Origin of the sequence: Moraxella lacunata (assembly GCF_900453205.1) — a bacterium.
Classification (GTDB): Bacteria; Pseudomonadota; Gammaproteobacteria; order Pseudomonadales; family Moraxellaceae; genus Moraxella; species Moraxella lacunata_B.
Genome location: NZ_UGQU01000002.1, coordinates 230,521 through 461,206, shown reverse-complemented (window position 1 = coordinate 461,206; position 230,686 = coordinate 230,521). Strand labels below are relative to the sequence as shown.

216 protein-coding genes, 4 tRNA genes, 3 rRNA genes, 6 pseudogenes, 1 CRISPR repeat array, 1 riboswitch and 1 other annotated feature (1 of these 232 cut by a window edge) are annotated in these 230,686 nt (G+C 44.3%); of the genes and pseudogenes, 107 read left to right on the top strand and 122 right to left on the bottom strand.

Going from position 1 to position 230,686, the window contains the following annotated elements; genetic code table 11:
- Window positions 1–69 precede the first annotated feature (69 nt).
- Window positions 70–1,295: pseudogene (locus DX073_RS07660) on the top strand (aromatic amino acid transporter).
- A 91-nt stretch (window positions 1,296–1,386) separates the two neighbouring features.
- Here the strand turns inward: DX073_RS07660 and mraY are convergent.
- Entirely contained in the window at window positions 1,387–2,496 is a 1,110-nt protein-coding gene (mraY, locus tag DX073_RS07655) for a phospho-N-acetylmuramoyl-pentapeptide-transferase (RefSeq protein ID WP_115007150.1), read from the bottom strand.
- A 3-nt stretch (window positions 2,497–2,499) separates the two neighbouring features.
- Window positions 2,500–4,011 carry a UDP-N-acetylmuramoyl-tripeptide--D-alanyl-D-alanine ligase gene (locus DX073_RS07650; protein ID WP_115007148.1) on the bottom strand — a complete coding sequence of 504 codons (1,512 nt, stop codon included), beginning with the start codon at window positions 4,009–4,011 and terminating at the stop codon, window positions 2,500–2,502.
- A 144-nt stretch (window positions 4,012–4,155) separates the two neighbouring features.
- Here DX073_RS07650 and DX073_RS07645 point away from each other — a divergent pair, with 144 nt between their 5' ends.
- Both DX073_RS07645 and DX073_RS07640 read left to right on the top strand, forming a co-directional pair.
- Complete coding sequence (locus tag DX073_RS07645; RefSeq protein WP_115007146.1) at window positions 4,156–4,392, top strand: hypothetical protein; 237 nt, start codon at window positions 4,156–4,158, stop codon at window positions 4,390–4,392.
- On the top strand, window positions 4,389–4,757 hold the full coding sequence (locus DX073_RS07640) for a type II toxin-antitoxin system VapC family toxin (RefSeq protein WP_181814395.1): 369 nt from the start codon (window positions 4,389–4,391) through the stop codon (window positions 4,755–4,757). The genes DX073_RS07645 and DX073_RS07640 overlap by 4 nt, the downstream gene beginning before the upstream one ends.
- A 37-nt stretch (window positions 4,758–4,794) precedes the next feature.
- On the opposite strand, the gene DX073_RS07635 is transcribed toward DX073_RS07640, so the two are convergent.
- The 12 genes from DX073_RS07635 to DX073_RS07580 form a co-directional block, all read right to left on the bottom strand.
- The gene (locus tag DX073_RS07635) at window positions 4,795–5,472 is read right to left on the bottom strand and encodes a hypothetical protein (RefSeq protein WP_115007142.1); all 678 of its coding nucleotides are present in this window, start codon (window positions 5,470–5,472) and stop codon (window positions 4,795–4,797) included.
- The gene (locus DX073_RS07630; protein WP_258556904.1) at window positions 5,469–5,804 is read right to left on the bottom strand and encodes a type II toxin-antitoxin system VapC family toxin; all 336 of its coding nucleotides are present in this window, start codon (window positions 5,802–5,804) and stop codon (window positions 5,469–5,471) included. The genes DX073_RS07635 and DX073_RS07630 overlap by 4 nt, the downstream gene beginning before the upstream one ends.
- Window positions 5,805–5,847: 43 nt before the next feature.
- Window positions 5,848–6,114: an antitoxin gene (locus tag DX073_RS07625; protein ID WP_258556903.1), complete on the bottom strand. Its 267-nt coding sequence runs from the start codon at window positions 6,112–6,114 to the stop codon at window positions 5,848–5,850.
- A gap of 100 nt (window positions 6,115–6,214) precedes the next feature.
- Window positions 6,215–6,523, bottom strand: a complete 309-nt coding sequence (locus DX073_RS07620) for a hypothetical protein (RefSeq protein WP_115007140.1) — start codon at window positions 6,521–6,523, stop codon at window positions 6,215–6,217.
- A gap of 13 nt (window positions 6,524–6,536) precedes the next feature.
- On the bottom strand, window positions 6,537–8,048 hold the full coding sequence (locus DX073_RS07615; protein WP_115007139.1) for a UDP-N-acetylmuramoyl-L-alanyl-D-glutamate--2,6-diaminopimelate ligase: 1,512 nt from the start codon (window positions 8,046–8,048) through the stop codon (window positions 6,537–6,539).
- Window positions 8,049–8,091: 43 nt separating this feature from the next.
- Window positions 8,092–10,149 (bottom strand): peptidoglycan D,D-transpeptidase FtsI family protein, encoded by a 2,058-nt coding sequence (locus DX073_RS07610; protein WP_115007137.1) that lies wholly within the window; start codon window positions 10,147–10,149, stop codon window positions 8,092–8,094.
- Window positions 10,142–10,522: a cell division protein FtsL gene (ftsL, locus tag DX073_RS07605; protein ID WP_258556902.1), complete on the bottom strand. Its 381-nt coding sequence runs from the start codon at window positions 10,520–10,522 to the stop codon at window positions 10,142–10,144. The genes DX073_RS07610 and ftsL overlap by 8 nt, the downstream gene beginning before the upstream one ends.
- A 74-nt stretch (window positions 10,523–10,596) precedes the next feature.
- Entirely contained in the window at window positions 10,597–11,580 is a 984-nt protein-coding gene (gene rsmH, locus DX073_RS07600; RefSeq protein ID WP_404932931.1) for a 16S rRNA (cytosine(1402)-N(4))-methyltransferase RsmH, read from the bottom strand.
- Window positions 11,581–11,692: 112 nt separating this feature from the next.
- On the bottom strand, window positions 11,693–12,553 hold the full coding sequence (locus DX073_RS07595; protein ID WP_115007132.1) for a BamJ family beta-barrel-assembly machinery protein: 861 nt from the start codon (window positions 12,551–12,553) through the stop codon (window positions 11,693–11,695).
- A 452-nt stretch (window positions 12,554–13,005) separates the two neighbouring features.
- Complete coding sequence (gene rlmB, locus DX073_RS07590; protein WP_115007130.1) at window positions 13,006–13,833, bottom strand: 23S rRNA (guanosine(2251)-2'-O)-methyltransferase RlmB; 828 nt, start codon at window positions 13,831–13,833, stop codon at window positions 13,006–13,008.
- 24 nt (window positions 13,834–13,857) lie between these two features.
- Entirely contained in the window at window positions 13,858–14,259 is a 402-nt protein-coding gene (locus tag DX073_RS07585) for a type II toxin-antitoxin system VapC family toxin (RefSeq protein ID WP_181814394.1), read from the bottom strand.
- A complete protein-coding gene (locus tag DX073_RS07580) occupies window positions 14,240–14,506 on the bottom strand; it encodes a hypothetical protein (protein WP_147279699.1) in 267 nt (88 codons plus the stop codon). The genes DX073_RS07585 and DX073_RS07580 overlap by 20 nt, the downstream gene beginning before the upstream one ends.
- A gap of 124 nt (window positions 14,507–14,630) precedes the next feature.
- Here DX073_RS07580 and grpE point away from each other — a divergent pair, with 124 nt between their 5' ends.
- The 12 genes and pseudogenes from grpE (at window position 14,631) to DX073_RS07525 (ending at window position 25,605) form a co-directional block, all read left to right on the top strand.
- Entirely contained in the window at window positions 14,631–15,164 is a 534-nt protein-coding gene (grpE, locus tag DX073_RS07575) for a nucleotide exchange factor GrpE (RefSeq protein WP_115007123.1), read from the top strand.
- 279 nt (window positions 15,165–15,443) lie between these two features.
- A complete protein-coding gene (gene dnaK, locus DX073_RS07570) occupies window positions 15,444–17,357 on the top strand; it encodes a molecular chaperone DnaK (protein ID WP_115007121.1) in 1,914 nt (637 codons plus the stop codon).
- A 152-nt stretch (window positions 17,358–17,509) separates the two neighbouring features.
- Window positions 17,510–18,421: a hypothetical protein gene (locus DX073_RS07565; RefSeq protein WP_115007119.1), complete on the top strand. Its 912-nt coding sequence runs from the start codon at window positions 17,510–17,512 to the stop codon at window positions 18,419–18,421.
- 1 nt (window position 18,422) lies between these two features.
- Window positions 18,423–19,145, top strand: coding sequence for a response regulator (locus DX073_RS07560; protein ID WP_115007117.1), 723 nt, complete (start codon window positions 18,423–18,425; stop codon window positions 19,143–19,145).
- Between the two features lie 18 nt (window positions 19,146–19,163).
- Complete coding sequence (locus tag DX073_RS07555) at window positions 19,164–19,676, top strand: hypothetical protein (protein WP_115007115.1); 513 nt, start codon at window positions 19,164–19,166, stop codon at window positions 19,674–19,676.
- Between the two features lie 5 nt (window positions 19,677–19,681).
- Entirely contained in the window at window positions 19,682–21,130 is a 1,449-nt protein-coding gene (gene creC, locus DX073_RS07550) for a two-component system sensor histidine kinase CreC (protein WP_115007113.1), read from the top strand.
- Window positions 21,131–21,220: 90 nt separating this feature from the next.
- Window positions 21,221–22,795: a cell envelope integrity protein CreD gene (gene creD, locus DX073_RS07545; RefSeq protein WP_115007111.1), complete on the top strand. Its 1,575-nt coding sequence runs from the start codon at window positions 21,221–21,223 to the stop codon at window positions 22,793–22,795.
- A complete protein-coding gene (locus DX073_RS14305) occupies window positions 22,788–22,958 on the top strand; it encodes a hypothetical protein (RefSeq protein WP_181814393.1) in 171 nt (56 codons plus the stop codon). Before creD ends, DX073_RS14305 begins: the two co-directional genes overlap by 8 nt.
- Window positions 22,959–23,291: 333 nt before the next feature.
- Complete coding sequence (locus DX073_RS07540; protein WP_115007109.1) at window positions 23,292–23,591, top strand: BrnT family toxin; 300 nt, start codon at window positions 23,292–23,294, stop codon at window positions 23,589–23,591.
- A complete protein-coding gene (locus DX073_RS07535) occupies window positions 23,578–23,802 on the top strand; it encodes a hypothetical protein (RefSeq protein ID WP_115007107.1) in 225 nt (74 codons plus the stop codon). Before DX073_RS07540 ends, DX073_RS07535 begins: the two co-directional genes overlap by 14 nt.
- A 110-nt stretch (window positions 23,803–23,912) precedes the next feature.
- A pseudogene (nqrM, locus tag DX073_RS07530) lies at window positions 23,913–24,178 on the top strand ((Na+)-NQR maturation NqrM).
- A 242-nt stretch (window positions 24,179–24,420) separates the two neighbouring features.
- The gene (locus DX073_RS07525) at window positions 24,421–25,605 is read left to right on the top strand and encodes an MFS transporter (protein ID WP_115007550.1); all 1,185 of its coding nucleotides are present in this window, start codon (window positions 24,421–24,423) and stop codon (window positions 25,603–25,605) included.
- 145 nt (window positions 25,606–25,750) lie between these two features.
- On the opposite strand, the gene DX073_RS07520 is transcribed toward DX073_RS07525, so the two are convergent.
- The 9 genes from DX073_RS07520 to DX073_RS07485 form a co-directional block, all read right to left on the bottom strand.
- Complete coding sequence (locus tag DX073_RS07520) at window positions 25,751–26,221, bottom strand: hypothetical protein (protein ID WP_147279698.1); 471 nt, start codon at window positions 26,219–26,221, stop codon at window positions 25,751–25,753.
- Complete coding sequence (locus DX073_RS07515) at window positions 26,218–26,973, bottom strand: hypothetical protein (protein ID WP_115007105.1); 756 nt, start codon at window positions 26,971–26,973, stop codon at window positions 26,218–26,220. The genes DX073_RS07520 and DX073_RS07515 overlap by 4 nt, the downstream gene beginning before the upstream one ends.
- A gap of 91 nt (window positions 26,974–27,064) precedes the next feature.
- Complete coding sequence (locus DX073_RS07510; RefSeq protein WP_115007103.1) at window positions 27,065–27,826, bottom strand: iron ABC transporter ATP-binding protein; 762 nt, start codon at window positions 27,824–27,826, stop codon at window positions 27,065–27,067.
- A gap of 11 nt (window positions 27,827–27,837) precedes the next feature.
- Window positions 27,838–28,011, bottom strand: coding sequence for a CPBP family glutamic-type intramembrane protease (locus DX073_RS15050; RefSeq protein ID WP_181814392.1), 174 nt, complete (start codon window positions 28,009–28,011; stop codon window positions 27,838–27,840).
- Entirely contained in the window at window positions 27,966–28,535 is a 570-nt protein-coding gene (locus tag DX073_RS14090; RefSeq protein WP_147279697.1) for a hypothetical protein, read from the bottom strand. Before DX073_RS14090 ends, DX073_RS15050 begins: the two co-directional genes overlap by 46 nt.
- Before the next feature lie 42 nt (window positions 28,536–28,577).
- Window positions 28,578–29,549 (bottom strand): iron chelate uptake ABC transporter family permease subunit, encoded by a 972-nt coding sequence (locus DX073_RS07500; RefSeq protein WP_115007099.1) that lies wholly within the window; start codon window positions 29,547–29,549, stop codon window positions 28,578–28,580.
- Between the two features lie 9 nt (window positions 29,550–29,558).
- Complete coding sequence (locus DX073_RS07495; protein WP_115007097.1) at window positions 29,559–30,560, bottom strand: ABC transporter permease; 1,002 nt, start codon at window positions 30,558–30,560, stop codon at window positions 29,559–29,561.
- A 359-nt stretch (window positions 30,561–30,919) separates the two neighbouring features.
- Window positions 30,920–31,963, bottom strand: a complete 1,044-nt coding sequence (locus DX073_RS07490) for a siderophore ABC transporter substrate-binding protein (RefSeq protein WP_115007095.1) — start codon at window positions 31,961–31,963, stop codon at window positions 30,920–30,922.
- A gap of 454 nt (window positions 31,964–32,417) precedes the next feature.
- The gene (locus tag DX073_RS07485; RefSeq protein ID WP_115007093.1) at window positions 32,418–33,395 is read right to left on the bottom strand and encodes a porin; all 978 of its coding nucleotides are present in this window, start codon (window positions 33,393–33,395) and stop codon (window positions 32,418–32,420) included.
- Window positions 33,396–33,695: 300 nt separating this feature from the next.
- On the opposite strand from DX073_RS07485, the gene pheS reads away from it, so the two are divergent.
- From pheS to DX073_RS07455, 5 genes are all read left to right on the top strand, one after another.
- Entirely contained in the window at window positions 33,696–34,754 is a 1,059-nt protein-coding gene (gene pheS / locus DX073_RS07475; protein WP_115007089.1) for a phenylalanine--tRNA ligase subunit alpha, read from the top strand.
- Window positions 34,755–34,958: a hypothetical protein gene (locus DX073_RS07470; protein WP_115007087.1), complete on the top strand. Its 204-nt coding sequence runs from the start codon at window positions 34,755–34,757 to the stop codon at window positions 34,956–34,958.
- The gene (pheT, locus tag DX073_RS07465; protein WP_115007084.1) at window positions 34,955–37,342 is read left to right on the top strand and encodes a phenylalanine--tRNA ligase subunit beta; all 2,388 of its coding nucleotides are present in this window, start codon (window positions 34,955–34,957) and stop codon (window positions 37,340–37,342) included. The genes DX073_RS07470 and pheT overlap by 4 nt, the downstream gene beginning before the upstream one ends.
- Window positions 37,343–37,418: 76 nt before the next feature.
- Window positions 37,419–37,706, top strand: coding sequence for an integration host factor subunit alpha (locus DX073_RS07460; RefSeq protein ID WP_062500822.1), 288 nt, complete (start codon window positions 37,419–37,421; stop codon window positions 37,704–37,706).
- Between the two features lie 476 nt (window positions 37,707–38,182).
- Window positions 38,183–38,680, top strand: a complete 498-nt coding sequence (locus DX073_RS07455; protein ID WP_115007082.1) for a pyridoxamine 5'-phosphate oxidase family protein — start codon at window positions 38,183–38,185, stop codon at window positions 38,678–38,680.
- Between the two features lie 90 nt (window positions 38,681–38,770).
- Here the strand turns inward: DX073_RS07455 and DX073_RS07450 are convergent, their stop codons facing one another.
- Complete coding sequence (locus DX073_RS07450; RefSeq protein ID WP_258556901.1) at window positions 38,771–40,603, bottom strand: DEAD/DEAH box helicase; 1,833 nt, start codon at window positions 40,601–40,603, stop codon at window positions 38,771–38,773.
- Between the two features lie 728 nt (window positions 40,604–41,331).
- Here DX073_RS07450 and DX073_RS07445 point away from each other — a divergent pair.
- Window positions 41,332–43,698, top strand: a complete 2,367-nt coding sequence (locus DX073_RS07445; protein WP_115007078.1) for a RelA/SpoT family protein — start codon at window positions 41,332–41,334, stop codon at window positions 43,696–43,698.
- Window positions 43,699–43,762: 64 nt separating this feature from the next.
- On the opposite strand, the gene DX073_RS07440 is transcribed toward DX073_RS07445, so the two are convergent.
- Window positions 43,763–44,086, bottom strand: coding sequence for a TraR/DksA family transcriptional regulator (locus DX073_RS07440; RefSeq protein WP_472973936.1), 324 nt, complete (start codon window positions 44,084–44,086; stop codon window positions 43,763–43,765).
- 151 nt (window positions 44,087–44,237) lie between these two features.
- Between DX073_RS07440 and parC the strand changes: the two genes are divergently transcribed.
- The 3 genes from parC to DX073_RS07425 all read left to right on the top strand — a co-directional run bounded on the left by parC (window position 44,238) and on the right by DX073_RS07425 (window position 48,356).
- Complete coding sequence (parC, locus tag DX073_RS07435; RefSeq protein WP_115007074.1) at window positions 44,238–46,448, top strand: DNA topoisomerase IV subunit A; 2,211 nt, start codon at window positions 44,238–44,240, stop codon at window positions 46,446–46,448.
- An 88-nt stretch (window positions 46,449–46,536) separates the two neighbouring features.
- Window positions 46,537–47,427 carry a hypothetical protein gene (locus tag DX073_RS07430; protein WP_147279696.1) on the top strand — a complete coding sequence of 297 codons (891 nt, stop codon included), beginning with the start codon at window positions 46,537–46,539 and terminating at the stop codon, window positions 47,425–47,427.
- Window positions 47,428–47,705: 278 nt separating this feature from the next.
- Window positions 47,706–48,356, top strand: coding sequence for a histidine phosphatase family protein (locus DX073_RS07425; RefSeq protein ID WP_115007070.1), 651 nt, complete (start codon window positions 47,706–47,708; stop codon window positions 48,354–48,356).
- A gap of 29 nt (window positions 48,357–48,385) precedes the next feature.
- On the opposite strand, the gene thiC is transcribed toward DX073_RS07425, so the two are convergent.
- The 3 genes from thiC to DX073_RS07410 all read right to left on the bottom strand — a co-directional run bounded on the left by thiC (window position 48,386) and on the right by DX073_RS07410 (window position 51,231).
- Window positions 48,386–50,230 carry a phosphomethylpyrimidine synthase ThiC gene (gene thiC / locus DX073_RS07420; RefSeq protein ID WP_115007068.1) on the bottom strand — a complete coding sequence of 615 codons (1,845 nt, stop codon included), beginning with the start codon at window positions 50,228–50,230 and terminating at the stop codon, window positions 48,386–48,388.
- A 159-nt stretch (window positions 50,231–50,389) separates the two neighbouring features.
- Window positions 50,390–50,499, bottom strand: a riboswitch (TPP riboswitch).
- A 36-nt stretch (window positions 50,500–50,535) separates the two neighbouring features.
- On the bottom strand, window positions 50,536–50,856 hold the full coding sequence (locus tag DX073_RS07415; RefSeq protein WP_115007066.1) for a hypothetical protein: 321 nt from the start codon (window positions 50,854–50,856) through the stop codon (window positions 50,536–50,538).
- Between the two features lie 51 nt (window positions 50,857–50,907).
- Window positions 50,908–51,231: a hypothetical protein gene (locus tag DX073_RS07410; RefSeq protein WP_115007064.1), complete on the bottom strand. Its 324-nt coding sequence runs from the start codon at window positions 51,229–51,231 to the stop codon at window positions 50,908–50,910.
- 273 nt (window positions 51,232–51,504) lie between these two features.
- Here DX073_RS07410 and DX073_RS07405 point away from each other — a divergent pair, with 273 nt between their 5' ends.
- Together DX073_RS07405 and DX073_RS07400 are read left to right on the top strand one after the other, a co-directional pair.
- Window positions 51,505–51,816, top strand: a complete 312-nt coding sequence (locus DX073_RS07405) for a YqfO family protein (RefSeq protein WP_115007062.1) — start codon at window positions 51,505–51,507, stop codon at window positions 51,814–51,816.
- A gap of 156 nt (window positions 51,817–51,972) precedes the next feature.
- The gene (locus DX073_RS07400) at window positions 51,973–53,646 is read left to right on the top strand and encodes a peptide ABC transporter substrate-binding protein (protein WP_115007060.1); all 1,674 of its coding nucleotides are present in this window, start codon (window positions 51,973–51,975) and stop codon (window positions 53,644–53,646) included.
- Window positions 53,647–53,717: 71 nt separating this feature from the next.
- Here DX073_RS07400 and dapE read toward each other — a convergent pair whose 3' ends face one another.
- Window positions 53,718–54,896 carry a succinyl-diaminopimelate desuccinylase gene (gene dapE / locus DX073_RS07395; protein WP_115007058.1) on the bottom strand — a complete coding sequence of 393 codons (1,179 nt, stop codon included), beginning with the start codon at window positions 54,894–54,896 and terminating at the stop codon, window positions 53,718–53,720.
- A 181-nt stretch (window positions 54,897–55,077) separates the two neighbouring features.
- On the opposite strand from dapE, the gene DX073_RS07390 reads away from it, so the two are divergent.
- The gene (locus tag DX073_RS07390) at window positions 55,078–57,600 is read left to right on the top strand and encodes a TonB-dependent receptor (protein WP_115007055.1); all 2,523 of its coding nucleotides are present in this window, start codon (window positions 55,078–55,080) and stop codon (window positions 57,598–57,600) included.
- 50 nt (window positions 57,601–57,650) lie between these two features.
- Here the strand turns inward: DX073_RS07390 and DX073_RS07385 are convergent, their stop codons facing one another.
- The 18 genes from DX073_RS07385 to dapA all read right to left on the bottom strand — a co-directional run bounded on the left by DX073_RS07385 (window position 57,651) and on the right by dapA (window position 77,304).
- Entirely contained in the window at window positions 57,651–58,517 is an 867-nt protein-coding gene (locus tag DX073_RS07385) for a DMT family transporter (RefSeq protein ID WP_115007054.1), read from the bottom strand.
- A gap of 2 nt (window positions 58,518–58,519) precedes the next feature.
- Window positions 58,520–59,305, bottom strand: coding sequence for a hypothetical protein (locus DX073_RS07380; protein WP_115007052.1), 786 nt, complete (start codon window positions 59,303–59,305; stop codon window positions 58,520–58,522).
- A gap of 11 nt (window positions 59,306–59,316) precedes the next feature.
- Entirely contained in the window at window positions 59,317–59,916 is a 600-nt protein-coding gene (locus tag DX073_RS07375) for a 2OG-Fe(II) oxygenase (protein ID WP_115007050.1), read from the bottom strand.
- A gap of 34 nt (window positions 59,917–59,950) precedes the next feature.
- Entirely contained in the window at window positions 59,951–60,688 is a 738-nt protein-coding gene (locus DX073_RS07370) for an IS1096 element passenger TnpR family protein (protein WP_115007048.1), read from the bottom strand.
- Between the two features lie 100 nt (window positions 60,689–60,788).
- Window positions 60,789–61,817: a transcriptional repressor TCF25 family protein gene (locus tag DX073_RS07365; protein WP_115007046.1), complete on the bottom strand. Its 1,029-nt coding sequence runs from the start codon at window positions 61,815–61,817 to the stop codon at window positions 60,789–60,791.
- Between the two features lie 75 nt (window positions 61,818–61,892).
- On the bottom strand, window positions 61,893–64,328 hold the full coding sequence (gene gyrB / locus DX073_RS07360; protein WP_115007044.1) for a DNA topoisomerase (ATP-hydrolyzing) subunit B: 2,436 nt from the start codon (window positions 64,326–64,328) through the stop codon (window positions 61,893–61,895).
- Between the two features lie 553 nt (window positions 64,329–64,881).
- Window positions 64,882–65,532, bottom strand: coding sequence for a histidine phosphatase family protein (locus tag DX073_RS07355; protein ID WP_115007041.1), 651 nt, complete (start codon window positions 65,530–65,532; stop codon window positions 64,882–64,884).
- A gap of 356 nt (window positions 65,533–65,888) precedes the next feature.
- Window positions 65,889–66,156: direct repeats of the CRISPR family, unit length 28 nt; unit sequence TTTCTAAGTCATCTATGCGATGTGGAAT.
- Between the two features lie 177 nt (window positions 66,157–66,333).
- Window positions 66,334–66,933, bottom strand: a complete 600-nt coding sequence (cas6f, locus tag DX073_RS07350; RefSeq protein WP_258556900.1) for a type I-F CRISPR-associated endoribonuclease Cas6/Csy4 — start codon at window positions 66,931–66,933, stop codon at window positions 66,334–66,336.
- Window positions 66,934–66,935: 2 nt separating this feature from the next.
- Window positions 66,936–67,928: a type I-F CRISPR-associated protein Csy3 gene (gene csy3, locus DX073_RS07345; RefSeq protein ID WP_115007037.1), complete on the bottom strand. Its 993-nt coding sequence runs from the start codon at window positions 67,926–67,928 to the stop codon at window positions 66,936–66,938.
- Window positions 67,929–67,970: 42 nt separating this feature from the next.
- Window positions 67,971–68,906, bottom strand: coding sequence for a type I-F CRISPR-associated protein Csy2 (gene csy2 / locus DX073_RS07340; RefSeq protein WP_115007035.1), 936 nt, complete (start codon window positions 68,904–68,906; stop codon window positions 67,971–67,973).
- A complete protein-coding gene (gene csy1 / locus DX073_RS07335) occupies window positions 68,903–70,300 on the bottom strand; it encodes a type I-F CRISPR-associated protein Csy1 (protein WP_115007033.1) in 1,398 nt (465 codons plus the stop codon). The genes csy2 and csy1 overlap by 4 nt, the downstream gene beginning before the upstream one ends.
- A gap of 324 nt (window positions 70,301–70,624) precedes the next feature.
- Window positions 70,625–72,532, bottom strand: a complete 1,908-nt coding sequence (gene cas3f / locus DX073_RS07330; RefSeq protein WP_115007031.1) for a type I-F CRISPR-associated helicase Cas3f — start codon at window positions 72,530–72,532, stop codon at window positions 70,625–70,627.
- The gene (locus DX073_RS07325; protein WP_115007029.1) at window positions 72,508–73,257 is read right to left on the bottom strand and encodes a hypothetical protein; all 750 of its coding nucleotides are present in this window, start codon (window positions 73,255–73,257) and stop codon (window positions 72,508–72,510) included. Before DX073_RS07325 ends, cas3f begins: the two co-directional genes overlap by 25 nt.
- The gene (locus DX073_RS07320; protein WP_115007027.1) at window positions 73,200–73,949 is read right to left on the bottom strand and encodes a P-loop NTPase family protein; all 750 of its coding nucleotides are present in this window, start codon (window positions 73,947–73,949) and stop codon (window positions 73,200–73,202) included. The genes DX073_RS07325 and DX073_RS07320 overlap by 58 nt, the downstream gene beginning before the upstream one ends.
- Window positions 73,950–73,958: 9 nt before the next feature.
- Window positions 73,959–74,912, bottom strand: coding sequence for a type I-F CRISPR-associated endonuclease Cas1f (gene cas1f, locus DX073_RS07315; protein ID WP_115007025.1), 954 nt, complete (start codon window positions 74,910–74,912; stop codon window positions 73,959–73,961).
- 387 nt (window positions 74,913–75,299) lie between these two features.
- Window positions 75,300–76,013, bottom strand: a complete 714-nt coding sequence (purC, locus tag DX073_RS07310) for a phosphoribosylaminoimidazolesuccinocarboxamide synthase (protein WP_115007023.1) — start codon at window positions 76,011–76,013, stop codon at window positions 75,300–75,302.
- Window positions 76,014–76,093: 80 nt separating this feature from the next.
- Window positions 76,094–76,378 carry a hypothetical protein gene (locus DX073_RS07305; protein ID WP_115007021.1) on the bottom strand — a complete coding sequence of 95 codons (285 nt, stop codon included), beginning with the start codon at window positions 76,376–76,378 and terminating at the stop codon, window positions 76,094–76,096.
- 23 nt (window positions 76,379–76,401) lie between these two features.
- Window positions 76,402–77,304, bottom strand: a complete 903-nt coding sequence (gene dapA / locus DX073_RS07300; protein WP_115007019.1) for a 4-hydroxy-tetrahydrodipicolinate synthase — start codon at window positions 77,302–77,304, stop codon at window positions 76,402–76,404.
- 264 nt (window positions 77,305–77,568) lie between these two features.
- On the opposite strand from dapA, the gene DX073_RS14495 reads away from it, so the two are divergent.
- From DX073_RS14495 to DX073_RS07255, 8 genes and pseudogenes are all read left to right on the top strand, one after another.
- Complete coding sequence (locus DX073_RS14495) at window positions 77,569–78,294, top strand: JmjC domain-containing protein (RefSeq protein ID WP_220186725.1); 726 nt, start codon at window positions 77,569–77,571, stop codon at window positions 78,292–78,294.
- Window positions 78,245–78,733 (top strand): winged helix domain-containing protein, encoded by a 489-nt coding sequence (locus DX073_RS14490; protein ID WP_220186724.1) that lies wholly within the window; start codon window positions 78,245–78,247, stop codon window positions 78,731–78,733. The genes DX073_RS14495 and DX073_RS14490 overlap by 50 nt, the downstream gene beginning before the upstream one ends.
- Before the next feature lie 282 nt (window positions 78,734–79,015).
- Window positions 79,016–79,357 (top strand): glycine zipper 2TM domain-containing protein, encoded by a 342-nt coding sequence (locus tag DX073_RS07290; RefSeq protein ID WP_115007018.1) that lies wholly within the window; start codon window positions 79,016–79,018, stop codon window positions 79,355–79,357.
- Window positions 79,358–80,038: 681 nt separating this feature from the next.
- Window positions 80,039–80,479 carry an efflux RND transporter periplasmic adaptor subunit gene (locus tag DX073_RS07280; protein WP_115007016.1) on the top strand — a complete coding sequence of 147 codons (441 nt, stop codon included), beginning with the start codon at window positions 80,039–80,041 and terminating at the stop codon, window positions 80,477–80,479.
- 54 nt (window positions 80,480–80,533) lie between these two features.
- Window positions 80,534–81,432, top strand: a protein-coding gene (locus DX073_RS15045; protein WP_404932928.1) for an IS630 family transposase whose coding sequence is annotated in 2 segments (ribosomal slippage) — window positions 80,534–80,849 and window positions 80,849–81,432 — 900 coding nt in all. Because the reading frame shifts where the segments join, the coding sequence is not laid out codon by codon here.
- Window positions 81,433–81,598: 166 nt separating this feature from the next.
- On the top strand, window positions 81,599–82,273 hold the full coding sequence (locus DX073_RS07265; RefSeq protein WP_115007013.1) for an HlyD family secretion protein: 675 nt from the start codon (window positions 81,599–81,601) through the stop codon (window positions 82,271–82,273).
- Window positions 82,274–82,334: 61 nt separating this feature from the next.
- Window positions 82,335–83,372: pseudogene (locus tag DX073_RS07260) on the top strand (peptidase domain-containing ABC transporter); the annotation flags it as partial.
- A 151-nt stretch (window positions 83,373–83,523) separates the two neighbouring features.
- A pseudogene (locus DX073_RS07255) lies at window positions 83,524–84,497 on the top strand (ATP-binding cassette domain-containing protein); the annotation flags it as partial.
- A gap of 24 nt (window positions 84,498–84,521) precedes the next feature.
- Here the strand turns inward: DX073_RS07255 and DX073_RS07250 are convergent.
- The 8 genes from DX073_RS07250 to DX073_RS07215 all read right to left on the bottom strand — a co-directional run bounded on the left by DX073_RS07250 (window position 84,522) and on the right by DX073_RS07215 (window position 91,836).
- Window positions 84,522–85,220: an IS1 family transposase gene (locus tag DX073_RS07250; RefSeq protein ID WP_115004781.1), complete on the bottom strand. Its 699-nt coding sequence runs from the start codon at window positions 85,218–85,220 to the stop codon at window positions 84,522–84,524.
- Window positions 85,221–85,431: 211 nt separating this feature from the next.
- Window positions 85,432–86,814: a Do family serine endopeptidase gene (locus DX073_RS07245; RefSeq protein WP_115007008.1), complete on the bottom strand. Its 1,383-nt coding sequence runs from the start codon at window positions 86,812–86,814 to the stop codon at window positions 85,432–85,434.
- A 228-nt stretch (window positions 86,815–87,042) separates the two neighbouring features.
- Window positions 87,043–87,678, bottom strand: a complete 636-nt coding sequence (gene tmk, locus DX073_RS07240) for a dTMP kinase (RefSeq protein ID WP_115007006.1) — start codon at window positions 87,676–87,678, stop codon at window positions 87,043–87,045.
- 2 nt (window positions 87,679–87,680) lie between these two features.
- Window positions 87,681–88,790 carry an endolytic transglycosylase MltG gene (gene mltG / locus DX073_RS07235; protein ID WP_115007004.1) on the bottom strand — a complete coding sequence of 370 codons (1,110 nt, stop codon included), beginning with the start codon at window positions 88,788–88,790 and terminating at the stop codon, window positions 87,681–87,683.
- 75 nt (window positions 88,791–88,865) lie between these two features.
- On the bottom strand, window positions 88,866–89,603 hold the full coding sequence (locus tag DX073_RS07230; RefSeq protein WP_115007548.1) for an endonuclease/exonuclease/phosphatase family protein: 738 nt from the start codon (window positions 89,601–89,603) through the stop codon (window positions 88,866–88,868).
- A gap of 84 nt (window positions 89,604–89,687) precedes the next feature.
- Entirely contained in the window at window positions 89,688–90,797 is a 1,110-nt protein-coding gene (locus tag DX073_RS07225; protein WP_115007002.1) for an AOC03_06830 family ribosome hibernation factor, read from the bottom strand.
- 338 nt (window positions 90,798–91,135) lie between these two features.
- Complete coding sequence (locus DX073_RS07220) at window positions 91,136–91,438, bottom strand: 4a-hydroxytetrahydrobiopterin dehydratase (RefSeq protein ID WP_078274241.1); 303 nt, start codon at window positions 91,436–91,438, stop codon at window positions 91,136–91,138.
- A gap of 122 nt (window positions 91,439–91,560) precedes the next feature.
- Complete coding sequence (locus tag DX073_RS07215; RefSeq protein ID WP_115007000.1) at window positions 91,561–91,836, bottom strand: GNAT family N-acetyltransferase; 276 nt, start codon at window positions 91,834–91,836, stop codon at window positions 91,561–91,563.
- Between the two features lie 326 nt (window positions 91,837–92,162).
- Here DX073_RS07215 and ompR point away from each other — a divergent pair, with 326 nt between their 5' ends.
- Entirely contained in the window at window positions 92,163–92,909 is a 747-nt protein-coding gene (ompR, locus tag DX073_RS07210) for an osmolarity response regulator transcription factor OmpR (protein ID WP_062498796.1), read from the top strand.
- A gap of 80 nt (window positions 92,910–92,989) precedes the next feature.
- Here the strand turns inward: ompR and def are convergent, their stop codons facing one another.
- The 6 genes from def to DX073_RS07170 form a co-directional block, all read right to left on the bottom strand.
- The gene (gene def / locus DX073_RS07205) at window positions 92,990–93,502 is read right to left on the bottom strand and encodes a peptide deformylase (protein ID WP_029103579.1); all 513 of its coding nucleotides are present in this window, start codon (window positions 93,500–93,502) and stop codon (window positions 92,990–92,992) included.
- Window positions 93,503–93,647: 145 nt separating this feature from the next.
- A complete protein-coding gene (locus DX073_RS14085) occupies window positions 93,648–95,171 on the bottom strand; it encodes a hypothetical protein (protein WP_147279695.1) in 1,524 nt (507 codons plus the stop codon).
- An 84-nt stretch (window positions 95,172–95,255) separates the two neighbouring features.
- Complete coding sequence (ettA, locus tag DX073_RS07185) at window positions 95,256–96,917, bottom strand: energy-dependent translational throttle protein EttA (RefSeq protein ID WP_115006992.1); 1,662 nt, start codon at window positions 96,915–96,917, stop codon at window positions 95,256–95,258.
- Between the two features lie 98 nt (window positions 96,918–97,015).
- A complete protein-coding gene (locus tag DX073_RS07180; RefSeq protein WP_115006990.1) occupies window positions 97,016–97,390 on the bottom strand; it encodes a hypothetical protein in 375 nt (124 codons plus the stop codon).
- Window positions 97,391–97,795: 405 nt separating this feature from the next.
- Complete coding sequence (locus tag DX073_RS14300) at window positions 97,796–97,960, bottom strand: hypothetical protein (RefSeq protein WP_181814391.1); 165 nt, start codon at window positions 97,958–97,960, stop codon at window positions 97,796–97,798.
- Window positions 97,950–98,333, bottom strand: coding sequence for a hypothetical protein (locus DX073_RS07170; RefSeq protein ID WP_147279694.1), 384 nt, complete (start codon window positions 98,331–98,333; stop codon window positions 97,950–97,952). Before DX073_RS07170 ends, DX073_RS14300 begins: the two co-directional genes overlap by 11 nt.
- A gap of 276 nt (window positions 98,334–98,609) precedes the next feature.
- Here DX073_RS07170 and mutM point away from each other — a divergent pair, with 276 nt between their 5' ends.
- Both mutM and DX073_RS07160 read left to right on the top strand, forming a co-directional pair.
- A complete protein-coding gene (gene mutM, locus DX073_RS07165; protein ID WP_115006984.1) occupies window positions 98,610–99,464 on the top strand; it encodes a bifunctional DNA-formamidopyrimidine glycosylase/DNA-(apurinic or apyrimidinic site) lyase in 855 nt (284 codons plus the stop codon).
- Between the two features lie 179 nt (window positions 99,465–99,643).
- Window positions 99,644–100,051, top strand: a complete 408-nt coding sequence (locus DX073_RS07160; protein WP_115006982.1) for a hypothetical protein — start codon at window positions 99,644–99,646, stop codon at window positions 100,049–100,051.
- Between the two features lie 175 nt (window positions 100,052–100,226).
- On the opposite strand, the gene DX073_RS07155 is transcribed toward DX073_RS07160, so the two are convergent.
- The 4 genes from DX073_RS07155 to DX073_RS07140 form a co-directional block, all read right to left on the bottom strand.
- Entirely contained in the window at window positions 100,227–100,778 is a 552-nt protein-coding gene (locus DX073_RS07155; protein WP_115007546.1) for an RDD family protein, read from the bottom strand.
- 542 nt (window positions 100,779–101,320) lie between these two features.
- A tRNA-Arg gene (locus DX073_RS07150) sits at window positions 101,321–101,397 on the bottom strand.
- Window positions 101,398–101,501: 104 nt separating this feature from the next.
- A tRNA-Ser gene (locus DX073_RS07145) sits at window positions 101,502–101,591 on the bottom strand.
- A 319-nt stretch (window positions 101,592–101,910) separates the two neighbouring features.
- Entirely contained in the window at window positions 101,911–103,482 is a 1,572-nt protein-coding gene (locus DX073_RS07140; protein WP_115006980.1) for an AbgT family transporter, read from the bottom strand.
- A 456-nt stretch (window positions 103,483–103,938) separates the two neighbouring features.
- Between DX073_RS07140 and DX073_RS07135 the strand changes: the two genes are divergently transcribed.
- The gene (locus DX073_RS07135; RefSeq protein WP_115006978.1) at window positions 103,939–104,121 is read left to right on the top strand and encodes a hypothetical protein; all 183 of its coding nucleotides are present in this window, start codon (window positions 103,939–103,941) and stop codon (window positions 104,119–104,121) included.
- 80 nt (window positions 104,122–104,201) lie between these two features.
- On the opposite strand, the gene DX073_RS07130 is transcribed toward DX073_RS07135, so the two are convergent.
- From DX073_RS07130 to rpmH, 20 genes are all read right to left on the bottom strand, one after another.
- On the bottom strand, window positions 104,202–104,810 hold the full coding sequence (locus DX073_RS07130) for an L-threonylcarbamoyladenylate synthase (protein WP_115006975.1): 609 nt from the start codon (window positions 104,808–104,810) through the stop codon (window positions 104,202–104,204).
- Window positions 104,797–105,954 (bottom strand): DNA-processing protein DprA, encoded by a 1,158-nt coding sequence (dprA, locus tag DX073_RS07125; RefSeq protein WP_115006973.1) that lies wholly within the window; start codon window positions 105,952–105,954, stop codon window positions 104,797–104,799. Before dprA ends, DX073_RS07130 begins: the two co-directional genes overlap by 14 nt.
- 131 nt (window positions 105,955–106,085) lie before the next feature.
- Window positions 106,086–107,174, bottom strand: a complete 1,089-nt coding sequence (locus DX073_RS07120; protein WP_115006971.1) for a LysM peptidoglycan-binding domain-containing protein — start codon at window positions 107,172–107,174, stop codon at window positions 106,086–106,088.
- A gap of 516 nt (window positions 107,175–107,690) precedes the next feature.
- Window positions 107,691–109,112, bottom strand: coding sequence for a threonine synthase (gene thrC / locus DX073_RS07115; RefSeq protein ID WP_115006969.1), 1,422 nt, complete (start codon window positions 109,110–109,112; stop codon window positions 107,691–107,693).
- A gap of 24 nt (window positions 109,113–109,136) precedes the next feature.
- Entirely contained in the window at window positions 109,137–109,541 is a 405-nt protein-coding gene (locus DX073_RS07110; RefSeq protein WP_115006967.1) for a type II toxin-antitoxin system VapC family toxin, read from the bottom strand.
- Between the two features lies 1 nt (window position 109,542).
- On the bottom strand, window positions 109,543–109,773 hold the full coding sequence (locus DX073_RS07105; protein ID WP_115006965.1) for a hypothetical protein: 231 nt from the start codon (window positions 109,771–109,773) through the stop codon (window positions 109,543–109,545).
- A 151-nt stretch (window positions 109,774–109,924) separates the two neighbouring features.
- Window positions 109,925–111,247 (bottom strand): 16S rRNA (cytosine(967)-C(5))-methyltransferase RsmB, encoded by a 1,323-nt coding sequence (gene rsmB / locus DX073_RS07100; protein WP_258556899.1) that lies wholly within the window; start codon window positions 111,245–111,247, stop codon window positions 109,925–109,927.
- Between the two features lie 7 nt (window positions 111,248–111,254).
- A complete protein-coding gene (locus DX073_RS07095) occupies window positions 111,255–111,575 on the bottom strand; it encodes a DUF6578 domain-containing protein (protein ID WP_115006961.1) in 321 nt (106 codons plus the stop codon).
- Window positions 111,575–112,561 carry a methionyl-tRNA formyltransferase gene (gene fmt, locus DX073_RS07090; protein ID WP_115006959.1) on the bottom strand — a complete coding sequence of 329 codons (987 nt, stop codon included), beginning with the start codon at window positions 112,559–112,561 and terminating at the stop codon, window positions 111,575–111,577. Before fmt ends, DX073_RS07095 begins: the two co-directional genes overlap by 1 nt.
- A gap of 125 nt (window positions 112,562–112,686) precedes the next feature.
- Entirely contained in the window at window positions 112,687–113,208 is a 522-nt protein-coding gene (locus tag DX073_RS07085; protein ID WP_115006957.1) for a hypothetical protein, read from the bottom strand.
- Window positions 113,195–113,860 carry a riboflavin synthase gene (locus tag DX073_RS07080; RefSeq protein WP_115006955.1) on the bottom strand — a complete coding sequence of 222 codons (666 nt, stop codon included), beginning with the start codon at window positions 113,858–113,860 and terminating at the stop codon, window positions 113,195–113,197. The genes DX073_RS07085 and DX073_RS07080 overlap by 14 nt, the downstream gene beginning before the upstream one ends.
- Before the next feature lie 380 nt (window positions 113,861–114,240).
- Entirely contained in the window at window positions 114,241–115,350 is a 1,110-nt protein-coding gene (ribD, locus tag DX073_RS07075) for a bifunctional diaminohydroxyphosphoribosylaminopyrimidine deaminase/5-amino-6-(5-phosphoribosylamino)uracil reductase RibD (RefSeq protein WP_115006953.1), read from the bottom strand.
- Between the two features lie 80 nt (window positions 115,351–115,430).
- A complete protein-coding gene (locus tag DX073_RS07070; protein ID WP_115006951.1) occupies window positions 115,431–115,970 on the bottom strand; it encodes a cation:proton antiporter in 540 nt (179 codons plus the stop codon).
- Window positions 115,971–116,020: 50 nt separating this feature from the next.
- Complete coding sequence (locus tag DX073_RS07065; protein ID WP_115006948.1) at window positions 116,021–116,569, bottom strand: DUF4240 domain-containing protein; 549 nt, start codon at window positions 116,567–116,569, stop codon at window positions 116,021–116,023.
- Window positions 116,570–116,610: 41 nt separating this feature from the next.
- Window positions 116,611–117,096 carry a transcriptional regulator NrdR gene (gene nrdR / locus DX073_RS07060; RefSeq protein WP_115006946.1) on the bottom strand — a complete coding sequence of 162 codons (486 nt, stop codon included), beginning with the start codon at window positions 117,094–117,096 and terminating at the stop codon, window positions 116,611–116,613.
- Window positions 117,097–117,105: 9 nt separating this feature from the next.
- Window positions 117,106–118,590, bottom strand: coding sequence for a tRNA uridine-5-carboxymethylaminomethyl(34) synthesis GTPase MnmE (gene mnmE / locus DX073_RS07055; RefSeq protein ID WP_115007545.1), 1,485 nt, complete (start codon window positions 118,588–118,590; stop codon window positions 117,106–117,108).
- A gap of 101 nt (window positions 118,591–118,691) precedes the next feature.
- On the bottom strand, window positions 118,692–120,335 hold the full coding sequence (yidC, locus tag DX073_RS07050) for a membrane protein insertase YidC (RefSeq protein WP_115006944.1): 1,644 nt from the start codon (window positions 120,333–120,335) through the stop codon (window positions 118,692–118,694).
- 163 nt (window positions 120,336–120,498) lie between these two features.
- Window positions 120,499–120,828: a membrane protein insertion efficiency factor YidD gene (gene yidD / locus DX073_RS07045; RefSeq protein WP_115006942.1), complete on the bottom strand. Its 330-nt coding sequence runs from the start codon at window positions 120,826–120,828 to the stop codon at window positions 120,499–120,501.
- An 8-nt stretch (window positions 120,829–120,836) separates the two neighbouring features.
- A complete protein-coding gene (gene rnpA / locus DX073_RS07040; RefSeq protein ID WP_115006940.1) occupies window positions 120,837–121,226 on the bottom strand; it encodes a ribonuclease P protein component in 390 nt (129 codons plus the stop codon).
- A 159-nt stretch (window positions 121,227–121,385) separates the two neighbouring features.
- Window positions 121,386–121,520: a 50S ribosomal protein L34 gene (gene rpmH, locus DX073_RS07035; RefSeq protein WP_029103370.1), complete on the bottom strand. Its 135-nt coding sequence runs from the start codon at window positions 121,518–121,520 to the stop codon at window positions 121,386–121,388.
- A 780-nt stretch (window positions 121,521–122,300) separates the two neighbouring features.
- On the opposite strand from rpmH, the gene dnaA reads away from it, so the two are divergent.
- The 3 genes from dnaA to recF all read left to right on the top strand — a co-directional run bounded on the left by dnaA (window position 122,301) and on the right by recF (window position 126,502).
- Window positions 122,301–123,860, top strand: coding sequence for a chromosomal replication initiator protein DnaA (gene dnaA / locus DX073_RS07030; protein WP_258556898.1), 1,560 nt, complete (start codon window positions 122,301–122,303; stop codon window positions 123,858–123,860).
- A gap of 343 nt (window positions 123,861–124,203) precedes the next feature.
- Window positions 124,204–125,346 (top strand): DNA polymerase III subunit beta, encoded by a 1,143-nt coding sequence (gene dnaN, locus DX073_RS07025; protein WP_115006938.1) that lies wholly within the window; start codon window positions 124,204–124,206, stop codon window positions 125,344–125,346.
- Between the two features lie 10 nt (window positions 125,347–125,356).
- Window positions 125,357–126,502: a DNA replication/repair protein RecF gene (gene recF / locus DX073_RS07020; RefSeq protein WP_115006936.1), complete on the top strand. Its 1,146-nt coding sequence runs from the start codon at window positions 125,357–125,359 to the stop codon at window positions 126,500–126,502.
- Between the two features lie 76 nt (window positions 126,503–126,578).
- On the opposite strand, the gene DX073_RS07015 is transcribed toward recF, so the two are convergent.
- Window positions 126,579–128,507 (bottom strand): NAD(P)-binding protein, encoded by a 1,929-nt coding sequence (locus tag DX073_RS07015; RefSeq protein ID WP_115006934.1) that lies wholly within the window; start codon window positions 128,505–128,507, stop codon window positions 126,579–126,581.
- 479 nt (window positions 128,508–128,986) lie between these two features.
- Here DX073_RS07015 and DX073_RS07010 point away from each other — a divergent pair, with 479 nt between their 5' ends.
- Window positions 128,987–131,347 carry a helix-hairpin-helix domain-containing protein gene (locus tag DX073_RS07010; RefSeq protein ID WP_115006932.1) on the top strand — a complete coding sequence of 787 codons (2,361 nt, stop codon included), beginning with the start codon at window positions 128,987–128,989 and terminating at the stop codon, window positions 131,345–131,347.
- Window positions 131,348–131,629: 282 nt separating this feature from the next.
- Here DX073_RS07010 and DX073_RS07005 read toward each other — a convergent pair whose 3' ends face one another.
- The 6 genes from DX073_RS07005 to DX073_RS06985 all read right to left on the bottom strand — a co-directional run bounded on the left by DX073_RS07005 (window position 131,630) and on the right by DX073_RS06985 (window position 135,926).
- A complete protein-coding gene (locus tag DX073_RS07005; RefSeq protein WP_115006930.1) occupies window positions 131,630–132,124 on the bottom strand; it encodes an Rrf2 family transcriptional regulator in 495 nt (164 codons plus the stop codon).
- 132 nt (window positions 132,125–132,256) lie between these two features.
- Window positions 132,257–132,661, bottom strand: a complete 405-nt coding sequence (locus DX073_RS07000) for a hypothetical protein (protein ID WP_115006928.1) — start codon at window positions 132,659–132,661, stop codon at window positions 132,257–132,259.
- Between the two features lie 152 nt (window positions 132,662–132,813).
- The gene (locus DX073_RS14295) at window positions 132,814–132,966 is read right to left on the bottom strand and encodes a hypothetical protein (RefSeq protein ID WP_181814410.1); all 153 of its coding nucleotides are present in this window, start codon (window positions 132,964–132,966) and stop codon (window positions 132,814–132,816) included.
- Between the two features lie 78 nt (window positions 132,967–133,044).
- The gene (locus tag DX073_RS06995; RefSeq protein WP_115006926.1) at window positions 133,045–134,178 is read right to left on the bottom strand and encodes an NADH-dependent flavin oxidoreductase; all 1,134 of its coding nucleotides are present in this window, start codon (window positions 134,176–134,178) and stop codon (window positions 133,045–133,047) included.
- A 291-nt stretch (window positions 134,179–134,469) separates the two neighbouring features.
- Window positions 134,470–135,465, bottom strand: coding sequence for an LLM class flavin-dependent oxidoreductase (locus DX073_RS06990; protein ID WP_115006923.1), 996 nt, complete (start codon window positions 135,463–135,465; stop codon window positions 134,470–134,472).
- A gap of 134 nt (window positions 135,466–135,599) precedes the next feature.
- Complete coding sequence (locus DX073_RS06985) at window positions 135,600–135,926, bottom strand: ArsR/SmtB family transcription factor (protein WP_115006921.1); 327 nt, start codon at window positions 135,924–135,926, stop codon at window positions 135,600–135,602.
- Between the two features lie 121 nt (window positions 135,927–136,047).
- On the opposite strand from DX073_RS06985, the gene DX073_RS06980 reads away from it, so the two are divergent.
- Entirely contained in the window at window positions 136,048–136,971 is a 924-nt protein-coding gene (locus tag DX073_RS06980; protein ID WP_115006920.1) for a pseudouridine synthase, read from the top strand.
- A 48-nt stretch (window positions 136,972–137,019) separates the two neighbouring features.
- On the opposite strand, the gene DX073_RS06975 is transcribed toward DX073_RS06980, so the two are convergent.
- Window positions 137,020–137,241 carry a hypothetical protein gene (locus tag DX073_RS06975; protein ID WP_147279693.1) on the bottom strand — a complete coding sequence of 74 codons (222 nt, stop codon included), beginning with the start codon at window positions 137,239–137,241 and terminating at the stop codon, window positions 137,020–137,022.
- 325 nt (window positions 137,242–137,566) lie between these two features.
- On the opposite strand from DX073_RS06975, the gene hemL reads away from it, so the two are divergent.
- Both hemL and secA read left to right on the top strand, forming a co-directional pair.
- Window positions 137,567–138,856 carry a glutamate-1-semialdehyde 2,1-aminomutase gene (hemL, locus tag DX073_RS06970; RefSeq protein WP_115006915.1) on the top strand — a complete coding sequence of 430 codons (1,290 nt, stop codon included), beginning with the start codon at window positions 137,567–137,569 and terminating at the stop codon, window positions 138,854–138,856.
- A gap of 79 nt (window positions 138,857–138,935) precedes the next feature.
- Window positions 138,936–141,800 carry a preprotein translocase subunit SecA gene (gene secA / locus DX073_RS06965; RefSeq protein ID WP_115006913.1) on the top strand — a complete coding sequence of 955 codons (2,865 nt, stop codon included), beginning with the start codon at window positions 138,936–138,938 and terminating at the stop codon, window positions 141,798–141,800.
- Window positions 141,801–141,857: 57 nt separating this feature from the next.
- On the opposite strand, the gene DX073_RS06960 is transcribed toward secA, so the two are convergent.
- The 6 genes from DX073_RS06960 to DX073_RS06935 all read right to left on the bottom strand — a co-directional run bounded on the left by DX073_RS06960 (window position 141,858) and on the right by DX073_RS06935 (window position 151,795).
- Window positions 141,858–142,967, bottom strand: coding sequence for a metallophosphoesterase (locus DX073_RS06960; protein WP_115006911.1), 1,110 nt, complete (start codon window positions 142,965–142,967; stop codon window positions 141,858–141,860).
- Complete coding sequence (locus DX073_RS06955) at window positions 142,964–143,932, bottom strand: YheT family hydrolase (protein ID WP_115006909.1); 969 nt, start codon at window positions 143,930–143,932, stop codon at window positions 142,964–142,966. The genes DX073_RS06960 and DX073_RS06955 overlap by 4 nt, the downstream gene beginning before the upstream one ends.
- Before the next feature lie 94 nt (window positions 143,933–144,026).
- A complete protein-coding gene (locus tag DX073_RS06950; RefSeq protein ID WP_115006907.1) occupies window positions 144,027–147,776 on the bottom strand; it encodes a UvrD-helicase domain-containing protein in 3,750 nt (1,249 codons plus the stop codon).
- Window positions 147,777–147,821: 45 nt separating this feature from the next.
- Window positions 147,822–148,973 carry a DEAD/DEAH box helicase gene (locus DX073_RS06945; protein ID WP_115006905.1) on the bottom strand — a complete coding sequence of 384 codons (1,152 nt, stop codon included), beginning with the start codon at window positions 148,971–148,973 and terminating at the stop codon, window positions 147,822–147,824.
- A gap of 246 nt (window positions 148,974–149,219) precedes the next feature.
- Window positions 149,220–149,867 (bottom strand): J domain-containing protein, encoded by a 648-nt coding sequence (locus DX073_RS06940; RefSeq protein WP_115006903.1) that lies wholly within the window; start codon window positions 149,865–149,867, stop codon window positions 149,220–149,222.
- Window positions 149,864–151,795 carry an ABC-F family ATP-binding cassette domain-containing protein gene (locus tag DX073_RS06935; protein WP_115006901.1) on the bottom strand — a complete coding sequence of 644 codons (1,932 nt, stop codon included), beginning with the start codon at window positions 151,793–151,795 and terminating at the stop codon, window positions 149,864–149,866. Before DX073_RS06935 ends, DX073_RS06940 begins: the two co-directional genes overlap by 4 nt.
- 114 nt (window positions 151,796–151,909) lie before the next feature.
- On the opposite strand from DX073_RS06935, the gene erpA reads away from it, so the two are divergent.
- Window positions 151,910–152,242 carry an iron-sulfur cluster insertion protein ErpA gene (erpA, locus tag DX073_RS06930; RefSeq protein ID WP_062500809.1) on the top strand — a complete coding sequence of 111 codons (333 nt, stop codon included), beginning with the start codon at window positions 151,910–151,912 and terminating at the stop codon, window positions 152,240–152,242.
- A 74-nt stretch (window positions 152,243–152,316) separates the two neighbouring features.
- Here erpA and DX073_RS06925 read toward each other — a convergent pair whose 3' ends face one another.
- Window positions 152,317–152,970, bottom strand: coding sequence for a DUF2939 domain-containing protein (locus DX073_RS06925; protein WP_181814389.1), 654 nt, complete (start codon window positions 152,968–152,970; stop codon window positions 152,317–152,319).
- A gap of 186 nt (window positions 152,971–153,156) precedes the next feature.
- Between DX073_RS06925 and dnaJ the strand changes: the two genes are divergently transcribed.
- The 23 genes and pseudogenes from dnaJ to DX073_RS06815 all read left to right on the top strand — a co-directional run bounded on the left by dnaJ (window position 153,157) and on the right by DX073_RS06815 (window position 175,853).
- On the top strand, window positions 153,157–154,344 hold the full coding sequence (gene dnaJ, locus DX073_RS06920) for a molecular chaperone DnaJ (RefSeq protein WP_115006896.1): 1,188 nt from the start codon (window positions 153,157–153,159) through the stop codon (window positions 154,342–154,344).
- Between the two features lie 255 nt (window positions 154,345–154,599).
- A complete protein-coding gene (gene dapB / locus DX073_RS06915; RefSeq protein WP_404932927.1) occupies window positions 154,600–155,394 on the top strand; it encodes a 4-hydroxy-tetrahydrodipicolinate reductase in 795 nt (264 codons plus the stop codon).
- 107 nt (window positions 155,395–155,501) lie between these two features.
- Complete coding sequence (locus tag DX073_RS06910) at window positions 155,502–156,239, top strand: hypothetical protein (RefSeq protein WP_115006892.1); 738 nt, start codon at window positions 155,502–155,504, stop codon at window positions 156,237–156,239.
- Between the two features lie 409 nt (window positions 156,240–156,648).
- The gene (locus DX073_RS06905) at window positions 156,649–157,005 is read left to right on the top strand and encodes a roadblock/LC7 domain-containing protein (RefSeq protein ID WP_115006890.1); all 357 of its coding nucleotides are present in this window, start codon (window positions 156,649–156,651) and stop codon (window positions 157,003–157,005) included.
- Between the two features lie 355 nt (window positions 157,006–157,360).
- Window positions 157,361–157,876, top strand: coding sequence for a GspH/FimT family pseudopilin (locus DX073_RS06900; protein ID WP_115006888.1), 516 nt, complete (start codon window positions 157,361–157,363; stop codon window positions 157,874–157,876).
- Window positions 157,870–158,424, top strand: a complete 555-nt coding sequence (gene pilV, locus DX073_RS06895; protein WP_115006886.1) for a type IV pilus modification protein PilV — start codon at window positions 157,870–157,872, stop codon at window positions 158,422–158,424. Before DX073_RS06900 ends, pilV begins: the two co-directional genes overlap by 7 nt.
- Window positions 158,424–158,498, top strand: a pseudogene (locus DX073_RS15040) (prepilin-type N-terminal cleavage/methylation domain-containing protein); the annotation flags it as partial. The gene pilV and the pseudogene DX073_RS15040, both read left to right, overlap by 1 nt.
- Before the next feature lie 18 nt (window positions 158,499–158,516).
- Complete coding sequence (locus DX073_RS06890) at window positions 158,517–159,380, top strand: PilW family protein (RefSeq protein WP_181814409.1); 864 nt, start codon at window positions 158,517–158,519, stop codon at window positions 159,378–159,380.
- Window positions 159,381–159,482: 102 nt separating this feature from the next.
- Entirely contained in the window at window positions 159,483–160,274 is a 792-nt protein-coding gene (locus tag DX073_RS06885) for a hypothetical protein (protein ID WP_147279692.1), read from the top strand.
- Window positions 160,275–161,214: 940 nt separating this feature from the next.
- The gene (locus tag DX073_RS06880) at window positions 161,215–164,376 is read left to right on the top strand and encodes a pilus assembly protein (RefSeq protein ID WP_181814387.1); all 3,162 of its coding nucleotides are present in this window, start codon (window positions 161,215–161,217) and stop codon (window positions 164,374–164,376) included.
- A 1-nt stretch (window position 164,377) separates the two neighbouring features.
- Complete coding sequence (locus DX073_RS14895) at window positions 164,378–164,965, top strand: type IV pilin protein (RefSeq protein WP_181814386.1); 588 nt, start codon at window positions 164,378–164,380, stop codon at window positions 164,963–164,965.
- Window positions 164,965–165,396: a type IV pilin protein gene (locus DX073_RS06870; protein ID WP_115006876.1), complete on the top strand. Its 432-nt coding sequence runs from the start codon at window positions 164,965–164,967 to the stop codon at window positions 165,394–165,396. Before DX073_RS14895 ends, DX073_RS06870 begins: the two co-directional genes overlap by 1 nt.
- A gap of 144 nt (window positions 165,397–165,540) precedes the next feature.
- Window positions 165,541–166,241, top strand: a protein-coding gene (locus DX073_RS06865) for an IS1 family transposase (protein ID WP_404932911.1) whose coding sequence is annotated in 2 segments (ribosomal slippage) — window positions 165,541–165,886 and window positions 165,886–166,241 — 702 coding nt in all. Because the reading frame shifts where the segments join, the coding sequence is not laid out codon by codon here.
- A 289-nt stretch (window positions 166,242–166,530) separates the two neighbouring features.
- A complete protein-coding gene (gshA, locus tag DX073_RS06860) occupies window positions 166,531–168,090 on the top strand; it encodes a glutamate--cysteine ligase (RefSeq protein WP_115006874.1) in 1,560 nt (519 codons plus the stop codon).
- A gap of 6 nt (window positions 168,091–168,096) precedes the next feature.
- Entirely contained in the window at window positions 168,097–168,606 is a 510-nt protein-coding gene (locus DX073_RS06855; protein WP_115006872.1) for a disulfide bond formation protein B, read from the top strand.
- Window positions 168,607–168,623: 17 nt separating this feature from the next.
- Window positions 168,624–169,427 (top strand): hypothetical protein, encoded by an 804-nt coding sequence (locus tag DX073_RS06850; protein ID WP_115006869.1) that lies wholly within the window; start codon window positions 168,624–168,626, stop codon window positions 169,425–169,427.
- 58 nt (window positions 169,428–169,485) lie between these two features.
- A complete protein-coding gene (mpl, locus tag DX073_RS06845; RefSeq protein WP_115006867.1) occupies window positions 169,486–170,874 on the top strand; it encodes a UDP-N-acetylmuramate:L-alanyl-gamma-D-glutamyl-meso-diaminopimelate ligase in 1,389 nt (462 codons plus the stop codon).
- Between the two features lie 327 nt (window positions 170,875–171,201).
- Entirely contained in the window at window positions 171,202–171,459 is a 258-nt protein-coding gene (locus tag DX073_RS06840) for a GlsB/YeaQ/YmgE family stress response membrane protein (protein WP_115006865.1), read from the top strand.
- A 258-nt stretch (window positions 171,460–171,717) separates the two neighbouring features.
- Window positions 171,718–172,683, top strand: coding sequence for a metal ABC transporter substrate-binding protein (locus DX073_RS06835; RefSeq protein ID WP_258556897.1), 966 nt, complete (start codon window positions 171,718–171,720; stop codon window positions 172,681–172,683).
- 141 nt (window positions 172,684–172,824) lie between these two features.
- Complete coding sequence (locus DX073_RS06830) at window positions 172,825–173,046, top strand: hypothetical protein (RefSeq protein ID WP_147279691.1); 222 nt, start codon at window positions 172,825–172,827, stop codon at window positions 173,044–173,046.
- Between the two features lie 59 nt (window positions 173,047–173,105).
- The gene (locus DX073_RS06825; RefSeq protein WP_220186723.1) at window positions 173,106–174,131 is read left to right on the top strand and encodes a metal ABC transporter ATP-binding protein; all 1,026 of its coding nucleotides are present in this window, start codon (window positions 173,106–173,108) and stop codon (window positions 174,129–174,131) included.
- A complete protein-coding gene (locus tag DX073_RS06820; protein ID WP_309473752.1) occupies window positions 174,128–175,009 on the top strand; it encodes a metal ABC transporter permease in 882 nt (293 codons plus the stop codon). Before DX073_RS06825 ends, DX073_RS06820 begins: the two co-directional genes overlap by 4 nt.
- Before the next feature lies 1 nt (window position 175,010).
- Window positions 175,011–175,853, top strand: coding sequence for a metal ABC transporter permease (locus DX073_RS06815; RefSeq protein ID WP_258556896.1), 843 nt, complete (start codon window positions 175,011–175,013; stop codon window positions 175,851–175,853).
- A 6-nt stretch (window positions 175,854–175,859) separates the two neighbouring features.
- Here the strand turns inward: DX073_RS06815 and upp are convergent, their stop codons facing one another.
- Window positions 175,860–176,489, bottom strand: coding sequence for a uracil phosphoribosyltransferase (upp, locus tag DX073_RS06810; RefSeq protein WP_115006861.1), 630 nt, complete (start codon window positions 176,487–176,489; stop codon window positions 175,860–175,862).
- Window positions 176,490–176,852: 363 nt separating this feature from the next.
- Between upp and DX073_RS06805 the strand changes: the two genes are divergently transcribed.
- The 11 genes from DX073_RS06805 (at window position 176,853) to DX073_RS06750 (ending at window position 188,346) form a co-directional block, all read left to right on the top strand.
- Entirely contained in the window at window positions 176,853–177,272 is a 420-nt protein-coding gene (locus DX073_RS06805; RefSeq protein WP_078274987.1) for an ACP-like domain-containing protein, read from the top strand.
- A gap of 574 nt (window positions 177,273–177,846) precedes the next feature.
- Window positions 177,847–179,375, top strand: a 16S ribosomal RNA gene (locus DX073_RS06800).
- A 60-nt stretch (window positions 179,376–179,435) separates the two neighbouring features.
- Window positions 179,436–179,512 (top strand) — tRNA-Ile (locus tag DX073_RS06795).
- Between the two features lie 6 nt (window positions 179,513–179,518).
- Window positions 179,519–179,594 (top strand) — tRNA-Ala (locus tag DX073_RS06790).
- A 279-nt stretch (window positions 179,595–179,873) separates the two neighbouring features.
- A 23S ribosomal RNA gene (locus DX073_RS06785) occupies window positions 179,874–182,732 on the top strand.
- A 138-nt stretch (window positions 182,733–182,870) separates the two neighbouring features.
- Window positions 182,871–182,984, top strand: a 5S ribosomal RNA gene (gene rrf / locus DX073_RS06780).
- The 16S, 23S and 5S rRNA genes sit together here with 2 tRNA genes alongside, the layout of an rRNA operon.
- A gap of 136 nt (window positions 182,985–183,120) precedes the next feature.
- Window positions 183,121–183,633 (top strand): GspH/FimT family protein, encoded by a 513-nt coding sequence (locus DX073_RS06775; RefSeq protein ID WP_115006859.1) that lies wholly within the window; start codon window positions 183,121–183,123, stop codon window positions 183,631–183,633.
- 161 nt (window positions 183,634–183,794) lie between these two features.
- The gene (locus DX073_RS06770) at window positions 183,795–185,033 is read left to right on the top strand and encodes an RCC1 domain-containing protein (protein WP_115006857.1); all 1,239 of its coding nucleotides are present in this window, start codon (window positions 183,795–183,797) and stop codon (window positions 185,031–185,033) included.
- Between the two features lie 53 nt (window positions 185,034–185,086).
- Window positions 185,087–186,313, top strand: coding sequence for an RCC1 domain-containing protein (locus DX073_RS06765; protein ID WP_115006855.1), 1,227 nt, complete (start codon window positions 185,087–185,089; stop codon window positions 186,311–186,313).
- Window positions 186,314–186,853: 540 nt separating this feature from the next.
- Window positions 186,854–187,195: a helix-turn-helix domain-containing protein gene (locus tag DX073_RS06755; protein ID WP_115006852.1), complete on the top strand. Its 342-nt coding sequence runs from the start codon at window positions 186,854–186,856 to the stop codon at window positions 187,193–187,195.
- A 122-nt stretch (window positions 187,196–187,317) separates the two neighbouring features.
- Complete coding sequence (locus tag DX073_RS06750) at window positions 187,318–188,346, top strand: IS3 family transposase (RefSeq protein ID WP_115006850.1); 1,029 nt, start codon at window positions 187,318–187,320, stop codon at window positions 188,344–188,346.
- A gap of 68 nt (window positions 188,347–188,414) precedes the next feature.
- Here the strand turns inward: DX073_RS06750 and DX073_RS06745 are convergent, their stop codons facing one another.
- Window positions 188,415–189,824 carry a phosphohexomutase domain-containing protein gene (locus DX073_RS06745; RefSeq protein ID WP_115006848.1) on the bottom strand — a complete coding sequence of 470 codons (1,410 nt, stop codon included), beginning with the start codon at window positions 189,822–189,824 and terminating at the stop codon, window positions 188,415–188,417.
- 185 nt (window positions 189,825–190,009) lie between these two features.
- On the opposite strand from DX073_RS06745, the gene cysK reads away from it, so the two are divergent.
- The 10 genes from cysK to guaA all read left to right on the top strand — a co-directional run bounded on the left by cysK (window position 190,010) and on the right by guaA (window position 200,228).
- Entirely contained in the window at window positions 190,010–190,939 is a 930-nt protein-coding gene (gene cysK, locus DX073_RS06740) for a cysteine synthase A (RefSeq protein ID WP_115006845.1), read from the top strand.
- Between the two features lie 67 nt (window positions 190,940–191,006).
- The gene (gene mazG / locus DX073_RS06735) at window positions 191,007–191,849 is read left to right on the top strand and encodes a nucleoside triphosphate pyrophosphohydrolase (RefSeq protein WP_115006843.1); all 843 of its coding nucleotides are present in this window, start codon (window positions 191,007–191,009) and stop codon (window positions 191,847–191,849) included.
- Window positions 191,821–192,180 carry a ComEA family DNA-binding protein gene (locus tag DX073_RS06730; RefSeq protein WP_258556895.1) on the top strand — a complete coding sequence of 120 codons (360 nt, stop codon included), beginning with the start codon at window positions 191,821–191,823 and terminating at the stop codon, window positions 192,178–192,180. Before mazG ends, DX073_RS06730 begins: the two co-directional genes overlap by 29 nt.
- A gap of 584 nt (window positions 192,181–192,764) precedes the next feature.
- Entirely contained in the window at window positions 192,765–194,501 is a 1,737-nt protein-coding gene (gene pcnB, locus DX073_RS06725; protein WP_115007538.1) for a polynucleotide adenylyltransferase PcnB, read from the top strand.
- Window positions 194,494–195,003 carry a 2-amino-4-hydroxy-6-hydroxymethyldihydropteridine diphosphokinase gene (gene folK, locus DX073_RS06720; protein ID WP_115006839.1) on the top strand — a complete coding sequence of 170 codons (510 nt, stop codon included), beginning with the start codon at window positions 194,494–194,496 and terminating at the stop codon, window positions 195,001–195,003. The genes pcnB and folK overlap by 8 nt, the downstream gene beginning before the upstream one ends.
- A gap of 72 nt (window positions 195,004–195,075) precedes the next feature.
- On the top strand, window positions 195,076–195,900 hold the full coding sequence (gene panB, locus DX073_RS06715; protein WP_115006836.1) for a 3-methyl-2-oxobutanoate hydroxymethyltransferase: 825 nt from the start codon (window positions 195,076–195,078) through the stop codon (window positions 195,898–195,900).
- 13 nt (window positions 195,901–195,913) lie between these two features.
- The gene (gene panC, locus DX073_RS06710; RefSeq protein ID WP_115006834.1) at window positions 195,914–196,762 is read left to right on the top strand and encodes a pantoate--beta-alanine ligase; all 849 of its coding nucleotides are present in this window, start codon (window positions 195,914–195,916) and stop codon (window positions 196,760–196,762) included.
- A gap of 143 nt (window positions 196,763–196,905) precedes the next feature.
- Window positions 196,906–197,775: an RNase adapter RapZ gene (gene rapZ / locus DX073_RS06705; protein WP_115006832.1), complete on the top strand. Its 870-nt coding sequence runs from the start codon at window positions 196,906–196,908 to the stop codon at window positions 197,773–197,775.
- Window positions 197,776–198,116: 341 nt separating this feature from the next.
- A complete protein-coding gene (gene yjgA / locus DX073_RS06700; protein ID WP_115006830.1) occupies window positions 198,117–198,623 on the top strand; it encodes a ribosome biogenesis factor YjgA in 507 nt (168 codons plus the stop codon).
- Window positions 198,624–198,668: 45 nt separating this feature from the next.
- Window positions 198,669–200,228: a glutamine-hydrolyzing GMP synthase gene (guaA, locus tag DX073_RS06695; RefSeq protein WP_115006828.1), complete on the top strand. Its 1,560-nt coding sequence runs from the start codon at window positions 198,669–198,671 to the stop codon at window positions 200,226–200,228.
- A 76-nt stretch (window positions 200,229–200,304) separates the two neighbouring features.
- On the opposite strand, the gene DX073_RS06690 is transcribed toward guaA, so the two are convergent.
- Entirely contained in the window at window positions 200,305–200,643 is a 339-nt protein-coding gene (locus DX073_RS06690; protein WP_115006826.1) for a zinc ribbon domain-containing protein YjdM, read from the bottom strand.
- A 118-nt stretch (window positions 200,644–200,761) separates the two neighbouring features.
- Between DX073_RS06690 and ygfZ the strand changes: the two genes are divergently transcribed.
- Entirely contained in the window at window positions 200,762–201,472 is a 711-nt protein-coding gene (gene ygfZ / locus DX073_RS06685) for a CAF17-like 4Fe-4S cluster assembly/insertion protein YgfZ (RefSeq protein ID WP_115006824.1), read from the top strand.
- 138 nt (window positions 201,473–201,610) lie between these two features.
- On the opposite strand, the gene dtd is transcribed toward ygfZ, so the two are convergent.
- The 3 genes from dtd to DX073_RS06670 form a co-directional block, all read right to left on the bottom strand.
- Entirely contained in the window at window positions 201,611–202,048 is a 438-nt protein-coding gene (gene dtd, locus DX073_RS06680; RefSeq protein WP_115006822.1) for a D-aminoacyl-tRNA deacylase, read from the bottom strand.
- A 172-nt stretch (window positions 202,049–202,220) separates the two neighbouring features.
- Window positions 202,221–202,658 (bottom strand): PACE efflux transporter, encoded by a 438-nt coding sequence (locus DX073_RS06675; protein WP_220186722.1) that lies wholly within the window; start codon window positions 202,656–202,658, stop codon window positions 202,221–202,223.
- Between the two features lie 47 nt (window positions 202,659–202,705).
- Complete coding sequence (locus tag DX073_RS06670) at window positions 202,706–203,044, bottom strand: hypothetical protein (protein WP_115006820.1); 339 nt, start codon at window positions 203,042–203,044, stop codon at window positions 202,706–202,708.
- 238 nt (window positions 203,045–203,282) lie between these two features.
- Between DX073_RS06670 and asd the strand changes: the two genes are divergently transcribed.
- The 3 genes and pseudogenes from asd (at window position 203,283) to DX073_RS06655 (ending at window position 205,179) form a co-directional block, all read left to right on the top strand.
- Window positions 203,283–204,119, top strand: coding sequence for an archaetidylserine decarboxylase (gene asd, locus DX073_RS06665; protein WP_115006817.1), 837 nt, complete (start codon window positions 203,283–203,285; stop codon window positions 204,117–204,119).
- The gene (locus DX073_RS06660; RefSeq protein ID WP_147279690.1) at window positions 204,106–204,603 is read left to right on the top strand and encodes a hypothetical protein; all 498 of its coding nucleotides are present in this window, start codon (window positions 204,106–204,108) and stop codon (window positions 204,601–204,603) included. The genes asd and DX073_RS06660 overlap by 14 nt, the downstream gene beginning before the upstream one ends.
- 16 nt (window positions 204,604–204,619) lie before the next feature.
- Window positions 204,620–205,179 (top strand): annotated as a pseudogene (locus tag DX073_RS06655) (FMN-binding negative transcriptional regulator).
- A gap of 175 nt (window positions 205,180–205,354) precedes the next feature.
- Here the strand turns inward: DX073_RS06655 and rraA are convergent.
- From rraA to DX073_RS06635, 3 genes are all read right to left on the bottom strand, one after another.
- Window positions 205,355–205,855 carry a ribonuclease E activity regulator RraA gene (gene rraA / locus DX073_RS06645; RefSeq protein ID WP_115006809.1) on the bottom strand — a complete coding sequence of 167 codons (501 nt, stop codon included), beginning with the start codon at window positions 205,853–205,855 and terminating at the stop codon, window positions 205,355–205,357.
- Window positions 205,856–206,052: 197 nt separating this feature from the next.
- The gene (locus DX073_RS06640) at window positions 206,053–207,057 is read right to left on the bottom strand and encodes a DsbC family protein (protein ID WP_115006807.1); all 1,005 of its coding nucleotides are present in this window, start codon (window positions 207,055–207,057) and stop codon (window positions 206,053–206,055) included.
- Window positions 207,058–207,237: 180 nt separating this feature from the next.
- Complete coding sequence (locus tag DX073_RS06635; RefSeq protein WP_115006806.1) at window positions 207,238–207,939, bottom strand: pseudouridine synthase; 702 nt, start codon at window positions 207,937–207,939, stop codon at window positions 207,238–207,240.
- Between the two features lie 79 nt (window positions 207,940–208,018).
- Between DX073_RS06635 and DX073_RS06630 the strand changes: the two genes are divergently transcribed.
- The gene (locus DX073_RS06630; RefSeq protein ID WP_115006804.1) at window positions 208,019–208,615 is read left to right on the top strand and encodes an IMPACT family protein; all 597 of its coding nucleotides are present in this window, start codon (window positions 208,019–208,021) and stop codon (window positions 208,613–208,615) included.
- Window positions 208,616–208,672: 57 nt separating this feature from the next.
- Here the strand turns inward: DX073_RS06630 and DX073_RS06625 are convergent, their stop codons facing one another.
- Window positions 208,673–209,290: a thiol:disulfide interchange protein DsbA/DsbL gene (locus DX073_RS06625; RefSeq protein WP_115006802.1), complete on the bottom strand. Its 618-nt coding sequence runs from the start codon at window positions 209,288–209,290 to the stop codon at window positions 208,673–208,675.
- A 284-nt stretch (window positions 209,291–209,574) separates the two neighbouring features.
- Between DX073_RS06625 and ubiG the strand changes: the two genes are divergently transcribed.
- The 5 genes from ubiG (at window position 209,575) to DX073_RS06600 (ending at window position 214,383) form a co-directional block, all read left to right on the top strand.
- Window positions 209,575–210,348: a bifunctional 2-polyprenyl-6-hydroxyphenol methylase/3-demethylubiquinol 3-O-methyltransferase UbiG gene (gene ubiG / locus DX073_RS06620; protein ID WP_115006800.1), complete on the top strand. Its 774-nt coding sequence runs from the start codon at window positions 209,575–209,577 to the stop codon at window positions 210,346–210,348.
- Entirely contained in the window at window positions 210,345–211,034 is a 690-nt protein-coding gene (locus DX073_RS06615; protein ID WP_115006799.1) for an HAD family hydrolase, read from the top strand. The genes ubiG and DX073_RS06615 overlap by 4 nt, the downstream gene beginning before the upstream one ends.
- A 287-nt stretch (window positions 211,035–211,321) precedes the next feature.
- Complete coding sequence (locus DX073_RS06610) at window positions 211,322–212,080, top strand: YciK family oxidoreductase (protein WP_115006797.1); 759 nt, start codon at window positions 211,322–211,324, stop codon at window positions 212,078–212,080.
- Between the two features lie 109 nt (window positions 212,081–212,189).
- Window positions 212,190–213,515 (top strand): polyamine export protein PaeA, encoded by a 1,326-nt coding sequence (gene paeA / locus DX073_RS06605; protein ID WP_115006795.1) that lies wholly within the window; start codon window positions 212,190–212,192, stop codon window positions 213,513–213,515.
- 145 nt (window positions 213,516–213,660) lie between these two features.
- The gene (locus tag DX073_RS06600) at window positions 213,661–214,383 is read left to right on the top strand and encodes a nitroreductase family protein (protein ID WP_115006793.1); all 723 of its coding nucleotides are present in this window, start codon (window positions 213,661–213,663) and stop codon (window positions 214,381–214,383) included.
- A 36-nt stretch (window positions 214,384–214,419) separates the two neighbouring features.
- Here DX073_RS06600 and DX073_RS06595 read toward each other — a convergent pair whose 3' ends face one another.
- Entirely contained in the window at window positions 214,420–214,884 is a 465-nt protein-coding gene (locus DX073_RS06595; protein WP_115006791.1) for a hemerythrin domain-containing protein, read from the bottom strand.
- 173 nt (window positions 214,885–215,057) lie between these two features.
- Window positions 215,058–215,198, bottom strand: coding sequence for a type B 50S ribosomal protein L36 (gene ykgO, locus DX073_RS06590; protein ID WP_029103571.1), 141 nt, complete (start codon window positions 215,196–215,198; stop codon window positions 215,058–215,060).
- A 481-nt stretch (window positions 215,199–215,679) separates the two neighbouring features.
- Between ykgO and DX073_RS06585 the strand changes: the two genes are divergently transcribed.
- A complete protein-coding gene (locus tag DX073_RS06585) occupies window positions 215,680–216,165 on the top strand; it encodes a hypothetical protein (RefSeq protein WP_115006789.1) in 486 nt (161 codons plus the stop codon).
- Window positions 216,166–216,222: 57 nt separating this feature from the next.
- Here the strand turns inward: DX073_RS06585 and fabF are convergent, their stop codons facing one another.
- Window positions 216,223–217,518: a beta-ketoacyl-ACP synthase II gene (gene fabF, locus DX073_RS06580; protein WP_115006787.1), complete on the bottom strand. Its 1,296-nt coding sequence runs from the start codon at window positions 217,516–217,518 to the stop codon at window positions 216,223–216,225.
- Window positions 217,519–217,766: 248 nt separating this feature from the next.
- On the opposite strand from fabF, the gene DX073_RS06575 reads away from it, so the two are divergent.
- From DX073_RS06575 to DX073_RS06565, 3 genes are all read left to right on the top strand, one after another.
- A complete protein-coding gene (locus DX073_RS06575; RefSeq protein ID WP_115006785.1) occupies window positions 217,767–218,852 on the top strand; it encodes a DUF418 domain-containing protein in 1,086 nt (361 codons plus the stop codon).
- A 160-nt stretch (window positions 218,853–219,012) separates the two neighbouring features.
- The gene (locus DX073_RS06570; protein ID WP_115006783.1) at window positions 219,013–219,459 is read left to right on the top strand and encodes a MarR family winged helix-turn-helix transcriptional regulator; all 447 of its coding nucleotides are present in this window, start codon (window positions 219,013–219,015) and stop codon (window positions 219,457–219,459) included.
- Entirely contained in the window at window positions 219,446–220,300 is an 855-nt protein-coding gene (locus tag DX073_RS06565; protein WP_115006781.1) for an ABC transporter six-transmembrane domain-containing protein, read from the top strand. Before DX073_RS06570 ends, DX073_RS06565 begins: the two co-directional genes overlap by 14 nt.
- A gap of 97 nt (window positions 220,301–220,397) precedes the next feature.
- Here the strand turns inward: DX073_RS06565 and hisF are convergent, their stop codons facing one another.
- The 9 genes from hisF to DX073_RS14285 all read right to left on the bottom strand — a co-directional run bounded on the left by hisF (window position 220,398) and on the right by DX073_RS14285 (window position 229,147).
- A complete protein-coding gene (hisF, locus tag DX073_RS06560) occupies window positions 220,398–221,216 on the bottom strand; it encodes an imidazole glycerol phosphate synthase subunit HisF (RefSeq protein ID WP_115006779.1) in 819 nt (272 codons plus the stop codon).
- Window positions 221,210–221,938 carry a 1-(5-phosphoribosyl)-5-[(5-phosphoribosylamino)methylideneamino]imidazole-4-carboxamide isomerase gene (gene hisA / locus DX073_RS06555; protein ID WP_115006777.1) on the bottom strand — a complete coding sequence of 243 codons (729 nt, stop codon included), beginning with the start codon at window positions 221,936–221,938 and terminating at the stop codon, window positions 221,210–221,212. The genes hisF and hisA overlap by 7 nt, the downstream gene beginning before the upstream one ends.
- 65 nt (window positions 221,939–222,003) lie before the next feature.
- On the bottom strand, window positions 222,004–222,603 hold the full coding sequence (gene hisH, locus DX073_RS06550; RefSeq protein WP_115006775.1) for an imidazole glycerol phosphate synthase subunit HisH: 600 nt from the start codon (window positions 222,601–222,603) through the stop codon (window positions 222,004–222,006).
- Complete coding sequence (gene hisB / locus DX073_RS06545; RefSeq protein WP_115006773.1) at window positions 222,603–223,691, bottom strand: bifunctional histidinol-phosphatase/imidazoleglycerol-phosphate dehydratase HisB; 1,089 nt, start codon at window positions 223,689–223,691, stop codon at window positions 222,603–222,605. Before hisB ends, hisH begins: the two co-directional genes overlap by 1 nt.
- A 76-nt stretch (window positions 223,692–223,767) precedes the next feature.
- Window positions 223,768–224,823 (bottom strand): histidinol-phosphate transaminase, encoded by a 1,056-nt coding sequence (gene hisC, locus DX073_RS06540; protein WP_115006771.1) that lies wholly within the window; start codon window positions 224,821–224,823, stop codon window positions 223,768–223,770.
- 1 nt (window position 224,824) lies between these two features.
- Window positions 224,825–226,111, bottom strand: a complete 1,287-nt coding sequence (gene hisD / locus DX073_RS06535; RefSeq protein ID WP_115006768.1) for a histidinol dehydrogenase — start codon at window positions 226,109–226,111, stop codon at window positions 224,825–224,827.
- A 97-nt stretch (window positions 226,112–226,208) separates the two neighbouring features.
- Complete coding sequence (hisG, locus tag DX073_RS06530; RefSeq protein WP_115006766.1) at window positions 226,209–227,099, bottom strand: ATP phosphoribosyltransferase; 891 nt, start codon at window positions 227,097–227,099, stop codon at window positions 226,209–226,211.
- 23 nt (window positions 227,100–227,122) lie between these two features.
- Window positions 227,123–227,245: a sequence feature (His leader region), on the bottom strand.
- 429 nt (window positions 227,246–227,674) lie between these two features.
- Complete coding sequence (gene gltA / locus DX073_RS06525) at window positions 227,675–228,952, bottom strand: citrate synthase (RefSeq protein WP_115006764.1); 1,278 nt, start codon at window positions 228,950–228,952, stop codon at window positions 227,675–227,677.
- A 15-nt stretch (window positions 228,953–228,967) separates the two neighbouring features.
- On the bottom strand, window positions 228,968–229,147 hold the full coding sequence (locus DX073_RS14285) for a hypothetical protein (RefSeq protein ID WP_029103421.1): 180 nt from the start codon (window positions 229,145–229,147) through the stop codon (window positions 228,968–228,970).
- A gap of 876 nt (window positions 229,148–230,023) precedes the next feature.
- Between DX073_RS14285 and sdhC the strand changes: the two genes are divergently transcribed.
- Window positions 230,024–230,404: a succinate dehydrogenase, cytochrome b556 subunit gene (sdhC, locus tag DX073_RS06515; protein ID WP_115006762.1), complete on the top strand. Its 381-nt coding sequence runs from the start codon at window positions 230,024–230,026 to the stop codon at window positions 230,402–230,404.
- On the top strand, window positions 230,404–230,686 hold the 5' portion of the coding sequence (gene sdhD / locus DX073_RS06510; RefSeq protein WP_029103419.1) for a succinate dehydrogenase, hydrophobic membrane anchor protein. The gene runs 74 nt beyond the window's last position; only the first 283 of its 357 coding nucleotides appear in the window; the start codon lies at window positions 230,404–230,406; its stop codon lies off the right edge, out of view. The genes sdhC and sdhD overlap by 1 nt, the downstream gene beginning before the upstream one ends.

The window sequence follows — 230,686 nt, the reverse complement described above, 5'->3', positions numbered from 1 at the left end:
TTGTAATTACCCCAAAAAACGATTAAAATAGCCCCTTTTGCCACATCGGCAGGTTATCAAGGTTTATTTATGTCAAAATCCCCTTCGGTCTTTGGCGGGGCGATGATTATCGCAGGCACCGCCATTGGGGCGGGCATGCTCGCCAATCCTACCGCCACAGCAGGCGTGTGGTTCTCATGGTCGCTGTTGGTGTTCGCCTACACTTGGCTTTGTATGTACGCATCGGGTCTTATGATATTAGAAGCCAGCACTACATTCCCCCGAGTGCCAACCTTGCAACCATCGTCAAATCCTTGCTCGGCAAAGGCTGGAACACCATCAATAGCCTATCGCTCGTCTTTGTGCTGTATATCCTGCTCTACGCCTACATTACCAGTGGCGGGGGTTTGACCGCCAGTCATCTGTCTGCCTTGACAGGCACGGACATCGCCCCACGCCTAGGTTCGCTCATCATCAGCATGCTGTTTGCGGTGTTTGTGTGGCTCTCAACTCGGGTGGTGGACAGAGTGGCAAGCGTACTGATGATTGGCATGATAGTCAGCTTTTTTATCTCCGCCTTTGGCATGATGTCATCGGTTAGTCTAGATACGCTCTTTGACACTCACGCTCCGACTGGCACGGCTTACACGCCCTACATCTGGGTGGCATTGTCCACGGTGCTTGTATCTTTTGGCTATCATATCGGCGTGCCAAGCATGGTCAAATACTTTGGGGGCGACACCGCCAAAGTCGCCAAATCGGTCTTGATAGGCACACTCATGGCACTCGGGTTTTATCTGCTGTGGCAAGTGGTCGTCCAAGGCAACCTACCACGCACCGATTTTGCCCCCGTCATCGCCAAAGACGGCGATGTGGCAACGCTACTAGGGGCGATTGGCAAATCGGGCTTTATCGGCACCATGCTGGGGGCATTTGCTTACATGGCATTGACCAGTTCCTTTTTGGGCGTGGCGTTGGGATTGTTTGACTTTTTGAGTGATTTTTTTGGGTTTGGCGATGACAAGACAGGGCGAGCCTATGCGGTGGCGGTGGTGTTCCTACCGCCTTTGGTGCTAAGTCTGATTGCCCCGTTTGGCTTTACAACCGCCATTGGCTTTGCAGGGCTTGCCTTGACCGTGTGGGGCGTCATCGTCCCTGCCCTACTTGCCAAGGCTCACCGCCAAAAGCACCCTGATAGCACCTACCGAGTCTTTGGCGGTCAATTTATGATTTATTTTGTCATCGTCTTTGGCATAATAAACATCATCGCCCAAATTGGCGGTTATTTGGGCATGGTGCCAAGTTTTGGCGGATAGATTGGTAAAGTTAAATCAGACAAGGATGTTTGGTTTTAAAACAAAACTCACACCCCACAAAAAGCCCCGCATCTCCGCAGGGCTTTTTATTTTATCTTAATTTTAATGTCATGAGTGCCAGCACCACAAGGATGATACACACAATCCAAAAACGTATCACAACCTTGGTTTCTTTTAGTCCCATTTCTTCAAAATGGTGGTGCAAAGGTGCCATCAAAAAGACCCGTTTTTTACGCAGTTTGTACGAGCCGACTTGGATAATGACCGACAAGGCTTCCATGACAAAAATACCGCCCATTAGGATAAAGGCAATCTCTTGACGTGTCATCACCGCAATCGTGCCAAGCATACCGCCTAGGCTCAACGCCCCCACATCGCCCATAAACACCTCGGCAGGGGCGGCGTTGTACCACAAAAAGCCCAAACACGCCCCAATCATGGACGCACAGACCACAACCACTTCGCTGTTATAAGCGATATACGGCACGGACAGATAATTTGCCCATTCCACATGACCCGACACATAAGCAAACACCCCAAGCCCTGCCGACACCAGCACCACAGGCAAGGCGACCAAGCCATCCAAGCCGTCTGTTAAATTGACCGCATTGGACGTGCCGTTAATGGCAAAATAGGTGAGCGTAATAAAGCCAAGCCCAAAGGGTATGACAGACAAGGGAATGTACAGATTTTTAAAGGCAGGAATAAGCAAATCCTGCATGGCGTGCATGGTGGTGGGGTTTTGTTGTAAAGAGATATAGTAAAGCGACCCACCAGCGAGCAACGCTCCCACCGACAACCAAAAGTATTTCTTTTTGGCGACCAAGCCTTGGGGGTTTTTGTGCTTGATTTTTAGCCAGTCATCACGCCAGCCGACCGCCCCAAAGATGACCATGACCGCCATCAAAATCCACACATAAGGGTTGGTCAAATTTGCCCAAAGCAAAGTCGAAATCCCAATGGCAAACAAAATCAGCACACCGCCCATCGTTGGCGTGCCTTGCTTGACAAGGTGCGTTTTTGGGCCGTCTGTGCGTACCGCTTGACCGTATTTTAGGTTACGCAGGTAGGCGATGACAGGCTTGCCCGCCATCAGCACAATCGCCATGCTCGTCATGACCGCAAGCAAGCTCCTTAGCCCCAAAGACGCAATGGTTTGGCGATACAAAATGTCAAAATAATCAATGAGCCAATATAACATCGTTTACTCGCTTACAGGTTGGGTTAAATCGTGGATTAGGGTTTCCATTGCCATAAATCTTGACCCTTTAAACAGCATTGCCCAATTTTCGCCAGTGTTAATCGTGGACAAAATTTCTTGGGTGACTTGGGATTTATCGTTAAAATGCACGCAATTAATCCCTGCTTGTTGGGCGGTGTTAAAAGTGTTTTTCATCAATTTACCAACACAAATCAGCTTATCCACACCAATTTGTCCAATTTGCTCGCCAAGCGACTGATGTTCGGCAACTGCGTCATCGCCCAGCTCGCCAATGTCGCCAATGACCATCAAAGTTTTGTCAAAGGTATTTACTTTCAAAAACTTTTGAGCGTTTAGCACTTTCAACCCTGCAATCATCGCAGGGACATTGGCATTATAAGTGTCATCAATAATTAGATGATTGTTAAAGGGCTTAAAATTTAAACGCCCTTTGGCGGGGCGGGCTGAATTTAAGCCGTTTACGATTAACTCCAAATCCAGCCCCAACGCAAGCGAACACGCCACCGCCGACAAAGCATTTGCCACATTATGCTCGCCCGCAAAAGGGAGCAAAACTTCGCCTTCGTCAAATTCGTCCACCGCCAGATTAACGACCAAATTAAAGCCAACCTTATCCGCCAACACTTCCACATCATCAGCAAAGACATCGCCCATCACTTGTACAAAGGCAAGTTTATCCAGTTCGGCTTGCTCGGCTTCACTTAGTTTGGAAAAATCCATCGCTTCACGGGGTGGGACATTTTTTTCGCCTGTGGTTAAAATTTGAGCGGTAAATTTCTCGGCTTCATCTGACAACAACCCAAAAAATTCATCGCCATAAGGTAGCACCGCCACGCCATTTTCATTTAACCCTTGAAAAATTTCGGCTTTGGCTTTGGCAATGTTTTCCCGACCGCCAAACTCGCCCAAATGAGCCGTACCAATGTTAAGCACGCACGCAACATCAGGCGAGACAAGGCGGGTGGTGTAGGCAATCTCGCCAATGTGGTTCGCCCCAAGCTCCATCACGGCAAATTTGTGTTCGTCCGTCAGCTCCAAAAGCATCATCGGCACGCCCAAATCGTTGTTCAAATTCCCCCTTGTAATCAAGGTGGGGGCGAGTTGACTTAGGATACTGCCCAGCATTTCTTTGGTGGTGGTTTTGCCTGCTGAGCCTGTCAGGGCAACCACTTGCAAATCGGGGTGGACATCACGGCGGTATTTACCAAGTAACCCGAGTGCCTTTTTGCTGTCGCCTACGATAAGCTGGGGCAAATCACTTTCTACTTTTTCATTGACAATCGCCAGTACCGCCCCTTTTTCAAGAGCGGCATTCACAAATTCGTGTCCGTCAAAATTATCGCCTTTAATTGCCAAAAAAATATCGCCTGCGTTTATCGTGCGAGTGTCGGTGGTGATTTTGATACTTTGGGCGGTAAACTCACCGTGCCAAGTGGGATTAAGCTCACTTAGAGCGGTGTTTAGATTGTCAAATTGCCAAATATAGGGGGTCATTTTTGTGCCTTTTAATCATAAATTTAAGTAATAAAATAGGGCTATTATAGCAAAATCCCACCAACATTTCATCGCTTGACAATACCCAACTGTCTTGACAACGCCCCAAATCGCCTTATAATAAACCTTATTTGGGAGAAAACAATGCTTGTAGAAACCACTTCTTTGCCGATTTATATTCAAGAACAAATCATCGCTCATCAGCAAAGCGAACTGTTAGCCAACAAAGCCAAGCCCTTGCCCCAAAAAGGTTTGATTGGTGGCGAGCAAGTTTTTGGCATTTGGGCAAACCAAAACATTGACGGTGTTGCCTACCAAAACCAACTCCGCTCTGAATGGGAGCGAGAGTGGGAAAAAGACGGTGCGGAGATAAGTCAATGATTTTGGTGGATAGCAATGTCATCATCTATTATTTTAATGGTATCCAAAAAGCCGAAACATTTTTGACCGATAATATCGGCAATATGGCAATTTCTACTTTGACCATTTCAGAAGTTTTATCAAAACCCAATTCATCAGAGAAAGAAATTGACAACATCAATCTGTTTTTAAAAAATAACTTTCAATGGATTGATGTCAGCCGTGAAATTATTTATAAATCTGCCGAAATTCGCCGACACAAGAAAATCAAAACACCCGATGCCATTATCGGAGCAACCGCCCTACTTCATCATCTAACTCTCGCCACGAGAAATGTGGGCGATTTTGAGCATTTGCCGATGACGGTAATTAATCCGATTGATTGATTGTCAGGCAAAGCTAAAAGTCTTTAAAAAAATAATCTTACTTCATATTATTAGTGCGATTAACCATTTGATTGACTAATACTTTAAAGCCCAATTTTCTAAATGCAGTTAAGTGATTTTCCACACTTTTAATGGCACTTTTTAAAACATTTAACCCATTTTTATCATAAGTTGTCTGATAAATGTTGTCAAAGTCTGGCACATTCGCCCCAATATGATAATCACATTGCCAAATACCGCCAAAATTTTGTGGTTGATAAATAATGACTTCTAAGGCATAGCGTTCTTTGTTCTTTTTTAAGACATAACGCTCATTAATGGCGATGCTCTTAGACATTGGTTTATAAGGCTCAAACCCCATTAACTGATTTTTAATAGCACAAGCTTCATCAAAATCCTTTGCCAAAAATACCCATTTTATTGTCTCGCCAGTCGGAATGGGCTTACCAAATCGTTGCAAAGTCGTCTCTGTACCGTCCGCAGTTTGGCTTAATACATACAAATCACCCATTACCGTTTGGTGTGGGTTTTCCATTTCATCAAGCACACCTTTTAAAATGGGAATGTCATTGCCATAATCAATATCCGCCAAAATTTCATCAGGCGTATTATCGTCATTGATAAGGGCGGTGTGGCGTGCGATTTCATTTTTAATGGCGACTTTGGTAATGCCTACAAATTTGGGCGGTAAGGTGTTGATTGGGTGTCTTTTCATTTTGTCCAGTCTTCTATCACCAAGCCAAAACCTTCAAAATCATCAACATTATTGGTAACAATCGTCAGACCCAAAGACAAAGCGTGGCAAGCAATCAGCGTATCAAAACACGCTTTAAATTTGCCTGTTTGCATCATTTTGCCAAACATTTCGCCCGCCTTATCATCAAATGGCACAACCTTAATCACAGCCGATAATTTGTCAAAATCCGCTTGTGATTGATAAATACCCAACCCCCGTTGCAACTCCGCCCAAGTAATCGCACTCATCACAATTTCACCAACAAAATGTTGGCTAAATCGCTCCACAACGGCTTTTGGTGTATTTTTCATCAAAAAATACACATATTGGTGTCAAGCATATATTTTGGCGACATTACCAGCCTCGCTTGTCAGCAACAAATTCCTCTCGCACAAATTCATCAGGCAAATGCTCGCCCAATTTAGTAAATAACGCAGGAACTTGCCCCAAGTTGGCAACAGGCGTTATGGTTAATACATCATTTTCTTTTTGCAAAATCAAAGGGGTATTTGGGGCAAATGCAAACGATTTGGGCAATCTGACCGCTTGGCTACGCCCATTCATAAAAATTTTGGCGGTGGTGGGCGTAGCTTGGTCTGATTGAGTATGCAAATTTGGCATAAAAACTCCTTAAACAAGTGTTTTTATTTTAATATATATCTTGGTATATATCAAGGTATTGATTGGGTGCGTTTAGTTAATACAAGGACATTTTTAAAACTTATAAAAAAATCCACTTATAAAAACAAAATACTCCAATACCAATAAAAACACCCCCAAATAACCAATGAAATAATCTAGCAATCTTAATGGCTTTTTGGGTTGGCGGTTGCTGTTGATAATATTGTTTTATGCGTTTTATGACAACGGCTCTAATTTCATTACTAGCAATAACAACAATAAAAATGACAAAACTATGAATTATCTCAAAGGCAACCAATAACAAAAGCAAACAATAAACAATTATCATCAAACAATTAAAAATATTGTCATAATGGTTATCTAAAATTACTTCTTGATTATCACTCATCGCCTAACTCCTATCACTTCCCCCACTTGCCAACCATCTCCCCCACCACCACTCTATCATCAAAGTCATGGCGTACGCCCTTAATCTCTTGATAAGTCTCGTGTCCCTTACCAAGAATCGCCACAATGTCATTCTCGCCTGCTAATTTTACCGCAAGTTCAATCGCCAATTTACGGTCAGGTTCAATTTCAATCTTATAATGACTCTCACAGTCCAAGCCTTCTTGCATATCCTTTAAAATGGCGTTTGGATTTTCACTTCTCGGGTTATCGGCAGTCAAAATGACTTTATCGGCAAATTTTAGGGCGGATTTGGTCATCAAAGGTCGCTTGCCCTTGTCCCTATCGCCTCCACAACCAAGCACCGCAAACAGCGTGCCAGCACAATGCGTACGCAAACTTGACAGCACCTGCTCCACCGCATCAGGGGTATGGGCATAGTCCACGATAAACGAACCACGCTCGGACGGCACTTGCTCCATGCGTCCCTTTGCCCCTTGTAAGTGATTGATATTATTGATAATTTCATCAAAACTTACATTCATGGCAAGGCTTGCCCCAATGCTTGCCAATAGGTTTGATACATTAAACAAACCCAAAAGCGGACTTTTTACCGTCATCTCACCTTGCGGGGTTTGGATAATGAGCTCTACCCCATTTAGGCTTGGGCTGATTTGTTTGGCAAAAAAGTCCGCCTTGGAATTTTTGGTGCTGTATGTCCAAATGGCAAGCTCAGAGGCTTTGGCTTGGCGGATAAAGATTTCGCTAAATTCATCATCGGCATTGATAACGGCATGGGTCAGCGTGGGAAATAACGCCTTGTCAAACAGCCGTGCTTTCGCCCCTGCATAGTCGTCCATGTCGGCATGATAGTCCAAATGGTCTCGGGAAAGGTTGGAATACACCGCCACCGTGATTGGCACGCCTTGCAAGCGGTGCTGATGAAGCCCATGACTGCTCGCCTCCAATGCGATACATTCCACGTCCGCTTTGGCATAGTCATAAATGGCGTGTTGCAGAGCGACCACTTCTAGCGTGGTATGGGTGCTTGGGGCTAGGTTTGGCAAAATGCCGTTGCCTGCTGTTCCCATGACGGCAGTTTTGTGATTGGCAAGGGATAACAGCTGGGCGGTAAGCTGGCTAATGGTGGTCTTGCCGTTGGTGCCTGTAACTGCCACGACTTTTGGCAAAGCTGCCGCCCCTGTTTTTTGCAGATATGCCTTGACCAAATCGCCCAAAATCAGGCGCAGATTGGCAATATGCACAATCGGCATTTTGGCATTATCCACGCCCATGTCGGACGCACTTATCTCAGACAGTACCGCTTGGCTATTGATAGTTTCAATATAGCCTTTTGCCTTGGATTTGATGTCAGGATTGACCGACAACAACACAAAAATCTCGCCACCTGCCACCTTGCGACTGTCCGGCACAAAGCCTGTGATTGGCAAATCCTTGATACGCCCCCAATCCACATCAGACACATGAGGCTGTAAAATTTCGGCAAAATCGTTGAATGTTGTCATAAAAAAATCCTTCTTAAAAATAAAAATAAAATGGTAAAACAGCTTACTGGTTTGTATCGAGCGGTTTGTCAAATGGCACGTTATAAATCCTAAGTGTCTCTTTCATCACTTTTGCAAACACAGGGGCGACGGTTTGTCCAGCGTACTTGCCCTGTCTTGGGTCTTCTGCCAAAATCACCACCACAAAACGGGGACTGGTCGCAGGAGCGAACCCTGCAAAGACGTTACGATATTGGTCGGTATAATAGCCCCCTTTGGGGTTATTTCGCCGTGACGTGCCTGTCTTGCCTGCCACATAGTAGCCATCAATGGCGGCGGCTGTCCCCGTACCGCCTTTTTCGGTCACGCTAATCATCATGTTGGTGATGTCTTTGGCGTGTTGCTCACTGATGACCTGTTCTGGGGCAGGAACGGATTCTTCTTTAACCAGTCGTAGATGATTCATCTTGCCCCCATTGGCAAGTGCCGCATACGCCCCTGCAACCTGAGCCAGCGTGACCGACTGCCCGTAACCGTATGCCAACGTGGCACGACGAGTGACGTCTTTGGCGGTCGGGGTATGTAGCACGCCTGCCGACTCAGCAGGTAGGTTCAAAGCCGTCTTTTGCCCAAAGCCGAACTTTCTTTGCATGTTCACGATGGCGTCAGGGGGCAACTCTAGGGCGATTTTGGCGGATGCGACATTAGATGACTTTTGGATGAGCTTCCCCATGGTAATCGCCCCATAGCGACCGCCATCACGAATGCTATACCCACCAAGTCTCATGCTACCTGCCCCTGTGTCAATGAGTGTTCGGGTACTATACCGCCCCGACTCCAAGGCGGCCGCCACCGTCAAAGGCTTGACCACCGACCCCGGTTCAAAGGTATCTAGTACAGGGCGGTTCCGCTCGCTTGCCCCGTGTCTTTTTGACAAATCATTCGGGTTAAAAGATGGCCACGACCCCATGGCAAGTACGTTACCTGTCTGCACATCGACAATCATGCCCGAGCTTGACCGTGCCGACTGCACCCGCCCAAGCTCTTCTAGTTCTTTGTACAAAATATACTGCAACCGTGAATCTATGGTCAGATGAATGTCCTGCCCTGCCGTCATGGGTGAGAGTTCTTTGATGTCGCCGATACTGCCCTGCACCGCTCGCAGGCTTAGCACTTGACCGTTTTGTCCTGTCAGCTGTTTGTCATATTTGGCTTCTATGCCTGCTCGCCCCCCATAGACAGGCGGGTCATCTTGGGAGTAGCCCATATAGCCCAATATCTGTGCCATGGGTTCAGGTTGTAGATAGTAGCGTTTCTCGCTCGTCTCTCTAAACACGCCCTTAAAGCCTAGCATGGTGACTCGCTGAGCTACCTCAGGGGCGACTCGGTTAAGTAGCACCAGTCGTTTAGACCCTGTCCCCGATGGCAGGGCTTGTTTGATGGCTTCTGGATCATCCAAATCCACCGCTCCATTTAGATGTACTGCTTGTTCTAATGTTTCACGTGAAACACCACTGGCAGCCGCCAATGTTTCTAGGTTCATCTCATCAAGCTCTTGCAGTAGCTTTTGGCGACGCTCTTCGCCTTTGGTGTTTTTGACTTTCTTTTGCAAATCATAATACGCCAAAGCATAGTCATAAGGGCTAAAAATCACCGTGGTTAAAGGGGCATTGGCAGCAAGCGGAGCCCCGTTGGTATCATAGATGTTGCCACGATGGGCAGTGATGGTTCGCTTACTGGTGATGAGTTTGTCGCCTTGGCTGATGTAGTAGTCGGCATTGGCGATTTGAAGCCAATAAGCACGGGCAAAGAGTGCCGAGAAGCACACCGCCATCACCGCCCAAACTATCTTATAACGCCCCACATCTTGAAGTCCACCCAACAGCGAGACACCCGAGCTTTTTTTGCGTTTGCGTGTTTTTTTCAGAGGGTTCTGGGCTGACTCTTGGGTGTCAGGCGTGCGTTTGGTGGCATGGCTTTTGTCCAGCTTTTTGCCCAGACTGCCGATTTTGCTTAGTTTCTCGCCAATATCACTCTTGGGGGGAGTGCTTGTCTTTTGCCCTGAGCGGTTTTGGTTTTTTGGGTGTTTGGGCTGTTTTGGGGTTTGGTCGTTTTTACTCATGAGACGCCCCTGTATTGTCTAGATTGCCTAAATTACCAAGCTCGTCCCATTCGTCTTGATTTATCTGCTCTTTTTTGGTTGGATAATGCATGCCAAGCTCGCCCACCGCTCGTCTTGCCACCTGTGGGGTTGCACTAAATGTCTGCTGCTCAATGAGCAGGCGACTCTCTTCGACTTGCATATTCACCAGTTGCTGTCTTAGACGGGTAAGTTCTTGATAGGTCTGATGGCGTTTTTGGGTTTGTGTGGCTATCATCACGCCCGTGATGAGAATCCCAAACAATAGTCCGATGACAATCAGCCGATACAACCCCACCAAGCTCATCGGCTCGGTCGTGTATTCATGTAAGTCGCTGTCAGTGCTTGGGTTCATGGGTTGTGATTCATAATGGTTTAAATGATAAATTAAATGGGACAAATCATGGCGATAACGAATCAATTGGATGGTCAATTGAACGATTCAAATGCCGTCTGATTTCGCCTCGCCCCACGCAAATAGGCACTTCTGGCTCGCACGTTGGCACGCACCTCGTCATCGCTTGGGGCAATGCGATAGGGTTTATCAAAATATTTGGGACGTTTTGGCGGTATGGGTAGTTTGTCATCGCCTTCATGTCGCCCTTTGCTGTGATTATTTAAAAATTGCTTGATAATACGGTCTTCTAATGAGTGAAAGCTAATCACGGCAAGCTGTCCGCCTGATTTTAAGGCGATTAGGGTCTGATTTAAAAATTCTTTGACATCGCCAAGCTCGTTGTTGATAAATATCCGCATGGCTTGAAAGCTCTGCGTGGCAGGGTGTTTGCCTTTTTGCCAAGCAGGGTGAGCCTCTTTAATAACTTCGGCAAGCTCCAAGGTGGAATCATAGCTCTCCATCGCCTTAATCGCACGGGCGATTCTACGGCTATGACGCTCTTCGCCATATTCATATAGCACATTGGCAAGCGTTTCCTCATCAACGGTGGCAAGCCACTGCCCCACACTTTGTCCACGAGTGGTGTCCATACGCATGTCCACCGCCCCATCTTTCATAAAGCTAAATCCACGAGAACCATCATCAAGCTGGGGACTGCTCACGCCTAAATCCGCCATGATACCGTCCACTTGACTTATGCCAAGTTTTGCTAGGCTTTCATTAAGACTGGCAAAAGTGTTATGCACCACCACCACACGGCTGTCGGTTTTGGCAAGCTCGTCTGCCACCGCTATTGCTTGTGGGTCTTTGTCAAAGACAATAAGCGTGCTGTCGGCTGTCAAATAATCAAGCAATAGCCGACTGTGTCCGCCCCGTCCAAAGGTTGCGTCCACATACACGCCTGCCTGTGGCGACACACCCGACAAATCAGACACACCAAGCACGCCTGCTACCGTCTCGTGTAACAAGACAGTCTCATGAATCAAGGCAGGTGTGCGGTCGGTTGTGGTCATGATAATTGGTTTGGATATGTTTGGGTATTTGGTTTAAAATCAGTCCGATAAAAACAAAAACCAAGTCCGTCACGACGCACTTGGTTTGCTTGGGTCGGCGTCACCCATGTTAGTGTTATTTTTTAGCAGGCTCAGCTTCTGCCTTTGGCTCGCCTTGGGCTGCCTGTGCTTCTAACTGCTTCATCATCTCTGCCATCTGCTCTTCGGCTTTGGCTTGGGCATCGGCAGCCGCCTTTTTGGCACTGGCTTCGTCTAGTAGCTCAACGGTGAAAATCAGCACGCTGTTTGGCTCAATGACTGGCGGTGAACCCGCCTCGCCATAGCCCAACTCTGACGGCATATAGAATTCATACTTACTGCCAGCAGGCATGAGCTGAACACCCTCTCTAAACCCTGGAATCATCTGACCTAGGTCAAACTGGGCAGGCTCGCCACGCTCATAAGAGCTGTCAAAGACCTTGCCATCAATGGTCTTACCTTCATAGTGAGTAACGACCACATCCGTCGCCTTAGGCTTAGCCCCCGTACCTTCGGTGATGACTTTATATTGTAGTCCTGACGGTGTGGTTTTTACGCCTTCTTTAGCTTTGTTTTCTTCTAAGAATTTTGTTCCTGCTTCTTTGTTGGTCTTGGCTTTGGTTTCTAACTCTTTGACCGCGTCTGCTTCTTTGCGTTTTTGGTATTCTTCAAAGATGGCACGAGCCTGCTCATCGGTAAATTTACTCTCTTTGCCCTCAAAACCCTCAGAGAGTGCCGCCGCGATGATTTTTGGGTTAATCTCGCCGTCCATTTCTTTTAGATTTCTGCCTGCGTCATGACCCAAGATGTAGCTGATTTTGTCCATTTCAGGGCTTTGTTCGCTGATGTTTGCGGTGCTGGTAGGTTTGGCGGTATCGCCGTCTTTGTTACAGCCTGTTAGGGCAAGCATGGACGCCACTAGGGCAGTCATCAAAAAAGTGGTGCGTGTGGTTTTCATTGTGTGTCTCTTTAATTTTAAAAAATAAAACGCCATTGGTAAACGTTGGCAAAATCATCAAATGGGCGTGCTAACTATCCAACCCCCAAAATCGCTTACAAAATCACTTGGCGAAAAAATACGGCATATCATACCAAAAAAACATAGAAATCGCTATTATGATTGCAAAAAAATTTTAATGATATAAAACGCTTAGGTATGATTATTGTTACTTTATCTGTCTTTTATGCTTTTACAAAAGACAAAGTTGGGGTGGGGCGATTGGATAAATGAGGGTAGATTTTGGATTTGGTAATTGGCAAATAGGCGTTTTTTAAAAATGCAAGGCATTAGCCAATTAAGATAATTTTTTTACATTATAAATGTGCAATACATTCATATTTTTCACAGGGCAAATGGCAATTTACCCCTTGTGTATCCAAAATAAGACATAATAAGCCAACCCACTTATCCTAACGCCCTCGAAACACCTCCCACAGCACCATACCTGTCGCCACGCTGACATTAAGACTCTGGGGGCGGTCGGGGTTGTCCGTCATGGGGATATAGACAAGCGTATCGCACAGCTCACCTGTCAGCCGTCTCATGCCATCCCCCTCTGACCCCATGACAATGGCGACTTTTCCGCCAAAATCACACGCCTGCAAGGGCTTAGCACTCTCATCAAGAGCCGTGCCAAACACAAACACCCCTGCCGATTTTAACTTCTCCAAACACCGTGCCAGATTAGTTACCGCCACCACAGGCACGGCATCGCTTCCGCCCACCGAGACTTTGGCGACCGTTGGGGTTAGCCCCACGCTTTGATGACGGGGGACGATGACCGCCGTTACGCCCATGGCACTGGCGGTACGCAGACACGCCCCAAAATTGTGCGGGTCGGTAATCTGGTCTAACACCAAAAACACCGCATTATCCTGCCCTGCTAGACTATCAAGCTTACTGTCGTCCAGCATGGGGCGAGGGCGTGCCGACAGCACCACGCCTTGATGTTGGGGACTGCCACACAGTTCGGTCAATGTGTCTTTTTGGGCGGTTTGTACCGACACACCAAGCGATGTGGCAAGGGCGATGATGTCAGCGTGGTCGGCATTTTGGTGGTTGTCATAACTTTGCACAAACAGGGCTTTGGCATCCATTGGGCGGGTGTTTAAAATTGCTTTAATGGCGTGAATGCCATAAAAATGCGGTATGGCGGGTTTTTTGGGTTTTTGGGTGGGTTTTTTGTTTTTTTGAAGGTCTTTTTTGGGGTCTTTTTTAAAGGGTTTTTGGGTGGTCATGGGGGCTTTCCAAATGGGGTTATTTTAAATCATCACACGAAACGGATAACCGTGAATGCGATAAATGCGAAAATCGCTGTCAATGGTGGCAATGTGGCTTAACGTCTCACGCTGTGCCAAATGCACAAGGCAAGCGTCTGCAAAATCCATTGGCACGTTGCTGTATTGGCTCATCAAATCCGCCAATGCTGGCATGTCTTTATGGCTAAATTCAGCAATCTCAATGCGTGCCAAATGCAACCAATTTAAAAACCCTTTACGGTTCATTGGGTTTTTTAACAAAAATAAAGTCTCAGTAACGCACGCCAAACTTGTGATTAACGGCTTTTTATTGTCTTTGATAAATTGAACAGACTTTTTATGATACTTGTCTTTATTATCAAACAACGCCACAAAAACGCCCGTATCAATCAATATTTTTGCCATATTTTTCCAATACCCTTTGTGCAACCAACGTTTTGACATTTTGGCTTAACGTGCCGTCTTCACTTTCGGAAAATTGCCCAAACAGCTCTTTACCATGCTCCCATGCCAAATTTTCATGGGGCTGTTGGTTGGATTTGTCGGCTTTTGGCAATAGGTTTTGGACGTATTGGCTTACGCTTAAATCTTGGGCGTGAGCGTGGGCGATGAGCGTTTGTTCTACGCTGGGCGGTAGGTCTAAAATCAGCATGGCATATCCTAATTGCATTTTGCCCCATTATAACAAAATTTTTGCCCAAACCGACATTATCCCTTGAAATTTTGCCCCATAACCTTTATCAATAAGGGGAATTTTATCCCCTTTGGAGAACACCATGAGCGAACAAGAGCCAATCCTAAACGAAAACGAGCAAGCCCAAGAGCTAAACCAAGAGCCTAGCGAAACAGACGAGCTTGCCAAACTGATCGCCACCATTGAAACGCTTGAAGCCGAAGTCAAGGAGGCAAAAGAGGCTGCCGCCCGTGCCAATGCCGAGAGCTACAACGCCCAACGCCGTATGGAGCAAGAAACCGAAAAGGCAAAAAAATTCGCCCTACAAAAGTTCGCCAAAGAACTGCTTGACGTGGTGGATAACTTGGAGCGTGCCACCCAAGCTAGCGAGCAAGCAGGGGCGGACGAAGCAACCCTTGAAGGGCTACGCCTAACCCACAAATCGCTACTGACCGTCCTAGAACGCAATGGCGTGGTTGCCGTGGGCGAGGTAGGCGAGGCATTCAACCCCGACCTACACGAAGCGGTGGGCATTTTCCCTGATGCCGAAAAAGACGTGATTGGTCAAGTGTTGCAAAAAGGCTATACGCTAAATGAACGCTCCATTCGTCCTGCGATGGTATTGGTGGGAGCTTAATCCCGTCCTTGAACGTTTGATTTATGCTTAAAACTTGGGTGAATTACAACTTACTCAAGTTGGATAAGCATAAAAACACATGGGCGAAATTTTTATGATAGCCTATGGATTTTGTTTTAAATTTCAATGGCTTAAAACAAAATTTTTACAAAAAATTTTTTAAAAATTTGTCAAATTTCCTCTTGAAAATCCAAATTTGACACAAATATAACACAGCAAGTTTGGCAAAACTGTTTTGCAAATTTGCCAAAAATTCACTTAACAAATCGGAGAAAAATTATGGGTAAAGTTATCGGTATTGACTTAGGTACAACCAACTCTTGTGTGGCGGTACTAGAAAATGGCAACGTCAAAGTCATTGAAAACGCAGAGGGTGCCAGAACCACGCCTTCTATCGTGGCATTCAAAGACGGTGAGACCCTTGTCGGTCAATCTGCCAAACGCCAAGCAGTTACCAACCCACAAAACACCCTATTTGCCGTAAAACGTCTTATCGGTCGCCGTTATGACGAGCAAGCGGTTCAAAAAGACATCGGTCTTGTGCCTTACAAAATCGTCAAAGCTGACAATGGCGATGCGTGGGTAGAAGTGAACGGTAAAAAACAAGCACCGCCACAAATCTCTGCCGAAGTTTTGAAAAAAATGAAAAAAACCGCCGAAGATTATCTTGGCGAAACCGTAACCGAAGCGGTCGTTACCGTGCCTGCTTACTTTAACGACGCTCAGCGTCAAGCCACAAAAGACGCAGGACGTATCGCAGGGCTTGATGTGAAGCGTATCATCAACGAGCCAACCGCCGCCGCCCTTGCCTTTGGTCTTGACAAAAAAGAAGGCGACCGCACCATTGCTGTCTATGACTTGGGTGGTGGTACGTTTGACGTGTCTATCATTGAGATTGCGGACGTGGACGGCGAACAGCAGTTTGAAGTGCTATCTACCAACGGCGATACGTTCCTAGGCGGTGAAGACTTTGATATTGCTTTGATTGACTACCTTGTGGACGAGTTCAAAAAAGAGCAAAACGTCAATCTAAAAGGCGACCCGCTTGCCATGCAACGCCTAAAAGAAGCTGCCGAAAAAGCCAAAATTGAACTGTCAAGCTCAACGTCTACCGAAGTGAACTTGCCATACATCACCGCAGATGCTACAGGCCCAAAACACTTGGTGGTAACAATCAGCCGTGCCAAACTAGAAGCCTTGACCGAAGAGCTGGTGGCTCGCACGATTGCCCCATGTAAAATCGCCCTAGAAGACGCAGGTCTGTCGGCTTCTGACATTGATGACGTGATTTTGGTGGGTGGTCAAAGCCGTATGCCACTGGTTCAGCAAAAAGTGCAAGAATTTTTTGGTAAAGAGCCAAGAAAAGACGTGAACCCTGATGAAGCGGTGGCAATCGGTGCCGCTATCCAAGGTGCGGTACTCTCTGGTGACAAAAAAGACGTGTTGCTACTTGACGTAACTCCATTGACCCTAGGCATTGAGACAATGGGTGGCGTGATGACGGCGATTATTGAGAAAAACACGATGATTCCTACCAAAAAATCACAAGTGTTCTCAACCGCTGCCGACAACCAACCTGCCGTAAGCATTCAGGTGTATCAAGGCGAGCGTAAGATTGCCAATCAAAACAAACTGTTGGGCAACTTTGACCTCACCGACATTCCGCCTGCACCCCGTGGCGTGCCACAGATTGAAGTTACCTTTGACATCAACGCTGATGGCATTATGAACATCTCTGCTAAGGACAAAGGCACAGGCAAATCACAATCTATCCAAATCAAAGCCGACAGCGGTTTGACGGATGAAGAGATTGAACAAATGGTGCGTGATGCCGAAGCCAATGCCGAAGCGGATAAGAAGTTTGCCGAGCTTGCGGGCGTGCGTAACGAAGCGGACGGACGTATCGCAGGGGTACAAAAAGCCCTAAAAGAAAATGGCGATAAAGCGACCGATGAAGAAAAACAAGCGGTAGAAACGGCAATCAGCGAGCTAGAACTTGCAACCAAAGAAGATGACGTGGATGCAATCAAAGCCAAGCTAGAAGCCCTTGATAATGCGTTCTTGCCAATCGGTACCAAGATTTATAGCCAAGAGCAAGGTGCAGGTGCGGACGCAGGTCAAGCCGAGCCCGCCAAACCTGCCGATGACGGCGTGGTAGATGCTGAGTTTACCGAAGTGAAAGATGATAAATAATCTTTGATTGGTAAATACTGGAAAACAAAAGAACACCGCTCAATTTGATTGGGCGGTGTTCTTTATGGAAAATTTGTGAAAAAATCCCAACCCTTAGCCAAACACTTTATTTTTAAGTTAAAATACCCAAAAATATAATCAGAAGGATAACCATGAACCACAAACAACTTGTCAAAGCCACCAACATCATCGCCATATTGGGGATTTTGGGGCTGATTTATTGGGTGTTTGGCTTTATTTTAATCCAAGTCTTTGGTTTAAAGGTATTTGAAAAAAATCTCACCGAGATGTTTGGGTTTAGTATTTTGGGGATTTTGGCGGTGTTGGCAGGAGCATTGATTTTAAATATCATGCTTAATTTAACCCGCATTGCCGAGCAAAAAGAAAACCCAAACACCGCCCCCACCCCTGCCACCAAATCGCATATGGGCAAATTTCTTGTGCTTGGCATGGCGATGTTTGGTGTGATAGCCAGTGGGCTGTTTTGGGGCGATTATGTTACCACTCAAAGAAAATTTACCCTAATGCAAACATCTACCAATCAAGTCGTGGAAAAATATCACGACAGTTTGGACTTTTTGGGCGATTTTCGCTTTGAAAAAACATGGATAGATACCGCCATTTGGCACACCGAGCTATTAAGAGCCACCGACAACAATGTTAATCAGGTTACCATCATTGTGCCTGATAAAATCGATGATGAAGCGGTGTATTTGGGATTTGATGAATACAAACAAAGCCATGCAGGACTGCCAAGCGATGATGATTTGACAAAAGGTAATGCTGTCGTCTTTGAGATAGCCGAAGCGATAGGTTCGGTGGCAGACGACACCACCCCAACCAAGAAATATCATCTTAAAAAGACAGATTTTATTTTTAGAACCGACACCGCTCAACGCCAAGCATTAGACCAAATGTTTGCAGGGCAAGCCAAGCCCCACCACAGCTCGTATGACGGGCGTTATGAGATGTTTTATCCTTATCAAGTGGACGGCAAAACCGTGGCGGTACTGTATCTGACTGACTATCTACACTACGGTAAAATCAACAGTGGGAGTTATTGATATGCACATTCTCATCATCGAAGACGACCCTGCCATTGCCACGACCTTACGTTTTGCCTTAGAGTGTGAAGGCTATACCGTGTCATGGGCGGACACAGTTGCCAAAGTCGCCCCCTGCCTTGATACGCCACGCCTTGACGCTGTTGTGCTGGACGTGGGATTGCCTGACGGAGACGGTTTTGGCGTGTGCCAAATGATACGCCAAGGCGACAGGCACGCCCACGCCCCCATACTGTTTTTGACGGCACGCACAGACGAGATAGACCGCATTTTGGGTTTGGAGCTGGGGGCGGATGATTATATTGCCAAGCCATTTAGCCCCCGAGAGCTGATAGCACGGCTAAAAGCGATATGGCGTAGAGAAAATATCTTTACCCAAAAATCGGATAAAGCCGATAAATCAGACCCTGCCCACACCGACTTTACCAAAACCACAGGCAGACACATTTGGCATTATCAAGCCTGTGATTATTCACTTTTTCTAAATAATCACGCCTTGACCTTATCAAAAACCGAGCTTGGTATCATGCTTACCTTACTTGCCAATCCCACGCACATTCTAAGCCGTGAGCAGATTTTGGCAAGTATCTCCGACCACCCCGAACACCGCCTATCACGCACCATTGACAGTCATATCAAGACTTTACGGCAAAAATTGGCAGAAGTGTGCGATGATGAGATTATCATCACGCATCGGGGGCTTGGGTATGGGCTTTGTGAATGATTTTAAAAAGGATAAATAATGACAATCAACCCATTTGACCTAATTGAGTGTAGTAAAAATATGCCACTTAGGCAAAATAATGCTGATTTGGATTTGAGTGTTTATACTTGGCAGGTAAGTTTTGTTTGGCTGGTTTCTGGTTTAATAAATACAGATAATGATTTACAAAAAATTGTTTGCACTTTAAATAGCGTGGATTATGATAATGAAATAGGCTTTGGAAATTGGCAAGAATGGATTGTCAATACAGAATTTAAAGAAATTTCAATGGCACAAATAAATGATAACATCACGCAAATGATAGATGAAATCAATGAAAAAATAAAAGAAAATTCCGCTAATTCTTTTATCTATCATACAATGCTTTTTGTATTGAATAAAATCAGACAGAGCAATAACAAGCAAGCCTTTTGTTTAATACCCCTAAAAACTAAGCCAAACTGCCCAAATAGATTAACAGGGCACTATTATCATTATATTATTCTTGATAATGACGACTGTTATTATTTGGCACACAACCAAGAATCTTAACTAAAATGCCTACCCTTCACACCCTACTTGACCGCATTTTTAAAAAACGCCTAAGTTTTAGCATTTTTGTGCGAATTTGGCTCACCTTTGCCTTGATTACCCTGTTGTCATCGTCCCTTGCCCTATATTATGTCCAAAAAACGGTGCGACCGTCCGCCAAACGGGTGGTAGAAGACAGCCTTGTGGATACATCGGTGCTACTGTCGCACATCGTGGCAGATGACGTGGCAGATTTATCAAAAGATGAATTAAATCAAACGCTTAACGCCAAATTATCCCACGCCTTTACCAACCCTGATGAACCGCTTTGGTATCATCAAAAATCCAAAAGCACCTACCACATCTATGTCACAGACGGCACAGGCACGGTCATCTATGACAGTCGTGGGGCGAGCGTGGGGGCGGATTTTAGCCGTTGGAATGACGTGTATCTGACCTTGCGTGGCAAATACGGGGCAAGAAGCACTGACATCGGCGGGCATTCGGTCATGTATGTGGCAAGCCCGATTGTATCAGACGGGCGGATAATTGGCGTAGTGTCCGTTGGCAAACCCACCCAAACGCTTATCCCTTATATCAACAAAAGCACCGATGAAATTATTAAGATTATCTTATCAATTATGGCAATCACGCTTGCTACCGCCACGCTCATGGCATGGTGGTTAAGACGCAGCATAGACAGCGTAAACCGCTACACCAAAGGGCTTGCCAGTACCGCACCACCCCATTTTTATCTTGGGCGAGAGCTGAACGAACTCATGGCAAGCATTCACGCCATGAAAGACACCATAGAAAACAAAGCGTACGTGAGCGAGTACGTCCACACGCTCACGCATGAGCTAAAATCCCCCCTGACCGCCATTCGTGCCAGTAGCGAGATTTTGACAGACGAGCTGAGCCCTGCCGAGCGTGAGCAGTTTACCGGCATTATCCTATCGCAAACGGACAAATTAACCGCCTTGGTGGACAAACTTTTGACCCTTGCCAAGATTGAACAGCCCACCTTCAAACTTACCATGAGCGATGTTGATTTGGACGCACTCATTCAAACCTGCCTAAATCAGCAGTCGGCAACCCTAAAACAGCTTGGCAGAACCGTGCAATTTACCAAAAGCGGTATTCATATCCGTGCCGATGAATTTTGGCTGACCCAAGCGGTGCAAAACGTCATTGACAACGCCATTTATTATGGCAAAAGTGCGATAACCATTGAGACCAGTCAAACCGAGACGAACACGTTTATCCATATCAAAAACGACAGCGATAAGCTAGACGATTTTATCATCAAGCGAGCCTTTGAGCGGTATTTTAGCATGGGCAATACCCACCGCCAAAAAAGCACGGGGCTTGGGCTAACCCTTGTCAAGCAAGTGATAGAGCTTCATGGCGGGGTGGTGAGTTTTGGGCAGGATAGGGATAATTGCGTGATTATGGTGATGAGTGTGCCACGCTGATTTCACACATTTTCCATAAAACCGCCCCATTTTTCCATAATTTTTACACACACGATTTTTATAATGACTTCATGTTTTTAGGAGTTCATTATGCAAAAAATCGGTACAAAATTATCACTCATCGGGGCGGTGTGCCTTGTGTTTTTTGTCGGACTGATGTTCGTGAGCGGACTTGTGAGCGAGCGACAGTCTTATCACGATGAGGTCATCAGCGAGATTAAGTCATCCCATGTGTCATCGCAAATTCTAGCCACGCCCTTTTTGGTCGCAGGACATGGCGATGAGACGCACTACATTTTCCCCACCAAAAGCGACATTAAGGCGACAAGTGATGTGCGAGATGACGAGTACAAACGGGGCATTTATCGGGCGATAAGCTATGGCACAAAAGTAGTCGTACAGCAGAGTTTTAACGCCCATGCCACCGCCCACAGCTTACACACTGAACAGCCTGCCGAGCCTGCCCAAACGGTATCTCCCGATACCCAAACGCAAAACGAACAGGCTCAAAATCAGCAAACCCAAAACGAGCAAGCCCAGCCCACCCCAAGCGAGCAAGTTGCTACCGCTCAAACTGTCCAATCTAGCCAAACCACCCAAGCGACACCCACGCCTGCCACACCTACCGAATCCGTCCACATTCCCAAACCACTAAGACTTATCATTGCCCTAAGCGATTTGCGGGGTGTCATGCCAACGGATGTAACCGTCAATGGCAAAAGCTATCCTGCTAGCTTTGGCACGGACAACACCTTACCGCATTTGGAAGTGGCTTTGCCCATGACCTTGGATGAATTTATGAAAGATGATTTTACGGGCAGTGGGGAGCTAAATGTACAGTTTGAGCTTGACGTGTCTGGCATTGGCAGTTTTGGCGTGTTACCGCTTGGCGAGATGAACACCGTTGCCCTAAACAGCAACTGGCAAAACCCCAAATTCCACGGGCAAGCTCTACCCACGCACAAATCGCTCACCGACAACGGCTTTGGGGCGACATGGCAAGCCCATGTGCTAGGCGTGCAAAATCAAAAACTTATCATGGAGCTATCACGGGGTATCATGGGCGATTTTGACCAACACACGCACCACGCTCTCATGACCGATTTTATCCACACCAACGACACCTACACCAAGACTGACCGCAGTATTAAATATGCCTTGCTTATCATCATGGTGTCGTTTGGGACATTCTTTTTGTTTGAAGTTATTAAAGGCTTACGTATTCACCCCATTCAGTATCTGCTTGTGGCAAGTGCGTTGCTTGTGTTTTATTTGCTTCTGCTGTCGCTTGCCGAACACATTGCCTTTTTGTATGCCTATATCATTGCAAGCCTTGCCTGCGTGGGGCTTATCGGTTGGTATGCCTGTTATATGCTCGGCTCGTTTGGGCGTGGCATGGGTTTTGGGGCGGTGCTGGGGACGCTGTATGCGTGCTTTTATGCGATACTCTCGGCAAGTGGCATGAACCTGCTTATGGGGTCGGTGTTCTCGTTTGTGTGTATCGCTGTGGTGATGATTGCTACTCGTCATGTGGATTGGTATGGCATGACAGGGCAAGATGATGACAATAAAAGCGATGAAAGCGACAACACACCGCCCACGCAACCGCCAGTTACCACAACCAACCAAATCAACCCAACCAATCAGGAGACCGCCCATGACTAATATCACTAATGTAAGCACCCTTATCGGCAAATCCAAATCGGTAATCTTAGATGAATTTGAACAAGATAACTGCGTGGAGTTTTTGCATTGGCTGTATGTGCCAAAATTAAAACTGTTGATGAGTTTTCATCGGCAGGTGTGTGCAGGAGTTGAAGTAGTGTAGAGTAAATAAAAGGCATTGTGAAATAACAATGCCTTTTAAGTTTTTAAAGTTTGGACGTGTGATGGGGGGCGAATTATATTCGCCCTGATTTAAAAATTTAATAAAGGGTAAATATTTACTGGTCAGCCATTACAAAAAACGGACTGATTTTTTTGGTAAAATTCTTTATAATAAATCTCTTTCCAAACTAAAAATAAACCCTTATAAATACTAGGGTTGAAATTTTTAAAAATCCACAAAAATCTGGGTTTGGAAAGAAGTCTAATAAAAAAATTATTTTATTGAAAATATGCCAAACCCTTTAACAAACAATTACAGAACAGGACAGTATTTATGCCAATTCTTAGCTTATTTGGGTTGATTTTTGAATGGCATGATGAAAAGTACGAACTTGTTCATAAAAATCGTGGCATTACATTAGATGAAGTGGCGAGCGTATTTTTTGATGACAACGCCCTTGAAAAAGATGATTTTGGCGATTATGATGAACAAAGAACCCTAACAATCGGTATGAGCAATCAAGCACGATTATTGGTCGTGGTTTGGACGCAAAGGGGCGAGACTTATCGCATTATTACCGCCTTTTTTCCAAGTAAAAATCAAGAAAAGGAGTATGCCAATGCAAAATATTGACCCAGATTATGAACGCTATAAAGATTTTGATTTTAGTGGGGCGACACCCACCAAAAACCCACAAATCTTACAGGCAAGGGCAAGAAAAAAAGCCCATGATGATTTGAGCAGTTTTTTTGACAGCGATGTCCAAGAAGTCATCAAACAGCACAACACCCCCAAAGACAGGGAGCGATTAAACACGATGATTAGGGTTTTGTTTGCCACTTAAAACGCATGGCATGAACGGTTTTTTGGCATAAGCATTACAAAAAACGGACTGATTTTTTTGGTAAAATTCTTTATAATACAACTTTCATCTCTACCAATTAGGAGAACGCCATGAATGATTTGCTCGCCCAATTTATCCCCATGTTTGTTGTAACGTTTGGGGTGTTTGTGCTGTTTTTTTGTTTATGGGGATTGGTTATTTGGTCAAGAAAAAACCCCTAAAAGGCTCATGCGGGGGCGTGGCGACACTGATGGGCGATGAGTTTTGCCAGTTTTGTGGTAATGACCCCAACAAATGCGAGTCCCTAACCGAAGACGACAAAAAAGCCATGCTTGCCAATAAAGCGACATTGGATAAGATTGCCAAAGAGATTTGATATTGGCGGTTTTAAAATCCGTTTGAATGTAAAATTTGAATTTAAAAAGGGGTGATTTATTCGCCCAAATGTAAAATTCTTAAAAGGGAAAATTGCAATTTACCCCTACAATAACCAACACAAACAATCAACATAGACACAAGGGCGATTCACGCCCTTTTTCTTTTATTTATCCTAAATTTTCCCTTTTCAAGCCTTATCCTTTTTTGTTAAAATCCTATCTTTACCCACACCAAACCGCCATGCCAAACACCCCACACCCCCACAAATCCGCCCTACCCCTTGCCCTACTTATCATCACGCTTGTGCTGTTGGCGATAAATATGCGTTCGCCCATTGTCATGCTAGGCTCGGTCGCTCCCACGCTCACGGACGCACTGGGCTTATCGGTGTCCGCCATTGGGCTGTTGGGGTCGCTTCCCATGCCAATGTTTGCCTTTGGGGCTCTGGTTGCTCCCATGCTCGCCAAGCGTTTTGGGCTAGAAGTTATGATGATGATAAGCGGTGCGGTGCTGGCGGTCGGTGTGCTATCTCGGGTGTGGCTTGGGGTGGGTGGGCTGTTTGTCGGTACGGTTGTTTTGTCGCTTGCCATTGGGCTATTAAACGCCCTAACCGCCCCTTTCATCAAAAAATACGCCCCCAATCACATCGCTCTTGCCACAGGCGTATTTAGCCTATCCATGTCGGTGTGTGCAGGGCTGTGTGCTTATCTGGTCGTACCACTCATGGGCGTGGTGTCGTGGCAGGTGGCGTTGTCGTGGTGGGGGGTATTTGCGGTGATGACGTTTTTTATGTTATTATTTATCAATAAGTTATATCATGCCGACACCGCCCAAACCACAAGCACGCCCAGCCATTTTAACGCATGGAAAAGCAAGGATGCTTGGTATTTGGGCGTGTATATGGGGATACAGTCGTTACTGTTTTATACAGTGGCAAGCTTTTTGCCGTCCATTGGCATGGGCTATGGGCTAAGTTTGGCAGACGCAAGCTCTCTTGCCCTTGCTTTTCAGCTGTCCGCTCCTGTGGCGATATTTTTATTAACCTTTTTAATCAAAAGAAATTTTCCCATAAAAATCATTGCCTTAGTGGCAAGCCTTGCTAACGTGGTGGGGTCGGGTGGATTGATTTGGTTCCCTGATTGTCTCATGGTTTGGTCGGCACTCATGGGCTTTGGTGGGGCGTGTATTTTTACGTTGTCGCTCATGCTGTTTTCTATTCGTACAACACGGCTTGACACCGCTCGGGATTTGTCGGGCATGGTGCAGGCGGTGGGCTATGGCGTGGCGTTTTTTGGCCCGTTGGTGTTGGGTAAATTGTACGAAAAAACAGGCACTTGGGAAGTGTCGCTGTATGTGCTATTTATTCTAATGTGTGTCAATGTCGGCTTTGGCTGGCTGGCTGGGCGTGGGGATAGGGTGGATTGAGTGATATGATTGCCTTATGGGATTTGCACGCTGTCGTACCTGCGTTGGTGATTGGTTTGGTGGCGTTTTTGGTGGGGAATAAGGTGGGGGAAAATCATATGGTTTAACCAACTTAAAAAGGGCGAGATTTCGCCCTTTTTAAGTTTTAACAAACAGTACCAAATAAATCAGATTGCTCTAAACCGTCATTCTCATCAAAATTAACCAACTCAATCGGTAGTTCAAGCATATCAATAATTCTTGCTATTTCAATATCAGCACTGAATAGTTTTTTGACACCATTTGCAATGGTAATGCCTAAAATTTGAATATCTACCTTAATAATCTGTTTATCTTTTGATTTATTTTTGAAAAAGTCTGTTTTTAATAATTCTCGCATGATATTAGCACTGACGATTGCTGACTTTTTGTCAAAATCGAATTCTTGAATAAAAGAGTGATTGGTCGTTAAAAACAGTTCTCGCTCCATATTATTATCCCGCACCATAAATTCTGCCAATACGGGTGTTGGCAAACCAATTTTATGATTTTGTCTCTCCAATTGTTGCAATAATAAGCGATATTTTTGTTTATCAGCAACCAAAGCAATCAAAAAATTGTTATCCGCCATTATCATGATGAATGACGCTCCATTAGCCAAGTTTGCTCAGGATTATCCAATGCTCGCCAACCGCTTTCACCGCACGCATGAAAGTCGTCCGCCCATTTTGTCAATTCATTTTTATTAGGCAAAACAACAAAGCTTTGAGCGGTAAATTCAGACAATTTCATTTGCCAACCTGTCAATTGATATTTGGCAATACCTGTAAATTCAATCAAACTATCCGCCAGCCAAAGCCCTTCCAAATACCCTGCCAATTCATGAGACAATATTTTATTTACTTTAACAGCAACTTGATTACCATTAGCAAGCAAAATGGTAAAATGGTCAGTATCATCTTTACCATGTGCAGGTTTTTGCAGTTTGCCAATTAGCGTTTCTGTTTGTTTTATGGTTTTTGTGTATTCTTGATAATCCAAGGTTTCAATTAATTGATTTTCACTTTTATTATTTGGCTTTGCCCACAGTTCAGCTTGAATATCAGGATAATATTTGGCGTATTTACGAATGGTTTTTGTCAAAGATTTGTAGGCAGATTTTACCATGCCGTTTTGAAAATTTTGCAAAATTTGGGGGTAAAGCTCTTGATTGGCTCGCACAGAAACCACCGCAGAGCCTTGACGAATGCTATCAAATTTTAGACTATCTTCATTAAGCAGACGAGAAAAATCAGACAATAAAGTCCCCACATCATTTGGATGAATATTATCCAAATCAATGCCAGTCAGTCTGAGTGTGAATGTGGCGTAATTGCTATCAGTCATCATAACGCCCCCGTCTAAGTCCAATTAAAGAAAATTATCTAAATATTCTATTATAACACCTTTTGTTTTGATAGTGCAATCTATCAAATCCCAATCACACCACATCCACCACAATCGGCTTGCCATTATGCATCAGCACCGTTACGTCCACGTTATACAGCACTTTCATATTTTCAGCCGTTAGCACGTCTTTTGGTGTACCCACCGACACCACTTCGCCCCCTTTCATCATCACGACCGTATCGGCAAATTGGGACGCTTGGTTGATGTCGTGTAGCACGATAACCACCGTTTTGCCACGACTTGCCAGCACCTTCATCTGTCGCATGAGTCGCCCTGCGTGGTACATATCAAGGTTATTGAGCGGTTCATCAAGCAAGATATACGGGGTATCTTGGCACACCACCATGGCAATCAGCACACGCTGACGCTGACCGCCCGACAAGTCGGACAAAAACCGCTCGGCAAGCGACTCAAGCTCAAAAGTCGCTATCATCTCCTCCACCTTATCCTTATCCGCCTGTGTGGGTCTGCCCTGATGATAAGGATAACGCCCAAACATGAGTAGCTCACGCACACGCAGTCGCCCTTGAATGTGGTTTTCTTGGGCGAGCATGGCGACCACTTTTGCCATATCACCATCTGTGGCGGTGCTGATGTCATGCCCATCAAAGCTGATACAGGCGGATTTGTCCTGCAAAGGATTCATGCGAGCCATCAGGCTAAACAGCGTACTTTTGCCCGCCCCATTCGCTCCGATGAGTGCGATGATTTGCCCTGTGGGTAGCTCAAAATTTACGTTTTTTAAAATGGGTAAATCGCCGATGTTGTGGCTGACGTTTTTTACTTTTATCATAAATACCCCAATTATTCCAACAAATACAAAGGCAAGCCAAGCCCAAATAAATCAAAAAATGAATGTGCCAAAGTAAATGGCAACAATTCATCACTTTTATAGCGTAATAACAAAAACACAATCCCCAAAGTGGTAATGGTTAATGCTCCTGCCAATCCTTGATAGGTATGAAAGGCAAATCGCACAAACAAAGTAAACACAATGGCAAGGGGCAAATGTTTTTTGTGGTCAATGCCGCCAATCCAATAAAAAATACTTCTTCATAAAAGCCATTTAGCAGAGCAAATAAAATAAAGGAAACAGACCACATACTAAAATGCTCGCTTGTCCCATACTGTGCTTCAGCAGGTGGATACAGCTGTGGCAAGGCCATGTATTGCAAGGCTTCATAAGCACTTGCCACCGTTCCTGCAATGAGAATGTACAGCACCATTTTTGGCAATGTCCAGCGATTGACACTAAAATTTAATTGTTTAAAATCAAATTTACGATAGGTCAAATACCCAAACGCCACCAATAATGCCACAATTTCACTCAAAATCCCCGACCAATTACTTGAACTGTTGAATTCCAAAGTCTCGGGAGCAACCTGCTCATGACTTATCAATTCAAAAAACTGCATATTGGAACTATAAATGGCAAAACCAAAAAAGATAATCGCCAAAATAACCACATCAAATAAGTGTAATGATTTTAATTTATTTTTCATTCAACAACCTAAATTTATAGATTAAATTTTATGTATTAAGAATTATTGCATTGTGCGTTGTTTGCCATATTGTGTAAAAATCAGTAGCAAAAACGCCATCCCGCCAAACAGCTCAATTACCACTTCAAGCACGCCTGCCATTTTAAAGACATGCTCAAACACCGCCTGTCCCACGATGAGCGTGCTACTGGCGATGAGCGTTACCAAAATCAGCCTCTCGCCATGAGCCATTTTGGTGCAAAACCGATTGGTCAAAGCACACACAAGTAGCCCAAAAAACGTAATCGGACCCACAAGGGCGGTTGCCATAGATACCAGTAGCGAGATTGTCATCAAAATGCCAAGAGACAACTTATGATACGGCACGCCAAGCGAAATGGCACAATTTCTACCAAGTAGCAATACGTCCAACGCAAACCGTTGTCGCCACACATAAATAAAAGTCGCCACCGACAGCACCACGCTTGTGATGAGTAGATTGACATTGACGGCGGTAAAACTGGCGTAGCTATTGGCTTGCACGGTTACAAATTCATCAGGATTTATCATGCGAGCGACCATGTAGGATAGGCTACGAAACAACGTCCCAAAAATCACGCCCACCAAGATAAGCCGTGTCAAATCCTGATTGTGCTTGGTAAACAAAAAGCGAAACAGAATCACCGACATAATCATCATCATCGCCACTTCAAAGGCAAATTTACCAACCACAGGCAAGGTGACATAACTTAGCATACCCAAAAAGAACAGCATAAGGCTCTGTATCAAGACGTACAAGGCATCAAAACCCAAGAGACTTGGCGTTAAAATGGGGTTATGCGTGAGCGTTTGAAACAGTAGCGTGGACACCCCCACCGCATAGCCCACCACCAAAAAAGCGATGAGCTTGCGAGTACGCAGGGGCAAGGCAAAATCCCAACTCACTACATTTAGGGTCAAATACAGCCCACAACCAATCACAAGCACGATAAACGCACACAAAATAGGGTTGCCCAATAACTTTTCAAAATTCATCACACACCCCTATTTTGATTTTGACAAAAGCCACAAAAACAGTGCCGACCCCAGCACACCAAAGACGACATAGACAGGGATTTCAAAGGGATAGCGTATCACACGCCCGATAATATCGCACAAAAGGACACAAGACGCACCAAGCAACGCCACCGCAGGGAGTGACACTCGTAGGCGATCTCCGACCAGACGGCTCACGATATTTGGCACGACAAGCCCCACAAAGCTAATCGCCCCCACCGTTACCACCACCACCGCACTTATCATCGCCACCATGCCAATGGCAAGCCACATGACAGCGTCTTTATTGACCCCTAGATTTTTGGCGATACCGTCCCCAAGCCCAATAATCGTCAAGCGGTCTGCCATGATATAGGCAATGGCGGACAAAATCCCAACAAGCCACAAGGTCTCATACCGCCCTGCCAGCACGCTAGAAAAATCGCCAAACCGCCACACCGACAGCATTTGCACCGTCTCGGTCTGATACGCCAAAAACAGCGTAAACGAATCAATAATCCCCCCAAACACAATCCCCACAAGCGGAATGATGAGAAAGTCCGTGGGCGGTAAGCGTTTGATAATCTGCATAAAAATCATCATACCGCCAAACGCCATGACTGTTGCCACGCTCATTTTACCCAAAAGGGGCAAGGTTGGCATATAAAGGCTTGTGAGCAAAATCCCAAGCACCGCCGACTGTGTCGCCCCAACCATAGACGGCTCAACAAAGCGGTTTTTTAGCACGACCTGCATCATCATGCCTGCTATCGCCATGCTCGCCCCTGTCAAAATCAACGCCAGCGTACGGGGCAGACGGCTCACCAAAAATAACTGTGAGCTGTTGTCGGTGTCGTCAAAGAGTTTTGCCCATGAAAAATCCGCCACCCCCACCGAAATGCTGATGACAATCAAAACAAACAAAAGTAAAAACGCACCAACATTGACAAATGCTGGCGACCACCGAGATTTTGGGGCGGACTTCGGGGTAGAGAGTGTCGCTGCGGTCATAGGGTTCCCAAGTGATAATTCCTAAGGTGCATGGTGGGGCAAAGGGGTTTATAATTTAAAATGGGTTTATATGATAAATTGATATGATTAAATCAAAATATATGCCCCAATTTGCATTTTTAAAATAATGCCTTTGTAGAGGCGTGCTTTCCACGCCCTTTAGTATATTTTGAATTTAAATAACCATGTTTAAAATTTGGATGTGTAGGGGCGAATACAATGCCCAAAAAACACTTATGGTACAGGGCAAATGTAATTTACCCCTACAAATTCACTACAAACACAATCAATTAACAATGCTAATAAAAATCAGCAAAAGGGCGAATAAAATCCGCCCCTTTTTTTACACCCAACACCAATTACTGAGCTGTTTTTGCATTAAACGCATCGGTAACAATCTTAGCATCTTTTAGCCATTGATAATAGCCACCAAAGGCAAGATAAGAATCTGCACTCACATAGACGATTTGGTTATTTTTATAGGCTTTGGTGCCCCGCATGAGTGGGTTATTTAGCACTTCCTTAGCCGATACGCCTTCTTCGCCAATCGCTGACGTGCGGTCTAGGACAAACAGCCAATCAGGGTCAACTTTTTGGATATATTCAAAGCTAATGGGCTGACCATGACGCTCTTCGTTTTTGTTCACGTCAGCGTCCGCCATGGGAATGCCGAATGTGGTGTGTAGATAGCCGTAGCGTGAGTTTTTGCCATAGGCACTCATTTTGTTGCCATTGATAAGAATGGCAAGCCCGTTGCCCTTGCCTTCTACCGCTTTTTTGGTCTCGGCAATGGCGGTGTCAATGTCGGCGATGAGTTTGTCGGCTTCGGCAGTTTTGCCAAACACTTTACCAAAATCGGTAATCTGCTGTTTGCTTGACTCATAGACGTTGTTGGTGTCAATGGTTAGGTTATACGTTGGGGCGATTTTGCCAAGCTCTTCGCTCTTTTCTGCCATACGAGAACCCACAAAAATGGCTTGTGGTTTTAGGCTGTGCAATACTTCTAAATTTGGTTCAAATAGTGTACCAACGCTTGTGCCGTCTGGCGTGCCGTCCGCTTTTAGGTTTAGGGTAGCGATACGCTCGGCAGTCATCTCCGCTGACGGCATGCCTTGCACCGCAACGCCCAAGGCTTTTAGGTTTTGTAGGGCGGTCATGTCATAGACGGCGATGGGATGAGGATTGGCAGGGATGGTCTGCTCGCCTGTGGCGGTCTTGATGGTAACATCGCCTGTGGCAGGGGTTGCTGTGGTGTCAGCAGGTTTGGTTTGTGCTGATTCAGCCTTTTGTTCTGTTTTTTGCTCGGCAGGGGCGGTGTCTGTGGTTGCAGGTTTGTCTTGGTTGCAAGCGGTCAGACCAAACACACCAACAACGGCAAGGGCTAAAAGTTTTTTGGTAAACATAACACGTCCTATATATGACAAAACAGGAAAGATAAATGATGGTTACATATTTTAACCAAAAATCTTTGATAAATCAATGAAAATAGGAATATTTAACAAATAATTTAGATTGCCAGTTGTGATTTTGGCAAAAATAAAACCAGCCATTTGTCATGACTGGTTTTATGCTGTCTAATTATCAGAAATCGTAACGCAAACCTGCTTCCACACCAAAGGCATCGCTTTGAACTTTGATGAGCTGGTCGTTGATGTATTTAAATTCAGTGCGGTCATCATAGTTTAATGTACCAAATGCACGAACCCTAGTACCACCATCACGCTTTAACCATTTGGGTATTGTTAATTGAGTATACTTTTCTAGAAAGCCGTTCGTGGTGAGCTTGTCGAACCATAACGGTTTTCCTAGACTTCGACAAGCTCAGTCCGAACGGAAAACCTTAAAATCTATCTTTATTTAACAATACCACCATTTGATGATACCCGTACTGGCAACAGTGCGTTCACCATCTTTAAAACCTTTAAAATTATCAGCATAGCCTGCTTGAGCATAAAAATCGGTCTTATCATCCATGCTATAATAGCCCGTGATTAATGCACCTAATTCTTTATTACCACTATTGTAGTCTGTTTGCTGAGCAATGATGCCATACTTAAACTTATCAGTAGGTTTGAGCCACACCATGCCACGCAAGGCTTTAAACTCGCCTGCATAGGTATAAGCAAGTCCTGCATCAAACTTCTCATCTTCATGCAACACATGACCTGCAATCAAATCTCTTCTGATTGTAGTTTGTTCGCCATTGACAAAAACGCCACTAACTGCACCGCCGTGATTATTGGAACCACTGACATACGTTCCAATGTCTTCATCCATGGCATAATGGAGCTTGAACTGCGTCTTGTCATTAATTTTTGGACTGGTGTATTGGAACGTATTATTGGTACGCTGACCATGATAGCTAAATGGTGCTTCCGCCCCTGAGGCATATAGATAGCCTGCATTGACATAATCAATGTCATCATCAGGGGTGTACATGCGACCTGCGGCCAGATGCCCATAATCTTTATGTTTTAATCCCAAATAAGTGGTGCGAGCGGCAAAATTTAAGCTTTTGCCATCACTGGTTACAGCATCATTATCCAAAAACACACTGTATTCTAAACGATAATCCAAAGTAACATCATCTGTCAGCTTTTCATCGCCTGTAAAGCGAATACGAGAACCCCCCGAATTTAACGTCGTGCGGTCAGTGTTGGTTTTGGATACTGCATTGGTGACTGTGTTGGTCTCAGTAACATCTTTATTCTCATAAAGCGTACTCAGATAAAGACGACCTGAGATTTTAGGGTCGGCATGAGCGGTTGTGGCAAGCATGACACCAAGGGCAATGGAAGTGGCGATGGCTAGTTTTTGAGCGGAAAAATGTTTCATGATGTTCCTTAAGCTGAAGTGGTGTTACCATGTCCACTTAATTAATCCTAATTAAGCATTCCTGACCTGATAACAACAGCGTTTATCTTGATACAAATTAACAGTTTTATAACTGCAAGGTAAATATACATAAAATTACATCATATTGCAAATATTTTTTACTATAATCCATAAAAACCCAAAAAATCGGTCATATTTTGCCCATAATTTGTCAGTTTTTGCCAAAATAGCGTGGTTTTTGTTTACATTTTTATAATTATTTTTTACAATAGTTCTTTTAAATTCATGATGATAACGAACATGACTGATACTCATTCTCCCTTAGACGTGGTGCTTGCCCTATCGCATTTGGATAAACCCCTAGCAGACATTAGCAGTGATGATTTTGATGATTATGCCAAACAGGTCATCAAAGCGATTGGCACGGCTTACAACACCGCCCAATTACAAGAATTAAAAGGAGCATTGCAAGGCAAAAAATCCCCCCTCACTGCCCTCTCCAAACAAATGGGCGGACTGGACGCTGAGGGCAAAAAAACCTACGGGGCATACCTGCACGAGCTACGCACTCGCATTGCTACCGCCCTTGATGAGCGTGGGTCGGTACTAGCAAAAGAAGCCCTAAACGCCAAGCTCATGGCAGAGCAAATCGACATCACGCTCCCGCCACGCCACCGCCCCACAGGCGGACTACACCCCATTACACACACCACCGAGCGGATGAAGCAGTTTTTTGTACAAGCAGGGTTTAGCGTGGCGACAGGCCCTGAGGTGGAGAGCGATTATTATAACTTTGAAGCCCTAAACATCCCCGACCACCACCCTGCTCGTGCCATGCACGACACCTTTTATTTTGACGCTCATTATCTACTGCGTACGCACACATCAGGTGTACAGATTCGCACCATGGAGGCGAGCGAACCGCCCCTGCGTATCATCTGCCCTGGGCGTGTGTATCGCTGTGACAGCGACCAGACGCATTCGCCGATGTTTCACCAAATGGAAGGTTTGATGATTTCTAAATCATCGAGCTTTGCCGAGCTTAAAGGCGTGATTCATGAGTTTTTAAATGCCTTTTTTGGTAGGCAGATGACCGTGCGTTTTCGTCCGAGCTTTTTCCCATTTACCGAGCCGTCTGCGGAGGTGGATATTTTATCCGACTCTGGCAAATGGCTAGAAGTCTTAGGCTGTGGCATGGTTCACCCCCAAGTTCTACGCAACTGTGGCATTGACCCTGATGAATACACAGGTTTTGCCTTTGGACTGGGTATCGAACGCTTTGCCATGCTGTATTATGGCATTGATGATTTGCGAGTATTTTTCCAAAATGATGTGAGATTTTTGGGGCAGTTTGCTTAAATGACAAACGACGTGCATGATGACAATACCTCCACAAGACGCATTGGTCTTGGACAAGGGCAAGTCACCATTCCCGATGATATTCATTGGGGTGATGATGAAATCATGCGAATGTTTGAATTTAGCGAAGAAGATATTAGTGGCACTTATCCAGACAAAGCCAAATTAAACCATACAAAACAAGATAATAAGAGAAAACCATGAAAATCAGCGAAAACTGGCTCAGACAATGGGTCAATCCTGCCAATACCTCCGCCGAGCTTGGCGAACAGCTTACCATGCTTGGACTAGAACTAGACGACATCACCCCCATTGCCCCCAAGTTTAGTGGTGTGGTTGTGGGTCAGGTCATCACTTGCGACAAGCACCCCGATGCCGACAAACTCTCCGTGACCACCGTCAATGTTGGTACAGATGAGCATTTGCAAATTGTCTGTGGGGCAACCAATGTGCGTGCAGGACTTAAAGTGGCGGTGGCAACCGTTGGGGCGGTACTACCACCGATTGACGGCAAAGAGTTTAAAATTAAAAAAGGCAAACTGCGTGGTGTAGAATCACAAGGCATGCTCTGCGGTGCGTCTGAGCTGGGCTTGATTGATGAGATTGACGGACTTTTAGAGCTTGACGATGACGCACCGATTGGTGTGAATGTGCGTGAATATTTGGGGCTGGACGGTCAGATTTTTGATGTGGCGATTACCCCCAATCGTGGCGATTGTTTGAGCGTGTTAGGTTTGGCTCGTGAGATTGGCGTGGTTAATGGCTTATCCCTAAACCGCCCAGAGATTATCACGACTGCCCCCACACTAGATAAAGCGGTAGCGGTCAAAGTAGACAACACCACCGCCTGCCCTCGCTATTTGGCTCAGTATATCGGGAGCATTGACCGCACCGTTAAAACCCCAAAATGGCTAAAAGACAGTCTCGTGGCGAGCGGACTACGCACCCATAATTTTTTGGTGGATGTGACCAACTTTATTTTATTAGAACTTGGTCAGCCCCTACACGCCTTTGACGCTGATAAAATTGTCGGCTCTATCGTGGTACGCCTTGCCCATAAAGGCGAGACGGTAGAGCTGTTAAACGAGCAAACCATTACCCTAAGTGGCGATGAGCTGGTCATTGCTGATGAGGTGGGTGTGCTTGCACTGGCAGGGATTATGGGTGGGTCTCGCTCTGCCGTGTCGGACAGCACGACCAACATCGTGCTAGAATCGGCTTATTTTAATCAGCTAAACATCGCAGGGCGTGCCAGACGTTTTGGTTTGCACACCGATGCCAGTGCCAGATTTGAGCGTGGGGTGGATTTTAACTTACCCAAACTCGCCCTTGACCGTGCCACGACTTTGATAGCGAGCATTGCTGGCGGTCAAGTCGGACAAATCACCACCGCCGAGAGCGTCTCTGATTTGCCAGCACGCACCACCATCAGCGTGCCATTTACCAAAGTCGAAAAACTGCTTGGTATCAGCCTGCCCAGCGATACTATTACCGAGCTATTAAACCGCTTAGAAATTAACACCACTTTTGACGGCACGGCATTTACCTGTCAGCCCCCAAGCCATCGCTTTGACCTAAGCATCAGCGAGGACATCATCGAGGAGATTGCTCGGGTGCATGGCTATGCCAACATCGCCCCACGCCTGCCCGAGTTTGCAGTGGACATGAGTTATGATGACACGGCAGATTTGACCCACACGCTCAAACTGACACTTGCCAAACAGGGCTATTTTGAGGCGGTGAGTTTTAGCTTTTGTGATGACAAATTAGAACAACTGCTCCACGATGACAAATTGGGCGAGATTTTGCCTCTTGCCAATCCCATCTCCTCCGAGCTTGCGGTCATGAGACGTACGCTACTATCTAGCCTACTGCCTATCGTGAGCCACAACCTCAACCGCCAGCAAACGGACGTGCGACTGTTTGAGGTGGGTTTGTCGTTCGTGGGTAAAGATGTCGCAAGCCTTGCCCAAATCAATAGTCTTGCCATCATCGCCACAGGACGAGCCACCGACAGCATTCATGGCGTGCGTGGCATGGACTTTTATGATTTAAAAGCCGACATCGAAACCCTGCTCCCTGCTCATGTCCGCCCAAGCTATGAGCGAACGGATTTGGCGTTTTTGCATTCAGGGCAAAGTGCCTATTTGGTGGTAAATGGCGAAAAAGTGGGCTACTTTGGACAGCTCCACCCCAGTATCGCAAGCGAGCTTGATTTGCCGACCGTGTGGGTGGCTCAGTTTGAGCTTGATAAACTGCTTGCCCTGCATCGCAAGCCCCTTGCTGTGAGCCTACCGAGCAAATTCCCAAGCGTTCGCCGTGATTTGGCATTTTTCGTGGATAAGGATTTGGCATGGCAAGACGTGGCAGATGTCGTGCGTGATGTGGCAGGCGAGCATTTGACAGATGTTGCCTTGTTTGACGTCTATGAAGGCGACAGACTGCCTGCGGGCAAAAAATCACTGGCATTTGCCATGACCTTGCAAGATACTGCTCGCACCCTGTCTGATGATGAGATTAAGGCGTTGATGGATAGGGTAATTGTGGCATTGACCGACAATTACCAAGCACAACTGCGTGATAGCTGATGTTTATCAAGGGCGAATGTGGTTCGCCCTTAACCCTAACAATGCCAATTTTAATTTAATTTTAAAAGGATAACACATGGCAACCTTAACCAAAGCAGACATGGTAGACCATTTGACCATTCGCCTGCGTATGACTCGCCAAGACGCTCGCAAATTGGTGGATACCTTTTTTAGTGAGATTAGCCAAAGTTTGGCAGACGGTAAAGAAGTCAAGCTCTCAGGCTTTGGCAACTTTGAGTTAAAAGACAAAAAGTCCCGCCCAGGTCGCAACCCCAAAACAGGGGAAGTTATCCCTGTCAAGGCTCGCCGTGTCGTTACCTTTAAGGCAGGGCAAAAGTTTCGCCGTCAGATTGATGTGAAATAACACCGTCAATTTTAAAAATTTGCAAAAATAAAGGCGAATACGCCCCAGTCAAACTCCGATGATTGGGGCTTTTTGGTGTGTTATATGGGGTAAATGGGGATTTATCCATACATACGGCTGATTTGCTTTATACGCAATCAAAGTATAACTAGGGCGTGCCTGCCTTTTGTATTTGCAATGAAAAATGAGAAAAATCGCACGTTTTTCAAGGAAAAAACAAAGGCTGTGAGTTTTCTATCAGACAAGTTTTTGACTTCGAGCCACAAGATTTAGCCATTTTTCATGCAAAAACGATTGATTTATTTCTAAAATACATCTAAATCGTAAATAGTGTTATAAAGGGTAGGCACGCCCTTACATAAGCACACAAAGCGGTACATAAATTTACTTGGTAAATGGGGCAGAACTTGTTAAAGTAAGACATCACAATTTGGTGATAAAGCAATTTTAATCCACTGATAAACAAGGACAATCCCATGAGCGACACCCAAACCCACATTGACACCATTGGCGAGTTGGTCAAAGACATCAAATTTACCATGATGACAACCGTTACCGCAGACGGACATTTACACGCCTGCCCCATGACGACTAGCGAGTTTGACTTGGGCAAAAAAGAGATTTGGTTCATCGCTGATGCCAGCACCCAAACCGTTGCCGACATCAAGGCAAACCCACAGGTCAATCTGTCCTACACCGCCCAAAACAACAAAGACTATCTGTCTATCAATGGCAAAGCCGAATTGGTCGCCGACCCTGCCAAGCTCGATGAGCTGTGGTCGCCCACGTACAGTGCCTTTTTTGCCAATGGCAAAGATGATGCCAATGTACAACTCATCAAAGTCATCCCCAATGGGGCAGAATACTGGCTAAGTGGTAACAGTGTCGTTAATATGTTCAAACTAACAGCGTCTGCCATTGCAGGCGGTAAGGTTGCTGATAGCTTGGGCGAGAATGCGTCTGTGCGTTTTTAAGATGAATTTGTTAAGATTAATTTAACAATTCATGAAATCCAAAACAAAAACCCATGCCAAAACATGGGTTTTTGCCTGTCTAATAAAATATCACAACTCGCCAAATTTGCGTTTGGCTTTCTTCTCTTGGCGTTTGGCAAAGAATACCTCTTCGACCGCTCGTTTTTTGTAGGGCTTTTTCACGCCGTCTCTACCGCCAAATTTTGCCGTCTCTTTGCTGTCCTTTCTTTTGTCATCACGCCATGCACGCTCGCCTTTGTAGGTGTTATCACGCTGTCCAAATTCACGGCTGTTTTCACGGGCATAACCAAAAGATTTGGGCTTATCTTGGCGATAGTCTCTGTCTTGGCGAGTGCATCTGTCGTCTCTGTCGCCAAAACGCTCTTGGTACGGCTTGGCAAAACGCTCATCACGTCCACTCTCACCACGCTCATATCGCTCTGTACGGTATTGGCGTTCACGGTTTGGTCTGTCGCCTTGTCGGTCATAAGCCTGCTTATCATAAGCTTGTCTGTCATGACCGCCAAACGATGACCGCCCTGAGCGAGTGCCAAACTCTGCTCTCTCGCCACGCCCAAAACCACGACCGCCCGAGCGACCATAACGCTCGCCACGTCTGCCACGCCCTTCACGTCTGCCGTCTTTGTCTTTGGCACTTGGGGCAACTCGTTTGGGTTCTAGTCCTGCAACCACTTCTTCTTTCATTTCACGGTTTAGATAGCGGTTGATGTGTCCAAGCTGACGTCTGTCGTCCATGCTACATAGGTTCATGGCGACCCCTGTCCGTCCTGCTCGCCCACAACGACCAATGCGGTGCACATAGTCTTCGACTTGACGGGGCAAATCATAGTTCACCACATGGCTAATGGCAGAGATGTCAATGCCACGAGCGGCGACATCAGTGGCAATCAAAAAGTTGCATTTGCCCGACTTGACATCGCTGATGATACGGTTACGCTTGCCTTGTGGCAAATCGCCATGCAGATAGCGAGCCGATAATCCTGCTTCGGTGAGCGACTGGGCAAGCTGTTCGGTACTGCGTTTGGTGGCGGTAAAAATCACCGCTTGGTTAATCTCGGGGTTGCCCAAAAGTTCAATCAAAATCTTATTTTTGTGGTGAAAATCATCACAAAAATACACGCTCTCATCGATATGAGCCGACTCAACTTTGATAGAGACATGCTCAGGATTCACGGTAAAGCTCTCGGCAATCTTGCCAACCGCTCCGTCCCATGTCGCTGATGACATCACGGTTTGGCGTTCGCTTGGGGCGGCTTCCAGGATAGTCTTGATGTCATCGGCAAAACCCATGTCCAGCATACGGTCAGCTTCGTCTAGTATCAGCGTGTCAAGCTCGGACAAATCCACACGCCCGTCATTCATGTGGTCAATCAAGCGACCGGGGGTGGCGATGACAATCTGCACGCCCTTACGCAAGGCACGAATCTGTCCGCCATACGGAGCACCGCCGACCAATGGTACACTAAAAATCCCACGCATTTCACTGCTGTATTTACGCACGTTTTCCTGCACCTGCATGGCAAGCTCTCGGGTGGGGGTCAGTATCAAAGCTTTAATGGCGGTCTTTTGGTGGCGGTTGTGTGATTTTTGGCTAAACTCACTGGATTTTTCGGCAGGTTTTGGCTGGGCTAATTGGTGCAAAATCGGCAGGACAAACGCCGCCGTTTTGCCCGAGCCTGTTTGGGCGGACAGTAGCAAATCACGTCCGTCTATGGCATGGGGGATTGCCCCTGCCTGAATGGGCGTGGGCGTGGTATAGCCTGATTTGGTCAGGGCTTTTAAAATGGGTTTGGCAAGGTTTAACTGCTCAAAAGTTAGGCTGTTTTGCTCTTTTTGCTCGGTGGGTTGCTCGCCTGTTTGCTCATTTTGTGGGGCAAAATCTTGTTGGTGCTGGGTTGTCATAAATAACCTTGATGTCATGATGTTGATAATAATCGCTGGCTTGGCGAACGTGGTTGGGGTTTTTTAAAATGTCTATTTAAAAAATCTTAAAAAAACATCTACATGGCAAAGGATAGCCCTTGCCAGACCCAATCATGTTTTACAAAAAACACCGAAGACAATTCATACTGCCAACAGTTTGCCGTTGGTTTTATAATCAAAACCAACCTTGACAAAATCAGCAATCATGATGATAAGAAGTACACAGAAGTCATTTTAGACGTGCCATTTTAATTGTGTTAAAAAATAAACAATGGCAATTTGCATTTTTCTGATATATTTATCATTAAACGTAATGATGAAATATCCAAACGCCCAGAAGTATAAAACGAACTTAACTCGTTCTTAAACACATTTGACGGCAAAACCGTCCTAGCCTACGATGTGGCTTATTCTAGGGCGTACCCTCATATCAATAGAAAATAAGCAGGTTCAGCGATGATTTGGCAAATTATTTTACCAAAGAGAGCCATTATACCACAGTTTTTGGCAAAGTAGGCAGGAAATTTTGGTAAATTTTAGGGGTTTTTGGCTTTTAAAAAATTCTCAAAAATGCCATAATATAATAAGTAGCATGAGTATTTTATTTTTTTATGGCAATTTTAATTTAAGTTAATTTTGTTGATATACCCAATCTGCTAAACATGGGTTTGTGAAAATAATCATTACAAGTTATTAAAGGACATGACGTGGTACAGATTCGAGACAGCTTGCCCCTGCTGACAGGCAAAGACTCAGGCGACAGTGCAAGCCTAGCAGCAAGCCTTGTGGCAGACCAATTGCACCCCGATTTTCAGGCACAGCTTCACAGTCAAAAACTCACCACTACCCACGACCACAGCCACGCCACCGACACGCCTGCCAAGATTAGCGAGACCGACATTGACATTGACAAATGGCTATCCAATGTCGCCCAGCGTATCGGCAAAGATGAGCTACCCCTACTCAAAAAAGCCTGCGAGTTCGTCCGCATACAATCCGCCAAACCCCACCACTCTCGCTCAGGAGCGTATGTGACAGGCATTGGCATGGCGGACATTTTGGCATATCTGTTCCAAGATGAAAACGCTCTGGTCGCTGCCATGCTCTATCGCTCGGTACGGCGTGAGCTAATTAGCATGGACTCCATCGCTCATGAGTTCGGGGCAGACATCGCCCATCTCATCGAAGACACGCTTGCCATGGGGCGACTGTCCGAGGCAATAGAGGGCAACAAACGGCTTGAAGATTATTTTGAAAATAACAACCGTGAACAGCTATCGACCATATACAGCATGCTCATTAGCACCACCAATGACGTGCGGGCGGTACTCATCAAACTTGCCGAGCGTACCTTTGCCATGCGTGAGTTGTCCTTTGCCACGCCCGACCGCCAAAAACGGGTGGCTCGTGAGGTCATGACCATCTATGCTCCATTGGCTCACCGCTTATCCATCGCCCAGCTAAAATGGGAATTAGAAGACCTGGCTTTTCGCTATCTTGCCCCTGATGAGTACAAACGTATCGCCAGTCTGCTTGCCCAAAAACGTAGCGAGCGTGAACGTTACATCGAAGAAGTCAAGCAAACACTCACCGATGAACTAAATCGGGTCGGTATCAAATGCGAAGTCTCAGGGCGTGTCAAGCACATCTACTCCATCTATCGCAAGATGATAAAGAAAAACCTATCCTTTGACCAGCTCTATGACATCAGAGCCCTACGGGTACTGGTAAACACCAACGCCGAGTGCTATCACACCCTAGGCGTGGTGCATGGACTGTGGCGACACGTCCCCGAGCAGTTTGATGACTACATCACCAACCCCAAACCCAACGGCTACAAGTCGCTACACACGGTCGTCATCGCCCAAAATCGCACCCTAGAAGTGCAGATTCGCACCTTTGACATGCACTTTGAGGCGGAGCTTGGCAAGGCGTCGCACGTCAATTATAAAGAGGGCTTAAAGGGCAATAAAACGGACGACTATCTCACCGCCAAAATCAGCTCGCTAAGACAGCTTTTGGGTGGAGACAAAAGCGAGAGCGACGAGATAGAGCTTGACAACCTTGATAACGTCCAACAAATCTACGTGTTTAGCCGAGACGGGGACATCACCGAATTGCCCAAGGGGGCGACCGTGCTTGACTTTGCCTACCATGTGCATACCGAAGTTGGCAATCGTGCCCAAGGGGCAAGGGTAAACGGGCGTTATGTGCCACTGACTCATCAGCCCAAAACAGGCGACCAAGTGGAGATTATCACCAAATCAAGCCGTGAGCCGAATCGTGACTGGCTTGTCTCATCGCTCGGATACATCCATACCGCTCGTGCCAAAGCCAAACTACGCCAATGGTTTAACAAACAAGACCGTGACAAAAACATCGAAACGGGCAAAGCCCTGCTACTGCGTGAGTTAGAGCGACTGAGCGTGGCGGTGTCGGGCGTGGACTTTGGTGTGCTGTGCCGAGAGCTGGACTACAAGGGCGAAGATGAGCTGTATCTTGCCATCACCATGGGCGAGATTGGGGTTAGCCAAATCTCAGGCAAAATCATCAAGGATTTGAACCTAAGTACGCCCAATGTCAGCGAAACGCACATCGAATCCAAACCCCAAACTCGCCCCAACAAATACAAGATTGACGTGCATGGACTTGACAATGTCGAGATACACCTTGCCAAATGCTGTAACCCCGTGCATGGCGAACCCATCACAGGCTTTATTACGCTCATGAATGGGGTTAGTATCCACAGTAGCGACTGCGTGGAGCTGTCACGTCTCGCCCAAAAAGAGCCAGAGCGGGTCGTCTGTGCCGACTGGCAAGCGGAGTTTGGGCGGTATCAGCCTGTCTGTGTGGTCGTGGACGCTCACGCCACAAGCGGACTGCTGCGGGATTTGTTTAATGTCATCGACCGTGAGAAAGTCAATATCCAACGTGCCGAGACAGTCTTTGATGATGGCATGGACGCTCAGATGAAATTCTTTGTGGAAGTGGCAGGCATTGAGCATTTATCTCGCCTGCTTGCCAAAATCGAGCAACAGCCAAGCGTGGTCAAGGCAAGGCGAAGTGTGGGCTAGGATTTAAAAACGCCAAAACAAAAACGGTTCAGAATGAACCGCTTTTTTATGGTTGTCAGGCTGTCTATTTGGCGTGCTTGATACACTCTGTGGCATACGGCACCGCGTCGAGTCGCCCTTCTTCTATCTCTTCACCGCACTCACTGCATTCGCCATACAAGTCGTTTTCAATGCAAGATAAAGCGACATTGACTTTGGCAAGGTTTTCTTGGGCTTCGATGAGCAGATTTTTACGCATGTCATTTTCTTGGGCGGCGACAGCTTGGTCGTCCCAATGATGTCCTAGCTCATCTTGGGGGTGTTCTAGGTGATTGGTGATTTTGTCAATGCGGTATTCATACTCTGCTTTTAGGGCAAGCAAATCGGCTTTGTGTTTGTTGATGTCCATGATAGCTCCTAATGGCTAATAAAATAAAGGATTTAAGTATAGATTAGCATAAATTTAGGGCGTTGGGTAGCGGTATTTTTAACCCCCTGACAAATAGCCATTTTTTATTAAGTTTGCTACAATACCCCAAATTTTTTATTGACACCACACCATGAAAACCGATTTTGACACCCGCTCCATTGCCGAATTTACCGAATCCGCCTACCTAAACTACGCCATGTACGTCATCATGGACAGAGCCTTACCGCACATCGCTGACGGCTTAAAGCCCGTCCAACGCCGTATCATCTACGCCATGAATGAGCTAGGACTTCGCCACACCGCCAAGCCCAAAAAGTCCGCCCGCACCGTGGGCGACGTGCTGGGCAAATATCACCCGCATGGCGATACAGCGTGCTATGAAGCCATGGTGCTTATGGCACAGCCGTTTAGTTATCGCTATCCGCTTGTCATGGGGCAAGGCAACTGGGGCAGTCCTGACGACCCCAAATCCTTTGCTGCCATGCGATATACCGAAGCCAAGATGAGCAATTACGCCAGCACCCTGCTATCCGAGCTTGGCGAAGGCACGGTGGATTTTATCCCCAACTTTGACGGCACGATGAGCGAGCCTGCCACGCTCCCTGCCCGCTTGCCAAACATCTTGCTAAACGGCACCACAGGCATTGCCGTGGGCATGGCGACCGACATTCCGCCCCACAATCTCACCGAGACCGTCAAGGCGTGTATCAAGCTTCTAAAAAACCCCGACATCACCACAGCCGAGCTATGCAAGACGGTGCTTGCCCCTGATTTGCCGACATCTGCCGAGATTATCACGCCAAAAGATGAACTTGTCAAAATGTACGAAACAGGGCGTGGTAATTACAAAATGCGAGCGACTTATCATATTGATAAACAAGACAAAAACACCGTCATCATAGATGCGTTGCCCTATCAGGTCTCAGGCTCAAAAATCATTGAGCAGATTGCTAAACTCATGACCGACAAAAAACTACCGTGGGTTAATGACATCACAGACGAATCCGACCACGAGAACGCTTGCCGTATTGTCATTGAGTTTAAGCGTGGCAAGGTTGAAATTGACAAAATCATGGCTCATCTGTTTGCCACGACCGACCTAGAAACATCCTATCGGGTCAATATGAACATGATTGGGCTAAATGGCAAACCCGAAGTCAAAAATCTAAAACAAATCCTATCCGAATGGCTCTCATCACGCCGTGCGGTGGTGCTAAGACGACTCGCCAACCGCCTTGATAAGATTGACAAACGCTTGCACATCTTGGCAGGTTTGCTCATTGCGTATTTGCACATTGATGAAGTCATTGCCATCATTCGCACCGAAGACGACCCCAAGGCGGTCTTGATGAGCCGTTATGGGCTGTCCGACACCCAAGCGGACGCCATTCTTGACATCAAACTTCGCCAATTAGCCAAATTAGAAGAGATTGAGCTAAATGCCGAGCGAGACGAACTACAAAAAGAGCGAGCCATTATCACTGAGCAAATGAATAACCCCGATAGCCTGACAAACCTACTCATAGACGAGCTAACTGCCGACATGAAAACGCATGGCGATAAACGCAAATCGCCCGTTGTGGAGCGTGAAGAATCTGTCGCTGTCAAAGCGTCCGAGCTGACCCCGAGCGAGAGTGTAACCGTCATCATCTCAAAAGCAGGCTGGATTCGCATGGCAAAAGGGCATGAGATTGACCCTGTCGCCCTAAACTTTCGCACAGGCGATGAGTACGCCACGCACGCCCTTGGCAAGACGGGCGAGCGACTTATCGTGCTTGACAACATGGGGCGTAGCTATGGGCTAGACACGGCAAGTCTGCCGTCCGCTCGTGGGCAGGGCGAGCCGATTAGCAGTATGCTTAATTTGGCAAATGGCGTAAAAATTGAGCAAGCCCTATTTGGCAGTTATCCCATTATCCTAGCCAGCAGTCAAGGCTATGGCTTTATCACCGACACCAAAGGGCTAGACACCGCCCAAAAAGCAGGCAAAGCGGTGGTCAATCTGGGCGAGGCGACCCTGTTGCCATTTGCCCCTGTGGACAACGCCACGCACATTGCGGTGGTGAGTAGTGGCGGAAATCTGCTTATCTTTAACCGTGATGAATTGCCCGTACTGGCAAAGGGCAAGGGCAACAAACTCATGAGCCTAAAAGACAACGAAACGCTGGTGGCGGTGTGTGCCTTAGCCGACACGGACAATCTCATCGTTCGCACCAACAAGCGTACGCTCACCCTAAAACCTGCCGACTGGGCAAGCTATCAAGGCAAACGTGCAGGGCGTGGCGGGGCATTACCAAAAGGGTTTTTGAGCGTGGTGGGGCTTAGCACGGCGACATCATAAGCAAATTTAGAGTAAGTTTATGGAATGCTCATTACCGCCCACACTTATCCAACATCGCCATGATTTTATTAAAATGAACTTAAAAAACATGGCGATCATCTTATTGTGCGTGCTTGCTTTTGCGGTACCGATTTATTTTTTGGCAGATTGGCATGCTCTCATTAAATGGGTGGCTTTGGGAATGTTATCATCTCTAATTCCCCTTTGTATTTATCTGACACTACAAAGTCGGCAAATCATTCATCAAGACGCACAAGGTATCACAATAAAAATTGGGCTTTGGCGAATAAAAACCGTAAGAATAGATTATCAAAACATCATCGCTGTTACCGACATCTATTTGCCTGCCAAACGTTATAAAAATCCGCCAACCATTTTGCAAATCTCCTATCATCACAAAAACACCATTTACCAACAAAATATCAATCTGTGTCGTCACGATGCACAGATATGGGTGGATTTTCAGATGTTTTTGCTTCACAAAAAGATCTTCAATCAAGTATTGTATCAAAAATCCGCCATACCAAATCTGCCCCAAACCTTTAATTCTCGGTATTATCTGGTAGGGTTTTGTATGGTTGCAGGTGTGCTTGCTGTGATGGTGTTTTTATTTTATATCGCAATGGGCGTGTATCATTTTAATGAGCTGTCGCTAGATGCCCAAATTCACCTGTTTGCGTTAGTGGCATTTTTGATTTTTATCATCAAGCTACTCATTGATGGGATTAAATTCATCGCCAAAAGTGGTACAATCACACTACACCCAGACCATTTATTAATCAAAACCATTTTTAACAAAGAAATCATCATCAAATTATACTTACTAAATTATGAAAATATCAAAACAGACATATCGGACATCAATATTTTTCAAAAATTTTCTTTTAATGATGTCAGGCAGGATTTTATACTCATCAATCATCATAGCCACACCCAAGCGGTTCAAGATTTTTTAAGAGAAAATCTTGTCAAGTATTAAAGCGTACCTACCATTAATAACTTTTCTATAAAATAAGACGAGAATTTAACGCTTTAATTTATTTTTTACATGAAAAATGACTATCCGACCACTTATTTTAAAAAATTACACCCAACAAACTTGATGTTTACTACGGGTTTGTAAAGGTATGCTAGCCTTGTAGAGTGCATACCACACCACTCAAACCCACGCCCATTCATTGCATTTTTCAGATAATCACGCTACAATCATCATACTGCCAGTCCCAAAATCAAGCATAAGCCCAAACCCAAACCGCCATGAAAAAATTCTACCTAATCCGCCACGCCCAATCCGAATCCAACGCAGGACACGCCATTCGTCCAAACCATAAGATTGCCATTACCAAGCTCGGACAAGCCCAAGCGACAGACGTGGCGGACTGGCTCATCACACACGCCCCCATGCCTGATAAGGTTTTTGTGTCGTCCTATATCCGCACGCACCAGACGGCACAGCCTTATTTGGATAAGACGGGCATGACCCCTGTACAGATTGATGATTTAAGAGAGTTTAATTACCTAGATTATGAGCATATCAAGGATTTGACATTGCCCCAAATCGTCAAAATGGCGGACGACTACTGGGCAAATAATGACAAAACCCACACCGACAGCCCCACAACCGATAATTTTACAAACCTTGCAGAGCGTGTCAAGGCGGTGCGTGATGCGTTTGATGCTTTGCCAGACGGTACTTATGTAGTCTTTACGCATGGTATGTGGCTAGGTATGCTCATGTGGCAATTGATGCTTGGCTATCATGAGGGCGAGTGTCCACGCCTGTTTAATATGATAAAATTTAGAGAATTTAAACTTGCCGTCCGCCCTAAAAACTGTGAAGTCTATCTGATGATAAGCGATGACGGACACAGCATGATAAGCAAGGTGAGAGCTAAGGGCGATGATTGACCCAAGCCCTTTTCTTTGCAATCTATCGCCTACACCACCCGATAAAGCTGGCTACCCTCTTCTTTATATTTATCCTTCATCTCGTCCACGCCACGGGCGTATTCACGCACGTTTTGCGTGATTTTCATCGAACAAAACTTCGGGCCACACATTGAACAAAAATGTGCCGACTTATGAGCTTCTTTTGGCATGGTCTCATCGTGCATTGCCCTTGCCGTGTCAGGGTCTAGGGCAAGGTTAAACTGGTCTTCCCAACGAAACTCAAACCGTGCCTTAGACAAGGCATTATCACGCACTTGGGCGAGCGGATGTCCTTTGGCAAGGTCGGCGGCGTGGGCAGCGATTTTATAGGTAATGATACCGTCTTTTACATCCTTTTTGTCAGGCAAGCCCAAATGCTCCTTTGGCGTAACATAGCACAGCATTGCCGTACCATACCAACCAATCATCGCCGCCCCTATTGCACTGGTGATATGGTCATAGCCAGGGGCGATGTCGGTCGTCAGGGGCCCTAGCGTATAAAATGGGGCTTCGTGGCAATGTTCTAACTGCATATCCATATTTTCTTTAATCATATGCATCGGAACGTGCCCCGGCCCTTCTATCATCACTTGCACGTCATACTCCCATGCTCGTTTGGTCAGCTCGCCTAAGGTTTTTAATTCGCTAAATTGAGCTTCATCATTGGCATCTTGAATACACCCTGGGCGAAGTCCATCACCCAAACTAAACGCCACGTCATAGGCTTTGGCGATTTCACAAATCTCATCAAAATGCTCATAAATAAAATTCTCCTTGTGATGAGCCAAGCACCACTGTGCCATGATTGACCCACCCCGAGAGACAATGCCCGTCAAGCGATTGGCGGTGAGTGGCACATAACGCAGTAGCACCCCTGCGTGAATGGTAAAATAATCCACGCCCTGCTCTGCCTGCTCAATGAGCGTATCCTTAAAAATCTCCCACGTCAAATCCTCCGCCACGCCATTTACCTTTTCCAACGCCTGATAAATCGGCACCGTCCCAATCGGCACAGGGCTATTACGGATAATCCATTCTCGTGTTTCGTGGATATTTTTGCCTGTGGATAAATCCATAATGGTATCCGCCCCCCAGCGTGTTGCCCAAGTCATTTTGGCAACTTCTTCATCAATGGACGAACCTAGGGCGGAGTTGCCGATATTGGCGTTAATTTTCACCAAAAAATTTCGCCCAATAATCATCGGCTCGCTCTCTGGGTGATTGATGTTACACGGAATAATCGCTCGCCCTTCTGCCACTTCTTGACGCACAAATTCAGGGGTAATCTCACGCACGCTCGCCCCAAAATTTTCGCCTTGATGTTGGCGTAAATCCACGCCATCACGCTGTTTGCCATTTTCACGAATGGCGATGTACTCCATTTCAGGCGTGATAATGCCCTGTCTGGCATAGTGCATTTGGGTAACGTTTTTGCCACGTTTGGCTCGTCTGGGTTTGGCAATGTGAGCAAAACGAATGTCTGCCGTGCGAATGTCGTTTAGCCGCGCCTTGCCAAAATCCGATGTCAAACCGTCCAAAACGTCCGTATCATCACGCTCGGCAATCCACGTCTCACGCAGTTTGGGTAAGCCTTGATTTAAATCAATCTTAACATCAGGGTCGGTATAAACGCCTGATGTATCATAGACTAAAATGGGGGGATTTTGTTCAAAGCCCTCTTTGGCAAGCCCTGTGGGCGTATCGGTCAAGCTAATTTCACGAAATGGCACACGAATGTCGTCCCGTGAACCTGTTACATAGACCTTTTTGGACGCTGGCAAAATGCGTGTTAGGTCTTTGGCATCTTGTTCGTGCTGGTTGATAATTTCTTGTGGTTGATTGATTTGGTTCATCATAAAATCCTTAAAATGACTAAAAACAAACCAAGTCATCAAAAATCTTATGATAAATGGGCTGTGGGTAAGGTGCTTGGGTGTTAAATATCGGTCGCACCGATTAAATTTTACGCTGAATGTGGTGCGTGGTACGCACCTTACTACTTAACCACAAATAGACTTTGAAAACTTGATTTCCTACGGCGGTACGAACCGCATCAGGTTCAACGGATTTTGTGGCATAACCACAATCTCGGCAACTTTGGGTTGCACTCCGTCAAGTTGGTAACATTATAACAAAGATTGGGTGGTTTTAAAATGGGTTAATGGGCTAATTGTAATCCATGCAAAATAACAATCGCCACGAGTAAACCGCCCGCCACAGTCCATTGTTTGCATAATAACGCAATCAACAAAAAAACAATCAACGCTGATTTTAAATAGGTAATAACAACCAGTCTGCGATAACATTTATCACAAAATTCAGCCGTATAAGGTCCATTGGGTGCGTGGCGTAAATGCCCATATTCACCGCATTTACAAATACCGCAAAATCCATAAGGAATGTTTCGCTTTTTTAAATGATCAGGGTCTGTTTGCCATAAGTTGCAATAGCAATTTTTTTCTGGGTCGGGTGTTGGCATGGTGTTTTCCTAATACATGATTATCACAGTTAAATTATCCAAATCATCGTATTATTTCAAATAATACCAAACCCCAAAAGGCAATAAAACAAATACCAACCACAGTCCATAACCTATTTTATTAAGCCATTTTAATTGTTCATCAGAATAATCACGTTTTGAGAAATAGGCATTTGCCAAAGAATGGGTAGCAAACCCCAAGCCACAAACCCCAAGCCAATACAGTGCTGTATCATGTAGGTTAGGTGGCAACCGAGAAGGGATAATCTTTGGAAGCAATATAAAAAAGAACACCCAAAATCCCATAACCGCCATGCGAACACCTTCATTTCGGTCAAGCCATGATGAGCGAAAAAATTTGGTCAATTTGGTCATTGTTTTCCCTGTTTGATTTGACGTGAAAAAATAATACTATAACAAAATCACACCCCATTATCAATTATTATTTATTCTCATTTACTTGGATAAGTTCGCCCTCCTATCTGCCGTAAGACATCAGCTACGCCCCAATTTGCTTGATGGCTTGACTGCCACAAAAGGCAAAAGTGATTTGCCCTAATACACTCTTTTGTGATAGAGTACTTAAGTATCATGCCAAAAACATCATCCATGCTTTAGCATCACCAACAACCCATTTTAGGACAAACCATGCACAAATTCATCGCCTATATCCCCGAGTCTGACCTAGAAAATGTCAAAACCGCCCTATTTAACGCAGGGGCAGGGCAATTTGACGGATACAGCCATTGTTCGTGGCAAGTGCTTGGCGTGGGACAATTTAAACCTTTAAAAGGGGCAAACCCTGCCATCGGTCAGATTGACAAAATAGAGTACGTCCCCGAGTGGCGGGTTGAGACCATCGTCCCTGATGACAGGCTCATGGACGTGGTGCGTGCCTACAAATCAGCTCATCCCTATGAAGTGCCAGCGTATGATGTCTATCAGATGGTGGGTGTGTGAGTGCATGGCTTTTCGTGTCCGATGGGACATGATGAGCTAAGCCATTTTATATGCCAAAATAATAGAGATATATGCCATAATGGAATTTAGGCTTTGCATAAAAAGCCCTGATAATAGGACACATCAAGACATATCACAAATCACGATGGAGCTGACATGACAAGCCAATCCTTTAAATTTTCCAAAAAATCCCTAGCCCTTGCCCTGCCTGTGTGCTTACCGCTGTTTTTTGGGGCGTGCAGTCAGCCCCAAAACCAAGCTCAAACAGGCGATACCGCCGACAAGACGAGCGAGACCAAGGCGGACACGACAAAATCCGACCGTGATACGCTGGTTATCAATAACGGTGCCGAAGTCGGTTCGCTTGACCCGCACAAAACAGGGGGTGTGCCTGAGTCTGGGCTTGCCCGTCAGCAGTTTGTGGGGCTTGTCAGTACAGATGCTGATGGCAATCTTGAACCTGCCATTGCCGAAAGTTGGGAGAGTGCTGACAACAAGGTATGGACGTTCAAGTTGCGTGATGCCAAATGGTCAAATGGCGAGCCGATTACCGCCCATGACTTTGTGTTTAGTTTTCAGCGTATGGTTGACCCCAAGACAGCTGCCAACTTTGCCAACTATGTGGCGGATGCCAAGTTTTTAAATGCAAACGACATCATCGAAGGCAAAAAAGCCCCCACCGAGCTTGGCGTGAAAGCCATTGATGATAAGACCGTTGAGATTACCCTGTCCGAGCCTGTGGCGTTTTTGCCTGACATGCTCACCTACACCGCCATGCGACCTGTTCCCAAAAATGTGGTAGAGAAATTGGGCGATGACTGGTCAAAAATCGAAAACATCGTGGTAAACGGTCCATACATCATCAAAGAGCGTGTCATGGGCGAAAAAATCGTCCTTGCCAAAAACCCCCATTATTATGATGCCGACAAAGTTGCCATTCCAAATCTGGTCCTACTTGCGGTGGATTCTGGGCAGACGGACTACACTCGTTATCAGGCAGGCGAGATTGATGTGACTTATACCGACATTCCAAGCGATATTCTTGCCAAAGCTGACAAAAATGAAGTCAAAACATCACCATCGTTTTGCTCGTATTATTATGAAATGAACGTCAACAAACCACCCTTTGATGACGTGCGTGTTCGCCGTGCGATGACCTTGGCAATGGATAGAGAGCTGATTGCCGAAAAAGTGGCGGCTCGTGGCGAGACCCCTGCCTATCAGATGACCCCAAAAGTTACCGCCAACAACCCCAACTACACCCCAGATTGGCAAAAACTTGACAAAACCGCTCGCATTGCCGAAGCCAAAAAACTGCTGGCAGAAGCAGGCTACAACGAGCAAAATCCTTTGAAATTTGAGCTACTCTACAACACCAGCGAAAACCACAAAAAAGTGGCGGTGGCAGCCCAGTCCCTATGGCAAGAAGCTTTGGGTAATATTATTAAGATTGAACTACACAACCAAGAATGGAAATCCTATCTTGCTAGTCGCCGTAACCACGAACACCAAATGGCTCGTGCGGCATGGTGTGGCGACTACAACGACCCTGCCACATTCCTAAACGTCATGAAAACCAAAGGCTCGGGCAACTATGGGGCGTATTCTAGTGCCGAATATGACAACCTACTAAAAACCGCCTACACCGCCAACAGCCCCGAAGAGCGTGCCAAGGTATATCATGAGCTTGAAGCGATTTTGGACAAAGATGTGCCAAATGTGTGGGTGTATTATCAAGTGAATGTGCGTGCGGTAAAGCCATATGTCAAAGGCTACTCAACCAAAGATGCTCTTGGCAACTGGCAAGCCCGCCATTGGTCATTTGAGTGATGTGAGTTTTTAAATCAGGAAAATTAGTACAACAAAAAGGGCGAATCACTTGCCCTTTTTATATGGGTTTCTTATGCAATCAGCCTTTCCAAAACTTTCCCATAAATTTGCGTTAATTTCTCCAAATCATTGACCGCCACTTTTTCATCAATCTGATGAATGGTGTCGTTTAGTACGCCAAGCTCAACCACTTGGGCATTCATAATCGGAGCGATAAACCGCCCATCCGATGTCCCGCCCGAGGTGGACAGCTTACTGTCCGTGCCTGTAACGTCCTTGATGGCGGACACCACAGCATCCACAAACTCGCCTTTTGGGGTCAAAAACGGCTCGCCTGATAAATTCCATTCAATCGTATAATTTGCCTTTGAACTCCCAAAATGTTTATCCAAAATGGCATGGGTTTTTGCCTGTAAGCTCTCGGCGGTGTTCTCGGTACAAAAGCGAAAATTAAACAATACTTCCACACTATTAGGGATAACATTGCTTGCCCCTGTGCCACCATTGATGTTAGAAATTTGCATACTGGTGGCAGGAAAATAATCATTACCATTATCCCAAGTGGTCGCCACAAGTTCTGCCAATGCTTGCGATACTTCGTGGACTGGATTGACTGCCAAATGTGGATAAGCGATGTGTCCTTGTTTGCCTGTGACAGTGAGCTTGCCATTTAATGAGCCACGCCGACCGTTTTTGATGACATCGCCCAGTACGCTGGTGCTGGACGGCTCGCCCACCAAGCAATAATCCATGCGTTCGCCACGCTCTGCCAATGCTCGGGCGACTTTTTCAGTGCCATTAATCGCCACACCTTCTTCGTCTGCGGTGATGAGTAGGGAGATGTCGCCTTTGTGGTTGGGATTTTGTTTGATAAAATTTTCACACGCCACACAAAATGAGGCGATGGCGGTTTTCATGTCGCTCGCCCCACGCCCCCACAGATAGCCGTCTGCCACCGTTGCCGAAAAAGGCGGATAAGTCCACTGGCTCTCATCGCCCACAGGCACGACATCAGTATGCCCTGCAAAGCACAAATGGGGGGCGGTAGGGTCGCTTCCTTTTTTCTTAGCGTAGAGATTTTTAATTTGGGCGTTTTTGCCGTTGTCATTAGGGTCGCCAAAATACAAAAATTCACAATGAAAGCCTAATTTGCCCAAAAACTCTGCCAAGATATTTTGGCAGTCAAAATCATGGGGGGTAATGGACGGCTCTTTTAAAAGGGCGGTAGAAAGGAATAAGGTGGGGGTCATGGGTGCGATCTTGTCGGTCAATGGTTGATGGATAAATAAAAAGCAGATGTCATTGTAGCAAATTTTTACATAAAAGTAATGAGCTTTTATTTGTTATGTTATATTGTATAATTATATTTTTAAATATTATAATATTACTTAATCATGTTATTTTTTAAAATATTTATGAAGAGGATAGGTCATGAGGACTTATAAAACGCTTTCTTGTGCGGTGCTAGCCATCTTAGCCAACACCGCTTTTGCTCATGAAACACCAAATGGTGAACCTCACGTGGTTTTGGAGAACATGCATATCACCCTCAATCGCAGTCCTGTACAAGGACATGCCTTTGTGGGTAATCAAAAAGCCTCTGACACCACCGTCTCCAAATCCAAACTCCAACAACGCTCCGCCACACTGGGCAATGCCTTGTCAGGTGAGCTTGGCATTCATTCAAACCCCTTTGGCGGGGGTGCGTCTGCCCCTGTGGTGCGTGGGCAAGAGGGCGTGCGTGTGAAGGTGCTTAATAACGCACTGGGCGTAACGGACATGTCAAATATCAGCCCTGACCATGCTGTATCGGTGGATACTTTGCTTGCCAGTCGGGTGGAGCTTGTGCGTGGGGCAAGTACGCTTATGCACGCAAATGCCTCGCCTGCTGGGGTCATCAATGTCATAGACGGTAAAGTGCCAAGCCGTCTGCCGTCTGGGGTGGAGGGCGAGACTTTGTTTCGCTTTAACTTGGGATCGGACGAAAAGCTCATCACCTCATCGCTCGCTTTTCCATTGGGTAGTCGTTTGGCGATGCGTGTGGAGGGCTTGGCACGAGATGCCAATCCTTATAATGTGCCTGCCATTAAGTTTGATGATGAGACCTTAAAATATTTGCCAGATTCTTATAACAACACCAAAGCAAACACCATCGGCTTATCTTATATTGGCAATCAAGGCTATCTTGGCATTGCTCATACCTTACGCCGTGAAAATTATGGACTGGTGGGACATAACCACAAATTTGATGAATGTTCAGCCCACATCTTAGAGCCTGATGCTAAGTTGGGGCGAGGTCGGCATTATCTGACCATTTATCCGCACCTGATGGACGACAGCGATATGATTGATGCCTTGCATTTTCATTGTGGTAATGACCACGAGGCAGATCCCACCCACAGCCACGACAATGTCTATGGGCATAAGCACAACCACAACCACAAAGCCCCTTGGCTTGAAATGCGTTCTCGTAGTACAAGCCTACAAGGCGAGTTAAACAACCCTTTTGTTTGGCTGGATAAAATCAAGCTAAACTTAGGACAAAGCGACTATAAGCACACTGAATTTGACGAAGGCAAGCCGATTATGACAGGCAGTAAAGAGCGGTTTGTGCAGGGTAATCCTGTGTATTATGGCAATGATGCAAGGCTTGGCAAATTAAGTTTTCATCATACGCTGTTTGACAAATATGGACTGGTGTGGGGAGCAGATTATCAGCACAACCGCACACACGCCCTTATCCCAAGCATTAAGGAAAAACAAAGCAACAAGCGACCCTTAGTAGAAAACACCCAAGAAAGTTTGGGGCTGTTTGCCTTAACCAATGCCAAGTTTGGCAATCTAACGCTTGAAACAGGCTACCGCCACGAGAATACCAAAATTGGCGTGCATTATGACCTAGATGAGATTGACCACACCCTAAAAAGTTTTGGCAGACGCATTCGTCAAGAATACCCCGACCTAACTCCCTACAAAAACCACGCCACTTCATACGCCATCACCGCTCTTTGGGACATTACGCCCAAACTTCGCCTTGATACGACTTATTCGCACAACGAACGCATTCCCACACCGATGGAGCTTTATTATCACGGCAAGCATTTGGCGACCAATTCATTTATGTTTGGCAACAAAGCCCTGAACAAAGAAAAATCGGACAACCTAGAATTTGGGGCAAATTTTAAGGGCGATAAATGGAGTGTCAAAGGCAGTGTCTATGGCAATAACTTTGACAATTATATCCATCCAGAAAATCTGTATAAAGTTGGCAATCTTGCCATGAGACGCTTTACCCAGTCCAAAGCCAAAATTCGTGGGGCGGAATTAGAGATTGGCTATCAATTTAACCCCAATTACAAAGTATCGGTATTTGGCGACAAAGTGCGTGGCAGATTGTATGGATTTGACCCGATTTTTGTCGGCAACATCTATGGCGACCGACAACTGGTCGGTTACGAAGACCCAGAGGACTGTGGGTGGAGCAGAACGCACCCAGATTATGAAGAAGAATGTGCCATCTACAAACGCCCCATCATCGGTCAAGAAACCATCACACGCCCTGACCGCCACGCCCCTAGAATGTCGCCTGACAGACTTGGGTTTAGAATCAATGGCGAACACGGCAATTTTTCATCAAGCCTAGAATTTAGCAAAGTCTTTGCCCAAAATCGCACATCAGAGTCGGTTGCCGCCAAATACGACAGCGAATGCCCTTATCATAAGGCAGGGCGTGATAAATTATGTCCGATCTATATCAATGAAGATGCCACCAAAAGCTATAATCTACTTAATGTCGGCTTAGATTATCATCGTCATTTTGGCGATGTGGACACCACTTGGTCGTTGCGTGGCAATAATTTGTTAAACGAAAAAGTCTATATCCACAACTCATTTTTGCCCTTTGTGCCACAGCAAGGCAGAAATGTGAGTGTGTCGGTGAATATAAAATACTAAAGCCGATAAAACCCCCTTAAAATAAGGGGGTTTTAGGATTTTGATTGTCTTTATTGGGCTTGTTTTTGTTTAATCATCGGAATGACAGTCGATAACATCGCCGAGCCAATCACCAGCACGCTCCCAACCGCCATCAACAGCGTCATCGTCTCGCCCAGTAGCACCATTGCCAGTAGCACGCCAAATACAGGTTCTAAACTAATGAGCATGCCACTAATATGGGCGGGAGTTTTATTAAGTCCAATATTCCAAAGTTTATAGGCAAACCAACTACACCCCAGCCCCAGATAAATAATAGAAAATAAACCAAGCCAATTAAAATTCACTTGCCAATCTTTGATTAAAAATAATGATAAAGGCAAGCATAAAATCATTCCTTGTACCAATATTGCCGAAGTATAGACTTTATTATCTAGTTGTTTCATAATGTCTTTGGCAACATACAAACTTAATGCAAATCCAGTCCCTGCTAAAAATACCAATATAAGCCCAAACAAATTGACCGCTCCGTCATTTTGCGAACCCAATACCAATAAGCCAATGCCGATAAAAGCGATTAAACTTAACAGCCAATCATAAATCGCTACTTTTTGTTTAAATAATAAAAATCCCAATAATAATACCAATATCGGCTCCGTCCCAATCACAACTACCGCACTGCTTGCCGAAGTGTAAAACAATCCCATAAACTGCATAAAAATACCAATAGGAAACATCAAAAAAGACACGCCCCACAGTTTTGTGCGAATGCGTTTTTCTATCAAAGGATATGTTTTGATAAAAAAGGGTAAGACAATCAAACTTGCGATGATAAAACGAAGTTCAATCGCCATTGCAGGGTCAAACATGGAATAGGCATATTTGCCTGCGGTAAATGAACTTGACCAAATTAATAAAGCGATGATGATATAAGGCATTATTATTCCATTTTGGTTAATTGTGGAAAAATGGTTTTTGCCATTTCCCAATTTACACCATCACCACTTCTATATAATGAAAATGGAAAGACAGGGTCAGCCCTTACACCAAATTTATCGTACATTTTTAATTCCCAGTCACAATATTGATGATAAGGATAAAATCCATTTGCCATTCCTTGAAATTTTGGAAATTCTTTACAAGGTAAAATACCTAATTGTGATAAAATTCTAAGTAGCCAAATCCGAGATGCTTTATTGCTTTTTGGTAATATTTTGGCTTTGCTTATCAAGCTTTCTATTTGACTAGGGCTGTTACCAATTTCCATATTTTCAATAAAATTTAATAAATTATTTAATACTTTGGCATATTCTGGTAAATAAGGCTGTATTAATAATTCATCTACTTTATTGCTAGCCAAATTGGGATTTTTGATTAAATTATCAATATATAACAAATCATAATAACCTTCATACCAAGCATTTAACTCGGTTCGCCCAATTTCCAAATCTGTAAAATCATCAGTTTCATCGCTTGTTTTGGTCAGTCCACAAATATGACAAGGCACTTCATTTAATTCATAATGCAAGTAACCTTTATCATAAATCAAAGGCTGATAATCGTGTTCTGGAATTTGCCACATTGCATAAAAATTAGAAATGGGCGTTAATCCACGATGAAAACCCGTTGTCAATGCAATGATAAATAACTCGCTGACACGCTCTTTTAGTTGTGTGTTTTGAGTTATGGTTTTTGTTTTGGTTAAAATATCGTTATGATGTAGCATAAAACCATCCTTTAAGCCAAATCCCGTCTTAACCAAGTGGCAATAGAATAGCGGGTTTTATGGGTAATTTCCACTTGATGTAATAAATTGCTATCAAAAATAATCAAACGATTGGCTTTGGGTAATAATTGATGCGTTTTTTCGTTTTTGTCAATCACAGTAATCTGACCGCCATCATTTTCGCCCCATTCGTCATTTAAATAAAACACCGCCGAAATCACTCGCTCGTCTCGCCCTTTGGGGTTGTCTTTGTGCCACTTGTAGCCAAAGCCCGCAGGATAACAGGCATAATGAGCTTCTGATGAGCGAATGCCTGTGTATAGTGTGGCGTTAAAATACCGCCCAAGCTCATCAATCGCCCCAAGATATGCCGACCCCACAGGGCAGGACTCATCAATCCAGCGAATGCTGTCGCCACGAATGGCGGTCTCTCGCTCGCCATGTGCGAGCTTGGCTTCTTTATAGTCGATAAAACCGCTCTCATCTTGTAAGGCGGACAGGCTCTCAGAATCAAAGACGTCATCAAGCACCATCGTGCCTGTGGCGATAAAGTTGTCAAGTTTGGGGTCTATTAGGGCGTGCCAGTCGATGGCAAACGGTGTGGTTGTCATGGTGTATTCCTATGCGAAATGCCAAATATCAAAATCAAATCCCAAGCATCTCCATCGCACGCACAAGCTCGCTCTCGCCCTTGGCGGTCAGTTGTACTCTATGCGTGAGACTCACACAAGGCTTGATAAGCTCTCTTTTTAGCATTTCATCGGCAATGCCTGCCTCCACCAAATCACCAAAGCGTGTCGGATTGGTTGGGTCGCCCACGATAAGCATCATGGCGGACAACAAGGACAGCTCAAAATCCAGCTCAGGGCTGATGTTATTTGGGTCAAAGGGTGTATCTACAAACTCGTCAGACTCATCGGCATATTGGGGTGGCATCTCGCCCACGGCTTTGATGACGGTAAAGCGGTAGCTGTCAGCGTCATCGCTTTGGGTGATTTTTTCAATGCGAATGCGATGCAGCCAATCATCACCAAAATCAAACCAATAATAGATGTATTCTTTTTCGGCTAAATTTAGCTCATCTAGCGTGGTTGATGTGGGGTAGATTTTGTTTTCGCTGACAAATAAGTCATCATCCAACTGCCAACTGTCGTCCAGCAGAACGTGTTCATGACAATCATTAAACAGCTTATTAAAACTGTCCATTTTGCCCCGACTGATAAAAAACTGCCACAGATGTTCGTCATGGCGTTCAAACAGGCGAAATATCTCTTGATGCAATTCATCAAAGCGGATATTGCCCGACACTTCGACAATGCGGTGCAACTCGTTAATGGGGTAATGCGGTTCTACTAAGGATATTTTTAGGCGGTAGGTGTTCATGGGGGCTTCCTTTGATGTTGTGGATTTAAGATGATTTTAAAATTTGGGCGTGTCGGGGCGAATCACATTGCCCAAAGGCATGCCCACCCCATAGTACCATTTATTTTTTGTTGGGTGATTTTGGTTTTTTGTCCTGCTCGCTTGTGTGCTGTTTTAGCCAGTCCAACGCATCTTTTTGCCAAAACTGCCCATACTGTTGCCAAAACTCATAAGCCTGTGCAGGACTGCCAACCATAATACCACCATGAGCATAGCCGTCTGATGGCATGGTGTGGCGTTTTTTTAATAATTCTTTGGCACACAAAGGAAACTCTTGGATGGCTTTTTTTAGGTATTTGTCGGCACTTTTTTGCCCCAATTGCCATGACGCAAACGCCACACCATAAACGATACTGGGGTCAAAATCATCGGGGTAGGTTTTGTATAATTTGATGACTTCTTTGTATTTTTTGCAAAATAATAAGGATTGGACATACTCATGGCGTATGCCTAGATTGTCGGTCGGGCAGGCTTTTAACAAACGCTGTTGGATAAACATCACTTGTCTTATGTCATGATATCGCTCCATGATTTCTTGGGCGTAGCGAGCGTAGGCACGCAGAAAGGGGCGGTTTTCAACAAATCCCCAGTACAACTCATCTTTTTGCCAATCAAATCCTGCCTGTGCCAAGGCGTTAAGCCCAATGAGTACCGCCATGTTTAGTCGCATAAATCCTTTGTCTACAAACCAATCTGGGGCAAATTCGTAGGCGTTATACAAAAAGTCAATTCTTTGGGGGTATTTATCACAAAGTTTGTCTATCTTTTGGTAGGCTTTGTCTTCGGTTTTGGTGTTGTGGCTGTTGAATAGCTCTTCTAAGGCGTTATCCATGTCAATGTCTGCCTGGGGCATGTCCATGCTAATATCGTCCAAAAAATCCTTGTCGGTCAGCATTTTTTCCATGAATAATTCAAAGGCTTTTTCTTCGGACTTGATGTCTTCTTTGTCCAATAACGCAAGCACCTCAGGCAATTCGTTTTGAAATCTTGCCATGGTTTGGGGTTTTGGCTCATGATTGTTGGCAGAATCATGATAATGAAACAGCCAATCACCGCCATCATTAGAAACATATGTAGAGCAAACTCTCATAACAACTCCTGTTTTTTTAATCTGATTTTACAAAAGGGCGAATATCTCGCCCCATGTCATTAAGCCATTAAGTCATCACGTATCAATATCCGCATTCAACGCATTTTCTTCAATAAACACCCGTCTTGGCTCAACCTCATCGCCCATTAAGCAGTTAAACAGGCGGTCGGCTTCAATGGCATCTTCTATCGTGATTTTGAGCATATTGCGGTTTTCGGGGTCCATGGTCGTCTCCCAAAGCTGGTCGGCATTCATCTCACCCAAGCCCTTATAACGCTGAATGGCAAGTCCACGGCGAGCCTCCGCCATAAACTGCTCCCACAAATGGTCAAAATCTTTGACCGCAAAATCTTTATCACCCCGTCTGATAAAGCTCTCATCGGTCAGTAGCGTGTTCCAAGTACTTGATAATTTTAACAATTTGGCATATTCGCCCGAATTGACAAATAAGGGGTCAAGCGTATAATACTGGGGCAGTTTATGCACAAAAATGGTGATTTTTGGCAAAAATGTTTGGGTAGTTTCATTGTCCGCGCCGCCCACAGCCTCTAGGCTCACCTGTGGCAAAAGCTCGCTTGCCTTGTCATTTAGCACGTCAAGCAATTTGTCCGCCCATGCCTGCAATGCCACTTTGTCTTTTAGCATCTCATTTTCTAGCTTTGGCACAAAGGTTAGGGCATCGATGAGACTTTCAGGATATTTTTGGCTTAGGCGGTTTTTGGTGTTTTGAGCAAGGCTATAATCATTCAACAGACTCTCCAACGCCTCGCCACGAATGGCGGGGGTATCTTTACTCAAAAACAGTTGATTGTCGTCAATCGTGGACGAGAGTAGATAAGATTTTAGAGCGTCATTGTCTTTTAGGTACAGCTCTTGCTTGCCCTTTCTGACCTTATAAAGTGGGGGCTGGGCGATGTAGATATGCCCACGCTCAATCAGCTCTGGCGTTTGACGGAAAAAGAACGTGAGCAGTAGCGTGCGAATGTGCGAGCCGTCTACGTCAGCGTCCGTCATGATGATGATTTTGTGATAGCGAAGTTTGTCGGGATTGTACTCATCCTTGCCAATGCCTGTGCCGAGTGCTGTGATGAGCGTGCCAACTTCGGCAGATGACAGCATTTTGTCAAAACGGGCTCGCTCCACGTTTAGGATTTTACCTTTTAATGGCAAAATGGCTTGTGTTTTTCGGCTACGTCCTTGCTTGGCAGACCCGCCTGCACTGTCCCCTTCCACAAGGTACAGCTCGGATAAGGCAGGGTCTTTTTCTTGGCAGTCCGCAAGTTTACCCGGTAGTCCTGCGATGTCTAGCGTGGTCTTACGGCGTGTCATCTCACGAGCCTTACGAGCCGCTTCTCTTGCACGAGCTGCGTCTAGGATTTTACCTGCGATTGCTTTGGCGGACGCTGGATTTTCAAGCAAAAACTCGGACAGCTTTTCGTGCATGGCCGTTTCAACGGCAGATTTGACTTCGCTGGATACAAGTTTGTCTTTGGTCTGTGAGCTAAATTTGGGGTCTGGCACTTTGACCGACACAATCGCCACAAGCCCTTCACGAGCGTCATCGCCTGTTACCGCTACTTTTTCTTTTTTGCCGATGTTTTCGCTGTCCATATAGGCGTTCAGACAGCGAGTCAGAGCCGAGCGAAAGCCCGATAGGTGCGTGCCACCGTCTCGTTGGGGAATGTTGTTGGTAAAGCACAAAACCTTTTCATTATAACTGTCCGACCACTGCAAGGCGACTTCCACGCCAATGCCGTCCGTGCTTTGGGCGGTAAAATGAAAAATGTCGTTTAGGGTTTGTTTGCCGTCATTGATGTAGCCGACAAATTCGCCAAGTCCACCTTTATGCTCAAAAATGTTTTGCGTACCGTCTCGCTCATCGGTCAGCACAATACGCACGCCCGAGTTCAAAAAGGACAATTCACGCAAGCGTTTGGCAAGAATATCATAATCAAAAATCGTCCCCGTAAAAATCTCATCGCTTGGATAAAAGCGAACTTCGGTGCCTTTTTTGTCGGTTTTGTCAAGGCGTTTTAGGGGAAAATCAGGCACGCCGTCCGTGTAGTCTTGGGTGTGGGCGTAGCCGTCCCGCCAGATATTGAGCGTGAGTTTCTTAGACAACGCATTGACCACCGACACGCCCACGCCATGCAGACCGCCTGAGACTTTGTAGTTGTTGTCGTCAAACTTACCCCCTGCGTGAAGCACGGTCATGATGACCTCAGCTGCCGACACGCCCTCCTCGGGGTGAATGTCCACAGGAATGCCCCGTCCGTTGTCCATGACCGACACCGACTCATCGGCATGAATGGTAACAAGCACTTCATCACAATGCCCAGCGAGTGCCTCGTCAATGGCGTTATCCACCACCTCAAACACCATGTGGTGCAAGCCCGAACCGTCATCGGTGTCGCCAATGTACATACCAGGGCGGACTCGCACCGCTTCTAATCCACGCAAAACTCGCACGCTACTGGCATTGTAGTCGTTGGTAGGAAGTTGCTCGCTCATAAAAATCCTTTGGCATACGCCTAATTCTTTGAAAAATGTGGGTTATTATAGCATTTTTTGCCCAAAAAAGCACAGCTAAAAGGCTTGGCCTGGCGATGATGTTTCACGTGAAACGCTATTTATATATGTAAAGCTAACAAAATTGAATTTTACTACGAAAAACGTTTGCCACAAGCTTGCCTGCGGGTCGGTTTCCGTCATGGTTAGACTTAGCTCACCACGAACGAAAAACCGTAGCACTTTTTCATTTTGTAGAGTGTATGTATCATCAGTTCATTTATCAAGACAAGCCATGGTGATAACCCCAAGACAACCCAACCAAATAACTTTTAGCCCAAAAACAGCAAAACCGCAAATAAACATTTGCGGTTTTGCTGTATAGGAGATGTTTCTCCGTGTGTCCATAACTTCTATCCATAATATCAGCGTTCATCCGTGTTGGTATGTCCGTGTACCCTCTCCTTGCTGATGAGTGTATTATGCCAAAACGGTAACCATAAGAAAATACGCAAAAATCGCAAAGTTTTGTCAGTATTTTCTTACAAATTCAAAATCAATCATCGCCCCTAGCTCTTACCTTGCTTATCGTACTATGTCCGTCATCGCTTATCATCAGATAGACTTCACAGTTTTTGGGGCGGACGGCAAGTTCAAACTCTCTAAATTTTATCATATTAAACAGGCGTGGACACTCGCCCCCATGATAGCCAAGCACAAGTTGCCACATGAGCATACCTAGCCACATACCATGCGTAAAGACTACATAAGTGCCGTCTGGCAAAGCATCAAACGCATCACGCACCGCCTTAACACGCTCTGCAAGGTTTGTAAAATTATCGGTTGTGGGGCTGTCGGTGTGGGTTTTGTCATTATTTGCCCAGTAGTCGTCCGCCATTTTGACGATTTGGGGCAATGTCAAATCCTTGATATGCTCATAATCTAGGTAATTAAACTCTCTTAAATCATCAATCTGTACAGGGGTCATGCCCGTCTTATCCAAATAAGGCTGTGCCGTCTGGTGCGTGCGGATATAGGACGACACAAAAACCTTATCAGGCATGGGGGCGTGTGTGATGAGCCAGTCCGCCACGTCTGTCGCTTGGGCTTGTCCGAGCTTGGTAATGGCAATCTTATGGTTTGGACGAATGGCGTGTCCTGCGTTGGATTCGGATTGGGCGTGGCGGATTAGGTAGAATTTTTTCATGGCGGTTTGGGTTTGGGCTTATGCTTGATTTTGGGACTGGCAGTATGATGATTGTAGCGTGATTATCTGAAAAATGCAATGAATGGGCGTGGGTTTGAGTGGTGTGGTATGCACTCTACAAGGCTAGCATACCTTTACAAACCCGTAGTAAACATCAAGTTTGTTGGGTGTAATTTTTTAAAATAAGTGGTCGGATAGTCATTTTTCATGTAAAAAATAAGGCTCTGGTTCAAAAAGTATGCTACAAAGAAAACCGTTCGTGGTGAGCTTGGGAAACCTAACGGTTTTCCTACCCGCAGGCAGGCTCAGGGCGAACGGAAAACCTAGTTCAGCATACTTTTTAGACCACTACCAAATTTCTAAGTCATCTATGCGATGTGGAATTTGCCCTTGGTTATGCTGTTGTAGATTTGCTCTTTCTAAGTCATCTATGCGATGTGGAATGATGGTGGTCGAGCCAAATATAACCATCAGGATTTCTAAGTCATCTATGCGATGTGGAATATGATTGCCTTGCATGGCAACAAACAAATTTGTTTCTAAGTCATCTATGCGATGTGGAATTCATGTGGATAGCTATCATCGCAGGTGTGCTTTTTCTAAGTCATCTATGCGATGTGGAATAAGAATTATACAACATAAAACCCACTTATATCAAGGCTTACAGCCATATTTTGGGCGTTTACCCAATGTTTTTTCGCCTTTTTATAAGTGTTTGATTTTTATCAAGTTTTTAAATAGTCAAAAAATAAAGAGTGTAAACCTGTATCATGCCCCTTATTTTGGCACAACCAACCCCAATCACCAATGCGGAACGCTTGCCTTGGTCTCGTCATTAATGTTAGTAATGCCATAGGTGTTAAACACCCCCGTTTGTGGCTTGGCGACCGTATATTGGCGGATATGCAGATGATACTGCCGTTGGTTGGTCTCGCTTTTTAGGCGGACAAAGGGGTAATTTTTGGCTTTTTTCTTGTGGGCAAGGCAATGCTCCAACGCCTGCTCCACTGTCAAATTTTTAAAATCAGCAAACCGCTCCACCTGCTTGCCCAAGTCATAATGGCGATAACGCTCCACCACCACATAGCCTGTCGCTCGCTCGCCAACATCCGCTATCGCTTTCATATGTACATAATCAGACAGGCGAGACAGGCGTAGGGGTAAATCGAGCTTATCAAGCTCATCACGACTTGGGGCAAACACCCGCAAGCGACTGCCGAGCGTGCCTTTGTCGTACTGCTCGCTGTAGCGATAATCAGGGAATGCTACGCCAATGGTATTGATGCCATGCCCATTTGCCACGTCCGCAAGAGCGATATGAAGCTGGTTGTAGAGCTTGCTCCATATCGCATAGGGCGGTATGTCATCGTTTGGGATTAGGGTAATTTCTTGATAAACCATGCTCATTCCTTACCGCTTTCGCCAAACACGCCACCACGAATTAATACGCCCATGACGTAGTGTTGCTCGTTGTCACTTGGGATTTTGCCGTCTTTAACCCAGCCGTCAAACAAGCTATAAAAGTCCTGCTTTTCTTTGGGCTGACGAAATGCCGTGCCAAGGGTCGTAACCGCTCCATAAGGCTCGGTCGCCACAGGAAACTCGGCATTTGGATACCAATCATCAATCGTACGAATGGCGTTACTGACCTTTTGTGAGTGCATACCGGCACGGTTTTGGCTCGTGTCGCCCACACGATAAAGCACCTTGCTTTTTTTACTGCCTGTATCCAAAATCAGCTCTTGGGACGGATACACTTCTTGTCCAAATCCGACTTTGGCATGAGCTTCCACCGTCAAAATGGTGAATTTATCGCCCATGAGTCCGCCTTTTATCCAGCTTGCCAAACGAGCCAATTTGTCATCTTGATAATCAAAATTGTTGAGCGACAATTCACGAGCGTTGGCAAATTTCACCGACTCATCGCCAAGCGTTACCACCACCGACACCGACTCCGCCCCCATGCGGTTTCGCCACAAAAAGCGAGCGTTGGCAATGTTGTAGGCATAGCGTCTGGCAAGCTCATCAAATCCGTGTTCGTCTTTGTAGGCTTGCACCACATCAAGCAGGGCGTTTTGGTAGGCTTGTTCGTTGCAGACGTTGGCTTTGCCGTCAAAGGGCAGTACCTTGACCGTAAAGCGAGTGATGAGCGTGTCGCACGACTCGTCCAAAAAACTTGCATCCACGGTTTGCAAATTTGCCTTTTGGATTTCAGAGTCCAGCTTGGCAGGGTCGCTGGCAATGGCGTTTTTTAGGCGATTGCTGATTGTGCCACGCACGGACTTTTCTTGGACAAGTACAGGCATTTTGTCTTTACCATTGGTTTGCCAAAAGGTTGCGTCCGAGATGTCAAGTTTGCGTTCAAAAGCAAGCACGGAAGGGGTTTTTAGGGTCATGACAATTTCCTTTATTGGGTTAAAGTTGGTTAAAGGTTAAAATTACAAATATTTAGAATGCTTAATCACATATAAATCACAAGTGTCATCATAATCGCCATACCACAACGCAGAATCTAGATCATCTATGCGATTGGCAAATCGCCACTTGCCAAGCGAATATACCGCTTCCACAAACTGAGCAGGGTACTCGTCCGAGCGAGCGTTGCTCATCTGCCCCTTGTTGTATTTGTCCGAGATACCAACAAAGCCCACAGGCATAGGCACAAGCCAGCCACGTTGTTTTTTGACCGAATGAGTCGTCCACTCAGACTGGCTATCCGTGGGCGGTGTGTGGTGCAACACCGCCGTCTCAATGAGTGCATCTAGGGCGGTGGCATTGGGATTTTGCTCTTGTAATTCTTGGGTAATCTTGCCAAGCTCATCATGGGCGGACGTGATGATAAAGGCAGGACATAGGCGAGATTTTTGCTCATCGATGTCGTCTTTTTTGACAAAATGCACGCCACTCATGCCTGTTAGACTGCCGCCTGCCCAGCGTTGGGATAGGGCAAATTCTTGCACGTTTTGGGTGAGCTGATTTGCTTCATCTTCGGTCAAATCCTGCACGCTGTCTTTATACACACCGATGAGTAAAGAGATGGTGAGATGACAACGCCCTTCTTCGATGATTGGGGCGGTTTTGCCTGATTTTAAAATGGGGTTGCGAGTTTGGGCGAAGGTTTTGTCCTTATAGCCTTCTTGGTAAGTTTGAACTTGGCAATCAAAACACGCCACCAGCACACCGTCCAAGCGAATATTTTCAAAACCCATAAGGCTTGATACTTTACGGCTTAGGCTGTGCGTTGCCCCAACAAATCCTGTCAAGGCAGGAAAGCCATAAGTCAAGGGAGCGGAGACGGCATTGGCATTGATGATTTTGAGACGGTCAAGGCGAACATAGCCGACCAGCGAATGCTGTGGATAAATAAAACTCATGTCAATACTCCTTGCCCCAAACGCAAACTTGCGTTAAAGGTGTCTTTAAATTCTTTTTGCCAATGCTCAAACTCCGCCCGTCCAAATTCTAGCTCTACCGCTTGCTTGTTTTTCTTTTTTTGCTCTTGCTGATAATAAGCCAAGCGTTTTTCAAGCTCGTTTTGAATCCAATGGGCAAAATCTTTTTGTACATCGTTTTGCCAGTTTTTGCTCTCATGATTTCTTTTAAATTTGTCTTCGCCGTCAAGCTCGCCACGCTTTGGGTCTAGCCAGTATTTTTGGTGCAAGGCAAGTTTATAAGCCTTTGACCAGCCTGCTTCTTTCTGACGGATAGCATGGGCGACTTGTAGTACGCTTAAGATAATATTTTGCAAAATGTCATCACGAGCGGTGCGAACGTCTATGGTGTTTTTGTGGTTTTTATTGACACGAACAAGCAGTTTAAAAAGCTCGTCCATATCATCTTTGACCACATAGGCTAGCGACTTGCCAAAAATCGTCTTGGCTGTCTTGGCAAAAGACAAATCGCTACTGCCTGTAAAGGTGGGTGGGTAGGACGGTAAAAGATAGGTTTTACCCCCTTGACGGCTGACAAGTTGAGAGATGTTTTGGGGCTTTGTACCACCAAGCTGTATCGTTGCCAAATCCACAACCGACACATAAGCGGTCGTCTCTTTGCCCTTAAAGCGGTTGTCTCGGGCTTGTTTGTTGGCGTCTGAATAGCGTAAGTGATTGATTTTATGAAAAACATCATGGCTAAGAGCGGACGCAAACAGCGGTATGATGAGATGATATTCATCATCAGGCAATGCCCAAAAAAGCTGTTTGTTGCGTTCGTGCGTGGCAGGTACGTCCTTTTTGCCTGTGAGCGTGTCATAAAAAATCTGCCGATAGTCATCACAAACCGCCACGTCATCATGAAATGCCCCCACCAAGGCAGGGTGTTTGTCGGTGATAAGCTGTCTTATTTTGATGTCGCCCACTTGCCAATCAAAAAAGCTCGCCAGTGGCAGGGCAGCAGCGTTGCCGTTGGCATCAAGGCTTGGTGTATCAAGGGTGTGCGTGCCGACAAATGGGCAGGGTGTGGCGTTGGCGGTGATGTTGTCGCCTTTGGCATCGGGGTGTACGCCTTTTGAGATGTGCGTGCCAAATTTTAGCTGAGTTGCCATTTTTTTGGCATCGCTAAGCCATGTTTGTTTTTGGTATTTGGCTTGTATGGGGGCAAGTGCTTCTTGGGCTTGGGCGATTTTGGTGGGTTCGCCTGCTTCTGTGGCTTTGGCAAGCTGTTTTAGCTCTTTGTCGGCTTTTTTGTGAAATTGAGCGAGCAAAAACTCATCAATCGCTCGCTTGATGTCATCGGTTGTCAAATTGGTGTTTGGGGTCGGTGCCGTCATGGGATTTCCTTGTTATTTTTAGGGTATTAAAGCATATTTAAAAATTGATTTCAACCATTATATTTGTAAAATGTATGTGAAATTTTGTTATTGATAAATAAATCAAGTATAATATAAAGTTCATCGCAAAGATGACTTAGAAAATTATGTATGTTAAATACACATTCCACATCGCATAGATGACTTACACTCTACAAAATGAAAAGTGCTACGGTTTTTCGTTCGTGGTGAGCTTGGGAAACCTAACGGAAACTGACCCGCAGGCAAGCTTAAGGCGAACGGCTTGTGTAGTAAAATTCAATTTTGTTAGCTGTATTTACCACGTTACCGCTCATACACCCCAAACCGCTCATCAAAATAATAGCCGTTATGATAATCATCACGAATGGTCAGCACGCAAAAGCGAATGATGAGCGTATTGACAGACGTGTCTGGATAATACTCCCTAAGCTTGGCAAGCTCGTCCGATAGATTGGCGGTCAGCCATGTATCAAGATTGGGATTTTGGCACGTTATCGCCTTTGGGATAATCTCATGGGTTGTTTTGGCGTTCGCCACACCGTGCATCTCTACGCTGTCATAGGACGAGATATTTAGGGTGTTATCAAGCGGATTGACGATAAAATCTGTCTGCTTTTGACTTTGGCGAAATGGTGTCAGACAAGACAAATGAACGTGCAGACGGTTGGCGGTATCTGGCTCATAATAAGCATTGACCACATTGATGTCATCATTGTTCATCAAATCCTGCATGACGGCGTGTTCTAAATCCGCCAGATTCTTTTTGGGTTCTGGCGTAGCGGATTTGCTAATCCGAGCGACCGATGAAATGCGTTCATAATCTGCCTGTTTGATAAGTTTGCTCACTTGGTGCGTGGCAAGGGGAAAACGCTCGCTTTCAAATCCCGGTCGGCAAAAAGCAATGTCTTTATCCTTTAACGCCCTGATATTTTTATTCCAAATGGCAATATTGGGAGCAAAAGCCACCTTATCGGTGCGATGTCGCCACACTCGCCCTGCTGTTTGTATGATAGACCTCATGGAGCTTGGCTCAATCATCGCCCAATCATAATCATGGTCTCGCCCCACTTCCGCCACAGGCGTGGCAAGTACCATAAAGATGTGGTGCGTTTTGTCGGGGTGCTTGGCAAGGTTGTCTATAATATCAGGATTGTTGGCAAGAGCCTTTGGGTCATGGCGATTTAGGAGTTTATCAAGTCGCACTTCCAGCTGATTTCGCAAAATAAGCACTTGTCTTGCATGATAGCATGCCAAATAAAATTGACAACCGTCAAACCCTGCCATGTCGCCCGTCTCGTGCATGGCTTTGGCGATACCGATGAGTGGATTGATGTTTGCCATGCGAATAAGCCCAATACTTACCGTCTTACCATGAATTTGGGTGTGATGTAAGTCGTGCAAGGCTTTGGCTTTGTCAAACAGCACGCCTGCCATGTCTTTATAAAACTCGTCATCGTCTTCATTATCCATCTCATCAATCAGCAAAATCTCGCCCCAATGACGCACAGCATTGTCATTTAAATGCTTGACACGCCCCCTAATAAACTGCTCATGATAAGCATCAAAATCATCTGCCACTTGTACCGCTTTGCTCACATTTTCATCAAACCACGCGCACACCACCTTTGGGGTAGGTTTGCCAAAATTAGCGTTATAAATCATACGTCCGCTCTGATACGCCTTAAACAGCCCTGCCACCAAATCAGGGGGTAATGTCGCAGACGACAACATCACCCGAGAACCAAACATTCCTGCCAAATGCACGAGGCGAGACAAGGCAGGCAGGTCGTTTTGGTCAAAATCATCAGGCTCATCAAAAATCACATCACTACTAAACAGCCGTAACATCGGTACGATATACCGCCCACCACGCTTGCACTCGCTGGCTTGCATTAGGTGGTCTATGGTGCAGACTGCCACAGGGGAGGCTATCAGGCGTTTGGCGTGGTCGCTCTCTACGAGCGTGCCAAGATTTAGCTCGCCCAAATCCGTGTCAATGTCGCTATCCACAAATTCATCTAGCAATCTTTGGGCGGACTCACTGCCTGTATCCGAGCCTATCTCGGTGTCATTGTCGCTGTTTTGCAACTCAAAAAGCTGTTTTTGTGCAAGACCGCCCACCAATACGGCAAGCTCTTTATCCGTCAAAGCCAGTTTTTGGCGTAGGCTTTGCCCTGTTTGTAAGGTCAAAACACGAAGCCCCAACGCCACAGTAAGCCTTGCCCCCCCTTATTAGGGTCGGTCAAGGCGTACATGATACGAGCATTGGCAAGCGTTTTGCCTTTGCCTGTGCTTGCCATATTTATCCCAAAAAAGCCGTGTGTATCGGTCGCTTCACGGTGTTTTAAAGCGGTTTTAAAGGCGGTATTTTGCCACAAAAATCCGTCCGTATCGGTATTTTGCAATAAAGGATTGTGGTTTTGTAGGGTTGGCAAATTTTCATGCAACGTTGGCAAAATCCGCACAAATTGAGCACTAAATTGTGCCACGCCTAATAAATGCTCGTCTAATGTTTGTTTGATTTGTGTTTGCTTGGCTTGTGTTTGTGTGATTTGGTTTTTATCATCAATTTTAATGGTATTGGCAATAAGGTTTGGGTCAAATTTTCCTTGATGCCGTTTTTTATCATCTTTTTTTAAACCAGAATAATTATGGTCAGCGGTCATGAGTGATAGCCGTGATAAATGCAGTAAAAATGGGTCGGATACCGCTTGGGGGTATTGCTTGATAAGGGTTTGCAGATAGGGCGAATTTTGGGCTTTTGTGGCGTAGCGTTTGAGCTGTTTTTGCCACAGTTTGTTGTGCAAAATAAACTGTTTAAAGCTAAAAAAGTCGTCCGCCTTATTGCCCTTATTAAGCACCCAATGCTCTATGGCTTCTAGACTTGCCAAATAACTTTGCACATCGCCTGACAAACAGTTTGGTGTGCTATACATTTCAGGCTTTTTAAAATAATAAGCGTGTGCAGTGGCAGACGATGATGTGTTACAACAAGCCAAATAATCCATTTGGTTAAAGGTGGTAGCTTACCCATATCCGCTTTATCTGGCGTGCCAAAATCGGACAAAGCCGGCAATGCCTTATCTGCCAGATACTCATCAACATGAGCGAGGCGTTCAAATACTGCTTGGTCGCTCGTGCAGTCGCCCACCAGCCAGACGATGAGTTTTAACGACACCCATTCGTGGCGGTAGGGGTCACAGATGTTGGTGGTGGCAAAGAGTTTATTTTGAAAGCCTATCGTGGATTTGCCGATGTCATGGAGCAGTCCTGCCAATGTGGCGATGATGCCAATGCCGTCCAAAAACTGCCAGTTATTCTCCCAATCATGGTGCAAAATAGAACGTCTGGTACGATTCACGGCTACGCCCCCTGTGGTGTTAAATTTGGATTTATTCCCCACCACCCAAACAAGCTCAGTGCGGTGGCGAGTGGCGATACGGTGGCAGGCAACTGCGGTGGATTTACTGGCGGTGGATTTTAAGAGCTCGTACACCGTTTTTAGACCAATCTCGGTGATGTTGGTTTGCCAAACGTTGTCGCCAATGCGACTTGCAAAAGCGTCCAAAATCTTACGAGTGCGTTTAATGGCTTTTTTCTGGCATTTAGAAATAAAGGTTACAATCATGCAAAATCCTTATCCAAATTCCTTGTTTAGAGCAAGCCCCTTTACCGTCTCAAACATCACATCAAGGGCGTGATAATCGGTAAAATAGGATAAGCAGAGTTCACGAAATTCCTGCTCACGAGCATTATCAGACGCACACATAAAGGCAAGTGGCAGGATAATTGTATCCTTGACAATGTCGGCAATATCAAACACCAACGCCCCACGCCGAGTTTTGCCATGCATGACCGCAAATCCGTGGGCAATGCCGAGAACCCAAGCGGTGGTCGCCCCCAAGCCATATGCCAAATAATTGCCGTGATTTAAAAACTGATTGGCTTTATCCACGCCGTCATAATCACGGCTAAATCCCTTATAACCTGTGTGTTTGACAGCAAATTTATACAGCTCTTTGGTCATACGCCCTTCTAAGGCAAGCAGGTCTGATACGCTATTTTGCCCCAAAATCTGGGTACGGTAGTGATTTTGTAAGCTTATGATTTCATCACATTTACTATCAAACCCCGCCCCACGCAAGTCCTTATCACGCCCCCATACGTCATTCATAAAATCAAGCCGAGCCATTTGCAAACGTTTTGCCATTGCCAGACGTTTGTCATCGTCCCACCACCACGACAGCCAGCCTTGAATGTATTCGGTGGGGCGGTATTCTGATTGTGGGGTCAGCCACTCAATCTCACTCCCCATAAACAAAGGTGTGCCGCCACCCCCACAAAAGCCAATCAGCACGCCTGCACTTGCTAAGAGTCGCACCGCAGACTGGGTAATGGACGTACCTGTGCCAAGTAGTATCACGGTGGTGTTGGCAATGGGGATATTGTAGTAGAGATTTTCTTTTTTACTTTCGGTCAGATACAGCACTCGCCCGTCGTTTTGCATGACTCGGCAATGTTCTAAATAATACAAATTGGCACGTTTGGAATGTAAAATGGTTTTTAGGTCGGTGGGGCGTAGGGTGTCCATGTTTTTCCTTACAAATAACATGGATATTAACAGATGTATACTGCATCGTCAATCGTTGGGGTAGATTGGGGCGGGCTGGGGGGGGTGGATTAGGCAGGATTTGGATGGTGGTATTTTGAGTAGGCGTGTAGGGGCATGATGGACTCATGCCACGTTTTGAATACAAGAAATAAAGCGCATAAAAGCCAAATCCATCCAATCATACCTAACAAGCTCAATGTCATCACAGGCTTTGGGCATGCTGGACACACCTATAAACATCAATATTAAAGGGACGTAGAAAGCACGCCCCCACAAATGAATTTCTTTTTAAAATTTAGCATTGGTGCAAATTGGGGTAAATATCATAAAAAAAACAAGGGCGATAACCGCCCTTGTTCACGTCTATCAGTCAAGCGGTACGCCGATACGTCTTGCCACTTCTTCATAACCTTCAACGACATCGCCCAAACCTTGACGGAAACGGTCTTTGTCGAGTTTTTTCTTGGTTTCTTTATCCCACAAGCGACAGCCATCTGGCGAGAACTCATCGCCTAACACCACACGCCCATGAAACAGTCCAAATTCTAATTTAAAATCCACCAGCATAAGACCCGCTTCATCAAAAATCTGACTTAGCACGTCATTGACCTTGTGAGTCAGCACACTCATCTGCTCCAACTCGTCTGCGGTGGCATAACCTAAGGCAATGGCGGTACTTGGGGCAAGCATGGGGTCGCCCAATTTGTCGTCTTTATAAAACAGCTCAAAGGTCGGTGGCATGAGTGGCAAGCCCTCAGCAAGCCCCAAACGCTTGGCAATACCGCCAGCTGCATAGTTACGCACCACGCACTCTACGGGTATCATTTTTAGGCGTTTGACCAGCACTTCATCATCAGACAGCTCACGCTCAAAATGCGTCTCAATGCCAGCATCTGCCAGTTTGCCCATGATAAAGTTATTAAAGCGGTTATTTACTCTGCCTTTGCGGTCAAGCTGAGCGATTTTTTCGCCATTAAAGGCGGATGCATCGTTACGAAAATGCAAAATCAGATAATCAGGGTTGTCCGTTTCATAGACAGATTTGGCTTTGCCAGTATAAAGTAGGGCTTGCTTTTGCATGGGTTTCTCCGTTTTGTGGCGGTTTGCACGATAAATTTACACAATAAAAAGGCACGAACAGCAACGCTCGTACCAAACCATCATCTCACCTGTGGTGGTCTAGGTAGCTCGTACTGCTTGCCTGACTCGTTGGTCGAAGGGACAACCTCGCCTGCCACCTCTGGCACGTCATATAGGGGGATAAATGGGGCAGACGCTTGGTTAGCAGGTAGGCGGATAGGGTCTAGCTTGGTGGCGTGGACATAGTCCAGACTGCCGTTATCACGCTTGCCCAGCACACCTTTGATGCTTTGACAGCCCGTCAGTAGCACCACACTCATCATGGCAAGGGCGGTTAATTTTAGCGTTGTTTTTAGCGTTGTCATGTTATTCTCACTTATTCTTACTGTTAAATCAAATTGGCTTTTTGTAGTGCCTGGTCAATGATGGGTTGATTGCCTGCTGACAGCCACACCAAAGGCAAACGAATGCCCGTGTCAATCATGCCCATCTTGTGCAGGGCATATTTGGCAGGTTGGGGGCTAGATTCACAAAACAGCTCTTTGTGCAAATGCTCAATACCTTGGTTGATGGTACTTGCTTCATCAAACTTACCTGCCAAAGCTAAGCTAAAAATCTCGCTCATGGCTTTGGGAGCGACATTGGACGTTACTGAGATGTTGCCCTTCGCTCCAAATTTCATGAGTTCTAGGGCGGTTGGGTCATCGCCTGATAGCACCACAAGACGCTCGCCCACCCGCTCAATGAGCGACTTACCACGCTCCAAATCGCCTGTGGCATCTTTGATGGCGACAATGTTAGGGATGTCGGCAAGGCGTGCCACGGTGTCCTCTGCCATGTCCACGACCGTCCGCCCTGGGACGTTATAGAGAATCTGGGGAATGTCTACCGCTTCGGCAATGGTCTTATAATGCTGATACATGCCCTCTTGGGTGGGTTTGTTATAATAAGGCACAACCAAAAGGGCAAAATCCGCCCCCACTGCCTTAGCGTGGGCGGTCAGCTCAATGGCTTCGGCGGTGTTATTCGCCCCTGTCCCTGCAATCACAGGAATGCGACCTGCCACACGCTTAACAAAAAATTCAATCACATCGCCATGCTCTTTCATAGAAAGCGTTGCCGACTCGCCTGTCGTACCCACCGCCACCAAAGCGTGCGTGCCAGACTCAATCTGCCAGTCAATCAATTTGCCCAAAGCCTCATAATCCACCGCCCCGTCTGCCGTCATGGGCGTGACCAGTGCCGTCATCGAGCCTTGTAGTCTTGCCTTCATCTCATCATAAGTTGCCATAAAACACCTGATTTATCATTTTGTATCGAATGGCTTAGTTTAACATTTTACTGGGTGTTTTAAAATGCTTAAATTAAAATTATTGTATTTATTGGAATTTTAAAATATTTTTTAAATATAAATTAAAATAATAAATCAATAAATTTGTGATGAATGGGTTACTTTTAGCAATGGATGGCATTGTTTTTTTGCATTTTAGTATATTATATCATAACTAAGATAAATGAAACTCATATTCATTTTCACTTCAAAGTTAGGAACTGTATGGAACTGGATTTTAATATGTCGTCTGATAAGTTCAGGCAAGAGATACTCTATCAAAAGCCCAAACTGTTTAAGGGTGCTGTCAAAAACCTAGACATCACATGGCAACAAATCAACGAATTGTACCAACGAGCCAACCCAATGGACGAGCTTTTTCGTCTGCGTAAAGGCGAGATTGTACCTATCTCTGAATATGTGGAGAGCTTTGATGACACTGGGCGTACTCGCCACCGCTTTGTCAAACCTGCCATTTATCACCACCTGAAAAACGGTGCAACGATTGTTTATAATCGCATCAACAATGAACCTTTTGTTGATGATTTGGCAAAGCAAGTCGCCCAGTTTGTCAATGCATCTACGGTAGTAAGTGGTTATCTTGCTTTTGGGTCGGACGCTTCCTTTAAAAGTCATTGGGATACTCGTGATGTCTTTGCAGTGCAACTCATGGGCAAAAAACATTGGGCGTTATATCAACCCAATTTTGAAAGTCCCTTATACATGCAACAATCCAAAGATGTCGATGTGCCAGAACCGACCATGCCTGACATGGAAGTAGTTTTGGAGGCTGGTGATGTGCTATATATCCCACGAGGATGGTGGCACAACCCTGTACCGATGGGCTGTGAAACTTTTCATTTGGCAATCGGCACTTTTGCCCCAACAGGCTATGACTACAATGGAATGGCTTACCAAGCAAACACCCAACATCTTGCCACTTCGTTATAACTTATCTGATTGGGAAACTGACAAAAACAACATCGCCCAAGCCTGCACCCAGCTGTCTGCCATGATGACCGACCCTGTTATGTATGATAGGTTCATGCAGGAATTTTTGGGTAATCATCGCATGGATACTCGCTTTAATATGGAGTTGTTTGGCAATCCCAACAATGATAAGTTGCCACCAGAAAGTAAACTTAGCCTCAATGTGGTAGACATACGCACATTGGATAAAGGCTATCTGATTTCAAATGGCACCAAGATTAATGTGGATGAGCTGAGTAAAAAATTCATCAACATCATCATTAATCACCAACCCATTGCTTTATCGGAAGTATTAACACATTTTGATAAAGCACAACATGAACACATTCAAAAACTTGCTTATGATTTGGCGAATTTTGATGTGGTGGGGGTGGCTTATGAATCAACAAAAAGCTATTGACAAAGAAACCTTGTGTCGCATTGTGCTATTTTCTTTTTTAATGTCTAGCATAATTTTATTATGTATTGAAATAAATAATTTTAATACAAATATTTATTTATCAATCGTATATGTTACGGTGATAACATCATTTACTTTGGGATTTTTCTTTCCAAAAATTTACAATATAGGGAACAAAAATCCACCCAAATATATTTGCATATTTTCAAAGGTTATGAATATCACCTTTGTTGTGGCTCTACTATTTTACTTTTTAAATTAATCAACAAGAGGAATTTTGTCATGCGTGAATTAACAATCAATGAATTATTTTTTGTGTCTGGTGCAGGTAATGCATCATCATCGTCATCATCAGGTGGTAGCGATACCTCAGGTAATGATTACGGGGATAGCAATCATACAAGTAACAATTCCTCATCATTTACTTGGGCAACTACCATACTAGGTGCTGCTGGTGGTGTAATTGGCGGTCGTATGTGTGGTGATAAATGTGCCGCGGCAGGAAGTGTGGTAGGTGGTTACGCAGGACATCAAATTGACAATGTAGATTGGAATAAATTAGGTGAAGATTACAAAATATATATTGATAATCAAATTAAATCAGGAACTCTTCCGCCAGATTAAATTTAGAAAAGAAAAGGAAATTTATTTATGAGTAACAGCTTATTTTATCTACTACTGATATGCATTGTATATGTATTTATGGGTTTTGTTTATATAAATACCCAGATATCAATTTATATATATTTGATTATTATGAGTATTTTTATGTATTTCAGCAAAAGAATTGCTAATCTATTGCACGGGCATATCATGAGATATATCAAAAAATTATGAAGATTGTAAGGAGCATATTGACAAACAACCAAAGAATGGTCTATTCCATAATGATTGAGAATCTTAATTTCACTCTCAACTTTATATAAGTCATTAATTTTTACAGGGGAGAATTACAATTCACCCCTGTAACTTAAAAATAATCAATAATTTACAATCTTAAGTTGAGATTGGTATAATCTTAGTGTACAATATATGAAATGCTAATCAATCTATAATTAAAATGATATCAATCGACATTATGGTTTGATTGCGATTAATATTGCATCATGAACACCTAAATAATATTTTAGAGATTAAGAATGTCATATACATACAAAAATACCTAATACAATCATTGCATTATTTATATTTATATTGCAAGAATTTAATAATTTTCCTTATTATGTATATTATGGATTGTTTATTTCTTTAACAACTTTTTTTGCGTTTTATCTATACTACGATAAACAAGAAAGCAACTGATGTATGAGTTTATTCCGCCAAGAAGCCCTAGATGCTCAAAAAACGAACTGGACGGGTACGATTATTCTGACTCGCCCAGTCAGTTTTACTTTTTTAACTCTATGTGCGTTAGGCATCGGGTTGATGCTTGTTGCCTTTTTGATTTGGGGTGAATACACCAAACGTAGCACCGTCAAAGGTCAGCTGATTCCAGAGCAGGGGCTGATATATAGCCACAGCCCTACCAGTGGTGTCGTTATTGAAAATCATGCTCATGACGGCAAGGCAGTCAAAAAGGGTGATTTGCTTTATAAAATCTCCACCGCCCATCATGGCGATGAGGGCAGTACCCAAAAAGCCATCGATGATGAGTTGGCACTCAAAAATACACTTATTCAAAATCAAATCTTTTATACCAAACAAAGCCAAACCCAAGAAATCAACAGTATAACCAACAAACCTTGAAACAACACCAATCATCCCCATATCTCCATCACCATTCACTAATCACTACTTCAAATGGCTTATTCACTAGAAATCAGACAAAAAGCCTTGGCTTATTATGACAAATGCAAGAACATTGACCTTGTTATGGAAGCTTTTGGTGTATCAAGACACACCGTGTTTCGTTGGAGACGACAACTTAAAGAAACAGGCAATTTGTCTTGTAAAAAACCCACCAACAGACCCAGAAAGTTTGACAGAAAAGAGCTTCTTGCTTACGTAGAAGCAAATCCTGACAAATACCTACGTGAAATTGGTGAAGTATTTGGGTGTAGTGATATGGCAATCCATAAAGCACTCAAAGCAATGAACATTACTCTTAAAAAAAGACCACAACTTACTTCGAGAAAGACCCAAATAAAGTCAAAGACTTCCAAGACAAATTAACACAACTACAAGCTACGTCCAAACACGGTTATGAGCTTGTCTATATAGATGAGACAGGCATTGGCACTTATCTACACCGTACTCATGCAAGAAGTCTAAAAGGTCAAAGAGCCTATGATAAAGTCAGTGGCAGACGCTATCAACGAGTCTCCTTAGTGGCAGGACAAATAGGGGGCAAAGCCAAAAACTTGATTGCTCCACTCATCTACAACAATACAATGACAAGTGCTTTGTTTGAAACGTGGTTTGAACAAATGCTACTGCCTTGTCTTAACAATCACACCAAACAAACAGGCAAGCCTTGTATCATCATCTTAGACAATGCAAGATTTCACAGAATGAAACACTTGCAAGAGCTTATCAATAACACAACATACAAACACATCATCTTACCATTACCACCTTACTCATCCAAGCTAAACCCAATAGAGCAAACTTGGGCAACGATTAAAAGATGGCTTAGAAGTCATTTGTCAGAGTTTGATACAATCGAAGAAGGTTTGAAGTGTTATTTTGGGGTTTGGTGAGTATATATTAACCACCATTGAGCGACTAAAAGATGATAAACAAAAACTCATCGCTCAGATTGAATTGCAAAAAACCCAAGTTTAGCTTGCACTTGATAACCTAAAAAGACATCAAGAAATCAGTGCCATCAATGCCGTATCCGCTCTTGAAGTCAATAACCGCCAAATGGAATATAACGCCCAACACGAACAACTCATGACACTCAGCCGAGAGCTATCATCACTTGAAAAACAAATCAAAGAACAAACCATCAGTTTAGATAGAACCAAACAAAATCATAAAGCCAATCTCAATCAATTACAACAATCCCTCACGGATAATAGGCAAAGCAAAATCCAAAACAAGGCAGGGGAGTTTATCTCTATTTATGCTCCGATTGATGGTGTAATCAGCACCAATCACATCAAAACAGGTCAATACATCGAAAGTAGTAAACCACTCATTACCATTTTGCCCCATGATAGTCATGTCATCGCCGAAATGTATGTACCAAGTCGTGCCATTGGTTTTGTCAAAACTGGTGATGAGGCACTGCTCCGTTATCAAGCCTATCCCTATCAAAAATTTGGACACGCCAATGCACAAATCATCTCAGTAGCAAAAACTGCATTAGCAGGACAAAACATCCAAAGTATTGGCACCGTATCACAAAGCGAACAAATGACTAATGAACCTTTGTATGTCGTGCGTGCAAAATTAGAAAAGCAAACGATAAAAGCCTATGGCAATGACCTGCCATTACAAGTAGGTATGACATTAGAGGGGGATATCTTACACGAAACTAGGAAGCTCTATGAGTGGGTATTAGAGCCTTTATATAGCATTACTGGCAAAATCTAATCAAGCGTTTATTGTCATTGGGTGCATGGCACCTTTTTTTATTTTTTAATGATGGATGGTTATGAATTACTTGGAAAATATTTCTTTGGGTCTTGGGCATAAATTGCCTGTAATATTGCAAACCGAAAATTCCGAATGCGGATTGGCGTGTATTGCGATGATTGCTCATTATTATGGTTATCATACGGATTTGTTTAGTTTAAGACAAAAATATCCCACTTCCCAAAAAGGAGCAACGCTACACACCCTAATTAAAATTTGCCAACAGATTAAACTAAACACTCGTCCTTTAAAGTTAGAATTAGATGAATTAAAAGAACTGCGTACGCCTTGTATTTTGCATTGGGATTTAAATCATTTTGTGGTATTAAAATCTGTTGGCTTAAATAAAATTACCATCATTGACCCTGCAGTCGGTCTTAGAGTATTAGAATTAAAAGAAGTTTCCAAGCATTTTACAGGCATTGCCTTAGAGATATGGGCGGATAATGGTTTTGAGAAAAAAGAAGAAAAAACACAAATCAAAATTTTTAAACTCTTTGGTGAAATTAAAGGGCTATGGAAATCGTTAAATCAGATTTTAATTTTAGCCATTGTATTAGAAATATTTGCTTTAACCAGCCCCTTTTTTATGCAATGGGTCATTGACCACGCCATCGTATCAGCTGATTTAAATTTATTAACCACACTTGTGATTGGTTTTGGCTTGTTAATGTTTTTAACACAATTGATTAGTTTATTACAAGCGTGGATTGTGATGTATTTGGCAACAACTTTAAATGTACAATGGAAAGCCAATATTTTTAATCATTTAATTCATTTGCCAATTTCATTTTTTCAAAAAAGGCATTTGGGCGATATTATTTCTCGTTTTGGTTCTATTGATGCTATTCAATCTACTTTAACCACCAGTTTTTTAACCGCCATTTTGGACGGTTTAATGACAATTTTTACGCTTGTTTTAATGTTTTTTTATAGCCCGACTTTGGCGTGGATTGCCATTGGTGCAATGGCGATTTATGGCACTTTAAGATGGGCTTGGTATATGCCACTTAGACGAGCCAGCGAAGAAGCCATTATTCATAATGCCAAGCAAAGCAGAGCGTAAACACCATTGATTTTTGTGATTAAAAATAAGATAAATCGCCAGATTTTTTAGGAAAAATCCGAAGTCAATATGATTAATATTGACAAGGATTTTGACGACAAAAATCAAGATTTAGCTATTTTTAACACAAAAGCTAAGACTTAATAATGAAAAAATAATAACATATGCGTAATTAATGGTATTTACGCTCTATATTTTATGGAAACCATGCGGGGCATTCGGGCGATTAAACGATTTGACAAACAAACTTTACGCCAAAATACTTGGCAAACTTTATTCGTTAATCAAATCAATGCAGGATTAAAAACGCAAAAATTAGGCTTAGCGTTTGGCTTTATTAATGGCATTATTTTTGGATTAGAAAACTTGATTATTATCTATTTAGGAGCAAGCTATGTGATAGATGGTACATTTACGGTTGGGATTTTAATGGCATTTATCGCCTATAAAAACCAATTTGGCGGACGAGTCAGTAGTTTGATTGATAAATTTGTCCAAGTCAAAATGCTATCTTTACATGCCGAAAGACTTGCTGATATTGTTTTGACTAAAAAAGAAAATCAAGAATTTATATTATATGAACCAAAAATTGAACAATATGATATTGAAGTCAAAAATTTATCCTTTAAATATAGTGATGATGAGCCTTATATTTTTGAAAATTTAAGTTTTCATATTAAAGAAAATTCATCAGTTGCGATTGTTGGAGCAACTGGTTGTGGTAAAAGCACCTTAATGAGTTTATTATTAGGCGAATTAACCGCCAATAGTGGCGAAATTAAAATTGCAGGGAAATTAATTAAAACCATGAATGATGTCAATGCCTTAAACTGTGTGGCGTGTGTCAGTCAAGATGATGTATTATTTGCAGGTAGTTTATTAGAAAATATCAGCTTTTTTGATGATAAATTGGACAAAGAATGGGCGGAACAATGTGCCAAAATGGTTGGCATTCACGATGAAATTATGGCAATGCCGATGAATTATCAAACCTTAGTAGGAGATATGGGGAGTGTGTTATCAGGTGGACAAAAACAGCGAATATTTATCGCTCGTGCTTTATATAAAAAGCCTAAGATTTTATTTTTAGATGAGGCAACCAGCCATCTAAATATCGAAGGCTCTGGTCTAAAAAGTATGCTAAACCCAACCATAGTTAATATAATGAAACACCAACTCAAATGCTTTGAAATGGTTTTCTAGCTTTTTAGAAAAACAGCAAGTTCTCCTAAATGCTCGCCTGACGAAGGTTCTCAGTCTGGTGTTATTGCCTTCAATACCCACAGTAAAGCGTTTACCAACTTGTTTTAAAGAGTGCTTAAAGGCAGTTAAAAAGCTATCCCAATCATCACAAGCAATTTTGTTGAAAGTAATGCCTAGTTGGGTAAGTTGTATTTTGAGTTTTTTGGCAGTAGCAAGGTTTCGTTTGCCCCACACAAAAGCAACAATCTCACCTGTGCCTTTGTCATAAGCATAGATGAGCCAAACTTTGTTTTTCTTGTTACCAACATAAGTCCAAAACTCATCTACTTCTAAGGTGTCGTAATGTTGTTGTTTGGGTTTGATTTTGTGGTTGCTGTTTGTGAGTACACTTAGCACCTTTGCTTTGCTCACTTGTTCAATTACCACAATATCTGCAATGCTACCACGAGCAAGCATTAAGCGTATTTTGTTGTCTATGTGCGAATAACAGCCCTTGTAGCTTAGTTCTGACTGTTGGACAAACTGTCTGTGGCAATTTTTACAAAAATAATTTTGTTTGCCATAGCTTTTTACGCCATTTTTCTTTATACTATGACATAGGCAACTTGGGCAAGTAATGGTAATTGTCGTCTTCATAACCGTAAATTACCACTGTTTGGTTAAGTTGTCTTTTTAGTTTTTGTTACAGCATACTTTTTGAACCACTGCCATATCGAAAAAGAAAGAGAAATCAATGACATGATTAAATCACTAAATATCACTCGTGTGATGATTGCTCATCGTCCTGAAACCATCGCAAGTGCGGATAGGGTCATCACTTTGAGCAACAACCCCATCTAGTCAGCTCTTACTCAACCCTAAGCCCCAAAATCGCAGGATTGCCATCACGAATGATACCAATGGTAACCACGCCTTTTTTGGGTAGGCTCTTTAACGCCTTTTCAAACTCGCCAATGCCTGCGGTCGGCAGATGATTGAGATTGACGATGACGTCCCCTGCCATCAGTCCCGCCTGCCCTGCCAGTCCTGTGACATCCACCGAGCTGATGACCACGCCACCTGCCACGCCAAACTCCTGAATCATGCGAGCTTCACGCCCTGACAGCTCTTTTAGGCGTAAGCCTAATCTGACACCATCGCTGGCGTTTTGACTGGTAGAGACATCACTTGTCTCGGCAAACTGCCCACTGGCACGGTGCTGTTTGCCCGCTCGTAGGTAGGTCAGCTCAAACTCGTCACCCACCTTGGCACGGTTGATGAGATTTAACAAATCAGACGCTCGCCCGATACTTTGCCCATTAAAATCAAGCACGACATCACCTGCTTTTAGCCCCACCTTATCGGCAGGGGAATCAGGACTGGTGCGAGTAATCAAAGCTCCTTGCGGTCTGTCAAGGCGATAAGCTTCCGCCAGATTGCGGTCAATGTCCTGCAACACCACGCCCAGATAGACCCGAGAGACACGCCCTGTCGTGCGAATCTGCTCATAGATGTCCATGGCGGTGTCAATGGGAATAGAAAAAGACAGCCCCATGTGTCCGCCCGTGCGACTAAAAATGAGTGAATTAATGCCGACCACTTCACCTTTTTGGTTAAACAAAGGCCCGCCTGAGTTGCCTTGGTTTAATGCCACGTCCGTCTGAATGAACGGCACGACCGCTTCACGGCTCATGTTGCGACTCTTGGCAGAGACAATGCCCGATGACGCTGAGTAGTCAAAACCAAAGGGCGAGCCAATGGCAAGCACAGGCTCGCCCACTTTTAGGGTATCACCTTTGGCAACACTTAGGGCAGGGAAGTTTTGCCCCGCCACCTTTAACACCGCCACATCGGACGCTTCGTCCGAACCGATAAGGCGTCCGTCTAGCTCGGTGCGATCATGCAGGGTCACGGTGATTTTATCCGCCCCTTCGACGACATGATGATTGGTAAGAATATAGCCATCTTGGGTAATAAAAAAGCCCGTGCCGTAGCCGTATTCTACCGTTGGCAGGTTTGGCACGGCGACCCGCCCCCCAAAGAACTGCTGTAAGGCTTGCACCTGCTGAGCCAATGCCAGCTCTTCTTCGCTGACCTTTTTGGTGATACTCACTCGCACCACACCACTAGACACCTGCTCCACTAGGGGCGAAAAATCCATCGCCACCGCCCCATAAGCAGGCGTGGCAATGGGCAGAGCAACGGGGGCAAGGGCAAGGCTTAGGGCGAGCATGGCAGGTTTGATGTTCATAATAATTCCTATCTAAATAGTCAAATTATCCTAAAAAGCACGCCATTCGTCAAGGCAAAATGTGTGTTTAAAGGTTATAAAGTCTTGCTTGTATGGATAGATTTTAGGTAGGGGCGTGCTGTGCATACCTATAAAAATAACAACATTAAAGGACGTGTGGAGCCAGTCCCTACAAACCCTTGGTAAATATTGAGTTTGCTAGATGTATTTAAAATCCGCTAAAAAAAATCAATCCACCAAATAATCTTGTAAAACTTGCATAATCTCCCCTGCCACATCATCAGGCGAGCCGTTGGCATTGATACGTTTGATACGCTCGGGGTGTTTTTGATATTGATACAAAAAGCCTTGATAAGTTTTGTCAAAAAATCCTTGCCCTGCACTCTCAAAGCGGTCGGCTACACTTCGCTTACCTGCTCGCTCCAAGCCAATGGCAGGGTCTAAATCAAGCCAAAAGGTCAAATCAGGCTGTCTTGGGATAAAGTCAGCGATAAGCCGTTCAATCTTGGCAAGTTCACGCTCATCGCCCCCAAACCGTCCAAAGCCTTGATACGCCACGGTGCTGTCAAAAAAACGGTCGCAAATCACCCATTTGCCGTCCGAGAGTGCTGGTAAAATGGTGCGGTGCAAATGGTCAGCACGGGCGGTAAACATCAAAAGAAGTTCGGTGTCGTTATTGATGTGGGTTTTGTTATCCAGCAAAATCTTACGCAAGTCTTCGGCAAGCGGACTGCCCCCTGGTTCACGGGTGCGAATATGGGCAATGCCAAGACTGTCAAGTTTGGCACAAAAGCCATCAACGGCAGTGGTTTTGCCCACGCCTTCGGTGCCTTCAAAGGTGATGAATTTGGGTGGTTGGTTCATTGCTATTTCTCCGCCATCACTTTACGATATTCCGCCACCGCTTTGTTATGCTCATCAAGCGTTACGCTAAATTTATGACCGCCCTTACCTGTCGCCACAAAGTAGATATATGGCACATCGGACGGGTGCATGGTCGCCTGTATCGCTTCGGCAGACGGCAGGGCAATGGGCGTGGGCGGTAAGCCGTCTATTTGGTAAGTGTTATAATCGGTTCGCTCAGCGATGTTGGATTTATAAATCTTACCATCATAGCGGTCAAATAGCCCGTAGATAATGGTCGGGTCGGTTTGTAGTCTCATGCCTTGACGTAAGCGATTGACAAATACGGCTGATACGTCATTTCGCTCGGATTTGATGCCTGTTTCTTTTTCGATGATACTTGCCATGATGAGAGCTTCATAAGGTGTCTTGTAAGGCAAGTTCTCATCACGCTGTGTCCATGCCTTATCAAGTATCGCCATTTGGTCGGTGTGCAGTTTTTTTAAAATGGCGATGTCGGAAGTGCCTTGATTAAAAAAGTAGGTATTCGGGGCGAATTGCCCTTCTAGGTTGCCGTTGGGCGTGCTGACATTTAGAGCTTTGGCAACTTTGGCATTGTCTCGTGCCACATCCACCCATGAATACCCATCAGCATCCGACAGGAGCGGTGTGAGTAGTTCAAGCTTGACCCCATCGGTCGTTTTTAGGGTGTGGTATAGGTCTTTGACCGTCCTGCCTTCGATGATTTGCACCTTTATCATGGCAACCTCTGCCCCCTGCCCCAAAATCTTGACCACATCGGCAAGGCTCGCCCCCTGTGGGATTTGGTATGCTCCTGTTTCTAGGTTGCCTTTGGCATGAAATTTAAGATACAATCGTGTGGCAGTGCTCGACGCAAGCGGACTGGTCTGCCATTTGTCCTTGACAAGCAGGCTATGATAAGTGTCGCCCTTATCCACCGTCAAAGTCTGGGCGGGGCGGTCGGTCTTGGCAAAAACACTAAAATATACAATCAAAAACCAAACAACAGTCAACCCAAGCACAACAAAGGGCAACCACATCATGGCGAAGCGTTTTTTTGGAAATTTTTTGGATTTATGGGCGGTGTCTTTGGGCGCTTTGGATTTTGGCATAAGTCAAAACTTGTAAGAATAATGAGCTATTGTAGCAAAAATTTGGAGCAAATGGGCAAATTTAACACCATCACCCTAAACCTCCACCACCGCTGTAATCGGCAAATGGTCGGACAAATCCGCCCACGGAACACCGCCATGCACAATCGCATTTTTGACGGTTAGATGTCGCACATAAATGCGGTCTAGGCTAATCATGGGTAATTTGGCAGGGAAAGTGGCAGGGTGTTTGCCATACAACTTGCCAAACACTTCAACAAGCCCAAGACCGCCCAAAAAATCGTCCGATTTTTTTGACCAATCATTAAAATCCCCTGCCAAAATCAGCGGTGTGCCATCATCAAGCTCGCCTGTGATATAGTCGCCTATTGCCTTATACTGCTTAATTCTATCACGATGGAGTAGGTTTAGATGGGCGTTTAGAATCACCATTTTTTGCCCATTGACATCAATTTCAGAATGTAGCACACCCCGTTTTTCAAGGCGATTGACCGTGATATTGACATTGTGCTTGGGGTCTAGGGGGTGGCGTGAGAGCGTGGCATTACCATGATGACCGTGTGTGTACTCGGCATTTTTGCCATAGCTATTGGTCAAACCCAAAAACTCCCCAAACCACTCATGCTGGGATTGGCTTGGGTATTCGTTGTACGCCAAAACCCGCTTTAGGTTTTGCCCAGAGACTTCTTGTAAGCACAAGACATCAGGCGATACTCCTGCCAATGCTTGCCCCAATTGTGTCATGATGACAAGGCGGTTTAGGGGCGACATACCTTTGTGAATGTTGTAACTTGTGATGGTTAGTGTGCTCATAATTTTATAAATACAAAAAAGATAATTTATCACAAAAACACCAAAAAACCCACCAAAAATGATGGGTTTTTGTTCAAGTGCTAATTAGTAGCGAGTGATAAGGGCAATCGGCTCTTTTTCGTCCATTTTGTCCTGTGGGACAAACACCACTTCACCGCCATTGTGGCTGACTATCTCAATAATCTCGCTGACCGCATCATCGGTTACGCCGTCCGCTGTCGCATCGTCCGCCACAAGCAAGGTCAAAGCAGCCTCATCAATGGTCGCAGGCACGATGTGTCCTTGACGCACTAAGAGTTTGACGGCATTGCCTTCAACCGCTGAGCGGTAGATTTGTTGTAAATCGGTGCGTACCATCTTCTCGTTACGAGCTTTTTCAAGCTCGCCTTGGGCAGTCTCATAGCGAGTCAGACGCTGAGTCTCCACCACGTCTTGTACGCCTGCCACGATGTCTTCGGCACGTCCGTCTTTTAGGTTGGGCAGGTGATCAACCTTGCCAATGATAAAGCTGTCGTTGTCCACTACCTGCTCATAAAAGCCCAAAGTACGGCTATCTCCCACCAAAATCACAGGCAACGGGTCAATATTACGAAACTCCTGCATACTCTTGTCCACACGGTTCATGAACTCTTTTAGATAGCTGTCGTCATCCGATGAGCCCGTGCGGTCGGCTTTTGAACCTGTAGGCAGACTTGTGTTTTTGATTGGGAAAGTCAGCTCACTCATTTGGGCTTGACGTTCGCTTGTATTTCCAATCTCTTTGACCACACGGTCGTTGGTCGCCTCAATCAGGCGAGCATATTCGCTTGTAATCACAAGTACATAATAATGCACCGCCTCAGACATATCACGCACCAAGTCTCTGGTGGCAAATTTTTCGCCTAAAATCACACGCTCTTTGGCATCAAATGGCAAACGCAACACTTGAGCTTCATTTTCGTTGGCAAAAATAGCAAGCGTATCTAGGTTATAATTATGGTCAAGCTCATCTGTTTTGGCATGGATAAGCTCCATGATGGCATCGCTTATGCGTTTGTCATGCTCGTTTGCGATACGCTCTTCGGCGACTTTTAGCTGATTTTTTAGAGCAATATGGTCTTGCTCATTTTCTGGGTGAGTGCGGTGAGTTTTGACAAAGATACTCACGGCAGGATTGCCACGGGCAGATTTTAGGTTTTTCAATGTTGCTTTCATAACAAACTCCTTAACTTGATTGCTAAATGGCCAATCATCAATCAAATGATTGATTGAATTTAACCGTCCGATTATAAAATCTAAATTTAAAATCTGATGATGATTGTAGCGAGTTTTGGGGCGTTTGTCTGTTAAAAAATAGGGGGTTTTATGATTGAAATGTAGTCAAAAAATCAGCTGTGTGAGATTGATGGCAAGGTTTGTAAGTCTTTGTAAAAAGACCTATTTTGATTGGGGAATTTATGTATAATGGGGAGTTGGCAGAGTTTTAAAACAATTTCTAAAATCTAAAAACACAAAAATGGGTAATGACACCCATTTTTCAAATTAATTTCGCTTTAATCTTTTTTATCAAAGACCACACCCCTTGCCATTTCCATGCGTTTGGCAAGCTGAATGTCTCGCCCATGCACTTCATATTGGTCAGCCTCGCCAATGCGTACTTTGAGCAAAGTATAGGTGTTCTCCCACGTGGGGTAATGTTCTAGCTCTTCACAATAGAACGCCACACGGGTGGTAAAGGCGATGACGTCAGCAAAACTGGCAAATTCATAGGTCTTGACAAGGCTATTGCCATCCAATGCCCAGCCTTGCAATCTTTCTAATTGTAAGGCAACTTGGTCTGCGGTAAGACTGCTCATGATATTCCTTTGGTTAGGTAAAAGATAAAAATACACCAAGCCATTTTACCAAAATCTTCAAAATTTCGGCAAAATTTTTGGCAAATTTACCAACATTTTTGTAAACGATTATCGCAATGTACTCACGCCAACAGTGACTGGTATTCGTCTCGTCTGTCGATGTAGCTTGCCACAAAAGAACAGCTTGGCACGACTTTTTTGCCATTATCACGGGCATAGTCCAAGGCATGTTTGACCAATGCCGTACCCAGTCCACGTCCGCCCAGCTCTTTGGGGACGATGGTGTGGTTATAGTTTAGGGTATCATCATCGACGACTTCATAGCTTAAAAAGCCAGTATGTCCGTTAATGGTCACTTCAAACCGCTGTGTGGCAGGGTTGCGGGTGATGTTAGTCATGGGGTATGTCCTTAATGATTGATATTAAAGGGTTAAAAATATGTCCTTATGCTAACACAAATTTTATTGGGATAAAAGCCTGTTTATACGCTTATCGCTGTACATGGCATGCCATACAAGGTGCATTGACAAATTAAAGGTATTGACCAAACCCATTTACCAAAATATTACCGACTTTTGGCACTCATCATGGTATGATAATTCGTCAGTTTTTAGATTTTTAATCATTCGATATGATTTAACCTTAAAATATTATTTATCAAAAACAGTTACAATTTTTTGTGTAATGTTGTAAACTAATAGCCTATAATTATCAGGGGTGACACATGACCGAAGATAACGCCAATCCAAACCCAAATGCCAGTCATCGTATCTTAGTCGTTGATGATGACGCCAGACTGCGTGCCTTATTACAGCGATTTTTAGAAGATGATGGCTTTACCGTACGTGCGTGCCATGATGGCAAGCAGATGGATAAACTCATGCAACGTGAGATGTTCTCACTCATCGTGCTTGATTTGATGTTGCCTGACGAAGACGGTATCGCCATCTGCAAACGCCTGCGTGCCGATAATGCCGATATTCCCATCATCATGCTGACCGCCAAAGGCTCGGACACCGACCGCATCGCAGGGCTGGAAGCAGGGGCGGACGACTACCTGCCCAAGCCCTTTAATCCCAAAGAGCTACTGGCTCGTATCAAAGCAGTGCTTCGCCGTCATAACCGAGAGCTGCCCGGAGCCCCATCTCAGCAGATGGAAGTGGTTGAGTTCGGTTCTTGGACACTTGATTTGTCCACTCGCACCCTAAAAAAAGACGGCAATGTCGTCACCCTAACCACGGGCGAGTTTAGTGTTCTAAAAGCACTCGTTCAGCACCCCAGAGAGCCACTGACCCGTGACAAACTCATGAACCTAGCCCGTGGGCGTGAATGGGGAGCGATGGAGCGTTCGATTGACGTGCAGGTCTCACGCCTAAGACGACTCATCGAAGACAACCCATCTCAGGCTCGCTACATCCAAACGGTGTGGGGTGTGGGTTATGTCTTTGTCCCTGATGGGGCAGAGAGCTAATAACACAAAAACCAAACAACGCTTTGTTGTTTGGTTTTTTACTGGATATCCATCTTGGGCTATCTATGAACGCTTGCACATCAGCCTTTTTTGGCGACCACTTTACGCACCTTTTCTCTGGCACGGTCTTGTTTTAGGCGGGATAAATAATCCACAAACACAATGCCTTTTAGGTGGTCAAGCTCATGCTGAATGCATACTGCCAACAGCCCATCCGCCTCAACGCTAAATGGCTTGCCGTCAGCATCTAAGGCATCAATCTGCACACGAGCAGGGCGACTGACGTCATCATACACCTCAGGAATGGACAAACAGCCCTCTTTATAAGGGACAAGCTCATCGGTCAGTGGCGTGACTTTGGGGTTGATGTACACCTTGGGCTGTGGTTCTTCGCCTTCTTTGGCGAGATCCATGGTTACCACTTGCACGTGCCTGTCCACCTGTGTCGCTGCCAGCCCAATGCCCTTGGCATCATACATGGTCTCAAACATGTCGCTGATTAAGGTCTTAATCTCATCAGTAATCTCGCCAACCTCGCTTGCCACAGTACGCAAACGTGGGTCAGGATAATGTAAAATGGGTAATAGTGCCATAATGTCTCTTGTCGTTGGTTTTGGGGTATTATATCGGAAAATTGGGTTTTGGTAAAATGGATTTGGGATTATCGTGGTTTGACGGTCTTTGTTGTTGGTAAAAATAGCCTGAAAAAAGACAAAAAACCGCCACCAAACTTTAAATTTATGTGTTTTTATGGATTTTTTCACACAACATCATTTGGCCCAAATAATGCTCACTAACAGGTTGTAAATATTTGCCGTCAATCACAAGACATTTGGCGGATTTTTCCTGTTGGGTTTTTGTTTTTGCGATATCTTTTGACTGATTGATTCGACTTTCTTCATCAGCAGTAAACTTAAAGAAATCCACCGACACAGGGCAAAATACTTTGGTGTTACCCAAATTCCACGCCATATAACCATAAAGAGCATTTTGTCTTTGGTTAAAGATTTGTTTATTATCATTTTTGCAATTCTCTTGCACTTTATCAGTCAAGCCATCACAATTTTGAGCATTAAAAATCTCTTTTGCTTTTGTGATATCTGTTTGAGTTAGTCCATTTATTGTATTAGAATTGGTATTGCCATTATGAATAAGATACCAAGATGAGTCTTGGGGTTTTTCTATAAATCTTAATGAGTATAGAGACATATTATAAGATGAAAAATATGACAAGTACAATACATATATAAAAACAGGTATGAAATTTACAACAATCAATTTCATATTATATTTTTTTGTATAATCAAATTTCTTTTCTTGAAAATAATCATAAATTGTGATATGTGATAAAAGACAAGATAGACCAAATAGAAAAATGCTAAATATATAAAATAAAATAACAGCAATTTCATATTTAATGATATTAACCGTAGGATAAACCACAAATAAAAAATGTAATAATGAAGGAGATATTGACATAAACGATAAAACGATTATCAAGAGCAATTTTTCAGAAATTAATACATTATTATCATATATATTTTTTATAAATAATCTTGTATACAAAAAAGATATTACAATGAAAAATATTATAATTCCATATAAAAGTATTTTTAAGAAGTCGTTGCCAAAAAATACAATTATTGTAATGCTAATTGTACACAAGAATGAAATCCAATGTATAAACTTTGATAATAAATTAAATGATAAAATCCTTTCTTTTCCAAAGAAAAATTCTTTAATAATAAAGTTTATAACATAAAATGGAAAAGAACAAACAATAAAGATGATTAGCATAATTGGCAATAGTGGAATTGCAATAAGACATATAGGACTTATGCACAAAATGCCAAACTGCAATAGTGATTTAATATTTGTTATAAATTTTAATAATCTTTCGCTTGGATTGAATAGAGATTTTGGATTTCTATTGGTTGTTTTATTGGTTGTATTGTTATTTTTGTTACCATCATTACTTATAATTAACAGAAATACTGGTATGATAAATGGCGATAAAAAACCAAGAGAGACTACAAATACAAATAAAAAATAAGAAATTAAAGCAGAGACGGAAGCGTACGATATTCCAACTACATCAGAAAACAAAAATAAATGGTTAATGTCTTTTAGATAAGAGTAAATATTTAAACCACCAATTATCGTAGCAACAATAATTATAATTGCGACAAGCTTTGTCGCTAATTCCAAATATTTTAAAATATTATCAATTTTGATTTTTCTTAAAAAATTTCTGTTTAACATTATTTCTTTAAACCATATTTTTTTAATTGTGTACACCAAAACAGCGACCCATTTAAGTCGCTGTTTTTATTATTGAAAGCTAAATCAACCCCCAATCTTCTTATATTTCATCCGCTTAGGCGTGGCATCTGCCCCAAGTCGCTCTTTACGCCATTTTTCGTATTCAGTGTAATTGCCGTCAAAAAATTCAGGCTGTTCATTTTCAAACGACAAAATATGCGTACAAATACGGTCTAAGAACCAGCGGTCGTGCGAGACCACCATTACCGTACCAGGGAAGACTTCAATGGCATCTTCTAGGGCACGCAAGGTCTCGACATCTAGGTCGTTGGACGGTTCGTCAAGTAGGATAACGTTCGCCCCTTGTTTTAGGGTTTTGGCAAGTTGTAGGCGGTTACGCTCACCGCCTGACAGACTGCCCACACGTTTTTGTTGGTCTTGACCCTTAAAGTTAAAGCGTCCGATATAAGCACGGCTTGGCGTGGTGTACTCGCCCACGGTAATCATGTCAAGTCCGTCTGAGACCTCTTCCCACACGGTTTTGTTGTCGTCAAGCTCATCTCTGACCTGCCCCACATAGGCGACTTTTACGCTCTCGCCCACTTCTACCGTGCCGGTGTCGGGTTTGTCTTTGCCCGTAATCATATTAAATAGGGTCGTTTTACCGGCACCGTTTGGCCCCACAATACCGACAATCGCCATGGGTGGCACGCTAAACGATAGGTTTTCATAAAGCAGGCGGTCGCCAAAGGATTTTGAGATATTATTGACTTCAATCACTTTATTGCCAAGTCTTGGTCCTGGTGGAATATAAATCTCCGCCGTCTCATTACGCTGTTGAAACTCACGAGAGTTCATCTCCTCAAAGCGTTCAAGGCGAGATTTGGATTTGGCTTGCTGACCTTTTTGGTTTTTACGCACCCATTCTAGCTCTTGTTTTAACGCCTTAGCAAAGGCTTCTTCTTGCTTTTGCTCTTGTTCTAGGCGTTTATTTTTTTGTTCTAGCCACTCAGTGTAGTTGCCTTGATAAGGATAGCCATAGCCACGGTCAAGCTCCAAAATCCACTCGGCGACATTGTCAAGGAAATAGCGGTCATGGGTAATCGCCACAATCGTGCCAGAGTAGTCTTTTAAGAAACGTTCTAGCCACGCCACAGATTCTGCGTCCAAATGGTTGGTCGGCTCGTCAAGCAGGAGCATATCAGGCTTAGACAGGAGCAGACGGCACAGGGCAACACGGCGTTTTTCGCCCCCTGACAGCTTAGACACGTCAGCGTCCCACGGTGGCAAGCGAAGTGCGTCCGCCGCTTTTTCAAGCTGAGTGTTTAGGTTGTGAGCGTCCCACGCTTGAATGATGTCTTCCATTTTGCCTTGCTCGGCGGCAAGTTTGTCAAAATCGGCATCAGGCTCGGCATATTCGGCATAGATTTGGTTAAGGCGTTCTAGGGCGTCTAGGGCTTCACGCACGCCATCTTCCACATTTTCACGCACGGTTTTGTTGGGGTCAAGCTGGGGTTCTTGGGGCAGATAGCCGACCTTAATGCCCGCCTGCGGACGAGCTTCGCCATTGTACTCTGTGTCCACACCTGCCATAATGCGTAGCAGGGTGGATTTACCTGCACCGTTGAGACCCAAAACGCCAATCTTGGCACCCGGAAAGAAAGAAAGCGAAATGTCCTTTAAAATCTCCCGTTTTGGCGGAACGATTTTGGACACTTTGTTCATCGTATAGATATATTGAGCCATAGCTATCCTTTTGATTTAAAAAGAAAAATTACAAAATAAAAACAAGGGATTTAACTTGCTATTATCGCATTATTTTTGGGTTTGGGCAAGAAAAACATTCAATTGCCAAAATAATACGCCCACAACCACATTCCGCCAAGAACCAAAATAGCAAGCCCCAAAACCACAAAAAACAAAACATACATTCCCACAAAAAACATCATTGCAAAATTATAAATTTTCCATTGCATTGGTGTGGTAGGTAGTGAATTTTCTTTTTTAAAAGTATGAGGAATTTTTTCTTGAAAATATTTTAAAAGCACTTTAAAAAATAATTCTATCAATATATGAATAACAATTACGATAAAAATTAAGGAAATCCAATTATTTGTAAGTATTTCTTGATAATCATTAAATATATAAAAATATAAAATAGCACCAACAATGACGGCTGATAATAGGGCAAGATGAATGATGATTTTATTTTTATTCATAAAATTTCTCTTTTAATATTTTGGTAAAATAAATTTGGCTAATATGGTTGATGACACTCCACCAAATAAACCACAACCTAGAACAAATACAAGTGCCTGACCTACATTCATATCAGAATGAAAAAATAAAAAACTGGACAAGAAGTATATAAAAAACCCTATGCCAAAAATTTTAGCATAATTTTTGTTGATGATTTTGATTTTAAAAATAATAAAAATAAAAGCAATGATTAAATTTAAAATACATCCAATCCAAGAAAATGTCATTAAATAAAAATAAAAATATTGGTATTGTTAATTGAGTATACTTTTCTAGAAAGCCGTTCGTGGTGAGCTTGTCGAACCATAACGGTTTTCCTAGACTTCGACAAGCTCAGTCCAAACGGAAAACCTTAAAATCTATCTTTATTTAACAATACCAAAATATTCTAATGAAAAAGCAACACCACTATTTAATAAAATTAAAAACATTATAGCAATGACAATAACACAAAAAATAGCACCACCTAATAATGGATAAAGCATAATGACTTTTAAAGTTGGGTATTTGTTTTCTTTATTATTGTTCATAAAATTTTCCTTTTAATATTTTGGAAAAATAAATTTGGCTAATATGGTTGATGACACTCCGCTTATCAATGCAATGCAATGCAATGCAATGCAATGCAATGCAAAATATTAGCATGATAAAGTAGATAGCACTTTCAAATTTCAACAATCTTGAATCAATTTCCATAAGTGCCAAAACGCCAATAAACACCAACCCCAAAATAAAAAATACCAAAAATGCAACACCAAAAGGCTTCAAATAGTCAAAGGGTCTTTTGATGATGATTTTAAAATAGCTAATCACAATACCGCTTAACAAGGTAGGTACTAAACTCACCAAAAACCACCAATAAAAATAAATAGCCAAATAACCCCAATCATTACGACTTGTCATAAAAAGGCTAACAAATGGCAAGGTTAGAAGACCACTTAATAAGCCTGTAAATAAGGCATAAGCGATGATGATTTTTGGGGTTGGATACTTTGTCATATTTTTCCTTTTAAAATATCTTTACCGTTTGATAAATACAAACAAATGCTTTGATAACCACACAAAACATCACAAACCCAGCCAATGGCATTCTTTCTCAAAATTAGCTATAATAACAAACCTAGACACAAAAGCAAATAGCCATTTATTACTCTTGTCCGATTTGTTAGAACCCCAATCATGCCTGAATTACCCGAAGTTGAAACGACCAAAGCCAGCCTTGCCCCACTCATCGGTCAGCGTGTCAGCGACATTTACACGTCAGGTTATCGCCTGCGTGAAGTAATACCAGACGACCTAGACAAGCTTGTCGGGGCAAAACTTGTGCGTGTGGTTCGCCGTGCCAAATACCTACTGCTTGATTTTAATAAAAACGGCTCACCCCTGCGCCTGCTCATTCATTTGGGCATGTCAGGCAGTCTGCAACAGCATGACGCCCTTGCCCCACGCAAGCATGACCACGTCATCTTTGGCTTTGATGATTCATCGGTGCGTTTGCATTATCATGACCCCAGACGTTTTGGCATGGTGATGTGGGCAGATGATGCTGAGCGTTATCTTGACAAACTTGGGGTAGAGCCTTTGGATGATGCCTTTGATGCCGACTATCTGTATAGGATGATTCATAAAAACCCCAAACGACCCATCGCTCGCCCCATCAAATCCGTCATCATGGAGCAGTCCATCGTGGTCGGTGTGGGCAACATCTATGCGGTAGAGAGCCTGTTCATGTCAGGCATACACCCTGCCATGCCTGCCCATCAGATAGATAAAGACAAGATGGCCGTACTGGTCAATAACATCAAGGCGATACTCGCTCGCTCCATCGAACAAGGTGGGTCAAGTCTTCGGGACTTTACCGTGGGGGCAGGCAAAACGGGCTATTTTCAGCAAATTCTACTGGCTTATGGGCGGGCAGGTGAGCCGTGTACGGTGTGTCATGAGATTTTGGAAAACATTAAAATCGGTGGGCGAGCCAGTGTGTACTGCCCGAGCTGTCAGCCACTTAACCCAGCTGTTAATCCCACTGTTTGATTTATCAACTGTTGGTAATCATCAGACGTCGCCAAATGTTACTGATTTGTTTACCCCTTGTCGGAAAATTTTACCGTCCACCCACTTTTTGGCAAAATAAGCTTGATAATATGGACGGAACTTGTTTTAATATTAGCATAAATCTATCTTGGGCAAATCGCCCCCATTAGGATACTCTCATGAAAATCAAACACACACTATTAGCACTGACTGCCACCGCTCTTATTAGTACCACCGCTCACGCTGCCATTGAGATTGATGAAGAAGATTTTGGCCCTACTTACGGCTCTGCGGTACTTGATATTACCGTTGCCAAACCCCTACAATTGGTGGGTGCGGTTGCAGGCACAGCCCTTCACGCGGTAGGCTTGCCATTTTCTATGGCATCAGGTAGCGTGGAGAGTTCTTATGAGACTTTGGTTGTCAAACCTTGGTCGGCACTCTCTCGTTGTGTGGGCTGCACCGAAGCCTATGACAACTACCGCAACGCCCACCAAGTAAACCCTAATGAAGTGCGTATCGTTGTGGACAGACCTTCTGAGATTATCATTAATACCGACCAAAACGTGGTTGTAAACCCACGTTAATTGATGGCTGATTTTTTACTTGTTTTTGTTTCTCCAACCTATTTACCCATTTTTGGTAAATAGGTTTTTTATTTGGATGTCAAAGTAACAATATGGCAAACTTTAAAAAATTAAAAGCCCTTATATAAAATCGCCCAATCCACACAGACTGGGCGATTTTTAGATTTCTTGTTTATTAGGGGGCTTCTTGTTTTTTACGCCATGCCTGCCACAGGCTTTCATGCTGGATTTTGGGGACTTTTAGGGTAATGGTGTTAGACAGCATGTCATGCACCGCAAGCCCCCGAGTATTGAATGCACAAAACAGATAATTAAACAAAAACCCAAGCATGGCACTCATCAGCACCGCCAGTCGTGAGCCATGTAGCACCCCACCGATGGTCGCACAGAGTATGGGTAGTAGACAGGCACTGATGATACGGCGTGTGCTTTGTGCCCACGTCAGCAGATGTCCTGCGTTATCCACCGTCTTTAATCGCCATGTCTGCATGCCGAGCGTCTGCCCTGATTTTCGCCAAAACAACCCATAAAAACCTATCAAGGTCAGCACAAACAGCGGTGTCATAACCCCATTTTGATACCAAGTTGGCAGTCTTTGGGCATGTGCCGAGTCTGTTCCTACTTCCATAAACAACAGCGTACCGATCACCGCCCCAATCGTCCCCGCCAAAAACAACATTGCCAATATCAGCATGCCGTCATACAACAGTGCCATCACTCGCACCAAGGGTTTGGCGATGACAGGTAGCTCATCAGGGTCCACCTGTATGGGCTCATCTTCGCTGTGTGTCTGTGATGGACGGGGTTTTGGGGTTTTGTTTTTTTTAGCCATGGTGATAAATAGAGTCAAAATAGGCTTTATTTTACCATGACTTTGAGGTGTGTTGAATATTTATGACGCTTTTATGTGTAAAGTCTTAGGGTGCGATTGTCATTAATACTATTTTATTGGCGTTTGACAAAATGTCACGCTTTCATCCGTTTTACATAAAATGGCTATTTGACGACTTATGCTTAACGAGCTTAATATTTGCCACAGACTAGTAGGGGCGTGTTAAACACGCCATCTTTCAAGGCTTGCAAAGCCAGCCCCTACATCTATACATTGTGAATTTGTGGTAATTTTAAATTTTTGATACTGTAATTTAAAAATTAAGCCAAACCTAAATTTATACCATGTTAAGCCATCAAATTATTTTCATAAACCCATTTGATAAACCCACACAAATAAAAACACCAAAACTTAATCAAGTTTTGGTGTTTGGTATATGGCGCACCCGGAGAGATTCGAACTCCCGACCCCTTAGTTCGTAGCCAAGTGCTCTATCCAACTGAGCTACGGGTGCAGTACAACTGATGTGATTATCAATCTTTACCACTTGTTGTGGTCGGCTATTATACACTAAAAATTTAGTATGTCAAGCCTTTTTTATTTATTTTTTAAAATAAATGGCGGTGACGGAGGGATTCGAACCCTCGATACAGTTTCCCGTATGCATCCTTAGCAGGGATGTGGTTTCAGCCACTCACCCACGTCACCGTTTTGATTGACAAATTTGCCAAAAGCTGTGGGCGATGATTATAGCAAAGTTTGGCAAAAATGCAAGGGGTTTTTTAAATTTTTGTGATAAATTTTTAAAAACCATCAAAAAACCCCTGCCAAACCCATCGCCATACACCATAAAAATTGACACCATCATCACCCCTACACACTTTTGCTCAGCATATTTTGCAAAAACATCTCCCAACGAACCAAACTGATTTTAGATGATTTAGCAAATCGGTTTGGTAAATGGCTTGGTAAGCCACTTTAAAAAATCCCCTGTCATCAAACAAGGGATTTTTATTATCTGGCAAGATTAAGGTGTATAATAAGTCGCAGCCCCTGGTCCTACGGGCAAGCCTAAGACAAACACCCAAATGCAGAACAACGCTGTCCACCCCACCAAGAACAAGAGCGAGTACGGAATCATGAGCGACATGAGCGTGCCGACCCCTGTGTCTTTTTTGTAACGAATCGCCACCGCCATGATAAGCCCAAAGTAGCTCATCATCGGTGTGATGATGTTGGTGCTACTATCACCGATACGATACGCCGCCTGAATCATCTCTGGGGCATAGCCTGTCAGCATGAGCATGGGTACAAAAATCGGTGCGGTAATCGCCCACTGAGCTGATGCCGAGCCGAGCATAAGATTGACAAAAGCACAAATCAGGATAAAGCCCACGAGCAACAAAGGTCCTGTCAGTCCGATGTCATTTAGGAAATTCGCTCCCGATACCGCCATGACCGAACCGATGTTTGACCAATTAAAAAAGGCGGTAAACTGGGCAGCAAAAAACACCAGCACGATGTACATACTGAGCGAACTCATGGCAGCACTCATGGCATCCACCACGTCATCATTGCTCTTGATGGTGCCTGTAATCTTACCATACACAATCCCTGGAATGGCAAAGAACACAAAGATAAACACCACAATCCCATGCAAAAATGGCGAGCCTGCCACAAGCCCTGTCTCAGGATGTCTTAAAATCCCGTCTGCAGGCACAATCGTCCATGCCAGTAGCAAACAAAAAATCAGCATGGACACGCCCGACCAAACCAGTCCCTTCTTTTCTAAGGCGGTCAGTCGCTCCACCTTGCTATCAAGCACGCTTGGGTCATCGGCGTCATCAGGGTTGTATTTACCCAGTGATGGCTCCACGATTTTTTCGGTGACAAAGTAGCCAATACCACTTACCAAAAACGTACTTGCCGCCATAAAATACCAGTTGGCTTCTGCTCCCACGACATAGTCAGGGTCAATGATGCGTGCCGCTTCTTGGCTAATACCCGACAGTAGTGGGTCAACCGTACCAAGCAATAAGTTGGCACTATAACCACCCGACACGCCTGCAAAGGCAGCGGCAAGTCCTGCCAGCGGATGTCTGCCCAACGAATGAAAAATCATCGCCGCCAACGGAATCAGCACCACATAGCCAAGCTCAGCAGCGGTGTTTGACATAATACCTGCAAAAACAATGACAAAAGTAACCATCTTTGGCGGGGCGTTCATGACAAGCCCCCGAAGGGCTGCCGAAATCATGCCTGACCGCTCAGCAATACCCACCCCAAGCAGAGCGACAAGCACCGTCCCCAGTGGCACAAAGCCTGTGAAATTGGACACAAGATTCTCAACAATCTTGGCAAGCCCGTCGCCATTTAAGAGATTGACAACATAAATCATGCCGTCTTCACTACGCCCCTTTGCCCCTTCTGGGCGTGGGTCAGCCACCGATACGCCCATCATCGACATGATTGCCGATAGTACGAGCAAAATAACTGACATCCATACAAATAAAATGGCAGGGTGTGGCAACAGATTGCCAAGCCACTCTACGCCCTTTAAAAATCTCTGCATGCGAGAAGATGTTGCTTTTTCTTGCATAATCCTTCCTTTTAAAAAACTCAATAAAATCCAACTTTATCAAGTGTTTAGGTGATAAATAAAAAATGCTATTATTCAGCACGGCTATTAAATCACAACTTAGTAAGAAAAACAAACTTTTTGGCACATAATGTATAAGGAATAGTTATTTAAAACTTTTAAAATACGCATTAAAATTGATTAACAAAACGCCATTTTCATCAATATTTTTGTTAATCGCACCATCAAAATGGTTGAAATACGTGGCAAATCGCCAATTTTAGGTTACATTAGTTTACATTGTAATTGCTTGTAAAATCAATGCTATTAAGGCTTAGTTTACGGCATTTTATCTGTATTTTATTGCACAAAGCTTAATATCAATTAAAATAAGACTAAGTTCTAAATGATGAGCTGGTTCAAACTCATCTCATTTAAACACATTCCCACCATTCTCATTTACCCATGGAGTATATTATGCCACAATCTCAATTCAATCTAACTGTTGCCGACCAAGCTGCTGCTGACGCTCTGGTTGCCAAAACCGAAACCGTTACTGGCGTTAAATTTGTTAACGTAAACATCGACAAAGGCACTGTGGTTGTGACTCACAGCGAAGACTTTGATGAAGCCGCTTTTAAAGCTGCCGCTGGTATCTAACTGATATCCAAGCAATCTGCTTGCTTTAAAAAGCCAAAACCCTTTGTATCACACAAAGGGTTTTTTTATTACTGTCAAAACTATCGCACCACCTGCCCTGTACTGGCATGAATGATTTGACTGGGTTTATCATAGCCTAGCGTATCGCCGAGCAGATAACAGACTTCATCCCCAAAATAACGCCACGCCGTCTCAAAGTCATGGGCAGGGGCTTGCCCACCAACATTACAACTGGTAGATACCAAAAAGCCAAACGGATTGTTATCATGAGTAGCAAGCAAATCACATAATTTGGCGATTTTAGCGTGGTGAATCACCCGAATGGCAAGACTCTCATGTTTGCCACGCACGCATTGGGGAATATCAACCCCATCAGGGATATCAAACAGCCACGTACTCGCCTGCCGTCTGTCATCGGCACACGCCCAACTTTTGATGACGTCATTTTGGCGAGCCTTCGGCAGATTTTTCAAAAATACATCAATGCATGATTCATCCGAAGTCAGTACAATCACGCCCTTTTCGACAGGGCGTTGTTTTAGGGCAAGAAGCTTATTTACCGCCTGCACATCAAAAGCATGACAGCCCAGCCCCCATACACTCTCGGTAGGATAAGCCAAAATCCTACCTTGCATGACCCATTCATACGCCACATCAGCACTGTGAGTGATACATTCATGCTCGCTCATAGCGACCCCCAACCACTTTTACCATACCAATCATTTCAAGCTCCAACAAAGACGCCAGCAATGTCCCAACATCCAAAGCGGTCGCCGCCACAAGTGTATCTAGGTCAGTCGGCTGATTGGATAACTTATCAAACACGCCCTGCAAATGGGGTGCAATGGCAACTGGTGCGGACACAGGGAGTTTTTCATGAGCATTATCAAGGGCTGAAACACCCCGAGAGAAGGTTTTGGGTAGGGCGTTATAGCCCATCACACTTCCACTAAGTTCATCAATAATCTGACTGGGGTGGTAAATCAGGGTCGCCCCTTCACGGATGAGATGATGACAGCCCTCGGCATTAACATTATCGATAGAGCTAGGCACAGCGAAAACTTGCTTACCTTGCTCTGCGGTCAGGCGTGCGGTGATGAGCGAACCACTGGCAATGGTGGCTTCGGTGACCAGCGTGGCAAGTGATAACCCTGCCACCAGACGGTTACGGCGTGGAAAGTTGTGCTTGGTGGCGGGCGTGGCGGGCAGCAGCTCGCTAATGAGACAGCCACCCTCATTAATAATCTGAGCATACAGAGCATTGTGGTTTTTAGGATAGCACACATCAATGCCTGTTCCCATCACCCCCACCGTCTGCCCCCGTCCATTTGATAATCCGCCCAGATGTGCCGCCTTATCGATACCGCCTGCCAGTCCACTGGTGATGGTTAGCCCCTGATAAGCCAAATATTCTGCCATATTAAAAGTCATCTGATAAGCAAACTCTGTGGGAGAACGACTGCCGACGACTGCCACCTGCCTATCCGACAAGCGTGTCACCTCCCCACGATAAAAAAGCACTGGTGGTGGGTCATACATTTGTCTGAGTATTTCAGGATAACGCTCATCATCCATCAAAAGCATGCCGTACACCCCACGCCCTGCTTCATCATGCAGTCTGGCTACCATCGCCATGACGTCATCAACATCCTGCCATCTTTTGATGTGGGCGTTATGCACACCAAGCTCCTGCCATGCCCCAAGCCCTTCTGTCAGAGCCTGCTTTGCACCGCCAAATTGCTCGGTCAATTTATAAAAGGCGGTCAAAGAAGTATTTACCACATACCACAAAGCAAGCGTGGCGGATGTCTCATCTAGCGTTTGATAACTCATGTTTGTTTCTTATGTTAAATGACAGGCTTGCATTATATCACTACTGTCTTTTTTATAAAATTTCATTGACAAAATAAAATTGCCAATACAAGCGTACTGGCAATTTTAATACATCACTATTTGTCAATGAATTATAGATAAGGCGGTGGCACCAACTGGTCGCCCTTGCTTAGTGGCAACTCTGATGAGAGAACATAAGCATAACTGATATGGTCAAACACTTTAAATACCATTACCTGACCTGCTTTTTCGCTAGGTAGGCGTACTGGCGTGTCGTTATCACGAATGTCACGCACCAATGCCCCTTTACGATAGACATCAAGAACGTGACCCGCTCTTGCTCCTTGAGCAGCACCGATATTGATGGCGACCACACTGCCTTTGGCAGCACTGCCGATACTACCCATCACGCGTGCAATGCTACCGCCACGAGTCACCTCAGCAGGGGCAGGATAGAACACCACAGGAAGCTGGGTTGATACCTCAGAGAATACGCGGTCGCCTTCACGAATCTCTGTGTCGAATGACTGGGTGATTTGAATACTTGATACACCATTGCCCGCCACATCAGTCACGATACCACGAGCTACTTGCACCGCTTCTAGCCCAATCACCGTACCTGTCTGCACATCTACATAAGGCTCGGACTTGCGATACACGCCATAAGTCTGACCTGGGGTAAGCAGCGCCCCTTTGACATAAATCTTGTCGCCTGTTGCGGTAATAAGATTGCCTTTTTTGGACGCCAGTACATAAGGGGTCGTCTCAAAATCATCGGGATTGACAATCACCGAACGGTCAAGCCAATGACGGATATTTGATAATGGAATAGGTGGCACACTACCTTCTAGCGGTGTCAGACGAACTGGTTCACTGGGCGCTACCTCTTGCATTTGCTTTTCAATGCCTGCACAGCCCTCACCTGTGTCCACGCCGACCAAGGTCTGACCCTTAATGATACACATGATAAGGATATCACCAGGGTAGATAAGATGTGGGTTTTTGACTTGTTTATTGGTTGCCCAAATCTCACGCCATCTGTGCGGTGCACTCAGATATTTACCAGAGATGTCCCACAGTGTATCGCCTTTTTTGACAGTGTAGCGGTTGGGGGCGTCTGCTTTGATGGTTGGAGCAGGGTTGTTTGCATGGGCTGATGACATCATCACGCCACCGATTAGGCAAGCAGTCATCAGGCTTTTTAGGGCTGTTAGCTTCATATCATTATCCATTATTAAAGGCAACAAGTGTGTCTTTTTAGAAAAAGACGAACTTGCTAAAATCTTGCTTAGCATACCACAAAATGTAAAAAAATATTAACTATTTTATCATTATTTGGCGGTAACTTTCCGACAAAAATACAACTTCTAAAAAAATTTAGCCAATTTAAAACCCCAACAGTCCAAACTACCACACTTCATAGACCCTGCACACCTTACCATGATGCGTTAAATGACAAATTTTATGTCAAACGGCAAACGTTATGCTATTGGATGGTTTTAAGTTTTGTATGATTTCACCACCAAATGTCAAAAAAATCTTACCATCAATATGTAAAAAGCCATCTTATTTCTAAAATGGCTTTTTATACCCAACCAACTTGATATTTATCACGGGTTTGTAGGGGTGTGCTGAGCACACCCTTTGATGATATTACTATACAAGGCGTGCTCAGCACGCCCCTACGTCCACACATCATTATATTTGTAGTAATTTTAAAGTTTCTTGGGTGTATATCACAACTTCACAAACTTCACAAACTTCTCAATCTGCTCTTTAACCAGCTCTGCCTTATTATCAAGCACCACGACTTTTTGGGGTAGGCTTTCAATGTCTTTGGTATGCTCGGGACGTGGAATATCAATCTGCCCAACCGCTTCTATAATGGTCTCGGCAAATTTGGCAGGCAATGCCGTCTCGGCAACGACAATCACTTCATCAGCCAGACGCACTTCACGGGCGACTTTGACGCCATCTGCCGTGTGCGGGTCTAACAAATCCTTATCGCTCTCCCACACCGCCTTAATCGTGGCAATGCGGTCAGCGTGCGTGGATTTACCCGACACAAAGCCATATTTATTGGTAGCATCATTTAATAAATGCGACAAATCAAAGCCTTTACCACTATTTACATCTTGCCACAGATGATTTAATTCATCGCCATTTTTGCCAATCAGCAAATAAATAAACCGCTCAAAATTAGACGCTTTTGAAATATCCATAGACGGACTAGACGTTACATAAGTCTCGCTTGCCTTTCTTGGAATGTATTTACCTGTTTTAAAAAATTCATTTAATACATCATTTTCATTGGTTGCCACAATTAAGCGGGCAATTGGCAATCCCATTTCACGGGCAATATGACCTGCACAGACATTACCAAAATTACCAGACGGCACACAAAAACTTACCCGCTCGTCATTATTATTGGTGGCATTAAAATAGCCTTTAAAATAATAAACAATTTGAGCCAAAATACGACCCCAGTTAATAGAATTAACCGTGCCAATTTGATATTTGTCTTTAAATGCTTTATCTTGCTGAATGGCTTTAACAATGTCTTGACAATCATCAAACATACCGTCAATGGCGATATTGTGGATATTATCGTCCATAAGGCTATACATTTGAGCTCGCTGAAATTCACTCATTTTGCCGTGTGGCGACATCATAAAGACATCAATATTATCTTTACCACGCAAGGCATATTCAGCGGCACTGCCTGTATCGCCAGACGTTGCTCCGATAATGGTTAGGCGTTTGTTTTTTTGTTTTAGGACATATTCAAAGGCATTACCCAAAAATTGCATTGCCATGTCTTTAAAAGCAAGCGTTACACCATTGGATAATTCCAAAATTTTAATGCCGTCTTTTAATGTGCGAACAGGGGTAATCTCGTCCGTGCCAAAGGCGGTTTTGGTGTAGGTTTTGTCAATGAGTGCCTTTAAATCATCGCTTGGAATATCGGTGGCAAACAGCGACATAATCTCAAAAGCAAGCTCGGTATAAGACAGCGACCGCCATTTATCCAAAGTCGCACGGTCAATCTGTGGGTAAGTCTCGGGTAGCATCAAACCGCCGTCAGGGGCAAGCCCCATAAGTAAAACATCGCTAAATTGCATGGGAGCGGTATTGCCACGAGTGCTGATATAGTTCATAAAAGTACCTTTTAAATTAAAAAATTATATTAAATCCAAACCAAACTTTTGATATTCATTGCATTTATCATCAATAGAAACCAATGTTAATTTATGATAAATACAATAATAAATCATAATTCTATCAAATGGGTCTTTATGTTTTTCTACTTTTGGCAATTGATAAAAGTTTGCCATAATATCATGATTAACTTGTATAATTTCAATACCCATTTTTAGGGCAATATTAGGCAATTCTTTGGGCGATACACCATTTAAATCCAATTTACCCAGATTATATTTAATGGAAATTTCCCAAAAACTGGTATTACAGATAAAAACTTGATTGTTTTTATCTTCTAATAAACGTCTGATTTTATCATTGATTTTATCAGGATTAAAAACTAACCACAGAAAAATATGTGTATCTATAACGTACTGATTTTTCATGTTATAATCCCAATAACTCTTCTTCACTCATCTCCCAATCATCAGACAACTTAAAACTGCCTTTACCTTGATATAATCCAAATTGGCGTTTTTCTTGATTTGTTTTTGATTTGCTTTGATAATCAATCATATCAGCATACAAATAATCAAAAATACCTTGCTGTCTTTGGACTGGAATGGATTGTATGTATTGAACGGCTTGTTCAATGGTTTGTATTGGCTTAATATCCATAACAACTCCTATTATTTATCGACCACAATACATCTGATATTTGTCTTCAAATGCTTATCTATCTAAATTGATATAATCTTGACAAATGATTTTGGCGGTTGGTTATCTATTTCATTAAAAAATAATGTTCATATTATCATTTATTTTGCCTTTAATCCACTTTTTGTAGCAACGCATAATAAAACCCGTCGCCGTCATCGTCATTTAACGGCAAACATTGATAACCCACCGCTTGCTTGATTTGATTAGGCAGAGTTAATTCAAAATCCACCGCTTTGGCGTTTGGCGTACTGGCAAGGAAATTTGTCATTTGGCGTTCGTTTTCCGCCTTCAACAAGGAGCAGGTAATATAGAGTAAATGCCCGCCCACCGCCAGATTTTGCCACAGATTTTGTAAAATTTTAGCTTGTAAGGCGACCGTTTGGGCGACATCTTGCTCGGTGCGAAGTAGAGCAATGTCAGGGTGTCGCCTGATAACCCCCGTGGCGGTACACGGAGCGTCAAGCACGATGACATCAAAGGGCGTGTCCGTGCGATAGCTCGTACCGTCCGCACAAATCACGTCCGCCTTGCCCGCCAACCCCAAGCGAGCCAAGTTGTCATGCACACGGTTTAGGCGTTTTTCGTCATTATCCAGTGCCGTGATATGTTCCACGTGAAACACATCGTTTGACAGTTCAAGCAGTTGGGCGAGTTTCCCCCCTGGGGCGGTGCAAGCGTCCAATAACCTTAGGTTTTTGGGTAGATTTAATACCTTTAAAATATACCCACAAAGCTGTGCATGACGGTCTTGTACACTCACAAAACCGTCTTGAAAATGCGGCAGGAATTGCACTTTTTGTGAAGTGGTCAGCTTAATCACACGCTCGTCTGCTATGCCAAGTGGTAGGATTTCATAGGCGATATCGGCAGAATTTAGTAGATTGGCATAATATGTAAGCGTGCTAAATTTGCCATTAACACGCAAAAATATCGGAGCGGGTTTTCGCAGATTTTGCCCCAAACTTTCATAATATTCACCCCAATCTTGCTTTAATTCTTTGGCAAGCCAATTAGGCAGACTGTGATTTTTATTGACCTTTTTGGCGAATTTTTCTTTTTTGTCCGCCACTTTTCGCAATATGGCGTTAATAAGTCCCACGCCATAATTTTTATTTAAAGATTTGACCGCATTTAATGTTTCGTTAATAATGGCATAATCGGGCGTATTCATATATAAAATTTCATACAAGCCCATATTTAAAGCACAGGTAATGCCAATATCAGTTGGGGGCTGTTTTATTAAACTCTCGCCAATGCGACTAATGGCGTGCCAATGGCGAAGCGTGCCTAATAATAATTCGTGGGTAAAGCCTTTTTCATTATCTTTGACGGCATTTAATAAATCGTCCAATAATAATGCTAAGGATTGCCCTTGATTAATTTTTTCAAGGGTTAAAATAATATTGGCTCGGACGGGTAAATTTTTATTCATCATATTCCTATTTTATCACTTCTACATTATGCAAAACAGCCAAAAAACCGCTAGTCGTGCCAAATCTTGTTACTTGCTCTATTGGTTTAATTGCATAAGAAAAAACAGCACCGTCTTTTTGTTCAAAAGCGACATCATAGATTTCGGCAACTACGCCACGAATAATCACTTCTGCTTCAAGATGAGCTTCATATTCATATTGTGCTTCTTTAATGCGATAATCATCATAAGTATAATTACAATCCCATTCCACATTATCGCCAATTTTAAAAGGGTCACCACAACAATCTATTTGCCAATTTTCACAAAAAACAGTTGCCGTTGTCATTATTCAAAAATCTCACCGTCTTTTAATTTATCACCCACCGCAATTTGCTCGGCGGTCAAAGGCTTGCCCCCTGCCCATTGCATTTTTGTGATATTTATCAAATGTTTATCGCCATTGTCATCAGCACCACACGCCACCAGCACTGCCTTTCGCCCCACACTCACAATCTTCCCTGCCGTCTCGGTTGTGGTTTGGTCGGGCTTTATGGGCGTGCATTCTAGCACCTTGATACGCTCGCCATTTAAAAAGGCAAACGCATTTAACGCACGGATTTGACGGTTAATGTGATGAGCAGAATTTTGCCAGTTGATTTGCCCTTCATCGGTGCTTACTTTTTGGGCATAATTGGCAAGACTGTCGTCTTGTGGCTCGGCATTGGCTTGATAAGTCGCCAAATCTTTCAGTACCGTTATCATCGCCACACCGCCCAAATCCGCCAATTTGTCATGAAGCGTTTGGGTTGTGTCGGTGTCCGTAATGTCGCAAGGGAGTTTATAGAGCATATCGCCCGTGTCAAGCCCTTGATTCATCTGCATGATGGTAATGCCTGTGGTCGTATCGCCCGCCAAAATTGAACGATGAATGGGAGCTGCCCCACGCCACCTAGGCAGTAGCGAGCCGTGAATGTTAAGACAACCATAAGTCGGGGTACCCAGCACGCCAAGTGGTAAAATCAAACCGTACGCACAGACTATCATCACATCAGGACGATAATTGGCAAGTGTTTCACGTGAAACCTGCCCGTTTTCATGCTTTAAGCTAAAACTTATCGGCTGTTCCACAGGGATATTATGGGCAAGGGCAAGCTCTTTGACGGGGCTGGCGGTCAATTTTTGCCCTCGTCCTGCCTTTCTATCAGGCTGAGTATAGACCGCCACAATGTCCAAATTAAGCTCGTCCGCCTTGTCAATCAAGGCTTGCAAAGCGACTTTGGCAAATTCTGGTGTGCCTGCGAAGATTAGGCGTAATTTGTTGTTATTGTTCATTTTTTACTCTATTTAATCTATTAAAAACTTAAAAATTACCGCAAAATTTATTACGGTCATAAGGTGTGTATGATACACCGCTTGGGTTTTATGCCTTAAATTGGTGCGTGATATGCACCTTACCATTAATATATCAAAATAATTGGGTCATCAAAATTTTCATAATCATCAATCCCACAAGGCAAAAAACCCGATTGATAAATCAAAAATAAATACTCAAAAAACTTAGGTAACTTATGCCGATAAAATGACTTCATTATATAATAATGACCCAAATCCCACTGAACACTCACCATAATATCTATTGGCAACTGCTTGTCTTTAATTGCTTGATACACAATAGGTTCAAAGGTTGCCCATTGACTTCTAAATGTTTCAGCATAATCATTCCAACATTGAAAGTCTTGATTGGCTTTCTTGAATAAATATTCACTCATTTGATTGGCTTGCTCTAAGGTGTAATTTTCCCATGCCAAAGAGTTAATGGATTTTTCCATTATATCATAATCAACATAGCGAATATTTTTATACAAGCATTCTTTTTGGGTAGAGCATTGTTTAAAAAAGGCAATTTTTTGAATATCATCAAAAATATTTTGGCAAAGTTTAGTATTTTGCATAGTTAATTCTCCATCACCCAAACCCATTTTTCGCCAAAAATTCCATTGTAATATTACTTTTTGGCGTGGTCTCTGCCTTTTGCCCCAATAGCAAGCGTTCCAAATACCGTGCCACCAAATCCACTTCGATATTCACCGCTCGCCCCACCGTCCAATGCCGTGCGATGTTCGTCATCTCAGCCGTATGGGGAATGATGTTTAGGCAGACGATATTTTCAGACGGTTTTATGCGGTTGGTCGTCAGACTAATGCCGTCCACCGTGATTGAGCCTTTGTCGGCGGTATATTTCATCAGCTCGGACGGTAGGGCGACTTCGATATAGACCGAGCGAGCGTCTTTGGCGATTTTGGCGATTTTGCCCACGCCGTCCACATGACCTGCCACGATATGCCCGCCAAAACGAGTGGTTGGGAGCATGGCTTTTTCTAGGTTGAGCGTGTCGCCCACTTTCCAAACGTTTAGGGCGGAAATGGCTAATGTTTCACGTGAAACATCTACCGAATAGCTGTTGCCGTCTATCGCCACCACCGTCAAGCAAATGCCATTGGACGCAATGGAGTCGCCCAATTTGACATCACCAAAATCAAGCTCGGGGGCAGAAATGGTCAATCGCACATCGCCCCCCGTGGGCGTAATGGCGGTCAGCGTGCCTGTCGTCTCTATGATACCTGTAAACATGGCTTACCTTTTATGATTGGTTTTTTAAATGATTTGCTGTTTTGCACATGATTTAAAAAATTAATCATTTATCTATGAAACATTCTGCTTTACCCACCTTAAATTCCATAAAAAATCTAGGAAATTTTTATAAATAAGTTGTGGATAACTTTTTAACCATTGACCTTTTATAAATAATCCATTGAACTTATCCACAACCCAAAGATGTTTCATGTGGAACATGGTTAGCTGTTTTTGGTTTCACGTGGAACACTTTAAAATCAAGGCTTATGGCGTGTTATCAAATCCTGTTTTTAATCAAAACCGTCGATTTTTAAAAAGTTTTCCACAGTTTCACGTGGAACATTTTTTGCCAAATTTTTGCTCAATCATTTAAGCAATCAAGTTGTGGATAAGTTTTTTGGGAGAAAAATCATCTTAACATCATCACCAAGCCGCTCTACATCTACAAGCGTAAAATTTAGCTTATCCTGCAACCGCTCAAACTGCCCCCCAAACATCGGACGGGCAGTCACCCCCAAAAGGCAAGGAGCTTGATAAATGATAAGCTCATCTACCAAGTTTTGGCTTAAAAAACTTGTGGCAAGCGTCGCCCCTGTCTCCACCAGCACATCATGGCATTGATACTTTGCCACGAGCGTTTTTAAAAGAGCAGGTAAATCATCTTGCCAAATCATCGTATTAGGGTTTTTGAGTACCGTAAAATCATCATCAGGCGACAACCTGCCACATCTATCTATCACCACGATTTTGGGTTGTGGTATGGCGGTTGTGCCGATATTATCAAGTTCCACATCAGGCAAACGCACGGTTAGGGCAGGGTTATCGGCGATAATCGTATTTGAGCCTGTGATAATCGCCCCACTTTTGGCACGCAAGTTTTGCACGTCCCTGCGAGATAATTCGCCCGTCATCCATTTAGACTGCCCATTTTGCATGGCAATGCGACCGTCTAGGCTAATGCCCATTTTTAGGCGGACAAAAGGCAAACCTGTCGCCATTGCCTTTAAAAAGCCTTTATTCAGCTCTTTGGCTTCACGCTCGCACACGCCAAGCGACACCGATATGCTTGCATTTAACAGCATTTCCACGCCCTTGCCCGCCACCTGTGGATTAGGGTCAAGCGTTGCGATAACCACCCGAGCCACGCCACTTTTTATCAAGGCACCCGCACAGGGGGGCGTGCGACCAAAATGACTACACGGTTCAAGCGTTACATAAGCGGTCGCCCCTTCTATATCTTGACCGTTATTTTTGACGTCATTTAGAGCAAATACTTCGGCATGGGGATAACCTGCTTTGGGGTGAAAGCCTTTGCCAATTATTAAGTTATTCTTAACAATCACACAGCCCACCGCAGGATTGGGGCGAGTGGTAAATTCGCCTTTTTCGGCTTCATTTATTGCCATTGCCATAAAGCGTTCATCATCTGGCAAAATGGGGGAGAGCTGGGCGATTAGGGTTGGGTCAAGTAGAGATAGGGTTGTCATTTTAGGTTTTAAATTAAATAAATGGTTTGATTAAATAATGTTTAAATACAATAAGCATAAATTAGATTAAGAAAATAAATCTAATCTCTATATTTGTTTAAATCATCTATTTCATTGTCTTTTAAGTCATTAAGAAATTGGATTTGAATATCATATTCTTTTTGATAATTTTGTTTTTCAATAAAACCATCATCAGAAATGGGATATTCAGCTAATAAATCTTTATAATTAATCAAATTTTCTGCAACATTAGCAAAATAAGCAACTTCATTGGATAAAATTCCATTGATAATACACTCCACCGCAATCAATAATTCATTCAAACTTTCCAATTCAAGCCAAAAATTTGGGTATTCTTCTGAATTAAACTGCATTTCATCAAGTAATTCTAAGGTTGGCTTGTGATTAATCAGCGTATAATCATACCAACACGCCGAAATAACAGCTTGTAACATTTGGTAATTGGCGTGCGTCTTGGTGATTTCAAATAAGGCTTGCTTGATATTTTCATTTTTTAAAATATCATTGCAACACCAAGCCGAAAATTGGCATTTCTTCTTTAAATCCAATTCATTAAGTAAAGATTGGACTTGATTAATGTGTGTTTCTATAGTTATCATTGAACACTCCAAATGATTACTTGGGATTTATATAAAAACCACTTTACCCCTTAAAAACTATCATTCCCCCACCATTTATCAAAAGTCTTAGGGCAAATTTGGCGAATGGAGTTTTCATCGTCTTTGTCCCAATCAAAATTAATCTTTGGATAATCTAAATACAAATCCGAATACAATTCTTCCATTTCATAAAATGCGTCATCGCCGTGTCTTTCGTCAATAATCTCTTGCGGTGTATCGGTCATCTCTTCCGACCTTGCAGGATAATCATTATCCCCCATTTTTTCAAAAACTTCACACAAACTATCCACATCTTTCATTGCACTTTCAAACACTTCTCGCCCTTGAAATATTAGCCAATAACGAAAATCATCAAAGTTATCATCATCACAATCGCCCATAACCACATAAGCCACCGCCCACAAATCCGATTTATAAGAAATGGTATGAAAATAATCCCACCAATAACAATAGCCAAAAATCTTATCATCGCTAAATTTGCTTAGCACTTCGTGTAAATTTTCGCCTTTATCAGATTTAGCGATAATATCCCAAAATTCATCTTGGGTCATTAGGGTTTTGGCTTGTTTTAAACTCATTGGTTTTTCCTTAAAAATTAGGTTGGTGTCTTAAAAACACCTTATAACCCACCATTCCCATCTTTGCCATTATCACTTTTTGGGGGAAAATTTTCAAGTTCCGCCTTAAAGGCTTCAATGTCCTGAAAGTCCCGATAGACGCTGGCAAATCGCACATAGGCGACATCATCAATAACTTTGAGTTCTGCCATGACAATCTCGCCAAGCACCTTGCTAGATACTTCACGTTCGCCTGTTTGGCGTAGACGTTGCTCTATTCGGTGTACGATTGTATCTATCTCGTCAATGCTCACAGGACGTTTTTGCAGGGGCAATGCCATAGAACGGCGAAGTTTGTTATAATCATAAGGCTCACGCAAGCCATTGCTTTTGATGATACGGGGCATAACCACTTCCATGACTTCAAACGTGGTAAACCGCTCGCCACACTCGGTACATTGGCGACGACGGCGAACCTGCGACCCTTCGGCGGCAAGGCGTGAGTCAATCACTTTGGTGTCTATGGCACTACAAAACGGACAATGCACATCGCTCTCCTATTTTCCGATACAAAAACTTGAAAAAATCCGCCCAAGCAGTTCATCTGCCGTCATCTGCCCTGTAATCTCGCCCAATGCCGTTTGCGAAAGTCTCAGGCTCTCCGCCACCAACTCCCCCGCCTGATAGACGACAAGCTGAGTGTGAGCGTCTGTGGCGTGAGCTTTGGCACGTTTTAGGGCGTCAATGTGGCGAGTGCGGGCGATGAGACTGTTCTCTGGCGGATGAAAGCCCACCTTGTCTTTTAATAAACCCACCAACTCATCAAGCCCTTGCCCTGTGGTGCAGGAAACTCGGATTTGGCTGATTGTTTCACGTGGAACATTAGCATTGTCTTGGTTGTTTAAACTATTTTGCATGGTTTCACGTGGAACATTTTCGCCATTATGATTATCATCATGGTTAAAATTAGCCATTGTTTCACGTGAAACATCGCCCAATAAATCGGCTTTATTGGCAATCATCACCAATTTACGCTCAAAATTCTCCATGCCAATTTCATCAATAATATCGGCAAACAGCTCTTTGGCAAGGGCAAATGGTTCACTCTCGCTACTGACATCATAGACAAACAACAAAATATCGGCTTGTTTGACGGCGGATTTGGCACGGTCAATGCCGATTTTCTCCACCTTATCGGACGTATCTCGAAGCCCTGCGGTGTCGGTCAAATGCACGGTCAAACCGTCCAGTACCAGTGTCTCGGACAGCGTGTCTCGTGTCGTCCCTGCAATGTCGGTAACAATGGCACGCTCCACCCCTGCTAGGCGGTTTAGCAGGCTTGATTTGCCAGCGTTGGGGCGACCTGCCAGCACCACCTGCACCCCGTCTCGCAAGAGCTGACCTTGCTTGGCGGTTGCCAAAATGTCATCAATGGCACGCAAAATCTCATCTATTTTGGACTCAATCACTCCGTCCGACAAAAATTCCACGTCATCTTCATCAGGAAAATCAATGCTCGCTTCCACATATAGGCGAATGTTGGCGATTTTCTCGGATAAATCATTGATTTTTTTGGAAAATTCACCAGAGAGCGAACGCATGGCACTGCTTGCCTGAGCGACACTCGTGGCAGAAATGGCGTCCGCTATCGCTTCGGCTTGTACTAGGTCAATTTTGTCATTTTCAAAGGCACGCAAGGAAAACTCCCCTGCGGTTGCCTGCCTTGCCCCAAGCTCAAAACAGCGAGCCAAAAGCAGGTTCTGCAAGACCATACCGCCATGTCCTTGGAGTTCCACCACGTCTTCGCCTGTGAACGAATGCGGAGCGTTAAAGTAGATGATGACCCCTTCATCGATGACCACCCCCGTGTTGTCCTTAAATTTGGCAAAATGGGCGTGGCGTGGGGTGAGAGCCGATTTGCCCGATATGGCACAGCCAATGGTATAGGCGGCGCGACCCGACAGGCGAATCACGCCCACACCGCCTTGACCGATAGGGCTTGCGATGGCGACAATGGTGGGTTGTTGAGATTGATTTGGCATAGTGGTAGTTGATAAAATTTTTGTCATTTTACCACTATTTAACCAACTTTGCCCACAAAAAATCCGCCCAGACAGGCGGATTGGTTTGGGATTGTCAAATATCAATCGGATAACACTTTGACAGGTTTGTTGTAGGCTTTTTCAACTCGCTTATTAACAAACTGCTGATGAGCCATGCTAAACAGGTTGTTTACCGTCCAATATAGCACCAAACCTGCGGGGAAAAACAGCATAAACACCCCAAAAATCAAGGGCATGATTTTCATCATCTTAGCCTGCATGGGGTCGGTGGGTTGTGGGTTTAGCAGTTGTTGAAAATACATGGTTGCCATCATGATGATTGGCAAAATAAACCACGGATCCATCGCTGATAGGTCTTGAATCCATAGCATCCAAGGGGCGTGGCGTAGCTCCACACTCTCCACCAAACACCAGTACAATCCCAAGAAAATCGGCATTTGTAGAAGTATTGGCAAACAGCCCGCCATCGGATTGACTTTCTCATCACGATACAACTGCATCATCGCCTGACTCATCGCCATGCGATCATCGCCGTGCTTTTCTTTTAGGGCTTCTAATTTGGGGGCAATGGCACGCATTTTTGCCATAGACACATAGCTTTTGTTGGATAGCCAAAACAGAGCAATTTTGACAATAATCGTCAAGCCAACAATTGCCCAGCCCCAGTTACCCAAGATTTTGTGCAGAGCATCAAGAATTAGGAACATCGGCTTTGAGATTGGCCAAAATATGCCATAATCTACTGTTTTATCAAGGCTTGGGGCGACAGCAGACAGTTGTGATTGCACTTTTGGTCCCACATAAAGCGTATCATCCACGCTCATCTGTTTGCCATTGGCAACGCTGATGAGGCTTTGATAGCCGATGTAGTTGTCGTTGCCACTGGTGCGACTAAAAAAGACGGGCTTGTGGTTGTCGGGTGCCCACGCTGAGACAAAATAGTGCTGAACCATCGCCACCCAGCCATCGGTACTGTTTTGGGCGTTTTTGGTAATCTCGCCATCGTTGAAGTCTTTGAATTTAAGCTTGTTATAAGGCTCATCAGCCGTCCCCCAAGCACCACCCAAATGCGTGGCAATGCCCATCATGCCTTTGTCGGCAAGACCAGGGTCTTTGCTGTTGTCTCGTTTTAATTGCACAAACAACTCGCCATTAAAGTCCTTACCGCTCACGTTATTGATGTTGTGAGTTACTTTGATGGGGTAGCCGCCCTTGGTAAAGGTATAAGTTTTGGTAATGGTCAGCCCATCTTTGCTGTACGTCAATGGCACAGACAAGGTGTCGCCCGTCAAGGCATAGCTCTGACTTGGACTGGTGTACGTGGCACGTCCTGACTGCGTGTCAATGCCGTCCACCCCGCCGATGAGCGACTGAGCGACATAGGTGCGAGCGTCTGTCTCCAAAATGGCAAAGGCTTCATCACCGCCCAACGTTTTGGCGTACTGTTTTAGCCCTGCATAGACCACATCACCGCCCACAGGATTGATTTTGATGTCATACACATCGGTGCTGACCGAGATAAGATTGGTACTGGCAGGGGCAGTTGGAGTGGAGGCGGAGGCAGGCAAATCGCCTGTGGCAGGTGCCAAATCCGAGCCTGCAACCGAGGTCGCCTGAGCAGGGGTGGGTGCTTGACCGCCATAGTCTTTTTGCCAAGCCAAGATAAGCAAATACGATGTGATGAGCATCGCAATGATAATCAAAGTCCGAAAAATCTTTTGCATAAACAGTCCTGATTGGGGCGGACAACCACCCATAAAAATCTAAATCCGCCATTTTACTAAATTTTTGCCAAAAAACCTAGCATTTACTTATATTTACTTACAGGCTAACTTTTTATAAAATGATAAGTTGTTGATTTTTAAAAACTTTAATAAAGACAGCTCGCTACTTCATCATCTGATTTCTAACCGCTTGATAACTTGTGCGGTCTTTATAAACACCCCTATTGGCAAATCGGACAAGGGCAGTATCATCACAATGCACGTAACGATAACAAGCCAAAGGTAACGGCACAAAATCCACCCCCGAACCACCCCACGGCTGACACCGAAAAATCCGCCTAATAACAAGCGGTATGCCACGCACGCCATGCCATTTTAGGGCGTGTATGCCATAAACTGAACAAGTTGGATAAAACCGACAGCGAGCAGGGACAAGCGGACTGATTGCTTTTTGATAAAATTTGATGATAAGCAGTAAAAATTTGACAAGCATGACCAAAATTACCGAGAATTATCCGCAGAAAACAGGGTAGATAATTTTTCAAAAATATGTGTCAGCTCGCCATTTAGGTCAATCTCTTTTGTGTAGTTTTTCTTAACAATCAGCACCACATCCACCGCCCCAAGCGTGGGGGCTGTATGGCGAAAGTGTTCACGAGTGAGCCGTTTTAGTCGATTACGCATGACCGCAAGCTTAACCTTCTTTTTGGTAATGGCAAGCCCCAAGCGGGCGTGGGTTTGCTCGGACGCACCTGCTTGGACAAATAGAAGCAAATGCTCTGAGTGGATTTTTTTGATAGGATTATCAAACACCCGTTTAAAGTCATTGGGGCTAAGCAGACGCTGAGCTTTGGTAAAGCAAAATGGCGGGGTAAGTTGCGGACTTGTCATGGCATAAACGTATTAAATCAAACTATCATACAAGGCTTAGTGCGTTTCGTCAATGGTTTATCCAACATATAAAATCCTAAAGTTACAAACTTTTAAGGCAAAATTTGGACAAACAAAAGCACCCAAAAAAGGGTGCTTAATCTGTGATAATCTATAAGATTATACGGTCAGACGATGACGACCTTTGGCACGACGACGTGCTAGGACTTGACGACCGTTTTTGGTAGCCATACGGGCACGAAAACCGTGAGTGCGTTTGCGTTTTAGAACGCTGGGTTGGAATGTACGTTTCATAATTCACCTTAAGGTTGTATCACAGGCTCTGCAGAAGCCGTTTTTTTGTGATGGGTTATGTTTAACCAAACAGTCAAGCCTCCAGACTAATTATCAATCAATGTGCTTATAAATTAATGTTTGGCGAAAAACCTATGGATTTTACTAAAAAGATGTGCCAAAGTCAAGTTAATTTTTAAAAGTTTGGTTTTTTTGATGGTTTGTATTATGACATGTGATTTGTTTTGACAGTCAAAATATAGTAACTTTTAAATTATCTTAAAAAGTTATCCACAGATTTGCTACTGACTTATTTTTTATTTTAATATAAAAATAATAATAATAAGGGTTGAATATTTCTGTGGATAAGTATTAAAATTTTATAAAAATCATATATTTATATTGTTGATAAACCTGTATATAACTTGTGGATAAAATGTGAATAAGTTCTTTTTTTACTTATCCACAAACTTATCCACAAACTTATCCACAGAAAAATTATCGTTGAAAAATGTCAAATTTGTGGTATTATAGGCAAAAATTTAAGGGCGGGCAAGTTGGTATTTGATTAAAAATAATACAATTACCAAGAATTGCAGGATTTTTCGCCTAACTTGTATTTTAATTATTTTTTATCAAAAACTTATCGTTATGATTATTTTAAATCATAACTTTTGGTTTCTAATGATGTTTGGGTGAATGTAAATATGAAAAGTGGGCTGGCTGTGTTCTGGCTAATCACTTAAATTCGTTTTCAGTTAGATTTTGCTTACCCAAGTTTGTTATTTGAGTTAATTTATCATGCAAAACATATCGCTATTCGATGAAGTCATGCCAGAACATCTACCGTCTGATAAGGTGGGTGTTGGTATGGATGTGAGTGTTGGTCAGAAAAATGACGCCCCTGCTGTCGATGACAAAGGCGTGGCGGATAATGGGGTGGGTGATGACGACATGGTTGGCGATGTTCAAAAGCATGATGTCGATGCTGAGCTGTTTTGGCAGTCGTGCTTATCTGAGCTAAAACATGAGCTAAAAGAGAGTGAGCTTAATCAGTGGCTACGCTCCTTAAAGCCTGTATTTGCTGATGAGACGCTGGTATTGTTCGCCATTAATGATGTGTTTATCCGTCGCATTGAGACGCATTATTATGACAAAATCTGTGCGGTGGTGGCACGTCTGGCAGATGGTGGTGGTCAGGATGTGTCAGGTGTCGCCCTTCGGGTCATGCCCCTTGTGCCAAAAAGCGGTAAGGTAGATAAATCCCCTAAAAAACAAAAGCTCAAATCACCAAAAAAACCGACGAGCATTGAAGAGAGTCAGTCCTTAGAAGAGCGGTTTACCTTTGAAAATTTTGTCAAGGGTAAGTCTAATGCACTGGCATATAACGCCTGCCAAGAGCTAACCAAAAATCTGACCGATAAGGCTGTCAAGCACGACACGCATTTGTATTTTATCTATGGTTCATCAGGGCTGGGTAAGACTCATCTCATGCATGCGGTGGCTCATCGTTATGAGCGTGCCGGGCTTTTGGTGTGTTATTTTAGTAAAGATCAGTTTTTTAAGGTGACCATTAACGCCTTGCGTGGGGGTGAGGGTGGGGCGGATTCTTTGCTTCGGCGGATTTGTCAAGCAGATTTGCTCATCGTTGATGACGTGCACATGATTAACAACAAAAACGGCCCGAAAGTCTCGCAGTTTTTGATGATGCTATTTGGCGAATTCACCAAAGGTGATAAACGCTTGATTTTGGCGTCTGACAGACCGCCATCCCAAATGCAGGATTTTGACACGCGCTTTTTGTCACGCTTTGAGGGTGGGTTGTCGCTTGCCATTGAACCGCCTGACATTGAAATGCGTATGCAAATTTTGCAAAAAAAGGCGACTTTGCTTGGCATGGAGCTGCCCAAAGACTGTGCGATTTTTATGGCACAAAACATGCCCCCCGATGTCCGCCGATTAGAAGGGGCGTTAAACCAAGTGCGTGCCAATGCTCTATTGGTGGGCGGTGAGGTGACACTCTCGCTGGTGCGTCACGCCATCAAAGACCGCATTGAAGCACGAGCAAGGGCGGTCAATGCAGAGAACATCCGTGACTTGGTGGCGGAGTATTATGGCGTGTCGGTCAAAGATTTGATTGGTAAAAAACGGGCTCGCAACATTGCTCGCCCCCGTCAGATGGCGATGGCACTGGTGCGTGAGCTGACCCAAGACAGTTTTCCTGAGATAGGGCAGGTGTTTGGCGGACGAGACCATACCACGGTCATGCATGCTTGCGAGAAAATTAGCGAACTGCGAGCTGAGGAGTCATCGGTAGAAAAAGACTACCAGGCCTTACTTGCCACGCTTGAATTTGCTTGATGGTAACAGCCATCATGAAATGCGGTGTGAAGTTTGTTATAATAGACGTATTAGGGCGTGCTGAACATTGATAACATTATTTATAAAAACGATGAAAATTTAACGCTTTTGTCAATTTTTGCATGAAAAATGGCTATCCGACCACTTAATCATATAAATTTTTAAGATTTTAACTTAATTTTTAAAATTAAGTGGACCGATTGTGGCTCGAAGTCAAAATCCTTGTTGATATTGCAATATCAACTGCGGACTTTTCCTTGAAAAACGGGCGATTTCTCCTATTTTTCATTGTAAATACCAATATTCAACACGCCCTACATTTTTGTAAATATTAAGGATTTTTATGAAATTAGTCATTGATAAAACCCTGCTCATCAAAGCCATAACGCTCATCATTGAGGCGGTGGATAATCATCACCAAATGGCAATTTTAGGCAACCTAAAACTCGTGTTAGAACCACAAAGCCTGACGATGACCGCGTCCGATTTGGAGGTGGAGCTGACCAATGTCATCAGTCTGCCTGAGGGGGCGTGCGTGACGACAGGGGCGGTAACCATTCCTGCGGATAAGTTTTTTGGCATTTGTAAAGCTCTGCCTGATAATATGGTCAGCATTGAAGTGGCAGGCAGTCGCTGTCACATCACCAGTGGTAAGGGTAAATACATGCTCAGCACTCTACCTGCTCAGGATTATCCAAGTATTGGCGAGCCACGTTCAGAAAAGCTGGTCAAAATCGGACGCGATACCCTATTTAATCTTATCAAGCACACCCGCTTTGCCATGGCGACCCAAGATGTACGCCACTACTTGACAGGACTGCTCTTTGAGATTGAGGGCGATAAACTGACCGCGGTGGCAACCGATGGACATCGTTTGGCGGTGGCGTATCAAACTTTGGCGGACAGCCATGATGAAACCAAAGTCATCATCCCGGGTAAGGCGGTCAGTGGGTTAGAAAAGCTCTTGACCGACCTACTAAAAACCGCCGAAGAAAATGGCGACATGGTAACTTTGGGGTTAGATAACGACTTTTTGACCGTCAGTTTAAACTTTGGCGGGCAAATGATGATATCTTTGACCGCCCGTTTGATTGAGGGTAAATTCCCCGACTATCGCCGTGTCATGCCAACCAATAACGATAAAATCGCCATTTTTAATAAAGACAGCATGGTCGAGGTCTTGCGTCGGGTGGCGGTGGTAAACACCAAAGACTCCCCTGGCGTGCTACTGCACTTTACCAAAAGCGAGACGGTGGATGTCATCTCAACCAACCGTGAGCAAGACGAAGCCAGAGAAGAGGTGGCAGTCAATTACACAGGCGAGCCGATTGAGATTTCATTTAATGAGTCCTATTTGCGTGCTGTGCTAAATGTGTTAGAGGGCGACATCCGCCTAGAAATGGTACATCCGACCAGTCCGACACGCATTTATCAAGTGGGCGATGACCACAACTATCAATATGTCGTCATGCCCATGCGTGTGTGATGGGCAGGGCATGATCACACAGCTTCAAATCACCCATGTACGCAACCTAGCTCAGATAAGTCTGACACTCGCTGATTGTAATGTGTTCGTGGGGCGTAATGGCAGTGGCAAAACATCGCTTTTAGAGGCGGTGTTTTTGTTGTCTCGGGGTAAAACTTTTCGTCATCACGAACCCAAACGCTACATCAGTCATCATCAAAAATCCTGCACGGTGTGGGCGATGACAGGGTCTGACATGCTGGCGGTGCAAAAAAATCTGGATGAGCGACAGCTGGCAACGACAGTGTTAAAACTCAATGGGCAAACCGTAGCCACTCAAAGTCCACTGACTTATGCCTTGCCAGTGTTGCCCATTGACCCCGGTGGCATGGCGGTGTTAGAAGAGGGCAGTCATGCCAGACGGCAGATGTTGGACTGGCTGACGTTTCACGTGAAACAGGAGTTTTATGGAGAATGGCTTGCCTATCAGCGACTGCTTAAACAGCGAAATCTATTACTAAAATCGCCCCGTGTGCGTGAGCGAGGCGGTGAAGTGCGGGCATGGGACAGTCAGCTGGCGTATCATGCAGATAAACTACACCGATGTCGGCAGGCGGTCTTTGAGCGGTGGCAGGTGTGCTTTGATGAGATGATGGGGCGACTGCTACCACATTACCAAGGCGATATTTATCTGTCCTATCAAGCAGGTTTTGATGATAAGGCAGGACTGCTCTGTGTACTGGCGTCTCGTTTGGACTCTGACATGGAGCTGGGTTATACCCGCGTGGGGGCTCATCGTGCTGATGTGATGGTGATGTTAAAGCAGTCTGGCGATGGCGGACAAATCAAAAGTCAGGCGGTGGATGTGCTCTCTCGGGGCGAGAAAAAACTGCTCGTCATCGCTCTAAGACTCTCGCAACTACAAGTGATGTGTGCGTATCAGCAGATACAGCCTGTGGTGCTTGTTGATGACATTGATGCGGAGCTTGATGCGGAGGCGATGGATTTGCTACTTGATACGCTACTGTCACTGCCTTGTCAGCTCATGATAACCAGCTTACAAGATGAGACGGTAGAGATAATCGCCGAAAAAATATCAGCCCTGTATGAGCCAAAGAGCCTTAAAAAGTTTCACGTGAAACAGGGTAATATCACGCCAGATGAGTGTTCCACGTGAAACAAGAATGTGTAATAAATAAGCGATAAAAAGAGCTTGGTGTTCAAGCTCTTTTGTTTTATTAAGGCTTTTCCACTTATGCCTTAATCTCTTGGACGGCTCGCCACGCTTGGTCTATCGCTCCATCAGCATAAGGCATCCAGTCGGCATCAGAGTTTGCCATGTGGATATTGTCATGAGCTTGTTTGACGCTATCTAGTGTTTTGCCAGCAATATCATCTTTGTCAAATAAGACGTTGCGTTCATAGCTGTATCCATGCCCCCAGCGGTTGATGGTGATGGCAAGAATCTTGTCGTCAAGATTCTCTCCTACCACGTCGTACATCTCACGCAGTTGGTCAAGGGCTTGCTTTTCTAGGTCATGATAACTGGCTCGGTACAGCTCGGAGCGTCCGATTTTACAAGCTTCACGCACGTCTTTGCCTGTACCATAAGGTACAGCAATGCGTGCCATATGAACAACCATAGGCTCGCTCGGGTCTTTGGGGTAGTGATAATCGCCCATGCTTACAGGATAATCTATCATGATAAAGCAATAAGGGGCTTTGGGGGTGTAAAACTGCCATGCACCGAGCTTTTTAAAGGCTTGCCAATCCTTGACCAAGATTTTGGTATAAATCATGGGTATGCGGATGTTTTGTAAGTGGTCATCCTTTTGGGTTTGGGGTAGGTCGTTATCGATAAATGGTATCATGCCATGCTGACATGCTAAGATGCAGTGGCGAGCGTCCACACGGTGGAGTTTGCCGTCTTTTTTGTAGCCTATCATCACGCCCTTTTTGCCGTCGGTTTCGATGTTTTTGACTTGGACGGCGGTGGCATTTAGGCGGATATTGACAGGCTGCTCGGGCGTGTCAAGCTTGGTGTAGTCAAATTTGTCCAATACGATGGCTTCCATCTCGCTTTTGCCGTTGGCGTGGTCGGGGTTGGCGACAACTGCAGGTATCATCTTTTTAACCAGTAGGCGAGCGATGGAGGCATTGCCGTCAGGAAAGTGAAAAATATAAGGCTCGCTCTCGCCATCGTCATCGGCTTCTAACCCTGATAATTCAAGCCCTGCATAGCCTTCATAAAAGGCATCATAAGCTGACAGACCATCAATGTTAAATCCCCAGTATTCCAAACAAAGCTCTTCCATATACGCCATCGCTCCTTGGGGGAGTTTGACATGGTCTTTTAAAAATTTATCATAACTGATGGATTGTAGATAGTCTTCTCGCTCGCCCAGTGCCATGTCGCCCAAATAGTCTTTGGGAGTGGTGTATAGCTCTATCAAGGCGGTTTTGTCCGTATCTGATAAAGGAGCTTTGGCAAACAGCTCTGTGGCGTTGTCAGCATTGGGCTTATCGGACAGCACCACGCTTTGTCCAAAGGTGGCTTTATTAAAAAACACGCCCTGCTTGTTCATGCCTAGATTTTTAAAATAATCTTGGTCATAATAGGTGTAGAATTTTTGTACATCAATACCAAGCTCATTGAGTAGTCCCATGGCTTCTTTGCTGTATTCGCTTGGGGTGTCGATGGATTCACTACCGCCATAGCTGATGCGAAAGATGTCTTTACCATCAACACTCTCGCTAAACTCATTGCGTTTGGCATGACCGCCGAAGTCATCATGGTTATCCAATACCAAGATTTTGGCACTGGGAAATTTTTTTTGGTAAAAATAGGCACTGGCAAGACCGCTAATGCCTGCCCCGACCACAACCAAATCTACCGTCTCTGACACGCTCTCGCCTGAGACGTCAAACTGTACTTTTTTCCATGCCATCTCATGAGCGACATCATAACTGCCTGCATGATTGCCACGCAAGCCTGTCAGTTCGGGTGGATAGTTGGAGCTGGTTTTGGCGGTTGGCGGTGGGGTACTGCCACTGGTTTTGGGGGTGTCTGCCTGTGGTGTGGGAGTGTCATCACTGCAAGCGGTCAGTGTGCCTGTGGCAAGGGAGGTGATGAGTAGGGCTGAGCCGTTTAAAAAATCACGGCGAGTGATGCGTTTGTTCATTATTTAAGCAGGTGATAAAAAGATAGATTGTAACGCAAAATTTTAAAAAATCAATGAAAAAGTGATGGGTATAGATAGAAGTTTTTGAAAACGATAAAGCCCCAACTTGCGTTAGGGCTTACCGTATGGGTTTTGCAGTCCGTCCATCATCCGTGGTTCGTGTATCAGCGGTCATCCGTGGCGGCGTATCCATGTGCCGTCTTCCTTGCTGATGGGTGTATTATGCCAAAAGTTATCTTGTAAGAAAATACGCAAAAATCGCAAAGTTTTGTAAGTATATGCTCACAAACGCAAATCATGCCCCAAACCCCTTTATCAACGCTCGCACGCCAATATCAGCAAAATGACAAAGGTAATCATGGTGGCACCTTGTGTAAAATGGATGAAAATGGACAAATCGGGGCGTGGATTTGCGCCTATCAAACACCCCCAAAACTTGTTATAATAGCACATTTATCATTCTCATACAGTAGGATATTATGGATACCCAAGCCACAAGCCCTAATACCATCAACCACACCGCCATCTACCAAAAACTTGCCACAGACCATGGTGTGCGTGCCGAGCAGGTTCAAGCCTTTGCCGACTTATTAGACGAAGGGGCGAGCGTGCCATTCATCGCCCGTTATCGTAAGGACAAAACAGGCGGACTTGATGATGATATGCTTCGTACCCTAGAAAAAGCCCTAACGCACGAGCGGGATTTGGAGGTTCGCCGTAACAAAGTATTTGACCTTTTGACCGCCCAAAACGCCCTAACGGACGAACTTACCCTGCGTGTCAAAAACGCCATGAGTAAATTGGAACTTGAAGCGATTTATGAGCCCTACCGCCCAAAACGCCGTACCTTGTCGGCTAAGGCGACTTTGGCAGGACTTCGCCCGATTGCCGAGCGGATTTTGGCAGGGGAGAGTTTGGATACGGCACTATCTGATTACACCCCTGTTAGCACGGTAACGGACGAGCAGGGCGAGAGCTTTGATGTGGATTATAGTACTCGTGAGCTACAACTATCAGGCGTGCAAGCGATTATTCTTGATGAATGGGCGTTAAACTTAGATTTGTTTGACAAGGTGCGAACAGGCTTTAACGCCACGGCAAGCATTCACTCTAAGCTTGTGGGCGAAGAAAAACGAGAGGCAGGCGAGAAATTCAAAGACTATTTTGACCATACCGAAACCTTTGCCAAACTCTCCAATCATCGCCTACTTGCCATGCTTCGTGGCAGACAGGCAAACGTGCTTGTCTTATCCGTGCTTGGCGAAGATGAGCCGTTTATCGCCCAAATCAAAACCACTTTTGGGGCGAGCGATACGGACGAGCGTGGGCAGTTTTTGAGCGAGACGGCAGACAGATTATGGAATGCCAAATGGCGACCACAGATAGAGCATCGCCTATTGACCGAAAGACGACTGGACGCTGAGACGCACGCCATTGGCGTATTTGCCCAAAACCTAAAACACCTACTCATGACCGCCCCTGCTGGACGCAAAGTTATCCTAGGCGTGGACCCTGGTATCCGTCATGGCGTAAAAATGGCGGTGATTGACAGCACAGGCGATGTCGTGGCGACCGATACCGTGTATCCCTTTATCGACCCCACGACCGACAAGGCAAAGGCGGTGATTGCCAAACTCATTGCTGATTATGGCGTGGAGCTTGTCGCCATTGGCAACGGCACAGCAAGCCGTGAATCGGACGAGCTTGTGAGGTCGGTGATTAGCGAGAACAGCCTATCTGCCAAAGCGGTGGTGGTGAGTGAGGCGGGGGCGAGCGTGTATTCGGCAAGTGAGATTGCAAGTCACGAGCTACCCGAGCTTGATGTGTCGGTGCGTGGGGCGGTGTCTATCGCCAGACGATTGCAAGACCCTTTATCCGAGCTTGTCAAGGTTGAGCCAAAGGCAATCGGCGTGGGGCAATATCAGCACGATGTCAATCAAGCCGAGCTAGAATCTAGCCTTGACAAAGTAACCGAAGACTGTGTGAATGCGGTGGGCGTGGACGTGAACACGGCAAGCCCTGCCATTCTTGCCCATATCGCAGGGCTGAACAAAAATGTCGCCCAACAAATCGTGAACTATCGCCGTACCAATGGGGCATTTAAAAACCGTGAAGAGCTAAAAGCCGTACCACGCTTGGGTGTCAAGACTTTTGAGCAGTCGGCAGGATTTTTGCGTATCAAAGACGGCACCGAGCCACTGGACGCAACAGGCGTACACCCTGAGAGTTATGGGCTTGTTTATGAGATTTTGCGTAAGGCGGACAAATCGCTGTCGGACGTGCTGGGCAACGAGACCCTTGCCAAATCGCTAAATGACAGCACGGACAATTTTAGCCAGCTTGCCACGGTGCTTGCCGAGCTTGCCAAACCTGCCCATGACCCCCGTGGCGAATTTAAAACCGCCAAATTCCGTGATGACGTGAGCGAAATGGGGCACTTGCAAATCGGCATGGAGCTAGAAGGCGTGGTAACGAACGTAACTGCGTTTGGCTGTTTTGTGGATATTGGCGTACACCAAGACGGGCTTGTGCATATCTCTGAGTTGTCCGACAGTTTTGTCGCTGACCCTGCGGACATAGTCAAACCCCAAGACATCGTCAAAGTGCGTGTGCTATCGGTGGACGAGCCAAGAGGTCGCATTGGGCTTTCTATGAAATCGCCTGACAAAAAAGACGTCTCAAAGTCCGATAAAGCGGATAAAGAATTTAAAGACAAGTCAAATGCCAAACCAAACAACAAGCCCAACAATAAGCCAAAACGTGAATTTAACAAACCTAAAAACGAACCTGTCAAAGTGGGCAGTTTTGGGGCGTTATTACAGCAGGCGGGGCTTAAATAGTTTGGGTTAGTCGTTAAGAATAAAGGTGGGGTTGCTCACCTTTGTTTTGTCATGTATAAATCTAACAACAAAAACAAAGCCACAAATGGGGGTCATTTGTGGCTTTTGTTATGGGGTTTTGCTACCTGCGGTGTTCCATTGGGTTGTCCATAATATCAGCGTTCATCCATGTTGGCTTATCCATTTGCCATCTCCTTGCTGATGGGTGTATTATGCCAAAATGACGACCATAAGAAAATACGCAAAAATCGCAAAGTTTTGTCAGTATATGCTTACAAATACCTATCCCATATTTTTATCCAAAAGTGTCAATAACTCTTTGTCATTGACCAGCACGTCAGCAAGGGTGTAGCCATCTAGCACCGTCACAAAGGCAAGCATGGCTTTATAAAACACACCTTTTAAACGGCAGGCAGGCGAGATGATACAGCTGTTGGTATCATCGCCGATATTGACCAAGCTGATTTTGCCGTCTGTGTTTTTGGAGTTGTCATCTAAGCATTGTAATATACCAAAATCGCTCTCGGTATGGCGAATGAGTTGCCCGATGTTAATCTCGCTTGGGTCTTTGGCTAGGCGAATGCCCCCACCTTTGCCACGCACGCTCTCAATGTAGCCCAATTTACCCAGCTGATGAATGATTTTGGTGAGATGACTTTTTGAGATGTCATAGGCTTGGGCGATGTCGTCAATGTTGGCAAGCTCGCCATCTTTGGGCGTTACCGCCAGATAAATCAAAGAACGCAGAGCATAATCGCTATAATTGGTCAGTTTCATGTTGTTGTTCTTCAAGTTAAAAGAATATTATAACAAATTTATGGGGGTTTTACTGTTTTTTGCTTGTTGCTGTTTGTGTGGGTTATGACGGAAATAATCAATGAAAAATCAATCAAAAGTGACAATAGGCATTTATTTTAAGCGTTTGCCGTCTTTGTCAAATATTCCGTATTTTTTACGCTGTGCAATTCGGTGTTGTCTTTCACTTTTGGTTTCTTCCAAAAATTCTGGGCGAATGCCAAACGGAGCTGAGCTTTTGCGTTTTATTCTTAGTTTATTAGGTTTGTCTTGTTGGTTGTTTTTGGAGTTTTTAAGAACAGTATAAAGACAGATAAGGGAAATGATAAAAGCCCCAATGCCAAAGATGAGTGCCATGCCTTGCGTATCAAAAACTGTGGTATTTTGTTCCGAAGGTGTGAGTTGGTGTGGTTTGATTGTGTTAGTGGTGACTGTATTATCAGGCTGTTCTGATAAGATGCGTTGATTGCTAAGTTCTTGAAATTCTTGCCAGTTTTGATTATTGGTGTTGTCGCTCATGATTTACGTTATGATAATTGCCATAAGGTTAGTATAGCAAGGTTTTTATCATTTGGGTAGCGTATTTGGAAGTAATGATTGTTGATTTTAAAGTGATTTAATCAGCTCTTGCATTCCAAGACCTGATTAAATCGTCAAAAGATTTGGGTAATCTAAATCTTACACGCACCGCCTTCACAGCCGTCATCATTGTCGCCATCAAATCCGCCGACCACGCTCACGTCCGCCAAATCGCCAAGCATGGTGTTAAAATCCAGCTCATCAAGGTTTAAATCATCCAAATCAATCGCTTGTGAATTTGTCATGGGTATCTCCTAGTTAGGGTTTATAGAATTAAAAAATTAGATTGGGTGAATCATTTCGCCCTTTTTGAAATATGCTCATCACATATCCAAAGGTTGCCACTCTTTGCCCTTTAATGGCGGTAGATAGGCAAGCCCTTTTTGCTGATACGCCCAAAGCTGGCTTGGGATTTTGTAGATGTCGTTACGCTCGGGGTCGATGTGCGTGGCGATTTTGTCGGTGTCGCCTGCCTTTAATAGCGTGGCAAAATTGGGATTTATCATGACCGCCTTACCCACAGCGATAAATTCTACCCAGCCTGTATCATACGCACGCACCACGTCATCGGCAGAGAGCAGACAACCCACGCCAATGAGCGGTAACTTGCCACCAATGCGGGCATAGAGCTGTTCTATACGAGTCAAATTGGTGTCCGCCCCACGTCTCGCCTTTTTATAAAAATCCCACAACGAGACGTGCAAATATTGCAAAGGCTCATCCACCAAAGCATCAATCAAATCAAACGCATCCGCCATCGTCAAGCCATCATCGCCTGCTTCTTCTGGCGAAAAACGATAGCCCACGATAAATTCTGCCTTGTTGTGTTTGGCTTTTGTTTCATTGACCGTTTTGATAACGGCTTTGGGGAAACGCAAGCGATTCTCCAAGCTCCCACCCCACTCATCATCTCGCTTGTTGGCTTGGGGCGAGAAAAACTGCTGAATAAGATAATTATTCGCCCCATGAATCTCCACGCCATCAAATCCTGCGCGTATGGCAAGGTCGGTTGCCACGCCAAAGCCTGTGATGACTGTCTGTATCTCGTCCACGCTCATGGCTCGGGCGGACTGTTTGCCGTTGTCTATGTCAGACGGAGCGATAACCTCGCCAAACTGGGCAAGCGACTGATAACCGCCATGATGAATTTGCAAAATCGCCTTTGCACCGCCTTTTTTAATGATATTGGCGGTTTCGGTCAGGCTTGCCAAATGGCTCTCATCATAGGCGGACGGCTGACCGACAAAGGCTTTACCGCTTGGGTGCACCAAAGTCGCCGCCGTGATAAATAAGCCAAAATCGTCCGACCGTCCTGTCAAAAACGCCCGCTCTTCATCGGATAACGTGCCGTTAGGGTTGGACGCATAGTGGGTCATTGGGGCTACGACAAGGCGGTTTTTGATTTCTACGCCATTATTTAGGGTAAACGGGGTAAAAAGTGGGGTGGTGTCAGTCATAATTTTTCTCTTTAAAATAAAATGGTTAATTGATAAATTGGTGTTTTTAAATTGAACGGTGGGGGCGAATCACATTCGTCCTTGTAAACGCATCAAATGTTAGGTTTTTAACCATGATAAAACAACATGCTATTGTTAATCTATCCTACTTTTGGGCAGGGTTTTGGGTAAATGTAATTTCCCAACACGCCATTATGGTAAATTATCCCCAATTTGCTCCAATTCTACCTTTTAAAAAATGCTTTTGTAGGGGCGTGCTTTCCACACCCTATAAGGTCAGCGCCATCAACATCAACCTTTTACCACATCAGCAAGCAATTCATACGAGCGAGCTTGTTTGTCTTTGTCATAAATATAGCTGACCGCCATAAATTCATCGGCATTGACTTGGCTTTGTAATTGCTCTAACTGGGCTTTGACCGTCTGTGGCGAGCCAATCACGCTACACGCCGTCATGCTCTTTGCCATGGATAGGATATGCGGTGGAATATGGCTCTCAATGTCAGGGGCAGGCGGTTTCATGCCTGAGCGTTCGCCCGTTACCACATTTAAGAAAAACTGCAAACTGGTGGTTGCCAGTAACTCGGCTTCACTGTCGGTATCGGCAACAATGGCGTTTAGCCCAACGATGACTTTGGGTTTGTCAAGCACGTCAGACGGCTTAAATTCCCTGCGGTAAATCTCCACCGCCTGCGTCAAAAAGCGTGGGGCAAAATGAGACGCAAAGGCATAAGGTAAACCAAGCTCTGCCGCCAAATACGCACTCTCAGGGCTAGAACCCAAGATATACAGTGGCACGTTTAGCCCTTTGGCAGGGTAGGCTCGCACTTTGTCGCTGTCGTCATTGCCAAAATAAAACTGCAACTCTTTGATATCACTAGGAAAACTCATCGCAAAATCGTCCTGATGACGGCGAATGGCTCGGGCGGTGGCAGGGTCAGTACCAGGGGCTCGCCCAAGCCCCAAATCCACACGGTTAGGATATAGGCTTGCCAGCGTGCCATACTGCTCGGCAACAACAAAGGGCGAATGATTGGGGAGCATGACACCGCCCGACCCCACTCGGATTGTGCTTGTCTTGTCAAGCACACGCTGGATTAAAAGGCTCGTGGCGGAACTTGCCAGATAGGGCATATTGTGGTGTTCGGCAATCCAGTAGCGAGTGTAGCCTGTGCGTTCGGCAAGCTGTGCCAAGTCCACAAGGTTGTCAATCGCTTGGTTAAAAGTCTCGCCGTCTCGTAATGGGGCTAGATTTAAAATAGATAGCTCAGTTGTGGTTTGGGTCATGGTTTTTCTCGCTTTTACATTTATAAAAATTTAGATATGTTTTGGCAAAATTTTTGGGGCTATTTGATTAAATGGATAGGTGGGGGCAAATCGCATTCGCCCAATTATCAACACACCGCAAAAGGCAAATTATTTTAATCAGACAACCCGCCAATCTCATCACGCACTTGGCGGATAAAGCCGTCCACACCGCTTGGGCAGTAGCGGTAATACGTCCATTTGCCAAGGCGTTTGCTCTCTATTAGCCCTGTTTGTTGTAGGCTACCTAGATAACTTGAAATCACCGACTGGGCAAGCCCTGATTTTTCGGCAATCACACCCACGCAAATCCCACCGTCAAAGCCTGTCTCTGTGCAACGCAAAGCGTCCGCCCCAAAATGTGTGGCAGGGTCTTTGAGCCACAGCAAAATCTGATAGCGGACATCGTTGGCAAGCACTTTAAAAACATCAGTGGATTTCATGAATACAGATAAGCTAAAAATAATATATCATTATATCTATAAATTTAGATATGTCAAGCTCATCACGCTATCACAAATATGATAAAATGGCGTCAAGATAACGTAATCAAAAAAACACACCATGCCCCACACCACACCGCCCGTGAAAGACGGTATTTCTCCAAGTCGTCTTTATTTAGAAAAATTAAACAATCAGCCCAAGAGTCTACTGGCGTTTTTATGCCAAAAATTCCCCCATATCAGCCCTGATGAGTGGCAGGCACGCTTTGAGAGTGGCGATGTTTGGGGCGATATTGGGGGTAAGATGACAGGCGGTGTTGCCCCTTTGACGGCAGAGACACCTTATGTGCATGGGCGGACGATTTATTATTATCGGACGCTACAAGATGAGATTATTGTGCCGTTTGATTATCAGATTCTCTTTGAAAATGATGAGTTTATGGTGGTGGATAAGCCCCATTTTTTGGCGGTAACGCCATCGGGCAGTTATGTCAAACAGACCCTGCTTGCTCGCCTAAAAGCCGATACGGGCAATGCCGATTTGTCCCCCATTCACAGGCTAGACAGAGAGACGGCAGGACTGATACTCATCAGTAAAAATGTCGCCACACGCCATCAGTATCAAGCCTTATTTGCCCATCATGCCATCACCAAGGTGTATCATGCCATCGCCACTGTTAATCATAAATTAACAATGCCGATAGATGTTCGCCTGCATTTGGAGCGTGGCGAGCCGTTTTATGTCATGCGTGTCAATGCTGACAAACCTGCCAATACCCACACGCACATCGATATTTTGGCGGTCAAAGGCGACCTTGCCAAATACGAGCTTCGCCCCACGACGGGTAAACTTCATCAGTTAAGAGTTCATCTCAATCATCTTGGCATACCCATCTGTCATGACCCTTATTATCCATCAGTCCGTCATAAAGCCAAAGATGACTTTACCAACCCTTTGCAACTACTTGCCAAACACCTTGTATTTAACGACCCCATCACAGGCGAGCGGTGGGAGTTTACATCAAAGCAAAATCTGGCTTTATAAAAAAACCCTGCGACTGGGCAGGGCTGGGATAGATTTGTTGGCGTTAAATCACCAAAACAAAAAACTTACCCCAAGCAAAATAAGTAGCACGCATTGGAGTGTTAAAAAGGTTTGGTGTTTTTTTAAAAACGCTACAAGGGACGAGCCTTGCTCTTTGTTGTCCATGTTTTGGACGGTCAGCGTGTCAAGCTCTGGCTTGGTGGGGTGTTTGTTGTCGTTCATGGGGGCAACTGATTTCTCATTGACAAAATCATTGGGGTTTATGCTCATGACCATGTCAAATCTCCGTGGTACTGATGTTTGCTTTTTGCTCAATTTATTGTAATTTTATGTAAATAAATATTACGATAAATATTTTTTGTGTTATTTGTTGTACTATTATATCGGTTTTTTTGAAAAATTTAAATAAAAAATAGCATTTTTGTGTAAAATTCATCAGTATTTTTGTAAATTTCTATTTTTAACAAAACGAATGAATATTTCCAATCTCTTACCAAGCATCCATTAAGCAAAATCAAATCAGACAGTCACGCCAAAAAATGATAAAATAGGCTGATTTATTCATTTTCTTTTTATTAATAATATAGGAACTGCCATGACACTTACCGCCGACCAAGTCTTATTTGAAAAAGCCAAACGCCACATTCCGGGGGGTGTAAACTCGCCCGTGCGTGCCTTTGCAGGGGTGGGCGGTACGCCTGTGTTCGTGAGCCGTGCCAAAGGTGCGTATATGTACGACACCGAAGGGCGTGAGTATATTGATTACGTTGGTTCGTGGGGGCCTATGATTTTGGGACATGCCCACCCCAAGGTCATCGATGCGGTCAAGCTCGCCTGTGATGACGGCTTATCCTTTGGGGCTCCCACGCCCTTTGAGACGACCATGGCGGATTTGATTGCCGACATCATTCCACACATTGAGCTGATTCGCATGGTGTCATCAGGCACAGAGGCGACCATGAGTGCCATTCGTTTGGCTCGTGGCTATACAGGGCGAGATAAGATTGTCAAATTTGAAGGGTGCTATCATGGGCATTCGGACAGTCTGCTTGTCAAGGCAGGCTCTGGAATGCTCGACATTGGCGAGCCGACATCAAAAGGCGTACCTGCTGATTTTGCCAAGCATACCGTAACCTTGCCTTATAATGACATTGATGCCCTGCGTTCTGCCTTTGATAAATTTGGCGATGAATTTGCGTGCGTGATTTTAGAGCCGATAGCGGGTAACATGAACATGGTTATCCCAAGTCAAGAGTTTCATAACACCTTGCGTGAGCTTTGTACCAAGCACGGGGCGGTGTTGATTTTTGATGAAGTGATGACGGGCTTTCGTGTGGGACTGCGTGGAGCAAGCCACCATTTTGGCATTACCCCCGACCTTAGCACCTTTGGTAAAATCATCGGGGCAGGCTTGCCTGTGGGGGCGTTTGGCGGTAAACGTGAGATTATGGAGTGTATCGCCCCCTTGGGCGGTGTCTACCAAGCAGGGACACTGTCTGGTAACCCCCTAGCCATGCGTGCAGGTAAGGCGATGTTTGATGAATTAACTCGTCCGAATTTTTATGAGGAACTGACCGCCAAAACCGCCAAACTGGTAAACGGCTTACAAGCACTGGCGGACAAACACGGCATAGATTTTGCAAGTTGTCATGTAGGCGGTATGTTTGGGCTGTTTTTTGCCAAAGAATTGCCCAAAAACTTTAATGACGTGGCATGCGCCGACACCAAACGCTTTAACCAGTTTTTCCATGCCATGCTAAAACAGGGCATATACCTTGCTCCGTCTGCCTTTGAAGCATTCTTTATGTCCATCGCCCATACCGATGACGACATTGAGCGGACACTTGTGTGTGCAGATAAGGCATTTGGTGAGCTGATTGGTTGATTTTTTAAAATTGACTACCATATAATTTGATTGTATTGCTGTTATAAAATATTTTGCCCTGTGCAATTTGGAAAAAACCATGCTAACAAAAGCCATCAGTGCTGTATTCGGCACCAAAAACGAACGTGAATTAAAGCGTATGCAAAAGCAGGTGGACAAGATTAACGCCCTTGAACCCACAATCTCAGCACTGTCTGATGATGAGCTACGCCAAAAAACCGATGAGTTTAAAAGCCGTCATGCCAATGGTGAGAGTCTTGACAAGCTCTTGCCCGAGGCGTTTGCCGTGTGCCGTGAAGCGTCCAAACGTGTGAACGGCATGAGACACTATGACGTCCAGCTCATCGGTGGCATGACCTTGCACGAGGGTAAGATTGCCGAGATGAAAACGGGCGAGGGTAAGACCCTAATGGCAACCCTTGCCATGTACCTAAACGCCATCAGTGGCAAGGGCGTGCATGTCGTAACCGTGAACGACTATCTGGCAGGGCGTGATGCTGAGCTAAACCGTGGGCTGTTTAGCTTCTTGGGGCTGACGGTGGGTGTGATTTATAGCCAACAGCCCCCCCATGAGAAATTTGATGCTTATCGTGCTGACATCACTTATGGCACCAATAACGAATACGGTTTTGATTATCTGCGTGATAACATGGTGTTTAGCAAAGATGAGAAAAAACAGCGTCCGCTCAATTACTGTATCATCGATGAGATTGACAGTATTTTGATTGATGAGGCTCGGACACCGCTCATCATCTCAGGGCAAGCCGAAGACTCGGCTCATCTGTATGCCTTGATTAATAACATCATTCCCCGCCTAAAAAAATCCGACAACGAAGAAGATAATAAAAACAACGTGGCGGAGGATTTTTGGATTGATGAGAAAAACCGAGCCATTGAGATTAGCGAAAAGGGCTATGAGAAAATTGAGAAATTCTTGATAGAAGTAGGCGAGCTTGGCGAAAAAGAAAGCCTGTACAGCCCTGCTCGCTTGCCCCTGCTCGCTCATGTGCAGGCGGCGATTAGAGCTCATCATCTGTTTATTAAAAACGTGCATTATATCATCTCTGAGGATAACGAGATTGTCATTGTGGACGAAAACACGGGGCGTACCATGCCGGGCAGACGGTGGAGCGAGGGGCTACACCAAGCGGTAGAAGCCAAAGAGGGTGTGGAGATTCAAGCCGAAAACCAAACCATGGCAACCACCACGTTCCAAAACTATTTTCGTCTGTATGACAAGCTCTCTGGCATGACAGGGACAGCAGATACCGAAGCGGCGGAGTTTAAATCGACTTATGACATTGATGTGGTCATCATTCCCACACACCGTCCGATTGCTCGTGTGGATTTGAACGACCAGATTTTCTTATCTAAATTGGGCAAATATCAAGGCATTATCCGTGAGATTCGCCAAATCACCGCCAAAGGAGCCCCTGTGCTTGTTGGTACAGCAACCATTGAGGCGAGTGAGGAGCTGTCGTATTTGCTTGACCAAGCTGGTATTAAACACAACGTCCTAAACGCCAAACAGCACGAACGAGAAGCCGAAATCATCGCCCAAGCAGGCAGACCGTCTGCGGTAACCATTGCCACCAACATGGCAGGACGTGGTACGGATATTATCCTAGGTGGTAACTGGCAGGCGGAGATAGAGGATTTGGACGCACTCACCGATGCCCAAAAGAGCGAGTTACAAAGCCAATGGCAAGCTCGTAACGAAGCGGTCAAAGCGGCAGGGGGTCTGCACATCATCGGCTCTGAGCGCCACGAATCACGTCGTATTGATAACCAGCTTCGTGGGCGTGCAGGGCGACAAGGCGACCCTGGTCAGTCTCGCTTTTTCTTGTCATTAGAAGATGACTTGATGCGGATTTTTGCAGGCGACCGTGTGGTGTCAATGATGCGTGCCATGGGGCTAAAAGAGGACGAAGCCATTGAGCATAAAATGGTGTCTCGCTCGATTGAGAACGCACAGGGCAAGGTAGAAGCTCGTGATTTTGACGCTCGCAAAAGCCTGCTAAAATATGATGATGTCGCTAACGAACAGCGTAAGGTCATCTATGGACAGCGTGATGACTTGCTAGAAGAGGTTGATTTACAAGAGTCCATCAAAGCCATGCACCATGAGGTGTATAACGCCCTTATCACGCAGTTCGTGCCAGAGGGTTCGGTCGATGACCAGTGGAACATTGACGGGCTAGAAGATGAGATTGAGGACGCCTTTGGCTATTATATGCCGATTAATGATTGGCTAGATGCTGACCGCCGTCTTGATGAAGAGGGCTTGCGTGCTAAGATTATTGATTTTGCCATCGCCCATTATCAGAAAAAACGTGAGTCCATGGGCGAGCAAAATGCTGCCCGATTGGAGCGTGATTTTATGCTCCGTAACCTTGACCGCCATTGGAAAGAGCATTTGACCCAAATGGATCAGCTCCGTAAAGGCATTCATTTGCGTAGCTACGCCCAAAAGAATCCCGAGCAAGAGTATAAGCGTGAATCTTTTGATTTGTTCCAGTCCATGCTTGGGGCGATTAAATCAGACGTGGTGCAGGACTTGGCACGGGTGCATATCGCAACCCCAGAAGAGATTGCCCAAATGGAAGAAGAACGTCGCCGTCAAGCCGAGATGATGCGACTGCATTTTGAGCATAATGACATGGGGCTAGAAGGCGAGATTGCCACCGATGAGAGTCGCCCACGAGCCACCCAAAACGTTCAGCGTATCACGGTCAGTCTGGGCGGTGCTGTACCGTCCATGCCAAATCTTACGCCAAACGGTCATACTACTAGCACTGACACCAACCAAAGCATGACAGATGTGGGTGATATCGCAGAACCCCAAAATACTGATGATGTCTTTATCCCTGCCAACATCAACCGTAATGCTCCCTGTCCGTGTGGTAGTGGCTTAAAGTACAAGCAATGCCATGGTAAGATTTAGCATTTAAAAACATAACCATCAAAAAAGGGCGTCATGCCCTTTTTTTATTTTAAACTCTCACTTGCCACGCATGTCAATTATCCATACTTCCGCTTGTGAGCCCAAGCGAAACGGCACACCCCAAAAGCCATAGCCTGATGAGACCACCACATGCGTACCGTTGATTTTTTCGTGTCCGTATGCCACACGGTTTAGGGCTTTGACGATAAAATTGGCAGGGAAAACTTGTCCGTTGTGGGTATGCCCTGATACTTGTAGGTCTATGGGCAGTTGTACATTTTGGTCAATCTGGCTCGGCCTATGGTCAAGCAATATCACAGGATAGCGAGTATCCACGCCACGCATGAGCTCGTGCGTGGGCAGACGGTCGGCGTAATGGTCATCATATCGCCCGATAATCGTCATCGGCGTGTCATTGATAATAAACATCTGAGCGGTGTCATCAAGCAGTATCGCTCCGCTATCACGCACCGCTTGTACAATGGCATGGCGTTCTTTGGCGTTATATAGGTCATGATTGCCAAGGCTTGCGATGAGATTGCCATTGACTGATTTGACCAAATTGTCAAAAGCGGTGTGCATTTTTTCGCCATGATAAACGTGCGTGTCATCATCCATAATGTCGCCCGGCATGAGCAGTACGTCTGCTTTTTCACGTTTTAAAATGTCTGCCAAACGGTTAAGCTGGCGACTGCCGACCAAATAACCCAAATGGGTGTCGCTTGCCACAGCGACCCTGACAGGATTCATCGGTTTGCCAATCTGCATGGATAGATGTCGCACCACAGGCGTGTAGGCGTTATAAACGGACAAGCTAACCAATCCAATAAAGCTTGCCACGCCAAACACACGCACCATCACCCCATCTACCCCGCCCATGATAGTACCAAAAGATGAGATGTGTTTTATGGCAATCACAAGCAGTGTGGTCATGATAATGCTTAACACGCCAAGCCATAACACCGCCATATAACCCATACCAAAGCGGAACATGCCCACAAACAGCGTAACCAAAAACAAATGCGTGATGACAAACATACCCACAAACACCGCCGTTTTGGCATTGGGCAGATAAGGTTTGATAAGCCAAAATATGCCCTTTGCTCCGATGTAAGTAAACAGCTCAATGAGTAAAATCGTTGTGACTAAAAAGAAAAGTCGTCTCATTGTCCCACCCCAAAAAACCCCATCACTTGCCGACCGATAAAGCCCATATCAAACGAGCGAGTGCGATAATCATAATCCAAAAACCCAATATGCCCACCATATCTGGTGTCCAATAGACACACATCATCAGACACGTCCGAGCGTTCGGCAGTTACGCCCAAAAAGGGGTCGTCTTGGGCTGTGATGATGAGCGTGGGTTTGTTGATGTGGATAAGAAAAGGCAAGGCAGACGACTGGCGATAGTAGTCGTTTTTGGAGCGAAAGTCATGACGGGGAGCGGTAAAAACATTGTCAAAATCGCCCAAACGTTTGGCGGATTTTAACGCCTTTAATTCATCAGGTGTTAGGCGGTTTTCTAGGGCTTTTTTGACAATGGGATTAAGTAGATAAGGCGTATAAATGTGCCGTCCGAGCAGTCGCTCCATAGCCACCGATGAGCTTGCCAAATCCACAGGAGCGGATACCACCACCGCACGCTGACAAATCACGTCTGTGCCATATTCGCCCATGTATTTGGCAAGGGCGTTGCCCCCAAGAGACACGCCAACGGCATAGATGTGGGCAAATTCGTTTTGTAAATGGGTTAAATTATGATGAATCTCGCCAGTATCCCCTGCGTTATAAAACACCTTGCCTGAGACCGCCACACCGCCACACGAGCGAAAATGTGCCACCACAAAATGACAATCCGCCTCGTGTACTGCATGGGCAAGGTTTTTGGCATAGTGGCTTTGGCTTGACCCTTCCATGCCATGAAAAAGCACGATGAGCGGTTTTTGGTATTTGCCGTCCACCTTGACATCGTCAGTCAGTAGGTAATCAAACGCCACATCGCTTTCATTCAAAGAATCTTTGATGAGCTTGCGTGTGTAATTGGGCGTGTATTTGACGACATAACGGGGCAAAATGGTTTGTAGGTGGGGATTTTTGAGCCAAATGGGTGGGCGAAAGGTGGTTGTTGTCATGTTAATAATAGCTGATTAATAAAGTAGTTATTTTAGTACAAATGTAATGATTTTTCAATCAAAATAGATTGTTGGTATGGTTTGTGTGATAAAATTAATAACGTTGCAAATATATGATTGGCAAAATAATCCGATATTCTTTTTGGGTATTTTTATCATACCAAAAAACAATAAAGTTGATTTCGCTACCAATAACACGATACCCTTTCTTTAAATATTTATCCAATGCAGGAATAAACTTTGATTTAGAAAACGCAAATAATTGTTTTTGATTGTAAAAGACCCCAAAATTATTTGCAGGCATTGTATCACCAGCAATTAAATATCTTTCAATGATTTCTTGATTATATTTAAAATTTCCCAAATTCACATCTTTATGGGTCAAATACAAGGCAAGTTCAGAATTTTGATATTCTCCTCCATTATAACATTCCATATCAATCAGATTATTATCACATAAACCAAAGATTGACTGTTGGTTGCTCAAAATCGTCAAATCTGACTTAGCACGAGAAAAAGCCACATATAACACCCTTTTTTCATCGTCTGTTTGGTATTTTGGATTGTCCAAGTATACAAAAACACTGTCGTATTCTCGCCCTTTGGCTTTATGAATGGTGGAGACAAAAATCATACCTGCCTCTACCTGATAAAAGTCTTCTAGATTTGATTCTTTTAGAAATGCTTGCCAGTCAGATATATATTTATGCGTTGGATTTGCTAATTCAAAATTGTTGATGATGTTGTTTAATAAAAATAGATTTTTGCTATTTTTAAAACTATCATTTGCTTTTTCTTTGGCATTTTGCCAAGTTTGTTCATCAATCATAGATTGATATTCGCTAATATTTAGATAATGCTCAAATACTCGTACTTCTAATAAATTTTGCATCTGAAAACCGTTATTGGTTTGCACCAATTTACACGGCAATTTATTTTGTCGTAATTGCCCTAAAATATCAATCGCCTCTTCATTGGTTTGGGTCAAAATACCAATGCTACCACCCAATTTACTTTTTTGGTTCATTTGCTCTAACAAATAAGGCATTATATCGCCAGAAAATAGCACGCCTTTTATGTTGTCTTTGGGTGGATTAATGGCGATAATTTCTTCTTGTTTTAGACGATTGTCGATATTTTTGGCAAAGCGATTGCAAAAATCCACAATATATTTTTGGCTTCTATAATTATAAGTTAAATAATGGCGTGTCGCCCCCATATTGCACAACCGCCCCATATAATCAGGACTTGCCCCCATAAAAGTATAAATGGTTTGGTCATCATCGCCCACCGCAATCACTCGCATTTCTTCATTTTTTGCCATTAAAGTTTGAATTAACTCAAATTGGATTTGATTCATATCTTGGGCTTCATCAATGACCAGCACCAACTTGGCAATACGACTTTCTTCTACTTCGCCATTATTAATTTTTAAAATGGCTTGTTCAATAATTTTATCGGCATCTTTTAAATCGCCAACCCGTCCCAATAAATCAAAACAATAAGAATGAAAGGTTTTAATTTCAATAAATCGCCCTGCATTACCCAAAAGCTCCACCAAACGGGATTTAAATTCTATGGCGGCGGCACGAGAAAAGGTGAGCATTAATAATTGCTCGTGTTTAATGTCTTCCATTTGATAAAGACTTGCCAATTTATGCACCAGCACCCTTGTTTTACCACTGCCTGCGGTGGCAAAGACCACCATATGCTGACTTTGATTGTCATTAATAATGGCTAATTGCTCGCTTGATAGATTACCAAACCACTCATTAAAGCGTTGTTCGGTCATATTTTTATTTAAAATATCGCTGTTTTTAAAATAGGTTTTTAAAAACTTTTGATACTCTTGGCTAAAATAATCATTGACAAGTTGTAGGGCGGATTCTTGATTTTCGGTCATTAAATTGGCATATTTACCGACAATATGAATTTGCTCACGGCGAGTTTCATAATAATGATAGAGTTTTTTATAATCGTCTTTGGTGTATTGCTTGCGATTATCCATTTCTAGGCGTGTTAAATGTAGCCGTTGATACATCACCAAAAAACCGCCGTCAATCTTAATCAATCCCATTCTGGCAATATAAAATAAAGCATCTTCTAACTCATCAAAGCTAATTTTTATTTTTTGACTGTTATAAAACGCTGATTGTAATTCGCCCAATGAAAAATCAACGGGCAAAGTCTCATTACTTTTATCGCCATTTTTATCGCTTTTTTCTTTATTTTGTGCTTGTGCCAATTGGTATAAATACCCTGCAAGCCAAATGGCTTTTTCTTTTTTATTTTGCATAAAAGCCAAAATATCATCATAAGAATGATTTAGCTCATAATTGATTTCTTGATAAGACTCTTCGGCTCGTTTTATCCAGTTTTTTATTTTCCAAAAAGTAAGTAAAGATTTAATGGTTTTTGGACTGATTTTATCATGATGATATTGATTGGCAAATTGATGGTTGAGTGCTTTTAGGCTTGTGCATAATGCCCCTTCGCCCAGTTGAAATTGTTCCAATAATAAACACTCAATGTCATACAATTCATTGATTTTATTAACAATCGGATAACTTCGGCTATTTTTGGGAATATAGGCTTGCAAATCTTGTTGGTCGGCTAAGATTTCTTCTTTTCTCATTAAAGTAATGAGTTTGACGACTTTTTCGGTTTGTAATCCCAAAACATCAGCAATATAATCCACTCGGGATTCTGCTTGTTCATCGGTTAATTGCCTTTGACTTCTTTGTGAAAAGAGTTTTTTGATAATACGAATGGCGGTTTGTTTATCATCAAAAGCAATTAAAGTAGAATTGTTGATTTTTTCAATGGCGGTTTGGGCATTGGGCGACAAAATACTATTGGCAAAAACTTTTGGCATATTTTGCCCGCGTTTGATATAGCCAGATTCTTCTAGGGCGTTAATCGCAGTGGTAACACGCGTTTCTATGTCATTAATTTCATCATTCCAACCTGCTTGGCGGGCAATTTCTAAGGCGGAAATGGACATCGCTTTATTTTTGGCAAACTTTTCTTTTAAGGCACGCCATATTTGCCCGATTTCTTTTTGTGATATTTTGGTTTGATTTAATAAAATAAAATGCTTATCCAAATCATCATTGGAAAATAACACATAGCATTTGGCTTGTATATTTTCATCTCGTCCTGCACGCCCTGCTTCTTGTACATAATTTTCCAAAGAATCGGATATTTCAAAATGCACCACCAAGCCCACATCTTTTTTGTCTACGCCCATTCCAAACGCACTCGTTGCCACCATTATTTGCGTTTCGCCTGTGATAAAGCTATTTTGATTAAATATCTTTAATTCGCTGTCCATTTTGCCGTGATAGGGCAAGGCATTAAATCCGTCTTGGGATAATTGCGTGGCAATGTCTGTGGTTTTTTTGGTGCGAGACACGTAAATAATCGTTGGACAATCATAAATTTGAATCAGTTCTCGCAGTGTTTGGTATTTTTGTTCTTCATTATTTTGGGGAATAACTTGATATTGCAAATTTTTTCTTTCAACACTTGCCGAAAATAACTTTAATTCCAAATCCAGTTGTTCTTTAAAATACTGTTTAATATCATCAATCACTTGTGGTTTTGCCGTAGCCGTAAAACAAGAAACAGGAATATTAAGCCCCACCATTTTTTGACTTTGAATGCGGTTAATAAATTCGCCAATGTACAAATAATCCACCCGAAAATCTTGCCCCCACGCCGAAAAACAATGAGCTTCATCAATCACAAAACGAGCCACCGTACGACTTAAAATTAAATTTTCGGTATTGTTAATTGAGTATACTTTTCTAGAAAGCCGTTCGTGGTGAGCTTGTCGAACCATAACGGTTTTCCTAGACTTCGACAAGCTCAGTCCGAACGGAAAACCTTAAAATCTATCTTTATTTAACAATACCAAATTTTCAATGGTGCGAGAACGCAAACTTTCAGGCGAAATGTACAATAAACTTGCCGTGCCGTCTTTAATGCGTTCTATGGCTTTTTGGCGTTCTATGGGGTCAAGCAGTCCATTAATGGTAACTGCTTCGGTAATGCCACGATTTTCTAAATTATCCACTTGGTCTTTCATTAAAGATTGCAAGGGCGAAATAATAACCGTCAAGCCTTTTTTATTTTCGCCAGCCATTAATGCAGGGATTTGAAAAGTAATGGATTTTCCACCCCCTGTGGGAAATACCGCTAATAAAGACTCACCATTAATGGCGGATTGTACTGCCTGTGCTTGTAATGGTTTGTTATCATAACTTCTAAAATCATCATAACCAAAATATTTACCCAGTGCTTTTTTGGCATTTAATTTATCATCGCAATAAACACAGGGTTTATGACAGGGTGTGGCACGAAGTTCATTAAAAATATAATCAATTTCTGGGTGTTTGTATAACACCCAGCTTGGGCTAATAGAATGGCGTTCATCACAATCAATGAGTGCCAAAACATAACACAGCCCAATCGGATATTTTTGAAAAAATTCATTTAAAATAGAATGTTCACAAATTTTATGTTGAAAGTGATTTTTAATGAGCGTAACGATTGATGAACAGTATTGATTAAAATTAACAATTTTAAAAAATGGTGCAAACCCTGCTTTATCTTTTAATAACTGATAAAAGATGATTTTTAAATTTTCTGATAATTGATGAAAAGCGATGATTTCTTGTTCCAAAAGCTCTTTGGTAATGATACAATCATTTAAAGGATTGTTGGAGTTTTCAAAATCTGTTTTATAATCTTTATCTAGGGCGTGATAAGGTCTTTTTGGAAATAATAAGGCGGACAAATAGAGCGTATCAACAATGTCTATGGTATTTTTATTAATACTTTGCAAATCCGATTGAATATAAGTATAATCGTGAGTTAAAAAATTATGCCCACAAATAAAATCTGCGTCTTTTATTTGGCTAATAATTTCATTCATTTTACTGGTATGTAGATGTTTATCAGCAAAAATCGCCCCAATGTCCATCATCTTTTTGGTATGGCTGTCAATTTCTAGGTCAAGGTAGGCAATGTGAGGCATGGGGTTTGGGTGCTGATGAGTTTGGTTTAGTTTATAAAATTTTTTGATAAAAATCCAGTCATCAGCACTTTTCTATCAATGTATACCAACCGAATTTAAAGACTGGTACAAAATTCACCATTGGATTATGGTAGGGGCGAATGATATTCGCCCTTTTTTGTTTAAAACCTGTATTGATTGGGCAAATGTGATTTGCCCCTACAAAACTACAAAACCGTATCAAATTTATCGTTCGGTTGGTATATGTTAATTGGCAATCCGTATCACAAACCACACCCCCACACTCCCAATCGTGAGCTTGATTTGTGAGCCGTCTGTCAGATCCTGCGGGAGCGTGGTACGAACGGTGCGACCTTGATGGGTAAAGGTGATTTGCCCGCCCTGCTGACTAAGCTCCTTACTGATGACGAGCGTGGGTAGGGTGTCTTTTGGGGGTTTGCTCGCTTCTTTGGCAGTTTGGGCGATGATGGTTTGGGCTTTGGCAAATAGGGTTTTGGCGTTTTTAAAAATGCCCCTATCCGCTTGCCAATCTCTTTGCAATTCGTGGATACGCTTTTCGGCAAAGTTGGTAAATCTTTGGGCGTTTGTTTCAAATTTTTGCAAATTTGCCATGACAGTAGGCGATTTTTGGAGTTCTTGGTTGATTTTTTGGGTCAATTTGCCCACCGCACTAAAATAGACGGTGTGATACACGTCATATTCGGCACGTTTTTTGGGGTCTTTTAGGGTGGCGTAGGCTTCGTTCATCAGCACGATTTGTTCGCCTTCGCCTGCACGGTCGGGGTGGTGGCGTTTGGCAAGCTGGCGGTAGGCGTGCTTGATGTCGTCCGTGCTGGCGGATTTTGGCACGCCTAAAATGGCATAATAATCATGTTTGGGGGGCTGTTTTTTCACGACAAAGCACTCTCCAACGTTTCAAGTTCGTCCATTTTTAACAGTAGATTCTCTTCGATGTCCGCCACTTGTTTTTGCCATTCGCTTTGTTTGGCAAGTAGGCTTAACAATTTATCCTTATTGTCGTCATCGTAGAGACTTTGGTCGGATAAGGCGTGTTCAATCTCGCCAAGCTCATTTGTCAGTTTGTCGAGCTCTTTTTCTAATTTTTCAATCTCTTTACGAAGTGGGGCGGTTTTTTGGCGGTTTTCGGCATTTTTTTTGCGAATTTCTTCTTTGGATAAAGCAGGTTTGTCGCTGACGGTTGTGGCGGTGTCGGCTTTGTTTTCTTTGTTTTCTGCCTTATTTTGGGCGACTTTAGCAAGGCGAGCCTGACGCAAATGCTCAGCATAGTCCGCCATGTCGCCTGTGAACTCGTCCGCTCGTCCGTCCGCCACCAGCATGAGATTGTCGCAGACGTTCATCGCCAAATCCCTATCGTGCGAGACTAGGATTAACGCCCCCTCAAAGTTTTGTAGGGCGAGCATGAGAGCGTTTCGCATGGATAGGTCTAGGTGGTTGGTCGGCTCGTCCAGTACCAGCACGTTGGGGCGTTGCCAGACGATAAGAGCAAGGGTAAGCCGTGCCTTTTCGCCCCCAGAAAACAGACGGCAAGGCGTGTCAATCTTATCGCCTTTAAAATTAAAACTACCCAAAAACGCCCGTAAATCAGCGTCCGATGTCGTCCCTGCCAGTCGCCGAAGCAAAATGAGCGGGGTGGCAGATTCGTCCAATGCGTCCATTTGGTGCTGGTTAAAATAACCCAGTTTTAGGTTGTCAGAGACTTTGTGCGTGCCAGCGATGAGTGGCAACTCGCCAACGAGCGCCTTAATGAGTGTGGATTTGCCTGCCCCATTTGCCCCAAGTACGCCAAGCCGTGTGTCAGGTGTGATTTGTAAATTTATTTTATTTATCAAAGGTTTGTCATAACCAACGGTGGCATTATCTAAGCTGATGAGTGGCGATGAAATGCAGTTGGGTGGATAAAATTTAAAGGTAAATTCGCTGTCCGCCATGACAGGAGCGATGTCGGTCATGTTCGCAAGCTGTTTGACACGGCTTTGGGCTTGTTTGGCTTTGGTAGCTTTTGCCCCAAAACGGCGAATGAAGTTTTCAAGGTGAGCCTTAATCGCTTCTTGGCGTTCAAAGGCTTGTTGCTGTTGGGCGAGACGTTCGGCACGCGTGCGGATAAACTGGCTATAATTGCCTGTATAAAGGGTGATTGTGCCGTGTTCGATGTGGGCGATGTGCGTACAAATGGTATCCATAAAGGCTTGGTCGTGGCTGATGACGATGATAAGACCGTCAAATTTACCAAGCCAATCTTCGAGCCATAAAATCGCGTCCAAATCCAAATGGTTGGTCGGCTCGTCAAGCAGTAGCACGTCCGCTCGGTGCATGAGCGTGCGAGCTAGGTTTAGACGCATACGCCAACCCCCTGAGAACTCACGCACCTGCCTGTCATGCTCATGCTCGCCAAATCCTAGCCCTGACAGGATTTGCCCTGCTTTGGACGGGGTGCGGTAGCCGTCTATCTCATCAAAGCGTTGGTATAGGGGGGCGATGTCATGCTCGGATAGGGCGGATTGGTTTTGGATTTTGTCGTTAAGCTCGTACCATTCATCATCGCCTGATAGCACATAATCGATGGCGGTCATGTCGGTGGCTTCGACTTCTTGTGCCATGTGGGCGATTTGCCAGTTTTTTGGCATGTCAATCGAGCCGACATCTGTGCCATGGTCGCCAAGCAAGGTGGCAAATAGCGTGGATTTGCCTGTGCCGTTGTTGCCTGTCAAGCCGATGGTTTGACCTTGATGAAGTTGTAGATTGACCCCGCTAAACAGCAGGCGACCGTCTCGGCGGACGGCGACTTGGGAGAGTTCTATCATGGTTTTTTGTGCAAATTATAAAAATTATCCATTATACCTTGTATCGCTAAAATTTGGGCTTATTATGGTATAATTATCCCTAAGAATTGTAAAAATTTTAAAAAGAGAAAAACCATGCAAAACGTCATGACCTTAACCGACAACGCCGCCAAAAAATTACAAAAACTAAAAGATGCCGAAGGCAATCACGAGCTGATGCTTCGGGTCTATGTTACGGGTGGGGGTTGTTCGGGTTTTTCCTATGGCTTTGATTTTGCCGATGAGCTAGACGATGATGATGCCACATTTGACAATGGCGATGCCACGCTCGTGGTGGACAGCCTAAGCTATCAGTACCTACACGGCTCAACGATTGACTACATCGAAGGGCTTGAAGGCTCTCGCTTTGTCGTGGATAACCCTAACGCCACGACTACCTGTGGTTGTGGGTCGTCTTTTTCGATTTAGGTTGAGGATTCTTAGATTTGTAGCAATCAAACCGTCTTAATGGCGGTTTTGTTTTGCACGTTCAGCCTGACAAATCAAGGTAATACAACATTAACTATCTGCCAGTCTAGCACCCGATGGCGGTGCATGACGATGGTATAGGGTTTATCTTTGATGGTGGTGGCAACTTCAAAGCAGTTAAGACCGCAGTAGGACAGCTTGGGCTGGGTCGGCTGTCCGATGTTATCGCTTGCCTTGGTAGCGATGGCGGTTTTTTGATTATTGATGGCGATGTTCATGTCGCCTGTGCTGATGTAGTCGGTGAGTAGTCGCTCGGTATCGACATAACCGCCAAACAAGGCAATGCCCACAAGCATGGGTTCACTCTCGGGCTGAACATCGCCTTGGGCAAGCCGAGTTAGATTCTCAGGGGTAACGCCCTTATCCACGGCAGTATTGATAAAGCTGTGGGCGATGGTGTTAAGCTTGGCACCATCTAGCCCAAGCAGTCCGCCAAAGAGTGACAAGCCCTGCACCACGTCGTTAGAGCCGAGCCAGTTATCGGTTTTGGTGATGAGCTGATGTTTTAGGCTCGGACGCAGCGTCTCAAAATCTATGCTGTTAATAATGGGAGCGTAGTCGCCATTGTCATAAGCGTTTTTTAGGGTGTAGAGCTTATAATAGGGCGAGCCTGCCACGATGACAAGGGCGATGATGACAAGTGCCAAGAGCGGTTTGGTGATTTTCATAAACACATGATGATAATAGGGATAATGTGGGGTATTTTGCCATAAATTTTTGAAAATTGGTAAAAAATCACACCAATCACGCTTGATAAATGGCATAAAAGCACCATAAATAGGCAAATTTTTTATTTTTGCGAATCGTGACCTTTTTGGGTCGCCTAAGTAGCCAAAAGCCAATCAGGACAACACATGAGTAAAGATTTTTATACCATTTTGGGCGTGGACAAGTCGGCAGATGATAAAGAGATTAAAAAAGCCTACCGCCGTCTTGCGATGAAATATCACCCTGACAAAAACCCAGACGACCCAAGTGCCGAAGAAAAGTTTAAAGAAGCGACGATGGCGTATGAAGTGCTGTCGGATGCCCAAAAACGTGCCACTTATGACCGCATGGGACACAGTGCCTTTGAGCAGGGCATGAATAACGGTGGTTTTGGCAATGCTGGCGGATTTAGTGCCGATGACCTAAACGACATCTTTGGTAGTTTCTTTGGTGGTGGGGCTCGTGGCGGCTTTAGTGGCGGTGGCGGTTTTGGCGACATCTTTGGTGACATGTTTGGCAACTCTCGTGGCTCTCGTGCTAGCAAAGGAGCGGATTTGCTCTACCAAATCAGTCTCACCCTAGAAGAAGCGGTAACTGGCTGTAAAAAAGAAATCACATACAGCACGAGCGTTCACTGTGAGACCTGCGACGGTAAAGGGGCAAAGTCTGCCAGCGATGTCGTCAGCTGTCCTACCTGTGGTGGACATGGTCAGGTGCGTGTTCAGCAAGGCTTTTTTGTCATGCAGCAAACCTGCCCTGACTGCCGCGGCACTGGCAAAAAAATCAAAAACCCCTGCCCCGACTGTCATGGCGAAGGCAAACAGCACAAATCTCAGACCTTAGAGGTCTCCATCCCTGCTGGCGTGGACAATGGCGACCGTGTCCGCCTATCAGGCAAGGGCGAAGCGGGCGACAGTGGCATGCCAAATGGTGACCTATATGTCGAGATTCATGTCAGACCGCACGACATCTTTACCAGAAATGGGGCGGATTTACACCTTGACATCCCTATCAATATCGCCACCGCCGCACTTGGCGATGAAGTAGAAATCCCCACGTTGGGCGGTGGTCGCCTAAAAATCAAAGTTGCCGAAGGTACCCAAAGTGGCAAAGTGTTGCGTGTGCGTGGCAAGGGCGTAACCACCGTGCGTGGTGGCATGCAGGGCGACTTGCTGTGCAAAATCATCGTTGAGACACCCACTAACTTGACAAGCGAACAAAAATCCTTGCTTGAGCAATTTGCCAAAACTCTAAATAGCGACAACGGAGCAAGTGCCAAGAAAAAAGGCTTTTTTGATAAAATCAAAGATGAAGTTAAAGACATTTTTGATTAAGTCTAGCCTCACCCAACAAACACGGTAAAATTTTGCCGTGTTTTTTATTTTTGGTGGTAGCCTAAAAAGTATGCCAAACTAGGTTTTCCGTTCGCTCTGAGCCATGCCTACGGGTCGAAAAACCGTTATGAGCAGGCAATAGTTTTCCCTTGTAGCATGCTTTTTTGAGCCAAAATCTTATTTTTTAAATTTACTTTTGGCAAATTTTTGGTTATCATCAAATCATCTTAAACTTTAATCCTAAGGAAAATCATCATGGCACTAAACATCGCAATCATGGGTGCATCAGGTCGCATGGGGCGTATGCTCGTTCAGTCCACGCTAGACAACCCCAAAGCCAACCTAGCAGGAGCATTTGTCCGTTCTATATCTAGCCTTATCGGCGTGGACGCAGGCGAGTTTGTGGGCGTGGGTAAATGTGGGGTTACACTCTCCACGCTAGATTTGTCAGGGGTGGACGTGCTCATCGATTTTAGCTTGCCCGATGCCTTAGATGAGGTGCTAGAGGCGTGTATCGCCAACAAAGTCGCCCTTGTCATGGGGGTAACAGGACTTGACGAAACCCAAGAAACCAAACTGCACGAAGCCAGCAAACACATTCCTATCGTCTATGCGGGCAACTACTCCACAGGGGTGAACTTATCGCTTAACCTGCTTGCCACGACCGCCAAAGTGCTGGGCATGGACGCTGATGTTGAAATCATCGAACATCATCACAAACACAAGTTAGACGCACCGTCTGGCACGGCTCTTATGATGGCAAATGCGGTGGCAAACGCCCGTGGGCAAACACTCAAAACGTCCGCCGTCTATGGCAGACAAGGGCAAGCCAAACGCACCGATGGCGAGATTGGCATTCATGCGGTGCGTGGAGGCGAGATTGTCGGCGAGCATACGGTGGAATTTATCATGAATGGCGAGATTATCGAAATTACCCACAAAGCCCAAAGCCGTATGACCTTTGCCAATGGGGCGGTACGAGCAGGACTATGGCTACACGACCAACCTGCAGGGCTGTATGATATGCAGGACGTGCTTGGGTTAAAATAAATGGCTTATTAAGTGGTTTAACTGGCAATTTTTGCACACAATAAACCTACAAGCCCAATGCCAAAAAAGGTTAAAATAGCTAAATATTATTTTAACCTTTTATCATTATGAAAAAATCACTCATTATTTTAAGCTTTCTTGCCACGCTCGCCCATGCCAACACCCAAATGTACGTCATTCATACCTATGGCGACCCTGCTCTGCTTGACATCGTCCAAGATGAGCTTGGCAATCGTGGTACGGCACGGCTATATCAAGACAAACTCATCATCAAGGCAACCCCTGCCGACTATGAGCGTATCTCCGCCCTTGTCCGTCAAGTGGATGTTGCCCCCACCCAGCTTAACATCTCGCTTGCCCTAAATAACCAAATCACCCAAAGCAGTCAAGGCGGTCATGTCAATGTCGGTATCTCTCGGCAGGTGTGGATAAATGGGCAATACCACAACACCCAAAGCCAAAGCACGTCAAATCAGCACTACACCGTACGGACTCTATCAGGCTCACCTGTGTCTATCAGTCAAAGCACACTCATCGGGCTTGTAGGCTGGCAAACCCATCAGCGATATGGCAGGGTGTGGGTGAATTTTGGTACGTCTTGGGTGGCACTCACAGACGGTTTTTCTGCCAAAGCGACCGTCTCACCAAACGGTCAAATCCGCCTAAGCCTACACCAGTCGGCACGCACAGGCACACTTAGTACCCAAAATCTATCCAATGACATCATGCTACACCGTGGACAATGGACAAAAATCGGCGACATTCGCACCGACAACACCACAAGCGGTAGCTATGGCACGAGCCAATATTCACAGACCATGCCGATTTGGGTTAGGGTGGATTGATGGTAAGATATTGTATATGATTATCATTTATTATATTAGGCATGTCTTGAGCCATATTGGGTATTTGCTTAAATCAATAGTTTTAAAAATTAAAAAATAATCTTTTAAAAAACCATACATTATAAAAGTAATTGATTTTTATATAAATTTTATTAAAAAATTGATTTTTCTATTTTTTCCGCACAAAATTTCAAAATAATGCTTGCATTTTATTTCTTAGTGTGGTTTAATACACACATAACGAAATGCTAATACGTGATTTTGTTATGATATGACGATTTTTAGAAATTTGTTAATAGTCATTAAAATTTTAAATTAACTTGTTAATTTTAAAATCTTTAATTATTGATAACTATTACTTAAATCGTCATTAATCTCAATATTAATTTACTTTTTAAGGAATAGCATCATGGCTAAATTATCTCTTGACGCTCTAAGTGACATCGATGGCTTCGTAGCAGCAGCATTGGTTGACAGTGAATCAGGTCTTGCCCTAGCTACTTTGGGTACTGGTATTGACCTAGAACTAGCAGCTGCTGGTAACACCGAAGTGGTACGTGCTAAGCGTAAAACTGCAAAAGCATTGGGTCTTAATGAGTCTATCGAAGACATCCTAATCACTCTAAGTGGGCAATACCACCTTATCCGTCCACTAGTGCGTAACGAAAACCTATTTTTGTACCTAGTGCTTGATCGTCAAAAATCAAACCTAGCAATGGCTCGTCACAGCCTAAAAGGTTTTGAAACTGAACTAGATTTCTCTTAATTCTAATTAAGATAATGATTGAAAAACACCTGTCTTTGGCAGGTGTTTTTTATTTTCAAACAATCACTTTGCCAATAATACCAATTATTTGTCGGTTGGTCGCTATATTTGGTATTTTGGGGTGCCCCAGTTGTATAATAACAAAATAAATTCACAAAAATAAAAAATCTTACAGACCGTCAATGGATTGTTGCATAATATGAGCTTTAGCATAAACAGGCTGTATTTGTATGTTTTTTGTATGAATAATGAAAGTAAAAGCCCTATTCCCCTAAAATTTGCGATATGTGGAATATTTTTTGCAACAATTCTTTTATCTGTATTTGTATTTTTTGTCCTAAAAAGCTGATATTGTATGACAATTCGGCAAAATTATAAGGAATACACCGTGTCCTTTTCAGTATCTAGATGTGGTCATGTGGTACCATCTAAACAGTTGGGGTTTAGCTTGGTTGAGCTAGGCGTCGTTGTTGCGATTATAGGTGTCATAGCCACTATTGCTGCTCCAAATATCAATAGGTCATTAGAGAGTCAGCGTAATAAATCTACCGCCCAAACCATTGTCGCTGCCATGAAAGAGGCACGTGCAGAGAGTATGATGCGCCGACAGGATGTGACACTTACTCTGACGGGAAATAATGCAACATTGACGGTAGCGGGTACCACATTAAAGAATTTTAATATCAGCACCTCAACGCCAGTAACAACATCAAGCGGTGCTGCCACGGTGGTATTTTTAGCAAACAAGCGAGTTAATCCAGCATCGACCTTTACGGTTGCTTGTGATAGTGAAGGAACTCGTGCAGGACGAGTGGTGGCGGTTGATGTTAATGGTAATGTTAGCTTACGTTCGGAGAATAGCCAATGTTAAGACAGAATACCTGTATTCGCCAACATGGCTTGGGTATGGTAGAGGTTATGGTATCATTACTACTGCTTGCTGTTGCTGTGCTTGGGTTTAGTGCCATGCAGATGAGAGCGGTAAAGGCAACAGATGAGACGCTTATTCGTAGCGATGCCATGGTAGCAGTACGTAATATTGCAGAGGACATGCGTTTGCATCCTACCGCAGACATGAAGCAAAGATATCGTGATGCCATCGCTGCACATGGTGCTAGTGCAAACCCTGCCACTTATGCAGCAGCCATACCAGCTGCACCTGGCACAAACTGTGCAACATCCGCTTGCACTGCAGCACAGCAGGTGGATTATACTGCCCATCAAGCCATGAGACTGGCTGCAGATAACCAAATGATGCTAAATGCTTTGGACTGTCCTGGTGCAGGATTGGTGCGTGTTTGTCTGATTGCAAGCTGGGGAGAGACAACTCCGACCGTTGGTGATGGTAATGAAGACTGTATTTCTGATCAAGGCACCTACAATCGTGGTTCAAGCTGTGTTGTATTGGAGACTTACTAATGATCAATAAACAACAAGGTTTTACTCTCATAGAGTTGATGATTTCTCTTGTGTTAGCTTTGCTTATCATCGCAGCAGTTGTTCAGGTATATGTGATCAGCGTACGTACAGCCACCGTCCAAGAAGCGGGTTCTAGTATCCTAGATGCCAATGTATTTGGTCTGCAACATATTGAGAATAATATCCGCATGGCGGGTCTGGGTCTGTCAGAGGTTTCTAGAGCCAGTGCTGTGGACAGTGGCGTATTAGCAGGTGACGCTAATGCTGAGGCTGTTGGCGCGTTACGCAATCTCACCACTAACCTTCTTAGTCGAGATGCATTAGGTGCTACCACGACAAACACCAATGGTGGTGGTAGTGATCAGCTAACCATTCAGTATAGAGCACCTGTGAACATGCGTGACTGTGAGGGTAATTTGGTATTGGGACCTAGAACGGGTGTTTTAGAAATGTCAGGTAACCCTGTCGGGCCCATTGATGGTCAGATTATTATCGAGCGATACTTTGTCCGAGCCAATGGCGATACCTTAGAGCTTCGCTGTGATGCTGGTCTATATGTCTCTGATGTCATCGTTGAAGATGGTGGTCAGGGGACGGCAGATGCGACCATTCTAACGGGTGCCGCCAGGCAGAATAACATCCATCGCTTTGGCGATGACGGGGCGTTGATTGTCTCAGGCATTGATGATTTTCAGGTGAGATTTGGTGTTGCCAATGGCAATGGTATTCGTTATGTGACGCCGACCGAGTATAATGGCATGGGAGCTAACACAGCAATCATCGCCATTCAGCTTGGTCTTTTGACTAAAGGTAGTGTCTCATCGATTGATGCTCCACAAAATCCAACTTATACTATTTTAGGTAATCAAGTTAGGATGAAAGCTGATCAAGGCAGATTTATTCGTCGTGTCTATGAGACTAACATCATGCTACGTAACTCACGTGGTCGTTCTTAATCATGTCTTGGTGCGACTATGACAATACAACAATATAATAAAGGTGGTACTATGGTAAATCGCTCTGAATCTGGGGTGGCACTGATTACTGTGCTCTTATTTTTGCTTTTGATTGCGATTGCAGGCATGATAGCGGTGCGTCAGGGTAGTTTGGATTTACGTGTTGCCACCAATGAACAAGCTGACGTGCTGATGTTAAACTCATCTGACTCTGTATTGGCTCATATCGAGACGGTAGCTGGCGATAATAATCATGCGCTTCGCCCCCAGATGATGTCTCAGACCAGAGGCGTGCTTGGCTACTTCATTCCCATCGGTGGTGCCAATGCGGATCCTAATGAGAAAGTGGATCATCAAGTACGTTTTTGCTACACACCCAATGCACAGACATTTTTTGATGTCGAGAGAGCTCGTGTGTTACTGCCAGGTGGCGGCACCATGCGTACTAATGATGGTGCTTGCAACCCCAATAATGCCCAAGACTATATATCGGGGCGTAACACTGTTATGACTCAGGTGGTAACCCGTGGATTAACCAGTGAGACTGCCGATAGTGATAATTTTAAGTTAGCACTAGAAGGCGAGCAGCTGGGTGCAGGCTTCACACCGCCTAGCTCTCGTATCGCCATGCATAGTGTGTCTATGTTGCCTGGCTTGTCCAGTGCTGGCAGTGCTGATATTAGGAATTGTATGGATATGGCGGTCGGTGATATTACGAATGTCAACTATGGCAATAACTTCGGTGCAAGAAATTTAACCACTTGTCTCCAAGAGCAAGGTGTCCCTGCCAAAGCCATCGTTGAAGAAGCTATTCTGCGCTTTGAAAAAGAGGCGGATGTCTGCGACAATGCTCAGCTTGCTGCAGATGGCACCTGTCGGGCACCTACACCATAAGAATCTTAAGAGTGATTATTATTAAAATACCAAGGTATATATTATGAAAACATTTTCAATAAAACAGCTCAGTCACGCCATTATCGCCACCATGACGGTCATGAGTGCAGCGACACTACAATCTCATGCCAATACTGTTGAAAAACGCATTGGCGATCTAGAAATCTATGAAGCACCTACAGGTGGTGGTGCATCAGTCATGTTGATGCTGGATAATTCGGGATCGATGGATATTCGTAGTGTTGAGGTTGATTACGGAAATTACTGCCGTAAGGGTTCGTACGGTAGAGTTGTTCCCAATGTTTACAATAAATCCATCACCATAAAAGATGATAATGGAAATAATGGTGAGATGGTTAGTTATCAAATAAATTCCTGTGGGACAAATACTAGATATTATGACCGCATATCAAGACTAAAGAATGCCATCATGCCACTGCTTGCCGATCCAGCTAATGGCTTTGGTGCTGATTACATGCAGTATAAGATTGGACTGGGCAATTTTTATTACAGGGGTGGTTATGATGGGGGTGGGGTTATCTCATACCCTGTCTCTACGTTAACCTATGAGAATCGTCTTGCTATGGCAAGAATAATTTCCAATTTAAGAGCGGAGACTAATACGCCAACCGTCCATGCTTACGCAGAAGCAGGTGCTTATATGTTGGGCACCAAAACTAGTGGTATACAAGAAATGGTTGATTATTATACTTTAGTAGGTTATCAGTATGGTGCCAACTTCTTTCGTTGCACCACTCCTGTGGAAAGAGAAAAGATTTTGGATTCTGGCTGCAGTGGAACAGGTGGAATTGTTAGAGAGAATTTTAGTCAACAGCTTATTAATAATCTGGGTATAAACCACCAGGCGGTGGGTCGAGCTTATACTTATTATTATCGGAAAGTGGAGAGACCTAGAAGTAGTGTAGGTAGTGGTTTTTCTTTGGCGCATGCCAATGCAGTCAAGGATAATGCCTATGACTCACCCATAGGTAATGGGCAATGTGATGGGTATGGTATCTACTTTTTAACTGATGGTGAGCCTAATAATGGTAGTGGTAACGGCGTTGGCAGCACTGTTACTACATCAATTATGAATGCTGCTCTTGAAGGAACAAGCTCTGTATCAATGTCAAATGGAGTTTGCCGTATCAACGGACAGCCAAGTAGCATTATAAGTAGTGGTTCTGCTTATGTTTCAAGGTATACAACAAGCGGTCATCCTCAATGGGAGTGTATTGGTGAGTTTGCCAAATTATTGGCTGAGGCCAACAACAAAGTCAAAAAGCCTATTTTAACAGCAACAGTAGGTTTTGGTAAGGTCTTTAAGAATGCAAGTAATTACAAAACCGACATGCAGGTTACGGATGTTATCACTGGAGAGAGATCTGTAAAAAATGTTTATGACTGTGCTCGAATTCCAGATAGTAGCCGTGATGCCAAAAACTTATGTTACCTAGGTGAGCGTGGTCATGGTTATGGTCAGGGTGGTTTTTATTATGCCGAATCTTCGAATGATGTCGCCAGAAGTATTGTTGAATTTGTAAGCAGTGTGTCGGGCATTATCTCAGCCGCTCCTTCAGGAACGGTGGCTGTGCCAACTGACCCGCTGTCCATTGCCAGCTTGCAGCCTTATGCCTATCTCCCCATGCTACAGGCGAATATCGCAGAAGCACCTGCAACATGGCCGGGCAACTTAAAAAAATACCACACGCTAAACGGCACATTATATGGTAGAGATGGGACGACCAGACTCTATCAGACGGCGGGAGGCTCCACTTTCCCCTATGCCACCAACCCTAGGGCTCTGGATATATGGCAACAAGGAAATGTCGCCGATGGTGCCATTACCACAGGGGGTAGCTATGCACGCTTGCCAGCACCTACAGCAGCTAATAAGAATACCGTGCGTACAGTCTATGTAGAAGATGACGGTGAGATGAAGAGAGTAGGTGTCCAAAACGGTCAGCTATTTGGCTTTGATGCCCTGTCAGCGAGCTACAGTGCCTTAGATAAGGCGTATATCCTGCATTACTTGGGTTTTGGTAATGTGTCTTTGTTAGCATCAGACTATCAAGGCACGACAGCACAGCAGAATGCTAAACTACAAAGTGAGCTTAGCAAAGCACCTGCAGGCAAGCCGGTCATGGGTGGTATACATCACTCTGTACCAGCATTGGTGGCATACCAAGGTCAGTTTGACAGCACAGGCAACGTCTCATCAACACAAGGTCGTGAGGACTATGTGCTGTATGGTTCCATGAGCGGTGCTTTACTTATGGCAGATGCCAGCACTGGCGAAGAGGAGTTTAGTTTTATCCCTCGCAGAATGTTTGAAGATGACAAACAGCGTAGAGCTCTAAGCCCATCAGGAACAGGCACTTCTGGCGAGCCTGCCTTTGGGGTCGATGCACCTTGGGTGATTAATGCTAAATACAACTATGACTTTTCAGCTTCACCCACACGGATTACTACCAATGCGATTGACGCTTCGAATAACGCAACAGCTCAGGAGCAAGGTCATATCTATGCCTACGGCGGTCTGCGTATGGGGGGTGAGGGTTTGTATGGTTTGAATTTGACCAATAGATTGGCACCTAGCATGCTATTTAGCATAGACAGCGAAACAGCTGGATTTGAACGCATGGGTCAAATTTGGGCGAAACCTGTTGTGGCAAAAATCAAAATAGGAACTGGCAGTAGAAATGAAAGTATTGAGCGTGAGGTGTTGATTTTTGGCGGTGGCTATGACATGTGCTATGAGAACACTTTGTTTAAACTAAATGATGCTGACAATAAGGATACAACGTGTGCTAACAAATCAGAGACCAAAGGTAACGCGGTTTATATGGTCGACTCGGAGACAGGACAGCTGGTTGGACGCTGGACAAAAGGTGAGAATATTGGTAGTGCAGGTGTTACAACCACCAGCGGGTTGGCTCATATGAATCACAGCGTGGTGGGTGGCATTACAGCACTTGACCGCAACAATAACGGTTATATTGACCATCTGTATTTTGCCGATTTGGGTGGTCAGGTGTTTCGTATTGACTTAATTGAGCTGTCGGGTAGTAATCAGGAAGTAGAACTCACCAACAAGATAACCAGAGGTGTGGTCAGGGTATTTAACGCCAACGAGGGTGGTTTGGGTGAAAATCACATCCCTTATCGTTTTTATGAAGCACCGATTGCAAGTTTTTATACCGATCCTAATGATTCACAGCGTTTTGCGGTGGTTAATGTCGCCTCAGGGGACAGAAGTTCGCCACTAAGCCGTCGCCGTGGATTGTCAGATGCAAACCGTGTCTACGGCATCATTGACCGTGATATCGCCAGCACCCGTGCAACCAACTCGTTGATTGGGGAGAGTGGCTTGATGAGCATCAACCTAAATAATTCAAATTTGCAAAAAATGGATACCAAGTTGATTGCAGGGGCTAGTGATACAGAGGCGTACCGTGAGTCGCTCATCAGAACGATGAGAGATAGAAAGCCCAACGAAGCAAGAGAAGTTACGGTTGGTGGTTATACCACTAGGCTGCCAGTATATGAGCATATGGGCTGGTATTATGACATGATTCGTTATGATGGTTATATTGATGTTGAGAACCTAAAAGCGGTCGGACCGGGCATGGTTGCAGGTGGTGTGTACTATAACAGTGTCTATAGTCCTGATTTTCAGTTTGGTAGTGGTGGGTCGTGTGATGCTCGTACCATAGGTGCAACAGAGCGTCAAATGTATTGTATGCCTTGGGGTGTCTGCCCAACCAATACTGCCGAAAAACCATCTCCAAATGGCACATTAGGTTATGCAACGGCTGGTATGGGTATCCAAGAGTTGGCAACCGTCGCCTATACTTCAGAGCGTGATACAACCACAAATTTGCGTACATTCCTAAGTGCTCAAACCGTACAAGAAAGAGCCAGTATGGCAAACACCAGTCCTTCCCAAGGTGGTGGTTCAGATGGTCGATTTGTTGATACGGCAGGTACATCGGTTAATGCTGGTCCCGGTAGTAATGTTACCGGACAGCCACAGATTGACAGAGAAAGATACAACCTGCGAGTGAATCGTTGGTACGATTTCCAAAATGCGGAGAGATGATATGACTCAGAGGTTTTTTGTTAAACATCACGAGCAGGGTTTTACCTTGTTGGAGCTGATGATTGTGGTAATAGTTGTGGGGATACTTGCCAGCATTGCCCTTCCCAACTATCGCAACATGGTTGTTCGTAATGCAGAGTCAGAGGTGCAGTCTAGCATGGGTAGAATCCAAGTGGATTTAGATAGATGGCGAGCATCTGCCATGACCTATCGTGGTTTTGTACCCGTCAGAAATGTCGATAATAACGGAAGGTCGATTCATAGTTATGGTGATAACACCCCTAACGGTACGGTTATATTCGTGCCGTTAGGCAGTAACCAAGATAACTTTCGCTATCGTATTGAGTTAAGAGACGGTGATAATACAGCAGTCGGTCTAAATCCTGCCATTAATGCCGACATTGTAAGTTCGGGACGCTCTTGGGTGATGCATGCCACGCCAAACCCCAATAATGGCAGTATTGATAATGCCAGTGCTTTTGTGCTGCGTAGCACAGGTTTTAAGTGTAAATCCAGCGCTGGCGCCGATCCGACTGTGGTAGGTCTAGCTACGACGACCTGCAATGCTGCAGGGCAGGAGACTTGGTGATGAATAAACAGCAGGGATTTACACTGATAGAAGTGATGATTGTGGTGGTGATTATCGCCATCTTGGCAGCCATTGCTATTCCTAGCTATCAAGATTATGTTGTGCGTACTAAGCGTGCAGACATGATGACAGAATTACAAAATATTGGTAGGCAGTTAGAGGCAAGAAAGCTGGCGGTGGGACGGGGTGGTTACCGTGCTTTGGCAGCTAACAATAACCAAGCCATCCAAGATTTGCTTGGGAGCTATCCTCGCACAGGTACTGCATTATATAATGTAACCATCGGTGGCCTAGACTCTGGTAACTGGGTATTAACAGCAAATCCGAGTGCAACTGGTACACAAGCTAGAGATGGTGCACTTGTTCTAAGCGCCAATGGTAGAAAATGCCGTGATAATAGCTGTGGCATGGGTGATGAATGGAGAAATTAGCAGCTCTGTTATTATCATTCTAAGTTACTACTTAAAACTCACCCAATAATAACATATCGGGTGAGTTTTTATTGTGGTATTGTTAAACAGCAATACATAAGCTAAAATACCCACATAGTCTATCATAAGCAAAGCAAACACCCAATGAGTCAAATATTCACCCATTGCCCTAAGTGTCAATCACCCTCTTTCGTTAAAGCAGGTTTTAATAATGGTAAGCAACGCTATAAGTGCAAAGACTGCTGTTATTATTTCTCTGTACACAAACATGCCTCACATAAGAGCGATGACATTAAAAAAATGGCAATAGATATGTATCTTGAAGGCTTAGGCTTTCGCTCCATTGGTAGAGTGCTAAGTATTAGTTATGGTACAGTCTATCAATGGGTTAAGCAATTAGGTGAACAACATGAAATCAAGGCAGATGCCGATCAAGTGATAGACACTGTCGAACTTGATGAGATTCACAGTTACACCAAGTTTAAAAAAACTACTGTTGGACGTGGATTGTCATTGACAGAAACACCAAACAAGTCTTAGGCTTTGTGTGTGGTAAGCGAGATAGTAAAACCTTTGAAAGACTGTACAACAACCTAAACCCAAACAACATAAAACTGTTTTGCTCTGACTACTGGAAGTCTTATCAAGAAATCATACCCATACACAAACACCTAACCAGTAAAGCTCAAGCGTTTACCATAGAGGGCTATAACAGTCTGATTAGGCATTTTACCGCAAGGTTTAAACGTAAAACCAAATGCTATTCTAAATGCCAAAAGATGATAGAAAATACACTGAGCTTACTGTTTGTTAAGTGGAGTGGTAGTTTGAGGTGTGTATTTTGATTTAACAATGCCTTTATTGCCAAATATTTACCAATCAAATGTATCGATTCGGTTCTCTATTGATATATTTTACCAAATGAATAAGCATCTTTTCCAAAAATTCTTTGCAGTCATACGCCCATCTCTATTATAATAGGGGTGTTGAACTTTTGTATTTGCAATAAAAGCAAGATTTAGCCATTTTCATGCAAAAACATCATTTTATTTCTACAAAATTTCTAAATGTTAAATTGTGTTGTAAAGGTTCAACATGCCCTAGACACATTAATGGTTTAATACGGATAATATAATGAATCCATCTTTACATTTTACCCTGCCCACTTGGTTTAACTCAGCCCTTGTGGCAGGCATGAAGCGTGGCATAGAAAAAGAAGGTTTGCGTATGCAGTCCAACGGACACGCCTCCAAAGCCTTCCACCCTGCCAAACTCGGCTCAAAGCTGACCCATCCTTACATCACCACCGACTATTCCGAAAACTTACTAGAACTCATCACCACGCCCAAAGCCACAATCAAAGATGCCCTAGATATGCTTCGTGAGCTTCATGTGCTGGTGCATCGCTCGCTCGAACATGGCGAGCTGATGTGGCCGTTATCCATGCCGTGTATGTTGTCGGCAGATGACAGCGACATTCCGCTTGCTGATTATGGCACATCCAACATCGGCAAACTCAAAACGCTCTACCGCTCAGGGCTTGGGGTGCGATACGGTCGCAAAATGCAGACCATTGCAGGATTGCATTATAATCTATCGGTGGGCGATGACTTGTTTAAAAAATGGGCAAAGGCGGAAGTGTGTACCGATTTACAAGATTTTAAAAACAAAAAATATCTGGGGCTAATTCGCAACTTCAAACGCCTAACGCCTCTTGTCCTGTACCTACTTGGGGCAAGCCCGAGCGTGTGTGGATGTTTTTTGACAGGTCGCACGCATGACCTTGTACCGCTTGACAACGCCAAACACACTTACTATCAACCCAACGGCACAAGCCTACGCATGGGCAAATTGGGCTATACCAACAGTGTTCAAAAAGAGCTGGACATTCGCTACAACGATTTGGATGAATACATCAAAGGGCTAAGACGAGCCATTGGCACGCCATTTGCCGACTTTACAGACATTGGGGTGGACGACAAAGACGGCAATCCTGTGCAGATTAACGACCACATTTTGCAAATTGAAAACGAGTTTTATAGTCCCATTCGCCCAAAACAAGTAACCCAATCAGGCGAAACACCCACACACGCCCTACAAAGTCGGGGGATTGCCTATGTGGAGTTTCGTGCCATTGACCTAGACCCGTATAGCGACATCGGTATCACGACCGCTACGGCGTGCTTTTTGGAGATTTTGGCGTTGTATTGCTTGCTGTCCGCGTCGCCTGATTTGCTACCTGATGAAGAGCAGTATCTGGCGGACAATGTAGAGACGGTCGTCAATCACGGTCGCAAAAAAGGCGTGCGTATCACAACCGAGCAAGGCGAGCAGGAGCTACATGAATGGATTGTGCGTACCTTGAACGAGATGCAACCCATTGCGGACGCTTTTGATGAATATCACGAGGGCAACGACTATCGTAGTGCATTAGCACTCATGCAAGGCAAGGCAACCAATCCAAACTTTACGCTGTCGGCACAGATTGAGTCGGATTCAAGACGGCTTGGCAGCACATGGAAACTTGGGCAGTTTTTGGCACAAAAGCACCAAAATGAACTGCTTGGCTATGCCATCAGCAATGAAAACGCCTTTAATTATGCCAACATCGCCATACAGTCCTTTGCCGACCAACAACAGTTGGAGCGAGAAACGGACGTGCCGTTTGTGGATTTTATTAAACAATTTCGTTAAATAGTTATGTTAAAACATCTTAATTTTCGTACGCTGTGTGCGTGCTTATTTGCCTTATCGGTTGTGGCGACCCTTGTGGCGATTTTTTATTTTCAAAAGCATTTGGGGCTTGACCCGTGTCCTTTGTGTATCTTTCAACGAATTGGCGTGTGGATAATGGGGGTGTTTGCCTTTGTTGGTATGGTTGTGAATCCCAAAAAACTCTGGGGCAAACTTACCCTATGGGGCGGTATGACTCTTGGGGCATTGTGGGGGCTTGCGATAGCAGGTCGTCATGTGTGGCTTCAACACCTACCTGCTGATGAAGTGCCTGCCTGTGGACCAGGGCTGAACTACTGGGTGGATACCCTGCCGATTTTGCAGGTGTTTCAAGAAGTGCTAAAAGGCTCGGGCGAATGTGCCGTGATAGACTGGCAAATGGTGGGATTTAGCATACCTGAGCTGACTTTGGCGATGTTTGCGGTGTTTTTGGTGATATTGGGTGTTGGGCTTGTTAGAATGTTAAAAGATGGATAAAATTATTGGAGATTTCAATGCAGTATGTAAAGACAGCTGAAAGCAACATTCCATTCCATGTTAGTAAATTTGAGAATGAAACAAATAAGAGCTATCCTTATTATCAAAATGGCAAGAAATATGCACTTTGTCCAACCTGCTCTACTTCCGTACAAATTATCGGAGGATATAATAATCAAGCTTATAGTGCGATAAATACTAAGTCTATGTATGCTGTCCATACAAAGGGAGAGATTTCAGGATTGCTTTTTGATGAAGACAGAAAATTAAATTGCATTGCTTATAGAGGAAATAGAAATAATTGGCAAAGAATTTATGAAAAGAGGGAGGATGTTGAGGAAAACAAAGATATTGAAATTTATATTGAAAAAAATAAATTTCAAATTGCTAGAGATATTGAAAATATTATTGGTTTTAAGTGCTTTAGTCAGAAAAATCAACAAACACTTAAATTGTTTGAATCTATATATCAATCTTTTAAGGAAAATAAAGGTTTATGTATGGCTCCAGAGCAATTTATTCCGGAATATATACCATTGCTAATTATTGTTAAATCTAATCCAGTTGATTGTTGGGGATTTGTCCCAGTTGGTAAAACAAAAGATAAGATCATAAATAATGCGAGCTTAAAACCTTTTATTTTTGAAGAGAAAAAAGACAATCGGCTTGAAACTAAATTTAAGCCAAATTTTTCAAAAAGTAAGGTAGAGCTAGTTTGTGTTTTAAATGATGATAATGATCCACAACATATTATTATCAAATTATTATACAATGAAAAGGAATTGATATTAAACAAGATACCTGCCAATATGGAAGTCTAATGTACATAAATGTTTAAATTTGCTATAATTTGCCAAATTATCATAGTAAGGCACTATCATGCACATTCATTTTTTGGGTATTTGTGGGACATTTATGGGGTCGCTTGCCCTGATTGCACGTTCGCTTGGACATACCGTTACAGGCTCGGACATCGCCATTTATCCGCCCATGAGTACACAGCTTCACAACGCCGGCGTTGAGATTTTGGAGGGCTACAAATCCGCCCACCTAGACCCTGCCCCTGATTTGGTGGTGGTGGGCAACGTCTGCAAACGTGGCATGGAAGCGGTGGAATATATGCTGGACAAGCGACTTCGCTACACGTCCGCCCCGCAGTTTTTGTCCGAACACGTCCTACAAGACCGCCACGTCCTAGCGGTGGCAGGCACGCACGGCAAGACCACAACCACGACCATGCTTGCTTGGATTTTGCAGTATGCAGGGATTGATACGGGCTTTTTGATTGGTGGCGTGCCACTTGTGGCTACCGATGATGAACGCTTAAAATCCGCCTTTGCCCACAGCTCGCATTTGGGTCAAGACTATTTTGTCATTGAAGCGGACGAGTATGACAGTGCTTTTTTTGACAAACGCTCAAAATTTGTGCATTATCGTCCCACGACTGCGATTTTAAATAATCTAGAATATGACCATGCCGATATTTTCCCTGATTTAAAGGCGATTCAAACCCAATTTCATCACATGATTCGCATGATACCGCCAAGCGGTCAAATCATCATGCCAAAAGGCGTGGAGAGCTTAGAAGATACCCTAAAAATGGGCGTATGGACACCTGTTTGGCGGACAAGCGTGGGCGATGAGGCGGACTGGCAGGCGAGCTTGGAGCAAGCGGACGGCTCGGTGTTTCACGTGAAACATATCGGACACACAGGCGATGAGACAGGCACGGTAACATGGGGCATGAGTGGCGTGCATAACGTCAATAATGCGTTAGTTGCTATTGCAGGGGCGTACAGCGTGGGCGTGAGTGTGGCGACAGCGTGCAAGGCTCTGTCAAACTTTGCAGGAATAAAACGCCGTATGGAGCTCATCGGCGATATTGGTGGTGTGCAAGTATACGACGACTTTGCTCATCATCCAACTGCCATCACGACCACGCTTGACGGTGCTAAGAAAAAGCTCACAGGTCGCAAAATTTGGGCGGTCATCGAGCCACGCTCCAACACCATGAAATTGGGTGTGTATAAAGCCGAGCTTGCTCCGTCTGCGTCATTGGCGGACGGTGTGATTTGGTACGAGCCAAAAGGCTTGTCGTGGGGGCTAAAAGAAGCCATTGGCGACACGGACGGTCAAGTCGTGCTTGACAGCATTGATGAGATTTTGGCATTTATCAAATCAAATGTCCGCTCAGGCGATGCCATTGTCGTCATGAGCAATGGCGGATTTGAAGGGATACATGGGCGGATTTTGGAAATACTGACTTAACCATCACAAAAAGCAAAGACTTGCTTAGGCAGGTCTTTTTTATTGCTCTTTTTTACAAAAATCACTCACAATCATTGCATATTTGCTAAGATTTTAACCAAATCATCAAAAATCTGCCTAAAATTTGACATTCGTCCTACGTTATTAACGTTTTTGGGGTGGTGTGGGCGGTAAGATTGGCTTACAATTCGTTTAACTTTTACATCAAGTAAAAAGCAGACAAAGTAAATTGGTCGGTTAGCAAAGATATTCTAAGACCATTGTTTGACCACAGTTTAATTGATTCGCCAAAGCGTTTATGGGCTAGGCAGTTATAGGAGAGACATCATGGGTTTTATTTGGACAATTATCGTAGGTTTTGTCGTTGGACTGTTGGCACGAGCCATCAAGCCCGGGGCGAACCCGATGGGTTGGATTATGACCATTATTTTGGGTGTTGTCGGGGCGGTCGTTGGCGGATTCTTGGCGAGTGCTTTGAATTTGTCAGCCAATGGCGGTTTTGGTGGCTTAGTGCTGTCAGTCATCGGTGCCATCATCGTGCTGTTCATCTATGAGTTTGCCACAGGTAAAAGACGTTTGAAGTAATTAAAAATAATTTAATCAAAAAATATTGACATTTTAAAATGTTAAATTTTGATTTGACAAAAACCTTGCTATGATATTGGCAGGGTTTTTGGTTTGTGTATTTATTTTATCAAACCCCTTGATTTTTTAACAATTAATGAGTATTATTATCATCTAAATTCCTTATTTATAACATGGTTTTTTGATGCATGTTTAATATGCATATTTAAACCAATGGAATAAGGGTAATTTCAATTTATTGATGTAGTTGGAAATTTTATGATGATACCTTCTTTTGAGTTAAAAAAATGGGCGACCTGCTTGGGGCTTAGCCTTGCTCTCATCGGCTGTGGCAATGACAAGCCTGCCGAACAAAAAACCGAACAAGCCCCTGCTCCCACCGCCCAAACCGACAAAATGACGGTGGTAACGACCTTTACCATTATCGAAGACATCGCCCAAAATGTCGCAGGAGACGTGGCGGACGTGGAATCCATTACCAAGGCAGGGGCGGAGATTCATGACTATGAGCCGACCCCAAAGGACATTGCCAAGGTCAAAGAAGCCGATTTGATTTTGTACAACGGCATGAATTTGGAGCGTTGGTTTGAAAAATTCTATGCCGATGCCAAAGACACCCCTGCGGTGGTGGTAACGGACGGCATCACGCCCATACCGATTAAGGCAGGCTCGTATAAGGATTTGCCAAACCCGCACGCTTGGATGTCCACGTCTAACGCTTTGATTTATGTGGAAAATATCAAAAACGCATTCATCAAACACGACCCAAAAAACAAAGACGTGTATATCAAAAATGCCGAAACATACGCCCAAAAAATCAAAGCGATGGATGAGCCGTTGCGTGCCAAACTTGCCCAGATTCCTGAAAATGAGCGTTGGCTGGTTACCTCTGAAGGGGCGTTTAGCTACCTTGCCAAAGATTATGGGTTAAAAGAAGCCTATCTGTGGGACATTAACGCCGAGCAACAAGGCACGCCCCAGCAGGTCAAGGCACTCATTGACACGGTCAAAACCAACAAAATTCCTGTGGTATTTAGCGAAAGCACCATTTCGGACAAACCTGCCAAACAAGTCGCCAAAGAGGCAGGGGCGTATTATGGCGGTGTCTTGTATGTGGACAGCCTAAGCGAAAAAGACGGTGTAGTGCCAACTTATCTTGATTTGTTAAATGTAACGGCAAGCACGGTGGTTAAAGGGTTTGAAGACGCAAAAGTCCAAAAATAATTGACAAGGCGATTTGGCAAGATAAAATACGGTATCTTGCCAAATTTTTGAATGGTTGTTTTGATGATGAGATATCTAAAATATGTAGCAATGTTATCGCCTTGGATTTTGTATTTAGGTTACTGTTGTTACGAATATTTTGTGTCTGACAATTCTTTATTGGATACGTTTGTAGCGTCTCTTACAGGGTTGTTTGTTCCGTTTTTTATCGCACCAACAGGTGTTATGGCATTGATATTGCTTAGCTTTATGGCGATTGTACCTTTTATCAAATGGCAATACAAAGAGTGGTTATTTGCTCTTATCAGTGGACTTTATGTATTTTTGATTTATTTTTCATTCACGTTAATAGCAAGTGTTTGATTTAAAAAATATGGGAATTTTAAAAATTTCTATCTTTTTTAAATCAGTTTTTAGCAATTATGACACACATTCACGATTTAACCGCCAGCATAAGCGTTCAGGAGTTGTCCGTGCGTTACGCCAACGGTCATCACGCCCTTTTTGACATGAATTTTGCCTTAACAGGTGGGACAACTTGTGCCTTGGTTGGGGTAAACGGCTCTGGCAAATCCACGCTGTTTAAGTCCATTATGGGACTGATTAAACCCCAATCAGGGCAGATTTTGCTCTGTGGCTTGCCCATTAACACCGCCCTAAAACAAAACCTTGTCGCCTACGTCCCCCAAGCCGAAGAAGTGGACTGGCAATTTCCTGTATCGGTCTATGATGTCGTGATGATGGGGCGGTATGGCTATATGAATTTTTTGCGACTGCCCAAGGCAACCGACCGCCAAAAGGTTGCCGATGCCATGGCTCGGGTGGACATTTCTCATCTAAAAGACAGGCAAATCAGCGAGCTGTCGGGCGGTCAAAAAAAGCGGGTGTTTTTGGCACGCTCGCTTGCCCAAGAAAGCAAAATTATCCTGCTTGATGAGCCGTTTACAGGCGTTGATGTCAAAACCGAAAAAGCGATTATGGCGTTGCTTGATGATTTACGAAGTGAAGGGCATTTGATTTTAATCTCCACGCACAATCTGGGGACGATTCCAGAATTTTGCGACCAAGTGGTGATGATAAATCGTACCGTGCTGGCGAGCGGTACGACCAAAGAGACCTTTACCCAAGAGAATTTGGAGAAGGTGTTTGGGGGCGTGTTACGACAAATTCGCTTGGCAGGCAAGGACTTGCACGATGACGATGACAGTCGTGCCGTTACGATTTTGGCGGACGATGAAGTACCTGCGGTGTTTTATGGGGTGCATGACGGCACGCCCGAGCGTAGCCACTGCGATGAGACCGCACAGGCAAGCCGTGTGGGGCAGGTCAATATGAACCAAAAACGGGCAAAAAATGACGGCGTGCAACTGTACAACCCAAAAACCGACACCACAACGCCCAGCCTTACGCCAAATTCAAATTCCAACCCAAATAAGGACACGCCATGAGTGAGCTGTTTTCCCTGCTTGCCGAGCCGTTCGCCTATGAATATATGGTAAAAGCGATGGTGTTGTCGTCTGTGGTCGGTGGCGTGTGTGCGTTTTTGTCGGCATATTTGATGTTAAAGGGCTGGTCGCTTATTGGTGATGCCTTGTCCCATGCGGTTGTGCCGGGGGTAGCGATTGCGTATGCGTTGGGACTGCCTTATGCGATTGGGGCGTTTTTTTCGGGGATATTGGCGTCTTTGGCGATTTTGTGGGTTAAGTCATTGACCAATCTAAAAGAAGATGCGGTGATTGGCTTTATTTTTACCACATTTTTTGCGTTGGGGCTATTTATCATCTCTATCAATCCCACGTCTGTCAATGTCCAAGAGATTATTTTTGGCAATATTTTGGGCATTAGCGATACCGACATGATACAAGTGGGCATTGTCATGGCGGTGTCGCTTGGTTTTTTGCTCGTTTTTTGGAAAGATTTATTGCTTGTCTTTTTTGATGAAATTCATGCCAAATCGGTGGGACTGTCGCCCAAAGTGTATCAAGTGCTGTTTTTTAGCCTGCTGTCTGCGTGCGTGGTGTCGGCACTACAAACAGTGGGGGCGATTTTGGTGATTGCGATGGTCATCACCCCTGGGGCAACGGCATATCAACTGACCGACAGATTTCGTCCGCTTATTCTAATCGCAGGATTTTTAGGCGTAACCACAAGTGGGCTTGGCGTGTATCTAAGCTACTACCTAGACGGGGCAACGGGGGGTGTGATTGTGTCCTTGCAGACGATGTTGTTTGTGCTAGCGTTTTTGTTTTCGCCGAAGTTTGGGATAATCACACAAAGATTAAAAAGAAAGCGTTTATCCGCCCAATTTGACAACCATAGATTTTAATATGCAACTTTTAAACTTTCTCACCGAACCCTTATCACACACCTTTATGCAACACGCCTTATTATCATCAGTCGTTGTTGGGGCGGTGTGTGCGGTGCTGTCGTGCTATGTGGTGTTAAAGGGCTGGTCGCTCATGGGCGATGCGATTAGCCATGCGGTGTTCCCAGGGGTGATTGTGGCGTTTTGGCTTGGGGTGCCGATGTCGCTTGGGGCGTTTGTGGCGGGGCTATTTTGTGCCGTGTCGGTGGGATTTTTAAAGAACAACACTCGTATCAAGGAAGATACGCTCATGGGCATTGTCTTTGCAGGAATGTTTGCGGTGGGGCTTGTCATGTTTGCCAAGATAGACACCGACCAGCATTTAAAGCACATTTTGTTTGGCAATCTGCTTGGTATCAGCCGTGAAATGCTTATCCAAACCATGATAATTTGTGGGGCGATTTTGGGGGCGGTGCTGTTAAAGGGTAAGGATTTGCTTTTGTACTGCTTTGACCCAAGCCATGCCCGTGTGGCAGGACTATCGCCCAAATTGCTTCATTATGGGTTGCTTATCCTACTCTCTGCCACGATTGTGGTTGCCATGCAAGCCGTTGGCGTGATTTTGGTGGTAGCGATGCTTATCTCCCCCGGCATTACAGCATTTGTCTTATGTAGGCGATTTCACACCATGCTAGCTGTGGCGGTGGCAAGTTCGTGTTTGACCAGTTTTTTGGGCGTGATTTTAAGTTATCATCTGGATTCGGCAACGGGGGCGACGATTGTACTATTGCAGGCGGTGGTGTTTGTTTTGGCAATTATCATCTCAAAAATAAAAGAAAAACGCCAATCATTACGACTGGCGTAGAGTGGTTTAGCGAGTGCCAAAAATCTTATCGCCAGCGTCCCCAAGACCGGGGATGATATAGCCGTCTTCGTTCAGATGACTGTCAAGTGATGCGGTAAAAATCTCAACATCAGGGTGAGCATCATTGACAAGTTTTACGCCCTCGGGGGTGGCGACCAACACAAGGGCCTTGATGCTTTGACAGCCATGTTTTTTTAGCATATCAATGGTGGCAACCATGCTACCGCCTGTGGCAAGCATGGGGTCTAGGATTAGGGCGGGGCGTTTCTCGATGTCTTTAACAAATTTTTCAAAAAATGGCACAGGTTCAAGTGTCTCTTCATCACGTTGTAAGCCGACAAATGAGATTTTGGCGGTGGGCAACAAATCAAGCACGCCATCTAACATACCAAGTCCCGCTCGCAAAATCGGCACCAGTGTTACCGTCTTACCCTTGACCTGCGTGCCTTTGATGGTGCTACCATCCCAGCCGTCCATGTCAAAATCTTCGGTCTCAAAATCACGGCTCGCTTCATATGCCATCAGCCGTCCAAGCTCGTTGGTGAGCGTGCGAAATTTATAGGTAGAGCAGTTTTTTTCTCGCATGAGCGATAATTTGTGACGGACAAGGGGGTGGTCAATGACGGTAATTTGCATGATAATTCTCAATTAAAGGTACAAAATGGGAAATTTGGTGTATTTTACCATTTAAGTAGGGTGGCATGAAGTTTTTTTGATAATTTTTTAATGAGAATAAAGTACAAATGTAAATACGGTTGTAATTATAAATCATTGATAAACCTAACTTTTTCTAAAATGTAACAAATCATTTCAAAACAACCATTATGTCACCACAAACGCCAAATCAGCAACAATTCTTTACCGTTATACAGTATCAAGTTTGATTTTCTTCTTATATAATACCAATCAAGATGAAGCAGTCTTACTTCTTAATGAAGTTAGGATTGTTTGATTTGATTATCATATTTTGTTTTGTTTACCTTATTTTAAGGAGTTCTTATGAAAGCAGTTAAATTTATCGCCCCAATCTTCGCTCTTGGCGTTGCCTTTACAGGCGTGGCTCATGCAGAAGCGACCATGGATGCGGCAAAAGCGGACGAAACCGCCACAAAAGTAAGACAAGTGTCATACAGTTGCAACAAGGGTGGTGCAGTCAAGGTTACTTATGGCTTTAATAAGCAAAAACTACCAACCTATGCCGAAGCTCATTTAGGGGGCAAAACTCGCTTTTTACCGATTAACTTAGCACATTCTGATGTTGCTGGCACATCTTTTGGTGATGAAAACAGTTGGACAATTAGTGGTGGTGCTATGACACTGGGTAACTACCATAAGTCAGATGTATTAATCATGGATCCAAATTCCGAAATTCAATACAAGCATTGTAAAGTTGTCGGCACTAAAAAGATTAAGGGTTAGTCTGAACGAAAAGACAGTCTACTGACTGTCTTTTTTTAAATAAACAACAAAATCAATACCTTACACCACTTTCCTAAAAATATTCAAAAAAGTGCTTGACCCCCACCAAAAACCCTGTATAATACGCACTCATTCAAGCAATGGTTGGTTACAAAACACCAACAAAACAACTTTAATCTAAAATAAATTAAGAATGAAGTTTGTTAAAGTTTGAATATTTTGGAAGAATTTATTTAAAAGTTAAGTTAAAAACAAACTTCTAAAAACTTTCAAAAAAATTAAAAAAGTGCTTGACATAAAAATCCATTGTGATAAAATAGTCAGCCTTGATTGATGATACAGACGATGTATCACGCACTATTTAAAAACATACTAAGAACAACTTGTGTGGATTTTTGCTAATACAAGATAATACAAAAATTATCATTTATCAAGCAAAAATACTCAAAGTTAATTCATTTACACGATGAGCAGATATTTTTAAAAATATCAAATATTGCTAGTAAGTACATAACGTACACGATAAATGAGCCAAAACAAATTAAGTCCTAAGCAATTAGGCAAAACAAAGATTAAACTGAAGAGTTTGATCATGGCTCAGATTGAACGCTGGCGGCAGGCTTAACACATGCAAGTCGAACGATGAAGTCTAGCTTGCTAGACGGATTAGTGGCGAACGGGTGAGTAATGCTTAGGAATCTGCCTATTAGTGGGGGATAACGTAGGGAAACTTACGCTAATACCGCATACGTCTTACGAGAGAAAGGGGGCTTTTAGCTCTCGCTAATAGATGAGCCTAAGTCGGATTAGCTAGTTGGTGGGGTAAAGGCCTACCAAGGCGACGATCTGTAGCTGGTCTGAGAGGATGATCAGCCACACTGGGACTGAGACACGGCCCAGACTCCTACGGGAGGCAGCAGTGGGGAATATTGGACAATGGGCGAAAGCCTGATCCAGCCATGCCGCGTGTGTGAAGAAGGCCTTTTGGTTGTAAAGCACTTTAAGTGGGGAGGAAAAGCTTGTGGTTAATACCCACAAGCCCTGACGTTACCCACAGAATAAGCACCGGCTAACTCTGTGCCAGCAGCCGCGGTAATACAGAGGGTGCAAGCGTTAATCGGAATTACTGGGCGTAAAGCGAGCGTAGGTGGTTATTTAAGTCAGATGTGAAAGCCCCGGGCTTAACCTGGGAACTGCATCTGATACTGGGTGACTAGAGTAGGTGAGAGGGAAGTAGAATTCCAGGTGTAGCGGTGAAATGCGTAGAGATCTGGAGGAATACCGATGGCGAAGGCAGCTTCCTGGCATCATACTGACACTGAGGTTCGAAAGCGTGGGTAGCAAACAGGATTAGATACCCTGGTAGTCCACGCCGTAAACGATGTCTACCAGTCGTTGGGTCTCTTGAAGACTTAGTGACGCAGTTAACGCAATAAGTAGACCGCCTGGGGAGTACGGCCGCAAGGTTAAAACTCAAATGAATTGACGGGGGCCCGCACAAGCGGTGGAGCATGTGGTTTAATTCGATGCAACGCGAAGAACCTTACCTGGTCTTGACATACAGAGAATTCGCTAGAGATAGCTTAGTGCCTTCGGGAACTCTGATACAGGTGCTGCATGGCTGTCGTCAGCTCGTGTCGTGAGATGTTGGGTTAAGTCCCGCAACGAGCGCAACCCTTTTCCTTAGTTACCAGCACTTCGGGTGGGAACTCTAAGGATACTGCCAGTGACAAACTGGAGGAAGGCGGGGACGACGTCAAGTCATCATGGCCCTTACGACCAGGGCTACACACGTGCTACAATGGTTGGTACAAAGGGTTGCTACACAGCGATGTGATGCTAATCTCAAAAAGCCAATCGTAGTCCGGATTGGAGTCTGCAACTCGACTCCATGAAGTCGGAATCGCTAGTAATCGCAGATCAGAATGCTGCGGTGAATACGTTCCCGGGCCTTGTACACACCGCCCGTCACACCATGGGAGTTGATCTCACCAGAAGTGGTTAGCCTAACGCAAGAGGGCGATCACCACGGTGGGGTCGATGACTGGGGTGAAGTCGTAACAAGGTAGCCGTAGGGGAACCTGCGGCTGGATCACCTCCTTAACGAATTATCTGATTAGCAAGAATTCACAACAAGTTGTTCTTAGTAAAGTAAGTTAAATTGGGTCTATAGCTCAGTTGGTTAGAGCACCGCCTTGATAAGGCGGGGGTCATAAGTTCAAGTCTTATTAGACCCACCATACTTTGGGGTTATAGCTCAGTTGGTAGAGCGCCTGCCTTGCACGCAGGAGGTCAGGAGTTCGACTCTCCTTAACTCCACCACTTACAATAAATTAGAACTAAGCAATCAAATTAAACAGCATACAATTAGATTTCTTAATTCTACTTTATGTAGATAACTTACAATTAACTGATGAAGTTAATTACATTATTTAACAACGTAACTATGAGTCTGGGTTAATTATTTAATTCCAACAAATAATTAACCATGGTGTTTGTACCCAATACAAACACCTAAAGTAAAGAGAACTGAATCAAGCGTAAACATAGGTGAATCGTTACACATTACCCTTATGACACCAAGACTACTTGGGGTTGTATGGTCAAGTAATGAAGTGCACATGGTGGATGCCTTGGCAGTCAGAGGCGATGAAAGACGTGATAGCCTGCGATAAGCGTCGGTGAGGTGGCAATATCCTGTGACCCGGCGATTTCTGAATGGGGAAACCCAGCCAACATAAGTTGGCTATCCTAACCTTTGGTTAGGAGGCAAACCGGGAGAAGTGAAACATCTCAGTACCCCGAGGAAAAGACATCAATTGAGATTCCCCAAGTAGCGGCGAGCGAACGGGGAGGAGCCGATCGAATTTACAGTAGCAAAATGGCGTGGGAAAGCCAACCATAGTAGGTGATAGTCCTGTATGCGAAACTGTTTATGAGACATATTAAGTAGGGCGAGACACGTGAAATCTTGTCTGAAGATGGGGGGACCATCCTCCAAGGCTAAATACTCCTGACTGACCGATAGTGAACCAGTACCGTGAGGGAAAGGCGAAAAGAACCCCTGTTAGGGGAGTGAAATAGAACCTGAAACCGTGTGCATACAAGCAGTCGGAGCGGACTTGTTCCGTGACGGCGTACCTTTTGTATAATGGGTCAGCGACTTATATTCTGTAGCAAGGTTAACCGTTTAGGGGAGCCGTAGGGAAACCGAGTCTTAATAGGGCGATTAAGTTGCAGGGTATAGACCCGAAACCGAGTGATCTATCCATGAGCAGGTTGAAAGTGCCGTAACAGGCACCGGAGGACCGAACCCACTGTCGTTGAAAAGCCAGGGGATGACTTGTGGATAGGGGTGAAAGGCTAATCAAACTCGGTGATAGCTGGTTCTCCCCGAAAGCTATTTAGGTAGCGCCTCGGACGAATACCATTGGGGGTAGAGCACTGTTTCGGCTAGGGGTCATCCCGACTTACCAAACCGATGCAAACTCCGAATACCGATGAGTACTATCCGGGAGACAGACGGCGGGTGCTAACGTCCGTCGTCAAGAGGGAAACAACCCAGACCGCCAGCTAAGGCCCCAAATTCCTAGTTAAGTGGGAAACGATGTGGGAAGGCACAGACAGCTAGGAGGTTGGCTTAGAAGCAGCCACCCTTTAAAGAAAGCGTAATAGCTCACTAGTCGAGTCGGCCTGCGCGGAAGATGTAACGGGGCTCAAACTAGGAGCCGAAGCTGCGGATTTAATTGTTTCAATTAAGTGGTAGGGGAGCGTTGTGTAAGCCTGTGAAGGTGTATCGTAAGGTATGCTGGAGGTATCACAAGAGCGAATGCTGACGTGAGTAACGACAAAACGGGTGAAAAGCCCGTTCGCCGGAAGACCAAGGGTTCCAGTCCAACGTTAATCGGGGCTGGGTGAGTCGACCCCTAAGGCGAGGCCGAAAGGCGTAGTCGATGGGAAATCGGTTAATATTCCGATACTTGTTTATGATGCGATGGAGGGACGGAGAAGGTTATGTCAGCCTGGCGTTGGTTGTCCAGGTGGAAGGATGTAGGTAGGTTTAGTAGGCAAATCCGCTAGACTATTACTGAGATCTGATAGCAAGCTGTACATGTACAGCGAAGTGGCAAATACCCTGCTTCCAGGAAAAGCTTCTAAGCGATAGTCATAAAGAAATCGTACCCGAAACCGACACAGGTGGTCAGGTAGAGAATACCAAGGCGCTTGAGAGAACTCTGCTGAAGGAACTAGGCAAAATGGTACCGTAACTTCGGGAGAAGGTACGCTGCCGATGGTGATAAGACTTGCTCTTTGAGCTGTTGGCAGTCGCAGATACCAGGCTGCTGCAACTGTTTATTAAAAACACAGCACTCTGCAAACACGAAAGTGGACGTATAGGGTGTGATGCCTGCCCGGTGCTGGAAGGTTAATTGATGGGGTTAGCGTAAGCGAAGCTCTTGATCGAAGCCCCAGTAAACGGCGGCCGTAACTATAACGGTCCTAAGGTAGCGAAATTCCTTGTCGGGTAAGTTCCGACCTGCACGAATGGCATAATGATGGCAGCGCTGTCTCCAGCAGAGACTCAGTGAAATCGAAATCGCAGTGAAGATGCTGTGTACCCGCGGCTAGACGGAAAGACCCCGTGAACCTTTACTACAGCTTTACATTGAACTTTGACCTAACTTGTGTAGGATAGGTGGGAGGCTTTGAAGTGGTGACGCCAGTTGCCATGGAGCCAACCTTGAAATACCACCCTGGTTATGTTGGGGTTCTAACTTAGATATAACAGTATCAAGGACAATGTATGGTGGGTAGTTTGACTGGGGCGGTCTCCTCCTAAAGAGTAACGGAGGAGTACGAAGGTGCGCTCAGAACGGTCGGAAATCGTTCAAAGAGTATAAAGGCAAAAGCGCGCTTAACTGCGAGACCCACAAGTCGAGCAGGTACGAAAGTAGGTCTTAGTGATCCGGTGGTTCTGTATGGAAGGGCCATCGCTCAACGGATAAAAGGTACTCTGGGGATAACAGGCTGATACCGCCCAAGAGTTCATATCGACGGCGGTGTTTGGCACCTCGATGTCGGCTCATCTCATCCTGGGGCTGAAGCAGGTCCCAAGGGTATGGCTGTTCGCCATTTAAAGAGGTACGCGAGCTGGGTTTAGAACGTCGTGAGACAGTTCGGTCCCTATCTACCGTGGGCGTTGGAAATTTGAGAGGATCTGCTCCTAGTACGAGAGGACCAGAGTGGACGAACCTCTGGTGTTCCGGTTGTTTCGCCAGAAGCATCGCCGGGTAGCTATGTTCGGATGGGATAACCGCTGAAAGCATCTAAGCGGGAAGCCCACCTCAAGATAAGATTTCCCTAAAGAGCCGTTGTAGACTACGACGTTGATAGGTTGGGTGTGGAAGCACAGCGATGTGTGTAGCTAACCAATACTAATTGCTCGTTTGGCTTGACCATACAACACCCAAGTGGTTTAAATCACTTTAAGTGTTGTATTGTAAAGTGTAATGATAACCTTAATCTTGATTTAGTAAAAACTTTAAAAAATGAAATTAAAATAAAACAGACTCATAACAGCGTTGTTAATCCTTTTACGCTGACGACAATAGCAAGATGGAACCACCTGATCCCTTCCCGAACTCAGAAGTGAAACGTCTTAGCGCCGATGGTAGTGTGGTTCGCCCATGTGAGAGTAGGTCATCGTCAGCACCTTATTTAGCCCCCTCTGTCGGATGATGGAGGGGGTTTTGGTTTTTAAAATCCTTGAATTTGTGTATAATAGCTTGACTTAACTTTACTTATAATTATTTATGTGAGTAACTTGCTTGTGCGTAGGGTGATATTAATGGGTGGGCAAAAGGCGTTTACGTTGATTGAGTTAATGGTGGTCGTGGTTGTGATTGGTGTGATTGGTATGATTGCTTATCCTAGTGTGATGCGGGTTTTGCGGGGGATGGAAGCAAATAATGTTACATCTGTCGTTATTGATGCATTAAAAGAAGCCTGTAGTCAAAGCCATATTACTAAGCAAAACATTGTTATGTGTCCTGCTGATGAGTCAAATCGTTGCCATAAGCAGTCGGGAGTAAAAATTATTGTGTTTAGGGATTTAGATGGTAATGCCCGTCTTGATGATGGTGAGTTGATTAAAGAGTATGGGCTTAATTTAAAACATGGCAGAATTGATATGAGAGTGTCAGCATCTAGGCATTATATTAAGTACTTTGGGGCCAGTGCCAGTCCACGTGGTCATTTTGGACATATTAAGTATTGTTCGGTGTCTGATGAGTTGTCTTATAGGATTGTTTTAACGCATACAGGGGTTGTTAGAAAGCGTGTTGATGATGTGGGGTGTTAGGAGGATTATGATGGTAAAACTGGCAATGGGGGAGTATCAAAGAAAGGGCGATGGGCAGACGAGAATACCGTTTTGGTTTTGCAAAAATCCCTATTTACAACCCATTAAAACGGGCGTATAATCGTTCTCAACTTTCATTTTAAAGGTAACAGGAGTTAGTTATGAGTAATTCTATGAAAGACATTTTTTATCAAACCCACCCCACCAGAGCATTATCTGCTCTTTTTTTATGCCTGTCACTTGCTCTAACTGCGTGTAATGATAAATACCCTAAGGCAAATATGCCTGATACGCCATTAGAAACACCCTTAGAGATTATCATAGAACCTAAGAAAGTGGCGATGACAAAGACTTGGGCAGCAGGGATTAAAGATGATGGCACATTATGGACTTGGGGGAGTGGTCTAAGTAAGATTAGACGCACCACCACAGGCAATCCTGTAGACCCCACTCCAATGCCAGTAGAGGGTATCAATGATGCCGTTGCCATCTCTGGTGGCATTGGTCATATGCTACTGCTTAGAAAAGATGGCAGTGTATGGGGATGGGGAAGTAATCATGATGGCTATGTAGACCCCAATGATGATAATACTTTGATTTATCAGCCTAGAAAGATAGAAGGTTTGGAGGGTGTGGTTGATGTGGTGGCAGGCATTGGCGATTCATTCTTTTTAACCAAACAAGGTGAAGTTTATACCATTGGTGAAAACGAAAAAGGCTGGACAAATGGTGTTAATCAGCCCAACAAAGTTCCCACTAAAATTCCCAATCTTACTAACATTGTTCGGTTTGGGTCATTAGGTAATGTCTCGGTAGCACTCAATAGCCAAGGTGAGATTTATACCACAGGGGTTGATTGGCAAGGACTAGGGCGTGAAGTGGTGGAGCGTCATGACCATGATGAAATCGCCTTTTATCCTGCTGATAAAGTAGAATTGCCACACAAAGCGGTTGATTTTTTTGTGACAGGTTCAGATGTTGGGGTATTGCTTGAAACAGGTGAAGTTTGGGTTTGGGGGGCAAATCCTGTAAGAATTGGCATAAAATCATCAGCCAGTAATAGAATAACAAAGCCAATCAAACACCCACAATTAAACCAAATCATTAATATAGGTGAAGGGTCTGCTGTTGCCAGCAATGGCGATTTATACATATGGGGCGAACAAGGGTTTGGCAATAGTGTTAATTCGCGCTCTCGCGTTTATATACATCATCCTATTCGTATTATGCAAAATGTTAAACCAAGTGAGTTGTATCTAACTTCAGTGGTTCTAAATAATGGTGAGTTGTGGGTGTGGGGCTCTAATCATCATGGCAAACGAGGAACGGGAAATGTTGTTAATACTTTCTATGAAGAGTACATATTAACCCCCGAAAAATCCCTATTTACAACCCACTAAAATCAGCATATAATCGTTCTCAATTTTCATTTTAAAGGTAACAGGAGTTATTTATGAAAGCGACCATGAAAGATGTGTTTTATCACACACCCTCCATCAGAGCCTTGTCCGCTCTTTTTTTATGCCTATCTGTTACCTTGACTGCTTGTAATGATAAATATCCTAAGGCAAATATGCCTGATACACCATTAGAACAACCCTTAGAGATTATCATAGAGCCTAAGAAAGTGGCGATGGCTGATGGCTGGGCGGCAGGCATTAAAAACGATGGCACATTATGGACTTGGGGCGGTAGTGGTAATAATTTGGCAGTAGGGGGATTTGACCCAACCCCAAAACAAGTACAGGACATTAATGATGCCGTTGCTGTCTCAGGTGATACAGGTCATATGCTACTGCTTAGAAAAGATGGCAGTGTATGGGGGTGGGGGTTTAACTATGATGGCGTGGTAGACCCTACTGACAGCAACACAGCAATTTATAAATTAAGAAAAATAGAAGGCTTAACGGATATTGTGGACATTAGTGCAGGTGGTTCAAATTCAATCTTTGTTACCAAAACAGGGGAAGTATATGTTTTGGGCGGAAAAACATTGGGCTGGGCAAATGGTATAGAAGAACCTCTAAAAGAACCTACCAAACTAGAAAATATGACCAATATTATTAGAGTTGAAAGTATGGCAGGTGGGGTTGTTGCACTTAATGACAAAGGGGAAGTTTATACAATGGGCGTTGGTAGTTTGGGTAGGACAGTTGAACCACTACCCAAAGATGCAATCCCTTATCACCCCGCCCAAAAAGTAGACTTACCGAGAAAAGCGGTAGATATATCTGTCTCTACCAGTGCCAGTATGGCACTACTTGATAATGGTGAAGTATGGGTATGGGGCGATAATTCAGGGGGACGACTTGCCCTACCCAAAGGACAGCACCCAGAATTACCCATTAAACACCCTACTTTAAATAGAATTGTCAATATTGGCGACCGTTCTGCCGTAGATGTGGATGGTAATTTATATATTTGGGGTGAAATTGGTTATGGTAGTTACAATGCTCCATCAACCACCATTTATCGTACCCCGATTAAAATTGCAGAGAATATGAATAATCCTGCCTTACTTGTGAATGGCAATGATGCCTCTGGCGTTTTAACTAAAGACGGAGAATTATATGCTTGGGGCTGGTTTAGTGGTATGATTGGTACAGGGGAGTCTCGTCAAGGACAAGCAAGTCGTGATGATGTTTTAACAGTACAAAAATCGCTGTTTACAACCCACTAAAACGAGTATATAATCAAGTCTCATTCTTTTTTACTTTTGGTTACAAGGATTTTTTATGAAAGCTTCAATGAAAGATGTGTTTTATCACGCTTTGTTGGCAAGAGCTGGTTATATGCTGGCAGAAAATAGAAAGTAAGGTTTTAAATTAGGTGAGGTTTCAAACTACCTTAAAGAAGACCCTCAGTTTGACATGACCTCCGCCATGGCATACTACCTATTCAGCAAATTTAACTTTATTAAAGTAGTTGATGATGTGAATGTCAAGATGGGATGTCGAACATACCTATTTATCCCATCATACCAAAAATTAAGACAAAGGCAAATGGCTATAATAGTACTGGCTATCCAAGATATGTCAATACAGTTGGTTTTATGGAGAATCAATTAAGCTAAAAAGCAGGAAGAATGGAATGTTGTTTTCTTTGTTGTCTATTGAACCGATTCTTGATTCCCAAAGATTCAACAATGTTCAAAAAAACAGGGTAGTGATGAACCCCACCCCAAAAGTTAGACACCAAACTAACCTTTGGGGTGCTTTCTATGGCAAAATACACCACCGACTTTAAACTGTCTGTCATAGCATATTATCTAAACGGACACAGTTACAAGCAAACCGCTAAACAGTTTAACCTATCCACAGACAGCATTGTTGAACAGTGGGTCAAACTCTATCAAACACATGGCATTGATGGCATTAAAAGACGAAGTACCAAAGCTGTCTATGACACAGACTTTAAACTTAATGCAATCAAACAACTTCAAAATGGCAAATCCTTAACCCATCTTGCCATAGAGCTTAATCTACCAACCCCCGTCTTTACTGTCAAACTGGTTAAAGTCTTATCAAAGCTTTGGTATAATGGGACTCACCCCCAAACCTAAAGGCAGAAAAGCAATGTCAAACAAGCACAGCACCAACAAAGACAAAACCAGCAAAAAAACAAATCAACCAGCAAAGTCAATCTACAAGATGATGACTATGCCAAACTTCTAAAACGCTTAGCATACTTAGAAGCAGAGAACGACTATCTAAAAAAGTACAATGCCTTAATTCAACAAGAACAACATCAAACAAACAAATCAACCAATTAAAGGTTCAAATCGTGCAAGAACTAAGGCATAAGCACACCCTAAACACCTTACTTGACATTGCAAACCTGCCAAGAAGTGTGTTTTATTACCACCCAAAACAAAACAAACAGCAAGACAAAGACCTATCCCTAAAAGAACAAATCAAGCACATTTACCACACCCACAAAGGCAGATACGGTTATCGTAGGATTTGTGCAGAGCTTAATCAAACACTTGCTGGTCAGGGCATTGTCATCAACCATAAAAAAGTACAACGACTCATGCGAGAGCTTGGTTTAAAATCCAAAATCAGACAACGAAAATACAAAGCTTACTCATCTTATCAAGGTGAACACCAAGGCAAGATTAAAGACAATGTCCTACAAAGAGATTTTAAAGCCACAAAGCCCAATCAAAAGTGGGCAACAGACATCACAGAATTTAAGGTTGAGGTTATATCACATGGTGATGATGGTAGTCATGGTAAAACTTGCCAAAAACTCTACCTATCGCCCATCATAGACTTGTTTAATGGAGAGATTGTCAGTTATGCCATCAAAGAGCGACCAAACTATGACTTGGTCAAAGAGATGCTTGATGATGCCTTAAATAAGCTAAGCCAAGAAAAGAGGGATGACAAGCCCATCATTCATTCAGACAGAGGTTGGCATTATCAAATGTTTCATTATCAACAAACTTTAAAGAACCATGGCATTACCCAAAGTATGTCAAGAAAAGGCAACTGCTTAGATAATGCCGTGATAGAGAACTTCTTTGGAACATTAAAACAGGAAATCTTTTATGAACAAACCAAGTTTACAAGCCTTAATGAGCTTAAAAAAGTAATTGATGAGTATATACACTACTACAATTATGATAGAATAAAGACCAAACTAAAAGGACTAAGTCCTGTCAAGTTCAAAGAACAGTACAGAGACTTAGTCCTTGGTCAAACCACTTAGCTTTATTAACCTAACCTTTAATCTTGTGTCTAAGATTTGGGGGTCGGTTCACTTTTTTGGTGTGAAACTCAATGGTCGGCACTCACCGCACCGCATTCATCTAACACCGCTAAAATCTCATCGGTTCGCTCTTTTAATAGCTCTTTGTCGCCTTTGGTTTCGATGTTTAGGCGAATGAGTGGTTCGGTATTGGACGAACGTAGATTAAACCGCCAGTTGCCAAAATCTAGGCTGAGTCCGTCTAGGGTGTTTTTGGTAGGATTTAATGCGTGGTATTTTTTTTCCAAAAGCTCGCTGATTTCGCTGGCGGTTTTTTGTCCTAAGCGAAAATTTAGCTCACCCGAACTGGGGAAATCATTGATATAGCCGTTTACCAGCTCGGATAGGGTTTTGCCCGTTACTGACAGAAGCTCAATCACAAGGAGCCACACAATCATGCCACTATCGCAATAGGCAAAATCACGAAAATAATGATGAGCCGACATCTCCCCACCATAAATCGCCCCCGTCTCACGCATGACTTGCTTGATGAACGAATGCCCTGATTTACTGATGGCAGGTGTACCGCCATTTTGGGCGATGACGTTCTCGGTGTTATAAATCACTCGGGGGTCATAGACGATGCTCTCGCCTTGATGTTTTTTCAAAAACACTTCGGCAAGCATGCCCACGATGTATGAGCCTTCGATAAACCGCCCATGTTCATCAAACAAAAAACAGCGGTCAAAATCGCCATCAAACGCCACGCCAAAATCCGCCCCATGAGCGATGACCGCCTCCGAAGTCGCCTTTTGGTTGGCGATAATCATGGGGTTAGGGATGCCGTTGGGGAATGAGCCGTCTGGGGTGTGGTGGACTTTGATAAGCTCAACCTTATCGCCAAGACGTTTTTGTAGTTCATCAACCACAGGCCCTGCCGAGCCGTTGCCACTGTTTACCACGATTTTTTTGGGGGTAAATTTGGCGGTGTCGGTAAAGCTCATGAGCTTGTCAATGTAGGCGGTTTTGTCGGTATTTAGGGTAACCCTGCCTTTGTCCGCCACCACAAATTCGCCACGCTCGGCAATGGCACGAATGTCCGCCAAGCCCGTATCGCCACTGATGGGGCGAGAGTTTTCACGCACCATTTTTAAACCGTTGTAGTTAATGGGGTTGTGGCTTGCGGTAACTTCAATACCACCGATGGCGTTATAATGGCTTGTGGCAAAATACACTTCTTCGGTGCCAACCATGCCCAAATCAATTACGTCCACGCCTGCGTCCGTGATGCCGTCAATGGCGGATTGTTTTAGGCTCTCACTAGACGGGCGAATGTCCGAGCCGACCACGATGACGGGATTTTCTTTGCCATCATTGAGATATTGGGCGAACGCTCGTCCGATACGGTAGGCGATGGCATTGTCCAAGTTAACATCAAGTTCGCCACGCACGTCATAGGCTTTAAAGCAGGAGATGGTGATGGGGTTAAAAGCGGTCATAAATTATCCTAAATATGAACATGAAACAGCTTAATTTTATCATGATTTAGCCGTAGATATTGTGAAATTATTTAAATGCCAAAATAGAATAAGGCTTAACATTTTTTGCCTATAAATTTTTATAAAAATTTGGTATGCTAACCGTGTATCATTTTAAACCGACAACCTTTAACAAGGGAAATTTTATGAACATTGCCAAAAACATCACCGACCTTATCGGCAACACGCCCCTAGTGGAATTAAACCGCCTAACAGAAGGCTTGCCCGCTCGTGTCGTGGCAAAGTTAGAGTATTTTAACCCCGCAAGCTCGGTCAAAGACCGCATTGCCCTATCGATGATAAACGAAGCCGAAAAAGACGGACTTATCAACCAAGACACCACCATCGTAGAAGCGACATCAGGCAACACGGGCATTGGGCTTGCCATGGTGTGTGCGTCCAAGGGTTATAAACTTGTCATCACCATGCCCGAGAGCATGAGCTTAGAACGCCGTGCTCTGCTGCGTGCGTATGGGGCAGAGCTTGTATTAACCCCTGCATCAGAAGGTATGGGCGGGGCGATTGCCAAGGCGAACGAACTTGCCAGTCAAGACGGCTATTTTATGCCACGCCAATTTGACAACCTAGCCAACCCAAAAATCCACCGTGAAACCACCGCCTTAGAAATCTGGAGAGACACAGACGGACAAGTGGACATCGTGGTGGCAGGGATTGGCACGGGTGGTACAATCACAGGCGTGGGCGAAGTGTTAAAAGCCAAAAAAGACAGCGTACAAATCGTGGCGGTAGAACCGTCTGATTCGCCTGTGTTTAGCGGTGGCGAAAAAGGAGCTCATAAGCTACAAGGGCTTGCCCCTGGTTTTGTGCCCAGCATTCTAAATACAGGCATTTATAACGAAGTCATCACGGTTGCCACCGAATCCGCCTTTGCTACCGCTCGCCAAATGGCAGAAAAAGAAGGTCTGCTGGTGGGCATTAGTGCAGGGGCGGCAGTCTGGTCAGCCCTGCAAGTGGCAAGCCGTCCTGAAAATGCTGGCAAGCTCATCGTGGTGGTGATTCCGTCATCGGGCGAGCGTTATTTGTCCACCGCCTTGTTTGAAGATTTGGCTCAGTAGTTTGCATAAAATAGGTGTGATAGACCCTGTTATCTAGTATAATGGGGTTTATTTTTGGATAATAATCATGACTCCAACCAATCAATTCTCTGACCTTTTGGTACTCATGGCACGCCTTCGCACCGATTGCCCATGGGACGCCAAGCAAACCAACGACAGCCTACAAAAATACGCCATCGAAGAAGTTTTTGAACTTGTAGAAGCCATTAGTAATGACGACAAAAGCCCCCTTGCCACCGATGACATCAAAGGCGAGCTTGGTGATGTGCTTTTGCAAATCGTCTTTCATGCCCATCTGTATGCCGAGCAAGGGCGGTTTGATATGGGCGATGTGATTTTTGCTTTACAAGAAAAACTCATCCGCAGACATCCCCATGTGTTTGACAAAGAAAATCTAAAAACAGACGAAGATGTCAAACGCCGTTGGGACGAGATTAAACAGATTGAAAATAAAGACCGCCCAAAACGCCTATTGTCCGATGTCAAGGCAGGCACGGCTCTGATGACCGCCCAAAACTTACAAAAACAGGCGGGTAAAGTCGGTTTTGATTGGCAAGATTTGAGCGGTGTGTTGGGTAAACTCCAAGAAGAGCTTGGCGAATTACACGCAGAATTGCCCACGCCTGAGTTTAAATATAAAACAGATAAATTGGATGAAGCTCAAAAAGACAAAATCGCAGGCGAGCTTGGCGATGTGCTGTTTGTGCTGACTAACCTTGCCCGGCATTTGGATGTTGATGCTGAAATGGCACTACAAAATGCCAATGCCAAGTTTAAACGCCGATTTGCTTTTGTAGAAAAGTCGCTGATGGAGCAAGGCAAAACCTTTGAACAGAGCAGTTTGGCGGAGATGGATAACTATTGGGACATGGCAAAAGCCCATGAAAATAGCACAAATGAAAAGCTGTAAATTAAAGCGTTGGGCGGTGGGGTTGGCATTGGCTTTATCATCTTATGCCCACGTCCATGCCCACCAATGCTACGCCGACCCCAAACAAGCGTATCAAGCCCTGATTGCCAAACAATCCGCCCAAAAAGCGATGAGCGAGCGGGTTAATATCAACACCGCCACGGCAGGCGAGCTTGCAACTTTAAATGGCGTGGGGGCAAAGACCGCTCAGGCGATTGTGGATTATCGTGAGGGATTTGGGCGATTTGAGCGTGTGGACGATTTGACAAAGGTTAAAGGCATTGGGGTCAAAACCTTAGAAAAAAACCGTCACAGACTCACGGTGCATTAGCTTTTTTGGCAAAAACAAGGTACAATGAAGCTTATGATGGGTGGTTGTTAAAGGGTGTTTGATGGTCATTCTATCAAGCAAGTTTTTTATTATGAAAAACAGTCCGACCGCTTATAACCAATAAACTTTAAAATTATTACAAACATAATGATTTGTAGATGTAGTGGCGTGCTGAGCATGCCTTGTGCAGCAATACCATCAAAGGGTGTGCTCAGCACACTCCTACAAACCCGTGGCAAATATGTAAGTTGGTTGGGTGTCATTAGATTTCACCTATCTTTTAATCTTTTAAATGCAAGTGGTGGGATAGCCATTTTCATGTAAAAACAATTTAAAAGTGTAAATTTTCATAAATTCAAATAAATGTTATCAAAATTTAACATGCCCTAGTAAATCAATGAGTGACACAAGTCATGGCAAAGACAAAAGCGGACGCAAAACTCGGGCAGTCCCATGCTAGCCCCAAAAAACCCAAGAAAACCAAAAAAGTCAAGCGGTCTAAACAGCCTAAGCACCGCCAAACAGACAAACCAATGGCAAAGCACGCCATTGACCAAACATCAAAAAAGCAGTCTAAACACCTTATGCAAAAAAAACCAACCAAACACAAAACCCCCAAATCATCAGCGACCGTGCTGTCGGCACAGAAATTGGGGCTTGACAAACGCACTTTACCGCACAGTATCGTGGAAGTCATTAGCACGCTTAACAAAGCAGGATTTAACGCCTATATCGTGGGCGGTGGCGTGCGTGATAGCCTTTTGGGGCTTACTCCTAAGGATTTTGATGCCGTAACCAACGCTCGCCCTCATGAGATTAAGGCGGTCTTTGGTGGGCGTTGTCGTATCATTGGCAAGCGTTTTTTGCTCGCTCACGTCTATTCGGGGCGTGAACTCATCGAAGTGGCGACTTTTCGGGCTCCGCCTAAGGACGACACGCACACGACCGATGATGGCATGATTACCCGTGATAATGCGTGGGGGACGATAGAGCAGGATTTTGCTCGCCGTGATTTTTCTATCAATGCCTTGTATTATCAGCCGATTAAGGGTGAAGTGCTCGATTTTTGTGGGGCGGTTGATGACATCAAAAACGGCACATTACGCCTACTAGGTAATGCCAAAGTGCGTATTGAGGAAGACCCTGTGCGTCTGCTTCGTGCGTTGCGGTTTAAGGCAAAACTGGGTTTTGAATTTGACAAAGCTCTTGCTAAACAATTTAATGAAGATAATTGGGCGTTATTGGAACAAGTCTCGGCTCATCGGCTCTATGATGAAACCCAAAAGATGTTCACCGGTGGCTATTTGGCACCACTATTACCCCTACTGTATCAATACGGGGCGATAGAGCATTTAATCAATCATGCCGGCAATGAACCCACACGTCTCGCCCTCGCCTTTGCTCAAAATACGGACGAGCGTATCCATGACGGCAAAACCGCCAACCCTGCCTTTTTTTATGCGGTGCTGTTGTGGGAGAATTATTTGCATGCTTTGGCAAAGTTTAAGAAAAAGGGTCTGCCCTTTCACGAAGCCCAAATAAAAGCGTCTCGCAAGGTGTTTGATGCTCAGCGTAACAAGACCGCCATTCCTAAGTTTGCCGAGGAGTTTATCGAAGGCATTTGGCTCATGCAACCACGCCTAACCGCCCCCAAAGGCAAGGAGATAGACAGACTTATCAGTAGCCCTAAGTTTCGTGCCAGTATTGACTTTTTGGTCATGCGTGAACATTATGATGATAATCCTTTGTCTGAGCCTACAGACGGCATGGGGGCGTGGTGGCAACGTTATTTGGCGGTCGATGCGACCAGTCAAAGCCAAATGCTAAGTGCATTGGGGGGTGGTGTGACTCGCACTCGCAGACGACGTGGGGCAGATAAAGGCATTGACAAAGATGCCGAACTTCTACAACTACAACAGCTCTCAGGGCGTGATGATGACAAGGCGGATGATGTGCCACAACCGCTACTGGTGGTGGATAATGCCAACACACCCAAGAGTACTCGCCCCACACCAAGAGCACGGCAGGTGGATGTGCCGACCTTTGAGCGTCGCGCGTACAGCGAGAGTGATTTTGCCAAACTGCTGGACAATGACGAGCCTTATATTCCATCGGTGCGTTATCGCAAACGTCAGCCGTCATCAACACTCTCTATCAAAGAGCGTGAGCAGGGTGTGAGCGAGCATGATATACCAACACCCAAAAAAGCAAAATCGCCCAAACCAAAAACCAAACACAAAGATAAACCCATCGACCATAAAGACAAGCCCAAAAAACGCAAAAAATCCAACGCCAAACCACGAGCCAAACACGATGACTGATAAGGTGCAAATCTACTTAGGATTGGGGGGTAATATCGCCAACGAGCTTGGCGACCCGACCAGCCACATTTTGGCGGTGCGTGATACGCTAGCCCGTGATGAGTGGTTTTGTGATGTGGTGCTGTCGTCTTTGTATTCATCCAAGCCCTTTGGTGTTACCGACCAGCCTGATTTTGTCAATGCGGTGTTGTCCGCCAAGACAAGCCTTGATGCCATGAGTCTACTTGATTTTTGTCAAGACTTAGAGCAGGGGGCAGGGCGTGTGCGGTTACGGCGGTGGGGTGAGCGGTCGCTTGATGTGGATATTTTGCTCTATGGCGATGAAATTATCCATAATGACAGGCTGACCGTGCCACACAGTGGGATTTTTGAGCGAAATTTTGTGCTTGTGCCACTTTTAGAATTAAATGATAAATTGATGATAAATGGGCAAGCTATCTGTGAATTGGCATTGGCTCATGAGATGAATGGATTAACCAAATTGACAAATAATTCAAACTAAATAAACATGGTACCATGATTGGCAAAAATGTTGTTTATCAAACTGTTTGTACACAATGAATTAGGAAGATGAATGACCTACCTAACTCACACCGCCCCCATAACCTTATCCACGCTTGCCAAATACAAAAAGCAAGGCGAAAAATTCTCTTGCCTGACCTGCTATGATGCCAGTTTTGCTTATCTTATGGCACAGGCGGGCATTGACGTGATTTTGGTGGGCGACAGTCTTGGTATGGTGGTGCAGGGGCAGGCGTCCACGCTACCTGTTACCATTGCCGACATGGTGTATCATACCGCCAACGTTGTCCGTGCCAACCGCCACGCCTTGATTATGACCGACTTGCCCTTTATGAGCTATGCCACGTTGCCTGATGCGATTGCAAGTAGCCGTGCGGTCATGCAAGCAGGGGCGAATGTGGTTAAGATTGAAGGTGGTAGCGAGCTTGCCGACACGGTCAAGGTCTTGACGGATAATGGCGTGCCAACTTGCGTGCATTTGGGTTTAACGCCCCAATCGGTCAATGTGTTTGGCGGATACAAAGTGCAAGGCAAAACAGACGCACAAGCCGAAAAATTATTAAACGATTGTGAAATTTTGGTGGGTGCAGGAGCGAGTATGATTTTATTGGAATGCGTCCCCGCTCACTTAGCCAAAAAAGTTACCGAAAAATTTAGCGTGCCTGTCATTGGCATTGGGGCAGGCGTGGATACGGACGGGCAGGTTTTGGTAATGCACGATATGCTTGGCGTTTATACTCGCAAACCTGCTAAGTTTGTCAAAGACTTTTTAAAAGACGGTGGCAATGAAACAGGCGATATTTTGGGGGCGTTTGTTAATTTTCATCAAGCGGTCAAAAACAAAACTTTTCCGAGCGTGGAACATGCCTTTCACTAATGATGGATAAATAATGAAAATATTTCATCATATCAACGACTTACAAACCGCCCTAAACAAGCACCGCCAAGACGGCAAAACCATTGGTTTTGTGCCGACCATGGGGAATTTGCATGACGGGCATTTGTCGCTTGTCAATATCGCCAAAACTCATGCCGATATTGTCGTGGTGAGTATTTTTGTCAATCCCACGCAGTTTGGGGTAGGCGAAGATTTTGACAGCTATCCACGCACGCTGGGCGCTGATTGCGAAAAATTGCAAAGTGTACAAGCGGACATGGTGTTCGCTCCGAGCATTGATGAGATGTATCCGACTTATCCGCCCCATGTGCAGGTGCTCTCTGGCGAGATTGCCAAGATGCTATGCGGAAAATCTCGCCCCACGCATTTTGACGGTGTGGGCTTAGTGGTGGGTAAGCTCTTTAACATTATTCGCCCTGATGTGGCGGTATTTGGCAAAAAAGATTATCAGCAGCTTGCGATTATCCGTAGGCTCAATGACGAGCTAAATTTTGGCATAAAAATCATCGGTGGTGAGATTGTCCGTAATAAAGACGGTTTGGCATTGTCATCACGAAATGGTTATTTGACCGATGATGAATTAAACACCGCCCCCATTATCCAAAAAACCTTGCAAAAGATTAAAGCCGATGTGATAAAATCGGATATAAACGAGTATCCAACCATTATCCAAAAATACCACGATGAATTAACTAACATGGGATTAAACGTGGATTATTTGGAGCTTTATAATGATAAATTAGAGCCTGTTAAAGATACCGATAAAAAATTGGTGGTATTAACGGCGGTATATGTTGGTAAGGCACGACTGTTGGATAATATAGAAATTGATTTATCATAAAAAATTATTTTAATTTAAAATGGTAATTGATTGATGATTAAACACTTATCTTTTTAAATGGTGGGGGATTATATTCGCCCTAATAAATAATTTGTATAAATTTGCAAATAGAGTTTTATCATAAATTATTATAAGGAAAATAAATGTCAAACACCCAAATCATCATCGTGTCAGGACGGTCAGGCTCTGGCAAAACGTCTGTTCTAAATATTTTAGAAGATTTTGGTTTTTATGTCATTGACAATCTGCCCTTGTCGCTGGTGGGTCAGGCGGTGGATGATTTGATTGGCAATGATGTCAAAAAAGTGGCGTTGGGCATAGATGTCAGAACGCCAAAAGCCGACTTGTCCACCTTTGAAAGCGTGTATCAGAACTTGACCGACAAATACCACGAAGCGGTCAAAATCCTATACGTTACCGCCCAAGAGAGCGTACTGGTGGCACGCTTTGGGGCGACACGGCGAGTTCACCCACTCATGCCAATCGCCAATAACTTGCCCAACGCCCTAGCCCAAGAGATTGAACTGTTAAAACCGATTGCAACCCATGCTGATATTAAGATTGACACCAGTACGCTCAATATCCACGAGCTAAAAGAAAAAGTCCGCCAACATATCGGTATGGATAATGTGGTGTCGGTCAATGTGTTGTCCTTTGGCTTTAAACATGGCACGCCTATTGATGCTGATTTTGTTTTTGATGTGCGGATATTGCCCAATCCGCATTGGCAAGAAAATTTGCGTCCGCAAACAGGGCTTGATGATGATGTAAAAGCCTTTTTTGCCAATTATCCAGAAGTGGATAATATGGCGGATGATATTGGCAAGTTTTTGATAAAATGGCTCCCTAATTTTTTAAATAACAACCGTTATTCGGTAACCGTTGCCATTGGCTGTACAGGCGGCAAACACCGCTCTGTATATATTACCCAAAAGGTGGGCGAGTTATTAAAAAATCAGTTGCCTGATAATATGCCTGTTATTATTAAACACCGTGAAAAACGCTATTGGTAATGTTAAAAATAACGTATGAATTGGCTAATAAATTGAATTAATTTATATTAAAAATTTGTATATTTTAGATAAAAAATATTTTAAAATTTGCAAATGTAGGGGTGAATCACATTCGCCCTATTATCCAATGAAATGGCGATTTATCCCAACTTTTTACAAAACATACACCCAAGAAACTTTAAAATTACTACAAATACAATGATGTGTGGACGTAGGGGCGTGCTGAGCACGCCTTGTATAGTCATATCATCAAAGGGTGTGCTCAGCACACCCCTACAAACCCGTGGTAAATATCAAGTTGGTTGGGCGTATTTTAATATTAAATTTAAAAAGAGAAATCTATGAATATCGACTGGTCAAAACAAGACATGAGAGTGTCTCGCACCGAAATTAAAAAAGCCCACGAACGTTTACAAGAATTGTCCGAACCGCTTGCCAAACTCTCCAAAAAACAGCTTGCCAATTTGCCAGTGAGTGAGTATTTTTTGGACGAATTAAAGCATTTGACCGAGATTGACAGTCATGCCGCCAAAAACCGCCAAATCAAACGGGTGGGTAAGCTCATCATTGAAGAAGACCGCCATGTTTTGACGGGGGCGTTGTTTGAGATTGTGTTTACGCCTGAGCAATGCACCAAGATTGAGACGTGGTTTAACCGTTTGAACCTAAGCGATGAAAGCACGATAAAGCAGTTTGTCAAGCAATTTAAAAAAGCAGAATACAACAGCATTTATCAGCTACTTTTGTGGATAGAATACGCCAAGCACTTGGGCGATGATGAACTGTTGGCGGAGAGCGTGGCGGATTTTGAAAGTTATGTCAAAGAAGTGGCGATTTTGTCGGTTTAGTTTTGGTATAATAGCACCTTTATCATTTGACCTGTAGGAATATCCATGACCAACATCACCTCCGACCGTATCCTAATTCTAGATTTTGGCTCGCAATACAGCCAACTCATCGCTCGCCGTGTGCGTGAAGCGGGCGTATACTCTGAGATGCACCCCTTTGACATGAGCGATGACGACATCAAAGCCTTTAACCCCAAGGGTATTATCCTATCAGGCGGGCCTGAAAGCGTGTACGAAGCAGGCTCGCCACGAGCCCCCCAAATCGTCTTTGAGCTTGGCGTGCCTGTGCTTGGTATTTGCTACGGCTTTCAAACCATGTCCGCCCAGCTTGGCGGTTCGGTGGTGGCAGGGGCGGTCAAAGAGTTTGGCTATGCCCAAATTGACGTGGCGGTGGACGACAAACTCCTAAACGGCTTAAAAGACGACAATGCCCAAATCCAAGTGTGGATGAGCCATGGCGACAAAGTAGCAAGCCTGCCAGACGGCTTTACCGTAACATCAAGCACGCCAAGCTGTGCCTTTGCGTCCGCCAGCGATGAAAGCCGTCAGCTCTATGGCGTGCAGTTTCACCCAGAAGTAACCCACACCGCCAAAGGCGTGGAAGTGATTAGCAACTTTGTGCATGGTATTTGTGGTTGTGGCAATCTGTGGAACCCTGAAAATATTATTGAAATGCGAGTGGCACAGTTAAAAGAGCAAATTGGCGATGAGCAGGTGTTACTTGGCTTATCAGGCGGTGTGGACAGCTCGGTGGTGGCGGCACTACTTCACAAAGCCATTGGCGATAAATTAACCTGCGTGTTTGTGGATAATGGCTTGTTGCGTCTCAACGAAGGCGACCAAGTGATGAAAATGTTTGCCGATAACATGGGCATTCGGGTGATTCGGGCAGACGCTGAGAATCGCTTTTTGGACGCACTCGCTGGAGCGACCGACCCAGAGGTTAAACGCAAAATCATCGGACGAGAGTTTATTGAAGTGTTCTCCGAAGAAGCTCGCAAATTGGACGGCGTGAAGTTTTTGGCACAAGGCACGATTTACCCTGATGTCATCGAGTCCGCCAAAACCAAAAACGGCAAGGCTCACGTCATCAAATCGCACCACAATGTCGGCGGTCTGCCTGATGATTTGCACTTTGAACTCGTTGAGCCACTGCGTGATTTGTTCAAAGATGAAGTACGTAAACTTGGCACAACGCTTGGCTTGCCCCATGAGATGATTTACAGACACCCCTTCCCCGGCCCGGGTCTTGGCGTGCGGATTTTGGGCGAGATTAAAAAAGAATATGCCGACATTTTGCGAGTGGCGGACGATATTTTTATGCAGGAGCTTCGTGCGTCTGGCTGGTATGACAAGACCGCCCAAGCCTTTGCTGTGTTTTGCCCTGTCAAATCGGTGGGCGTGGTGGGGGACGCACGCCGTTATGCGTGGGTGATTTCACTGCGTGCGGTGGAGACGGTGGACTTTATGACCGCTCGTTTTGCCCATTTGCCCTATGAGCTTGTGGACAAAATCTCAACGCGTATCATGAATGAGATTGCCGATGTCTCTCGTGTTGTCTATGATGTGAGTAGCAAACCGCCTGCCACGATTGAGTGGGAATAAACCAAAAAACCGTCAAGAAATTGGCGGTTTTTTACCCATCAAAAAAGGGCATATTCTCGCCCTTTTTATCCTTTCATCACACCTTTTTAACCACGCTGGATTTTAATTTCATCGACCCAAAGCCGTCAATCTTGCAATCAATGTCATGGTCATCGGGGGCATCATGGATTAGGCGAATGGATTTGACTTTGGTGCCGACCTTGATAGGTGTGGACGAGCCTTTGACCTTTAAGTCCTTGATGACCGTTACGCTGTCGCCATCATTTAGCACGTTGCCAACGGCGTCCTTAATGACGGGCGTGTCGTCCGTATCGCCATCGGCTGACCACTCGTGGGTACACATGGGGCAGATGAGCAGGTCGCCATCGGCATAGGTGTAGGTTTCATCGCATTTGGGGCAGGCAGGATAAGTCATAAATTTTTACCTAAAATAAAAGCATTATATCATTTTTGATACATTTTGGCTTGAAAATAAAGCCAAGCCCCCTTATTGAAATGAAAATGACAAATGATAAATAACAACCGAGAACACCATGAGCCAATTTTCACAAATCACCCTAAACGGCAAAGACACTGCCAAATTTTTACAAGGTCAATTAACCGTCAATGTTGATAAACTCACCCATGATTTTTTGCCCTGTGCTATTAGCGACCTAAAAGGGCGTGTTGCCTTTGGGCTGTGGGTATCTCGCACTGATGATGAGACCTTTGTACTCATCACGTCGGCGGACTGTATGGATAGCCTTACCGCCCATATTAAAAAATACGGGGCGTTTTCTAAATTTAGCCAGTCCGCCCCCATACCCATTTATCCTGTTGTGGTAAATGGCGTACCGACTTTTGGCGATGATGAAAGCCTTGCCAACTTTGGGGCGTGGGCGAGAGCGAGCATTGAGACGGGCAATGTGTGGATAACCCAAGCCACAGCGGGGCTGTTCCAACCCCAAGAGTTACGCCTGCACCAGCGTGGGGGCGTGGATTATGATAAGGGGTGCTATCTGGGGCAAGAGATTATCGCACGGCTCTATTTTAAGGCAAGCCCCAAAGCCTACTTACACCGTGTGCGACTGCCTAAGCCTGTCCAAGACGGCGACAAGGTCGGCAAAGTGCAAATCGTCAATGGTGTGGCACATGATGACGGCTTTGATGCACTCGTCATCGGCTCGCCTGAAAATGTGGCAGAAATTGGGGAAATCCTACCTTTGCCTGATGAGCTTATGGGCGATGTGGGGCGTGTGAAATAAGAGATTGATGATGTTTTAAGGGGGTATGTGTAGGGGCAAATCACATTTACCCTTTTAAAAAGCCTTGATTTTGGGCGAATGCTCTTTGCTTTGACACGCCCATTTTATCATAACAATTTTAATGGTAAATTGTAAAAATCACACGTCAAGCAAAAAATTAATCGGGCCGTCATTGACCGCCATGACCGCCATATTCGCCCCAAATTCGCCTGTGGCAACGTTGGGATAGGCTTGTTTGGCATAGCTTACCAGCTTATCAAACAACGCCCTTGCGTCATCTGGGGGCATGGCAGGGGCAAAATCAGGACGGCGACCCTTGTCGGTTTTTGCCATTAGGGTAAATTGCGACACCAGTAGCAAGCCACCGCCCACATCGGACACCGATTTGCCCATTTTGCCGTTGTCGTCTTCAAAAATGCGGTAGGCGATGATTTTATCAACCAATTTGCACGCTTTATCAAAATCATCATCTTTGCCAATGCCGATATAGGCAAGCACGCCTGATTGGATTTGTCCGATGATTTGACCGTCCACAGCGACATGGGCGGACTTAACTCGTTGGATTAGGGCTTTCATGGATTTTCCTTTGGGTTGGGTTTACACGGAATTGTCGGGGTGATTTATTTTTGGTAGAATTTATTCTATGCAAAGTGTGAATTTTGGGCGAATTGCAATTCGCCCCTACACGCCCATATTATTGCAAAAATTATTTTAATGGAACAATGCCAAATTTTAACCATTTTAAAAATTACCTTGTCCGTATCTTATACCGCACCCAATCATAACCCCAATTAAAAAGTAGCGTATATACCCCAATCACCGCCACCACGCCAATATCCATAACAAACGCCATCCACAGCGAGACATCTAGGGCGTAGGCAATCATCGGCACGGTTGCCAAAAACAGCCCACCTTCAAACAAGCCCATATGAACAAGGCGAGTGCCAAGCGAGCGGTAAAGGCGTTCGCCCGTTACCACTTTGTCAAACAAAAAATTAAACACCATGTTCCAAACAACCGCCAGCACTGAGATTGCCACCGCCAAACCTGTGGCGTGGGCATGGCTATGATTGTCGCCAAGCAGGGCAAAAACAGCCACCGTCAGCCCAATCGCCCCAATCTCAAACAGCACGGCATGAAATAGGCGTTCTTTGGCAGTCATGGGATTGGTTGGGGTGTTTGACATAAAATTTAGCAAAATAAAATGGTTATTATAGCAAATATATTAGCCAATCATGAATCGGCAAACAACACCTTATCATCGCCATAATAAAACTCATCATTGATGAAAATCTGACATGCCACACCTGTGCCTTGTGCGTTATTGCCAAGCTTAATGGTGATTTTGGTGCCATTGACAAAAAAATCATGAGCTGTGCCAAATATCGCTCGAGAGTCGAACGGATTTTTAAAGGTCAGCAGTTTTTTAAAAGAAAAAAACTGACCTTGATATAAATATACTCGCTCGCCATTGATAAAAATGGTCTCTTTTGATCCGCCAAAGATGCCCCATGCGTTATCCACCTTGATGTCAATGCCATTGTAGCTTGTGTGCCATGTTTTTTTGAACATTTCTATCCGCCTTTTAAAAAAGAAATCCCTATCTTAACAAAAATACGTTACAATAGCATGGTTGATTTGTTATTTGGTATTGTTAAATAAAGATAGATTTTAAGGTTTTCCGTTCGGACTGAGCTTGTCGAAGTCTAGGAAAACCGTTATGGTTCGACAAGCTCACCACGAACGGCTTTCTAGAAAAGTATACTCAATTAACAATACCTGTTATTTTAATTACTGTAAAGGCATGAACATGAACCTATTTACCCTAGCCCAAAATCTTGCCCCACAGCAAACCCTATCAGAAGTGGCAGGCTACCTTGCCAAAAGCCAAAATCCGTACATCAAAAGAGCCTTTGTCCATACCTTTGCCAAAGCCTACAACATCGATTTGGCAGAATATGAGCGTGGCAATTTGGACGATTATGAGAGCTTCAATGACTTTTTTACCCGTGAATTAAAGAGTGGTATGCGACCGATTGACGAGACGGCAGACGGCATTGCCTGCCCCGCTGACGGTAAAATCAGCCAAATCGGAGCAATCACAAACGGGCAACTTCTCCAAGCCAAAGGGCGAGATTATGACGTGGGGCAACTTTTGGCGGATTTTGAGCTGAGTAAGGCGTTTGTGGACGGCTCATTTGCCACGATTTATCTTGCCCCCACCAACTACCACCGTGTGCATATGCCCTTTGACGGCACGTTGGTTGCCACACGTTACGTCCCCGGTACGCTGTTTTCGGTCAATAACACCACCGCCGAGAATGTCCCTGACCTGTTCGCCCGTAACGAGCGGTTGGTGTGCGAATTTGATACCGCTTTTGGGCGTGCGTGCGTGGTATTGGTTGGGGCGATGATTGTGGCAGGGATTGAGTCTGTGGCGACAGGGGCAATCAAACGCACGCCCTACATTCAGCACCGCACGCATGACATCATGTTCAAAAAAGGCGATGAGCTTGGGCGGTTTTATCTAGGTTCTACCGCGATTATCGTGCTACCAAAATCGGCAAATGCCATATGGGGCGATGAGTTTGTGCATGGTAAGACGGTGGTAATGGGGCAGAGAATTGGGCAAGTTGCAAAATCCTAACAACACCACGCCTGACAATACTCCACTTGACAACACCACGTCCAATAACAATGTCGGTGCATTGGCATCAACCGCCGTTGGCTCAGTGCTGTTGGTGTGGCTTGGGCTATATGTTGGTCTTATGATAGGCGGTGTGGTGTTTGGGTTGTTCTTTGGCATGATGTTATCCTATCTGATACTTATCATGGTAAAGGCACAAAAGGCGGTTTGGGCGTTGGTATTTTTGATATTTTTGATTACCAATATTATTGCATTGATAATTTTTTTATCAAAACCTATTGACTTAACACATTCACCAATATTTATCCTTATCCTTATTGATATACTGATTTATACTTTGACCGCCTTAATGCTGTTTGATTTTTGTGGATTTAAAAATCTTTGGGCGAAAATCGGTATTGGCATATTCTTTTTATTGCTTTTTGGATTGCCAAGTCTGTTTGGTATGATAGTTCTTCTTGCTGTTGTTAGTGTAACCGTTTGATTGATGTAGGAAAGCCATGCACCTACCCCCACTCTTTACCGAAACTGATCACGCTGTCCTTACCGACTTTATCAAAGCCCACCCATTAGGCACGCTTATCAGTATCAAGGACGGCACGCCACAAGCGGATTTATTGCCCTTTTATGTGGTGCAAAAAGACGACACACTCATCGCCCATTTTGCCAAAGCCAATCCGCTTGCTGAGTATGTCAATGGGACAGACGTGATGATACTGTTTTATGGCGAAGAGGGCTATACACGCCCAACTGGTATCCATCCAAACACGTCCACCACCGCCATGTGCCAACGTGGAATTATGAAGTGGTGCAGGTGCGTGGGCGTGCTGGCGTGTTTGATGATGTCAAGGGACTCATGCGTGCGGTTGGCACCCTGACCAATATCCATGAAAGCACGCAAGACACCCCTTGGAAAATGAAAGACGCTCCTGCCGACTATCTGGCGGACGAGATACAGGGCATTTTGGGCTTGACGGTGGATGTCGGTGAGATGGTTGGCAGATTTAAACTGAGTCAAACCGAGAGCAGGGCGATTTTGATAGTGTGGTGCAAGGCTTGACCGATAGCGGACAAGTGGGGCTGGCGAGATCGTTGCTCGGACAAGGGAGTGATGATTTTAAAAGAAAAAGGCGTGTCGGGGGCGAATCATATTCGCCCAAATTTAACATTTGATGATTTACCCTGATAATCTGCCTAAATTAAAACCCAGCCCAAGCCCCCAATTTAACCCCAACCTAAACTAACTTCTCCCCACTCACAATCACGCCATTATTATCGGCATAAACCCAATCGCCGTCATGGATAACCACCCCACCAATCACAATCGGCAGACCTGTCTCGCCCACGCCCTTTCTTACGCTCTTTTTGGGAATGCTTGCCAAGGCTAGCACGCCAAGACTCATCTTTGCAATCTCGTCCACGTCTCGCACACAGCCACAGATAATAACTCCTGCCCAGCCGTTGTCCACCGCCGATTTGGCAATCATGTCGCCCATTAACGCACAGCGTAGGGACGCACCACCGTCCACGACTAGGATTTTGCCTTGTCCGTCTGTGGCAAGCAGTTCTTTGACACGGGAGTTGTCTTCAAAGCATTTGACCGTAACGGCTTGCCCGCCAAAGGTTGTGATACCGCCATACTGTTTGAACGATTTGCCGTCTATCATGGGTGGTATGACGTGAATGGTTTTGTCTTCGTTGTCGTCCAATAGGTCGCAGGTGATGAAGTGGGTCATGGTTTTGTCCTTAAAAACGAAAATGATTTTTAATATAGCGATTTTAAAAATATTTGTCAAGACAATACCCCATTCTCAACTTTACATAAATGACTGATTTATCAAGGGCGAATTGCAATTCACCCCTACAATTCAAAAAATAATTATTGAATAATCAATAAGTTACCATTTTAGGTTGAGATTGGGGTAAGACAATACTACTTTGCTATCAAAAACTTGACCAATTCATCATTTGCCACGTTGCCTTCAAACAGTTCGCCATTTTCGCCATAGACGGCAGGCGTGGCGATGATGGCAAGGGGGCGGACTTTGGCGATGTTGGATGACAGGTGGTTGTCGTCATTACCGCATTGGTTGCCTGCCTTGACCCCTTTCATGGCAAGGTCTAGGAGCTTGGCACGTTTGGCATTATCACGCTCGCACCAGATTTGTCGCATGGGTTCGGGTGACTCGTCATAGACAGGATAGCCGATGACTTTGACGGTAATGCCTTTGGCGGTAAGATTGGGGATGTTTTTGTGAAGTATCTTGCAGTAGGGGCAGTTGATGTCGGTGGCGACATAGACGACCGCTCGCTCGTCTTTGGCGGGATAGATGGTAAGGCTCGTGTGGTCTAAGGTGGCGAGCGTGTGGCGGTTTTTGGCGGTCTCAAAGGCGGTGTCAAGTCCACCAAGTTCGCCGTTGGCAATCACGCTGACATCGCCCCCGATGACATAACGAGCGTCTGCACTGACCAAAAATGGCGTGCCATTTTGGGCAACCGCCCAAAGCAATCCTTTGATACTCGTGTGAAAAAACACGGTGTCGGGAGTGACTAGGGGTAGGGCGTTCATGTTGGCAAGCAGGGCGATTTTATGGTCTTCGTCTATCGGGGTGCCTGTGGGCTTATCGCTCATGATGGCAGGGTTGATGGCGTGAATGGTGCTGGGGTTTGGCTCGGCGGTGGCATTAATCACATAGCGAGTGTCAGGCGTGATAAGTAGGCTCTCGCCTGTGGTCAGCGTTACCATTAAAAGCTCGCCAATGCCTGTCGGGGTGATGGTACGAACGGGCGTGGCAAGTCCGATTTGGCGTAGGGTTTGCTTGATGAGTTGGTCATCGCTTGCGGTAATAGGGGCAGGTGTCTGGGCGGTACTTGGCAGACTGATGGTGGTAGTTGTGATGGCAAGGCTTAGGGCGAGTAGCGTGCTAAATGTTTTCATGGTTTATCCCAAAATGATTTGGCATAGATTATACCCCAAAATCTAAGCTAACGAGAGCCTTTTACAACTTCCCCACAATTTGACAAGGTTGGGCAGTAAACACGATGGATAGAAGTTCATAAAAATTGGGGCGGTGGAACATTTATTTGCCTAAATAAAACGCCAATCCGCCCAAATTAATCAAAACTGCCCAATCTCATCATCACTCAAAAAGCGACACTCGCCCATCTCAAGCCCATCCAGTGTAATCGTGCCAATGCTTGCTCGGTGTAGCTCGATGACTTTATTGCCAAAATACGCCATCATGCGTTTGACCTGATGATATTTACCTTCGGTCAAAATAAGCGTGGCGTGAGTCTCGTCTATAAATGACAACTCGGCAGGGCGGGTTTTGTCAGTATCGCCTTCTAGCAAGATACCATTTGCCACCTGTTTTATGGCGTGTGCTTGCTCATCTGCGGTCATCGGGTCGGCAAGCGTGATCTCGTAGCGTTTGGGCTGATGACGCTTGGGGCTGGTAACTCGGTGTAGCCACGCCCCGTCATCGGAGAGTAGTAACGCCCCTGTGGTGTCCACATCAAGCCGTCCTGCAATCCGCAAACTTGCCACTTCTGGTACGGCAATCAGCTCAGTAACAATGGGATATTCTTTGGCTTTTAGCGTGCATTCAAAGCCGTCTGGCTTATAGAGCAAAATATAACGGCTACCGTCCGCCACCGACAACGGCTCGCCTGCCCATAGCACGTCATCATCGGCTTGGATATGTACGCTACCGTCTTTCACGACTTCATCATTTACCGTAATCTCGCCTGCGTGCAGGATTTTTTTGGCATCTTTACGGGATAATTCTGTGGCTTTGCTTAAAAATTTGTCTAGTCTCATTGTTTGGTCTCAGGTGTTTTGGTTTAAAAATAACGGTGTTTAGTGTATCATACTTATACATTTTTAGAAAAATTTTCGCATGACCTACCACACCTTATCTGCTCCCTGCCAAGCGGTTTTTGAAATCAAAAAAAGCGAATTTCTCGCCTTTGCCTATCCCATCAGCCAAAAAGACGAAGTGATGTTTCACGTGGAACAGTTGCGTGAGAGATACCCTGACGCCCGTCATCATTGCGTTGCCTATATCTTAGGCGACCCGCACAACACCACGCACGCAGGCTTTGACGATGACGGCGAACCAAACGGCACGGCAGGCAGACCGATTTTAAATGTCTTACAGCATAAGGCGATTGGCAATGTGTTGGTGGTGGTTGTGCGGTATTTTGGCGGTATCAAACTTGGAGCAGGCGGATTGACACGAGCTTACGCCACCGCCACGCAACTGGTGGTGGATGAGATGACCCTTGTGTCATTTGTGCCAAAATCACAGGTTAAAGTCGTCACCACCTTCGCCCACGAAGCCCAAATCCGCTATCTGGTCGGGCAAATTGGGGGCGAGATTTTGGGGGCGGACTATGCCCACAATGTCATAATGAGTTTGGAGCTAGACAGCGAAAAGGTGGACGAGTTTGGAGAGAGTTTGGGGGTGTTTGGCGAGCTGTTAAGGGGGGAGTGATAAAAAGACATAAAAAAGTCCGCACCAATCATGGCACGGACTGTATGAGAGAGCTGATTATTTTTTCTCTTCACGCACTTTATTGATAAGAAAATCAACCACTTGGGTAACTTTGGCGCCATCGCCTGCAACCACATATTTACCATGCACGACAACGGCAGGCACGCCAGTAAGCTGATAGTTTTTCGCCCCTGCTTTTGAGCGTTCTAGTTTGGTGGTAACGGCAAATGAGTCGTAAGCGGTATTAAACTTGGTTTTGTCCACGCCTTGGGTGGCATACCAGTCGGCAAGAGTCTCTTTGGATTTGTCCACACGTTTGCCGTCTTTGTGAATGGCGTCAAATAGAGCTTGGTGGGTTTTTTCTTCATAACCCATAATTTGGGCGGCATAAAAACCACGGGCAGGCACTTCCCACACAGGGTTCATGGCGGCAGGCGTGCGGAAAAACGCCACGTCTTTGGCACGGGTTTTTGCCCATTTTTGCATGTGTGGCTCTAAGCTGTAACAATGCGGACAACCATACCAAAAGAACTCACGCACCACGATGACATCGCCAGCGATTTTCTCAGGGTTGGGCAGGACTTTGTAGTCTTGACCTTCAACAAAATTGGCATGAGCCATGCCAGATAGACCGACCGCCAAAGCAAGGGCGGTGAATTTAAGGGCGTTTTTCATAAAAAAAATCCTAGATTGGCACAGTGCCAACAAATCGTTTTGGTAAAACCAAATGTGAGTAAATAAAAATATCGCATAGTTTAACTTATTTTTGCCAAAATTGGGTAATAGAATTCTTAATCAAGCGTTGTATTATGTAAATTTTTATGAAATCTGCCTAAAATTTAAGCATTTTTAAATAGGCAATACAAATTTTGCCAAAATCTGCACGAAAAGCAAGGGAAAAAGTGGTTAAAAATCGCTAAAAATGGTAAGATAAGCCAATTTATCACTTGGGATAGCTCATGACCGCACACACCGCCCACAATGCCGACTTTGATGAAATTGGCAAATTCACCCGCCTTGCTGATGAGTGGTGGGACAGACAAGGGGCGTTTAAGTCCTTGCACGACATTAACCCCTTACGCCTTGACTGGATAGAAGACCAAACGTGTGCCTTTTTTGGCTCAAGATTAAACGGCAAAAAGGTGCTGGACGTGGGCTGTGGTGGCGGTATTTTGTCGCATTCTATGGCGGTGCGTGGGGCGGACGTGCTGGGTGTGGATTTGGGGGAGCAAAACCTGCAAGCAGGGCAGATTCATGCCGAGCGGACGGGCATGACCGACACGCTCGCCTTTCGCTGTGTGGCGATAGAAGAGCTTGCTAGCGAGCAGGCAGGGATATATGATGTCGTAACGTGCATGGAAATGCTAGAACACGTCCCTGACCCGTCTGCGATCGTGCGTGCGTGCTTTGCCTTATTAAAGCCCAATGGCGTGTTTGTAACGTCCACGATTAACCGCAATCCCAAATCCTACCTATTTGCCATCGTGGGAGCAGAATACGTCCTACGCCTTGTGGATAAAGGCACGCACGATTTTAACAAATTCATCACGCCTGCCGAGCTTGATGACATGGCTATCGGGGCAGGATTTGCCCGTGATAACATGACGGGGCTACACTATAACCCCTTAACCAAGCGGTTTTGGCTCTCTGACAGTAATGTAGACGTAAACTACATGATGTCTTTTACCAAAGGCAGTGGTAAAGGTCAAAGTCCAAAGGCGGTGCTGATATGATAAGTACAACAAAGCTAAATGCGGTTTTATTTGACTTAGATGGCACGCTCATTGACACCGCCCCTGATTTTATCCGCATCATCAAACTCATGTGTGCCAAGCACAATCACCCTTGCCCCACTGATACCGCCATTCGTGAGCAGGTCTCGGCAGGGGCTGGGGCAATGGTGCGTTTGATGTTTGGCGATGAGCTCATGAACGTGGCGGACACGGACGAGCGAATGCTTGCCTATCGTCAAGAGTTTTTGGATTTGTACGAGCAGGACATTTGTGTGGATAGCCGATTGTTTGACGGCTTGGACAGCCTACTTGACACTCTAGAAAATAAAGGCGTGGCGTGGGGCATTGTTACCAACAAGCCCAGATATTTATCAGAACAGCTTTTGGATAAATTAGACCTGGTCAAACGCTGTGCGGTACTGGTTTGCCCTGATGATGTGGCAAACACCAAGCCCGACCCCGAGCCGATGTTTTTGGCGTGCAAAAAGCTAAACATAGACCCCAAAAATTGCATTTATGTGGGCGACCACATCAGAGACATACAGGCAGGGCGAGCGTCTGGCATGATGACGGTGGCGGTGGGGTTTGGTTATATCGTCCCTGATGAAAACCCCCATGAGTGGGGGGCGGATAAGGTGGTGGATACGCCTGATGAATTGGGGCGGTTGGTGTTGGGGTTGGTTTAAGCCGTTGCCAATTTGACAATGCCAATTTTAAAATGATTTAAATTTAACCGCTTTTAATTTTTCATTGATAAAATATGCGTGCCACGCACCTTTTAAATAAAATAAATAAAAAATATATTTAATGAGCTTAATATTTGCCACAGGCTTGTAGGGGGTGGGCTTTCCACGCCCGTTAGTAAAACTAGTACACTCCTACGGTGGTATATTTTGGAGTTAAGCAAGTATAAAATTATTTAAATTTAACCATATTTTAATTTTTACTTAATAAAACAAATCAGTACCCAACCATGACGACACAAGACATTTTAAACTATACCCCGACCGCCGACAGCCTAGCCGACAAGATTATCCTAGTAACAGGGGCAGGGGACGGCATTGGCAAAGTGGCAAGCCTAACCTATGCCAAATGTGGGGCGACTGTACTCCTGCTTGGCAAAACAGAGTCCAAACTAGAAGCGGTCTATGATGAGATAGAGAGTTTGGGGCTTGCCACGCCTGCCATTTTGCCCATGGACTTAGAAAAGGCGAGCTTTGCTCAGATGAATGAGCTTGCGACCCTAATTCAAAAAGAATTTGGCAGGCTTGACGGCGTGCTACATAATGCAGGTGTGCTTGGGGCATTGACCCCACTTGAAATGTACGACCCCATTACCTTTGAGCAGGTCATGCATGTCAATGGCACAGCCGTGTTTATGCTCACCCAAGCTCTGTTTCCACTACTGATGTCCGCCCCCAGTGGTTCGGTGGTGTTTACAAGCTCTGGCGTGGCAAAAGTGCGACCCTTTTGGGGGGCATATGCCTTATCCAAGCAGATGATAGAAGGCATGAGTACCATTTTTACCGAAGAGACCAAAAACCACACCGCCTTGCGGTTTAACTGTATCAATCCGGGGGCGACTCGCACCAACATGAGAGCCCACGCCTTTCCAGGGGAGAACCCTTTGACCCTAAAAACGCCCGAAGACATCATGCCTGCCTATGTGTATCTCATGACCGACATGGCAAGCGGGGTAAAAGGGCAAGTGATACATTGCCAACCCAAATAACATCAGGGGCGAGCGTTCGCCCTTTTTTGTGGGCGTACGTCTTTGTACTTGAAATTTAAACGAAAATTGATAAACTACTACAAAACATTAAAACATTTTGAGCATTCACATGGATTTATTACAACATTTATTTTTAATATTCATATTGATATTAGTATCAAGTTTTTTTTCAATTTCTGAGATTGCCTTAGCAGGGGCAAGAAAATTGAAACTAAAACTCATCTCCGAAGGGGGCGACACCCGTGCTGATAAAATCATGCACTTGCAAGAGCATTCAGCAGACTTCTTTGCCACCAGCCAAATCGGTCTAAACGCAGTCGCTATCCTTGGTGGTTCGGTGGGGGAGGGGGCGCTTCGTCCTTATTTTGCCCAGTTTATCGGACAGTTTTATCAAGGGCAGTGGACAGAGAGCATTGCGTTTTTTACGAGTTTTGCGGTGGTAACGCTCATCTTTATCCTATATGCTGATTTGATTCCCAAACGCATTGCCATGATAAACCCCGAAAAGGTCGCCCTAGCAGTCATCAATCCCATGCTCGTGGTCATCAAGGTGGTCAAACCGCTTGTGTGGATTATCAACGGCATTGCCAACGCCACATTTCGTCTGTTCAAAATCAACACCGTCCGAGAAGAGAGCATCACCTTTGATGACGTCTCTGCCATTATGGACGCAGGAGCGGAGGCAGGCGTGGTGTTACAGCAAGAACAGCATTTTATTGAAAATGTCTTTGAGTTAGAAGAGCGTACCGTGCCGTCATCGATGACCGTGCGTGAAGATGTGGTGTATTTTACGCTGGGCGAGTCCGAAGAGTCCATGCGACAAAAGATAGCGGAGTTTCCTTATTCCAAATTTTTGGTGTGCAATGAGACCATTGACCAAGTCATCGGCTATGTGGACACCAAGGACATTTTGGTAAGGCTGCTCAACAACCAATCTTTTGTACAGCTTAACGAGAGTACCATTCGTAATGTGCTGATTATTCCTGATACGTTAACCCTTTCTGAGTTGCTTGACCGCTTTCGTGCCAGTAAAGAAAAATTTGCGGTCGTCATCAACGAATATGCGTGGGTGGTCGGGGTCATTACATTGTCCGACATCATGATGACGGTCATGGGGGACTGGGGGTCGCCTATTGAGGAAGAACAGCAGATTATCCGCCGTGATGAAAACTCATGGCTCATTGACGGTAGCACGCCCATCGATGATGTCAAGCACGCCCTTGATGTGGTGGAGTTTGAAGATTGGGATCATTATGAGACGTTGGCGGGCTTTATCATGTATCGCTTGCGAAAAATCCCACGTCCTGCCGATTTTGTCGTGCATGAAAATCTAAAATTTGAAGTGGTGGACATTGACCATTATAAGATTGACCAAGTGCTGGTAACTCGTTTGCCTGAGAATGTAGAAGAAGTGGCGGATAGGGACTGGATGTAGGGCGATATGCGTTTGTAAAAATGTTTAAAAATATTAGGGCGGAATAAATTCGCCCTTTTTATGCAAAATTTTTATGCAAAAATGCCAAATCATCACCGCACCAATCATGCTATAATAGTTGTTTCACACCCAACCGACATAGATTATGAGCCTATCTGACATCTTGCACCATCGCCGTGCCGTGCGTGAGTACCTGCCCACGCCCATTGACCCTAACATCGTCAAGGACTGCCTAGCTCTTGCTACACTTGCTCCGACCAGCTCTAACATGCAACTGTACGAGTGCTACCACATCACCGATAAAGCCACACTCGCCACACTCGCCAAAGCCTGCCTGTCCCAAAGCTCTGCCACGACTGCCGACCAAATGGTGGTGTTCGTGATACGTCCTGATTTGCACAGACAGCGTGCCACATCGGTGTTTGCCTTTGAGCGTGAAAACGTACGTACATACAGCCCTGTTCATAAGGTGGACAGACGCATTAAAAAATTTGACCATTATTATAATCGGCTCATGCCCCTGCTCTACACCCAAGATGTGCCACTGGTGGGGGCGGCAAGAAAGGGCGTAGCGTGTGCCATCTCAAAGGTTCGCCCCATGCAAAAGGACGTCTCAAAAGATGACATTCGTATCGTCATGCACAAAAGCTGTGGACTGGTCGCTCAGACGTTCATGCTTGCCATGAGTGAGCGTGGGCTTGATACTTGCCCCATGGAAGGCTTTGACGGGGCGATGATAAAGACCCTACTTAGACTGCCTGCCATAGCCGAGATTAACATGGTGGTGTCGTGCGGTGTGCGTAGCGAGCAGGGCGTATGGGGCGAGCGGTTTCGTGTGCCGTTTGATGAAGTGTATCGGCAGATTTAGCCATAAAAGGCGGATGGTGTTATCCGCCAAATCTCATCATTCCCCATGCTTATCTTCAAATGCCTGATGTTCGGCTTGATATAACTTGCCCAGTCGCTCTTGGGTGGGTTTGTCAAGCAGTTTTCTGGCTTCTTTAAAAAACTCATTTTCTTCTTCTTTTAAATGGTGCAAGGTCTCATCAATAAGCTCTTGTGCCGTCTTAAAGAATCGCTCGTCCCCTGTTCGCCCATCGGACAGCACCGTCATCATCTCGTCCATCTCATGATGTTCGGCAATGGCGTGGCGAGAGAGTTCTAACCCATCATCAAACGCCATTACAGGCACATACAGATGACGCTCTTCGGCGGCGGCGTGGGCTTCTAGCTCGTTTTTTAGGGGGATAAAGGCACTCTCGGCTTTGGGGCGGTCTTGTTGGGTGATGGCATGTTGAAAATCTTGACACAGCTTACGCTGAATGTCGTGATGATGAATGAGTGTGCTAAAAATGTCTGACTGGCTCATGGCTTGTCCAATAAATAAAAGAGTTATGATGGGTAGTAAATATAATCATCATAACAAAATAAGCCATGCTTGACAACGTAAGCCTGCCCATCTGTACAAAACAGCGACATTTTAAAATAGGTAATTACAAAAAAACCGCCCCATAAAGAGCGGTTCGGGGGCATGACGCCCAATTATTTGCGTTTTTTACCGCCTTGCACGGCTTTAAAACGGGGGTTGGATTTGCAAATGACAAAGGTGCGACCACGACGGCGAACCACTTGGCAATCTTCGTGGCGGGTTTTGGCGGATTTGAGTGATGATAGTACTTGCATGATACTCTCCTGTCAGAGCTGGGATAAATAAAATGTTATAATATACCAAAAATAAGCAAAAAACAAGAGAATTGAGAATAATTCTTGTAAATTATTCGTGTAAAAGGGGTTTAAAATTTGCCCAATCTTAAATTAAAATGGTAACTTACTGATTGTTGGTTATTTTTTCCTATAAATTCATCCAAAATACCATCAATAAACAGTGCCCTTTATTTTAAAATTAATAACAAGTGTTTTATCTCAGTGCTTTTTTAATTATATCTAACGAATTTGATATTTGCCACAGGATTTGTAGGGACATGCTTTCCACGCCCTTGATGATGTAACGATTTTATCGAACGTGCAGAGCACGTCCCTACGCCCGCATATTATAAATTTGTGGTAATTTTAAAGTTCTTTATCTATATAATGATGGATGATTAAGTCATCTTGCCCTAATTTGATGACTTAAACCTAACCTAGCCATATCACGGAGAAAATGATGAAATTATCTTATCTACTGCCTGCTGTCTTGTTGTTCGCCAGTACCGCCCATGCAGAGAGCTTGAACAACTTAGTAAATAAACAAGCCAATAAAACGGTACACGCCATGAATCAAGAAGAGATAGAGTATAATGGTGAAGATGCCTATATGTACGCATTGTCGCAAAAAGACATTATTTATGCTGACATCAATAAAGATGGCAAAAAAGATGCGATAGTCTCGCTGTATTATTGTGAAGAGCTAAACTGTCATAATACCACGGGCAGTTTTGAAGTGGCGACATTTTTGGCAACGGGCAAAAACCAGTACAAAAAAGGCGATGTGTATTCGGCAGGATTATCAGGCAATGTTAAAGTGGTCAATGGCATTATCCATGTTACAGAAGTATCCTACGCCGATAGCGACCCGAGCTGTTGCCCGTCAAAAAAGCGAACGGTTAAACTAAAATCAAACAACCAAGGCAAATTGGTTAAAGTGAAATAATTCTACCGAGTCTATCTATAAAAAGCCCTGTTCTAAGACAGGGCTTTTGGATTTTTATTACGCCCAACGCCTAAACACCAAACTACCATTCGTCCCGCCAAAGCCAAAGCTGTTCGAAATGGCATAGTTCACACCACTCACCGCCCTTGCGGTATGGGGAATATAGTCAAGCGTACAGGCAGGGTCTGGGTTGTCTAGGTTGATGGTGGGGGGTAGGATTTGGTGCTGCAAGGCAAGCACGGTAAAGATGGCTTCTACCGCCCCTGCTGCTCCAAGTAAATGCCCTGTCATGGATTTGGTGGAGCTGACCAAAATATCCTTACCAAACAGACTCTCGATGGCACTACTCTCCGCCACATCCCCTGCGGGCGTGCTTGTGCCGTGGGCGTTGATATAGCCGACCTTATCTGTGCTGATACCGCCGTCTGCTAGGGCGTTTATCATTGCACGTTTTGCCCCGTTGCCGTCTGTTGGTGGGGCGGTAATGTGGCTTGCGTCATCGCTCATGCCAAAGCCGACCACTTCTGCCAAAATCGTTGCTCCACGAGCCTTAGCGTGAGCAAGGCTTTCTAGTACCAATGCCCCTGCACCGTCCCCAAGCACAAAGCCATCACGGTCTTTGTCAAAGGGTCGGCTTGCCTTTGTCGGCTCATCATTGCGAGTGGATAAGGCGTGCATTGCCCCAAAGCCTGACATGCCAAGCGGTGTGCTTGCCTTTTCGCTGCCGCCCACAAGCACCGCATCCAAATCGCCATAGGCGATGAGCCTTGCCCCAAGCCCGATGGCGTGTGTGGACGTGGTGCAAGCGGTGGACGTGGCAAGGTTTGCCCCTTTTAGGTTGTGGCGAATGGCGATGAGTCCTGCGGGCATATTGACGATGGAGCCTGGGATGATAAAGGGCGAGACTTTTTTTGCCCCGTTATCACGCAAGGTGTCCCGACTATTCTCAATGGTTTGTATGCCACCAATCCCTGACCCCATGACCACACCAAACCGCTCGCTGTCTACATTGATAGGCAGGCTGTCGCCTTTGATATCATCTATCAGTCCAGCGTGATACAAGGCTTGGGCGGACGCAACTTGGGCATAATGCACAAACTCATCAAATCGGCGAATCTCTTTTGGGTTCAAAAACTCTTTGGCATTAAAATCCTTAACCAGCCCTGCAATCTTTGAGCGAAACTCACTCATCTCCAAGCCGTCAAAATCAGGTATGGCACTAATACCGCTCACGCCGTTTGTCAAGTTTGCCCAAATGCTGTCCAAATCATTGCCCACAGGGGTAATCGCCCCCATGCCTGTGATGACCACCCGTTCGCTGTCGGCTCGCTCAAAATGGGGTTTTTTCATCATTATATTCCTTGCAAATGTTTTTGAAAAATTTGTTTGCAATTTAAAGAGAGCTATTGTAACAAGATTTGTTTAAAAATAGAAGTTTACAAGTGTATTATTTTGTAAAATAAAACTGCCATGTGGTCAGCAAACAAGAGCATGTGAGCGGTTTTTTATTGCAACTTCCAAAAAAAAATCAAAAACCCCTTGCAATTAGTCCTAAAATTTACTAAAATACGCCCAACTTAGTAATTTTTAGGACTATTTTGATGTCAGCCACACCCATTACCGCCCCAAACGACCGCATCGCCATTTTGGATTGTTGGCGGGGATTTGCCATTTTTGGGATTTTAGTGGTAAACATCATCACTTTTTCGGCAATTAATCACGATTTTGAGCAACTGACCCTAAACTCGGCACTTTGGTACGACACCTTAGCACGCCATATCAGCTCCTTATTTTTTGAAAGTAAGTTTTATATTATTTTTTCATTTTTATTTGGCATTGGTTTTTCGGTACAAATAGAAAGCCTTGCCAAAAAAGGTGTGAATATCAGCCGTTTTTATACAAAACGCTTGGCGATTTTATTTATTATCGGCTTAATTCATTCAATGTTTTGGTGGGGAGATGTATTAAGACTGTATGCCATTTTAGGGTTTGGATTATTACTCTATTGGCATTTATCGGTAAAAGCCTTATTGGTATTGTCAGCATTATTGTTGATATTGGCACAAATGATTTCTATATTTCCAGATGTATTTGGTGAATTTGCTAGCCCAAAAGCAAGCGATAATATTTTTAAAACCTTATATTTTGCCCTAATTAAAATGGCACCAACGGCGTTTGCTTTATTTTTATTGGGGCGAGTGGTGGGTAAAATTGGGCTATTAAAAAATTTGGCGGATAAAAAGTCTTTAATGAAAAAAGTCATCATCATTGGGCTAATTATTTGGGCAAGTTTGACGGGTATGTTGGCTTTATTATCAGACCCTTATCACCCAATGGCAACTTTACCAAAAACTCTATCGGATATGGCATTATCATCTGTTTATTTGGCGGTATTGGGATTATTATTGGTTTATCACAAATTCGCCTTATTCACCCAATCACTTGCCAATGTCGGTAAATTGGCACTGACCAATTATGTATGTCATACCGTGATTTGCGTGTTTATTTTTCAAGGGCTTAATTATCAAGGTAAACTACAAATGGGTGGATTATTGGTCATTGCGTTATTGATTTTTATCGGGCAAATGACATTTAGTCATTTTTGGGTTAAGCGGTTTAATTATGGCTTATTGGAATGGCTTTGGCGGTCATTGACGATTGGACAATGGCAAAAGTTAATGAAATAATGATTTTGAGCGTAAGGTGTGTATTACGCACCATTAAAAAAGTTAATTTTAAAAGGTGCGTGGTACGCACCTACGGTTTACGGTAAATTTATTATTCAATAAGTGCATTAATTTGAATAATTTAATTCACTAAATTCATTCTCTTTAAAAGGAAAATTTTATGTCAAACACTCAACTCTCTCGCCTTGCCGAATTGACCGCAAGCCTTGATAGCACTTTTGAAAGCTATGCCAAAACCCAAATGGTGCTATTAAGTGAAATGTTTATTTTATATAGTTTTTATCACAAAAAATCCTTAACCCAAAAAGACATTTGTGATGAATGGGCATTACCCAAACAAACAGTACATACCATTTGCAAAAACTTAATCGCCCAATCCTTTGTGCAAATGCAGGACAATCCAAGCGACAAACGAGCCAAATTATTAAGTCTAACCGACACAGGCGAAAATTATGCCAAAAGCATCATCGCCCCATTATTGGAAGTGGAAAATAACACCGCCCAAAGTTTTGGTATTGAACGGCTAGAAAAGTTAATCCAAGAATTTGCCGAATTGGAGCAGATTTTTAAGACAAAAATGAGTGAAACAATCAATGAACCACAATAACCCAACCGCTCTAACTACCTTAAAATCTATCAGCCAAACCCATTTTAAAAAACTTATGGCGACATTTGCTTTGGTGGCGTTAGAAAATGTGTTATTTTTAACTTATCCTTTAATTGGCAGTTTTGTGATTAACGCCATTTTAAATCAGCAAGTTTGGCACGCTTTGATTTATGCGTTTTTAGTGCTGATTATTTGGAGTGTTGGTTCGGCAAGACGGGCGGTGGATACTCGGGTTTTTGTGCGGATTTATGCCCAGATTGCGGTCAAGGCGATTATTTCTGAAAAACAAAAAGGCACGACTTCATCAGCAACCGCCCACGCCAATTTAGCCAAACAATTTATTGAATTTTTTGAAGAGCAATTACCAATGTTAATTACCGCAAGTTTTACTGTATTTGGCTCGGTGGTAATGCTGTTAATCATTGAATTTTGGTCTGGGGTGATTGCAATGGGAATTTTATTATTTTTTATGGCAATTTTACCCAAATTTTCTCACCAAAATGACAAATTTTATTTTAAACTCAATAATCGCCTTGAAAAAGAAGTGAATATGATTGAATTAAACAAACAAGAGCATTTAATCAAACATTATGATTTATTAGCCAAATTACGCATTGCCATTTCAAACAGAGAAGCGACGGCTTATTTGATGATTGGCATCACAATGGCGATATTATTTGGTGGGACTTTGGCAATTTTGGCAAATAAAAACATTCAAGCGGGGCATATTTATGCGGTGATGACTTATTTATGGGGCTTTGCAATGAGCCTTGATGATATGCCAAGACTGATTGAAAAATTGTCGGAGCTAAAGGATATTGGCAATAGGGTGGAGATTTGATTTTTTTTTTAAATACAATCATCAAAGCATCGCTTGATAAACACTTAACGATAAAAAACGCCATTTCTGATAATGGCGTTTTTGTGGGTAGTGGTGGTTAAGTTCGAACTGCAACACCTTGATTTTTAAGGTAGCTTTTAAGCTCGCCAATCTGTATCAAACCCTTATGAAACACGCTCGCTGCCAACGCCCCGTCCACATTCGCCTGCATAAATACATCATAAAAGTGGCTCATCGCTCCTGCCCCGCCTGACGCAATCAGTGGCACAGCACAAATTTGCCGTATCATTTGCAATTGCACCAAATCATAGCCAGCTCGTACGCCATCTTGGTTCATTACATTTAGGACAATTTCGCCCGCCCCCAAGTTTTGCACTTCTTTGACCCAATCGGCGGTTTGCCAATGGGTTTGGCGGATTTTTTTCTCATCGCCTGTAAACTGATTGACCCAATAGGTGTTTGTACTTTTATCAAACCAGCTGTCAATGCCCACCACCACCGCTTGCACGCCAAAGCGATGAGCCAGCCGTTCAATCAAACTTGGGTCGGCAAGGGCAGGCGAATTGATGGAAATCTTATCCGCCCCATAGTCAAACAGGCGTTTGGCATCATCAAGCGTGCGAATACCGCCCGCCACACAAAAAGGGATATTGATTTCGTGGGCAACCTTCTCCACCCACGATTTGTCCACCACTCGCCCATCAGATGAAGCCGAAATGTCATAAAACACAAGCTCGTCCGCCCCCTCATCACTATAAAATTTGGCAAGGGGGACAATGTCGCCCACAATTTCGTGGTTTTTAAATTGCACGCCTTTGACCACTTGCCCATTTTTGACATCAAGGCAGGGGATAATGCGTTTGGCTAAGTGGTTTTTGCCATTGAATACTTCTTGTTCTCGTTCTTTTTTTAACATTTGATGGCTTCCTTTAAATTAACCTTGCCTTCTAATAACGCACGCCCCACAATAATACCAAACACGCCTGTTTGTTTAATTGCCTTAATATCATCAAGATTGCCAATACCGCCTGATGATTGAATATTCAGGTTTGGGTATTTTTTTATTAAAGTGTGATATAAGGCGACATTAGAACCTGATAATGTACCATCTTTACTAATATCGGTGCAAAGAATATGTTGTAATCCAACTTTTAAATATTCGTCTATTAAGTCTTCTAATAACACACCGCTATTTTCTTGCCAACCGCTAATGGCAATATAGTTTTTATTGTCCACAATATTGACATCTAAGGCAAGCACAAATTTATCTGCCCCATAGCGATTAAACCAGTCTTTGACCATTTGCCTTTCTTTGACCGCCATTGAGCCAATGACCACACGACTTGCCCCAATATCAAATAAGGCTTTGATTTCTTCTTCATTTCTAATACCACCGCCAACTTGTACTTTGGCATTGGTTTCTTTAATGATTTTTTCAATCAAATGAATTTGGCGTTTATTAGGGTCTTTTGCCCCTGTCAAATCCACCAAATGCAAATATTCTGCCCCGTCATTGATATAGTCTTGAAATTTGCTAATTGGGTCAAATTGATAATTGGTTTGTTTGTCATAATTGCCTTGATGAAGACGCACAATTTGACCGTCTATTAAATCAAGGGCTGGGATAATCATACTCATCGTGTTTTCCTTATTTAATTTTAGAATGTGGACTGTATGGGCAACTTGCAATTTACCCCTACGATTTAAATATTTTCCACAAAGTTTTTTAATAACTTTTCGCCAACTTTACCTGACTTTTCTGGGTGAAATTGCATTCCAAAAAAATTATCCTTGCCAATAATGGCACTAAATTTCTCGCCATAATCACAAGTTGCCAGCGTATTATCACCTACAGGCATTCTATAACTATGCACAAAATAGACAAATTCGCCCTCATCAATACCATAAAATAAAGGATGGTTTTTATCCAAAATAGACAATTGATTCCAACCCATATGTGGCAGGGGTAATTGGGTATTTAGTTTTTGTGTGGGGGCGTTGATGATATTTAGGGTTTGGATTTTATTATCTTTGCCCTCTTCTGAATAACTGCCCAATAACTGCATTCCCAAACAAATACCCAGTAGCGGTTTTTTAACTTGTCTTATCACTTCTATTAGGTTTTTGTTTTTGATTTCATTCATCGCAAAATCGGCTGTTCCCACCCCCGGTAATATCAATTTATCTGCTGATAATATGGTATCGGCATTATCAGAGATAATAGGGTTAATGCCCAGTCGTTCAATGGCAAATTTAACCGAAGTTAAATTGGCACAATTTGTATCTATAATTACAAGGTTCATTATAACAATCCTTTTGAACTTGGCAATTCATTGCCTTCAATTTTAATACATTGTCTTAGCGTTCTGCCAAAGACTTTAAACAAACTTTCTATTTTGTGATGGTCATTGTCGCCTTTAACTTTTAAATGTAAAGTTGCCATCATTGCATAGGCAAGCGATTGAAAAAAATGTTCGGTTAATTCGGTGCTAAAATCGCCCACTTTCTCTCGGCTAAATTTGCCCTTAAATTTAATAAAGGGTCTGCCTGATAAATCCATCGTACATTCGGCTTTACATTCGTCCATTGGCAAAACAAAACCAAATCTTGCAATACCCTTTTTATCGCCAATGGCTTGTTTTAATGCTTGCCCCAACGCAATGGCGGTATCTTCTACCGAATGATGTTCGTCTATCCACAAATCGCCTTTGCACGATACTGCCAATCTAAATCCGCCGTGTGTGGCAATTTGGTCTAACATATGGTCAAAAAAGCCAATGCCTGTATTGATTTGATTAACCCCAGCTTCATCAAGCCAAACTTGTACTTTAATATCGGTTTCTTTGGTGGTGCGAATGATTTCGCCATAGCGTTTTGGTCTATCGCCAATATTACTCACCGATACATTTAAGAGTTTTTCGCTAATGAGTTGCCAATTTAAATTATCAGGGCTATATTTAAGTCCAACAATACCCAAATTATCGGCAAGCTGTATGTCAGTATCTCTGTCGCCAATGACAAAGCTATTAGATTTGTCAAATAGATGATTGTCAATATAATTTTGCAGAAGTTTTGTTTTTGGCTTTCGGCAATCGCAATTATCTTCTTTAAAATGTGGGCAAATCAAAACATCATCAAAGACAATGCCTTGCGATGTAAAAATATCCATCATTTTATTGTGCGGTTTATCAAAATTTTCCTTTGGGAAAGAGTCTGTGCCAAGTCCATCTTGATTGGACACCATCACAAGGCGGTATTTTTTTTGTAATTGCAAAAGAGCAGGAATGACGCCCTGTTCCAATTTTAATTTTTCCAAACTGTCAATTTGAAAATCGCTTTTGGGTTCATCAATTAAAGTGCCGTCTCGGTCAATAAATAGGGTGGGTTTCATTTGTTGTTCCTTTAAAAAATTAACTTAGGTTTTTGGGCGAATTTAAGTTCGCCCCTATATTTGGCGAACAAAAAAATTACATATCTTTTAAAGCGGTTATTAATGCTTTGTTTTCGTCCATTGTACCAATACTAATACGAATACAATTTGTCAAATTAAGGGCGGTGTGCTGATTTCTGGCAATGATGCCTTTTTCCCAAAGATAATCAAAAACCGCTTGACCGTCTTTAAATTCTACCAAAATAAAATTGGCAACGCTGGCATAGCATTTTTTAACGATTGGCAAAGCCTTTAATTCATTTTCTAGCCAAAGTTTATTATCAAGCGTAATGGCAACTTTATCGCTCATTTGCTTAATACCATCATCAGATAAAGCAATGTCGGCAATTAAAGCGGTGGGGGTGGGAATAGGATAAGGGGCAATGACTTTTTGTAAACTTTGAATAACCCACTCATTTGCCAAAACAAAGCCACAGCGAATAGAAGCTAAGGCAAAGGCTTTTGACAGCGTGCGAATGATGATTAAATTATCAAAGTTGGAAAGTTCATTTGCCAAACTTTGCTCAAAACAAAAATCAATATAAGCCTCATCAACCACCACCATTGCCTTATCTTTTGTCATTGTCAAAAGACTAATAATGTCCTCACGCTTTAACAAATTGCCTGTTGGGTTATTGGGACTGCATATAAAAATAACTTTTACCTTTTCCAAATTTTTTTCAATGTCATTTAGATTTAACCCAAATTCATTGGTTAAAGGCACGATTTTACTTTGAATATTTAAAGTATCGGCACTGACTTTATACATTCCATAAGTGGGCGGACAATATAAAATACAGTCATCATTTTGACAAAAGGTGCGAATAATCAGCTCAATGCCTTCATCGCCACCTCTGGTAATCAATACTTGATTGGCATTGACTTTAGCATAATTGGCATAGGCATTGATAATGCTGGTTGGCTGTGGCTCGGGGTAACGATTTAGATTATCCAGCGTTAAAACATTTAATAACTCATTGGGCGATATTGGATATTCATTGGCATTAAGCCAAATGGTGCCATTACCGCCAATTTTGCGTGCTGATTGATAAGGTGTTAATTGGCGAATATGGGGGTTAATTAAGTTTTGCATTTTATTTTCCTTGTAATTCATCTAATCTGACTGTTACCGCCAATTTATGAGCGTCCAATTTTTCTGCCGCTGCCATTGTCGCCACCGTTGGGGCAAGGGCTTTAAAGCCATCTGTAGAAAGTTCTTGCACGGTCATTCTTTTATAAAAGTCTGCCAAGCCTAGCGATGAATAAGTGCGTGCATAACCATAAGTGGGCAGGGTGTGGTTGGTGCCGCTGGCATAATCGCCCATACTTTCAGGCGTATAAGCCCCCAAAAATACCGAACCTGCGTGGGCAATGTCGTCTAAGTATTGGCGTGGGTTTTGGGTGTTGATAATCAGGTGTTCTGGGGCATAATCATTTGAAATTTCTACACATTTTTGTAGATTGTCGGCGATGATGATACGGCTTTTGGTAAGCGACTGGCGAGCGGTGTCGGCTCTGGCTAACAGGCTAAGTTGATTGTCAATTTGGGTCAAAACCTTATCCGCCAAAGCCTTGCTGTCGGTTAATAAAATCACTTGGCTGTCGGCTCCGTGTTCGGCTTGGGAGAGTAGGTCGCTTGCCACAAAAGCAGGATTTGCCCATTCATCGGCAATCACCAGCACCTCACTTGGACCTGCTGGCATATCAATGGCGGTGCCATAGGCGTTCGCTTGGCGTTTGGCTTCGGTAACAAAGGCGTTGCCTGGTCCAAAGATTTTGTCCACCTTGGCAATGCTGTTGGTGCCAACGCTCATCGCAAAAATCGCCCCAGCACCGCCCACCGCAAAGATTTCATCAACCCCACACAAATCGGCGGTGTACAAAATTTCATCACAAATCGGAGCTGGCGAACACAGCACAATTTTTTTGCACCCTGCGATTTTGGCAGGAATGGCAAGCATTAGCACGGTAGAAAATAAGGGGGCTGACCCTGCTGGAATGTAGAGACCCACTTTTTCAATGGGGCGTGTGGTAACTTGACAACGCACGCCTGCCATCGTCTGTATGTCAATGGGTGTGGGGCTTTGGGCTAAGTGAAATTTGTGAATGTTGGCGTAGGCGGTTTGTATGGCGGATTTTAGCTCATCGGATAGGGCATTTTTGGCGTGGTCAATTTGGCTTTTTTCTACCTTTAAGGTTGTTAATTCTACCTTATCAAATTCTTTGGCAAATTTAAACAGTGCCGTATCGCCTTCTGCACAAACTTGCTGTCTGATAGTGGCGACAATTTGGCTAATCTCTTCGCCAACCGCTTGGGCTGGGCGAGTTAGGGCGGCTGTTTGTTCGTCTTGGCTTAATTCTTTCCAAATCAGGGTTTGCATAATTTTCTCTTTAAAATCAATAAATTCTATAAATGGTTTGGGGGCTAGCAAAGGGGATTTGCCCTTACGGTTTTTAAAGTGTAATAAAATCAATAAATTACAACATCATTTTTTCAATGGGTAATACTAAAATAGAACTTGCCCCCATCGCCTTTAATGCTTCCATCGTCTCCCAAAACAAGGTTTCTTGGCTGACAATATGCACCGCCACCTTGCCATCATCAGAGGCTAGGGGCAAAATGGTGGGGTTTTCGGCACAGGGCAGAAGCTTGACAATGTCGGAGAGCTTGTCTTTGGGGGCGTGGAGCATAATGTATTTGCTTTCTTTGGCTTGTTCTATGCCTGTCATTCGGGTTAGAAGCTTGTCCACAAGGGCTTGTTTTTCAAGGGATAATGGCTCACTTTTGCCAATTAGGCAAGCCTTTGAGCGGTAGATGACTTCCACTTCTTTTAAGCCGTTGGCTTCTAAGGTTGCCCCAGATGAGACCAAATCACAAATGGCAGTCGCTATCCCTGCACTGGGGGCAACTTCTACCGAGCCTGTGAGCAGGCAATTTTTGAAGGGGACGGCATTTTTGTCCATATAGGCTTTTAAAAGATTGGGGTAGCTGGTGGCAATACGGGCGTTTTTTAGGCTTGCAAGCCCCCCGTAATCAAAGTCTTTTGGTACGGCAAGCGACAGACGACATTCGCCAAATTCAAAGACTTTAAGTTTGTTAAAGCTGGCAATCTCGCCCTTGTTTTGGCGGTCAAGCTGGCATTCGTCCAGCACATTTTCGCCCACAAAACCCAAATCCGCCACGCCGTCAAATACAAGGGCGGGAATGTCATCATCTCGCACACGCAGTAGCTCAATGGCTTCGTTTTTGGCATAGACGATTAGGCGGTCTTTGTTGTAATGAAACTTGATACCGCACGCCTTTAATAAGTCTTGGCAATCGGTGCTTAATCTGCCTGATTTTTGAATGGCGATTTTTAGACGATTCATAATTTTTCCTTTAAGATTAAAAAAACAAAAAACCCTTGAAATTGCTTTCAAGGGTTGATACCGTCTTTTGTGCCATCGCCTTGAAAGTCTTTTTTCTTTCAAGCAAAACCACACGCCCAAAAGAATTTTAGGAATGATGGTGATGATGACGAGTGGCGATAACGGGGTAATTCATGATAAATAAGATATAAAAAGTTTTTAATATAGGCGTTATCATAAGGTATTTTTTGCTAAATGGCAAGCGTTATTTTTGTAAAATGTTTGGTATTTTTTAAATTGATGATGGGGTATGCTTGTATTTTCACCTTATTTTATAATTGGTTCTAGTTCAAAAAGTATGTTACAAAGAAAACCATTCGTGGTAAGCCATGCCTGCTCATAACGATTTTCCTACTCGCAGGCAGGCTCAGGGGGGAATGGAAAACCTAGTTTGACATACTTTTTAGACTAATACCTTATAATTTAATAAAAACGGTAACAATGACAAGCATGCCCTAATGTTTACATGTCCCAACCATGACCATAAAATCCCCCAATCGTTTGGAGGATTTTATGGTCATTGTTAAAAGACAGGATTATTTGCGGTCTTCAACTTTAACAAAAGCACGGTGTTTTTCACCCACATAACGCTGACGTGGACGACCGATTTTGAATGCTTCTGAGTGCATTTCTGTCCAGTGAGCAATCCAGCCTGCGGTACGAGCTAGGGCAAAGATAACAGTGAACATGGACGTTGGGATGCCAATGGCTTTTAGGATGATGCCAGAGTAGAAGTCTACGTTTGGATAGAGTTTACGGTCGATGAAGTATTGGTCAGACAGAGCGATTTTTTCTAGTTCCATCGCTAGTTGTAGTTTGGGGTCATTCACGCCCAAGGCACCTAACACTTCATCACAGGTCTCTTTCATGACTTTGGCACGTGGATCAAAGTTCTTATAAACACGGTGCCCAAAGCCCATGAGTTTGGCTTCTTTGGTCTTAACTTTTTCCATGAACGGAGCAACGTTCTCAACCGAACCAATCTCATCTAGCATGGTAAGTACTGCTTCGTTGGCACCACCGTGTGATGGCCCCCATAGAGCGGCGATACCTGATGCGATACAGGCGTATGGGTTGGCACCTGTTGAGCCTGCTAGACGTACAGTAGAAGTCGATGCGTTTTGTTCGTGGTCAGCGTGTAGGGTAAAGATTTTATCCATCGCTTTGACTAGCACAGGATTTGGTTTGTAGTCCACATCACCGGGTGTTGCGAACATCATGTATAGGAAGTTTTCAGCATAGCTAAAATCTTTGCGTGGATACATGAATGGCTGACCGATAGAGTATTTGTAGCTCATGGCGGCAAGGGTTGGCACCTTGGCAATCAAATCCACAGCCGTGTCATCACGGTGGTCAGCGTCAGAGATGTCTAGATGGTTGTGATAGAAGGCAGACAATGCACCGACCACACCAATCATAATCGCCATCGGGTGAGCGTCACGGCGGAAACCTTCAAAGAACTTACGCAGTTGGTCATGCACTGCCATGTGCTCATTGATGCGTGTGTAGAATTTGTCTTTTTGTTCGGCGTTTGGTAGGTCGCCATAGAGTAGGGCGTAGCAGACTTCTAGGTAGTCAGCGTTGTCCGCAAGCTCATCAATGGCATAACCACGGTGCAAAAGCTCACCTTTGTCGCCATCGATATAAGTTAGGGCAGATTCTACGGGGGCAGTTGCCATGAAACCAGGGTCATACGTCCAAAAACCTGCTTTATTGACCGCGGTCACGTCTAGTACAGGGCGACCCAAGGTAGATTCTAGGACTGGCATTTCATATTCCGTGCCATCAACGACTAATTTCACTTGTTGTGTCATAATAATAACCTTAATTTAATGGTGCCTAAATCCTGACCCAAAAGCCTTATCCTGCTTGGTTTGGGCTAATTTGGCATTGTGAATTTGCATGCTGGCAGGTAGCCGAGCATGATGTCCTTGGTCTTGTTGGTCGCTGAATTCCTTGCAACGTGCGTCCGTTTGCCAAAGCAAAGGCATATTGCTCATCATCGCCATCAAGTATCATGATGATACAAAAACTTTGCCAAACTTACAAGCCCTAGCATGATAAATTCCTTAAAAAATTGTAATTAATCCCCCAAACCCTTACACTCATTCACTTTTTTGCCTAAGCTTATCCTGCTCTGACCGTCCAAATCGTAAAAACCTTAGCCATCATACGGATTTTTTGACATATTTTGTAACAATATTATCGTCAAATTGGTTAAAATTTTGGCAAAAAATTTGACGTCAGTTACATAAAAGTTGTAATTTTGTTTGTAAAATTTGTTCAAGCGTTTTATAATTTATCTGTTTAACTTGGCAGGTCATTTTAAAAAACGATAATCAATTTCATTGTCAATAGGGTAACACGACATTTGATAAATTTTGTGATAAGTTTTGTGATAATTTCACAAAAAGTTTGGTAAAAGTCTGTGAAATTTTACCGATAAATACTCTCAAATGTACTGTTTGGGCAAAGTTTTTAAAAGATTAAAGGTTTTTAATGATTTGTAAAAGTAAAAGTAGCGACGTGTTTAAGCCTGATGGCTTTTGCATGGTTGCTTGGCACGCTGACACTGCGTGACACAAGCGACATTGATTTAACGCTGTGTTCAGACTTCTTATTTTTAAAGACAGCCTGACGGTGTGATTTTTTGCGTTTAAAAATTTAAAATATCTTTCTATATAATATTCATGATGCTCATGCCGACTTATGTAGAGTAACTCATCAGATTTGGCGGATAAAACCAAAACCGATATTTTAAGTTTTTAATTTTACAATTGAAAGGCCGTTTTGTATTTTAATTGTGGCAAAAATCACCCAAAAAGCCAGCTCTCCTTGCCGTCTTGTTCGTTTTGTACGGCTCATTTTGATAAGGACGCCCGCTCGTGAAAGATAACCGACCGATTAACTTACCCCTAAGCCAAGTGATTGCGGTAAACTCAAAGTCCCCAATCGCTATGGCTTCTATTTTGCACCGTGTATCAGGCATTGTGCTGTTTTTGCTTGTGCCTGTCATGCTGTGTATTTTACAGACATCACTGTCATCGCCAGAAGGGTTTGAGACGGTGCTAAATAATATCGCCCTTAGGTTTGTGGCGTGGATTTTTGTGGCGGCGACCGCTTACCATTTTGTCATGGGAATCAAGCACTTACTTGCTGACCTTGGCATGAACGAAGAGTTCAAATCAGGTAAGACGGCGGCGATTGTGAGCTTTGTTATCGCATTTGCCTTGATTATTGCGTCCTTTGTGTGGGTGATGTTCTAATGAAAAGAAACAATTCAGGCATTAAAAGTGCCACGGGTCTCACAGGTTCAGGCTCTCGTGATTGGGTGCTACAACGTATTAGTGCGGTGGTGCTTGCCCTTTATTCTGTGGTGTTGGTAGGATTTTTCCTATTTAATCAAGTGGATTATCAAGCATGGCATGGCTTTATGATGAGCTTGCCCATGAAATTATTTAGCCTTGTGGCGATTTTATCGCTCGTATTTCACGCATGGGTGGGTATGTGGACGGTATTTACCGACTATGTCAAATCGTCAGGACTGC

Bases quoted from the DNA above. Each gene is read 5' to 3' on its own strand.
- mraY (WP_115007150.1), bottom strand. From the start codon at position 2,496: ATGTTATATTGGCTCATTGATTATTTTGACATTTTGTATCGCCAAACC.
- DX073_RS07650 (WP_115007148.1), bottom strand. From the start codon at position 4,011: ATGACCCCCTATATTTGGCAATTTGACAATCTAAACACCGCTCTAAGT.
- DX073_RS07645 (WP_115007146.1), top strand. From the start codon at position 4,156: ATGCTTGTAGAAACCACTTCTTTGCCGATTTATATTCAAGAACAAATC.
- DX073_RS07640 (WP_181814395.1), top strand. From the start codon at position 4,389: ATGATTTTGGTGGATAGCAATGTCATCATCTATTATTTTAATGGTATC.
- DX073_RS07635 (WP_115007142.1), bottom strand. From the start codon at position 5,472: ATGAAAAGACACCCAATCAACACCTTACCGCCCAAATTTGTAGGCATT.
- DX073_RS07630 (WP_258556904.1), bottom strand. From the start codon at position 5,804: ATGAAAAATACACCAAAAGCCGTTGTGGAGCGATTTAGCCAACATTTT.
- DX073_RS07625 (WP_258556903.1), bottom strand. From the start codon at position 6,114: ATGCCAAATTTGCATACTCAATCAGACCAAGCTACGCCCACCACCGCC.
- DX073_RS07620 (WP_115007140.1), bottom strand. From the start codon at position 6,523: ATGAGTGATAATCAAGAAGTAATTTTAGATAACCATTATGACAATATT.
- DX073_RS07615 (WP_115007139.1), bottom strand. From the start codon at position 8,048: ATGACAACATTCAACGATTTTGCCGAAATTTTACAGCCTCATGTGTCT.
- DX073_RS07610 (WP_115007137.1), bottom strand. From the start codon at position 10,149: ATGAGTAAAAACGACCAAACCCCAAAACAGCCCAAACACCCAAAAAAC.
- ftsL (WP_258556902.1), bottom strand. From the start codon at position 10,522: ATGAACCCAAGCACTGACAGCGACTTACATGAATACACGACCGAGCCG.
- DX073_RS07595 (WP_115007132.1), bottom strand. From the start codon at position 12,553: ATGAAAACCACACGCACCACTTTTTTGATGACTGCCCTAGTGGCGTCC.
- rlmB (WP_115007130.1), bottom strand. From the start codon at position 13,833: ATGACCACCCAAAAACCCTTTAAAAAAGACCCCAAAAAAGACCTTCAA.
- DX073_RS07585 (WP_181814394.1), bottom strand. From the start codon at position 14,259: ATGGCAAAAATATTGATTGATACGGGCGTTTTTGTGGCGTTGTTTGAT.
- DX073_RS07580 (WP_147279699.1), bottom strand. From the start codon at position 14,506: ATGCTGATTTTAGACCTACCGCCCAGCGTAGAACAAACGCTCATCGCC.
- grpE (WP_115007123.1), top strand. From the start codon at position 14,631: ATGAGCGAACAAGAGCCAATCCTAAACGAAAACGAGCAAGCCCAAGAG.
- dnaK (WP_115007121.1), top strand. From the start codon at position 15,444: ATGGGTAAAGTTATCGGTATTGACTTAGGTACAACCAACTCTTGTGTG.
- DX073_RS07565 (WP_115007119.1), top strand. From the start codon at position 17,510: ATGAACCACAAACAACTTGTCAAAGCCACCAACATCATCGCCATATTG.
- DX073_RS07560 (WP_115007117.1), top strand. From the start codon at position 18,423: ATGCACATTCTCATCATCGAAGACGACCCTGCCATTGCCACGACCTTA.
- DX073_RS07555 (WP_115007115.1), top strand. From the start codon at position 19,164: ATGACAATCAACCCATTTGACCTAATTGAGTGTAGTAAAAATATGCCA.
- creC (WP_115007113.1), top strand. From the start codon at position 19,682: ATGCCTACCCTTCACACCCTACTTGACCGCATTTTTAAAAAACGCCTA.
- creD (WP_115007111.1), top strand. From the start codon at position 21,221: ATGCAAAAAATCGGTACAAAATTATCACTCATCGGGGCGGTGTGCCTT.
- DX073_RS14305 (WP_181814393.1), top strand. From the start codon at position 22,788: ATGACTAATATCACTAATGTAAGCACCCTTATCGGCAAATCCAAATCG.
- DX073_RS07540 (WP_115007109.1), top strand. From the start codon at position 23,292: ATGCCAATTCTTAGCTTATTTGGGTTGATTTTTGAATGGCATGATGAA.
- DX073_RS07535 (WP_115007107.1), top strand. From the start codon at position 23,578: ATGCAAAATATTGACCCAGATTATGAACGCTATAAAGATTTTGATTTT.
- DX073_RS07525 (WP_115007550.1), top strand. From the start codon at position 24,421: ATGCCAAACACCCCACACCCCCACAAATCCGCCCTACCCCTTGCCCTA.
- DX073_RS07520 (WP_147279698.1), bottom strand. From the start codon at position 26,221: ATGATAATGGCGGATAACAATTTTTTGATTGCTTTGGTTGCTGATAAA.
- DX073_RS07515 (WP_115007105.1), bottom strand. From the start codon at position 26,973: ATGATGACTGATAGCAATTACGCCACATTCACACTCAGACTGACTGGC.
- DX073_RS07510 (WP_115007103.1), bottom strand. From the start codon at position 27,826: ATGATAAAAGTAAAAAACGTCAGCCACAACATCGGCGATTTACCCATT.
- DX073_RS14090 (WP_147279697.1), bottom strand. From the start codon at position 28,535: ATGAAAAATAAATTAAAATCATTACACTTATTTGATGTGGTTATTTTG.
- DX073_RS07500 (WP_115007099.1), bottom strand. From the start codon at position 29,549: ATGAATTTTGAAAAGTTATTGGGCAACCCTATTTTGTGTGCGTTTATC.
- DX073_RS07495 (WP_115007097.1), bottom strand. From the start codon at position 30,560: ATGACCGCAGCGACACTCTCTACCCCGAAGTCCGCCCCAAAATCTCGG.
- DX073_RS07490 (WP_115007095.1), bottom strand. From the start codon at position 31,963: ATGTTTACCAAAAAACTTTTAGCCCTTGCCGTTGTTGGTGTGTTTGGT.
- DX073_RS07485 (WP_115007093.1), bottom strand. From the start codon at position 33,395: ATGAAACATTTTTCCGCTCAAAAACTAGCCATCGCCACTTCCATTGCC.
- pheS (WP_115007089.1), top strand. From the start codon at position 33,696: ATGACTGATACTCATTCTCCCTTAGACGTGGTGCTTGCCCTATCGCAT.
- DX073_RS07470 (WP_115007087.1), top strand. From the start codon at position 34,755: ATGACAAACGACGTGCATGATGACAATACCTCCACAAGACGCATTGGT.
- pheT (WP_115007084.1), top strand. From the start codon at position 34,955: ATGAAAATCAGCGAAAACTGGCTCAGACAATGGGTCAATCCTGCCAAT.
- DX073_RS07460 (WP_062500822.1), top strand. From the start codon at position 37,419: ATGGCAACCTTAACCAAAGCAGACATGGTAGACCATTTGACCATTCGC.
- DX073_RS07455 (WP_115007082.1), top strand. From the start codon at position 38,183: ATGAGCGACACCCAAACCCACATTGACACCATTGGCGAGTTGGTCAAA.
- DX073_RS07450 (WP_258556901.1), bottom strand. From the start codon at position 40,603: ATGACAACCCAGCACCAACAAGATTTTGCCCCACAAAATGAGCAAACA.
- DX073_RS07440 (WP_472973936.1), bottom strand. From the start codon at position 44,086: ATGGACATCAACAAACACAAAGCCGATTTGCTTGCCCTAAAAGCAGAG.
- parC (WP_115007074.1), top strand. From the start codon at position 44,238: ATGAAAACCGATTTTGACACCCGCTCCATTGCCGAATTTACCGAATCC.
- DX073_RS07430 (WP_147279696.1), top strand. From the start codon at position 46,537: ATGGCGATCATCTTATTGTGCGTGCTTGCTTTTGCGGTACCGATTTAT.
- DX073_RS07425 (WP_115007070.1), top strand. From the start codon at position 47,706: ATGAAAAAATTCTACCTAATCCGCCACGCCCAATCCGAATCCAACGCA.
- thiC (WP_115007068.1), bottom strand. From the start codon at position 50,230: ATGAACCAAATCAATCAACCACAAGAAATTATCAACCAGCACGAACAA.
- DX073_RS07415 (WP_115007066.1), bottom strand. From the start codon at position 50,856: ATGCCAACACCCGACCCAGAAAAAAATTGCTATTGCAACTTATGGCAA.
- DX073_RS07410 (WP_115007064.1), bottom strand. From the start codon at position 51,231: ATGACCAAATTGACCAAATTTTTTCGCTCATCATGGCTTGACCGAAAT.
- DX073_RS07405 (WP_115007062.1), top strand. From the start codon at position 51,505: ATGCACAAATTCATCGCCTATATCCCCGAGTCTGACCTAGAAAATGTC.
- DX073_RS07400 (WP_115007060.1), top strand. From the start codon at position 51,973: ATGACAAGCCAATCCTTTAAATTTTCCAAAAAATCCCTAGCCCTTGCC.
- dapE (WP_115007058.1), bottom strand. From the start codon at position 54,896: ATGACCCCCACCTTATTCCTTTCTACCGCCCTTTTAAAAGAGCCGTCC.
- DX073_RS07390 (WP_115007055.1), top strand. From the start codon at position 55,078: ATGAGGACTTATAAAACGCTTTCTTGTGCGGTGCTAGCCATCTTAGCC.
- DX073_RS07385 (WP_115007054.1), bottom strand. From the start codon at position 58,517: ATGCCTTATATCATCATCGCTTTATTAATTTGGTCAAGTTCATTTACC.
- DX073_RS07380 (WP_115007052.1), bottom strand. From the start codon at position 59,305: ATGCTACATCATAACGATATTTTAACCAAAACAAAAACCATAACTCAA.
- DX073_RS07375 (WP_115007050.1), bottom strand. From the start codon at position 59,916: ATGACAACCACACCGTTTGCCATCGACTGGCACGCCCTAATAGACCCC.
- DX073_RS07370 (WP_115007048.1), bottom strand. From the start codon at position 60,688: ATGAACACCTACCGCCTAAAAATATCCTTAGTAGAACCGCATTACCCC.
- DX073_RS07365 (WP_115007046.1), bottom strand. From the start codon at position 61,817: ATGAGAGTTTGCTCTACATATGTTTCTAATGATGGCGGTGATTGGCTG.
- gyrB (WP_115007044.1), bottom strand. From the start codon at position 64,328: ATGAGCGAGCAACTTCCTACCAACGACTACAATGCCAGTAGCGTGCGA.
- DX073_RS07355 (WP_115007041.1), bottom strand. From the start codon at position 65,532: ATGAAAAAATTCTACCTAATCCGCCACGCCCAATCCGAATCCAACGCA.
- cas6f (WP_258556900.1), bottom strand. From the start codon at position 66,933: ATGGTTTATCAAGAAATTACCCTAATCCCAAACGATGACATACCGCCC.
- csy3 (WP_115007037.1), bottom strand. From the start codon at position 67,928: ATGACCCTAAAAACCCCTTCCGTGCTTGCTTTTGAACGCAAACTTGAC.
- csy2 (WP_115007035.1), bottom strand. From the start codon at position 68,906: ATGAGTTTTATTTATCCACAGCATTCGCTGGTCGGCTATGTTCGCCTT.
- csy1 (WP_115007033.1), bottom strand. From the start codon at position 70,300: ATGACGGCACCGACCCCAAACACCAATTTGACAACCGATGACATCAAG.
- DX073_RS07325 (WP_115007029.1), bottom strand. From the start codon at position 73,257: ATGTATAGCACACCAAACTGTTTGTCAGGCGATGTGCAAAGTTATTTG.
- DX073_RS07320 (WP_115007027.1), bottom strand. From the start codon at position 73,949: ATGATTGTAACCTTTATTTCTAAATGCCAGAAAAAAGCCATTAAACGC.
- cas1f (WP_115007025.1), bottom strand. From the start codon at position 74,912: ATGGACACCCTACGCCCCACCGACCTAAAAACCATTTTACATTCCAAA.
- purC (WP_115007023.1), bottom strand. From the start codon at position 76,013: ATGCAAAAGCAAGCCCTACTTTATACTGGCAAAGCCAAATCTGTCTAT.
- DX073_RS07305 (WP_115007021.1), bottom strand. From the start codon at position 76,378: ATGACAACGCTAAAAACAACGCTAAAATTAACCGCCCTTGCCATGATG.
- dapA (WP_115007019.1), bottom strand. From the start codon at position 77,304: ATGGCAACTTATGATGAGATGAAGGCAAGACTACAAGGCTCGATGACG.
- DX073_RS14495 (WP_220186725.1), top strand. From the start codon at position 77,569: ATGGAACTGGATTTTAATATGTCGTCTGATAAGTTCAGGCAAGAGATA.
- DX073_RS14490 (WP_220186724.1), top strand. From the start codon at position 78,245: ATGGAATGGCTTACCAAGCAAACACCCAACATCTTGCCACTTCGTTAT.
- DX073_RS07290 (WP_115007018.1), top strand. From the start codon at position 79,016: ATGCGTGAATTAACAATCAATGAATTATTTTTTGTGTCTGGTGCAGGT.
- DX073_RS07280 (WP_115007016.1), top strand. From the start codon at position 80,039: ATGAGTTTATTCCGCCAAGAAGCCCTAGATGCTCAAAAAACGAACTGG.
- DX073_RS07265 (WP_115007013.1), top strand. From the start codon at position 81,599: ATGGAATATAACGCCCAACACGAACAACTCATGACACTCAGCCGAGAG.
- DX073_RS07250 (WP_115004781.1), bottom strand. From the start codon at position 85,220: ATGAAGACGACAATTACCATTACTTGCCCAAGTTGCCTATGTCATAGT.
- DX073_RS07245 (WP_115007008.1), bottom strand. From the start codon at position 86,814: ATGAACATCAAACCTGCCATGCTCGCCCTAAGCCTTGCCCTTGCCCCC.
- tmk (WP_115007006.1), bottom strand. From the start codon at position 87,678: ATGAACCAACCACCCAAATTCATCACCTTTGAAGGCACCGAAGGCGTG.
- mltG (WP_115007004.1), bottom strand. From the start codon at position 88,790: ATGCCAAAATCCAAAGCGCCCAAAGACACCGCCCATAAATCCAAAAAA.
- DX073_RS07230 (WP_115007548.1), bottom strand. From the start codon at position 89,603: ATGAGCACACTAACCATCACAAGTTACAACATTCACAAAGGTATGTCG.
- DX073_RS07225 (WP_115007002.1), bottom strand. From the start codon at position 90,797: ATGAAAGCAACATTGAAAAACCTAAAATCTGCCCGTGGCAATCCTGCC.
- DX073_RS07220 (WP_078274241.1), bottom strand. From the start codon at position 91,438: ATGAGCAGTCTTACCGCAGACCAAGTTGCCTTACAATTAGAAAGATTG.
- DX073_RS07215 (WP_115007000.1), bottom strand. From the start codon at position 91,836: ATGACTAACATCACCCGCAACCCTGCCACACAGCGGTTTGAAGTGACC.
- ompR (WP_062498796.1), top strand. From the start codon at position 92,163: ATGACCGAAGATAACGCCAATCCAAACCCAAATGCCAGTCATCGTATC.
- def (WP_029103579.1), bottom strand. From the start codon at position 93,502: ATGGCACTATTACCCATTTTACATTATCCTGACCCACGTTTGCGTACT.
- DX073_RS14085 (WP_147279695.1), bottom strand. From the start codon at position 95,171: ATGTTAAACAGAAATTTTTTAAGAAAAATCAAAATTGATAATATTTTA.
- ettA (WP_115006992.1), bottom strand. From the start codon at position 96,917: ATGGCTCAATATATCTATACGATGAACAAAGTGTCCAAAATCGTTCCG.
- DX073_RS07180 (WP_115006990.1), bottom strand. From the start codon at position 97,390: ATGAATAAAAATAAAATCATCATTCATCTTGCCCTATTATCAGCCGTC.
- DX073_RS14300 (WP_181814391.1), bottom strand. From the start codon at position 97,960: ATGAACAATAATAAAGAAAACAAATACCCAACTTTAAAAGTCATTATG.
- DX073_RS07170 (WP_147279694.1), bottom strand. From the start codon at position 98,333: ATGACAAGTCGTAATGATTGGGGTTATTTGGCTATTTATTTTTATTGG.
- mutM (WP_115006984.1), top strand. From the start codon at position 98,610: ATGCCTGAATTACCCGAAGTTGAAACGACCAAAGCCAGCCTTGCCCCA.
- DX073_RS07160 (WP_115006982.1), top strand. From the start codon at position 99,644: ATGAAAATCAAACACACACTATTAGCACTGACTGCCACCGCTCTTATT.
- DX073_RS07140 (WP_115006980.1), bottom strand. From the start codon at position 103,482: ATGCAAGAAAAAGCAACATCTTCTCGCATGCAGAGATTTTTAAAGGGC.
- DX073_RS07135 (WP_115006978.1), top strand. From the start codon at position 103,939: ATGCCACAATCTCAATTCAATCTAACTGTTGCCGACCAAGCTGCTGCT.
- DX073_RS07130 (WP_115006975.1), bottom strand. From the start codon at position 104,810: ATGAGCGAGCATGAATGTATCACTCACAGTGCTGATGTGGCGTATGAA.
- dprA (WP_115006973.1), bottom strand. From the start codon at position 105,954: ATGAGTTATCAAACGCTAGATGAGACATCCGCCACGCTTGCTTTGTGG.
- DX073_RS07120 (WP_115006971.1), bottom strand. From the start codon at position 107,174: ATGAAGCTAACAGCCCTAAAAAGCCTGATGACTGCTTGCCTAATCGGT.
- thrC (WP_115006969.1), bottom strand. From the start codon at position 109,112: ATGAACTATATCAGCACTCGTGGCAATACCGCTCCCATGCAATTTAGC.
- DX073_RS07110 (WP_115006967.1), bottom strand. From the start codon at position 109,541: ATGAAAAATCAGTACGTTATAGATACACATATTTTTCTGTGGTTAGTT.
- DX073_RS07105 (WP_115006965.1), bottom strand. From the start codon at position 109,773: ATGGATATTAAGCCAATACAAACCATTGAACAAGCCGTTCAATACATA.
- rsmB (WP_258556899.1), bottom strand. From the start codon at position 111,247: ATGAATAAAAATTTACCCGTCCGAGCCAATATTATTTTAACCCTTGAA.
- DX073_RS07095 (WP_115006961.1), bottom strand. From the start codon at position 111,575: ATGACAACGGCAACTGTTTTTTGTGAAAATTGGCAAATAGATTGTTGT.
- fmt (WP_115006959.1), bottom strand. From the start codon at position 112,561: ATGAACAATAACAACAAATTACGCCTAATCTTCGCAGGCACACCAGAA.
- DX073_RS07085 (WP_115006957.1), bottom strand. From the start codon at position 113,208: ATGGGTTTGGGTGATGGAGAATTAACTATGCAAAATACTAAACTTTGC.
- DX073_RS07080 (WP_115006955.1), bottom strand. From the start codon at position 113,860: ATGTTTACAGGTATCATAGAGACGACAGGCACGCTGACCGCCATTACG.
- ribD (WP_115006953.1), bottom strand. From the start codon at position 115,350: ATGACAACCCTATCTCTACTTGACCCAACCCTAATCGCCCAGCTCTCC.
- DX073_RS07070 (WP_115006951.1), bottom strand. From the start codon at position 115,970: ATGATAACTATAGAAACACACATTAATCAAGTCCAATCTTTACTTAAT.
- DX073_RS07065 (WP_115006948.1), bottom strand. From the start codon at position 116,569: ATGAGTTTAAAACAAGCCAAAACCCTAATGACCCAAGATGAATTTTGG.
- mnmE (WP_115007545.1), bottom strand. From the start codon at position 118,590: ATGCCAAATCAATCTCAACAACCCACCATTGTCGCCATCGCAAGCCCT.
- yidC (WP_115006944.1), bottom strand. From the start codon at position 120,335: ATGCAAAAGATTTTTCGGACTTTGATTATCATTGCGATGCTCATCACA.
- yidD (WP_115006942.1), bottom strand. From the start codon at position 120,828: ATGCTTGTCAAATTTTTACTGCTTATCATCAAATTTTATCAAAAAGCA.
- rnpA (WP_115006940.1), bottom strand. From the start codon at position 121,226: ATGACAAGTCCGCAACTTACCCCGCCATTTTGCTTTACCAAAGCTCAG.
- rpmH (WP_029103370.1), bottom strand. From the start codon at position 121,520: ATGAAACGTACATTCCAACCCAGCGTTCTAAAACGCAAACGCACTCAC.
- dnaA (WP_258556898.1), top strand. From the start codon at position 122,301: ATGCAAAACATATCGCTATTCGATGAAGTCATGCCAGAACATCTACCG.
- dnaN (WP_115006938.1), top strand. From the start codon at position 124,204: ATGAAATTAGTCATTGATAAAACCCTGCTCATCAAAGCCATAACGCTC.
- recF (WP_115006936.1), top strand. From the start codon at position 125,357: ATGATCACACAGCTTCAAATCACCCATGTACGCAACCTAGCTCAGATA.
- DX073_RS07015 (WP_115006934.1), bottom strand. From the start codon at position 128,507: ATGAACAAACGCATCACTCGCCGTGATTTTTTAAACGGCTCAGCCCTA.
- DX073_RS07010 (WP_115006932.1), top strand. From the start codon at position 128,987: ATGGATACCCAAGCCACAAGCCCTAATACCATCAACCACACCGCCATC.
- DX073_RS07005 (WP_115006930.1), bottom strand. From the start codon at position 132,124: ATGAAACTGACCAATTATAGCGATTATGCTCTGCGTTCTTTGATTTAT.
- DX073_RS07000 (WP_115006928.1), bottom strand. From the start codon at position 132,661: ATGAGCGACAACACCAATAATCAAAACTGGCAAGAATTTCAAGAACTT.
- DX073_RS14295 (WP_181814410.1), bottom strand. From the start codon at position 132,966: ATGACAAATTCACAAGCGATTGATTTGGATGATTTAAACCTTGATGAG.
- DX073_RS06995 (WP_115006926.1), bottom strand. From the start codon at position 134,178: ATGACTGACACCACCCCACTTTTTACCCCGTTTACCCTAAATAATGGC.
- DX073_RS06990 (WP_115006923.1), bottom strand. From the start codon at position 135,465: ATGACCCAAACCACAACTGAGCTATCTATTTTAAATCTAGCCCCATTA.
- DX073_RS06985 (WP_115006921.1), bottom strand. From the start codon at position 135,926: ATGAAATCCACTGATGTTTTTAAAGTGCTTGCCAACGATGTCCGCTAT.
- DX073_RS06980 (WP_115006920.1), top strand. From the start codon at position 136,048: ATGCCCCACACCACACCGCCCGTGAAAGACGGTATTTCTCCAAGTCGT.
- DX073_RS06975 (WP_147279693.1), bottom strand. From the start codon at position 137,241: ATGAGCATAAACCCCAATGATTTTGTCAATGAGAAATCAGTTGCCCCC.
- hemL (WP_115006915.1), top strand. From the start codon at position 137,567: ATGACACTTACCGCCGACCAAGTCTTATTTGAAAAAGCCAAACGCCAC.
- secA (WP_115006913.1), top strand. From the start codon at position 138,936: ATGCTAACAAAAGCCATCAGTGCTGTATTCGGCACCAAAAACGAACGT.
- DX073_RS06960 (WP_115006911.1), bottom strand. From the start codon at position 142,967: ATGAGACGACTTTTCTTTTTAGTCACAACGATTTTACTCATTGAGCTG.
- DX073_RS06955 (WP_115006909.1), bottom strand. From the start codon at position 143,932: ATGACAACAACCACCTTTCGCCCACCCATTTGGCTCAAAAATCCCCAC.
- DX073_RS06950 (WP_115006907.1), bottom strand. From the start codon at position 147,776: ATGGTTCGACAAGCTCACCACGAACGGCTTTCTAGAAAAGTATACTCA.
- DX073_RS06945 (WP_115006905.1), bottom strand. From the start codon at position 148,973: ATGCCTCACATTGCCTACCTTGACCTAGAAATTGACAGCCATACCAAA.
- DX073_RS06935 (WP_115006901.1), bottom strand. From the start codon at position 151,795: ATGATAGAACTCTCCCAAGTCGCCGTCCGCCGAGACGGTCGCCTGCTG.
- erpA (WP_062500809.1), top strand. From the start codon at position 151,910: ATGCAAAACGTCATGACCTTAACCGACAACGCCGCCAAAAAATTACAA.
- DX073_RS06925 (WP_181814389.1), bottom strand. From the start codon at position 152,970: ATGAAAATCACCAAACCGCTCTTGGCACTTGTCATCATCGCCCTTGTC.
- dnaJ (WP_115006896.1), top strand. From the start codon at position 153,157: ATGAGTAAAGATTTTTATACCATTTTGGGCGTGGACAAGTCGGCAGAT.
- dapB (WP_404932927.1), top strand. From the start codon at position 154,600: ATGGCACTAAACATCGCAATCATGGGTGCATCAGGTCGCATGGGGCGT.
- DX073_RS06910 (WP_115006892.1), top strand. From the start codon at position 155,502: ATGAAAAAATCACTCATTATTTTAAGCTTTCTTGCCACGCTCGCCCAT.
- DX073_RS06905 (WP_115006890.1), top strand. From the start codon at position 156,649: ATGGCTAAATTATCTCTTGACGCTCTAAGTGACATCGATGGCTTCGTA.
- DX073_RS06900 (WP_115006888.1), top strand. From the start codon at position 157,361: ATGACAATTCGGCAAAATTATAAGGAATACACCGTGTCCTTTTCAGTA.
- pilV (WP_115006886.1), top strand. From the start codon at position 157,870: ATGTTAAGACAGAATACCTGTATTCGCCAACATGGCTTGGGTATGGTA.
- DX073_RS14895 (WP_181814386.1), top strand. From the start codon at position 164,378: ATGACTCAGAGGTTTTTTGTTAAACATCACGAGCAGGGTTTTACCTTG.
- DX073_RS06870 (WP_115006876.1), top strand. From the start codon at position 164,965: ATGAATAAACAGCAGGGATTTACACTGATAGAAGTGATGATTGTGGTG.
- gshA (WP_115006874.1), top strand. From the start codon at position 166,531: ATGAATCCATCTTTACATTTTACCCTGCCCACTTGGTTTAACTCAGCC.
- DX073_RS06855 (WP_115006872.1), top strand. From the start codon at position 168,097: ATGTTAAAACATCTTAATTTTCGTACGCTGTGTGCGTGCTTATTTGCC.
- DX073_RS06850 (WP_115006869.1), top strand. From the start codon at position 168,624: ATGCAGTATGTAAAGACAGCTGAAAGCAACATTCCATTCCATGTTAGT.
- mpl (WP_115006867.1), top strand. From the start codon at position 169,486: ATGCACATTCATTTTTTGGGTATTTGTGGGACATTTATGGGGTCGCTT.
- DX073_RS06840 (WP_115006865.1), top strand. From the start codon at position 171,202: ATGGGTTTTATTTGGACAATTATCGTAGGTTTTGTCGTTGGACTGTTG.
- DX073_RS06835 (WP_258556897.1), top strand. From the start codon at position 171,718: ATGATGATACCTTCTTTTGAGTTAAAAAAATGGGCGACCTGCTTGGGG.
- DX073_RS06825 (WP_220186723.1), top strand. From the start codon at position 173,106: ATGACACACATTCACGATTTAACCGCCAGCATAAGCGTTCAGGAGTTG.
- DX073_RS06820 (WP_309473752.1), top strand. From the start codon at position 174,128: ATGAGTGAGCTGTTTTCCCTGCTTGCCGAGCCGTTCGCCTATGAATAT.
- DX073_RS06815 (WP_258556896.1), top strand. From the start codon at position 175,011: ATGCAACTTTTAAACTTTCTCACCGAACCCTTATCACACACCTTTATG.
- upp (WP_115006861.1), bottom strand. From the start codon at position 176,489: ATGCAAATTACCGTCATTGACCACCCCCTTGTCCGTCACAAATTATCG.
- DX073_RS06805 (WP_078274987.1), top strand. From the start codon at position 176,853: ATGAAAGCAGTTAAATTTATCGCCCCAATCTTCGCTCTTGGCGTTGCC.
- DX073_RS06775 (WP_115006859.1), top strand. From the start codon at position 183,121: ATGGGTGGGCAAAAGGCGTTTACGTTGATTGAGTTAATGGTGGTCGTG.
- DX073_RS06770 (WP_115006857.1), top strand. From the start codon at position 183,795: ATGAGTAATTCTATGAAAGACATTTTTTATCAAACCCACCCCACCAGA.
- DX073_RS06765 (WP_115006855.1), top strand. From the start codon at position 185,087: ATGAAAGCGACCATGAAAGATGTGTTTTATCACACACCCTCCATCAGA.
- DX073_RS06755 (WP_115006852.1), top strand. From the start codon at position 186,854: ATGGCAAAATACACCACCGACTTTAAACTGTCTGTCATAGCATATTAT.
- DX073_RS06745 (WP_115006848.1), bottom strand. From the start codon at position 189,824: ATGACCGCTTTTAACCCCATCACCATCTCCTGCTTTAAAGCCTATGAC.
- cysK (WP_115006845.1), top strand. From the start codon at position 190,010: ATGAACATTGCCAAAAACATCACCGACCTTATCGGCAACACGCCCCTA.
- mazG (WP_115006843.1), top strand. From the start codon at position 191,007: ATGACTCCAACCAATCAATTCTCTGACCTTTTGGTACTCATGGCACGC.
- DX073_RS06730 (WP_258556895.1), top strand. From the start codon at position 191,821: ATGAAAATAGCACAAATGAAAAGCTGTAAATTAAAGCGTTGGGCGGTG.
- pcnB (WP_115007538.1), top strand. From the start codon at position 192,765: ATGCAAAAAAAACCAACCAAACACAAAACCCCCAAATCATCAGCGACC.
- folK (WP_115006839.1), top strand. From the start codon at position 194,494: ATGACTGATAAGGTGCAAATCTACTTAGGATTGGGGGGTAATATCGCC.
- panB (WP_115006836.1), top strand. From the start codon at position 195,076: ATGACCTACCTAACTCACACCGCCCCCATAACCTTATCCACGCTTGCC.
- panC (WP_115006834.1), top strand. From the start codon at position 195,914: ATGAAAATATTTCATCATATCAACGACTTACAAACCGCCCTAAACAAG.
- rapZ (WP_115006832.1), top strand. From the start codon at position 196,906: ATGTCAAACACCCAAATCATCATCGTGTCAGGACGGTCAGGCTCTGGC.
- yjgA (WP_115006830.1), top strand. From the start codon at position 198,117: ATGAATATCGACTGGTCAAAACAAGACATGAGAGTGTCTCGCACCGAA.
- guaA (WP_115006828.1), top strand. From the start codon at position 198,669: ATGACCAACATCACCTCCGACCGTATCCTAATTCTAGATTTTGGCTCG.
- DX073_RS06690 (WP_115006826.1), bottom strand. From the start codon at position 200,643: ATGACTTATCCTGCCTGCCCCAAATGCGATGAAACCTACACCTATGCC.
- ygfZ (WP_115006824.1), top strand. From the start codon at position 200,762: ATGAGCCAATTTTCACAAATCACCCTAAACGGCAAAGACACTGCCAAA.
- dtd (WP_115006822.1), bottom strand. From the start codon at position 202,048: ATGAAAGCCCTAATCCAACGAGTTAAGTCCGCCCATGTCGCTGTGGAC.
- DX073_RS06675 (WP_220186722.1), bottom strand. From the start codon at position 202,658: ATGTCAAACACCCCAACCAATCCCATGACTGCCAAAGAACGCCTATTT.
- DX073_RS06670 (WP_115006820.1), bottom strand. From the start codon at position 203,044: ATGTTCAAAAAAACATGGCACACAAGCTACAATGGCATTGACATCAAG.
- asd (WP_115006817.1), top strand. From the start codon at position 203,283: ATGAACCTATTTACCCTAGCCCAAAATCTTGCCCCACAGCAAACCCTA.
- rraA (WP_115006809.1), bottom strand. From the start codon at position 205,855: ATGACCCACTTCATCACCTGCGACCTATTGGACGACAACGAAGACAAA.
- DX073_RS06640 (WP_115006807.1), bottom strand. From the start codon at position 207,057: ATGAAAACATTTAGCACGCTACTCGCCCTAAGCCTTGCCATCACAACT.
- DX073_RS06635 (WP_115006806.1), bottom strand. From the start codon at position 207,939: ATGAGACTAGACAAATTTTTAAGCAAAGCCACAGAATTATCCCGTAAA.
- DX073_RS06630 (WP_115006804.1), top strand. From the start codon at position 208,019: ATGACCTACCACACCTTATCTGCTCCCTGCCAAGCGGTTTTTGAAATC.
- DX073_RS06625 (WP_115006802.1), bottom strand. From the start codon at position 209,290: ATGAAAAACGCCCTTAAATTCACCGCCCTTGCTTTGGCGGTCGGTCTA.
- ubiG (WP_115006800.1), top strand. From the start codon at position 209,575: ATGACCGCACACACCGCCCACAATGCCGACTTTGATGAAATTGGCAAA.
- DX073_RS06615 (WP_115006799.1), top strand. From the start codon at position 210,345: ATGATAAGTACAACAAAGCTAAATGCGGTTTTATTTGACTTAGATGGC.
- DX073_RS06610 (WP_115006797.1), top strand. From the start codon at position 211,322: ATGACGACACAAGACATTTTAAACTATACCCCGACCGCCGACAGCCTA.
- paeA (WP_115006795.1), top strand. From the start codon at position 212,190: ATGGATTTATTACAACATTTATTTTTAATATTCATATTGATATTAGTA.
- DX073_RS06600 (WP_115006793.1), top strand. From the start codon at position 213,661: ATGAGCCTATCTGACATCTTGCACCATCGCCGTGCCGTGCGTGAGTAC.
- DX073_RS06595 (WP_115006791.1), bottom strand. From the start codon at position 214,884: ATGAGCCAGTCAGACATTTTTAGCACACTCATTCATCATCACGACATT.
- ykgO (WP_029103571.1), bottom strand. From the start codon at position 215,198: ATGCAAGTACTATCATCACTCAAATCCGCCAAAACCCGCCACGAAGAT.
- DX073_RS06585 (WP_115006789.1), top strand. From the start codon at position 215,680: ATGAAATTATCTTATCTACTGCCTGCTGTCTTGTTGTTCGCCAGTACC.
- fabF (WP_115006787.1), bottom strand. From the start codon at position 217,518: ATGATGAAAAAACCCCATTTTGAGCGAGCCGACAGCGAACGGGTGGTC.
- DX073_RS06575 (WP_115006785.1), top strand. From the start codon at position 217,767: ATGTCAGCCACACCCATTACCGCCCCAAACGACCGCATCGCCATTTTG.
- DX073_RS06570 (WP_115006783.1), top strand. From the start codon at position 219,013: ATGTCAAACACTCAACTCTCTCGCCTTGCCGAATTGACCGCAAGCCTT.
- DX073_RS06565 (WP_115006781.1), top strand. From the start codon at position 219,446: ATGAACCACAATAACCCAACCGCTCTAACTACCTTAAAATCTATCAGC.
- hisF (WP_115006779.1), bottom strand. From the start codon at position 221,216: ATGTTAAAAAAAGAACGAGAACAAGAAGTATTCAATGGCAAAAACCAC.
- hisA (WP_115006777.1), bottom strand. From the start codon at position 221,938: ATGAGTATGATTATCCCAGCCCTTGATTTAATAGACGGTCAAATTGTG.
- hisH (WP_115006775.1), bottom strand. From the start codon at position 222,603: ATGAACCTTGTAATTATAGATACAAATTGTGCCAATTTAACTTCGGTT.
- hisB (WP_115006773.1), bottom strand. From the start codon at position 223,691: ATGAAACCCACCCTATTTATTGACCGAGACGGCACTTTAATTGATGAA.
- hisC (WP_115006771.1), bottom strand. From the start codon at position 224,823: ATGCAAAACTTAATTAACCCCCATATTCGCCAATTAACACCTTATCAA.
- hisD (WP_115006768.1), bottom strand. From the start codon at position 226,111: ATGCAAACCCTGATTTGGAAAGAATTAAGCCAAGACGAACAAACAGCC.
- hisG (WP_115006766.1), bottom strand. From the start codon at position 227,099: ATGAATCGTCTAAAAATCGCCATTCAAAAATCAGGCAGATTAAGCACC.
- gltA (WP_115006764.1), bottom strand. From the start codon at position 228,952: ATGACACAACAAGTGAAATTAGTCGTTGATGGCACGGAATATGAAATG.
- DX073_RS14285 (WP_029103421.1), bottom strand. From the start codon at position 229,147: ATGGCGATGATGAGCAATATGCCTTTGCTTTGGCAAACGGACGCACGT.